This window comes from Pseudobutyrivibrio sp., assembly GCF_015057185.1.
Taxonomy (GTDB): Bacteria; Bacillota; Clostridia; order Lachnospirales; family Lachnospiraceae; genus Pseudobutyrivibrio.
This window is the reverse complement of sequence record NZ_SVEV01000001.1, coordinates 57,672-288,357: the sequence shown is the minus strand read 5'-3', so window position 1 is coordinate 288,357 and position 230,686 is coordinate 57,672. Positions and strand designations below refer to the sequence as shown.

The 230,686-nt window shown below is 36.7% G+C and carries 233 protein-coding genes, 1 tRNA gene and 1 pseudogene (2 of these 235 only partly in view); 182 read left to right on the top strand and 53 right to left on the bottom strand.

Going from position 1 to position 230,686, the window contains the following annotated elements; all coding sequences use genetic code 11:
- From dprA to E7276_RS01100, 74 genes are all read left to right on the top strand, one after another.
- A protein-coding gene (gene dprA, locus E7276_RS01465; protein WP_294212805.1) for a DNA-processing protein DprA crosses the window boundary here: on the top strand, positions 1–892 show its 3' portion. Its footprint begins 203 nt before the window's first position; only the last 892 of its 1,095 coding nucleotides appear in the window; its start codon lies off the left edge, out of view; the stop codon is at positions 890–892.
- A 136-nt stretch (positions 893–1,028) separates the two neighbouring features.
- Entirely contained in the window at positions 1,029–3,113 is a 2,085-nt protein-coding gene (gene topA / locus E7276_RS01460) for a type I DNA topoisomerase (RefSeq protein ID WP_294212802.1), read from the top strand.
- A gap of 163 nt (positions 3,114–3,276) precedes the next feature.
- On the top strand, positions 3,277–4,053 hold the full coding sequence (gene codY, locus E7276_RS01455; RefSeq protein ID WP_294212799.1) for a GTP-sensing pleiotropic transcriptional regulator CodY: 777 nt from the start codon (positions 3,277–3,279) through the stop codon (positions 4,051–4,053).
- A gap of 265 nt (positions 4,054–4,318) precedes the next feature.
- A complete protein-coding gene (gene flgB, locus E7276_RS01450) occupies positions 4,319–4,714 on the top strand; it encodes a flagellar basal body rod protein FlgB (protein ID WP_294212796.1) in 396 nt (131 codons plus the stop codon).
- Between the two features lie 28 nt (positions 4,715–4,742).
- Positions 4,743–5,198 carry a flagellar basal body rod protein FlgC gene (gene flgC / locus E7276_RS01445; RefSeq protein ID WP_294212793.1) on the top strand — a complete coding sequence of 152 codons (456 nt, stop codon included), beginning with the start codon at positions 4,743–4,745 and terminating at the stop codon, positions 5,196–5,198.
- A gap of 26 nt (positions 5,199–5,224) precedes the next feature.
- Positions 5,225–5,527: a flagellar hook-basal body complex protein FliE gene (fliE, locus tag E7276_RS01440; protein ID WP_294212791.1), complete on the top strand. Its 303-nt coding sequence runs from the start codon at positions 5,225–5,227 to the stop codon at positions 5,525–5,527.
- Between the two features lie 154 nt (positions 5,528–5,681).
- A complete protein-coding gene (locus E7276_RS01435; RefSeq protein WP_294212789.1) occupies positions 5,682–7,301 on the top strand; it encodes a flagellar M-ring protein FliF C-terminal domain-containing protein in 1,620 nt (539 codons plus the stop codon).
- Positions 7,302–7,305: 4 nt separating this feature from the next.
- Positions 7,306–8,313 carry a flagellar motor switch protein FliG gene (gene fliG, locus E7276_RS01430; protein WP_294212788.1) on the top strand — a complete coding sequence of 336 codons (1,008 nt, stop codon included), beginning with the start codon at positions 7,306–7,308 and terminating at the stop codon, positions 8,311–8,313.
- Positions 8,297–9,196 carry a FliH/SctL family protein gene (locus E7276_RS01425; protein WP_294212785.1) on the top strand — a complete coding sequence of 300 codons (900 nt, stop codon included), beginning with the start codon at positions 8,297–8,299 and terminating at the stop codon, positions 9,194–9,196. Before fliG ends, E7276_RS01425 begins: the two co-directional genes overlap by 17 nt.
- Positions 9,197–9,234: 38 nt before the next feature.
- On the top strand, positions 9,235–10,527 hold the full coding sequence (gene fliI / locus E7276_RS01420; RefSeq protein WP_294212858.1) for a flagellar protein export ATPase FliI: 1,293 nt from the start codon (positions 9,235–9,237) through the stop codon (positions 10,525–10,527).
- A gap of 12 nt (positions 10,528–10,539) precedes the next feature.
- Complete coding sequence (fliJ, locus tag E7276_RS01415) at positions 10,540–10,995, top strand: flagellar export protein FliJ (RefSeq protein WP_294212782.1); 456 nt, start codon at positions 10,540–10,542, stop codon at positions 10,993–10,995.
- 2 nt (positions 10,996–10,997) lie between these two features.
- Complete coding sequence (locus E7276_RS01410; protein WP_294212780.1) at positions 10,998–11,876, top strand: MotE family protein; 879 nt, start codon at positions 10,998–11,000, stop codon at positions 11,874–11,876.
- Positions 11,877–11,931: 55 nt separating this feature from the next.
- Entirely contained in the window at positions 11,932–13,395 is a 1,464-nt protein-coding gene (locus tag E7276_RS01405) for a flagellar hook-length control protein FliK (protein WP_294212777.1), read from the top strand.
- Between the two features lie 17 nt (positions 13,396–13,412).
- Positions 13,413–14,237 carry a flagellar hook assembly protein FlgD gene (locus tag E7276_RS01400; RefSeq protein ID WP_294212775.1) on the top strand — a complete coding sequence of 275 codons (825 nt, stop codon included), beginning with the start codon at positions 13,413–13,415 and terminating at the stop codon, positions 14,235–14,237.
- A 9-nt stretch (positions 14,238–14,246) separates the two neighbouring features.
- Entirely contained in the window at positions 14,247–14,648 is a 402-nt protein-coding gene (locus E7276_RS01395) for a TIGR02530 family flagellar biosynthesis protein (protein ID WP_294212772.1), read from the top strand.
- A gap of 88 nt (positions 14,649–14,736) precedes the next feature.
- Entirely contained in the window at positions 14,737–16,386 is a 1,650-nt protein-coding gene (locus E7276_RS01390) for a flagellar hook protein FlgE (protein ID WP_294212770.1), read from the top strand.
- 432 nt (positions 16,387–16,818) lie between these two features.
- Positions 16,819–17,616: a motility protein A gene (locus E7276_RS01385; protein ID WP_294212767.1), complete on the top strand. Its 798-nt coding sequence runs from the start codon at positions 16,819–16,821 to the stop codon at positions 17,614–17,616.
- Positions 17,616–18,515, top strand: coding sequence for an OmpA/MotB family protein (locus tag E7276_RS01380; RefSeq protein ID WP_294212764.1), 900 nt, complete (start codon positions 17,616–17,618; stop codon positions 18,513–18,515). Before E7276_RS01385 ends, E7276_RS01380 begins: the two co-directional genes overlap by 1 nt.
- Positions 18,516–18,528: 13 nt before the next feature.
- Entirely contained in the window at positions 18,529–19,056 is a 528-nt protein-coding gene (locus tag E7276_RS01375) for a flagellar basal body-associated FliL family protein (protein ID WP_294212761.1), read from the top strand.
- Between the two features lie 108 nt (positions 19,057–19,164).
- A complete protein-coding gene (fliM, locus tag E7276_RS01370) occupies positions 19,165–20,145 on the top strand; it encodes a flagellar motor switch protein FliM (RefSeq protein WP_294212759.1) in 981 nt (326 codons plus the stop codon).
- 1 nt (position 20,146) lies between these two features.
- Complete coding sequence (gene fliY, locus E7276_RS01365; protein ID WP_294212756.1) at positions 20,147–21,325, top strand: flagellar motor switch phosphatase FliY; 1,179 nt, start codon at positions 20,147–20,149, stop codon at positions 21,323–21,325.
- A gap of 25 nt (positions 21,326–21,350) precedes the next feature.
- Positions 21,351–21,713: a response regulator gene (locus E7276_RS01360; protein WP_028243865.1), complete on the top strand. Its 363-nt coding sequence runs from the start codon at positions 21,351–21,353 to the stop codon at positions 21,711–21,713.
- 81 nt (positions 21,714–21,794) lie between these two features.
- The gene (locus E7276_RS01355) at positions 21,795–22,082 is read left to right on the top strand and encodes a flagellar biosynthetic protein FliO (RefSeq protein WP_294212751.1); all 288 of its coding nucleotides are present in this window, start codon (positions 21,795–21,797) and stop codon (positions 22,080–22,082) included.
- 21 nt (positions 22,083–22,103) lie between these two features.
- A complete protein-coding gene (gene fliP, locus E7276_RS01350) occupies positions 22,104–22,970 on the top strand; it encodes a flagellar type III secretion system pore protein FliP (protein WP_294212749.1) in 867 nt (288 codons plus the stop codon).
- 25 nt (positions 22,971–22,995) lie between these two features.
- Entirely contained in the window at positions 22,996–23,265 is a 270-nt protein-coding gene (fliQ, locus tag E7276_RS01345; RefSeq protein WP_294212746.1) for a flagellar biosynthesis protein FliQ, read from the top strand.
- A gap of 4 nt (positions 23,266–23,269) precedes the next feature.
- Positions 23,270–24,049, top strand: a complete 780-nt coding sequence (locus E7276_RS01340; RefSeq protein WP_294212742.1) for a flagellar biosynthetic protein FliR — start codon at positions 23,270–23,272, stop codon at positions 24,047–24,049.
- Positions 24,049–25,173, top strand: a complete 1,125-nt coding sequence (gene flhB, locus E7276_RS01335; protein WP_294212740.1) for a flagellar biosynthesis protein FlhB — start codon at positions 24,049–24,051, stop codon at positions 25,171–25,173. Before E7276_RS01340 ends, flhB begins: the two co-directional genes overlap by 1 nt.
- A 27-nt stretch (positions 25,174–25,200) precedes the next feature.
- On the top strand, positions 25,201–27,252 hold the full coding sequence (gene flhA / locus E7276_RS01330; RefSeq protein ID WP_294212738.1) for a flagellar biosynthesis protein FlhA: 2,052 nt from the start codon (positions 25,201–25,203) through the stop codon (positions 27,250–27,252).
- 6 nt (positions 27,253–27,258) lie between these two features.
- A complete protein-coding gene (gene flhF / locus E7276_RS01325) occupies positions 27,259–28,620 on the top strand; it encodes a flagellar biosynthesis protein FlhF (RefSeq protein ID WP_294212736.1) in 1,362 nt (453 codons plus the stop codon).
- Positions 28,621–29,496, top strand: coding sequence for a MinD/ParA family protein (locus E7276_RS01320; RefSeq protein ID WP_294212733.1), 876 nt, complete (start codon positions 28,621–28,623; stop codon positions 29,494–29,496).
- Between the two features lie 3 nt (positions 29,497–29,499).
- The gene (locus E7276_RS01315; protein ID WP_294212731.1) at positions 29,500–30,255 is read left to right on the top strand and encodes a flagellar brake protein; all 756 of its coding nucleotides are present in this window, start codon (positions 29,500–29,502) and stop codon (positions 30,253–30,255) included.
- A gap of 3 nt (positions 30,256–30,258) precedes the next feature.
- Positions 30,259–31,560, top strand: coding sequence for a chemotaxis-specific protein-glutamate methyltransferase CheB (cheB, locus tag E7276_RS01310; RefSeq protein ID WP_294212729.1), 1,302 nt, complete (start codon positions 30,259–30,261; stop codon positions 31,558–31,560).
- A 3-nt stretch (positions 31,561–31,563) separates the two neighbouring features.
- Positions 31,564–33,672 carry a chemotaxis protein CheA gene (locus E7276_RS01305; RefSeq protein WP_294212727.1) on the top strand — a complete coding sequence of 703 codons (2,109 nt, stop codon included), beginning with the start codon at positions 31,564–31,566 and terminating at the stop codon, positions 33,670–33,672.
- 14 nt (positions 33,673–33,686) lie between these two features.
- Positions 33,687–34,154 carry a chemotaxis protein CheW gene (locus E7276_RS01300; RefSeq protein WP_294212724.1) on the top strand — a complete coding sequence of 156 codons (468 nt, stop codon included), beginning with the start codon at positions 33,687–33,689 and terminating at the stop codon, positions 34,152–34,154.
- 11 nt (positions 34,155–34,165) lie between these two features.
- Positions 34,166–34,780 (top strand): chemotaxis protein CheC, encoded by a 615-nt coding sequence (locus E7276_RS01295; RefSeq protein ID WP_294212721.1) that lies wholly within the window; start codon positions 34,166–34,168, stop codon positions 34,778–34,780.
- 12 nt (positions 34,781–34,792) lie between these two features.
- Positions 34,793–35,281, top strand: coding sequence for a chemotaxis protein CheD (locus E7276_RS01290; protein WP_294212718.1), 489 nt, complete (start codon positions 34,793–34,795; stop codon positions 35,279–35,281).
- Between the two features lie 22 nt (positions 35,282–35,303).
- Positions 35,304–35,600 carry a hypothetical protein gene (locus tag E7276_RS01285; protein ID WP_294212716.1) on the top strand — a complete coding sequence of 99 codons (297 nt, stop codon included), beginning with the start codon at positions 35,304–35,306 and terminating at the stop codon, positions 35,598–35,600.
- Between the two features lie 37 nt (positions 35,601–35,637).
- Entirely contained in the window at positions 35,638–36,402 is a 765-nt protein-coding gene (locus E7276_RS01280; protein ID WP_294212712.1) for a FliA/WhiG family RNA polymerase sigma factor, read from the top strand.
- A gap of 34 nt (positions 36,403–36,436) precedes the next feature.
- Positions 36,437–36,766, top strand: a complete 330-nt coding sequence (locus E7276_RS01275) for a hypothetical protein (protein ID WP_294212710.1) — start codon at positions 36,437–36,439, stop codon at positions 36,764–36,766.
- Positions 36,767–36,843: 77 nt separating this feature from the next.
- On the top strand, positions 36,844–37,500 hold the full coding sequence (locus tag E7276_RS01270) for a DUF6115 domain-containing protein (RefSeq protein WP_294212708.1): 657 nt from the start codon (positions 36,844–36,846) through the stop codon (positions 37,498–37,500).
- Positions 37,500–38,069, top strand: coding sequence for a hypothetical protein (locus E7276_RS01265; protein ID WP_294212706.1), 570 nt, complete (start codon positions 37,500–37,502; stop codon positions 38,067–38,069). Before E7276_RS01270 ends, E7276_RS01265 begins: the two co-directional genes overlap by 1 nt.
- 178 nt (positions 38,070–38,247) lie before the next feature.
- Entirely contained in the window at positions 38,248–38,979 is a 732-nt protein-coding gene (gene rpsB, locus E7276_RS01260) for a 30S ribosomal protein S2 (RefSeq protein ID WP_294212705.1), read from the top strand.
- Positions 38,980–38,983: 4 nt separating this feature from the next.
- Positions 38,984–39,913, top strand: a complete 930-nt coding sequence (gene tsf, locus E7276_RS01255) for a translation elongation factor Ts (RefSeq protein ID WP_294212702.1) — start codon at positions 38,984–38,986, stop codon at positions 39,911–39,913.
- A gap of 215 nt (positions 39,914–40,128) precedes the next feature.
- A complete protein-coding gene (locus E7276_RS01250) occupies positions 40,129–41,043 on the top strand; it encodes a polysaccharide deacetylase family protein (protein WP_294212699.1) in 915 nt (304 codons plus the stop codon).
- Positions 41,044–41,066: 23 nt separating this feature from the next.
- The gene (locus E7276_RS01245; RefSeq protein WP_294212696.1) at positions 41,067–41,849 is read left to right on the top strand and encodes a polymer-forming cytoskeletal protein; all 783 of its coding nucleotides are present in this window, start codon (positions 41,067–41,069) and stop codon (positions 41,847–41,849) included.
- A gap of 30 nt (positions 41,850–41,879) precedes the next feature.
- Positions 41,880–42,575 carry a UMP kinase gene (pyrH, locus tag E7276_RS01240; RefSeq protein WP_294212693.1) on the top strand — a complete coding sequence of 232 codons (696 nt, stop codon included), beginning with the start codon at positions 41,880–41,882 and terminating at the stop codon, positions 42,573–42,575.
- A gap of 9 nt (positions 42,576–42,584) precedes the next feature.
- Positions 42,585–43,139, top strand: coding sequence for a ribosome recycling factor (frr, locus tag E7276_RS01235; protein ID WP_294212692.1), 555 nt, complete (start codon positions 42,585–42,587; stop codon positions 43,137–43,139).
- A gap of 113 nt (positions 43,140–43,252) precedes the next feature.
- Positions 43,253–43,951, top strand: a complete 699-nt coding sequence (locus E7276_RS01230; protein WP_294212690.1) for an isoprenyl transferase — start codon at positions 43,253–43,255, stop codon at positions 43,949–43,951.
- A gap of 12 nt (positions 43,952–43,963) precedes the next feature.
- Positions 43,964–44,764, top strand: a complete 801-nt coding sequence (locus E7276_RS01225) for a phosphatidate cytidylyltransferase (protein WP_294212687.1) — start codon at positions 43,964–43,966, stop codon at positions 44,762–44,764.
- 19 nt (positions 44,765–44,783) lie between these two features.
- Positions 44,784–45,932 (top strand): 1-deoxy-D-xylulose-5-phosphate reductoisomerase, encoded by a 1,149-nt coding sequence (locus tag E7276_RS01220; protein WP_294212686.1) that lies wholly within the window; start codon positions 44,784–44,786, stop codon positions 45,930–45,932.
- A gap of 3 nt (positions 45,933–45,935) precedes the next feature.
- Complete coding sequence (locus E7276_RS01215) at positions 45,936–46,967, top strand: M50 family metallopeptidase (protein WP_294212683.1); 1,032 nt, start codon at positions 45,936–45,938, stop codon at positions 46,965–46,967.
- Between the two features lie 12 nt (positions 46,968–46,979).
- Positions 46,980–48,029, top strand: a complete 1,050-nt coding sequence (gene ispG / locus E7276_RS01210) for a flavodoxin-dependent (E)-4-hydroxy-3-methylbut-2-enyl-diphosphate synthase (RefSeq protein ID WP_294212681.1) — start codon at positions 46,980–46,982, stop codon at positions 48,027–48,029.
- Between the two features lie 180 nt (positions 48,030–48,209).
- Positions 48,210–52,646, top strand: coding sequence for a PolC-type DNA polymerase III (locus E7276_RS01205; RefSeq protein ID WP_294212678.1), 4,437 nt, complete (start codon positions 48,210–48,212; stop codon positions 52,644–52,646).
- Between the two features lie 39 nt (positions 52,647–52,685).
- Positions 52,686–53,699, top strand: a complete 1,014-nt coding sequence (locus E7276_RS01200; protein WP_294212676.1) for a DUF5050 domain-containing protein — start codon at positions 52,686–52,688, stop codon at positions 53,697–53,699.
- Between the two features lie 7 nt (positions 53,700–53,706).
- Complete coding sequence (pheA, locus tag E7276_RS01195; protein WP_294212674.1) at positions 53,707–54,843, top strand: prephenate dehydratase; 1,137 nt, start codon at positions 53,707–53,709, stop codon at positions 54,841–54,843.
- Positions 54,844–54,862: 19 nt separating this feature from the next.
- Positions 54,863–56,386, top strand: a complete 1,524-nt coding sequence (locus E7276_RS01190; protein ID WP_294212671.1) for a Ppx/GppA phosphatase family protein — start codon at positions 54,863–54,865, stop codon at positions 56,384–56,386.
- Between the two features lie 9 nt (positions 56,387–56,395).
- The gene (locus tag E7276_RS01185; protein ID WP_294212669.1) at positions 56,396–58,558 is read left to right on the top strand and encodes an RNA degradosome polyphosphate kinase; all 2,163 of its coding nucleotides are present in this window, start codon (positions 56,396–56,398) and stop codon (positions 58,556–58,558) included.
- Positions 58,551–59,369 (top strand): Cof-type HAD-IIB family hydrolase, encoded by an 819-nt coding sequence (locus E7276_RS01180; RefSeq protein WP_294212667.1) that lies wholly within the window; start codon positions 58,551–58,553, stop codon positions 59,367–59,369. Before E7276_RS01185 ends, E7276_RS01180 begins: the two co-directional genes overlap by 8 nt.
- A gap of 212 nt (positions 59,370–59,581) precedes the next feature.
- A complete protein-coding gene (infC, locus tag E7276_RS01175) occupies positions 59,582–60,079 on the top strand; it encodes a translation initiation factor IF-3 (protein ID WP_294212664.1) in 498 nt (165 codons plus the stop codon).
- Between the two features lie 19 nt (positions 60,080–60,098).
- Complete coding sequence (gene rpmI / locus E7276_RS01170; RefSeq protein WP_294212662.1) at positions 60,099–60,296, top strand: 50S ribosomal protein L35; 198 nt, start codon at positions 60,099–60,101, stop codon at positions 60,294–60,296.
- Positions 60,297–60,341: 45 nt separating this feature from the next.
- On the top strand, positions 60,342–60,698 hold the full coding sequence (gene rplT / locus E7276_RS01165; RefSeq protein WP_294212659.1) for a 50S ribosomal protein L20: 357 nt from the start codon (positions 60,342–60,344) through the stop codon (positions 60,696–60,698).
- Positions 60,699–60,883: 185 nt separating this feature from the next.
- Positions 60,884–61,900 (top strand): UDP-glucose 4-epimerase GalE, encoded by a 1,017-nt coding sequence (galE, locus tag E7276_RS01160; RefSeq protein ID WP_294212657.1) that lies wholly within the window; start codon positions 60,884–60,886, stop codon positions 61,898–61,900.
- Between the two features lie 232 nt (positions 61,901–62,132).
- A tRNA-Glu gene (locus E7276_RS01155) sits at positions 62,133–62,204 on the top strand.
- A gap of 171 nt (positions 62,205–62,375) precedes the next feature.
- Positions 62,376–62,846, top strand: a complete 471-nt coding sequence (rimP, locus tag E7276_RS01150) for a ribosome maturation factor RimP (RefSeq protein WP_294212654.1) — start codon at positions 62,376–62,378, stop codon at positions 62,844–62,846.
- Positions 62,847–62,871: 25 nt separating this feature from the next.
- The gene (gene nusA / locus E7276_RS01145) at positions 62,872–64,083 is read left to right on the top strand and encodes a transcription termination factor NusA (protein ID WP_294212652.1); all 1,212 of its coding nucleotides are present in this window, start codon (positions 62,872–62,874) and stop codon (positions 64,081–64,083) included.
- A gap of 3 nt (positions 64,084–64,086) precedes the next feature.
- Positions 64,087–64,350 (top strand): RNase P modulator RnpM, encoded by a 264-nt coding sequence (gene rnpM / locus E7276_RS01140; protein ID WP_294212650.1) that lies wholly within the window; start codon positions 64,087–64,089, stop codon positions 64,348–64,350.
- Positions 64,343–64,645: a L7Ae/L30e/S12e/Gadd45 family ribosomal protein gene (locus E7276_RS01135; protein ID WP_294212649.1), complete on the top strand. Its 303-nt coding sequence runs from the start codon at positions 64,343–64,345 to the stop codon at positions 64,643–64,645. The genes rnpM and E7276_RS01135 overlap by 8 nt, the downstream gene beginning before the upstream one ends.
- 20 nt (positions 64,646–64,665) lie before the next feature.
- A complete protein-coding gene (gene infB, locus E7276_RS01130; RefSeq protein ID WP_294212646.1) occupies positions 64,666–67,317 on the top strand; it encodes a translation initiation factor IF-2 in 2,652 nt (883 codons plus the stop codon).
- Entirely contained in the window at positions 67,317–67,691 is a 375-nt protein-coding gene (rbfA, locus tag E7276_RS01125; protein WP_294212644.1) for a 30S ribosome-binding factor RbfA, read from the top strand. The genes infB and rbfA overlap by 1 nt, the downstream gene beginning before the upstream one ends.
- Before the next feature lie 15 nt (positions 67,692–67,706).
- Entirely contained in the window at positions 67,707–68,684 is a 978-nt protein-coding gene (locus E7276_RS01120; protein WP_294212642.1) for a DHH family phosphoesterase, read from the top strand.
- The gene (truB, locus tag E7276_RS01115) at positions 68,684–69,592 is read left to right on the top strand and encodes a tRNA pseudouridine(55) synthase TruB (RefSeq protein WP_294212640.1); all 909 of its coding nucleotides are present in this window, start codon (positions 68,684–68,686) and stop codon (positions 69,590–69,592) included. Before E7276_RS01120 ends, truB begins: the two co-directional genes overlap by 1 nt.
- 8 nt (positions 69,593–69,600) lie before the next feature.
- Complete coding sequence (locus E7276_RS01110) at positions 69,601–70,518, top strand: bifunctional riboflavin kinase/FAD synthetase (protein WP_294212639.1); 918 nt, start codon at positions 69,601–69,603, stop codon at positions 70,516–70,518.
- A 93-nt stretch (positions 70,519–70,611) separates the two neighbouring features.
- Positions 70,612–71,679, top strand: a complete 1,068-nt coding sequence (locus E7276_RS01105) for a C40 family peptidase (protein WP_294212637.1) — start codon at positions 70,612–70,614, stop codon at positions 71,677–71,679.
- A 202-nt stretch (positions 71,680–71,881) separates the two neighbouring features.
- Positions 71,882–72,388: an SEC-C metal-binding domain-containing protein gene (locus E7276_RS01100; RefSeq protein ID WP_294212636.1), complete on the top strand. Its 507-nt coding sequence runs from the start codon at positions 71,882–71,884 to the stop codon at positions 72,386–72,388.
- A gap of 37 nt (positions 72,389–72,425) precedes the next feature.
- Here E7276_RS01100 and aroA read toward each other — a convergent pair whose 3' ends face one another.
- Positions 72,426–73,706 carry a 3-phosphoshikimate 1-carboxyvinyltransferase gene (gene aroA, locus E7276_RS01095; RefSeq protein ID WP_294212632.1) on the bottom strand — a complete coding sequence of 427 codons (1,281 nt, stop codon included), beginning with the start codon at positions 73,704–73,706 and terminating at the stop codon, positions 72,426–72,428.
- Positions 73,706–74,812 carry a prephenate dehydrogenase gene (locus tag E7276_RS01090; protein WP_294212629.1) on the bottom strand — a complete coding sequence of 369 codons (1,107 nt, stop codon included), beginning with the start codon at positions 74,810–74,812 and terminating at the stop codon, positions 73,706–73,708. The genes aroA and E7276_RS01090 overlap by 1 nt, the downstream gene beginning before the upstream one ends.
- Positions 74,813–74,977: 165 nt before the next feature.
- On the opposite strand from E7276_RS01090, the gene E7276_RS01085 reads away from it, so the two are divergent.
- The 19 genes from E7276_RS01085 to E7276_RS00995 all read left to right on the top strand — a co-directional run bounded on the left by E7276_RS01085 (position 74,978) and on the right by E7276_RS00995 (position 96,376).
- Positions 74,978–77,074, top strand: coding sequence for an elongation factor G (locus E7276_RS01085; protein ID WP_294212626.1), 2,097 nt, complete (start codon positions 74,978–74,980; stop codon positions 77,072–77,074).
- 134 nt (positions 77,075–77,208) lie between these two features.
- Positions 77,209–78,015: a hypothetical protein gene (locus E7276_RS01080; RefSeq protein ID WP_294212623.1), complete on the top strand. Its 807-nt coding sequence runs from the start codon at positions 77,209–77,211 to the stop codon at positions 78,013–78,015.
- Positions 77,999–78,736, top strand: a complete 738-nt coding sequence (locus E7276_RS01075) for a DUF3592 domain-containing protein (protein ID WP_294212621.1) — start codon at positions 77,999–78,001, stop codon at positions 78,734–78,736. The genes E7276_RS01080 and E7276_RS01075 overlap by 17 nt, the downstream gene beginning before the upstream one ends.
- Entirely contained in the window at positions 78,737–79,573 is an 837-nt protein-coding gene (locus tag E7276_RS01070) for an endo alpha-1,4 polygalactosaminidase (RefSeq protein ID WP_294212620.1), read from the top strand.
- 142 nt (positions 79,574–79,715) lie between these two features.
- Positions 79,716–82,121: a leucine--tRNA ligase gene (gene leuS / locus E7276_RS01065; RefSeq protein ID WP_294212618.1), complete on the top strand. Its 2,406-nt coding sequence runs from the start codon at positions 79,716–79,718 to the stop codon at positions 82,119–82,121.
- A 130-nt stretch (positions 82,122–82,251) separates the two neighbouring features.
- The gene (locus E7276_RS01060) at positions 82,252–83,457 is read left to right on the top strand and encodes an NADP-dependent isocitrate dehydrogenase (RefSeq protein ID WP_294212614.1); all 1,206 of its coding nucleotides are present in this window, start codon (positions 82,252–82,254) and stop codon (positions 83,455–83,457) included.
- A 317-nt stretch (positions 83,458–83,774) separates the two neighbouring features.
- On the top strand, positions 83,775–84,530 hold the full coding sequence (locus tag E7276_RS01055) for a segregation and condensation protein A (RefSeq protein WP_294212612.1): 756 nt from the start codon (positions 83,775–83,777) through the stop codon (positions 84,528–84,530).
- Between the two features lie 71 nt (positions 84,531–84,601).
- Positions 84,602–85,174, top strand: a complete 573-nt coding sequence (scpB, locus tag E7276_RS01050; protein WP_294212608.1) for an SMC-Scp complex subunit ScpB — start codon at positions 84,602–84,604, stop codon at positions 85,172–85,174.
- 171 nt (positions 85,175–85,345) lie between these two features.
- On the top strand, positions 85,346–86,671 hold the full coding sequence (locus E7276_RS01045; RefSeq protein WP_294212607.1) for a carboxyl transferase domain-containing protein: 1,326 nt from the start codon (positions 85,346–85,348) through the stop codon (positions 86,669–86,671).
- A gap of 18 nt (positions 86,672–86,689) precedes the next feature.
- Entirely contained in the window at positions 86,690–87,478 is a 789-nt protein-coding gene (locus tag E7276_RS01040; RefSeq protein WP_294212605.1) for an OadG family protein, read from the top strand.
- 23 nt (positions 87,479–87,501) lie between these two features.
- Positions 87,502–87,855 (top strand): biotin/lipoyl-containing protein, encoded by a 354-nt coding sequence (locus E7276_RS01035; protein WP_294212602.1) that lies wholly within the window; start codon positions 87,502–87,504, stop codon positions 87,853–87,855.
- 15 nt (positions 87,856–87,870) lie between these two features.
- A complete protein-coding gene (locus tag E7276_RS01030) occupies positions 87,871–89,019 on the top strand; it encodes a sodium ion-translocating decarboxylase subunit beta (RefSeq protein WP_294212599.1) in 1,149 nt (382 codons plus the stop codon).
- Between the two features lie 115 nt (positions 89,020–89,134).
- Positions 89,135–90,553, top strand: coding sequence for an oxaloacetate decarboxylase subunit alpha (locus E7276_RS01025; protein WP_294212596.1), 1,419 nt, complete (start codon positions 89,135–89,137; stop codon positions 90,551–90,553).
- Positions 90,554–90,648: 95 nt separating this feature from the next.
- Positions 90,649–91,563, top strand: a complete 915-nt coding sequence (locus tag E7276_RS01020) for a MurR/RpiR family transcriptional regulator (RefSeq protein ID WP_294212594.1) — start codon at positions 90,649–90,651, stop codon at positions 91,561–91,563.
- Positions 91,563–92,792, top strand: a complete 1,230-nt coding sequence (locus E7276_RS01015; RefSeq protein WP_294212592.1) for an NAD(P)/FAD-dependent oxidoreductase — start codon at positions 91,563–91,565, stop codon at positions 92,790–92,792. The genes E7276_RS01020 and E7276_RS01015 overlap by 1 nt, the downstream gene beginning before the upstream one ends.
- Positions 92,793–92,825: 33 nt before the next feature.
- Positions 92,826–93,488 carry a (d)CMP kinase gene (cmk, locus tag E7276_RS01010; RefSeq protein ID WP_294212590.1) on the top strand — a complete coding sequence of 221 codons (663 nt, stop codon included), beginning with the start codon at positions 92,826–92,828 and terminating at the stop codon, positions 93,486–93,488.
- Position 93,489: 1 nt separating this feature from the next.
- The gene (gene ispH, locus E7276_RS01005; RefSeq protein ID WP_294212587.1) at positions 93,490–94,335 is read left to right on the top strand and encodes a 4-hydroxy-3-methylbut-2-enyl diphosphate reductase; all 846 of its coding nucleotides are present in this window, start codon (positions 93,490–93,492) and stop codon (positions 94,333–94,335) included.
- A complete protein-coding gene (rpsA, locus tag E7276_RS01000; protein WP_294212584.1) occupies positions 94,323–95,441 on the top strand; it encodes a 30S ribosomal protein S1 in 1,119 nt (372 codons plus the stop codon). The genes ispH and rpsA overlap by 13 nt, the downstream gene beginning before the upstream one ends.
- 161 nt (positions 95,442–95,602) lie before the next feature.
- On the top strand, positions 95,603–96,376 hold the full coding sequence (locus tag E7276_RS00995; RefSeq protein WP_294212581.1) for a CheR family methyltransferase: 774 nt from the start codon (positions 95,603–95,605) through the stop codon (positions 96,374–96,376).
- Between the two features lie 30 nt (positions 96,377–96,406).
- On the opposite strand, the gene E7276_RS00990 is transcribed toward E7276_RS00995, so the two are convergent.
- Positions 96,407–97,465 (bottom strand): ribonuclease H-like domain-containing protein, encoded by a 1,059-nt coding sequence (locus E7276_RS00990; protein WP_294212578.1) that lies wholly within the window; start codon positions 97,463–97,465, stop codon positions 96,407–96,409.
- A gap of 200 nt (positions 97,466–97,665) precedes the next feature.
- On the opposite strand from E7276_RS00990, the gene rsxC reads away from it, so the two are divergent.
- The 22 genes from rsxC to recG all read left to right on the top strand — a co-directional run bounded on the left by rsxC (position 97,666) and on the right by recG (position 120,826).
- Positions 97,666–98,985 (top strand): electron transport complex subunit RsxC, encoded by a 1,320-nt coding sequence (rsxC, locus tag E7276_RS00985; RefSeq protein ID WP_294212575.1) that lies wholly within the window; start codon positions 97,666–97,668, stop codon positions 98,983–98,985.
- A 21-nt stretch (positions 98,986–99,006) separates the two neighbouring features.
- Positions 99,007–99,963: an RnfABCDGE type electron transport complex subunit D gene (locus E7276_RS00980; protein WP_294212572.1), complete on the top strand. Its 957-nt coding sequence runs from the start codon at positions 99,007–99,009 to the stop codon at positions 99,961–99,963.
- Positions 99,956–100,573, top strand: a complete 618-nt coding sequence (locus tag E7276_RS00975; RefSeq protein ID WP_294212569.1) for an RnfABCDGE type electron transport complex subunit G — start codon at positions 99,956–99,958, stop codon at positions 100,571–100,573. The genes E7276_RS00980 and E7276_RS00975 overlap by 8 nt, the downstream gene beginning before the upstream one ends.
- Positions 100,570–101,433, top strand: coding sequence for an electron transport complex subunit RsxE (gene rsxE / locus E7276_RS00970; RefSeq protein WP_294212566.1), 864 nt, complete (start codon positions 100,570–100,572; stop codon positions 101,431–101,433). The genes E7276_RS00975 and rsxE overlap by 4 nt, the downstream gene beginning before the upstream one ends.
- The gene (gene rsxA, locus E7276_RS00965; RefSeq protein WP_294212563.1) at positions 101,433–102,023 is read left to right on the top strand and encodes an electron transport complex subunit RsxA; all 591 of its coding nucleotides are present in this window, start codon (positions 101,433–101,435) and stop codon (positions 102,021–102,023) included. The genes rsxE and rsxA overlap by 1 nt, the downstream gene beginning before the upstream one ends.
- A gap of 13 nt (positions 102,024–102,036) precedes the next feature.
- Positions 102,037–102,828 carry an RnfABCDGE type electron transport complex subunit B gene (locus tag E7276_RS00960; RefSeq protein ID WP_294212560.1) on the top strand — a complete coding sequence of 264 codons (792 nt, stop codon included), beginning with the start codon at positions 102,037–102,039 and terminating at the stop codon, positions 102,826–102,828.
- Positions 102,829–102,954: 126 nt separating this feature from the next.
- Entirely contained in the window at positions 102,955–104,859 is a 1,905-nt protein-coding gene (locus E7276_RS00955) for an EAL domain-containing protein (protein WP_294212558.1), read from the top strand.
- A gap of 85 nt (positions 104,860–104,944) precedes the next feature.
- A complete protein-coding gene (proB, locus tag E7276_RS00950; protein ID WP_294212555.1) occupies positions 104,945–105,778 on the top strand; it encodes a glutamate 5-kinase in 834 nt (277 codons plus the stop codon).
- A 2-nt stretch (positions 105,779–105,780) separates the two neighbouring features.
- The gene (locus tag E7276_RS00945) at positions 105,781–106,002 is read left to right on the top strand and encodes a DUF896 domain-containing protein (RefSeq protein WP_330598888.1); all 222 of its coding nucleotides are present in this window, start codon (positions 105,781–105,783) and stop codon (positions 106,000–106,002) included.
- Positions 105,971–106,573 carry a 5-formyltetrahydrofolate cyclo-ligase gene (locus E7276_RS00940; RefSeq protein WP_294212552.1) on the top strand — a complete coding sequence of 201 codons (603 nt, stop codon included), beginning with the start codon at positions 105,971–105,973 and terminating at the stop codon, positions 106,571–106,573. Before E7276_RS00945 ends, E7276_RS00940 begins: the two co-directional genes overlap by 32 nt.
- Entirely contained in the window at positions 106,573–107,817 is a 1,245-nt protein-coding gene (locus tag E7276_RS00935; RefSeq protein WP_294212549.1) for a glutamate-5-semialdehyde dehydrogenase, read from the top strand. Before E7276_RS00940 ends, E7276_RS00935 begins: the two co-directional genes overlap by 1 nt.
- Positions 107,818–107,835: 18 nt before the next feature.
- Positions 107,836–109,266 carry a tRNA (N6-isopentenyl adenosine(37)-C2)-methylthiotransferase MiaB gene (miaB, locus tag E7276_RS00930; protein ID WP_294212546.1) on the top strand — a complete coding sequence of 477 codons (1,431 nt, stop codon included), beginning with the start codon at positions 107,836–107,838 and terminating at the stop codon, positions 109,264–109,266.
- A 17-nt stretch (positions 109,267–109,283) separates the two neighbouring features.
- A complete protein-coding gene (ruvA, locus tag E7276_RS00925) occupies positions 109,284–109,901 on the top strand; it encodes a Holliday junction branch migration protein RuvA (RefSeq protein WP_294212544.1) in 618 nt (205 codons plus the stop codon).
- A 13-nt stretch (positions 109,902–109,914) separates the two neighbouring features.
- Entirely contained in the window at positions 109,915–110,925 is a 1,011-nt protein-coding gene (ruvB, locus tag E7276_RS00920; protein WP_294212542.1) for a Holliday junction branch migration DNA helicase RuvB, read from the top strand.
- A 125-nt stretch (positions 110,926–111,050) separates the two neighbouring features.
- The gene (locus tag E7276_RS00915; protein ID WP_294212541.1) at positions 111,051–111,476 is read left to right on the top strand and encodes a cell division protein ZapA; all 426 of its coding nucleotides are present in this window, start codon (positions 111,051–111,053) and stop codon (positions 111,474–111,476) included.
- A gap of 47 nt (positions 111,477–111,523) precedes the next feature.
- Entirely contained in the window at positions 111,524–113,635 is a 2,112-nt protein-coding gene (locus E7276_RS00910; RefSeq protein WP_294212539.1) for a peptidase U32 family protein, read from the top strand.
- A gap of 2 nt (positions 113,636–113,637) precedes the next feature.
- Positions 113,638–114,981, top strand: a complete 1,344-nt coding sequence (locus E7276_RS00905; protein ID WP_294212538.1) for an FtsW/RodA/SpoVE family cell cycle protein — start codon at positions 113,638–113,640, stop codon at positions 114,979–114,981.
- Positions 114,971–116,398, top strand: a complete 1,428-nt coding sequence (locus E7276_RS00900) for a peptidoglycan D,D-transpeptidase FtsI family protein (protein ID WP_294212535.1) — start codon at positions 114,971–114,973, stop codon at positions 116,396–116,398. The genes E7276_RS00905 and E7276_RS00900 overlap by 11 nt, the downstream gene beginning before the upstream one ends.
- Before the next feature lie 105 nt (positions 116,399–116,503).
- Positions 116,504–116,689: a 50S ribosomal protein L28 gene (gene rpmB / locus E7276_RS00895; protein WP_015549663.1), complete on the top strand. Its 186-nt coding sequence runs from the start codon at positions 116,504–116,506 to the stop codon at positions 116,687–116,689.
- A 108-nt stretch (positions 116,690–116,797) separates the two neighbouring features.
- Positions 116,798–117,157 carry an Asp23/Gls24 family envelope stress response protein gene (locus E7276_RS00890; RefSeq protein ID WP_294212532.1) on the top strand — a complete coding sequence of 120 codons (360 nt, stop codon included), beginning with the start codon at positions 116,798–116,800 and terminating at the stop codon, positions 117,155–117,157.
- Between the two features lie 14 nt (positions 117,158–117,171).
- On the top strand, positions 117,172–118,689 hold the full coding sequence (locus E7276_RS00885) for a DAK2 domain-containing protein (protein WP_294212530.1): 1,518 nt from the start codon (positions 117,172–117,174) through the stop codon (positions 118,687–118,689).
- Positions 118,690–118,777: 88 nt separating this feature from the next.
- Positions 118,778–120,826: an ATP-dependent DNA helicase RecG gene (recG, locus tag E7276_RS00880; protein WP_294212527.1), complete on the top strand. Its 2,049-nt coding sequence runs from the start codon at positions 118,778–118,780 to the stop codon at positions 120,824–120,826.
- On the opposite strand, the gene E7276_RS00875 is transcribed toward recG, so the two are convergent.
- The gene (locus E7276_RS00875; RefSeq protein WP_294212526.1) at positions 120,794–122,545 is read right to left on the bottom strand and encodes an Rqc2 family fibronectin-binding protein; all 1,752 of its coding nucleotides are present in this window, start codon (positions 122,543–122,545) and stop codon (positions 120,794–120,796) included. The two genes, recG and E7276_RS00875, sit on opposite strands and share 33 nt — an antisense overlap.
- 118 nt (positions 122,546–122,663) lie before the next feature.
- Between E7276_RS00875 and E7276_RS00870 the strand changes: the two genes are divergently transcribed.
- The 43 genes and pseudogenes from E7276_RS00870 to E7276_RS15150 all read left to right on the top strand — a co-directional run bounded on the left by E7276_RS00870 (position 122,664) and on the right by E7276_RS15150 (position 156,634).
- Complete coding sequence (locus E7276_RS00870) at positions 122,664–123,542, top strand: YicC/YloC family endoribonuclease (RefSeq protein WP_294212523.1); 879 nt, start codon at positions 122,664–122,666, stop codon at positions 123,540–123,542.
- A gap of 2 nt (positions 123,543–123,544) precedes the next feature.
- A complete protein-coding gene (locus tag E7276_RS00865) occupies positions 123,545–123,808 on the top strand; it encodes an extracellular matrix/biofilm biosynthesis regulator RemA family protein (RefSeq protein WP_294212520.1) in 264 nt (87 codons plus the stop codon).
- The gene (gmk, locus tag E7276_RS00860) at positions 123,801–124,436 is read left to right on the top strand and encodes a guanylate kinase (protein ID WP_294212853.1); all 636 of its coding nucleotides are present in this window, start codon (positions 123,801–123,803) and stop codon (positions 124,434–124,436) included. Before E7276_RS00865 ends, gmk begins: the two co-directional genes overlap by 8 nt.
- Before the next feature lie 2 nt (positions 124,437–124,438).
- Positions 124,439–124,681, top strand: a complete 243-nt coding sequence (gene rpoZ, locus E7276_RS00855) for a DNA-directed RNA polymerase subunit omega (protein WP_294212519.1) — start codon at positions 124,439–124,441, stop codon at positions 124,679–124,681.
- Between the two features lie 3 nt (positions 124,682–124,684).
- Complete coding sequence (gene rimO, locus E7276_RS00850; protein ID WP_294212516.1) at positions 124,685–126,013, top strand: 30S ribosomal protein S12 methylthiotransferase RimO; 1,329 nt, start codon at positions 124,685–124,687, stop codon at positions 126,011–126,013.
- Complete coding sequence (gene pgsA, locus E7276_RS00845; protein ID WP_294212513.1) at positions 126,010–126,561, top strand: CDP-diacylglycerol--glycerol-3-phosphate 3-phosphatidyltransferase; 552 nt, start codon at positions 126,010–126,012, stop codon at positions 126,559–126,561. Before rimO ends, pgsA begins: the two co-directional genes overlap by 4 nt.
- Positions 126,561–127,040, top strand: a complete 480-nt coding sequence (locus E7276_RS00840) for a CinA family protein (RefSeq protein WP_330598886.1) — start codon at positions 126,561–126,563, stop codon at positions 127,038–127,040. Before pgsA ends, E7276_RS00840 begins: the two co-directional genes overlap by 1 nt.
- A 3-nt stretch (positions 127,041–127,043) precedes the next feature.
- The gene (rsmD, locus tag E7276_RS00835; RefSeq protein ID WP_294212510.1) at positions 127,044–127,595 is read left to right on the top strand and encodes a 16S rRNA (guanine(966)-N(2))-methyltransferase RsmD; all 552 of its coding nucleotides are present in this window, start codon (positions 127,044–127,046) and stop codon (positions 127,593–127,595) included.
- Between the two features lies 1 nt (position 127,596).
- The gene (gene coaD, locus E7276_RS00830; protein ID WP_294212507.1) at positions 127,597–128,085 is read left to right on the top strand and encodes a pantetheine-phosphate adenylyltransferase; all 489 of its coding nucleotides are present in this window, start codon (positions 127,597–127,599) and stop codon (positions 128,083–128,085) included.
- Between the two features lie 4 nt (positions 128,086–128,089).
- Entirely contained in the window at positions 128,090–128,791 is a 702-nt protein-coding gene (locus E7276_RS00825; protein WP_294212504.1) for an ATPase, read from the top strand.
- A gap of 6 nt (positions 128,792–128,797) precedes the next feature.
- On the top strand, positions 128,798–130,780 hold the full coding sequence (locus E7276_RS00820; RefSeq protein ID WP_294212502.1) for a YgiQ family radical SAM protein: 1,983 nt from the start codon (positions 128,798–128,800) through the stop codon (positions 130,778–130,780).
- Positions 130,749–131,684 (top strand): RluA family pseudouridine synthase, encoded by a 936-nt coding sequence (locus E7276_RS00815; RefSeq protein WP_294212500.1) that lies wholly within the window; start codon positions 130,749–130,751, stop codon positions 131,682–131,684. The genes E7276_RS00820 and E7276_RS00815 overlap by 32 nt, the downstream gene beginning before the upstream one ends.
- Entirely contained in the window at positions 131,671–132,204 is a 534-nt protein-coding gene (locus E7276_RS00810; protein ID WP_294212497.1) for a Holliday junction resolvase RecU, read from the top strand. Before E7276_RS00815 ends, E7276_RS00810 begins: the two co-directional genes overlap by 14 nt.
- 113 nt (positions 132,205–132,317) lie before the next feature.
- Positions 132,318–133,043 carry a LytR/AlgR family response regulator transcription factor gene (locus tag E7276_RS00805; protein WP_294212494.1) on the top strand — a complete coding sequence of 242 codons (726 nt, stop codon included), beginning with the start codon at positions 132,318–132,320 and terminating at the stop codon, positions 133,041–133,043.
- A 142-nt stretch (positions 133,044–133,185) separates the two neighbouring features.
- Positions 133,186–133,392 carry a hypothetical protein gene (locus tag E7276_RS00800; protein WP_294212491.1) on the top strand — a complete coding sequence of 69 codons (207 nt, stop codon included), beginning with the start codon at positions 133,186–133,188 and terminating at the stop codon, positions 133,390–133,392.
- A gap of 178 nt (positions 133,393–133,570) precedes the next feature.
- The gene (locus E7276_RS00795; RefSeq protein WP_294212488.1) at positions 133,571–134,899 is read left to right on the top strand and encodes a sensor histidine kinase; all 1,329 of its coding nucleotides are present in this window, start codon (positions 133,571–133,573) and stop codon (positions 134,897–134,899) included.
- An 80-nt stretch (positions 134,900–134,979) separates the two neighbouring features.
- Positions 134,980–135,612, top strand: coding sequence for a DUF998 domain-containing protein (locus E7276_RS00790; protein WP_294212485.1), 633 nt, complete (start codon positions 134,980–134,982; stop codon positions 135,610–135,612).
- Between the two features lie 3 nt (positions 135,613–135,615).
- Positions 135,616–136,302, top strand: coding sequence for a GNAT family N-acetyltransferase (locus tag E7276_RS00785; protein WP_294212481.1), 687 nt, complete (start codon positions 135,616–135,618; stop codon positions 136,300–136,302).
- Between the two features lie 204 nt (positions 136,303–136,506).
- On the top strand, positions 136,507–137,787 hold the full coding sequence (locus E7276_RS00780; RefSeq protein WP_294212480.1) for an MFS transporter: 1,281 nt from the start codon (positions 136,507–136,509) through the stop codon (positions 137,785–137,787).
- A gap of 141 nt (positions 137,788–137,928) precedes the next feature.
- Positions 137,929–138,576: a DUF6796 family protein gene (locus E7276_RS00775; protein WP_294212478.1), complete on the top strand. Its 648-nt coding sequence runs from the start codon at positions 137,929–137,931 to the stop codon at positions 138,574–138,576.
- 54 nt (positions 138,577–138,630) lie between these two features.
- On the top strand, positions 138,631–139,434 hold the full coding sequence (locus tag E7276_RS00770; RefSeq protein WP_294212476.1) for a CPBP family intramembrane glutamic endopeptidase: 804 nt from the start codon (positions 138,631–138,633) through the stop codon (positions 139,432–139,434).
- 14 nt (positions 139,435–139,448) lie between these two features.
- On the top strand, positions 139,449–139,697 hold the full coding sequence (locus tag E7276_RS00765) for a DUF1653 domain-containing protein (RefSeq protein WP_294212474.1): 249 nt from the start codon (positions 139,449–139,451) through the stop codon (positions 139,695–139,697).
- Between the two features lie 23 nt (positions 139,698–139,720).
- Positions 139,721–140,272 (top strand): GNAT family N-acetyltransferase, encoded by a 552-nt coding sequence (locus E7276_RS00760; RefSeq protein ID WP_294212472.1) that lies wholly within the window; start codon positions 139,721–139,723, stop codon positions 140,270–140,272.
- A gap of 166 nt (positions 140,273–140,438) precedes the next feature.
- Positions 140,439–141,425 carry an ATP phosphoribosyltransferase regulatory subunit gene (hisZ, locus tag E7276_RS00755; RefSeq protein ID WP_294212469.1) on the top strand — a complete coding sequence of 329 codons (987 nt, stop codon included), beginning with the start codon at positions 140,439–140,441 and terminating at the stop codon, positions 141,423–141,425.
- The gene (hisG, locus tag E7276_RS00750; protein ID WP_294212465.1) at positions 141,425–142,084 is read left to right on the top strand and encodes an ATP phosphoribosyltransferase; all 660 of its coding nucleotides are present in this window, start codon (positions 141,425–141,427) and stop codon (positions 142,082–142,084) included. Before hisZ ends, hisG begins: the two co-directional genes overlap by 1 nt.
- Positions 142,071–143,363, top strand: coding sequence for a histidinol dehydrogenase (gene hisD / locus E7276_RS00745; protein WP_294212463.1), 1,293 nt, complete (start codon positions 142,071–142,073; stop codon positions 143,361–143,363). Before hisG ends, hisD begins: the two co-directional genes overlap by 14 nt.
- A 99-nt stretch (positions 143,364–143,462) precedes the next feature.
- The gene (gene hisB / locus E7276_RS00740; RefSeq protein WP_294212461.1) at positions 143,463–144,059 is read left to right on the top strand and encodes an imidazoleglycerol-phosphate dehydratase HisB; all 597 of its coding nucleotides are present in this window, start codon (positions 143,463–143,465) and stop codon (positions 144,057–144,059) included.
- 16 nt (positions 144,060–144,075) lie between these two features.
- Positions 144,076–145,356 (top strand): bifunctional phosphoribosyl-AMP cyclohydrolase/phosphoribosyl-ATP diphosphatase HisIE, encoded by a 1,281-nt coding sequence (hisIE, locus tag E7276_RS00735; protein WP_294212459.1) that lies wholly within the window; start codon positions 144,076–144,078, stop codon positions 145,354–145,356.
- Between the two features lie 6 nt (positions 145,357–145,362).
- Positions 145,363–147,231 (top strand): TIGR03960 family B12-binding radical SAM protein, encoded by a 1,869-nt coding sequence (locus E7276_RS00730; RefSeq protein WP_294212458.1) that lies wholly within the window; start codon positions 145,363–145,365, stop codon positions 147,229–147,231.
- Positions 147,221–147,937 carry a TIGR03936 family radical SAM-associated protein gene (locus E7276_RS00725; RefSeq protein ID WP_294212456.1) on the top strand — a complete coding sequence of 239 codons (717 nt, stop codon included), beginning with the start codon at positions 147,221–147,223 and terminating at the stop codon, positions 147,935–147,937. Before E7276_RS00730 ends, E7276_RS00725 begins: the two co-directional genes overlap by 11 nt.
- Positions 147,927–148,817, top strand: coding sequence for a ribonuclease E/G (locus tag E7276_RS00720; protein ID WP_294212455.1), 891 nt, complete (start codon positions 147,927–147,929; stop codon positions 148,815–148,817). The genes E7276_RS00725 and E7276_RS00720 overlap by 11 nt, the downstream gene beginning before the upstream one ends.
- A gap of 93 nt (positions 148,818–148,910) precedes the next feature.
- Complete coding sequence (locus E7276_RS00715) at positions 148,911–149,279, top strand: hypothetical protein (protein ID WP_294212453.1); 369 nt, start codon at positions 148,911–148,913, stop codon at positions 149,277–149,279.
- Positions 149,280–149,439: 160 nt separating this feature from the next.
- Positions 149,440–149,748, top strand: coding sequence for a 50S ribosomal protein L21 (rplU, locus tag E7276_RS00710; RefSeq protein ID WP_028236391.1), 309 nt, complete (start codon positions 149,440–149,442; stop codon positions 149,746–149,748).
- A gap of 2 nt (positions 149,749–149,750) precedes the next feature.
- Positions 149,751–150,077 carry a ribosomal-processing cysteine protease Prp gene (locus E7276_RS00705; RefSeq protein WP_294212449.1) on the top strand — a complete coding sequence of 109 codons (327 nt, stop codon included), beginning with the start codon at positions 149,751–149,753 and terminating at the stop codon, positions 150,075–150,077.
- A 3-nt stretch (positions 150,078–150,080) separates the two neighbouring features.
- A complete protein-coding gene (gene rpmA, locus E7276_RS00700; protein WP_015549701.1) occupies positions 150,081–150,365 on the top strand; it encodes a 50S ribosomal protein L27 in 285 nt (94 codons plus the stop codon).
- Between the two features lie 53 nt (positions 150,366–150,418).
- Positions 150,419–151,702 carry a GTPase ObgE gene (gene obgE, locus E7276_RS00695; RefSeq protein ID WP_294212448.1) on the top strand — a complete coding sequence of 428 codons (1,284 nt, stop codon included), beginning with the start codon at positions 150,419–150,421 and terminating at the stop codon, positions 151,700–151,702.
- Between the two features lie 9 nt (positions 151,703–151,711).
- Positions 151,712–151,999, top strand: a complete 288-nt coding sequence (gene yhbY, locus E7276_RS00690) for a ribosome assembly RNA-binding protein YhbY (protein ID WP_294212446.1) — start codon at positions 151,712–151,714, stop codon at positions 151,997–151,999.
- Positions 152,000–152,008: 9 nt separating this feature from the next.
- A complete protein-coding gene (nadD, locus tag E7276_RS00685) occupies positions 152,009–153,214 on the top strand; it encodes a nicotinate (nicotinamide) nucleotide adenylyltransferase (protein ID WP_294212445.1) in 1,206 nt (401 codons plus the stop codon).
- Positions 153,204–153,551: a ribosome silencing factor gene (gene rsfS / locus E7276_RS00680; protein WP_294212443.1), complete on the top strand. Its 348-nt coding sequence runs from the start codon at positions 153,204–153,206 to the stop codon at positions 153,549–153,551. Before nadD ends, rsfS begins: the two co-directional genes overlap by 11 nt.
- Before the next feature lie 148 nt (positions 153,552–153,699).
- Positions 153,700–153,997 (top strand): annotated as a pseudogene (locus E7276_RS00675) (biotin transporter BioY); the annotation flags it as partial.
- 63 nt (positions 153,998–154,060) lie between these two features.
- The gene (hemC, locus tag E7276_RS00670) at positions 154,061–154,981 is read left to right on the top strand and encodes a hydroxymethylbilane synthase (RefSeq protein ID WP_294212849.1); all 921 of its coding nucleotides are present in this window, start codon (positions 154,061–154,063) and stop codon (positions 154,979–154,981) included.
- The gene (gene cobA / locus E7276_RS00665; protein ID WP_294212441.1) at positions 154,969–156,465 is read left to right on the top strand and encodes a uroporphyrinogen-III C-methyltransferase; all 1,497 of its coding nucleotides are present in this window, start codon (positions 154,969–154,971) and stop codon (positions 156,463–156,465) included. Before hemC ends, cobA begins: the two co-directional genes overlap by 13 nt.
- A 31-nt stretch (positions 156,466–156,496) precedes the next feature.
- A complete protein-coding gene (locus E7276_RS15150) occupies positions 156,497–156,634 on the top strand; it encodes a helix-turn-helix domain-containing protein (protein ID WP_442960434.1) in 138 nt (45 codons plus the stop codon).
- Between the two features lie 65 nt (positions 156,635–156,699).
- Here E7276_RS15150 and lexA read toward each other — a convergent pair whose 3' ends face one another.
- A complete protein-coding gene (gene lexA / locus E7276_RS00660; RefSeq protein ID WP_294212440.1) occupies positions 156,700–157,314 on the bottom strand; it encodes a transcriptional repressor LexA in 615 nt (204 codons plus the stop codon).
- 166 nt (positions 157,315–157,480) lie between these two features.
- On the opposite strand from lexA, the gene yneA reads away from it, so the two are divergent.
- From yneA to E7276_RS00645, 3 genes are all read left to right on the top strand, one after another.
- Positions 157,481–157,807 carry a cell division suppressor protein YneA gene (gene yneA, locus E7276_RS00655; protein ID WP_294212438.1) on the top strand — a complete coding sequence of 109 codons (327 nt, stop codon included), beginning with the start codon at positions 157,481–157,483 and terminating at the stop codon, positions 157,805–157,807.
- A 92-nt stretch (positions 157,808–157,899) separates the two neighbouring features.
- On the top strand, positions 157,900–158,649 hold the full coding sequence (locus tag E7276_RS00650) for a lysophospholipid acyltransferase family protein (RefSeq protein ID WP_294212436.1): 750 nt from the start codon (positions 157,900–157,902) through the stop codon (positions 158,647–158,649).
- A gap of 109 nt (positions 158,650–158,758) precedes the next feature.
- Entirely contained in the window at positions 158,759–159,445 is a 687-nt protein-coding gene (locus tag E7276_RS00645) for a hypothetical protein (RefSeq protein ID WP_294212434.1), read from the top strand.
- Here the strand turns inward: E7276_RS00645 and E7276_RS00640 are convergent.
- A complete protein-coding gene (locus E7276_RS00640; RefSeq protein WP_294212433.1) occupies positions 159,440–159,775 on the bottom strand; it encodes a winged helix-turn-helix transcriptional regulator in 336 nt (111 codons plus the stop codon). The genes E7276_RS00645 and E7276_RS00640 overlap by 6 nt on opposite strands.
- A gap of 144 nt (positions 159,776–159,919) precedes the next feature.
- On the opposite strand from E7276_RS00640, the gene E7276_RS15145 reads away from it, so the two are divergent.
- From E7276_RS15145 to E7276_RS00625, 4 genes are read left to right on the top strand one after another with little or no spacing between them, the layout of a single operon-like run.
- Positions 159,920–160,051, top strand: a complete 132-nt coding sequence (locus tag E7276_RS15145; RefSeq protein ID WP_442960433.1) for a 4Fe-4S binding protein — start codon at positions 159,920–159,922, stop codon at positions 160,049–160,051.
- On the top strand, positions 160,018–160,131 hold the full coding sequence (locus E7276_RS15140) for a 4Fe-4S binding protein (RefSeq protein WP_442960435.1): 114 nt from the start codon (positions 160,018–160,020) through the stop codon (positions 160,129–160,131). The genes E7276_RS15145 and E7276_RS15140 overlap by 34 nt, the downstream gene beginning before the upstream one ends.
- Positions 160,124–160,720 carry a 4Fe-4S binding protein gene (locus E7276_RS00630; RefSeq protein ID WP_294212431.1) on the top strand — a complete coding sequence of 199 codons (597 nt, stop codon included), beginning with the start codon at positions 160,124–160,126 and terminating at the stop codon, positions 160,718–160,720. The genes E7276_RS15140 and E7276_RS00630 overlap by 8 nt, the downstream gene beginning before the upstream one ends.
- Positions 160,721–160,723: 3 nt before the next feature.
- Positions 160,724–162,415 (top strand): FAD-dependent oxidoreductase, encoded by a 1,692-nt coding sequence (locus E7276_RS00625; RefSeq protein WP_294212430.1) that lies wholly within the window; start codon positions 160,724–160,726, stop codon positions 162,413–162,415.
- Between the two features lie 16 nt (positions 162,416–162,431).
- Here the strand turns inward: E7276_RS00625 and E7276_RS00620 are convergent, their stop codons facing one another.
- Positions 162,432–163,649, bottom strand: a complete 1,218-nt coding sequence (locus tag E7276_RS00620; protein ID WP_294212428.1) for a transglutaminase domain-containing protein — start codon at positions 163,647–163,649, stop codon at positions 162,432–162,434.
- 149 nt (positions 163,650–163,798) lie between these two features.
- Positions 163,799–164,836, bottom strand: coding sequence for an aldo/keto reductase (locus tag E7276_RS00615; protein WP_294212427.1), 1,038 nt, complete (start codon positions 164,834–164,836; stop codon positions 163,799–163,801).
- Positions 164,837–165,032: 196 nt separating this feature from the next.
- Here E7276_RS00615 and E7276_RS00610 point away from each other — a divergent pair, with 196 nt between their 5' ends.
- From E7276_RS00610 to E7276_RS00560, 11 genes are all read left to right on the top strand, one after another.
- A complete protein-coding gene (locus E7276_RS00610; protein WP_294212425.1) occupies positions 165,033–165,233 on the top strand; it encodes a DUF2281 domain-containing protein in 201 nt (66 codons plus the stop codon).
- Positions 165,233–165,613 carry a type II toxin-antitoxin system VapC family toxin gene (locus E7276_RS00605; protein ID WP_294212422.1) on the top strand — a complete coding sequence of 127 codons (381 nt, stop codon included), beginning with the start codon at positions 165,233–165,235 and terminating at the stop codon, positions 165,611–165,613. The genes E7276_RS00610 and E7276_RS00605 overlap by 1 nt, the downstream gene beginning before the upstream one ends.
- Positions 165,614–166,110: 497 nt before the next feature.
- Positions 166,111–167,697 (top strand): Ig-like domain-containing protein, encoded by a 1,587-nt coding sequence (locus E7276_RS00600; RefSeq protein WP_294212421.1) that lies wholly within the window; start codon positions 166,111–166,113, stop codon positions 167,695–167,697.
- 71 nt (positions 167,698–167,768) lie between these two features.
- A complete protein-coding gene (locus tag E7276_RS00595; RefSeq protein WP_294212419.1) occupies positions 167,769–168,650 on the top strand; it encodes a class B sortase in 882 nt (293 codons plus the stop codon).
- Positions 168,651–168,809: 159 nt separating this feature from the next.
- Positions 168,810–169,382: a biotin transporter BioY gene (locus E7276_RS00590; RefSeq protein WP_294212417.1), complete on the top strand. Its 573-nt coding sequence runs from the start codon at positions 168,810–168,812 to the stop codon at positions 169,380–169,382.
- 4 nt (positions 169,383–169,386) lie between these two features.
- The gene (locus tag E7276_RS00585; RefSeq protein ID WP_294212415.1) at positions 169,387–169,857 is read left to right on the top strand and encodes a hypothetical protein; all 471 of its coding nucleotides are present in this window, start codon (positions 169,387–169,389) and stop codon (positions 169,855–169,857) included.
- Positions 169,854–170,531 carry a Crp/Fnr family transcriptional regulator gene (locus tag E7276_RS00580; RefSeq protein WP_036948883.1) on the top strand — a complete coding sequence of 226 codons (678 nt, stop codon included), beginning with the start codon at positions 169,854–169,856 and terminating at the stop codon, positions 170,529–170,531. Before E7276_RS00585 ends, E7276_RS00580 begins: the two co-directional genes overlap by 4 nt.
- Before the next feature lie 130 nt (positions 170,532–170,661).
- On the top strand, positions 170,662–171,654 hold the full coding sequence (gene asrA / locus E7276_RS00575; RefSeq protein ID WP_294212414.1) for an anaerobic sulfite reductase subunit AsrA: 993 nt from the start codon (positions 170,662–170,664) through the stop codon (positions 171,652–171,654).
- 1 nt (position 171,655) lies between these two features.
- Positions 171,656–172,447 carry an anaerobic sulfite reductase subunit AsrB gene (gene asrB / locus E7276_RS00570; protein WP_294212412.1) on the top strand — a complete coding sequence of 264 codons (792 nt, stop codon included), beginning with the start codon at positions 171,656–171,658 and terminating at the stop codon, positions 172,445–172,447.
- A gap of 18 nt (positions 172,448–172,465) precedes the next feature.
- On the top strand, positions 172,466–173,452 hold the full coding sequence (gene asrC / locus E7276_RS00565) for a sulfite reductase subunit C (protein WP_028243331.1): 987 nt from the start codon (positions 172,466–172,468) through the stop codon (positions 173,450–173,452).
- A gap of 18 nt (positions 173,453–173,470) precedes the next feature.
- Entirely contained in the window at positions 173,471–174,229 is a 759-nt protein-coding gene (locus tag E7276_RS00560) for a formate/nitrite transporter family protein (RefSeq protein WP_090302457.1), read from the top strand.
- A 23-nt stretch (positions 174,230–174,252) separates the two neighbouring features.
- Here E7276_RS00560 and E7276_RS15095 read toward each other — a convergent pair whose 3' ends face one another.
- The gene (locus tag E7276_RS15095; protein ID WP_294212846.1) at positions 174,253–174,489 is read right to left on the bottom strand and encodes a helix-turn-helix domain-containing protein; all 237 of its coding nucleotides are present in this window, start codon (positions 174,487–174,489) and stop codon (positions 174,253–174,255) included.
- A 17-nt stretch (positions 174,490–174,506) separates the two neighbouring features.
- Here E7276_RS15095 and E7276_RS00550 point away from each other — a divergent pair, with 17 nt between their 5' ends.
- From E7276_RS00550 to E7276_RS00525, 6 genes are all read left to right on the top strand, one after another.
- Positions 174,507–175,280: an HAD hydrolase family protein gene (locus E7276_RS00550; protein WP_294212403.1), complete on the top strand. Its 774-nt coding sequence runs from the start codon at positions 174,507–174,509 to the stop codon at positions 175,278–175,280.
- A gap of 371 nt (positions 175,281–175,651) precedes the next feature.
- Positions 175,652–176,086, top strand: a complete 435-nt coding sequence (locus tag E7276_RS00545) for an Rrf2 family transcriptional regulator (protein WP_027424699.1) — start codon at positions 175,652–175,654, stop codon at positions 176,084–176,086.
- 90 nt (positions 176,087–176,176) lie between these two features.
- Positions 176,177–176,530, top strand: a complete 354-nt coding sequence (locus E7276_RS00540) for a cupin domain-containing protein (protein WP_294212397.1) — start codon at positions 176,177–176,179, stop codon at positions 176,528–176,530.
- A 65-nt stretch (positions 176,531–176,595) separates the two neighbouring features.
- Positions 176,596–177,285, top strand: a complete 690-nt coding sequence (locus E7276_RS00535; RefSeq protein ID WP_294212396.1) for a radical SAM mobile pair protein A — start codon at positions 176,596–176,598, stop codon at positions 177,283–177,285.
- Positions 177,273–178,187 (top strand): radical SAM mobile pair protein B, encoded by a 915-nt coding sequence (locus E7276_RS00530; protein ID WP_294212394.1) that lies wholly within the window; start codon positions 177,273–177,275, stop codon positions 178,185–178,187. Before E7276_RS00535 ends, E7276_RS00530 begins: the two co-directional genes overlap by 13 nt.
- Before the next feature lie 266 nt (positions 178,188–178,453).
- The gene (locus tag E7276_RS00525; RefSeq protein ID WP_294212392.1) at positions 178,454–179,518 is read left to right on the top strand and encodes a tyrosine-type recombinase/integrase; all 1,065 of its coding nucleotides are present in this window, start codon (positions 178,454–178,456) and stop codon (positions 179,516–179,518) included.
- Here E7276_RS00525 and E7276_RS00520 read toward each other — a convergent pair whose 3' ends face one another.
- The 44 genes from E7276_RS00520 to E7276_RS00305 form a co-directional block, all read right to left on the bottom strand.
- Positions 179,519–180,430: an RluA family pseudouridine synthase gene (locus tag E7276_RS00520; protein WP_294212390.1), complete on the bottom strand. Its 912-nt coding sequence runs from the start codon at positions 180,428–180,430 to the stop codon at positions 179,519–179,521.
- Positions 180,423–180,953: a signal peptidase II gene (lspA, locus tag E7276_RS00515; protein ID WP_294212387.1), complete on the bottom strand. Its 531-nt coding sequence runs from the start codon at positions 180,951–180,953 to the stop codon at positions 180,423–180,425. Before lspA ends, E7276_RS00520 begins: the two co-directional genes overlap by 8 nt.
- Positions 180,953–182,044 (bottom strand): 3-dehydroquinate synthase, encoded by a 1,092-nt coding sequence (gene aroB / locus E7276_RS00510; RefSeq protein WP_294212383.1) that lies wholly within the window; start codon positions 182,042–182,044, stop codon positions 180,953–180,955. The genes lspA and aroB overlap by 1 nt, the downstream gene beginning before the upstream one ends.
- Before the next feature lie 54 nt (positions 182,045–182,098).
- Complete coding sequence (locus E7276_RS00505) at positions 182,099–182,611, bottom strand: cell division protein SepF (protein ID WP_294212381.1); 513 nt, start codon at positions 182,609–182,611, stop codon at positions 182,099–182,101.
- An 18-nt stretch (positions 182,612–182,629) separates the two neighbouring features.
- Positions 182,630–183,334, bottom strand: a complete 705-nt coding sequence (locus tag E7276_RS00500) for a YggS family pyridoxal phosphate-dependent enzyme (protein WP_294212378.1) — start codon at positions 183,332–183,334, stop codon at positions 182,630–182,632.
- Positions 183,335–183,345: 11 nt separating this feature from the next.
- A complete protein-coding gene (locus tag E7276_RS00495; RefSeq protein WP_294212377.1) occupies positions 183,346–184,752 on the bottom strand; it encodes an HlyD family efflux transporter periplasmic adaptor subunit in 1,407 nt (468 codons plus the stop codon).
- 51 nt (positions 184,753–184,803) lie between these two features.
- Entirely contained in the window at positions 184,804–185,226 is a 423-nt protein-coding gene (locus E7276_RS00490) for a twitching motility protein PilT (protein WP_294212375.1), read from the bottom strand.
- A gap of 78 nt (positions 185,227–185,304) precedes the next feature.
- Entirely contained in the window at positions 185,305–186,285 is a 981-nt protein-coding gene (locus tag E7276_RS00485) for a D-alanyl-D-alanine carboxypeptidase family protein (protein WP_294212373.1), read from the bottom strand.
- Positions 186,269–186,664: a methylglyoxal synthase gene (locus E7276_RS00480; RefSeq protein ID WP_294212371.1), complete on the bottom strand. Its 396-nt coding sequence runs from the start codon at positions 186,662–186,664 to the stop codon at positions 186,269–186,271. The genes E7276_RS00485 and E7276_RS00480 overlap by 17 nt, the downstream gene beginning before the upstream one ends.
- Positions 186,665–187,780, bottom strand: coding sequence for an FtsW/RodA/SpoVE family cell cycle protein (locus E7276_RS00475; protein WP_294212369.1), 1,116 nt, complete (start codon positions 187,778–187,780; stop codon positions 186,665–186,667). It abuts the gene before it with no gap.
- Positions 187,781–187,785: 5 nt separating this feature from the next.
- Positions 187,786–188,466, bottom strand: coding sequence for a septum site-determining protein MinC (locus E7276_RS00470; RefSeq protein ID WP_294212367.1), 681 nt, complete (start codon positions 188,464–188,466; stop codon positions 187,786–187,788).
- A 9-nt stretch (positions 188,467–188,475) separates the two neighbouring features.
- A complete protein-coding gene (locus tag E7276_RS00465) occupies positions 188,476–191,325 on the bottom strand; it encodes a penicillin-binding transpeptidase domain-containing protein (protein ID WP_294212365.1) in 2,850 nt (949 codons plus the stop codon).
- On the bottom strand, positions 191,312–191,857 hold the full coding sequence (gene mreD, locus E7276_RS00460) for a rod shape-determining protein MreD (RefSeq protein WP_294212362.1): 546 nt from the start codon (positions 191,855–191,857) through the stop codon (positions 191,312–191,314). The genes E7276_RS00465 and mreD overlap by 14 nt, the downstream gene beginning before the upstream one ends.
- Positions 191,850–192,713: a rod shape-determining protein MreC gene (mreC, locus tag E7276_RS00455; protein WP_294212360.1), complete on the bottom strand. Its 864-nt coding sequence runs from the start codon at positions 192,711–192,713 to the stop codon at positions 191,850–191,852. Before mreC ends, mreD begins: the two co-directional genes overlap by 8 nt.
- 17 nt (positions 192,714–192,730) lie before the next feature.
- Entirely contained in the window at positions 192,731–193,744 is a 1,014-nt protein-coding gene (gene mreB, locus E7276_RS00450) for a rod shape-determining protein (RefSeq protein WP_294212358.1), read from the bottom strand.
- 50 nt (positions 193,745–193,794) lie between these two features.
- Complete coding sequence (locus tag E7276_RS00445) at positions 193,795–195,078, bottom strand: methionine gamma-lyase family protein (RefSeq protein ID WP_294212356.1); 1,284 nt, start codon at positions 195,076–195,078, stop codon at positions 193,795–193,797.
- 1 nt (position 195,079) lies between these two features.
- Positions 195,080–196,018: a tRNA (adenosine(37)-N6)-dimethylallyltransferase MiaA gene (gene miaA / locus E7276_RS00440; protein WP_294212355.1), complete on the bottom strand. Its 939-nt coding sequence runs from the start codon at positions 196,016–196,018 to the stop codon at positions 195,080–195,082.
- Entirely contained in the window at positions 196,018–197,961 is a 1,944-nt protein-coding gene (gene mutL, locus E7276_RS00435) for a DNA mismatch repair endonuclease MutL (RefSeq protein WP_294212353.1), read from the bottom strand. The genes miaA and mutL overlap by 1 nt, the downstream gene beginning before the upstream one ends.
- The gene (gene mutS / locus E7276_RS00430) at positions 197,961–200,570 is read right to left on the bottom strand and encodes a DNA mismatch repair protein MutS (protein WP_330598879.1); all 2,610 of its coding nucleotides are present in this window, start codon (positions 200,568–200,570) and stop codon (positions 197,961–197,963) included. The genes mutL and mutS overlap by 1 nt, the downstream gene beginning before the upstream one ends.
- Positions 200,571–200,594: 24 nt before the next feature.
- Entirely contained in the window at positions 200,595–202,178 is a 1,584-nt protein-coding gene (locus E7276_RS00425; protein WP_294212351.1) for an NAD(P)/FAD-dependent oxidoreductase, read from the bottom strand.
- Positions 202,171–203,391, bottom strand: coding sequence for an aminoacetone oxidase family FAD-binding enzyme (locus E7276_RS00420; protein ID WP_294212349.1), 1,221 nt, complete (start codon positions 203,389–203,391; stop codon positions 202,171–202,173). The genes E7276_RS00425 and E7276_RS00420 overlap by 8 nt, the downstream gene beginning before the upstream one ends.
- A 4-nt stretch (positions 203,392–203,395) precedes the next feature.
- Positions 203,396–205,078 carry a putative polysaccharide biosynthesis protein gene (locus E7276_RS00415; protein ID WP_294212348.1) on the bottom strand — a complete coding sequence of 561 codons (1,683 nt, stop codon included), beginning with the start codon at positions 205,076–205,078 and terminating at the stop codon, positions 203,396–203,398.
- Positions 205,079–205,083: 5 nt separating this feature from the next.
- Positions 205,084–206,226 carry a DUF3048 domain-containing protein gene (locus tag E7276_RS00410; protein ID WP_294212346.1) on the bottom strand — a complete coding sequence of 381 codons (1,143 nt, stop codon included), beginning with the start codon at positions 206,224–206,226 and terminating at the stop codon, positions 205,084–205,086.
- Between the two features lie 20 nt (positions 206,227–206,246).
- Complete coding sequence (ybeY, locus tag E7276_RS00405) at positions 206,247–206,744, bottom strand: rRNA maturation RNase YbeY (RefSeq protein WP_294212344.1); 498 nt, start codon at positions 206,742–206,744, stop codon at positions 206,247–206,249.
- The gene (locus tag E7276_RS00400) at positions 206,741–207,934 is read right to left on the bottom strand and encodes a hypothetical protein (RefSeq protein ID WP_294212342.1); all 1,194 of its coding nucleotides are present in this window, start codon (positions 207,932–207,934) and stop codon (positions 206,741–206,743) included. The genes ybeY and E7276_RS00400 overlap by 4 nt, the downstream gene beginning before the upstream one ends.
- Positions 207,931–208,920, bottom strand: a complete 990-nt coding sequence (locus E7276_RS00395) for a PhoH family protein (protein ID WP_294212341.1) — start codon at positions 208,918–208,920, stop codon at positions 207,931–207,933. Before E7276_RS00395 ends, E7276_RS00400 begins: the two co-directional genes overlap by 4 nt.
- Before the next feature lies 1 nt (position 208,921).
- Entirely contained in the window at positions 208,922–210,226 is a 1,305-nt protein-coding gene (locus tag E7276_RS00390) for a pyrimidine-nucleoside phosphorylase (protein ID WP_294212339.1), read from the bottom strand.
- Between the two features lie 23 nt (positions 210,227–210,249).
- Positions 210,250–210,729: a 23S rRNA (pseudouridine(1915)-N(3))-methyltransferase RlmH gene (gene rlmH, locus E7276_RS00385; RefSeq protein WP_294212338.1), complete on the bottom strand. Its 480-nt coding sequence runs from the start codon at positions 210,727–210,729 to the stop codon at positions 210,250–210,252.
- 285 nt (positions 210,730–211,014) lie between these two features.
- Entirely contained in the window at positions 211,015–212,160 is a 1,146-nt protein-coding gene (locus tag E7276_RS00380) for a chitobiase/beta-hexosaminidase C-terminal domain-containing protein (RefSeq protein WP_294212336.1), read from the bottom strand.
- A 5-nt stretch (positions 212,161–212,165) separates the two neighbouring features.
- Positions 212,166–213,836, bottom strand: coding sequence for a formate--tetrahydrofolate ligase (locus tag E7276_RS00375; RefSeq protein WP_294212334.1), 1,671 nt, complete (start codon positions 213,834–213,836; stop codon positions 212,166–212,168).
- A gap of 17 nt (positions 213,837–213,853) precedes the next feature.
- On the bottom strand, positions 213,854–216,541 hold the full coding sequence (locus E7276_RS00370) for an FtsK/SpoIIIE family DNA translocase (RefSeq protein ID WP_294212333.1): 2,688 nt from the start codon (positions 216,539–216,541) through the stop codon (positions 213,854–213,856).
- Positions 216,542–216,609: 68 nt separating this feature from the next.
- On the bottom strand, positions 216,610–218,058 hold the full coding sequence (locus E7276_RS00365) for a glycogen synthase (protein WP_294212839.1): 1,449 nt from the start codon (positions 218,056–218,058) through the stop codon (positions 216,610–216,612).
- 165 nt (positions 218,059–218,223) lie between these two features.
- Positions 218,224–218,952 carry a YebC/PmpR family DNA-binding transcriptional regulator gene (locus tag E7276_RS00360; protein ID WP_294212332.1) on the bottom strand — a complete coding sequence of 243 codons (729 nt, stop codon included), beginning with the start codon at positions 218,950–218,952 and terminating at the stop codon, positions 218,224–218,226.
- A gap of 59 nt (positions 218,953–219,011) precedes the next feature.
- On the bottom strand, positions 219,012–219,893 hold the full coding sequence (locus tag E7276_RS00355; protein WP_294212331.1) for a hemolysin family protein: 882 nt from the start codon (positions 219,891–219,893) through the stop codon (positions 219,012–219,014).
- Between the two features lie 101 nt (positions 219,894–219,994).
- On the bottom strand, positions 219,995–220,774 hold the full coding sequence (locus E7276_RS00350; RefSeq protein WP_294212330.1) for a hypothetical protein: 780 nt from the start codon (positions 220,772–220,774) through the stop codon (positions 219,995–219,997).
- A gap of 8 nt (positions 220,775–220,782) precedes the next feature.
- Positions 220,783–221,415, bottom strand: a complete 633-nt coding sequence (locus E7276_RS00345) for a redox-sensing transcriptional repressor Rex (protein WP_294212329.1) — start codon at positions 221,413–221,415, stop codon at positions 220,783–220,785.
- A gap of 60 nt (positions 221,416–221,475) precedes the next feature.
- Positions 221,476–223,380: an ABC-F family ATP-binding cassette domain-containing protein gene (locus E7276_RS00340; protein ID WP_294212327.1), complete on the bottom strand. Its 1,905-nt coding sequence runs from the start codon at positions 223,378–223,380 to the stop codon at positions 221,476–221,478.
- Positions 223,381–223,443: 63 nt separating this feature from the next.
- On the bottom strand, positions 223,444–225,525 hold the full coding sequence (locus E7276_RS00335) for a polyribonucleotide nucleotidyltransferase (protein ID WP_294212326.1): 2,082 nt from the start codon (positions 225,523–225,525) through the stop codon (positions 223,444–223,446).
- A 173-nt stretch (positions 225,526–225,698) separates the two neighbouring features.
- Complete coding sequence (rpsO, locus tag E7276_RS00330; RefSeq protein WP_294212324.1) at positions 225,699–225,965, bottom strand: 30S ribosomal protein S15; 267 nt, start codon at positions 225,963–225,965, stop codon at positions 225,699–225,701.
- A 146-nt stretch (positions 225,966–226,111) separates the two neighbouring features.
- Positions 226,112–227,509 (bottom strand): adenylate/guanylate cyclase domain-containing protein, encoded by a 1,398-nt coding sequence (locus tag E7276_RS00325; protein ID WP_294212323.1) that lies wholly within the window; start codon positions 227,507–227,509, stop codon positions 226,112–226,114.
- A gap of 15 nt (positions 227,510–227,524) precedes the next feature.
- Positions 227,525–228,322, bottom strand: a complete 798-nt coding sequence (locus E7276_RS00320) for a sugar phosphate isomerase/epimerase family protein (RefSeq protein WP_294212322.1) — start codon at positions 228,320–228,322, stop codon at positions 227,525–227,527.
- Positions 228,315–229,283 (bottom strand): cyclic nucleotide-binding domain-containing protein, encoded by a 969-nt coding sequence (locus E7276_RS00315; protein WP_294212320.1) that lies wholly within the window; start codon positions 229,281–229,283, stop codon positions 228,315–228,317. Before E7276_RS00315 ends, E7276_RS00320 begins: the two co-directional genes overlap by 8 nt.
- A gap of 151 nt (positions 229,284–229,434) precedes the next feature.
- Positions 229,435–229,932: an HAD family hydrolase gene (locus E7276_RS00310; RefSeq protein WP_294212318.1), complete on the bottom strand. Its 498-nt coding sequence runs from the start codon at positions 229,930–229,932 to the stop codon at positions 229,435–229,437.
- Positions 229,919–230,686: the 3' portion of a ParB N-terminal domain-containing protein gene (locus tag E7276_RS00305; protein ID WP_294212316.1), read on the bottom strand. Its footprint extends 120 nt past the window's final position; the window shows 768 of its 888 coding nt (coding positions 121–888); its start codon lies off the right edge, out of view; its stop codon occupies positions 229,919–229,921. Before E7276_RS00305 ends, E7276_RS00310 begins: the two co-directional genes overlap by 14 nt.

Genomic DNA, 230,686 nt, shown 5'->3' with positions numbered 1-230,686 from the left:
GAATTATGATGAATTCTTGCGAACTGGATTTTCCTATTTCACAAAGGAGGCGGAAGGATATCCAGAGAAGCTTATTAATTTATACGATAGTGTATATGGATTTTACTATAATGGTAAATTACCAGATTTCAAAAATAGTGTAGCCATTGTTGGGGCCCGAAGATGCAGTGCCTATGGTAAAAAAGTTGCAATGGAATTAAGCAAAAGACTGGCTCAGGATGGGTATACTATTATCAGTGGAATGGCCAGAGGGATAGATACTTATGCCCATAGAGGTTGCCTAGATGGTGGAGGTAAAACTGTTGCAGTTTTAGGAAGTGGCTGTGATGTGATTTATCCATCTGAAAACTATTTATTATATGAAGAGATAGTTAAAAATGGAGCTGTTATTTCCGAATATCAAATGGGGACAGCTCCTATACCAGCAAATTTTCCTAGACGAAATAGGATAGTATCAGCTCTGTCAGATATAGTGATTGTAATTGAGGCCAGAGAAAAGTCAGGTTCCTTAATTACAGCGGATTTAGCCTTAGAGCAGGGCAAGGATATTTATGTGGTGCCCGGTAGAATTGGTGACTCTTTAAGCATGGGCTGTAACAAATTAATATCCCAAGGGGCTGGCATAATCTATTCTGTTGATTCCTTTTTGCAGGAGATTGGCGAAAGATATGGAAAAACTGTTGTAAATCAAAAGCCAAATAAAATAGAAGTTAAAATGGATCCTATAGAACGAAAGGTTTATGGATTAATTGACTATTATCCTAAAAATTTGTCTACTCTTTTAGAGGAAACAAAAATGGACCATTTAGCCCTGCTTTCAACTATATATTCCCTTGAAAAAAAGGAGCTTATTTGTGAAGTAATGAAGAATAATTATGTGAAATTCAAATGAAATTTTTGTAAATTGTTACCTCATTAAATAAAATTCACCTTGAAAATAGAAAATTTATGTTGTATAGTGAGTACCGATTTCATTTTATTAGTGAAGCTATAAGAAAATACTTATTTGTATAAGGAGCATAGTGTTAATGGCAAAAAATCTTGTTATTGTGGAGTCTCCAGCTAAGGTTCATACCATCAAAAAGTTTTTAGGAAGCAATTATGAAGTAATGGCTTCCCAAGGACATGTGCGTGATATGCCTAAGAGCCAGCTTGGATTTGACCCAGAAAATGATTTTGAACCTAAATATATTACTATTAGAGGAAAGGGGGAACTTTTGGCAGCTCTTCGTAAAGAAGTAAAGAAAGCTGACAAAATATTCCTCGCAACTGATCCCGACCGTGAGGGAGAAGCTATTTCATGGCATCTTACTCACGCTCTTAACTTACAAGATAAAAAGGTATATCGTATTACCTTTAATGAAATTACCAAAACAGCTGTCAAAAACTCGTTAAAGAATCCACGCGAAATAGATATGGATTTGGTTGATGCCCAGCAAGCTAGACGTATGCTTGACAGAATGGTTGGTTATAAGATTTCTCCACTTTTGTGGGCAAAGGTTAAAAGAGGCTTGTCAGCTGGTCGAGTTCAATCTGTTGCACTTCGTATTATTTGTGACAGAGAAAAGGAAATAGAGCAGTTCATTCCTCAAGAGTACTATACTTTAGATGTATTATTAGATGCTGCAGGCGCTAAAAAGCCTATTGTAGCAAAATATTATGGCGATAAAACTGGAAAGAAAGATATTTCAGATAAAGCCAGCTTAGATAAGATTATGGCTGAACTTAAAGGAGCAGATTTTTCTATTGCTTCTATTAAGAAGGGTACCCGCGAGAAAAAAGCACCACTTCCTTTTACAACCTCAACAATGCAACAGGAAGCATCAAAGGCTTTGAATTTTTCTATTCAAAAGACAATGAGTGTTGCTCAGCAGTTGTATGAAGGTGTTAGTGTAAAGGGGCATGGTACAATCGGTTTGATTACATATCTTCGTACTGATTCTACTCGTGTTTCAGATGAAGCTAGAGCTAATGCAGAAGCATTTATTTCAAGCAATTATGGCGAGAATTATTTATCGGCACAAGTTGCTAGCTCAAAAAAGAATTCTGGCAAGGTTCAGGATGCTCACGAAGCTATCAGACCTGCAAATATTGAGTTAATACCATCAGAAATAAAAGATAGTCTTACAAGAGATCAGTTTAGACTTTACCAGCTGGTATGGAAACGCTTTGTAGCAAGTCAAATGGCAAATGCTATTTATGACACAGTTTCTCTTAATGTTCAGGCAAAGGACCATGTGTTTACTGCATCAGATTCATCTATTAATTTTGATGGATTTATGATGATTTATACTTCAGCAGATGATGAGACAGAAGCAAAGACACATCCTTTGGCAAAGCTTACTGAGGATACTAAGCTTCAGTTTAACAGCTTTGATGAAAAGCAGCACTTTACACAGCCAGCACCACACTTTACAGAAGCTTCTCTTGTAAAAACATTAGAGGAGCTTGGCATTGGCCGTCCAAGTACATATTCACCTACAATAACAACACTTTTAAAGCGTCACTATATCACAAAAGAGGCAAAGAATCTTTTTGTAACAGAATTAGGTGAAGTAGTTAATTCAATTATGGTGGAGTCATTCCCAATAATTGTTGATGACAAATTTACAGCTAATTTAGAGCTTTTACTTGATGGAGTAGAAGAAGGCTCAGTTGAATGGAAATCTGTTGTTAGAAATTTCTATCCAGATTTGGAAAAGGCAGTTAAGGTTGCCGAGGAAGAACTTGCTAAGGTTGAAATCCAGGATGAAGTTACAGATGTTATCTGTGAAGAATGCGGACGAAACATGGTTATCAAGTTTGGACCTCATGGTAAATTCTTAGCTTGCCCTGGCTTCCCAGAGTGTAGAAATACAAAGCCATTCCTTGAGAAGATTGGTGTTCCATGTCCTAAATGTGGTGGTGATGTTGTCATTAGAAAGTCTCAAAAGGGCAGAAAATTCTTTGGCTGTTCAAACCATCCAGAATGCGACTTTATCAGTTGGTCAAAGCCAACTACAGAAAAGTGCCCTAAGTGTGGTACTTACATGGTTGAAAAAGGCAACAAACTTGTTTGTGCCAATGATGATTGTAGATTTGTGCAGAGTGTAAATAAAGATTCGGATAAATAATTGAGTCAATTGTGAAAACAAAAAGAATAGTCTGAATTTGATTGCAATTTGCATGAATCGATGATATAATTTGTACAAATTTACTCATGGAAGAGTAAATAGGGGAATGTTGTGTATGAGGAGTTTGATAATTTTGTTTTAATTTCAGGAGGATATAAATTAAATGAGTGTACAGTTATTAGACAAGACAAGAAAGATTGGAAAGCTTCTTCATAACAATAATTCTTCAAAGGTTGTATTTAATGATATTTGTTCAGTATTAACTGATATTTTGGATTCATCTGTACTTGTTATTTCTAAGAAGGGTAAGGTTCTTGGACTTTCTCATTTGCCAAACACAACAGAAATCGGCGAGCTTATTGTAGATGAGGTCGGTGGATTCATCGATCCACTTCTCAACGAGAGATTACTTTCAATCCTTTCTACAAAAGAAAACGTTAATCTTAAGACACTTGGTTTTGAGAAGTCAGATATTGATTTATATTCTGCAATTATTGCTCCTATTGATATTGCTGGCGAGCGTCTTGGTACATTATTCGTATATAGATTTGACAAGCAGTACGATATTGATGACATTATCCTTACAGAATATGGTACAACAGTTGTTGGACTTGAAATGATGCGTTCTGTAAATGAGGAATCAGCTGAAGAGAATCGTAAGCTTCAGGTTGTAAAGAGTGCTATTTCAACACTTTCTTATTCAGAGTTAGAAGCTATCATTCATATCTTTGATGAATTAGATGGTAACGAAGGGGTGTTGGTTGCTTCAAAAATTGCCGATAGAGTAGGTATAACAAGATCAGTTATTGTTAATGCTCTACGTAAATTTGAATCAGCAGGCGTAATTGAATCACGTTCATCAGGTATGAAGGGAACTTACATCAAGGTTCTTAATGACGTTGTATTTGATGAGCTTGAGGAAATCAAGAAAAACAAATAAATGGATTTGTGTTTTAAAAGGACTTAGGGCAACTTAAGTCCTTTTTTGTTTACCATTTTTTAATTATTTAAAGCACATTATTTTTCATAACTTGTACACATTATTCAAGTATGATTGATGTATTAACAGATAAATGTGACTATAAGGATAATTGACACTACTTATAGTGGACAATATATTTAATTTACACTATATAATGTAAAAAATACTTTGAATTTTAGACAATTTAACTTATAATTAAAAGTAATCTAGGAGGAGTGTAATTATGCTAAGTTCAGATGCCTTTGGTTATGTTAACTTATTGGATAATACAGCCGATGTTAGCTGGCGTAGACAATCTCTTATACTGAACAACATGGCTAACGATGATACCCCTGGCTACAAGAGAAAAGATATTGAGTTTGAAAGTGTACTTAAGAAGGAATTAATGGGGACCCATCAAAGAACGTTAGATAAAGCGGTAGACGTTCTAGATAATGATGGTAATCAGGTAAAAGGAATAGAATACACTGATTATGAGAATTTCTCATATAGACTTGATGGGAATAATGTTGATATGGATACTGAAAACGTAGAGCTTGCTTCAGAACAGATTCGTTATCAAACACTTACTACAAGCATGAAAAACGAGTTTTCTAGATTTAAATCTGTTTTGACCTAATTGCTATTAGTTTATAGGAGGTATTGATATGGGATTATTCCAACCTTTTGATATTGCGGCTTCTGGTATGACTGCCCAGAGGTTCCGTATGGATATTATCGCTGAGAATATAGCTAATGTTAGCACTACTCGTACTGAAAATGGTGGGCCTTACCGTCGTAAAATAGTTACTTTCCAAGAAAAGCAGCTTAATGCAGGGCTACCAAATTTTAGAAATGTTTTAAAGGATACAACCAATAAATATTATGGCAATGGTGTTAAGGTTTCTAAAGTATCAGAGGATATGGAGACTGATTTTATCATGACCTATGATCCATCACATCCTGATGCTGATGAAAACGGATATGTTAGATATCCAAATGTAAATACTGTTACTGAAATGACAAACCTTATAGATGCAAGCCGTTCTTATGAGGCAAATGTTACAGCGTTCCAGGCTATTAAGTCTATGGCAACTTCTGGAATATCTGTAGGTCAGGGATGATTCTAGTAGCAGAGGGGGAGTTATAAATGGATATTAATACAATTCAGAGCTTGTATGGTACAACTCCAGTCACAACCACAGAAAGCAAGGTTAATCCTCAAGAAGGATTTCAGAGCATGCTTAGTTCTGTAATGGCATTACTTGATGATACTAATCAAGCGGTGAAAACAGCCAATAAAGAGCAGGTGGCATTTCAGCTTGGTGAGACTGATAACACTCATGATTTGATGATTGCTGAACAAAAGGCTAATATTGCATTACAATACACAGTAGCAATAAGAGATAGAGTTCTAGAAGCATATCAGCAGATAATGCAGATGCAAATATAGCGTAATCTTGGCTTTGCCAAGGTTACGCTCAAAAAGTGCCACATCCGCGTAGCGGATTATAATGGCACTTGTTCCTTATTGGAGTAGGTGCAAAGCACCGAGAGAAGGACCAAGAGAAGCACCTTATCAGAAGGACCTAAAGGGGAGGAGAAATATGCCTGAACAGATTCAAGCTCTTTTGAATAAGATATTGGAATGGTGGCGTAAATTTACAAGGCGGCAGCAGATATTGATTGTTTCAATTACTGCTGTTGTTATTGTGTCTTTCATAATATTAGGGGTAGTTATTACCAGACCTACTATGATTCAGCTTGTGAATTGTAATGGGGATGGAGTACAAGCCGCTTCTGTTAAAACGATTCTTGATGAAAATGGCATTGCCTACGAAACTAGTCAAGACGGATTCATTTTCTATATTAATGAAAAGGATGAAGCTGAGGCAAATATATTGCTAGGCTCTAATTCAATTCCTAGTTCTGGATATTCCATAAATGATGCGATAGATGGTAGCTTTTCTACCACTGAAGCTGATAAACAAAAGAAATATAAATTATATTTAGAGGAAAAGTTTTCTACAATAATAGAAAGCTTATCGATGGTTACAACTGCTGAGGTAACACTTAATTTGCCTGACGAGGATGGCACATTGATTTCTCACCAGGAGCCTGGTTGGGCATCAGTAATGCTTACTTTATCAGAGCCTATGAGTGAAGAAGCAGTAGCTGGATTGGCACAGTATCTTGCAACCAATTTAGGTAATGAAAATTGCGATAACATTACCATTATGGACACAGATGGCAATCTATTGTTCCCAGGCCCATCCTACGACACAGTTGCAGGACAGGCTTCTGTTAATCAGGATGTAAGAGAAAAAGCAAAAAATGAAATTGCACAAAGAGTACAGACGGTTCTTGAAGGAACAAATTTATATGACACTGTATCTGTTGGTGTAAACCTTTCAATGAATTTTGATGAAAATAGTTGGGTATCCTATGACTATTCCATTGATGAGGGTCGTACTGAAGGTTATTTGGATTGGGAATCAGGCTCTAGCTCGAATTCTACTGGTGGTAATGGTGGTGTACCAGGAACAGATTCTAATGACGAAGATACAACATATGTTATGGAGGATAATTCTGTTACAGAGAGCTCTACTGAAGAATTTGAAAGAGATTATTTGCCTGACGAAACAATCACTACTCATAAGGATGAAATTGGAAAGAGAAGCTTAGAGGATTCATCTATTTCTGTTACATGTCGTACATATGCAATTTACAATGAAGACCAAATGGAAAAGGATGGTTCTTTGGACGAGGCAGGTCAGACCTTTGATGAATTTGTAAAGGCTAATTCTGATCCAGTTCAGATGGAGGTTACTGATGATATTGTTGAAGTCGTTGCAAGAGCAACGGGATTTCCAACAACTAGCGTCAAAATTGTAGCTTATGAGATTCCAATGTTCCAATATTCAGAGGGCTCAGGAATCCAGATTACAGATATTTTACAAATTGTTCTTGCATTTCTTATCTTTGCGATGCTTGGATTCGTTGTATTTAGAAGTCTTAGGACAGAGGAAGAAGAACCTGTGGAGCAGGAGCTTACAATTGATGATCTTATTGCTTCTACCGCCCAAGAAGAGGAAGAGGAGGAGCTGGAAGATATCGGCTATACGGAGAAATCCGAGGCCCGCATACTAATCGAAAAGTTTGTAGACGAGAAGCCGGAGGCAGTCGCTCAACTTTTACGAAATTGGCTAAACGAGGATTGGGGATAAGGTTATGGCAGCAGAAGAGCTTAATGGCGTACAAAAAGCCGCAATACTTTTAATTGCCTTAGGTCCTGAGAAGTCTTCTCAGATTTTTAAACATCTCAAGGAAGAGGAAATAGAAGAGCTTACCCTTGAGATTGCGAATACGAGAAGTATTTCTCCTGCACTCAAGGAAGAGGTAATCGAAGAATTTTATCAGGTTTGTCTCGCACAACAGTACATTGCAGAAGGTGGTATTGGCTATGCCAAGGAACTTTTGGAAAAAGCGCTTGGAGACGACAGAGCCCAGGATGTTATTACAAAACTTACAGCATCACTGCAGGTTCGTCCATTCGAGTTTATTCGAAAGACAGAGCCTTCTCAGGTGCTAAACTTCATTCAGGAGGAGCATCCACAGACCATAGCGATGATTTTGTCTTATTTATCAGCTGGACAGGCATCGCTTATCATTGGAGCATTGCCACCTGAAAAGCAGGCAGATGTAGCAAGAAGAATTGCATTGATGGATAGAACCAGTCCTGAGGTTATTAAAGAGGTTGAGCGAGTTCTTGAAAGAAAGCTTTCATCTCTTATTAACCAGGATTACACTATTGCCGGTGGTGTTGATGCAGTAGTAAATATTTTAAATACAGTAGACCGTGGTACAGAAAAACGTATTATGGAGTCTTTGGAAATCGAAGAGCCAGAGCTTGCAGAAGAAATCAGAAAGAAGATGTTTGTATTCGAAGATATTCTTCTTCTGGACGACAGAGCTATTCAGCGTGTGCTTAGAGATGTTGACAACTCAGATCTTGGAGTTGCACTTAAGGGTGCTAATGAAGAGGTTCAATCTGCAATCTTCAAGAACCTTTCTTCTCGTCTTGCATCTATGATTAAGGAAGACATGGAATTCATGGGCCCTGTACGTATGAAGGATGTTGAAGAAGCACAGCAGAAGATTGTAGGTATTATTAGAAAGCTTGAAGATTCTGCAGAAATTGTAATTTCAAGAGGAGGTTCAGATGAGCTCGTTGTCTAGTAAAAATGTCATCTATGGTTTTATGGTGGCTCCTAATTTGCCAGATGAAGAGGGGGAGATAGATGAGGTTGTAATAGACCACAATGCCTTGGCAAAAGAACTGATACTCAAGCAGGAAGAGGCTTATAAGGCCAAACTTTTGGATGAGGAACGTGAGCGTAGATTAGCACAAATGAGAGAAGCTGGAGAGGATGTTCCTGAGGGCATGGATGTTGATGAGTTCCTAGGACTTGCTGATACTATAATGCAGCAACAGGCCGAACCTGAAGTAACAGTAGATACAGAAGCTATTATTGCCGAGGCTCAAGCACATGCAGATCAAATAATCGCCGATGCCAACGCTCAGGCAGAGGAAATATTAAATGCCGCTCAGTTGAATGCTGATGCTATGAAAAATCTTGCTAGGCAAGACGGCGAAAAAGAAGGCTACAACGAGGGGACACAAAGGGCGGCAATGGAATTGCAAGAGTCACAAAGACAAATGCGGGAGGAAATTGAACGTATTCAAAATGAATTTAAGGCAAGACAAATTGAAATAGAGCATGAAATGGTTGAAATGTGTCTGCCAGTATTTGAAAAAGTATTTGCTGCTGAATTAAGCGGACGTAAAGAGGTTATATATCATTTGCTGGATAATTGCATAATGAAAATTGAACGTACAGGCCAAATGCAAATTAAGGTAAATGATGCCAATGCAGAATATATAAAAGGGAAAAAGGAAGAAATACAAAGTAAAGTGGGGACAGAGGTTATACTTGATATAATAGCAGACCCACTTTTGAATGAGAGTCAGTGCATTATAGAAACAGATGGTGGTATTTTTGACTGTAGTATAGATACAGAACTCGAAGGCTTAATAAGAGAGATTAGAGCTCTAAGTTAATTGGGGCATTAGGAGGCAAATTGGACCAGAGTTTATTAATGCAGCTTACTGAGAAGGACTATTTTAAATCTCTCGGCAAGGTGGTAAAGGTAGTTGGATTAACAATTGAATCAGTGGGACCTGAGGCTAAGCTACGTGATTTGTGTGAAATCATAGTAGAAGGCTCAGGTCAAAGGGTTAAAGCAGAGGTTGTCGGATTTAAAGATAAACGTCTGCTTTTGATGCCTTATGAGAATGTTGAAGGAATAGGCGTTGGTTGCATGGTTGAAAACACTGGCCATCCTTTGGGAATCCATGTAGGAGATGAATTGCTTGGACATTTGGTAGATGGACTTGGTATGCCATCTGATGTTGAAGATTTAGATGCATTTAATGAACTACCAGAGTATCCAGCAGAGGCAGACCCACCTGATCCGATGGCTAGAGTAATTATAAAAGAGCCTCTTTCTCTGGGAGTAAAGGCGGTGGATGGTCTTATTACTGTAGGAAAAGGTCAAAGAATTGGAATTTTTGCAGGTTCAGGTGTTGGAAAATCAACATTGATGGGTATGTTTGCTAGAAATACAAAGGCTCAAATTAACGTTATCGCATTGATTGGCGAGCGTGGTCGTGAGGTTAGAGAGTTCGTTGAAAACGATTTAGGAGAGGAAGGTATGGCACGTTCTGTGGTTGTTTGTGCAACCTCGGACAAGCCTGCTTTGATACGAAAAAAAGCAGCTCTTACGGCTACTGCTATTGCAGAATATTTTAGAGATCAGGGTAAAGATGTGCTGCTGATGATGGATTCGCTAACCCGTTTTTCTATGGCACAAAGAGAAATTGGTCTAGCATCTGGCGAGCCACCAGTAACTAGAGGATATCCACCTTCTGTATACTCAGAGATGCCTAGACTTCTAGAAAGAGCGGGAAATGCTGCAGTAGGTTCCATCACTGGCCTTTATACTGTACTTGTTGATGGTGATGATTTTAATGAGCCTATTACTGATACAGCCCGTTCCATTCTTGATGGACATATTGTCCTTAATAGAAAACTGGCGCAAAAGAATCACTACCCTGCAATTGATGTTTTGCAGTCTATTTCCAGAGTTATGTCTGCAGTGGCAACTCCAGAGCACAAGTCTATTGCAGGAAAGCTAAAAAATGTTTTGGCAACTTATCAGGAAGCAGAAGATTTGATAAATATCGGAGCCTATAAAAATGGGTCAAATAAATCCATTGATTATGCTATTCAAAAAATAGATGCTGTTAATGCGTTTTTGCTGCAGGAAACTCATGCTAAGTTTGAATATGATGAAATCTTAAAAGAAATGGCGGCAATATTTGCTGATTAGAGGTGATTTGCTATGGCAAAATTTGTTTATCGAATGCAAAACATTCTTGAATTAAAAAAGAAAATTGAAGAGCAGGAAAAAGCAAATTTTGGTATGGCAACAGCCAGATACAATGAAGAGCAGCAAAAGCTTAGAGACATAATGATTAAACAGGCTGGCTATGAGAGACAGCTTAGAGAATTGACTGTAGGTGATATTGATATAAAGGAAATCAAAACCTGTAAAAACGCCATAGCATCTATGAAGGTTGCACTAAGAGCTCAGATGATAGAGGTGTCAAAGGCCCAAAAGGCTATGGAAAATGCTCGAAAGAAATTAAATGCCGTTATGATGGAAAGAAAGATGCATGAAAAGCTTAGAGAGCATGCTTTTGAAGAGTTTTTAGATGAAATAGATAGGGAAGAAAGCAAGATTACAGACGAGTTAGTTAGTTACACTTACTTTAATACAGAAAATGAGAGGGAATAGTTATGGCAGATGTAGCAGAAGTTCAAGACAATGTAAATGCTGGCGGCGAGGGCGCAGCAGAAGATAAGAAAGCGGCAAAAAAAGCTGCAAAGGAAGCCAAGAAGGCTGAGAAAAAGGCTAAAAAAGAGGCAAAAAAGAATGGCGAGGCAGTTGAGGATGATGAGGAGTCTTTAGGTATTGGCGGACACATTATTATGGCCGTTGTAGTACTCCTTATTATTCTTATTTGGCTTGTTATTTTTGCGTTCTTGGTAAAGATGGATGTTGGCGGATTTGGATCAACAGTGCTGTTCCCTGTCCTTAAGGACGTGCCATATGTAAACCGAATTTTACCAGGAATAGAGGAGTATATTCCAGAAGAGCCAGATGAGTATTCTCAGTATGCAACAGTGGAAGATGCTGTGGCTAGAATCAAAGAGCTTGAAGTGGAAGTAGAGGAATTGAAGGCCACAGATAATCAAAACAGCGATTATATTGCAGAGCTTGAGGCTGCTGCGGCTGAGCTTGCTGAATATAAAGCTAATGAAGCTGCCTTTGAAGAAACTAAAGAAAAATTTTATGAAGAGGTTGTTTTTTCAGACGAGGCACCCGATATAAATGAATATAAGACTTATTATGAGTCAATCGACCCTGAAAATGCAGAAGCTATTTACAAACAAGTTGTTTCTCAATTGGAGATTGACGAAGAAATTGCTGATTACGTAAAAGTATACTCCAGCATGAAAGCCAAAAATGCAGCTGCCATATTTGACACTATGACAGATGATTTTGATTTGGTTTGTGAGATTCTTTCAGGTATGGATGCAAGTACCCGAGCAGATATTTTAGCTGCAATGGATACAGAAAATGCAGCAATCATTACGAAAATGATGGAACCATAGCTCATATAAGTTCTTATAGCAGCTTGAAAACAGAATAAGTGAAAGGAGGAATTACATGACAAGTAGCAATGTTTCAAATTTGCTGGTTCAGGTAAGCAGAGTTGAAGTTGCAAGTGTTAGTGAGAAAGCTAATGTTTCAACTGACAAGACCTTATTTGAAAACACATTGAAAAACGTTGCTGGTTCAGGGACTCCAGTAGAAGTAGCGAAAGGCGAAAATAACAAGCCGAAGCTTGAAGATAAACCTTTTGAACCTACTGCTAAAGCAAAAGCTGATTCTATAAAACCAGAAGATGCTAAGACTTTAGACCGTGAAGACCTTCAAGAGAAGGTGATGGCGGCTGGTGAGGAAATTAAGGAAGTCATAGAGGATGAACTTGATGTCACCACCGAAGAGTTAGAGCAGGCTATGCAAAACCTTGGATTTACAATATTAGATTTATTTAATCCGCAGAATTTGGCACAGCTTGTTGTTGAGCTTACGGGAGAGACCGATTCAGTAAATTTGTTGATGGATGAGAGTTTCAAAAATGTTCTTGATGAAGTTACTCAGATTACTAATCAGCTATTTGATGACTTGAATATTTCTTTTGAAAATTTAAAGGAAATTCAGCCTTTAGATATTAAGCCAGAAGAAATAGTTATTCCTAAAGAAGAGCCTAAGATTGAAATTCCAGTTGAGGTTTTAAAACAAGAAGCTGAAACAACACAGGAAGTAGTTGATTACGTTCCAGTGGAAAAGCAGCAGATTGTTACAGAAGTTAATATTCAAAATCAGGGAATGCCAAAACAACCTGAAGAGGTTAAGGTTATGGAGGATGTTACACCTGTTGAAGAAAGCGCTGTAGAAAACAAACCGCAGCTTGAGAACGACAATGATAATTCAAAAAATGAATTTTACTTTTCGCAGGAAAAAACAGGAGCACAAGCTCCTAAGCTAAATCATGAAAAAGCCAATTTGAATGAGGGTGATAATTTCTTTGGGCCACAGCCACAGCTTACATTTACTCCGGCACAGCAGGTAGTTACACTTCCTACTGGAGAAAGTGTTAGAGCTGAAAGTATTGTTCAACAGCTTGTGGAACAGGCAAAGGTTATGACCGATACCGAATCTACAACAATGGAGTTAACACTTAATCCTGAAGGTTTAGGAAAAATCTTTATGGAAGTTACTCAAAAAGGAGATGAAATTACTGCAAAAATATTTACAGAAAATGATGCAGTAAAGCAAGCTCTTGAAAATCAAATGGCAAACCTCAGATTGGAGCTAAATCAAAATTCAGCAAAGGTTACTTCAATCGAAGTTTCAGTTGGAACTCACGAATTTGAAAGAAATCTTGAACAGAACGCTCAAGACGAAAGCAGACGCGACGACCAAATGAGGAAAGAAGCTCCAAGACGTAATACTAGAATTGATCTAAACAACTTAGATGAGTTAACAGGAATAATGTCTGACGAAGATATGTTGATAGCTCAGATGATGATGGAAAATGGAAATACCTTAGATTTCCAGGCTTAGATCAAAGGAGGATTTTGATGGATAATTTAATTGGTAGTGTTGTTAACGGCGTTTATACAAAAACGGATGCCTCTAACGAGTTAACAAAAGCTAACAATAATGTCAGTACATCGAAAACGGAAGCTAAAAAGGATAATGGCTACAGTCAGGAAATGTTTTTAAAGCTCTTGGTGGCAGAAATGCAGCATCAGGATCCAATGGAACCAACTGATAATAGTCAATATGTAGCACAGCTTGCATCATTCACACAGATACAGGCAATACAAGCCGTTCAAGATGACATGGCAGATATGCAGGCCAATTCACTTGTAGGTAAATTCGTAGCACTTACAGATGAGAATCAAGAAATTCATGGCCGTGTAGATTATGTTAGAACAGATGATGACGGACAGATTTGGGCATCAGTAAACAACAAAGAATATGAGATAGACAAAATTACTTCAGTAGTTAATGAGAGTTACTACAATGCAGTTTCTATTGCTGACACATTCATTACAACACTTGAAAAGCTTCCAGATATTGAACAGCTTTCATTGGGAGATTTGGATAAAGTCAAATATGCAGTTGACTTATACAATTCTATGGATGACTACAGTAGAAGCTTCGTAAATACAGCTTATGAAGATTATCTTAAAAAGCTGGTTAGCAAAATGGGAGATTTAGAAAAGGCCAAAGAGGAGGCAGATACGGAACAAAAAGCCGCATCTTCTGCTACTACAGAAAACTCAGGAGCAGCAGCTACAGATTCAACTGAAGCTAGTACAGAGACTACAGAAAGCTCAGATGAATCAGAAGAAACTGAAGAGGCAGCAGCTGAGGCAGTAGAGGACGATGGCCAGTAGGAGGGTAATATGAGCAATTTAAATATTAATCCAAATTTCACCTCCATCGAAAGGGTAGCTGGGACCTATCTAAATCCAGCGGCTGAGTCAAAGCCACTTGGTACACTTAATGGAGCATCTTTTGAAGATATATTTAAGCAAAAGCTTCAGGCAACTTCTGAGCTTAAGTTTTCAAAGCATGCAACACAAAGACTTGATGATAGAAATATTGAACTGACAGAAGAGCAGTCTCAAAGATTATCAGAAGGTGTACAAAAAGCTTCGGCTAAAGGAATTACTGATTCTCTTGTGTTAGTTGATACATTGGCGTTTATAGTTAACGTTCCTAACCAAACTGTAGTTACGGCTATGGATCAAACTGAATCAGATGAAAACATTTTTACAAATATTGACGGTGCTGTTATAGTTTAGCTGGACCTTATGGAAGCTAATGTCACTGACTGACAGATGTGACAAAACAGCCACCTCAATTGTCATTTTATTGAGGAGGTCATTCATTATGATGAGATCACTTTTCTCTGGTGTGGCAGGTCTAAAAACTCACCAGACAAAGATGGATGTTATTGGTAATAACATTGCAAACGTTAACACTGTTGCGTTTAAATCATCGGCAACCACTTTTTCTGATATCATGTATCAGACCACTCAGCAGGCTTCATCTGCCACAGAAAATCGTGGTGGTACTAATGCTAAGCAAATTGGTCTTGGTGTAACAAATGGTGCAACAAAGGTATCTATTACATCAGCTGGTGCTGCACAGTCTACAGGTGACGCGCTAGATATCAGACTTACAGATGCAAATTCAACAAATTTCTTTATAGTCAGCAATGGCTCTGAAAACGTATTTACAAGAGCTGGTTCATTCTACATTGATGGTAATGGTAACCTTGCAATGACTACAACAGGTTATCTTGTAATGGGATGGCAGGTTGACCCTAACGACCCAGCTAATATACTTAAGGATACAGTTTCAGCTCTTAGAATTATGAAGACTGAGAATCTTACAAGTGCACCAGAAGCAACAACAATGGCTAATTTTAGTGGTGTAATTGATAAGAATGATAGCCAGTTTAATTCTACTAACGGTTATGTTCGTTCTTTCACTTTCTATGATAGCTTAGGTTATTCATATACAGCAAAGTTTGCTATTAAGCTAGAGGATGGTACTGATGGGAAATATACTGTAGAGCTTACAAGTATTACAGATTCAAATAATCAGGATATTTTGGCTAAATACATAAGCGGTGGCGGAAACTATTCTGATATCTTTGGTACACAGACAGCAAAGGACTATTCCTTGGCAGATGGCTACACAGTTAGCAATCAAGGAACAGGTACTTCATTAATAATTACAGATGGAACAACTGATTATACCTACAACGAGACATATACAGATGCTTCAGGTGTGACTTATAACAATGTATTCGTAGGTAATGATGCGAATTCAACAGTTCTTACACTAGCAGCCGTTTGCGGATACCAAAGTAGTACTCCTGTAAATGCTGTTGCTGCAGGCACAGATAATTCAAAGCTTGCCATTACAACAACATCATATGCTCTTAAATTTGATACACAAGAAGGTACATTGACTTATGCTGGAACACCAGGCCAGACACAGCTTACAATGAATTCTTCTCTATTGGGACCTAGTGATGAGAAAGCAGCTATTTCTAATATTACAATCGATTTTTCACAGTTATTAAATTACGATAACGGTGGAACATCAACTGCAGTTGCGAATAGAGGTATTCCTGATGGTTCTTCAATGAAGGGCGAAGGTAAAAAGTTAGGTACAATGACAGGTCTTTCTGTTAATGGTAATGGTAAGATATATGGTTCTTATAGCAATGGTAATACCGTTCTCTTAGGTCAGATTGCAGTTGCACAGTTTGCAAATGCTTCAGGTCTTGAGGAAATGGGTGATAACTGCTACAAGACAACACTTAACTCAGGTGAATTTGATGGAATAGGAATCGAGATTTCAGCTGATGGATCTTCTATGAATACTGGACAGCTTGAAATGGCAAACGTTGATTTGTCAAGCGAGTTTACTGATATGATTACTACGCAGCGTGGTTTCCAGGCTAATTCACGTATTATTACAGTTTCAGATACTATGCTTGAGGAGCTTATCAATCTGAAACGTTAGTGAGTGGAGTTGATACATAGAAAATTAAATAAATGATTTAAAGTGGCCAAGTAGTCTAGGCAAGCGCGAGTAGGGGATACCATGTCAAGCATGGGAAGGACCTACGCCGGAGGGAAAAGTGTGATGTTTTCTTTGAAAACATCGCTCTAGTAAGCGAAGCTTACAGAAAAAGGGTTCCCATGCGAAGGCATGGAGGGTGCCCTACGGGAGCATGTAAGATTACAGGGCCACTTTTTACTTAATTTTTGGTAAAATTCTAAAAATTTTGTGAAAATTCTATATATAGTGGGTAGGACATGAAAAAAACACAATAATATGGGATGATTTTACTGAATAAAGTAGACAATAATTGGTAAATCTAGTAAAATAATCACAAAAGTATTTACCGTGTATTTCTATACAATAACTCGATAAAAGGGTGGTGAGAGTACTTTGGATATAGGGTCTCTAATCGGTTTATTACTTGGTGTTGTAATGGTAGTTTTCGGTATCGTTTCATCAGGTGGTGTAGCCGCAATGGCAAACTTCATAGATGTTCCATCAGTTATTATCACCATTGGCGGTTCTTTGTCTTCATGTATAGCATGTAATAAAATGCCTGACTTTACTCGAGGACTTAAAGGCTTTGGCATTGCATTGAAAGAACCTGCTATCGGAAATGCGGCTGATACTATTGGTAACATCATTAATCTTGCCAATATCTCTCGAAAAGAAGGTATTCTTGCCCTTGAAGAAGCTGCACATAGTATAGAAGATGAATTCCTAAAAAAAGGAATTAACTTAGTAGTTGATGGTACTGATCCAGAACTTGTTAGAGCCATTCTTGAAACAGACATGAGCTGTCTCGAGGATAGACATAAAGTTGTTGTTAACTTCTGGTCTAAATGGGGTGAAATGGGACCTGCCTGGGGAATGATTGGAACATTGGTTGGACTTGTAAACATGCTTCAAAACTTGGAGGATGCATCTACAATCGGACCTAACATGGCGGTTGCTTTACTGACCACTCTTTACGGCTCTTTGATTGCTAACTGGCTTACTGGTCCTATCGGTACCAAGTTAGGTGTTAATAACAACCTAGAAATCATGATGAAGAGTATTACTGTGGAGGGCTTGCTTTCAATTCAAGCAGGCGAAAACCCACGTGTTATAGAAGAAAAGCTTAAATCATTCCTTCCACCATCAGCTAGAGAAGGCATCGGTGGAGATAGCGGAGGAGGTGAAGGCTAATGGCAAAGAAGCAAAAGCAAGAAGAAGCTCCTGCTGGGTCTCCTGCCTGGATGGCCACTTTCTCCGACTTGATGAACTTGCTACTTTGCTTCTTCGTTTTGCTTTTCTCAATGAGTAGTACGGATACAGAAAAGTTTCAAGAAGTTATAGCTAGTATTCAGTCTAGTTTTAGTATTTTTTCTTCAGGCGGATCTTCAATTGGTGAAGGTCAGATGATTTCATCCGGAATCAGTCAGCTTGAAATGTTTGATGATTATTTTAATAGCGTTCACGATGGCGATGATGAGCAATATGAAAAAGAAGGTTCTAGCGATAGTGAAAGCGAGGGAGATCTTTCTCAGGATGGAGCATCTACGGAGCAACAAACCAGCTCTAGTGATATTTCTGTAGAAGAAGCGGTTGAGGCCTTGGAGGAGGCTGGCGCTTCTGAAAGCGAAACAATTGCAGAACAAATCGAACAGAAGCTTTTGGAGTACGGACTCCAGGATCAGGTCGAAGTAGATTTTAACGCAGAGTATGTAATGATCACAATTAACGGAGCTTTGCTTTTTGATTCAGGAAAAGCAGTACTTACAGATGAAGCTCTTGGAATTGTTGATAATTTAGCAAAGGTTCTTGAGGAGTACAACGAAAACATAATTGAGATTGAGGGACATACAGACAATGTTCCAATGTCATCTGGCACATATGAAAACAACGATGTTTTGTCTATGTATAGAGCACTATACGTGGCAGATAGAATTAGAGAAGTCACCAATTTAAATCCAGCATATATTAAATCGGCTGGTAGAGGTGAGTACGTCCCAATAGCAGATAATAGTACTGCAGAGGGAAGAGCCCGTAATCGTAGGGTTGAGATTAAGGTTTACAACAAGTATTCATCTGATTTAACAGAGTAGAAAGGATTGCCTTATGAAAAAGAATTTGATTACAGTCGTAATACTAGCACTAGTTGTGGTAAATCTTGTTCTTACAGCGATTCTTACAATTTCTATCGTACCTGAAACACAAAAGGCAAACGAATTAATTACAAAAGTATGCTCGGCAATTGATTTGGATTTACGGGCGGGAGATACGGCTGGTTCATTAGCAATTAAGGTTGAAAATATGGTTGACTATGCAGTAAATGCTGGTGAGACCATGACAATAAACTTAGCAGATAGTGGCGATGGCAACTTGCATTATGCGGTTCTTGGAGTTTCGTTATCTCTAGATAGCACAAATGAAGATTTTGCTAAATTTGGTGATGGCGCAGGTAACCTTGATACATACGATAACGTAATAAGCGATACTATTAAAACAGAGGTTGCTAAACACACTATCGAAGATATGCGAAATGATGAAGAGAGTGTAAAGGAAGATATTTTGGAAGCATTACAGACTTTATTCCAATCATCCTTTGTTGTTAGAGTTAACTTCTCTAGTGCAACATATCAATAAATGCATATTTTTTCTGAAAGAAAAATTATGCTGTGAGCCCCATTGCGGAGTAATCTTTTAATGGGCGAACTTCATTGTTAAAAAAGGGAAATAAGGTGGTGGTTTTACTTGGGCGATGTCCTTTCTCAAAACGAAATAGATAATTTGCTTAATGCTTTGACTAGTGGTGAGTTGGATGCTGACGAAATCAAAAACACCAAGGAAAGGCCTGTAAAGAATTACGATTTTGCTAGACCTTCAAAGTTCTCAAAGGAGCATCTTCGTACACTAGAAATTATTTTTGAGCATTATGGAAGATTGCTTTCAACCAACCTTCCGATTTTCCTAAGAAAAAACATTCAGGTAGAAGTAATGAATTCGGAAGCTGTTACCTATATGGAGTTTTCAAATTCACTTTCGAATCCTGTACTTTTAGGCATAGTTGATTTTGCCCCTCTAGAGGGAAACACAATTGTAGAAATGGCCTCTAACCTGGGTTTTGCTATGGTTGATAGAATGTTAGGCGGCGTAGGCGAACCCCTTGACAAAGTTAGAGATTTCTCTGAAATTGAGCTTTTAATAATTGAGAGAGTAATGACATCTTGTATTGATTTACTTAGAGAGCCTTGGGAAAACGTAGTAGATTTACATCCTAGACTTGAAAGAATTGAAACAAACTCTCAATTTGCTCAGATTATTTCACCATCAGAAATGATTGCTATTGTTACCCTTAATATCAAAATAGGTGATGTTGAGGGACTTATGAATATTTGTCTACCTTTTATTACTTTAGATCCAGTTATGGACAAATTGAACACAAAGTTCTGGTATAGTAGTCAAAAGGAGAAAACCGGCGAGAGCTATTCAGATGCTGTAGAAGCGTTGATTAACCACGCAAAGATACCTATAAAAGCGGTTTTAGGAAATAGCACTATTACCGTGGCTGATTTCTCTCAGCTACAGGTTGGTGATATAGTACGACTTAATACAAAGGTCGACGAAGAACTGGATGTTTTTGTGGGCGATATTAAGAAGTTCTCAGCCCTTCCAGGCGCTTCAGGAAAGGATTACGCAGTTAGAGTGACACAAATCATAAGGGAGGAGCAGTAGAATGGGCGATGGTGTATTATCACAGGATGAGATAAATGCACTACTTAGCGGAGGCATTCCAGACGCACCCTCTGATGGAGGTGGCGGCGGTGCCGCTGGCGGAGAGCTTTCTAGTCAAGAGATAGATACTATTGGCGAGGTTGCCAATATCAGTATGGGTAGCGCAGCTACCACATTGTTCTCTCTTGTTAACAAAAAGGTTGAAATTTCTACTCCAGTAGTTACTGAAACCAATTGGAATGATTTAGCATCCGGATATGATAAATCCTGTGTCGTTGTTAGAATCGGTTACACCAAGGGCTTAGATGGTAGTAACATTCTTGTTTTAAAAGAAGATGATGTAAAGGTTATCACCGATCTTATGATGGGCGGTGATGGAACCAATATAGATGGCGAAATTACAGACTTGCATCTATCAGCTATTTCAGAAGCTATGAACCAGATGATGGGTGCTAGTGCAACTTCATTATCATCTATGCTTAGCAAGATGGTTGATATTTCACCACCTACGGCAACCCTTACAGATCTAACTCAAATCGAGCCAGGTGATATTGATGCATTCTTAAAAGACAATTTTGTTAGAATTGCTTTTAAAATGGAAATAGGCGATTTGGTCAATAGTGAGATGATGCAATTGTATCCAATCTCACTGGCCAAGGAGATGTGCGAAGCGGTACTTAACAACATGGAAGCTGACAACAATTCTTCTGTTGATGATGGTGTGGCAGAATCAGCACCACCACCAGCACCAGAACCAGCACCAGCTGCAGCTGCACCGCCTCCACAGATGGCACCACCACCAGCTGGTATGCCACAGATGGATCCAAGCATGATGCAAGGACAGCCAATGATGGCTCCTTACATGTATGCACCGCCACCACAAATCAACGTTCAACCGGCACAATTTACGCCATTTGGACCAGGTTTTTCAGCGCAGTTCGCACAGGAAAACATAGACTTAATTCTTGACGTACCACTGGAAGTTACAGTAGAATTAGGTCGTACAAACAAAACAATCCAAGACATTTTGGATTTTGCTCCAGGTACCATCATCGAGCTAAATAAAATAGCCGGTGAACCAATAGATGTACTTGTAAATGGCAAGTATGTGGCAAAAGGCGAGGTAGTAGTTATAGAGGAGTCTTTTGGTGTACGTATAACAGAAATCATCAAAGAATAAACAATATATTTAAGGAGATGAAAACATGGCAAAAAACATTTTAATTTGTGACGACGCTGCTTTTATGAGAATGATGATTAAGGATATTCTCACAAAGAACGGTTACAATGTAGTAGGAGAAGCAGAAAACGGTAAAATCGCTGTTGACAAGTATGCAGAGCTTTCTCCAGACCTTGTTCTTCTTGACATCACTATGCCTGAAATGGACGGTATTGGTGCGTTAAAGGCTATCAAAGAAAAGGATCCTAATGCATGCGTTATCATGTGTTCTGCTATGGGCCAGCAGGCAATGGTTATCGAAGCCATCCAGTCAGGTGCAAAGGACTTTATCGTTAAACCATTCCAGGCTGAGAGAGTTCTTGAAGCTGTAAAGAAGGTTATCGGATAAATCATGCTTATCCTTTCTTCGGCGGGCGATAGTTTCTTTCAACTATTGTTTATGCTAATAGTTTTTGTAGGGATTCTGGCTTTGACATACTATGTAACCAAATGGATTGCAGGGTATCAAAAGGTTCAGGGGCTTAATAAAAATCTTGAAATAGTTGAGGCTATCAGAATTACAAATAATAAGTTCGTCCAGATTGTTCGTGCTGGAGAAAACAGATATTTTGTAATAGCAGTTGGTAAAGATGAAGTCAATTTGCTAGGGGAGCTTTCTTCAGAAGACTTGAAAGAAATTTCTAGTCAGGATACAGAGGATTTAAAGCCACCGGTTGATTTTAAATCCATTCTGGACAAGTTAAAGAAGAATAGTTAATAATACGGGCTGGATGTTGTTATGAAAAAATTTCAGAAGGTGTATGTAATTTGTAGCTTACTATTTGCAGCTACTGTTATTTGTTACACCCTTTTTGTAGGCACAATTACTGCCTATGCAAATGAATATAATTATGATACAGAGTACGATACAGAGTATGGGGCCACCAATCAAGATTATGGAGCAACAGAGAATGCGCCCAATGCCTCAGATGAGACTGTAGGAGAAAGGGGATTTACCCTGACATTCGATGGAGAGGATGGTAATTTTACGGCCACCCTTAGAATGCTTCTCATTCTTACGATTATTGCGCTATCTCCATCAATTCTCATCATGCTTACGTCCTTTACGAGGTGTGTTATAGTTTTACACTTTGTACGCGCTGCTGTAGGAACTAATACAGCGCCACCGAATCAAGTGTTGATTGGTTTGGCGTTGTTTTTAACATTATTCATTATGTCTCCTGTTTTTACACAGATCAAAACAGAGGCAATTGATCCTTTCGATGCTGGTGAAATTACTCAAGAAGAAGCCATAGATGCAGCAATTGGTCCTCTTAGAGAGTTTATGTATGGCCAGACACAGACAAAGGATTTGAATCTATTTTGTGATATTGCTGGGGTTACATACGAAAATTATGAGGATGTAGCCTTTACAATATTAGTTCCAAGCTTCATTTTATCTGAGCTTAGAACGGCATTTATAATTGGATTTTTGATTTATATTCCATTTATTGTTATTGATATGGTGGTCGCATCGGTACTTATGTCCATGGGTATGATGATGTTGCCGCCTACAACTATTTCGCTTCCTTTCAAGATGCTACTTTTTATTTTAGTTGATGGTTGGGATTTAGTTATTGGAGGTTTAGTAAAAACGTTTTACTGATTATCCAGGGTAGGAGAGAAAAGTTATGACTGAGGGGCAGGTATTAGATATCATTAGAGATTCTATTTATACACTTCTTATGGTTGCTTTACCACTTTTATTGGTTTCGCTATGTATTGGTTTGGCAATCAGTATATTTCAAACTGTTACATCAATTCAGGAACAGACACTTACCTTTATTCCTAAAATAGTCGGCGTTTTTGCTGCGCTTATTATTGTTGGTCCATGGATGCTTTCGGTACTGACTGAGTATATTAACAAGTTATGGGCAAATTTTAGTATATATTTGGGCTGAATAAATGTTTAGTGTTGACTTTACCTTACAAAATTTTGAATACTTCTTGTTAATCCTTACTCGCATATCCATGTTTGTAGTGGTGGCACCATTTTTTAATACCCGTAATACTCCAGCAATGGCTAAAATCGGCTTTTCAGCTATAGTATCCTTGATGTTGTATTTTGTGGTTGATTTTAGTGCCCTAAATTATTCTACAGTTGTTGGATATGCTTTTTTAGTTATTAGAGAGGCAATTACCGGGCTGCTTATAGGCTTCTCCACTTATTGCTGTACATTTATTATCCAACTGGCAGGCCATATGATAGATATGAATATTGGTTTATCAATGGCTCAAGAGTTTGATCCTTCAATCGGCTCAGAGACATCAGTATCTGGTTTGTTATATAACCAGTTTATAATGATTCTACTGATTTTGTCAGGAATGCATCGTTATATTTTGAGAACATTCTGCGATGCCTTTGAACTGATTCCTCTGGGAGGAGCGATATTTGAATGGGATTCCCTTATGAGCTCGATGCTCATTTTTATTTCAGATGTTTTTGTCATTTCATTTAGAATCATACTTCCAATATTTGCGGTAATTATGGTACTTAATGCGATACTTGGAATTATGGTAAAGGTAGCGCCACAGATTCACATGTTTTCTGTAGGTGCTCAGCTAAAAATCATTGTTGGTTTTGTTGTATTGTTTTTAACAGTATTTTTATTACCTAATGTTGCAACATTCATTTTTAAAGAAATGAAGTATTTAATGGCATTGTTTTTACAGGGAATGTATTGATGTATGAAGAAAAAAGCTTGCTAATTGAATACAATCTCCAGTTCTTTGCAGATGGAGAAGGTGGGGAGAAAACTGAGCAGCCTACCTCTAAGAAGCTTTCTGATGCCAGAAAAGAGGGCAAGGTAGCCAAAAGCAAGGAGGTTGTTAATGGCTTTTCTTTGCTGGGCTTTTTCTTGAGTCTTAAAATGTTTATTTCATTTGCAGGAGATAGGTTCTATGAAATATTTACTTGGATATATGCTATAATACCAGATATAGTAGAGATGAATGGTAGCGGTCTAACTATACAGACAATATCTGGTATTTTTAGAAGTGTTTTTACCAAGATGCTATTCATACTATTACCGTTTCTTGTAATTGGGTTTATTACACATTTTGTTGCTAATTTAGTTCAGGTTGGATGGAAAATCACATTTAAGCCACTACAGCCTAAGCTTAGCAAATTTAATCCTATAAGTGGATTTAAAAGAATTTTTTCAAAGCAGTCCTTAGTCAATCTAATATTGGCTTTAGCAAAAATCACACTTGTTTTTTATATCGCCTACATATGTATTAGGGACCAGGCGGATAATTTGTTTTTGCTATACGATGTTAATTTGATAAATGCTTTAAATCTTATTTTTGATCTTATTATTGAGGCGGGTATAAAAATAAGCGTTATATATATAATTCTTGGTTTTGCTGATTATGCATATCAAAAATATAAGTTTACTAATGATATGAAAATGACAAAGCAAGAAGTTAAGGATGAATATAAGAATGCTGAAGGAGATCCTAAGATTAAAGGACAGCAGCGTCAGAGAATGATGGAGAGCTCTAGACGTCGAATGATGAATAACGTTCCTCAAGCGGATGTTGTTATCACAAACCCGACTCATATTGCAGTTGCAATTAAGTATGACAACACAAAGGACGAAGCTCCTAGAGTTGTTGCAAAGGGAGAAGATTACTTGGCGTTCAAAATCAAAAATCTTGCCAAGGATACTGGGGTACCTGTTGTAGAAAATAAACCTTTAGCACGAGCATTATATGCTACTGTTGAAATCGATGAGGTTATACCGCCTGAATTATATCAGGCTGTTGCAGAGATTTTAGCTGTTGTTTATACAAACAGGGCTAGTTAGTAAAATAATAGGAAGGGGGGGATTAGTATGGATTTAGCAGCATCAGTCAAAAAGGCGGATGTAGGTATAGCTCTGTACTTGCTTGCTGCTGTTACCTTCTTTATTATCCCAATTCCAAATTTCTTACTTGATATAATGATAGCTTTCAATATTTCCATCGCGCTTATAGTACTTATGAATGTACTGTTCGTGAAGGAAGTACTTGACATGTCATTCTTTCCAACACTGTTACTTTTTACCACAATTTTTAGAATTTCACTTAACGTTTCATCCACTAGATTAATTCTTTCAACTGGCGATCCTGGTAATGTAGTTGCTACATTCGGAAGCTTCGTTGGTGGAAATGATTTAGTAATTGGCGCAATTATTTTCATTGTTTTGATTATTATTCAGTTCATGGTTATCAATAAAGGTTCTGAGCGTGTAGCTGAAGTATCAGCACGATTTACATTGGACGCTATGCCTGGTAAACAGATGGCCATTGACGCAGACTTAAATACAGGTGCAATCGACGACGCAGAGGCTAAACGTCAAAGAGATAAAATTCAAGAAGAATCAGCATTCTTCGGAGCTATGGACGGTGCTACAAAGTACGTAAAAGGAGATGCAACGGCAGGTCTAATTATCACAGTTATAAACCTTGCTGGTGGTACTGCCATGGGAATGATTAATCAAGGCCTTCCAGCGGCTGAGGCTTTACAGCAATTTGGTATTCTAACAATCGGTGATGGATTGGTTTCTCAGATTCCTTCCCTTTTGGTATCTCTATCAACTGGTATTTTGGTTACAAAGGGATCTAAGGCTGCCGATTTCTCTGGCACATTAGTTAGACAGCTTTTTGGTATTCCAAAGGTTTTATATATTGTTGGTGGAACAATGGCCTTTCTTGGAATTGCAACACCTCTTAATCCAATTTTATTCATTGCCTTTGGCGGAGCTTTCATTGCAACAGGCTATTCAATGGCAAAGACAATTGGCGAGGAAGAGATCGAGCAAGAGGTTGCACATGAGGAAACAGAAGCAGAAGAAATTCGAAAACCGGAAAATGTTGTTTCCTTGCTGCAGGTTGACCCTATCGAATTAGAGTTTGGCTATGGAATTATTCCTTTGGCTGATGTTAATCAAGGTGGAGATTTGCTGGACAGAGTTGTAATGATACGAAGGCAAATTGCTTTAGAGCTTGGTACTGTTGTTCCAATTATTCGACTGCGTGATAACATTCAGCTGAATCCTAATCAATACATAATCAAAATCAAAGGTATCCAGATTACAGAGGGTGAGATTCTATTTGACCACTACATGGCTATGAATCCAGGTTACGTTGAGGAAGAAATAACCGGTATTCCAACCTTTGAACCATCCTTCCATTTGCCAGCAATTTGGATTACTGAAAGTCAGCGAGAAAGGGCGGAATCTCTTGGCTATACAGTAGTTGATCCACCATCTATTATAGCTACTCATTTGACTGAGGTTATTAGAAGTCACATAGCAGAGCTCCTTACAAGACAGGATGTGCAGAATCTTGTTGATAACCTTAAGGAAACAAATCCTGTTATCGTTGAAGAGCTTATACCTAAATTACTTGGCTTGGGCGATGTTCAAAAGGTATTGCAGAACCTTTTATCAGAGGGTGTATCTATAAGAGATTTGCTTACAATTTTTGAAGTTTTAGCCGATCATGCCACAACAACTCATGATACCGATGTTCTTACTGAGTATGTAAGACAGGGATTAAAGAGAGCTATTTCCGGCAGATATTTTGCTCCAAATGAAACAACTCAGGTAATTACTGTTGATCCAAAGGTAGAGCAGGACATTATGGCTTCAATTAAGCAGACAGAACAGGGGGCTTACTTGACCTTAGATCCAGAGAGGATAAAGGCTATAATAGCTTCTCTTGATGAAGAAATTAAGAAGCTAGAAGAGATGGGACGAACTCCTATTGTTGTTACATCTCCAATTGTTCGAATGTATTTCAAGAGCATGACAAAAGATTACTTTAAGGACTTAATTGTTGTTTCTTACAATGAGATAGATTCAAATGTAGAGCTATCATCAGTAGGAATGGTTACAGGGTGAGAATAAATGACTATTAACAAATTTACTGGAAAAACTGAAGAAGAGGCTATGGCAAAGGTTCGAAAGGAGCTTGGTAATGCGGCTGTTATTATGAATATCAAGGTCATAAAGCCAAAGGGCTTAGGTAGCTTCTTTAAAAGTAGTACCTATGAGGTTACAGCTGCAATTGAAGATGATGAGCTTGTGCGCCAAAAGGAAGAAGAGGAGGTTGCACCTGCTCAAGTTAAAAAGGCTGGCTCATTTGAAGCCGTAGCAGATGATGCTGCTTTGCTTAAAAATGCCTTTTCAGCAGTTAATGAAGTCCTTGAAAAACAAGCAGAAGAACCACAAAAAGAAACTATTCCTGAGTCTAATAAAGATGAAGAGGAGGTTGATAATATGGTCCTAACAACAGAATTCGAACCTCTAGCAGGTGCTGCTCCAAGAGCTAGACTAATTGAGCCTACATACTCAAAGCCAGCAGGAGCAAAGCCTGTGATTGAACCAAAGGCGACGATAGTAGGTAACACTGAGGATGACATTCAAGTTAACAGCTCCTCAGAAAAGCTGTCTATTGACAGCGATAATCATGTTTTCGTCAAGATGCTTTATAACGTTTTATTAGAAAATGAAGTTCAGGAAAAGTATATTAATCAGGTTTTAGAGGATATGGACAAAATTCTCCATACCAGTCATTCCTTAGATAATTTACTTTCTAATGTTTACCAAAAAATGGTGCTAAAGCTTGGTACTCCAACAAGAATAATGATGGGAATGAAACGCCCTAAGGTAGTATTTTTTATAGGTCCAACAGGTGTAGGCAAAACCACTACAATCGCTAAGATTGCTAGTAAATTTAAGGTTGAGGAGGGCAAAAAGGTTGGTCTAATAACAGCTGATACCTATCGTATGGCTGCAGCAAACCAGCTACAGACCTATGCCAACATTTTGGGTGTGCCTCTTAATGTAGTTTATTCACCTGATGAGTTGCTTGATACTGTAAAAAAGCAAACAAGAGAAAATGATGATTTAGATGTAATTTTAGTGGATACAATCGGATTTTCTCATAAAAATGAAGAACAGAAATCAGACACTAAAAAGCTGGTTACTGCACTATCAGGATATTATGACAGCGAAGTATATTTAGTGCTTTCAGCTACAACAAAATACAAGGATTTAATCGATATAGCAGATTCTTACATGGAATTTACTGTTTTTAATCTTATATTTACAAAGCTTGATGAGACCAAATGTTTTGGAAATATATTCAACCTAAAGCTATATACTGGCTCTAATTTATCTTACATTACAGTGGGACAAAATGTGCCAGATGATATAGAAATAGTGAATGCTCAGAAGCTGGTTAAGCAGTTGTTGGGAGGACACTAAATGGATCAAGCTGAGAATTTACGAAATGTTATAAAAGCTCGTAATATAAAAAGTGTTGAAAATACAAAGGTAATCACCATAACCTCTGGAAAAGGTGGAGTAGGAAAGTCGAACATGGCCGTTAATCTTGCGGTTTGTTTTAGTCGTATGGGAAAAAGGGTGATTATTCTTGATGCGGATTTTGGTCTTGCCAATGTTGAAGTAATGTTTGGAACTATACCAAATTACAATTTGTCCGATGTTATATTTAAAGGAAAAAGCATCAGAGATATTATTACTGAGGGACCTATGGGAATAGGCTTTATTTCAGGGGGCTCTGGTGTGGTCGGTTTGAACAATTTAAATCGTGAACAAATTACGTTTTTAGTGCACAATTTAACACTTTTAAACGATTTATGTGATATTCTTATAATAGATACTGGTGCGGGTGTGTCGGATCAGGTATTGGAGTTTGTTCTTGCTTCACCAGAGGTGGTGCTTGTTTCAACGCCAGAACCTAGTTCGTTAACAGACTCGTACTCGCTAATGAAGGCTATGTACAAGAATTCTAAGTACATGGAAGATGGGACTAATGTTCATCTTGTGGCTAATAAAGTAACAAGTGAATCTGAAGGCAAAGCAGTTTATACAAAGATGCTTTCAGTTGTACAAAAGTTCCTAGGGGGCAAATTAGATTATTTGGGATATGTACCTTATGATGGTTTTCTTGAAAAGGCTGTAAGGAATCAAAAGGTTGTATCAATTGAATATCCTCAGTCAAAGGCAGCAAAAAGCTTTGAAAATTTGGCATTAAAACTTTTACAAAAGGACGAAATGACCCACTATAAATGGGGCGTGTTACATATTTTTAATGCATTATTAAAAGATAGGGCTTAGCTTATGGATATTTTCGATTTAAGACCAGGAACTCCTATAGAGTTTTCTATGGCAAACACAACATATAATGCCGATGGAAAAGCAGAAGAAAATGCTGATGGGGAAAAGAGTGTCTATATTTCCAGCGTTTTCGGAGTTACCAAAAACAAAGAGGTGATTTTTCATATACCTACCAGGCAGGGACATGTGGTAACTATTCCAATGGAAGTTCCATTTGATGTTGTGTTTAATACTAGACAGGGAATGTTTCAGCTTTCAGGCGAAATCATTAAACGTGGAAGATTAGAAAATTTCCCAGTTTATGTCTTTGAACCAAAAGGTGAATTATCAAAAGTTCAAAGAAGAGATTATTATCGTTTTAAGTGCTTGTTTCCGATAAAGGTTTTACCGGTACCAGAAGATGTTGCGCTTCTTCCTAATATGGAATTAGTAGAAAGTGATTTGGAAAAGTATGGTAATACCTACGGGGAGCCTGTAGAAGGAACTGTAGTAGATATTAGTGGTGGCGGTGCTAAATTTAAAGCAAAGAAAGATATTGCTACTGAAAGGTATATGTATTGTTCCTTTGTTTTATCTACCACCAATACAAATAAAATAATAAATGTAATAGCTCGAAGGGTAAAGACGGAATATATTGATGATTTGAAATTGTTTGAGCATCGCATAGAGTTCTTATTTAAAGAATCAGAAGATAGGGAGACAATAATTAAGTACATTTTTGACGAAGAGCGGCGGATACGAAAAAAAGAGCAGGGGTAAAGAATGTATAAGATTTTGGTTGTTGATGACTCTGCACTCATGAGAAGAGTTATCTGTGATATTATCAATGCAGATAGCGATTTTCGTGTTGTCGATGTTAGTGCAGACGGCGAAGATGCTTACAACAAAATAAAGAACAATCCTTACGACTTGATTGTATTGGATATGGTGCTTCCTAAGTTGACAGGCTTAGAACTCCTAGAGAGACTTTACAAGGAAAAAACGCCATTTAACGCTGTTCTTGTTAGCTCTGTAATCAAAGAGGACGCAGACAAAACTCTAAAGGCTATGGAATATGGTGCTTTAGATTTTGTAGTAAAGCCTATCAGATCTGGTAGTGAAACGCGAGATGTTTTTGGAAGTCAATTACTTACATCCCTTCACAACGTTTCAAGGTCAAATGCATTCAAAACAATTAAGAGTGAACCTAATGCAAGTACTCTTGCTATTGAGGCTACCAGAAAATCCACTCAGGATAAATTGGCTAGCGCTCGAAGCCAGTTAGAGCTTGCTAAATCAGGGGCAGGTAGTGCGCGCACCGCCTCAGATGTAGAAAAAATGAGGGTTTCTCCTAGAGTGCAGAATGCTGTTACTAGAAAAACAGCGAACAGTTCACCAAGTCCAGCTTCAACGTCTCAAACGGTTGGCAAGAGTGTTAATGCTACAACATCTTCAGCTAGTTCATCTGGCTTAACGGCTTCTACACCAAAAGGATCTGGTGTCAGAACAAAAAAGTTTATTGCATTAGCTTGTTCTACTGGAGGACCACAGGCACTACATACATTTGTTCCGATGTTGCCTGCCAGCTTGTCAGTTCCGCTAGTTTTAGTTCAGCATATGCCAGAGGGATTCACGGGATCTTTGGCGGCTAGACTAAATCAAATATCAGCTGTTCATGTAAAAGAGGCTGAGGATGGAGAGTTCTTTAAACCTGGTACGGTTTATATAACACCGGGGGGTAAGCACATGGAAATCTGCGAAGACGGAAGTCACGCAGCCTATTGTCATTTGGATGACAGCCCACCTGTAAATAGCTTAAAGCCTTGTGCTGATGTAATGTACAGGTCGCTGGCAAAATCTAGTTTTGACGAAATTATCTGTGTTGTCCTTACTGGAATGGGCGCCGATGGTTCGGAAGGAATTAAATATTTGAATCAATACAAAAAGACTTACGTAATTTCGCAGGAAGCTTCCACATGTGTTGTTTATGGAATGCCGAAGGCGGTGGAGCAAGGTGGACTTGCTAATGAAGTGGCTCCGCTTAAATCAGTTGCAAATTCAATTGTGAAAAGACTTGGAGGTTAAAAAATGGATGTAAGTCAATATTTGGATATTTTTATCGATGAGACAAGTGGTCATATTCAGAGCCTTTCAGATAATATCATGGAATTGGAGAAGGAGCCTGATAACAAAGATGTTGTAAACGAGATTTTCCGTGCAGCTCACTCATTAAAGGGTATGGCTGGTACTATGGGCTTTAAGAGAATGCAGCGTCTTACCCACGACATGGAAAACGTATTCCAGGAAGTTCGTAATGATAATGTAAAGGTTAATTCCAACCTTATTGATATCCTCTTTAAATGTCTTGATGCTATCGAGGGATATCTCGATACAGTTAAAGCAACCTCTAATGAAGGTGAAGAGGAAAATGAAGCTTTAATTAAGCTTTTGAATGATTATTTAGCAGGAGCAGAAGGCGGCGAAGGTGCACCAGCAGAAGCAGCTCCAGCAGAGGCAGCACCAGCAGAAGCAGCAGGAGCTACAGGAGCAGCAGACGGACCATTATACAAGAGAATTCCTGTTGATCCTGAATTATGCGAGAAGCTTAAAGGCGAAAAACAGCTTTATGGATTTACAATCCACATCAACAAGGAGTGCTTACTTAAAGCTGCCAGAGCTTTTCTTGTATTTAAGGCAGTAGAAGAGTTTGGACAGATTATGGCATTTGATCCAAGCTCTGGTGATATTGAAGATGAAAACTTTGAGTTTGATTTCTCTTTCATTTTATCTTCAGAATCTGAATTAGAGCCTATCATTGAATCAATTAAGGCAGTTTCTGAAATTGATTCTGTAGAGGCAGAAAAAGTAACTGGTGAAATGTATGAGAAGAAGGCTGAGGAGCCAGCGGCAGAAGCACCTGCACCAGAAGCAGCACCTGCTCCAGCGGCAGCGGCACCTGCACCAGCGGCAGCGGCACCTGCACCTGCAGCAAAGGCACCTGCAGCAAAGGCCGGATCAAAGAATCAGCCAGCTAACAAGCCTGTTACTTCACGTACAATCCGTGTTGATATTGAAAAGCTTGATGCTTTGATGAATCAGGTTTCCGAGCTTATTATTGCAAAGAACTCACTTGCATCACAGTCTAATGCATCTGGTGAAATCGATCATCAGACATTACATGAGAATATTGAATACTTAGAGAGAATCACAACAAATCTTCATGAATCAGTTATGAAGGTTCGAATGGTTCCTATTGAATCAGTTGTTGCCAAGTTCCCACGTATGATTCGTGACCTTGACCGTAAGCTTAACAAGCCTATGGAACTTGTAATGACTGGTGAGGATACAGAGCTTGACCGTACTGTTGTTGATCAGTTAGGTGACCCACTTCAGCATTTGCTTCGTAACTCTGCTGACCATGGTATCGAGTCTCCTGAAGACAGAAAAGCAGCAGGAAAGCCTGAAAAAGGTACTATTTTCCTTAACGCTTTCCAAGAAGGCAACAATGTCATCATCGAAGTTGGAGATGATGGTGCCGGTATCAACACTGATAAGGTTAGAGATAAGGCTGTTGAGCGAGGCCTTGTTACACCAGAAGAGGCAGAAAATCTTACTCAGAAGGAAATCATCGACTTTCTGTTTATGCCATCCTTCTCAATGGCAAAGCAGATTACAGATATTTCTGGTCGAGGCGTTGGACTTGATGTAGTTAAAAGTAATATTGAAGCACTTGGTGGTGACGTATCAGTTAAGTCTGTTATGGGCGAAGGTTCTACTTTTACAGTACGACTTCCACTTACACTTGCTATTATTCAGGCTCTTATGGTTGAGATAAGAGATGAAAAGTATGCGATTGCTTTAGCATCAATTATGAACATTGAAAATATTCCAGTATCTGAAATCAAGTACGTTGAGTCTAAAGAGGTTATCCATCTTAGAGGACAGGTTATTCCTCTTATTCACCTTGATAAGATTCTTGATTTCGAGCCAAAGGAAAGCGAAGAAGATACAATGACAGTTGTTATCTGTAAGAAGGGCGATACATTAGGCGGTATTATCGTAGATAATCTTATTGGACAGCTCGAAATCGTTATTAAGTCACTTGGAAAGCTTGACAATAACAAGCTCATCAGCGGTGCTACAATCCTTGGTGATGGTGAAATCGCTATGATTCTTGATGTCAACGCTGTTATTTAATAGGAGGTGAGACCATGTCAGATTTGGCTATGTATGATGTAGTTGAGAAAGAAAAGAAGCAATACATTGTAGTAAAAATTGGTGGCGAGCATTATGGTATCGACATTTCCTATATTGATAACATTGTTCGTATGAGTAAAATCACTCGAGTTCCAAAGGCACCATCTTACTATAGAGGCGTTATTAATCTTCGTGGTGAGGTTGTTCCTGTAATGAGCCTTAGACGTAGAATGAATCTTGATGATGATGAATTTACAGATGCTTCTCGTATTATTATTCTTAAGCTTGATGCAGGTGGATTAATGGGCGTTATTGTAGATGAGGTTAAAGAAGTTCTTTCTTTATCAGAGGATGATATTGAGGCTCCTACATCAACCCTTAAGAGTAAAAACTCTTTCATCAATGGCGTTGGAACAAATGGTGATGAATTGATTTCTATTTTCGAGATTAGTTCAATCATCGGAGAGAATGATGCTTCGTAAGGGAGGTAACGATGCTCACACTGAATGAGGTTAATGAGAAATATTTTGATGTCCTCAAAGAGATAGGTAATATTGGCGCTGGCAATGCAACAACTGCCATCGCCAATATGCTTGGCCTTAGGATTGATATGAGTGTTCCTGAGGTTGCTTTTTTACCAGTTGAGGAATTAGGCTCTGCTATAGGCGCCGAGGATGAGATTATTGTCGGCATTATGCTTGGAGTAGAAGCTGATATAGATGGTTCAATGATGTTCCTTATGGATATGGCATCAGCACATCATGTCGTTAACAAATTAATGATGAGAGATGATAGCTATAGTGAACCGTTTGATGAGATGGATTTATCCGCAATAAAAGAAATTGGAAATATTATAGCTGGTTCATATTTGTCTGCGCTTTCAGGCTTGACCAATCTTACGATTGTTCCATCAGTGCCTTTTGTAGCAGTAGATATGGCAGCAGCAATTTTGTCGGTTCCTGCTGTACAGTTTGGTATATTTGGAGATAATGCTCTTATGATCAATACAGAGTTTTCAGATGAATTGGGTATCAAGGGTCATTTTATTTTGATGCCTGAAGAAGATTCTTATGCCAAAATTTTGTCAGCACTAGGTATACCAATTTAAGGAGTGTGAATTATGGGGCAGATGATTAAAGTCGGCATGGCTGATCTTAAAATTTGCAAAGCTCCTGATGCACTGACAACGATTGGTTTGGGGTCATGTATAGGAATTGCAATATACGATCCATCTACAAAAATTAGCGGTTTAGCACATATTATGTTGCCTGATAGTACAGCGATTCGTAACAATTCAAACATTGCGAAGTTTGCTGACACCGGTATTCAGAAATTATATGATGACATGATTAAAGCTGGTGCCAATAAGCTAAAGATGGTTGCTAAAATTGCCGGTGGGGCAAAGATGTTTGAAATGCCTGGAGCAGCCGCGTCAGGTATTAACGTCGGAGAGAGAAATGCAGAAGCCAGCCGAGCTAAGCTAAAACAATTAGGTATTAGATTAGTTGCTGAAGATTGCGGATTAAACTATGGCCGTACTGTGGAGCTATATAGTGAAACAGGTGAATACTATATAAAAGCAGTTGGCAAAGCAGTTAAAATTATTTAGTATATTATGTATGGAGGGACACATGAATACGAAACCAATTCCAGTAATAATTACTTTGGCAGCGGCTTTCATTTCTTGTGTTGTATCCATACTACAAAAAGTAGAGTTTGCAGTATTTGTTAGAAGGTTATTTTTAGTAGTAGTCATTTTTCTCTTTATGGGGACTATTATAAAGATTATTCTTGACTACTCATTTAGAACATTGGAGCCACAAACTCCTTTGGATGAAGCTATTTCAGAAATTGATCCAACTGTTGATGACGAGGATGAAGAGGAAGAGGATTCTTCTGTAGAACCACAGGAATCAGAGGAAGGTTAAATTGACTGATTTCCTGCATTTGCTTAAGGGGGCATAAATGAAAGCAGGTGACAGAGAAAAGCTTTGGGACAAATATAAGGTTAATGCTACTCCAGAGCTTAGAGAGCAATTAATTCTTGAATATGCGCCACTTGTTAAGATTGTTGCAGGGCGACTTTGTATGTATTTAGGCAATACCGTTGAATACGAAGATTTATGTAGCTACGGTATTTTCGGACTAATTGATGCTATCGATAAGTTCGATTTAGCCAAAGATGTAAAGTTTGAAACCTACGCTAGTCTTAGAATAAGGGGTTCTATTTTGGACCAAATCCGTAAAATGGATTGGATTCCTCGTACTATTCGTCAACGTCAGAGAATGATTGATGATGCAATAAAAAGCATTGAAGCTAGAACAGGTCACAGCGCTACTGATGATGATATAGCAAATGAGCTTAATATTTCTTCAGATGAGTTTTTGAAATGGCAATCACAGCTTAACGTAACAAATGTTGTATCCTTAAACGAGTTCGTGGAAGCTGGAAATGAGCCAGTTATGGAGGCGGAACATAACTCTCATTTTATTCAGCCAGAAGATAACATTACAAAACAAGAATTATCAGAAAAGCTCAAGGAAGCATTAGAAAAACTTACAGAGAAAGAAAAACAGGTTATTCTTTTATACTATTATGAAGATATGACCTTAAAAGAAATAAGTGCTGCTTTAGAGGTATCAGAATCTAGAGTATCACAATTACACACTAAGGCACTGAATAAAATGCGAGGTGTTTTAGGTGATTATATGGGTATTCTAACTCAATAGTGAGAAGTTGTGTGTATTCTTGGGAGGGAATGTTATGTCAATTAGTCCACTAAACTTTAATGGAATGATTCAAAACACCAACGAACTCAGTCATACTCACTCTGCAGAGGATCAAAAGCCCATGCTGCAACAAGAAAATCTTACGTATGAGGTGGCAAAGCAACAGGAGCAACAGGCAAAGCAGGTAAATAATCTGTACAAATCCGAGCAAAAAGAAAATAAGTATGACAGAGAAGGCAATGGACAAGGCTATCAGGGTAATAGAGACCGAAAGAAAAATGCCTTGAAAGAAAAGAAAGATGAAAATGCAGAAGATGGAAAGATATTCCAGAAGCCAACTTCATCTTTTGACATGAGAGTGTAAGAGGGAGACTATTAATGAACATACTAGAAATTGTACTCCTAATTATTGGGCTCTGCCTGATTATTGGGAGTTTTTTTGTGTCTGAAAGATTATCATCAAAGGATAGAGATAATCTAAATAAGCTAACAAAAGAACAAATCGAAGAAATTATCAAGGATAAAATGGCTGACGCTAAGGTTGAAATGGAGGACAAGCTTTCTGAGACCATAGATGAAGCTATGAACGAGCTTGATGTTCGTACAGATAAAGAAACTAACTCTAAGATTTTGCAAATATCTGAGTATTCAGATACGGTTTTAGAATCAGTAGACAAATCTCATAAAGAGGTTACATTTATGTATTCTATGCTTAATGAAAAGCAGAAAGATACAGTTGAAATTTCTAAAAAACTAGCGGAATTACAGGAAAATCTTATTGCTCTTGATGCAGCTGTAACCAGAAAAATTGATTTATTAAAAGATCAAGAACTTGAGATTGAAAGTCAGAAAAAAGAATTAGAGGCTCAAAGGGCTGAGCTTGAAGCACAAAAGGAAGAGCCTAAAAATGAAGTTCCATTTAACGAAGCCTTGGCTGAAAAGTTTTCTGATGAGACAGCAGAAATTAAACCAAATGGCAACATGGAGATTCTTTCATTACATGATGAAGGTCTTACAGAAGTTGAAATTGCCAAAAAGCTAGGTCGCGGCCTTGGAGAGGTGAAGTTTGTTCTTGGATTGTATCAGGAGGCAAAATAATGAGGCTTAAATACTATTTGCGAGGGATTGGTGCAGGCATAATTCTTGCTACTTTACTTTTGACTCTAAGCTTTTATTTTAACGGCGGATATAAATCAAATCTTTCTGATGAAGAAATAATAGCAAGAGCTCAGGAGCTTGGAATGACTATGTCAGAGGATCAAGAAACTTCTGAACAGACAGAAGCAGAAACTGAGCAACAACCAGAGGATGAAGCAGAGGACACAGAGGCTACACCTGAAGAAAGTGTTCCTGAAGATGCAACAGAGGTTGAAGAAACTCTCGACGTAGAAATCCCAGACAATGAATCATTAAATGGAGATTCTACCGTTAGCTATATCCCTTTTAGCGTTCGAAGCGGAGAGTCTTCAGAGATAATTTCAAACAACCTATATTCGGCAGGGCTTATTGACGATGCCACAGCCTTTAACAAATACCTTAACGAATTAGGTGTAGACGACAGGATTCCATCAGGGTCTTTCTATATTAAGGCAGACAGCGAATATGATGATATTGTAGCTGTACTCGTAAATAAAGAAGTACGTACTACAACACCACCTGCGGAATAATTGGGCTGTGATTAGTATTTAAAGGGCAATAGATAGTTGCATAAATCCGCAGTTTGTGATAAACTTTGAAAGCTATTGAAAATACACGCATAAGGACTGACACTGGTTCCCAACCTATCGTAGGCAGGGTGGTTGTCAGGTGGAATTATGCGGAAGAAACAAACCAGGAGGTATTAAAATGAGTGTTATTTCAATGAAGCAGTTACTTGAGGCAGGTGTTCACTTTGGACATCAGACACGTAGATGGAACCCTAAGATGGCTCCTTACATCTACACAGAGCGTAATGGTATCCACATTATCGACCTTCAGAAGTCTGTAGGTATGGTAGACGATGCTTATGATGTTATCTTTGACATCGCACAGCAGGGTGGTACTATTCTTTTTGTTGGTACTAAGAAGCAGGCTCAGGATGCTATCGCATCAGAGGCAGAGCGTTGCGGTATGTTCTACGTAAACGAGAGATGGCTCGGTGGTATGCTTACAAACTTTAAGACAGTTCAGACAAGAATTGCTCGTCTTAAGGAAATCGAGAAGATGGAAGCAGATGGTACATTTGATCTTCTTCCAAAGAAGGAAGTTACTCAGCTCAAGAAGGAGCAGGAGAAGCTTACAAAGGTTCTTGGTGGTATCAAGGAAATGAACAGAATTCCAGATGCTATCTTTATTATTGATCCTAAGAAGGAGCACATCTGTGTTCAGGAAGCACATGCACTTGGTATTCCACTTGTAGGTGTTTGCGATACAAACTGTGATCCAGATGAACTTGATTATGTGATCCCTGGTAACGATGATGCTATCCGTGCAGTAAAGCTTATCGTTGCAAAGATGGCAGATGCTGTTATCGAAGCAAAGCAGGGTGAGATGAACGAAGTTGCTGAGGAGTCAGCAGAAGCAGTAGAGGAGGCATAAGAATATGGCAGCTATTACAGCAGCAATGGTAAAAGACCTTCGCGAGCAGTCAGGCGCAGGTATGATGGATTGTAAGAAGGCACTCTCTGAGTGTGATGGTGATATGGATGCAGCTTTCGAGCTCCTTCGTAAGAATGGTGCAGCAAAGGCTGAAAAGAAGGCATCTCGTATCGCAGCAGAGGGTATCTGCAAGGTAGTAGTAGAAGGCAATACAGCAGTTGTTCTTGAGGTTAACTCAGAGACTGACTTCGTTGCTAAGAACGAAAAGTTCCAGACATACGTTGAGAAGGTCGCTAAGCAGATTCTCAATTCTAACGTAAACACAATTGATGAGCTTCTTGCTGAGAAGTGGGCAGAAGACACATCAAAGACTGTTAACGATGTACATGTAGAGATGGTTGCTACAATCGGTGAGAAGCTTTCTCTTAGAAGATTTGAGAAGATTACTACAGATGGTTTCGTAGTATCATACACACATGGTGGCGGACGTATCGGCGTTATTGTAGAGATGGACGGTGCTGAGTCTGATGCATCTAGGGAAGCAGCTACAAATATTGCTATGCAGGTTGCAGCTCTTAATCCTAAGTATGTATCTCGTGATGAAGTATCTGCTGAATACATCGCACACGAGAAGGAAATCCTTCTTGCTCAGATTATGAACGATCCTAAGGAGTCACAGAAGCCTGAAAAGGTTATCAACGGTATGATTGAAGGTCGTGTATCTAAAGAGCTTAAGGAAATCTGCTTACTTGATCAGGTTTATGTTAAGGCTGAGGATGGAAAGCAGACTGTTGCTAAGTACTTAGAGCAGGTTTCTAAGGAGACAGGTTCTGAGCTTAAAGTAAAGAGATTTGTTCGTTTTGAGACTGGTGAAGGTCTTGAAAAGAAGAACGAAGACTTTGCAGCTGAAGTAGCAGCTCAGATGAATGCATAAGAAGAATCATATTTTACGAGATTTATCGAAGTAAAATGTGATTCAGAGGAACTCTTATTGCCGAAGGCAATTATGGATGGGTTCCGATTCCTACAAAAGGAAAAATACAAATTAGTAAGAAGGTCTACATTTAGTGTAGGCCTTCTTTTTTTATGCTTTATATTGGATTTCTATTATGATAAAATAAAGAAGACTTTTAAGGGGGAGGAATTGTTTTGGAGAAATATAATGAAGGACTTGAAAGGCAACGTAGTAAGCGGAAACGTGTTGCAAGAATGAAGAAGTTTATCGTAACTACGATTGTTGCGTTCATGCTTTTGACTTTGTGCGTTATGACTTTCCTATGTATAGAAGTTATTTCGCTACAGAGGCAAGTGGATGTGCTATCAGCAAAGGTCAATGGGGTTGAGGATGTTGCTGATGTAAAGGAAATGGTTGATGACAGTTATTTAGACAGCATCTACACAGTAGATAATTCTAACAATATGGCAGAAGAAGGGGATGTGCCAAGGGTTTATCTGACCTTTGACGACGGCCCTAGCGATAATACTAACGAGATTCTAGATATACTTGATGACTACAATGTTAAAGCCACATTTTTTGTTTGTGGCAAGGACCTAGAGTTATACGGAGATATGTACAAAAGAATAGTTGATGATGGTCATACTATCGGAATGCATTCTTTTAGTCATAATTTCGGAGAAATATATCAATCAAAAGAAGCTTTTGACGATGACTATAACAAGATTCATGATTTGATTCTTAATACAACTGGTGTTGATACACATTTGTATCGATTCCCAGGCGGCAGTAGCAATACAGTTAGTACCACACCTATGTCTGTTTTCATTAATGATTTGAATGAAAAGGGGACAGTATATTACGATTGGAATGTAGTGTCTGGAGACGCCACTTCACAGGCTTTTACCAGCGACCAATTGGTTGATAATGTTATGAATGATGTGGTACAATACAAGACGTCTGTGGTGTTATTACACGATGCTTCAAATAAAGATGCAACAATTGAATGCTTGCCAAAATTAATCGAAGCATTACAGGCTAGTGGGGCAATGATATTACCAATTACGGATGAAACAACTGTTATACAACATGTAAACGTTGTTCAATAATAAAATGTTATGGAGGAATTGTAATGGGCTTTTTCAAAGATTTCAAAGAGGATTTTAATGATGCAGTGAATGAGCTAGTACCTGGTGGGGAAGATACTACTGCTTCAGATGAGGTTATGGTCAATACTCTTGATGGCGATATTGATGTAGAGTCGGAACTTAACAAACTTGATGGTCTTCTTGAGCAGGTTACTAAAAAGGTCGACGCACCTGCTAAATCAGTAGAGACAGCAGCTCCAGCTATGGAGCAAACAGCAGAGAAGAAATCATTCTTCTCAGAAACAAAAAATGAAGTTAAAATGGAGGCACCAAAGACAATGGATGTTATGGGAAATGTAGCAGATAATAGAGCAGCTGCTTCAGACGAGAATGCAATTATCACTGGAGGAATGAAGGTTACTGGTAATATTGAATCAGTTGGTTCAATTGAAGTACAGGGCGAGATTATCGGCGATGTTTCATGTAATGGTAAGCTTGTTGTTACTGGTAAGGTTAACGGTAATTCATCTTCATCAGAGTTCTTCGCAGATGCTGCAAAGATCGAAGGAGAGGTTGTTACTACTGGTACAGCAAAGGTTGGTGTTGGCTCAGTTATTATTGGTAATATTACAGCTACATCTGCAGTAATTGCAGGCGCTGTAAAGGGTGATATTGATGTTAACGGACCAGTTGTTGTTGATACATCAGCTGTTGTTATGGGAAATATCAAGTCTCGTTCAGTACAGATTAATAATGGCGCTGTTATCGAAGGTTTCTGTTCACAGAGCTACTCAGATGTTGATGTAAACAGCGTATTTGCTATCTAATCTGAAATATATATTTATTCGAGGTATTAAATGAAAAGAGTATTACTTAAACTTAGTGGAGAAGCACTTTCGGGTGACAAAGGGTTTGGTTTTGATGAGGCTACTTGCATGATGGTTGCTCGTCAGGTAAAACAGCTTGTTGATGATGGAGTACAAGTAGGCGTAGTTATAGGTGGTGGTAATTTCTGGAGAGGACGTTCTTCAGAGAATATCGATAGAACTAAGGCTGATCAGATTGGCATGCTTGCCACTGTTATGAACTGCATTTATGTATCTGAGATTTTCAGAGCTGCAGGTATGATGACAGCAGTGCTCACTCCATTTGAGTGCGGTAATTGTTCTAAGCTTTATTCTAAGGATAGAGCAAATAAATATTTTGCAAAGAATATGGTTGTATTCTTTGCTGGTGGTACAGGACATCCTTACTTCTCAACAGATACTGCAACAGTTCTTCGTGCAGTAGAAATTGAGGCAGATGTCATCTTACTTGCCAAATCAATTGATGGGGTATACGATAGTGACCCTGCTAAAAATCCAGATGCAAAGAGATATGATGAAGTTAGCATCCAGGAAGTTTTGGATAAAAAGCTTCAGGTAGTTGATCTTACAGCTACAATTATTGCAATGGAACAAAAAATGCCTATGTATGTATTCTCTTTAAATGAGGAGAATTCAATAGTAAAAGCTATCACAGGTAAGTTTAATGGTACAGTGGTTACTGTATAAGGAGGATTAATGGATAATATACTTTCAGTTTACGAAGAGAAAATGACAAAAAGCTATAATAATCTTGAAAGCGAGTTTGCTACAATTCGCGCAGGTAGAGCTAATCCTCATATCCTTGACAAGATTACAGTTGATTATTACGGAGCGCCTACTCCACTTCAGCAGGTTGCTAATATTTCCGTTCCTGAGCCTAGATTAATCCAGATTCAGCCATGGGAGCCTTCTCTTGTAAAAGAAATTGAAAAGGCAATTAATATGTCTGATATTGGAATTAATCCTACAAATGATGGAAAACTCATTCGTCTTGTTTTCCCTGAACTTACAGAGGAGAGACGTAAGGAAATTGCAAAGGACGTTAAAAAGCATGGCGAAGATGCAAAGGTAGCCATCAGAAATATTCGTAGAGATGCAATTGATGCTTTAAAGAAACACTCTAAGGACGAGGGTGTTTCAGAGGATGAAATCAAGGACCTTGAAGATAAGTGCCAGAAGATGACTGATAAGTTTATCGGTGAGGTTGACAAGGCTGTTGAAGCAAAGACTAAAGAGATTATGACTGTTTAAAATAGATGCTAGAATACTGATATAGTTTATGTTTTAGTATCTTGAGCGAAAGCGAGGATGCAGGGCGTTTTTATAGCGCCCTGCTTCATTATTATTTTACCTTTGGAGGATTTATGAACGTACCAGAGCATATAGCGATTATTCTTGACGGAAATGGGAGATGGGCGAAATCAAAGGGGATGCCTCGTACATATGGACATACAGTAGGTGCCAAAAACGTGGAGACTATTTGTAGAGCCGCACATGATTTAGGGGTTAAATATGTTACTATGTATGCTTTCTCCACAGAAAATTGGTCTAGACCAGCCGATGAGGTGAAGGCTCTTATGAAGCTTCTTGGCGAATACATCAAGAAATGTATGAAGACTGCTAAAAAAGACAATCTTAGAGTTAGATTCATTGGTGATTTATCTAAATTAGATGAAAAACTTAGAGCTAATATTAAAGAGCTTACTGAGTATTCTTCTCAGTTTACTGGTTTAACTCTTACTATTGCAATTAATTATGGTAGCCGTGATGAAATGACACGAGCTATTAGAAAGGTTGCAAAGGATGTAAAGGATGATAAAATTTCAGTTGATGATATTGATGAAGCATTGTTCTCATCATATCTAGATACTAAAGACATCCCTGATCCTGATTTTATGATTCGTACATCAGGTGAACAGAGATTGTCAAACTATTTATTATGGCAATTAGCATATGCGGAGTTTTACTTTACTCCAGTTGCATGGCCTGAATTCACTCCAGATGAATTAAAGAAGGCTATAGAAGAATATGACAAGAGAAATCGTCGATTTGGCGGCATTTAGAAAGGAATTTTTATGTTTGTTACCCGTTTAATAAGTGGAATTGTTCTTGTGGCATTTGCACTGTTATTTATTATTTCCGGTGGAGATGTTTTACTTGCGGTAATGCTTGTTTTATCTCTAATTGGTATGTTTGAATTATATCGTATTTTTAATATCGAAAAGAAAGCACCTGGAATACTAGGCTATGCAGCATGTATCGCTTATTATTTAGATCTTAGATTTAAATTTTGCCAGGATAATGAAGTTATCTTCCTGTCATTTTTGATTCTTATGCTTGCAGTATTTGTATTTGGATACCCTAAATTCCATAGTCACCAGATTATGGCTGCCTTCTTTGGCTTATTTTACGTTGGAGTAATGCTTTCTTTCTTATATCAGACTAGAATGCTTCCAGAGGGACAGTTTATTGTGTGGTTGATTTTCTTATGCTCTTGGGGCTGTGACACATGTGCATATTGTGTTGGTGTTCTTTTTGGAAAGCATAAAATGTCTCCAATTCTATCACCAAAGAAATCCATCGAAGGTGCAGTTGGTGGTGTGGTAGGAGCTGGTTTGCTTACAGCTTTATACTGCGTACTTATTTCAAAAGCATTTAAGGTTGATGATTTAAATATTCTTACGCTTGTAATTATTGCTTGCGTAGGTGGCTTGATTTCAATGATTGGTGATTTGGCTGCTTCTGCTATAAAGCGTAATTTTGAGATCAAAGATTATGGAAAGCTAATTCCAGGACATGGTGGTGTTCTTGATAGATTTGATAGTGTAATCATTACAGCACCAATTATCTTTTTCTTAGCAAATTATTTTTATTAATATTTAGGAGATTATTCTAATGGCACAGAAGATTGCTATTTTAGGTTCTACAGGATCGATAGGTACACAAACACTAGACATAGTTTCACAAAATCCTAATGATTTACAGGTTGTTGCAATGTCCTGTGGAAAGAACATTGATATGTTCGAAAAGCAAATTCGAAAATACAAGCCAACTCTTGTTTCTATAGGCACAGAAGCATTGGCAAATGATTTAAAGACAAGACTTTCAGATATGAATATTGATGTTCATTTTGGAATGGAAGGTCTTATTGCTGTAGCTACTTGTGCAGATGCTGATACAGTAGTTACTGCAGTTGTTGGAATGATAGGAGTTCAGCCTACAATAGCTGCTATTAATGCTGGAAAAACTATTGCACTAGCTAACAAGGAAACTCTTGTAACTGCCGGACATATTATTATGCCTTTGGCAAAAGAAAAGGGTGTTTCTATTCTTCCTGTAGACAGTGAACATAGCGCTATTTTCCAGTCTTTAAATGGCGAGAGACACAATGAAATATCAAAAATTCTGCTTACAGCTTCAGGTGGCCCATTTAGAGGACGTACTCTTGAAGAACTTGAAAATGTTAAGCTTGAAGACGCTTTAAAGCACCCTAATTGGTCTATGGGGGCTAAAATTACTATTGATTCCGCTACTATGATTAATAAAGGTCTGGAGGTAATGGAAGCAAAATGGTTATTTGGTGTTAATCTTGACCAGGTGCAGGTTGTTGTACATCCACAAAGTATTTTACATTCAGCTGTTGAATTTATGGATGGAGCAGTTATTGGACAGATGGGCACACCTGATATGCGTCTGCCTATTCTTTATGCATTATTCTATCCGAACCGCAAGACACTTTATGCTGAGCCTTTAGATTTATTCAAGGTTGGAACTCTTACATTTGAAAAGCCTGATATGGAGACATTTTATGGTCTTCAGCTGGCTTATGATGCAATGTCTGCTGGTGGAAATGTTCCTACAGTATTCAATGCTGCAAATGAAAGAGCAGTAGCCAAATTTTTAAACAATAAAATTAAATTTTTGGAGATTCCAGAAATCGTTTCTGAGGCTATGATAAATGTAGACTTTATAAACAATCCTACAATTGAGCAGGTTCTTGAAACAGAACAGATGACTTATGATTTCATAGAGAGCAGGTGGTAGTATATGAAAATTATCATTGCTATTTTGATTTTCAGCTTTATTATTATTTTTCATGAACTTGGACATTTTCTATTTGCAAAGAAATTTAATGTAAAGGTTAACGAATTTACACTTGGACTTGGTCCAACTCTTATATCTTGGGGAAAAGGTGAGACAAAGTATTGCCTAAAAGCCTTACCTTTTGGTGGTTCTTGTGTTATGGAAGGCGAAGATGAAGAGAGCGATAGTGATAGAGCTTTTGGTAATCAACCATTGTTACATAGATTTTTGATTGTTTTTGGTGGACCTTTATTTAATTTTATATTGGCCTTCATTCTTTCAGTAATCTTTATTGCAATGGCAGGGGTTGATAAACCTGTTGTTACAGGCGTTGTTGAAGGCTATCCAGCTGCAGAGGCCGGTATTGAGGCTGGAGATACTATCATTTCCCTTAATGGATACAATGTTCATTTTTATAGCGAGATTAGCCTTTATAATTTCCTTCATTCTGGTGAAATAGTTGATGTAAAGTATTCTCATAATGATGAGATTAAAACTGCCACAATTACACCTAAATTAAATGAAGAAACTGGCAGATATATGCTTGGAATTGAAAACAATGGTGAGAGAACTTCTGTAGGACCATTATCTACATTGGCTTACGGATGCTATGAAATTAAGTATCAGATTTACGTTACATTTCAGAGCTTGAAAATGCTATTTACTAGACAGATTTCTGTACAAGAAGTCTCGGGTCCTGTTGGTGTTGTATCTGTAATTGGAGATGTTTATGAAAGCTCAGTTGTGGATGGACTAAAATATGTTTTCCTTAACTTGGTTTCAATAACTATTTTGCTTTCAGCAAACCTTGGAGTAATGAACCTTTTGCCATTCCCTGCACTAGATGGCGGTCGTATTCTTTTGTATATTATTGAGGGAATTAGAGGAAAGAAAATGAAACCAGAAATAGAGAATGGAATTAATCTGGTTGGCTTTGGTTTGCTTATGTTATTGATGATTGTTGTTATGTACAACGATATAGCAAAATTAATGTAGAGGTATTTTGGTATGAATACAAGAGAAGTTAAAATTGGAAATAGAGTAATAGGCGGCGGAAATCCTATTCTTATTCAGTCTATGTGTAATACAAAGACTCAGGATGTTGCTGCTACGGTTGCTCAGATTCATGAGCTTGAAAATGCTGGTTGCGATATTATTCGTGTAGCTTGCCCAGATATGGAAGCAGCTAAGGCTATTTCAGAAATTAAAAAGCAGATTAGCATTCCGCTTGTTGCAGACATCCATTTTGACTATAGACTTGCCATTGCAGCAATTGAGAATGGCGCTGATAAAATCCGTATTAATCCTGGAAATATTGGCAGCACTGATAGAATCAAAGCTGTTGTTGATTGTGCAAAGGCTAAAAATGTTCCAATTAGAGTTGGAGTAAATTCTGGTTCTTTAGAGAAAGATTTAGTTGAAAAATATGGTGGAGTTACAGCTGAAGGTTTGGTTGAATCTGCCCTTGATAAAGTGAAAATTATTGAAGACCTTGGTTATGACAATTTAGTAATCAGTATTAAGTCTTCTAATGTTATGATGTGCGTTAAGGCTCATGAGCTTATTGCGGATAAAACTGATCACCCTATTCATGTTGGTATCACAGAAGCAGGTACTCTTACAGCGGGCAATATTAAGAGTGCGTGTGGCCTTGCTATGATTCTTTCTCAGGGAATAGGTGACACTATTAGAGTATCCCTTACAGGTGCACCTATTGAAGAAATCAAATCTGCAAAAATAATTCTTAAGACATTAGGCCTTAGAGAGGGCGGTATAGAGGTTGTATCTTGCCCGACTTGTGGACGTACACAAATTGACCTTATTGGCCTTGCAAACAAGGTAGAGGCTTTGGTTCAGGAATTCGAAGACCTCAACATCAAAGTGGCAGTTATGGGCTGTGTAGTTAATGGCCCTGGAGAAGCAAAGGAAGCTGACCTTGGTGTTGCAGGCGGTATTGGTGAAGGCCTTCTTATTAAGCATGGTGAGGTTGTTCGCAAATTGCCAGAGGACCAATTACTTGAAGCCCTACGCCAAGAACTCATTGCTTGGCCTCGCTAATCCCAAGTGGAATATGAGAAAAAATCATTTTAGATATATAAATTATTATTTATATATTAATTATTTATATGAGTCGGTAGACAACAAGCTCTTAGGTTTCTAAACGAATCGTTTTAGATGAGCGCAGAAACACTAAGGCTTGTAGGCGTAACCGACGGACTAAAGTCGGAGAATAAGTTTATGGATCAAATGGGATTTTATGAAGTGTTTCCTAATGTGAACGCAGACAGCGATTTGTCCACAGCCCTCAGCGATGCAACCATTACCAAGGTTGCCACCGGACGCTCTAAGGACGATATTCATATTTACGTTACATTCAACACACTGATTCCTAAAAGAAGGATTTGGAGTCTTGAAAAATCTATTAAGAAACAATTTTTCCCTAACAACGGTGTTACAATTAGTATTTTTGAAGATTTCGACTTATCTAGTCAATATACACCTTCAAATCTTTTAAGTTCATATAATGATAGTATTTTAGAGGAGCTAGAAGAAAAAAGTGCTCTTCTTTTTAACATATACAAAAAAGCAGATATTGAGTTCCCTGACAACGATAGCTTGAAAGTAACTATCGAAGATACTCTTATTGGAAAAGAAGTAGAAGGTGAATTGTATGATTTGCTTAGCAAGATTCTTTGCCATAGATGTCACATGAATGTGAAAATTGAGTTTGATTATAAGGAACCTGCAAAGAATAAATATCTCGAGAATGCAAAGCTTGAGATTGAAAACAAAATTAAAGCTATTAACGCTAGAACTGCTGCAAAGCCTTCCGAAGAAAAGGAAGAAAAGCAAGAATCTAAAAATGACAATTCTCAAAATAAGGAAGCTGATACTCCTGAGAAGAAATTTGTTAAGCCTCTCACTAAATCTGATGATCCAGATATTATTATGGGTAGTGAAATCCTTGAGAACGCCACTACTATGGAAGAAATTACAGGAGAGCTCTTAGGCTCGATTGTTGTCAGAGGACAGCTTACTGACCTTGAATTTAGAGAGACTAAAAAGGGTGGCTATTTTGGTACAGGATCAATGACAGACTTTACAGATTCCATTTCTGTTAAATTCTGGTTTAGTGATGCAGATCAAGGCCGCGAATTTGAATCTAAGCTTAAGGTAGGTGGCTTCTATAAGGTGCAAGGTAAGCTTGATGAGGATATCTATAGTAAAGAGCTGACTATTGGACGTATTACCTGTGTTCAGAAGATAAAGGACTTCAGAGTCGTTAGAACTGATAATGCTGTAGAGAAGCGTGTTGAGCTCCATTGCCATACAAAGATGTCAGAGTTTGATGGTGTATCAGAGATTACATCTATTATTTCCCGCGCCAAGGACTGGGGACACAAAGCTCTTGCTATTACAGACCACGGCGTTGTTCAGGCATTTTGTGATGCTGATCATATGAAGGGCCTTGGAGACTTCAAGGTTATTTACGGATGTGAAATCTACCTTGTAGATGATAGTAAGCGACCAGTTGTAAATAACAAGGGCCAGTCCTTAAGAGATGAATATGTAGTTTTCGATATCGAAACTACAGGCTTCAATCCAAAGAGCTGTAAAATCATCGAAATTGGTGCCGTAAAGATTGTTGATGGACAAATTGTCGATAGATTCTCTGAGTTTGTTAACCCTAAGGTTCCTATTCCATACCGCATAACTGAGCTGACTTCAATCAAGGATGAGATGGTTGAGGATGCACCAACAATTGATGCTATACTTCCTAGATTTATGGAGTTCTGCCAAGGAAGCGTATTAGTTGCACACAATGCATCCTTTGACACAAGCTTTATCAAACAAAATTGTAAAGACCTTGGATTGCCATACGATTACACTCATGTTGATACAGTAGAGGTGGCTAGATATTTACATCCAAATATGGCTCGTTTCAATTTGGATGCTGTATGTAAGGCAGAAAATCTTGTAAATGAGCATCATCACAGAGCGGTAGATGATGCCGAAGTTACTGCAAAGATTTTTGAAAAGTTTATTAAAAAGCTAGAGGCAGAAGGAATAACTACTTTAGCCGAGCTTAATGAAAAAGCAATTCCAGGACCAGAGCAAATCAAAAAAATGCGTGCTCATCACTGTATTGTGCTTGCAAAGAATGATTTAGGTAGAATTAATCTATATAGATTAGTTTCTGAGTCCCATATAAAATATTTTGCTCGTTATCCTAGAGTTCCAAAATCATTACTTCAGGAATGTAGAGAAGGTCTCATTATTGGTAGCGCCTGCGAGGCAGGAGAATTGTATGACGCTATAGTTGATGAGAGAGATGAATCAGAAATAGCTCGAATTGCAAATTTCTATGACTATTTAGAGATTCAACCAGTAGGAAATAACGAGTTCATGATTCGTTCTGATAAACCAAAATATGAACGTTTCAATACAATCAAAGATTTGCAAGAGGTTAATAAACGAATTGTAGCCTTAGGTGAGGAGTTTAATAAGCCTACAGTTGCAACCTGTGACGTTCATTTCCTTGATCCTGAGGACGAGGTTTATCGTAGAATCATTATGGCCAATAAAGGCTTTGATGATGCTGATCAACAAGCTCCTCTTTATTTGCATTCTACAGACGAGATGCTAGAGGAATTTTCTTATTTAGGATTGGCAAAAGCCCATGAGGTAGTTATCGAGAATACGAATATGATTGCTGATATGTGCGAATATATTCATCCTGTACGACCAGATAAATGTCCGCCAGTAATCGAGCATTCCGAGGAGGATTTGCGTCGTATTTGTGAGACTAGAGCCCATGAAGTATACGGACCAGTTCTTCCAGAAATCGTTGAAGCAAGATTGGAAAGAGAGCTAAATTCAATCATTGGTAATGGTTATTCCGTAATGTACATCATTGCCCAGAAATTAGTTTGGAAATCCAACGAAGATGGATATCTTGTAGGTTCCCGTGGTTCCGTTGGTTCTTCTTTTGCTGCAACAATGGCTGGTATCACTGAGGTTAACCCATTGCCACCACATTATAGATGTCCAAATTGCTTCTATGTGGATTTTGATGGACCAGAAGTTAAAGAAATAGTAGATATGGGTCTTTCTGGCGTAGATATGCCAGACAAGATTTGTCCTAAATGCGGAAAGCCATTGGCAAAAGATGGCTTTGATATTCCATTTGAAACCTTCCTTGGCTTCAAAGGAGATAAGGAGCCTGATATCGATCTGAACTTCTCAAATGAATATCAGTCAAAGGCTCATAAGTATACAGAGGTTATTTTCGGTGAGGGTCAGACCTTTAAGGCCGGTACTGTATCTACCTTGGCGGATAAAAACGCTGAGAGTTATGTATATAAATATTTTATCAATAGAGACATAAGAAAACGACGTTCTGAGTATTCTCGTTTAGCTAAAGGCGTTGAAGGTGTTAAATCTACTACTGGTCAGCACCCTGGTGGAGTAGTAGTTTTGCCTAATGGTGAGGATATTTATTCGTTTACGCCAGTACAGCATCCAGCTAACAAGGATACTGATATTGTTACAACGCACTTTGATTACCACAAAATTGATGCCAACTTGCTTAAGCTTGATATTTTAGGTCACTTGGATCCTACAATGATTAAGCGACTTGAAGATTTGACAGGTATTAATGCGACAGAGATTCCTTTTGATGATAAAGGGGTTATGTCTTTGTTCCAAAGCACAGAAGCCCTAGGCATTACCCCAGATGATATTATGGGAACACCACTGGGAACTCTTGGCATTCCAGAGTTTGGTACTGACTTTGCTATGCAGATGCTTGTTGAGGCCAAGCCTCAATATTTTACTGATTTAGTTCGTATTGCAGGTCTTGCCCATGGTACTGACGTTTGGTTAGGAAATGCACAGGATTTGATTCTTAATGGAATTGCCACAATCACCACAGCAATTTGTACTCGTGATGATATCATGGTTTATTTGATTCACAAGGGACTTGACCCAGCTGAATCATTTACTATCATGGAACGAGTTCGTAAGGGCGTAGTTGCCAAGGGTAAGTGTGATGAGTGGCCAACCTACAAGGAGCACATGCTAGAACATGGTGTACCTGAATGGTATATCGAGTCCTGCGAAAAAATTAAATACATGTTCCCTAAGGCCCATGCTGCCGCTTACGTTATGATGGCTTGGCGAGTTGCTTACTGTAAAATCAACTATCCATTGGCTTATTATGCAGCGTTCTTCTCTATTAGAGCTGGAGGATTCGATTACGAAAAGTGCTGTATGGGAAAAGCAAAGTGCGAGCAGGAAATTAAAAATATAAAGGCTATGAAGGACCCTTCTGCAACTGATAAGGATTGCTTAACAGCCCTTAGACTTGTTCAGGAAATGTATGCCCGTGGATTTGAATTTTTACCTATGGACCTATACCAATCTGATTCAAGATACTTTAAAATAGTAGATGGGAAGATACTTCCACCGTTCAATTCACTTCCAGGAATGGGTGATAAGGCTGCAGAGCAATTACAGATTGCTGCTTCTCAAGGAAAGTTCTTATCACAACAGGAAATTAAGGACAGAGGAAAGGTATCACAATCAATTCTTGATAAGATGATTGAGCTAGGCATTATCAAGGATTTACCAAAGTCAAACCAGCTATCGTTATCTGATTTTTTTGATTTTTAACTATTCGATTTGAATGGTTAATCCGGGGAGGGCAGGAAAATGAAGGTAGTACGTAGTATCATAATTGCTGTTGTTGTTTTATGTATTGTTGGTGGTTTGGGTTATTACAAATATATTAATTCGGTTACCTATTTCAATGACCCTGGAACTACTGGCAACACAACCGGTAATTTATATGGTAATGGTTTATTTTGCGAGTATGATGGTGTAGTATATTTTGCAAATCCAAACGACAAAAATAGACTTTATAAAATGAATACAGATGAGAGTGACATTGAATATGTGGCTAATGATTCTGTTTATTTTATAAATTCTGATGAGCATTATTTGTACTATAGCCGAAATCACAGCAATTCTACCTTCGGATCATTTGACGTAAATGCCAATAGCTTATGTCGAATGACTAAAAGAAATGGCAAGGTCATCATTCTTGATGAAGCAGATTGCAATGCCTGTGCACTTGCTACCAATAAAGTGGTTTATTATCATTACGATGCTGAAGAGGCCACTACTGTATATATAGTTGGTATCGATGGCAATGACAGGGAACAGCTTACCAAAGAATCCATCGATCCACGTTGCATTTTTGACGACAAGCTATACTATTCAGGTGTTGATCATGACCACAATTTACATAGCATGAATCTAGAAACAAAAGATTCATCCTTTATATCATCAGAAAACCTATGGATGCCTTTAATGGATGGTCACGAATTATTCTTTATTGATTTGGACAATAATAACAGAGTATATCGTATGTCACTTGGTGGTGGAGACAAATATGGAGTTACAACTTATGGTACTTCAGGCTACAATGTTTCCGGTAACTATTTATATTATCAATCCATAAAAGGTAATCCAGATGGTATATATAGAGTGGATTTAACCACTGGAAATGAAGTACTGTTAGCAGAGGGACAATACAACAATATTAATATCACCAGCGATTATGTTTACTTTGCTGACTTCTTCTCTGGTACCATTTTCCATTGTCCAAATGGTGGTACCTCAGTTTCACTTTTTAACCCGCCGATACTTTCAAACGAAGAATAGGAGCAACATGAGAGACTTAACGGACATCAGACAGGAAATTGACGCAGTTGACAAAGGTATTTTAGATTTATTTACCAAAAGAATGGAATTAGCATGTCAGGTGGCTCAGTACAAAATATCCACCGGCAAAAAGGTATATGATAAAGCCAGAGAGGAAGAAAAGCTAGAAACCTTATCTTCATATGTTGATGGGGAATTTAATATCCAGGCAGTAAAAGAATTGTATACTCAGATAATGTCCATTAGTCGCAAAAAGCAGTTTGCCCTTCTCAGAGAAAACGGTATTGTTTTTGATAGTGGATTCTCTAGGGTTGAAAAATATGATTATTCTGATGCTATTGTTTGCTTTCAAGGAGTAGAGGGGGCTTATTCACAGCTTGCTATGCTTGAGTTCTTCAAGGACCAAATGAGATCAAGCTTCCACGTGGAGTCTTGGAGAGATGCTATGGAGGCTATATCAAATGGAGATGCGGATTATGCAGTGCTCCCAATCGAAAATAGCTTAGCTGGCTCAATAGAAGAAAATTTCGATTTACTTTCTGAATATAATGTAGCCATTGTTGGTGAGCAGATTTTAAAGGTTAACCACGCATTACTTGGTGTTAAAGGCGCAAATATAGCTGATATTAAAACAGTTTATTCTCACCCAAAGGCCATAGCTCAATGTGACGAATATATTCGTACAAAGCATATGAATTGGGATGTGAAAAATCTTCACAATACAGCAGTAAGTGCTCAAAAAATACGAGATGACGGTGATAAGACTCAGGCTGCAATAGGCAGCGCTTTTAATGCTACGCTTTATAATCTTGATATTCTTGAAGAAAACATTCAAGATAATAAATCAAATGCCACTAGATTTATCATTGTTTCAAAAGAAAAGAAATATCTTGCAAACGCAAAGCATATAAGCTTGTGTTTTGAATTGCCACATGAGCCTGGTAGTCTATATAGAGTATTATCAAATCTCATGTTCAATGGAATTAATATGAACAGAATTGAGTCTCGTCCAATTAAAGGGGTAAATTGGCAGTACCGATTCTTTATAGATATCGATGGTAATTTGGATGATGAAGCAGTTCAAAATGCATTGATTGGTCTAAAGGAAGAGTGTGTAACACTTCGTATATTAGGAAATTATTAGTTTGATGGGGGAGCTTACTATGAAATTATTTGCTAGTATCTACATTGGTACATATGAGACCACTCTTAAGGTCTTTGAAATCAGTAAACAAAAGGGCCTTAAGTCAATTGATACTATGAAAATTCAGTCAGACATTATTAAAGACGTACTTACAAAGGGCGTCATTTTGCCTGATACAGTAGATAAATTGTGCCGTACACTTAGTGATATGCGCACTACCATAGAAGGCTACAAGGTGGATTTTTATTCTGTTGCTGCAGGACCAAATATTCGACAAGCTCAAAATGCACTTATAGTTCTTGAACAGATAAAAGTTAGAACCGGTTTTTCTGTAAATGTATTATCTAATTCTGAACAGCGCTTTCTTGGCTATCAGGCTGTTGCATCTACCGAAGATTTCGATGATTTAATCAGCGATTCAGCAGTTCTAGTTGACATTGGCGGTGTTTCTTTGCAAATTACACTGTTCTCAAAAGGCAAGATCGTTACTACCCAGCATTTGTCTTTAGGTACAGTATCCATTAGTGAAAATTTAAAAAAGCTTGGGTCAGCTACAGAGACTTCTCTAGAGCAGACCTATGAAATGATGTACAAGGAGCTTGAGGTATTTAAAACCATGTTCCTAAGAGACATCGAGCCTAAATATATGATTCTTTTTGGCGTTCAGGTAAGTACTATCACTGAGCGTATTTCTACTTTTTCCTCAAAACGAATAAAGACAAAAGAATATATAGATTATCTTAAAAAGATTAATAAACAGTATATTAAGAACTACGAAACTGAGCATGATATTTATCTGGACAACGAAGATATAATTGAACCAGTTGTCATGTTATATAAAACTTTGGCAGAGACCCTAAAGCCTGAAATTGTTTTTGCTCCAGGGTTATCAGTCTGCGAAGGAATGGCTTTACAATTCTCATACAAGAAAAAATGGCTTACTTCAAGACATGATTTTGAAAATGATGTTATAACAGCTGCATGGTCTATAGCTAAGCGCTACGGTAGCTACCAACCACATCTAAAGGCGTTGTTTAAACTATCGGGAGAAATATTTGATGCCATGAAAAAATACCATGGTCTTTCTAGACGTGAAAGACTGCTTATGCAGTGCATAGCTATTCTACATGATTGCGGAAAATATATTAGCTTATCAGAAGCATCTAGCTGTTCCTACACCATAATAATGAGCTCGGAAATACTTGGACTTAGTCACAAGGAGCGAGAATTAATTGCAACTACAGTTGAATTTAATAGAAAGCCTGTAGAACCATTTGAGAATCTTTCAGATAGATTTACACAGGAAGAATATTTAACAATACTTAAACTTTTGGCGATTCTTAAGGTCGCCAATGCTTTGGACAGATCCCATAAGCAAAAAATAAAAAATGTATCTATTAAGGTTAAAGACAGAGAGCTAGTAATTAGCATTGAGGCTAACAGCTCCCTTGCCCTTGAAAAAGGTTTATTCAAAAAGAATGCAGACTATTTTGAGGAAATATTCTCTATCAAACCTGTTCTTAGAGAAAACAAGAAATTTTAGGAGGGAGATATGGCAAATATTAATATTTCTGACGCAAGATTTTATGATAACAGAGAGCTTAGCTGGTTGAAGTTTGAGCAGCGAGTTTTAAATGAAGCTACAAACAAAGAATTGCCGATTCTAGAACGCCTAAAATTTGTTGCTATCACTTCATCCAATTTAGATGAATTTTTCATGGTCAGGGTTGCTTCTCTAAAGGATATGGAGCATGCAGGCTACACAAAGCCTGATATTGCAGGAATGACACCTACTGAGCAGCTTATTTCTATAAATGAAAAAACACGTGAGCTTGTAGATTTTCAGTACAATACCTTCAATAGAAGCTTAATGCCAATATTAAAAGAGCAAGGGATTCTAATCTACGACAAATACGAAGATTTAAATGAAGAGCAGCTAAAATATATTGATTCATTTTTTATGAGTCAGGTTTATCCTGTTTTGACTCCAATGGCCTTTGACGCATCAAGACCATTCCCATTGATTAGAAACAAATCTCTTAATATTGCTGCGCTAATAGAGAAAAAGAAGGAAACTGTAGTGGTTGGAAATGATATGGAAGATGTTGAGTTTGCAACAGTTCAGGTGCCTTCTGTTTTGCCACGTTTTATTTCCTTGCCAGCAGATGAAGAAAAGCATGATTGCTTCATTTTACTTGAGCAGGTTATTGAACGAAATATGGACAAGCTTTTCTTAAATTACAATGTTGTGGCAGCATCGCCTTATAGAATCATGAGAAATGCTGATTTTTCAATAGATGAAGAAGGCGCTGAGGATTTACTTATTGAAATTGAAAAGCAAATCAAATCTCGTCAATGGGGTGAAGTAATTCGACTTGAGGTGGAAAGCTCAATTAATAAAAAGCTCCTATCTATTTTAAAGAAGAATTTAGGAGTAAATGAGATTGATATATACAAAATTAAGGGTCCTCTTGATTTAACGTTTTTGATGAAGCTTTATGGTATTGAGGGCCATAATAACCTTAGGTCACCAGCCTTTACACCTCAAGATAATCCTAGATTAAAGCCAGGCGAGAAAATATTTGATGAAATCAAAAAAGGTGATATTTTACTTCATCATCCATACGAAACCTTTGATCCGGTAGTAGATTTTATTGCTCAGGCAGCCTTTGATCCTCAGGTTTTGGCAATTAAGCAGACCCTTTATAGAGTAAGTGGTAATTCTCCAATTATTGCAAGCTTGGCCCATGCAGCCGAAAATGGAAAACAAGTAACCGTACTTGTAGAATTAAAGGCTCGATTTGATGAGCAGAACAATATTATTTGGGCAAAGAAGCTTGAAAAAGCAGGCTGCCATGTTATTTATGGTCTTGTGGGATTGAAAACACATTGTAAGATTGCCCTTGTTGTGCGAAGAGAAGAGGATGGAATCAGAAGATACGTTCATTTAGGAACGGGAAACTATAATGATTCTACAGCAAAATTATACACTGACTGTGGAATGCTTACCTGTCAGGAATCCTATGGCGCTGATGCGACTGCAGTATTTAATATGCTTTCGGGCTATTCTGAGCCAGAGGCATGGAACAAGCTTGTTGTTGCACCACTTTGGCTTAGAAATACATTTATTAGTTTGATAAATAGGGAAATTGGTCATGCCAAGGATGGTAAAGAAGCAGCCATCATAGCCAAGATGAATTCTTTGTGCGATAAAGAGATCATTGAAAAGCTTTACGAAGCCAGCAATGCAGGAGTTAAAATACATCTTATAGTTAGAGGCATATGCTGCTTGAGAGCAGGTATACCAGGTGTAAGTGAAAATATAAAGGTTACATCTATTGTTGGAACCTACCTTGAGCATGCTCGAATTTTCTATTTCTACAATAGTGGTGCTGAGGATATATACATGGGAAGCGCTGACTGGATGCCTAGAAATTTGGACCGAAGAGTTGAAATTATTTTCCCAGTAGAAGACGAGATTCTAAAATCAAAAGTTAAGCATATTTTAGATGTCCAGCTTGCTGATAACTTAAAAGCATATGAGATGACAGTAGAAGGAAAGTATGTTAAAGTAAAACCTCAGAGAGGCAAAAAGCCTATCGGTGCACAAGATACATTTTGCAAAGAGGCAAAAAGAAATAACGAGCCGGAGATTGATTTTTTGAAAAAAAGAACCTTTACTCCAAGGCTTGCAAATGAGGTTTTTGATGAATAACAAATTACTTGCTGTGGACATGGACGGAACTCTTTTTGATGATGACAAAATCATCTCAAAAGAAAATCTTGAAACTATTACAAAACTACTAGATGCAGGTCATGTACTTGCTTTTGATACAGGCAGACCTAATAATGCTCTCAAAAAAATATTGTCAGTTTATGATGAATTTAAAAGAGAAAACGTATATTTGCTAGGCTACCAGGGGGTTATTGGAACTGAAATGAACAGTGACAAGGTTCTATTTAAGGACTGTATTGATAACAATTTGGCACTGGAATTGGTTCAGGCAATACTCGATAGCAATTTGACTTGTGTTGTTTTTGATTTTGGTTCCATTTACACATTCAACGATAATCATTTTGTTGAAAGCTATAAGCAGGTTTCACAGGAGAAATTGGTTTTTGTAAATGATATAAATACCCTAAAAGGCAAAGATATTACTAAGATTATGGCTATTGATTATGATAAGCCAGAAAATCTTGATAACTTTAGAAAGAACCATTCAAGTCAGTTTGACCAGGCTTTTGATAATTTTTATTCACATTATGCATTCCTTGAATATGTTAAAAGAGGAACAGGAAAAGGTGATGGTATCAAAAAGTTAGCAGACTACCTACAGATTCCTCTTTCTAATGTGGTCGCTTGTGGGGATGAAGAGAACGATATTAGCATGGTTCAAATTGCAGGTGTTGGTGTGGCTATGGCAAACGCCAGACCTGTGTTAAAAGAAGTGGCAGATTATGTTACTGTAAACGATAATAATCATAGCGGTATTGCTGAAGTTATCAACAAATTTATTCTTGCATAATTTGTAAATAAATGTTGACGTCATGCTGGTAACATGTTATATTATCAATGTTGTGAAACAAAGTAGAGTATCCACTCTCACCTTAGCACGTATTAATTTACTGTGACTTGGGTCTTATACTTCACACAAACTTGTTTTGTGATGATTTATGGTGGATATTCTGTATCCACTATTTTTTTTATTTATTTGGAGGTAGTACCATTAGCGATTTAATGATTAATGAGCAGATTCGCGATAAGGAAGTTCGTGTTATCGGCTCAGATGGGGAACAGCTTGGCATCATGTCAGCACGAGAAGCACAAAAACTTGCAGATGACGAGGGCTTAGATCTCGTTAAGATTTCACCAAAGGCTAATCCACCAGTGTGCAAAATCGTAGATTACGGTAAATTCCGCTACGAGCAGGCACGTAAGGAAAAGGAAGCTAAGAAAAAGCAGCACGTTGTTGAGGTTAAAGAGATTCGTATGTCTCCAAACATCGATGCTAATGATATGAACACAAAGGTAAATGCAGCAAAGAAGTTTATCTCAAAGGGCGATAAAGTAAAGGTTACACTTCGTTTCCGCGGTCGTGAGATGGCTCATATGCAGTCTAGCAAACACATCCTTGATGATTTTGCTGAGAAGTTAGCAGATGTTGCAGTAGTGGAAAAGGCACCTAAGGTCGAAGGCCGTAGCATGAGCTTAGTGCTTACAGAAAAGAAATCTTAAATTCAGGAGGAAAATTATCATGCCAAAGATGAAGACAAGAAGAGCAGCTGCAAAGCGCTTTAAATTAACAGGAACAGGAAAGCTTAAGAGAAACAAGGCATACAAGAGCCATATCTTAACCAAGAAGACTACAAAGAGAAAGAGAAATCTTCGTCAGTCTGCAATCGTTGATTCAACAAACGTTAAGAACATGAAGAAAGTACTTCCATATCTCTAAAATTTAGTATGGAATAGTTATTTATTTGGTTAGGAGGAATTTAAAATGGCAAGAGTTAAAGGCGGATTAAACGCTAAGAAAAGACACAATAGAACATTAAAGTTAGCAAAGGGTTACAGAGGAGCTAGAAGCAAGCAGTATCGTGTTGCAAAGCAGTCAGTTATGCGTGCTCTTACATCAGCTTACGCTGGTAGAAAGCAGAGAAAGAGACAGTTCAGACAGCTTTGGATCGCTCGTATCAATGCTGCAGCTCGTATCAATGGACTTTCATATTCTAAGTTCATGTACGGTCTCAAGCTCGCTGGTGTTGAGATGAACAGAAAGATGCTTGCTGAGATGGCAGTTAACGATGCTGAAGGTTTTGCAAAGCTTGTTGAGCTTGCAAAGGGCAAGGTTGCTTAATAATGTTTTCATTGGCCTAGTCGTAAGACTAGGTCTTTTTTATTTAAATTTCAAATATTCTAAAATCTTATGATTCTGTTACCTGAAAAATAACCTGAAAAATAGTTTGACTTTATCCTTTAATATTGAGACATTTTTTGTTAAGCTATTTTAGGTAATAAAACTAATAAGGAGGACATTTTATTATGGCAATATTAGTTACGGGTGGTGCAGGCTTTATAGGCAGCCACACATGTGTTGAGCTTCAGCAAGCAGGCTATGATGTAGTTGTTTATGATAATCTTAGCAACGCATCTGAAAAATCCCTTGAGAGAGTTGAGGCTATTACAGGAAAGCCAGTTAAGTTTTACAAGGGCGATATCTTAGATAGAGATAGATTAAACGAGGTTTTTGAAAAGGAACAGCTTGATTCTTGTATTCATTTTGCAGGTCTTAAGGCTGTTGGTGAGTCTGTTCAAAAACCTTGGGAATATTACGAGAACAACATAGCAGGTACACTTACTCTTGTTGATGTTATGAGAAAGCATAATTGCAAGAATATCATTTTCTCATCATCAGCTACAGTATATGGTGACCCGGCTGAGATACCTATTACAGAAAATTGTCCTAAGGGACAGTGTACTAATCCATACGGATGGACAAAGTCTATGCTTGAGCAGATTCTTTCAGATATGCAAAAGGCAGATCCAGAGTGGAATGTAGTATTACTTCGTTACTTTAATCCTATTGGAGCTCATCCATCAGGAACAATGGGAGAGAATCCTAACGGTATTCCTAATAACCTTATGCCATACATCACACAGGTTGCAGTTGGAAAGCTTCCTGAGCTTGGCGTATTTGGAAATGATTATGATACACCAGATGGCACTGGAGTACGTGATTATATCCACGTTGTAGACCTTGCTAAGGGACACGTAAAGGCTCTTAAGAAAATCGAAGAGAATGCAGGTCTTAAGATTTATAACCTTGGTACAGGTGTAGGTTACTCAGTTCTCGATATTGTTAAGAACTTTGAGGAAGCTAACGGAATTAAAATACCATATTCTATCAAGCCACGTCGTGCAGGCGACATTGCAATATGCTATTCAGATGCTACAAAAGCAAAGGAAGAGCTTGGCTGGACAGCAGAGTATGGCATCAAAGAGATGTGCGCTGACTCATGGAGATGGCAGAAGAATAATCCTAATGGTTATAGCGAATAGGAAGGACCCGTTTCACGGGAGGAACCTGTTTGCCACAGCGAGCTCTATTGCCGAAGACAATTATAAATAGCTCGCTTTCCCGTAAAAATCAGGGTTAAATATATTATCTTAATATACTGAATGTTTAAATTATTCTGAATATAAAAATTTAGAGAAAAAGGGTTGACGAAAGTCAATTCACATAGTAATATATGTCTTGTCGCTGAGGCAAACACCTAAGCGACAAGGATATGGTTCCTTGGTCAAGCGGTTAAGACGTCGCCCTCTCACGGCGAAAACAGCGGTTCGATTCCGCTAGGAACTGCTAGAGCGTCATCTTTGTTGATGACGCTTTTATTTTACCTAAAAACTTGTTTTTTTCAGGTTTTCTGTTATAATAACATTTGTTGAATGAAGAGAACGACTTAGGAGAGAGCAATTTGCTCTCTCTTTATTTATGCTCTTTCAATTTGAAAACTGAATAAGGAGGACTTTTATGTCAAAACACACCGATTACGAGAAACGTACGGAAGAGATGATTACTCCTATTCTTGATGAGTTAGGCTTTGAACTTTACGATGTAGAGTACGTAAAGGAAGGTTCAGACTATTACCTTAGAGCCTATATTGACAAGGACGGAGGAATCACAATTGACGATTGCGTCGAAGTTAGTCGTAGAATGAATGATCTGCTAGATGCTCAGCCAGATATTGGTGGCACCGAAGGATACATTTTTGAAGTTAGCTCTCCAGGACTTGGCAGAGTACTTAAAAAAGATAAACATTTTGAAAAGGCTGTTGGTCAGGATGTTGATATCAAGACTTACAAGCCTATTAATGGTTCCAAGGAATTTACAGGTGCACTTAAGGCATTTGATAAGGATACACTTACTATCGAATTTGATGATGGTACAGAAGTTTTTAACAGAGCAGATGTTGCACAGGTTAGATTATCAATAGATTTTTAAATATATTCTTATTTTAGGAGGAAATATGGCAAATACAAATGATTTTTGGGATGCTCTTACAGATCTCGCAAAAGAGAAAAATATTAGCATGGATGTCTTAATCGAGACTATTGAGAATTCATTACTTATTGCTTGTAAGAACAACTATGGTAAAGGCAAAGATATTAATGGCAAGGGCAAAGATGTTAATGCCACAGTTGAAATTGACAGAACTTCTGGTGAGTATCATGTATACCTTATCAAGAATGTTGTAGATGAAGTTGTAGATCCAGTTGAGGAGATTTCACTTATTGATGCTCACAACATCGATGGCAAGCTTCAGGTAGGCGACGTTGTAAAAGTAGAAGTTAAGTCAAAAGAGTTCGGTCGTATTGCTGCTACAGCAGCTAAGAATACTATTACACAGAAGATTCGTGAGGAAGAGCGTAATGTTCTTTACAAGGAATATTATGAGCTTCAGCACAAGGTTGTTACAGGTGTTGTTACTCGTTTCTCAGGCAACAATATCCATGTTAACCTTGGTAAGCTTGAGGGCTTCCTCTCTGAAACAGAGCAGGTTAAGGGCGAATATTACAAGCTTCAGGACAGAATCAAGGTTTATATCGTAGAAGTTAAAATGTCTAACAAGGGACCTCGTATTGTGGTTTCTCGTACTCATCCTGAGCTTGTTAAGAAGCTTTTCGAAGAGGAAGTTTCAGAAGTTAGAGATGGCATCGTAGAGATTAAATCAATTTCTCGTGAGGCTGGTAGCCGTACAAAGATTGCTGTTTGGTCAAACGATGAGGACGTTGATCCAGTAGGAGCATGTGTAGGACAGAATGGTGCACGTGTTAACGCTATCGTTAATGAACTTCGTGGAGAAAAAATTGATATTGTTGAATGGGATGAAAACCCAGCATACCTCATTGAAAATGCACTTTCACCAGCAAAGGTTGTTGCTGTTGTTGCTGATGCAGATGAGAAGAGCGCTCGTGTAGTAGTTCCTGATTATCAGCTTTCACTTGCAATTGGTAAAGAAGGACAGAATGCCCGTCTTGCAGCTAGACTTACAGGCTTCAAAATTGACATCAAGAGTGAGACTCAGGCCAAGGAAGCAGGAGATTTCCTTGATTACGAAGAGGATTACGATGACGACGAGTACTATGATGATGACGAGTACTATGAAGAGGATGGCGAGTACGAAGAGGGCGATTTTGATGAAGCTGATGCTGAATCAGAGGAGAATTCTGAGGAATAGTAAATGACAAATAAAACATTACCTCTTAGAAAATGTGTAGCTTGTTCTCGTATGGTTCCAAAGGACCAAATGTTTAGAATAGTAAAGACTGCTGATGGCATTGCACTTGATCTTAGCTACAAAGCGCAAGGTCGAGGTGCATATGTTTGTAAAAATAAAGAATGTATTTCTTTGGCTGAAAAGAAAAAATCTTTAAACAGATCTTTAAAAGCACCAGTTTCTGGTGAGGTTATAGAATGCTTATATATGGAGTTGGAGAATGATTGATAAAGCGCTCAATATGATTAGCTTAGCAATGAAAGCTGGTTCTTTAGTTAGTGGAGAATTTGCATGTGAGCAAGCAATTAAGGATGGTAGTGGCTGTCTTTGCATAGTAGCTTCTGATGCTTCTGCGAACACTAAGAAATCATTTTCAAATTCTTGTGAATTCTACAATGTTGAATACGTAGAATATGGTACTAAAGAATCTTTAGGGCATGCAATTGGTAAAGAATATCGGGCATCTATCGTAGTGTGCGATGAAAATTTATCCTTAAGCGTACTAGATAAGATACGTAGTTAGTTAGATGAGGAGGATATTAGATGGCAAAAATTAAAGTACATGAATTAGCCAAAGAGCTTGGAAAGGAAAGCAAGGAAATAATCGCTTTCTTAGGCTCTAATGGAATAGAAGCAAAGGCCCAGAGCGGCATCGAAGATGATATGGTTGCTAAAATCAGAGCAAACTTTAGCGATAAGCCAAAGGCTGCAGATAAGAAACCTGCATTAGACAAAGATGGCGTTAAAAAGGCCCGTGCAGTTGACAAGGATGGAAATCCAGTCAAGAAAAAGAAAAATGTTTTCGTAGTTACTCGTGATAGAGATGACAGACGTAGACGTGGTTCTGACTCTTCTCGTAATGAGAATAGAGAAGGAAACAGAGAAAAGAAGCAGCAGGCAGCTCCTGTACAGCCTAGAGGACCTATTAGACCACGTTCTTTTGCTGATGGAGTTCGTCCATCTCAGAGAGCATCTGTTCAGTCTACAGATACAGAATTTGTATCAAAGAAGCAGCAGAACGAAAACGAGAATACACGTCCAGTAAAGAAGGAGCGTACAGAGCGTCAGGATAGACCAGAACGTCCTAACCGTGCAGAGCGTCCTGAACGTCAGGAGCGTCCAGAGCGTAATGATAACAGAGGCGACAAGCGTCCTAACAGAAACGAAAGAAATGATAGACCTGCAAGAGATGATAGAAACAATGGAGCAAGACCTGATAAGCGTGATAGAAATACACGTCCTTCACAGCAGGCTCCTGCAGCAGAGATGCCATCATCAAATGCTAAGGGCGGACGTCGTGATGACAAGAAAAAGAAAAACAATAATGATAGAGAAAACAATTTAGGCGGAAAGAAGCAGGAACGTTACATCAATCTTGAAAAGAATGGTGGAAAGAAGAAAAAGAACAATGCTCCTAAGGCTCCAGAACGTGACATGAATGAAGTTCTTACTATCACAATTCCAGATAGAATTACAATCAAGGATCTTGCTGACAAGATGAAGGTTCAGTCTTCAGCTGTTGTTAAGACATTATTCATGAAGGGCAAGATGGTTACAGTTAACCAGGAGGTTGATTTTGAAGAGGCTTCAGAAATCGCTCTTGAGTTTAACTGCATTTGCGAAGAAGAAGAAAAGGTTGATGTTATCGCTGAGCTTCTTAAAGAAGAGGAAGAGGATACAACAAACTTCCCATCACGTCCACCTGTTGTCTGCGTAATGGGGCATGTTGATCACGGTAAAACATCACTCCTTGATGCAATCCGTGATACAAAGGTTACAGCCCGTGAGGCTGGTGGTATTACACAGCATATCGGTGCTTATACAGTATCTATTAATAATCAGGATATTACATTCCTTGATACACCAGGTCATGAGGCCTTCACAGCAATGCGTATGCGTGGTGCTAATTCTACTGATATCGCAATTCTTGTAGTTGCTGCTGATGATGGTGTTATGCCACAGACAGTTGAGGCTATTAACCATGCAAAGGCTGCTGGTATTGAAATCATTGTTGCAATTAACAAGATTGATAAGCCAAATGCTAATATTGATAGAGTTAAGCAGGAGCTTTCTGAGTACCAGCTTATTCCTGAGGATTGGGGTGGAAGCACAGTATTCTGTCCTGTATCTGCTCATACAAAGGAAGGTATTGATAACCTTCTTGAGATGATTCTTCTTACAGCAGAAGTTCTTGAGTTAAAGGCTAATCCTAATCGTAAGGCTCGTGGTCTTGTTATCGAGGCACAGCTTGATAAGGGCCGTGGTGCTGTAGCAACAGTTCTTGTTCAGAAGGGTACACTTCATGTTGGTGATCCAGTTGCTTGCGGTAGCTGCTATGGTAAGGTTCGTGCAATGCTTGATGATACAGGCGCACGTGTTAAGAGTGCAGGACCTTCTGTTCCAGTAGAGATTTTAGGTCTTTCAGAGGTTCCAAATGCAGGTGAAGTACTGATGTCTTTCGACTCAGAAAAGGAAGCACATTCATTTGCAGATACATTCGTTGCAGAGCACAAGAACAAGCTTGTTGAGCAGACAAAGTCTAAGATGTCTCTTGATGCACTATTCAGCGAGATTGAGTCAGGAAACCTTAAGGAGCTTGACCTTATTGTTAAGGCCGATGTTCAGGGTTCTGTAGAGGCTGTTAAGCAGTCACTTGAAAAGCTTTCAAATGAGGAAGTTGTTGTTAAGACCATCCACGGTGGTGTTGGTACAATCAATGAATCAGACGTAGTACTTGCATCTGCTTCAAATGCTATTATCATTGGATTTAACGTTCGTGTTGATCCACAGGCAAAGGCTACAGCAGATAGAGAAGGCGTTGATCTTCGTCTTTACAAGGTTATCTATGATGCAATCAACGACGTTGAGTCTGCTATGAAGGGTATGCTTGATCCAATCTTCGAAGAGAAGGTTATCGGTCATGCTGAGGTTCGTCAGATCTTCAAAGCTTCTGGTGTTGGTAACATCGCTGGTTCATATGTAACAGATGGTTACTTCCAGAGAGATTGTATGGTTCGTGTTACTCGTGAAGGCGAACTTATTCACGAAGGTAAGCTTGGTTCTCTTAAGAGATTCAAGGATGATGTTAAGGAAGTTAAAGCTAACTTCGAATGTGGTCTTGTTATTGAAGATTTCAATGATATTCAGGAAATGGATACTATTGAAGCGTACATTATGGTTGAGGTACCTAGATAATGAGAAAAAATTCAGTTAAAAATATTCGCATAAACGAAGAAGTTATGCGTGAGCTTAGCAATATAATAAGACTTGAGTTAAAGGACCCACGTATTTCACCAGTTACATCTGTTGTATCTGTTGAAGTGGCTCCAGACCTTAAAACCTGCAAGGCTTATATTTCTGTTCTCGGCGATGATGAAGCAGCTCAAAAGACTATTGAAGGTCTTAAGAGCTCTGCTGGATTCATTCGTCGTGAGCTTGCTCACAGAATTAATCTTAGAAACACACCTGAGATTACTTTTGTAAGTGACCAGTCAATTGCTTATGCTGCAAAAATGAGCAAGCTAATTGATGAGGTAAATGCACCTCTTCATGCAAAGGAAGAGGAATAAAAGGAGACTAGGAATATGATAGACAATTTTAATGAGCTTTTATCCGATGCAAATGTAATAGGAATCAGTGGACACATTCGTCCAGATGGAGATTGTGTGGGCTCTTGTATGGCTATGTACAACTATATAGCTACCTACTATTCGGATAAAGAGCTTCATGTCTATCTTGATCCTATTCCTAATATTTTCAAATTCTTTAAAAATGCAGACAAAATTGAAGACATTCACGAAGCTGCGCCAGAAAAAGAATTTGATTTATTTATTGCTTTAGATTGTAGTGATGGTGGTAGACTAGGAGATGTTTTCCCTTATTTTGAGAAGGCAAAGCATACAGTTTGTATTGACCATCATGTGACTAATGGTGGATTTGCCGAATATAGTTATATTATTCCTGATGATAGTTCTACATGCGAGCTAGTATATAATCAATTCGACAAAGACAAAATTACAAAGGAAATTGCAGAATGCTTGTACACTGGAATTATTCACGATACTGGTGTATTTCAGTATTCATGTACTACAGAGGCTACAATGGCCGCTGCAGGATTTCTTATGACAAAGGGTATTGATTATCCAAAGATTTGTACTGATACATACTATGCCAAAACTATGATTCAGAATCGTATGCTTGGTATGGCATTATTAAATTGTAAAACTTATTTAAATGGGAAAGTAATTGCTGCAGTTATCGACTCAAACGATATGGCAAAATACGATGCCCAATCAAAGCATCTTGAAGGAATTGTTCAACAGCTTCGAGATACTACTGGAGTTGAGGTTGCAGTATTTTTATATGAGCTTGCCGATGGTGACTTCAAGGGAAGCACTAGAGCTTCAGGTGATGTTGATTTAACAGTAATAACTGGAGTTTATGGCGGCGGCGGACACAAGAAAGCAGCTGGATTTTCTGTTGCTACAAAGGAACCATGGCATGTTATCGAAGACATTGTAAAAATGGTTGAGACACAATTAGTAGAGTTAGGAATAGATTAATGAATAGTGGCATAATTAATGTCTATAAAGAAGCCGGGTATACTTCATTTGATGTGGTTGCCAGGCTTCGTGGTATTTTAAAAATAAAAAAAATTGGTCATACAGGCACACTTGATCCTGACGCGACAGGCGTTCTTCCTGTTTGTGTAGGAAAGGCTACAAAACTGTGCGATATGCTTACTGACAAAGATAAAGTATATGAGTGCGTGATGCTTCTTGGTACTGAGACTGATAGCTATGATATGAGTGGCAAAATTCTACAACGAAAATCAGTAACAGTCAATGAAAAGGAAGTAGAGGATGCTATAAACAGCTTTGTAGGGGACATTATGCAGGTACCCCCTATGTATTCTGCTTTAAAGGTTAACGGGAAAAAGCTTTATGAATTAGCTAGAGCTGGCAAAGAAGTAGAAAGAAAGCCTCGACCAGTTACCGTATTTAGTATCGATATTCTTGAAATGAACTTACCAGAAGTGAGCATTAGAATTCATTGCAGTAAAGGAACCTATATTAGGTCATTATGCCATGATGTAGGTCAGGTCCTTGGTTGCGGATGTGCTATGAAATCCTTGATTCGTACTAGAGTTAGTATTTTCGATATATCGGATGCTCGCACATTAGACGAGATACAGCGTATTGTTAATAATGGTAATTTAGATGGAATTATGATGCCTATTGATCAGGCATTTGACAGCTATGGAACGGTTTTTGTAATTCCCGCTGAGGAGAGCATTAAACAAGCTGTTAATGGCGGTGTTATTCCTGTAGACCAGGTTTTTGCAGAATCCATCAGTTCATTTGAAGATGGTGTAAAATACAGAATGTATTTGCCTGATAATCGTTTCTTAGGGATTTACACATACACAGACAACATATTTAAACTGGAGAAATTCTTCCTTGAAGAATAATTATTACGATGAATTATATACAATCACTTTTTGATATTGAGATAAATGAGCCTACAGCAATTACCGTTGGAAAATTCGATGGCATTCATAAGGGACATCATTTACTTACAAAAGATATTATAGAAAAGAAACAACAAGGATATAAATCTTGTCTGATTACATTCAATAATTCTTTGCGTTCATTCCTCAAAGATGATGATACTCCTTCCTTAATTACAAATAAGGAGAGGATGTTCATGCTTGATAATGATGGATTAGATTATTTGATAGAATGTCCTTTTGACCAGAAGCTTATGGAAACTGATCCAAAGTGTTTCATTGAATATTTGGTTAAAAAACTTAATATGAAATACATGGTTTCAGGAACAGATTTTACCTTTGGATATAAAGGTGCTGGAAACCCTCAAATGCTTTTAGAGCTATCAAAAGAGCTTGGATTTGAGTACAGGGTAATTGATAAAATCAAAATGAATAACCGAGACATTAGCAGTACCTATATTAGGGAAGAGCTTAAAGAAGGCCACATTGAGTCTGTTAATGACATGTTAGGTTATGAATACTTTGTATGGGGTGAGGTAGTTCATGGTGCTCATCTAGGACATACAATAGGCATTCCTACAATAAATATTATGCCAGAGACTACAAAGCTAGTTCCTAAATTTGGAGTATATGTTACTACAATAGATTTTGATGGCAGAATCTATCACGGAGTTACTAATGTAGGAACAAAGCCATCTGTTTCAGATAAAAAAATAGTAGGAATAGAAACTCATATTTTGGATTATAATGGTGACTTGTACGGACGTTTTGTAAAGGTTACATTCAAGTCATTCCTTAGACCTGAAATGAAGTTTGAATCTATTGATGCATTGCAAGAACAAATGAACAAAGACAAGATTTTGGCTAAGCAGTTCTTCAATAAATAATATTATTACGTAAATATTACAAAATATTGACAAATGGCACTCGGGTTGATATAATCCGAGTGTTGTTTTAAATTTATTTAATTTGGAGGTTTTATGAAAAAGCGCATTATTTCAGCTTTCTCATTAGTTTGTGCACTGGCAATTATGTTTGATTATAGCCTTGATGCGCAGCAATATACAGATATTGAAGAAGATGCAGATACTACAGCTACAGCTGGTGTAGTTACAGCTACTACTTTAGATTTGGCATCACTTGAGGATCTTTCAGTTACTGATTCTGCAGCTATCGCTACAGCAAAGTCACTAGGCGATATTTACGGATATGAGAATATCGGTATTTGTACTGTTTCAGAAGGTAACTTAAATATTCGTGAGACTGCATCATCAGATGGTAAATTAGTTGGTAAATTCCCTGCTAATGCTGCTTGTGAGATTATCAGCACAGAGGGTGAATGGAGCTACATCAAATCTGGTGAAGTAGAAGGATATGTTTCATCAGAGTATCTTCTTTCAGGTGATGAGGCATGGGACAAAGCATTAGAGCTTGCTCAGTACGTTGCCACATCTAACACAGGTGGACTTAGAGTTCGTGTTGAGCCTAATACAGATTGCGAGATTATCTATCAGTTAGCTGATGGTGAAGAAGTGCCTATTCTAGATAACACTCAGGATGATGAGTGGATTAAGGTTGACGTAGATGGTGACGAAGGCTACGTTAGCGCAGAGTATGTTGATGTAGATTTATCTCTTACAACAGCTATGACTCTTACAGAGGCTAGATATGGAGCTGGTGTTTCTGACGTTCGTATGGCTGTTTGCGATTTTGCACTTCAGTATGTTGGAAATAGATACGTTTGGGGTGGTACTAGCCTTACAAATGGTGTCGACTGCTCTGGATTTACAATGCAGGTTATGGCACAGTTTGGTGTTTATCTTTCACATTCTTCAAGAGCACAGGCTAACGAAGGTACAGCGATTTCTACATCAGAGCTTAAACCTGGTGATTTGATATTCTATGGTAGAGGAAGCACAATCAATCACGTTGCTATATATATCGGTGGTGGACAGATTGTACACGCTTCTAATAAACGTGACGGAATTAAGATTTCGAATTACATGTATCGTACACCACTTAAGTGTGTAAGAGTTTTATACGACTAGCAAACAGGAGGGGTCCCCTTTAGGGGAGTTGCCTGTTTGCCACAACTCACCCATTGCCGAAGGCAATTTGCATGGGTGAGTTTTCCCGTAAAACAGGAGGGGCTGGATACTTCATAGTATCTAGCCTTTTATTATTGGTTATGATATAATTTCACATGTGGCTAGCCACATATTTTGATTATAAATTGGAGAGGAATATAAAATGAGTTTACTAGAAAATTGGCAAAAGATTGCCTATAATCAGAATCAGTCTCAGGCAGACTTACAGAGATTTTGGCAGAATTATTTCTTGTTAGAAAAGGGAATTTACGAACAGCTTTTGGACGATCCTGATACAGAAGTTAAGGGTACAGTTAAGGAGCTTGCAGAAAAATATAATATCGAGGTTATGCCTATGGTAGGTTTCCTTGATGGTATTAATGAATCACTTGTTACTCCAAACCCAATCGAGACTATGGAAGAGGACACAGTAGTATCTCTTAAATTCGATAAGGAAAAGCTTTTCAAGAACATGATTGACGCAAAGGCTGATTGGTTATATGGCCTTCCACAGTGGGAGCAGATTTTTGATGAGGAGACTAGAAAGTCCCTTACAAAAGAAGCTAAGAACATGCACACAATCGTACGTTCAGAAAAGAAGGTTGGACGTAATGATCCATGTCCATGTGGTTCTGGAAAGAAGTATAAGTTCTGTTGTGGAAAGAAATAAAAATTTATGCACCTATCAAATTTGATAGGTGCATTTTTTATTTGTTAAAAATAGTATTTATTGTTTTAAAAAAATCAGGATATGAAATTTGGCAGCATTTTTCATCATCAAAAGTTGTTTCACCTTCAGCAACAAGACCTGCAATGGCAAAAGACATTGCAATTCGATGATCCAAATACGTATTTACGGTTGTCGCTTTTAATGGTGTGCCACCATTGATAATCATTCCATCTTCTGTAGGAGTAATATCACAACCCATATTACTGAGATTCTCAGTTACTGTAGCAATACGGTCGCTTTCTTTTACCTTAAGCTCTGCAGCATCCTTGATAATGGTAGTTCCATCAGCACAAGCCGCCATAACTGCAATTACAGGGATTTCATCAATAAGAGTAGGGATTATGTCACCAGAAACTTCACATCCCTTTAAATTGCTGGTGCTAACATGAATATCAGCAACAGGTTCTCCACTGACGATTCGTTCATTTAATAGTTCAATATTTCCACCCATGGCTTTAGCAACTTTGATAATGCCGGCTCTTGTAGGATTCGTATTTACGTTTTTGATAAGTAAATCTGAATTAGGACAAATTAATCCAGCAACAATGAAGTAAGCAGCAGAGGAAATGTCTCCAGGAACATCAATTTTCTGTCCGACTAATTTAGGCCCGCCCACAATTGATGCGGTTAATCCTTGGGATTTAATATCAGCACCAAATCCGGAAAGCATAAGCTCTGTATGATTTCTAGAAACTACTGGCTCTGTTACGGAAGTTGTACCTTCAGCATAAAGTCCTGCAAGTAATATACAAGATTTAACCTGAGCGCTAGCTACTGGAGAATTATAGTGAATAGACTTTAGCTTTGAACCACCTATTTCAAGAGGGGCACATTCATTATCTTTTATTGAGCGAATATTGGCGCCCATTAAAGTAAGAGGAGCGATAATTCGTCCCATAGGTCGTTTCTGAATTGATTCATCTCCATTTAATGAACTAACAAAGGATTGGCCAGCTAATATACCAGATATAAGCCTTGTTGTAGTTCCGCTATTACCAACATCAAGCATGGCGCTAGGCTTTTTGAGTCCATGTAAACCCTTTCCGTGGATGATTACATGGTCATTTTCCTGATTAATATCTATGCCCATGGCTTTAAAACATCCTATGGTAGAGCGGCAGTCGGCTCCATCTAAAAATCCAGTTAATTCAGTGATGCCTTCTGATATTGCTCCAAACATGACGCCTCTATGACTTATAGATTTGTCTCCAGGAATTTTTATTTCACCTTTTAAGCTATTTGCTTTAGTTATTGCCATTAGTTTGTCCTCTGTCTAGTGTAATAATTATTATGAGTCAATGTGGTCTGCGCTTTTTTCATAGCATCTTCTGTATAGAATTCTATTCTCAGTACACCTGGTTCGAATTCTCTGTTATGAATGATATCGATATTTTTTACACTAATATCAGCATCTGCTAATAGTTGAAGTACACCTACCAAGGTACCAGGTTTATCATCAATATCACAGTATAATTCGTAAAAACGGATTAATGCATTCTCAGGAATTGTAATAGAATCTCGATAATCCTTTGATTTTGACCAGAGCTTAATTATAGCATCTGCATCAGATGAATCAATGGCGCTACGAAATGTATCTAGTTCTTCTTTGAATGCATCGATAAGCTTTAAAATTGCCTGTCTGTTGCTTAAGAAAATATGCTGCCACATAGTAGGGGAGCCAGATGCGATGCGGGTAATATCCTTAAATCCACCGGCTGCGATTGTTTTGCAAGTGGTTTGATCATCATCATTATCCTGAACTAGATTTACAAGAGAAGCTGCAATAACATGTGGAAGATGAGAAACTGCCGCTGTAGCTTCATCATGTTGTTCTGGAGTGAGCTTGATAGGAATGGCTCCTAGCGATTTAATATATTTGCCAAATTCATCATATGTATCTACTGGCATTTCAGGGTCAGCAGTTAGGATATAATAAGCATTTTCTAATAATAAAGCGGAAGAGTGTTCTAGACCAGTAAGCTCTGAGCCAGTCATAGGATGGCCACCGATAAATTGATTAGTCATACCTAGTTCTCTTGCAACGGCAGTGATGTCTCCCTTAACAGAGCCTACGTCTGTGATGACACAATCAGGCTTTACAACATCCTTTAATTGCCTGAGATAATCGCAATTAATTTTTACAGGACTACACAAAAATATAATGTCGCACTGTCCGAATTGATGAATTTTAAGTAGTCCGTTATTGTCAATTAATCGCTCTTCAAAAGCGGCTTCAATAGTAGATTCTCTGGATGCTGTGGCAAGTATTCTAGTATTTGGATAAACCTTTAATATCGCCTTTGCGATACTTCCCCCAATAAGACCTAGGCCGACAAATCCAATTGTTTTAGTCTTTAACGCCATAATAAAATCTCCCGTTACTTTATTACTTTAAAGTATAAATATATTTATATAATATCATATATTTCCATTGTAAATAGTCTGAATATTAAATATAATAATTATAAGTTTTTACACAGCTATGGCGCTAAGGGGAATGCGTCAAATAATTATTGGGAGGACAGCATTATGAAGGTATTTACTACGGACAAAATTAGAAATGTTGTGTTACTTGGTCACAGCGGGGCGGGCAAAACCAGTCTCATCGAATCAATGGCTTTTCTAGCTGGTCAGATCAGCAAGCCTGGCACTATAGAGGCTGGTAATACCATTAGTGATTACGACAAATTAGAGCAGAAAAACAAGTTTTCTATCTACACTTCTTTAGTTCCAATCATTTGGGGCGATACTAAGATTAACTTCCTAGACACACCAGGATATTTTGATTTCGTTGGAGAGGCTGAAGAAGCTGTCTCAGCAGCTGACGCAGCAATTATTGTTATTTCAGGTAAAAGCGGAATTGAGGTTGGTACAAAGAGAGCATGGGAGATGTGCGATAAATTCAATCTTCCTAGAATGGTATTTGTAACTGACATGGATATAGATGATGCCAGCTATAGAGAGATCGTTGAGGAACTTCAAAGTCTTTATGGCAAAAAGATTGCTCCTTTCCATCTTCCAATTAGAGAAAATGGAGAATTTGTTGGCTATGTAAATGTTATTCAACAGATGGGTAAGCGTTGGAAAGCAGATGGTACTGTTGAACATTCTGATGTTCCAGATTACAGTCAAGAATACTTAGAGAAATATCGTGAAGCTTTGATGGAATCAGTTGCTGAAACATCAGAAGAATTCATGGATAGATACTTCGGCGGAGAAGAGTTCTCTGAGGATGAAATCAGACAGGCACTTCGTGTAAATGTTGCATCTGGTGATATTATTCCTGTAATGATGGGCTCAAATGTGTTGAATAGAGGCCAGTATACAATGCTTACTGATATAGTTAAATATTTACCATCACCTGCTGATTGCGTTATCACAGGAATTAACGCAAATACGAATGAGGTTTATGAAGCAAATTATGATTTCTCTAAGCCAAAATCAGCATACGTATTTAAGACTATCGTAGATCCATTTGTAGGAAAGTATTCTCTTATTAAAGTTAATTCAGGAGTGCTTAAAACAGATGATTTGCTATACAACAAGCATAAGGAGTCGGAAGAGAAAATTGGAAAGCTATATATCCTAACAGGTAGCAAGCCTGAGGAAGTTCCTGAGGTTCACGCTGGTGACATTTGTGCATTGTCTAAACTTCAGAAGGTTGCTACAACAGATTCACTTTCTACAAAGGCTAATCCAATTCTTTATATCAGAACACCTCTTTCTGTGCCATATACGTATAAACGATATAAGGCTAAAAATAAGGGAGATGAAGATAAAATTGCTCAGGCTCTCGCAAAGCTTTGTGCTGAAGACTTAACTATTAAAACAGTTAATGATGGCGAGAATAGCCAGTCACTTATCTATGGAATTGGTGATAGACACATTGATATGCTTGTTCAAAAGCTCAATGAAAAATATAAAGTTGACATAGAGCTTAGTCAGCCAAAGATTGCATTTAAAGAGACAATCCGTGGAAAGTCTGACGTTGAATACAAGTATAAGAAGCAGACAGGTGGTCATGGTCAGTATGGACATGTAAAAATGACATTTGAACCATCTGGAAATATGGAGGAGCATTACAACTTTACAGAATCTGTAGTAGGTGGTGCTGTACCAAAGAATTACTTCCCAGCAGTTGAAAAAGGTTTACAGGAAGCAGTTCTTGCTGGACCTCTTGCAGCTTATCCTGTAGTTGGTGTACATGCTAACCTTTATGATGGAAGCTATCATCCAGTAGATTCTTCTGAAATGGCATTTAAGGTTGCTGCAAAGGGAGCGTTCAAGGAGGGTATCATGAAGGCTAATCCAATTCTTCTTGAGCCAATCGAGACGCTTAAGGTTTTAGTTCCTGATTCATATACTGGTGATGTTATGGGTGATCTTAATAAGCGCCGCGGACGTGTACTTGGAATGAATCCAACTGAAACTGCTGGTAAAACAGAAGTCCTTGCAGAGGTTCCTATGGCTGAGCTTTATGGCTATGATACACAGCTCCGTTCTATGACTGGTGGCTATGGTACATTCTCATATGAGCTAGCTCGCTACGAACAGGTTCCATCAGATGTTCAAGCTAAAGAGGTTGAGCGTAGAGCTAATAAGCTTAAGGACGTAGATGAGGAATAATAGTTCCTAAATAAAAATAATTATCGGTGAGGTTGAGACAATTGTTCTCAACCTCATTTTTATTATTTATATTGACTATACAAATAGAGAGTAGTATATTACTACTATATTTAATATTACAAGGAGAAAATATTATGAAAAAATTATTTATGACTTCAATGGCAGCATTAGGGGTGGCTACTACTGTATTTTCAAGTGTTTCATTTGCGGCTGAAACTGAATTGACACTTAGTTTTCCTGAGATTTCACTTCAGGTTGCAATTCCACAAAAATATGAATATGTTATTGATGGTAAACAATCATATCGAGAGAATATTGATGAACTACAGATTGATGGCTTTGGAACTGATGATGTTATCTCTATGATTAATTCTAGTGATGATTCATTCTTTGAGGCATTGTATGTTGATGGTGATTATTTTGTAGAATCATATATTTACTATCTTGATAATGAAGACGAAGAGATTGGTCAGTTGAAGGATTACTCTGAAGATGAAATAGACGATTTTGGCGCCGAATTGGAATCGACAATGGAAGATGTTGACGATTATGGTGATATTTCAGCCACATACGAAGGCGTATATTACAATTCTAAAAATGAACCATATATTATGCTAGAAATGGTTTCTGAAAATAAAAATGATGAATTTATAAATGCTTGTCTTTGCACTGTAGTAAATAATGATTTCTATTATTTCTATACAAAATCATATGATCCAGATGCAGATATAGATGATTTGTTTGAAAATACAAAGAGTTTAGCTGATGGGGCAAGCTTTTCTTATGACTCTTCGATTAAATCAACAGCTAAGCTTAAAAGCGGAATTGATTGGAACCAAGTATTTTCAAAGGCTGCGGTAGGTGCATGTGTTGGTGCCGTTATTGGTGGAGTAGGTTCTGTTATTAATAAGAAAAAGAAAAAGGATGCAGAGAATCAATAAAATGAAAAAGGTATTAACAAACAATTTAGTATTAATATTAGGAGTTATTTTTACCATTGTTGGGGCTATAGTAATTGCTGTTGGCGTTGTTTCAAACATCTCGTCTAGAGAATTTATGGAGAATGCTGTTAGCACTAATGCAATCATCGAAGAAATCGAAGTTGATGAGCATGGGGATGAAACCGACCATTATGTATTTGTAACCTATGAGTATGATGGTAATGAATACAATCGAGTGCAGTTAAATTATTATTCTAGTGATATGTACGAAGGGCAGGAAATTGAGATTTATTTAAACCCAGACGATCCTAGAGATGTCCGTACTTCTGAGGGTGAACTGTTCTTTGCAATTTTTCCAATAGTATTTGGATGTGTGTTTATTGCCATTGGTTTTCCAATGATAATTTATAAGATTCATAAGAAAAATAAAAAGACTAGATTAATTGAATCCGGACAGAGAATCATTGCAGAAATTGAAAGTATAGATATGGATTATAATATTACAATTAATGGAAGACATCCATATCGTGTTTTTTGCAGCTATAATAACCCTTATGATGGATACATATACAAGTTTAAGAGCGACATCCTGAATTTTAATCCAAATGATTTTTATAATATTGGAAACCCTGTTGATGTTTATGTAGAACAGGGAAATTTTAAGAATTACTATGTTGATGTAATAGATAAAAGTGAAGGATTGGTAAGGGATTATACTTAAATGAATCGTAAATTTAAAATTACTTTCGTAAGTATACTTTTTGTTTTATTGGCATTTACAATTTTGATTTTATTTTTTAAAAACAACTGTAAGGCTGATAATGAAAATCTATATGGCGTATATCTGGGGATGAATCCAGAAGAAATAGAAGATAGAGACTTAGCGCAGACGATGGTTATAGATGCTCAATATTATACAGAAGATGAAATCTCTGCTTTGAAGGATAAAGGCCATAACGTATATACGTATCTTAATTTGGGCTCTATCGAATCTTTTAGAGACTATTATTCTGATTATAAAGATATCACCTTAGGCATTTACGAAAACTGGGAAGATGAACAGTGGGTTGATGTATCTTCGGCTAAATGGCAGGAGTTTATTTCTTCTAAGGCTGACGAATTATTAGCAAAGGGTGTAGATGGTTTCTTTGTTGATAATTGTGATGTTTATTATCAGTATCCTACAGAAGAAATATTCACAGGTGTCTCAGACATGCTAGAGGATTTAAAAGCTAAGGGCGGATATGTTCTTATAAATGGTGGTGATGCATTTGTTACAGAATACTATAACCGCAATCAATCTTTGGATAATGTTTTAGATGGAGTAAATCAGGAAAGTGTCTATACCTGTATATATTGGGATGACGATTCCTTTGGTATAAATACCCTTGAAGATAGAGAGTATTTTAGTGATTATCTGAATATGGTTATGGATGATGATAAAGATGCTTATGCATTAGAATATGCCACTGATTCTGAAATAGAAGCAGAAGCTATGGAATATGATAGCGATATGGGATACATAACATATGTTTCTCATTCATTAGAATTAAAATAATCTGTATTTTACTTCTTGTTAATTAAAAAGCTGTAGATGTTTTCATTGCAAAACTCTACAGCTTTTATTATAATTTCGATTAGTTGTATAGATTTCAGTTTTTAGTCAGAAAAACAGAAGTCGTAGATTACGAGGTGAGAAAATGAAACATAATTTTAAAGCAATTGAGAAAAAATGGCAGGCAGCTTGGGAAAAGGACGAGATTTTCAAAGCTGTTGATGGTTCTGATAAGCCAAAATTCTACGGTCTTGTAGAGTTTCCATATCCATCTGGTGCTGGTATGCACGTTGGACATATCAAGGCTTATTCTTCAGTTGAGGTAGTATCTAGAAAGCGTAGAATGCAGGGATATAACGTATTATTTCCTATTGGCTTTGATGCATTTGGACTTCCAACAGAGAATTACGCTGTAAAGACAAACACTCATCCAAGAAAGATTACTGATGATAATATTAAGAAATTCACAACTCAGCTTAAGAGTGTAGGTTTTTCTTTTGATTATAGTCGTACAATCGACACTACACAGGAGGACTACTATAAGTGGACTCAGTGGATTTTCCTTAAGATGTTCGAAAAGGGCCTTGTTTTCAGAGATAAAACTCTTGTTAACTACTGCCCACATTGTAAGGTAGTACTTTCAAATGAGGATTCACAGGGTGGTAAGTGCGATATCTGTGATACAGATGTTATCCAGAAGGAAAAGGACGTTTGGTATCTTCGCATTACAGAGTACGCTGACAAGCTTCTTCAGGGGCTTGATGGTCTTGATTTCCCTGAGAATATTAAGCAGCAGCAGGTTAACTGGATTGGTAAGTCAAAGGGGGCTTTCGTAAACTTCGCACTTGAAGGAATCGAAGATAAGCTTGAGATTTACACTACACGTCCAGATACACTTTGCGGTGTTACATTTATGGTTATTGCTCCAGAGCATCCATATATTGATAAATACGCAGACAAGATTTCTAACATGGACGCAATCTTGGCTTACAGAGCTGAGTGCCAGAAGAAGTCTGAGTTTGAGCGTACACAGCTTGTTTCTAAGGATAAAACAGGTGTTAGAGTTGAGGGCTTTGATGCAATCAACCCAATCACAGGAAAGAAGATTCCTGTATATATTTCAGATTACGTAATGATGGGCTACGGTACAGGAGCTATCATGGCTGTTCCTGCTCATGATCAGCGTGACTGGGACTTCGCTAAAAAGTTTGGTATCGACATCATCCCTGTTATCGAGGGCGGAGATGTTACAAAAGAAGCTTATACAGGCGAAGGCAATATGATTAATTCTGAGTTCCTTAATGGTCTTAACAACAAAAAGGACTCAATCGATAGAATGATTCAGGAGCTTGAAAAGCTCGGCTGTGGTAAGGCTGGTGTTCAGTTCAAGATGAAGGATTGGGCATTTAACAGACAGCGTTACTGGGGCGAGCCTATTCCAATTGTACATTGCCCTACATGTGGCGACGTTGCAGTTCCATATGAGGAGCTTCCACTTAAGCTTCCTGTTATGGAGAAATTCGAGCCAGGTACAGATGGAGAGTCACCACTTGCTAGAGTTGAGAGCTTTGTTAATTGCAAGTGTCCTAAGTGTGGCGGCGCAGCAAAGCGTGAGACAGATACTATGCCTCAGTGGGCTGGTTCATCTTGGTACTTCCTCCGTTATATTGATCCACATAATGATAACGAGTTTGCTGCTAGAGAAAAGCTTAACTACTGGATGCCAGTTGATTGGTACAACGGTGGTATGGAGCACGTTACACGTCACTTGATTTACTCACGTTTCTGGCATCACTTCCTTTATGACCTTGGTGTTGTTAATACTCCAGAGCCATATAAAAAGAGAAGCGCACAGGGTATGATCCTTGGTGAGGACGGACAGAAGATGTCTAAGTCACGTGGTAATGTTATCGATCCACTTGATATTGTTGATGCGTATGGTGCAGACACACTTCGTACATACGTATTATTCATGGGTGACTATGGCGCAGCTGCTCCTTGGTCAGATGCATCAGTTCGTGGATGTAAGAGATTCCTTGAGAGATTTGCAGGTCTTACTGACATTGTTACAGATGAGCCAAATAGCGAGTCTATTGAGACAGGCATTCACAAGACAATTAAGAAGGTATCTGAAGATATCGAAGCTATGAAGTACAACACAGCTATTGCAGCTATGATGGGACTTCTTAACGATATTGTTTCAGAGGGACATATTACAAAGGATAATCTTATTTTACTTGTAAAGATTCTTTGCCCATTTGCTCCACATCTTTGCGAAGAGATGTATGCAGAGCTTGGCGGAGAGGGCTACTGTTCACTTTCACAGTGGCCAGAGTATGACCCAGCAAAGATTGTAGAATCTACAATCGAAATTGCTGTTCAGGTAAACGGAAAGCTTAAGGCTACAATCAAGATTCCTAACGGATGTGACAAAGATGAAGCACTTGCAACAGCAAAGGCTGATGAGAATGTAGCAAAGGCACTTGATGGCAAGAACCTTGTTAAGGAAATTTACGTGCCAAACAAAATCGTAAACCTCGTGGTAAAGTAATACTGTAATTTGATTTTTAGTTGAGCCAGTAGCTATCAAGCTATTGTATTTCTAAAGCGAAACGTGTTGTTGAGCGTAGAAATACAATGCTTGAGAGCGTAACTGGCGGACTGGGTTAAGGAGATAATGTATGAGCAAAATTCAGATGACAACACCCCTTGTAGAGATGGACGGAGATGAGATGACTCGTATCCTCTGGCAGATGATTAAGGATGAACTTTTACTTCCTTTTATCGATTTAAAAACAGAGTATTATGACCTTGGACTTGAACACAGAAATGAGACAGATGACAAGGTTACAGTTGATTCGGCAGAGGCTACAAAGAAATATGGCGTTGCTGTAAAGTGTGCCACAATCACTCCTAATGCCGCACGTATGACAGAATACAATCTTAAGGAAATGTGGAAGAGTCCTAATGGTACAATTCGTGCAATCCTTGATGGTACTGTATTTAGAGCTCCTATTGTTGTCAAAGGAATCGAACCAAATGTTAAATCTTGGAAGAAGCCTATCACTATTGCAAGACATGCATATGGTGATGTATATAAGAATTCTGAAATGAGAATTCCAGGGGCTGGTAAAGTAGAGCTTGTATATACAGCTGAGGATGGTACAGAAGAGCGCGCTCTAGTTCACACATTTAATGGACCAGGTGTAGTTCAGGGACAGCACAACATCGATGCTTCTATTGAGAGCTTTGCTCATAGTTGTTTCAAGTTTGCGCTTGATACAAAACAGGATTTATGGTTTGCTACAAAGGATACAATTTCAAAGAAGTATGATCATAGATTCAAAGATATATTCCAGGAAATATTTGATAAGGATTATAAGGATGCATTTGACAAGGCAGGCATCGAATACTTCTATACACTTATCGATGATGCTGTAGCTCGTGTTATGAAGTCTGAGGGTGGATTTATCTGGGCATGCAAGAACTATGATGGTGATGTTATGTCAGATATGATTTCATCAGCATTTGGTTCTCTTGCTATGATGACATCTGTTCTTGTTTCTCCTGCTGGATATTATGAATATGAGGCTGCACACGGAACAGTTCAGCGTCACTATTATAAGCATCTTAAGGGTGAGGAGACATCTACAAACTCTGTTGCTACAATTTTTGCTTGGACTGGCGCGCTTAGAAAGCGTGGAGAGCTTGATAATATTCCTGAGCTTTCTGATTTTGCTGACAAGCTTGAGAGAGCATGTATCAAAACAATCGAAGATGGAAAAATGACAAAGGATTTAGCACTCATTACATCTATTGAGAATCCTACAGTACTTAATTCTCGTGATTTCATCATCGAAATCCGCAAAACTTTAGAATCACTCTAAAATTGTCAGACTACTAAATCTAGTGGTTACTGATATTGACTTACACAATATAGTCTTTTATAATGGTCTCATACATGGTCCACCAGTATGAGACCATTTTTATGTTCGTAGAAGCGATGCAGTCATGCTTGCTTATTTTATGCATTATTTAGTTGCTTAGTACTAGCTAACAAACTCAATAAATTGAGCAATCTGTAGACAACAAGCTCTTTGGATTCTCAAGTGAGACGTGCTGTCGAACGGAGAATCACAAAGGCTTGTAGTCGTAACAGATTCTCAACGTGGATGTTTGTTAGCGGCTTATAGGGAGAATAATTTTGGAGATGAATGTTAAGCTTCAGGTGTTTGAGGGTCCCCTGGATTTACTTTTACACCTGATTGATAAAAATAAAGTTGATATCTACGATATTCCAATTGTTGAGATTACTGATCAATATATGGAATATGTTCGTGCTATGGATAATAGCGACTTAGATGTTATGTCTGAGTTCTTGCTTATGGCAACAACTCTCTTAGACATCAAAAGCCGTATGCTCCTTCCAAAAGAAGAGAAAGAAGAGGATGGGGAAGAACCTGAGGATCCACGTGCAGAGCTGGTACAGCAATTGTTGGAGTACAAAATGTACAAAACTATTTCTTATCAGCTTAGAGATAGACAGATGGATGCTAGCCTTGTTTTCTATAAGGAGCCTACTATTCCAGATGAGGTACTGAAGTACGAACAGCCAGTTGATTTAGAGGAGCTTATGTCAGATTTAACTTTGAATAAGCTTAATGATATCTTTCAACAGGTTATTAAACGTCAGGACAATCGACGAGATCCTATTCGTTCTACATTTGGTAAAATCAAAAAAGAAGAGGTATCTCTAGAACAAAAAATGGAATGGACTATTGCTTTTGCAAAGGCTCATAATACATTTAGCTTCAGAAATTTACTTGAGGCTGCCCATTCAAAGACAGAGGTTATCGTTACATTCCTTTGTATGTTGGAGATGATGAAGGCAGGTCAGATTAATATTACTCAAGAGGATACATTTACAGATATTCTCATTGAAAGCAAAATTGCCGCTTAAATATGCTTGAAAAGTGCCATTGCAAAAGTAAATTATAAATGGCACTTTTTCCTTGTTTCGTAGGAGGAATTATGGAATTAAAAGAAATAGAAAATATTGTTGAGGGAATTTTATTTGCAATGGGTGGCACTGTAGAGCCATCTAAAATCGCAAAGGCCCTTGAAATAGATGACAAAAAGGTTGTTGAGGCAATAGAAAATCTCAAATCTTCATACGAAAAAGATGGAAGAGGTATTACTATTACAGAGCTAGATGGTTCATATCAAATGTGCACTAGTCCTGACATCTATGAGTATCTTATTCGCATTGCAAAACAGCCAAAGAAATATGTACTTACAGATGTGCTTTTAGAGACACTTTCTATTATTGCCTACAAGCAGCCTATTACAAAATCTGAAATAGAAAAAATCCGTGGTGTTTCATGTGATTTTGCTGTTTCAAAACTTGTAGAGTTTGGTCTATGTACAGAGCTTGGGAGACTCGATGCGCCAGGTCGCCCTATGTTGTTTGGCACAACAGAAGAGTTCTTGCGCTCATTTGGTGTTAGCTCCATTGATGAGTTGCCAGAATTATCTCAGTCTCAAATCGAAGAGTTCAAACTTGAAGCCGAAAGCGAAGCAAGTAATGTTGAAGTTACTGTTTAACTATACAATTATCAAGGCTTGAGAGTATATCATGATTAATAAAAAACCACCCAAATTCATGGGTGGTTTTTTATGACAATTTTTTAACACATTCCATTGAAATGAGGTATAAAAAACGATATCATTATACTTGCGAGAGATTTGAAATATTTATATAAATGGAGGTACAAGATGGGTAATGATTTAAATCAAGCTCAGGCTAGAATTGATGCATTACTAGATGACAATAGCTTTGTTGAGCTACAGTCTTTAGTAGTTGCAAGAAACACTGATTTTAACCTTGATGCAAAGAAAGAACCATCAGACGGAGTAATTATTGGGCATGGTCTTATTGACGGCACATTAGTGTTTGTATTTAGCCAGAATGCCGATGTTTTGGGCGGCACAATTGGTGAGATGCATGCAAAGAAGATTCTGTCTCTTTATGACATGGCACTTAAGGTTGGTGCACCTGTCATTGGTTTTATTGATTGCGGGGGAGTACGTTTACAGGAGTCTTTTGATGCACTTGAGTCTCTCGGCTCTGTTATTGAGAGAGCTGCTGATGTAAAAGGCGTTATTCCACAACTTATGTGTGTAGCAGGTCAGTGCGGTGGCGGACTTTCAGTTCTTCCAGCACTTGCAGATTTTACATTCATGGTTGATGGTGCATCTTTATTTGTTAACTCACCTGATACTATTACAGGTAATGATACAGATACTTCATCAGCTAAGTTCCAGTTTGAAGAAGCTGGCACAGTTGATGTATGTGGTTCACTTTCAGAAGTTGTTGCTTCTATGAGGCAGGTAATCTCAATGATTCCTAATGACATTGTAGAAGCTACAGATGATCTTAATCGTGCTTCTGAGGGCCTTGAGTCAAAGGTTTCAGATGCAGCTTTAGTTGCAACTGAATTAGCAGACAATAGAGAGTTTATCGAACTTAAGGCTGGTTACGCTAAGGAAATGGTAACAGGTCTTATGAAGCTTGATGGCGTTACTATTGGTGTAGTAGGAAATAGAGAAATTGATGGCGAAGCTTATCTTTCAGCTGTAGGCTGTGAGAAGGCTGCTGATTTTGTAGATTTATGCGATATGTATGAAATCCCAGTTTTATCTATTACAAATGTTGCTGCATTCAAAGTATGTCAGTGCCAGGAAAAGCGTCTTCCTAGAGCACTTGCTCAGATGACTCAGAGATTTGTGGATGCTAGTATTCCAAAGATTAATCTTATTACTAAGCAGGCTTATGGTTCAGCATATGTTCTTATGAATTCAAAGTCACTTGGTGCTGATTTAGTATATGCATTTGACAGCGCTTCTGTTGGAGCAATGGAAGCTTCAAAGGCTGCTCGTATTCTTTCTGAGAATGGAACAGATGCTGCTTCTATTGAAAAGGATTACGCACAGCTTCAGGATAGTGCTCTTACAGCTGCTGCACATGGACACATTGATAGAATTGTTTCTATGGCAGACACAAGAAAGTATATTATTGCTGGATTTGAAATGTTTTTTTAAGAGCAGAAAGGTGATTTTATGAAGAAAAAATTATTAGTTTGCATATGCACCTTTGCAATGGCTCTTGGAATTACTGCTTGTGGTTCTTCAGAGGATGATGGAACAATCGGTGGTCTTACAATAGAAGAATATGAATCAGACCTTACAACAATGATGTCAAAGCTTGGCACATTGAATGAGGAGTTGATTGATTACAATATTGCCAATGTTTCTCAGTATGAAGGCGGAGAAGTAATAGTAGGACTTCTTGAGGATTACAAAGAATGCTATGATGCAGAAAATACATTAAATGGTTTTTATGATGAGGACACAGTCATTGGTGGTTTCAATATTGGAAGCCTCAATGTAGGTGGAACAAAGGCCTTTAGTGTTACAAAGTCCGGAAAGACAATTACAGCTACACTCATTGCTGATTTTACAAAGAGAGATTTAAAACTTACTTATGTATACAACATTAATAACATGGATCAAGGTCCTACAGCAATTAATGTTGAAGGAGTATATTCTCTTGGCGAGACAATGAAAAAAGCAGGATTAAATACGGTTATGGGTATTGTAATCGTATTCGTAATGTTGATTGTTATGTCTGGCGTTATTAAATGCTTCGAAATTATTCCAAAGCTTGAAAAGAAGGCTAAGGAGAAGAAAGAAGCTGGTGATACAAGTCCAGTTGTTACACCAGTTCAAACAGTTGCAACACAGCAAACTGACGATTTACAGCTTGTAGCTGTTATAGCTGCAGCCATTGCTGCTAGCACAGGAGCTTCTACAGATTCGTTTGTAGTTCGTTCAATAAAGAAAAGATAATATCACTTTAGGAGGAATTTTCCATGAAAAATTATACAATTACTGTTAATGGAACAGTTTATGATGTTACTGTAGAAGATAAGGGTGGCTCTGGCGTTTCTCCAGTTACTCCAGCTGCTGCACCTAAGGCTGCTCCAGCACCTGTTTCTACTGGCGCTGCTGGTGGTGTTAAAATCGAAGCTGGTGCTGCAGGAAAGGTTGTTAAGATTGCCGCTGCTGCTGGTGCAACTGTAAAGAAGGGAGATCCTGTTGTTGTACTTGAGGTTATGAAGATGGAAACACCAGTTGTTGCACCTCAGGATGGTACAGTTGCTTCAATTAACTGTAATGAAGGTCAACAGGTTGAGGCTGGTGCATTACTTGCAACTATGAACTAATTAGGAGGATTTCACATGAGTTACGTTGGAGAGAGATTGTTAAACCTTCTTGGTCAGACTGCTTTTGCTAGTTTGTCAGTTGGAAACTATCTCATGATAGCGGTTGCCTGTGTCTTCCTTTATCTTGCAATCAAGAAGGGATATGAACCACTTCTTTTGTTACCAATTGCTTTTGGTATGTTGTTGGTTAATATTTATCCAGATATTATTGCATCGCCAGAGGAAACATCAAATGGTGTAGGCGGCTTGCTTTATTATTTCTATACTCTTGATGAGTATTCAATTCTTCCATCACTTATTTTTATGGGTGTTGGTGCTATGACAGATTTCGGTCCACTAATTGCAAATCCAATCAGCTTCTGGCTTGGAGCTGCTGCTCAGATTGGTATTTTTACAGCTTACCTTCTTGCAATCCTCTTTGGATTTTCAGATCAGGCAGCTGCTGCAGTATCAATTATCGGCGGCGCAGATGGACCTACATCTATTTTCTTGGCTGGTAAATTAGGACAGTCAGCATTAATGGGACCTATTGCTGTGGCAGCATATTCATATATGTCATTGGTTCCAATTATTCAGCCTCCTATTATGAAGGCACTTACAACAAAGGAAGAACGCGCTATTAAAATGGCACAGCTTCGTCCTGTATCAAAGCTTGAGAAGATTCTCTTCCCAATCGTTGTTACAATTATTGTATGTTTGATTCTTCCAACAACAGCTCCACTTGTTGGTATGCTTATGTTAGGTAACTTATTTAAAGAATCAGGCGTTGTTAATCAGCTTACAGAGACAGCATCAAATGCACTTATGTACATTGTAGTTATCCTTCTTGGAACATCTGTTGGTGCTTCTACATCAGCTGAGGCTTTCTTGAATGCTTCTACAATCAAGATTGTAATTTTAGGTCTTGTTGCATTCGTATTTGGTACAGCTGCAGGTGTTTTATTTGGTAAGCTTCTTTGCCATCTTACAGGTGGAAAAATCAATCCACTTATTGGTTCTGCTGGTGTATCCGCTGTTCCTATGGCAGCACGTGTTTCTCAAAAGGTTGGTGCAGAAGAGGATCCTACAAACTTCCTTCTTATGCATGCTATGGGACCAAACGTTGCTGGTGTAATTGGTACAGCCGTTGCTGCCGGTGTATTTATGGCAATTTTCGGAGTTTAAAATGTACCAAGGAGGGGCCCACTTGTGGGAAGATTCCTTGGTGCCCTGAACTGCCTATTGCCGAAGGCAATTTGCATGGCAGTTCTTCATCTAAAAAAATATGGAGGAATATATAATGGCAGATATTAGTCCAAAGCCAGTTAAAATAACTGAGACAATACTTAGAGATGCACATCAGTCACTCATTGCAACACGTATGCCTACTTCTATGATGCTTCCTATCATTGATAAGATGGACAAGGTTGGCTATAACGCAGTTGAGTGTTGGGGTGGTGCTACATTTGATGCTTCACTTCGTTTCCTTAAGGAAGATCCTTGGGATAGACTTAGAAAGCTTCGTGATGGATTTAAAAATACAAAGCTTCAGATGCTTTTTAGAGGTCAGAATATCTTAGGATATAGCCAGTATCCAGATGATGTTGTTGAGTATTTCGTTCAGAAATCTATTGCAAATGGTATCGATATCATTCGTATTTTCGATTGCCTTAACGATATCAGAAACCTTGAGACTGCTGTAAAGGCTACTAACAAAGAAAAGGGCCACGCACAGGTTGCTCTTTCTTATACACTTGGTGAAGCTTATACACTTGATTACTGGAAGGACATTGCAAAGCGTATCGAGGATATGGGTGCAGATTCAATCTGTATCAAGGATATGGCAGGTCTTTTAGTTCCAGCAAAGGCTTATGAGCTTGTTTCAGCCTTAAAGGAGTCTACAAAGTTACCTATAGAAATGCATACACACTACACATCAGGTGTTGCTAGTATGACATACCTTAAGGCTGTAGAGGCTGGTGCAGATATTATTGACTGTGCTATGTCACCATTCGCTCTTGGAACATCACAGCCAGCAACAGAAGTTATGGTTGCTGCATTTGAGGGTACACCTTATGACACAGGATTGGATCAGGAGCTTCTTTCAGAAATCGCTGATTACTTCAGACCATACAGAGAAGAATGCATCGAAAATGGTCTTCTTTCAACAAAGGTACTTGGTGTTAATATTAATACACTTCGTTATCAGGTTCCTGGCGGTATGCTTTCAAACCTTATCAGCCAGTTAAAGGAGCAGGGTAAAGAAGATAAGCTACGTGAGGTTCTTGAGGAAGTACCACGTGTACGTAAAGACCTTGGTGAGCCACCACTTGTTACACCTTCATCACAGATTGTTGGTACACAGGCTGTATTCAATGTACTTATGGGTGAGAGATACAAGGTTGTTACAGAACAGACAAAGGACATTCTTCTTGGTAAGTATGGCCAGACTGTAAAGCCTTTCAATCCAGAGGTTGTTGAGAAGGCGCTTGGTGCTGACAAGGATAAAGCAATCACATGCCGTCCAGCAGATTTGATTGAGCCAGGTCTTGCTAAGTTTGAAGAAGAGTGCAAGCAGTGGAAACAGCAGGATGAGGATGTTCTCACATATGCTCTTTTCCCTAAGGTTGCAACAGAGTTCTTCCAGTATCGTGAAGCTCAGCAGACAAAGGTTGATCCTAACAAGGCAGACAAAGAGAATAAAGCTTATCCAGTTTAATATTAAAAGCTTTGGGCAATGCAAGATTTCTTGCATTGCCCTTTTTACTATCGTATAATTATACTCACCTAACAATTGTTAAAGTGAGGTTTAATATGGCAACTACAACTGATTTAATCACAAAAATTAATGAGAATTATGGCAAGATGTCAAAGGGGCAGAAGCTTTTGGCTAACTACATCATTGACAACTATGATAAGGCTGTATTCTATACTGCTGCAAAGCTTGGTGAGATAATTGGTGTATCAGAATCGACCGTTGTTAGATTTGCTTCATTTATAGGGTATAGCGGATATCCTGAATTTCAGCAGGCTTTAGAGGAATTAGTGCGCTCTAAGCTTAATTCATCAGATAGAATAGAAATAACAAACGGTGGTATTGAGCAGAATGGAGTATTGCGAACTGTATTATCTTCAGATGCTCTTAAAATTAAAAATACAATGGAAAGCATTGACGAGGCTGCCTTTGAAAATGCTATTGAGGCTATTTTAAGTGCTCGACGCATTTATGTGGTTGGAATTAGAACCTGTGCGCCCCTTGCATCATTTCTTTCATTTTATTTAAATATGATATTTGATAATGTAATTAATCTTCAGACTAGCTCTACATCTGAGCTTTTTGAACAAATGATTCATATATCAGATAAGGACTGTATTATAGGAATATCATTTCCTAGATATTCAATGCGTACATTAAAAGCATTAGAATTTGCTAATAATAGATTGGCGCATGTAATTACAATTACGGATTCAATTCACTCTCCAATGAATTTATACAGCTCATGTAATTTAATTGCAGAAAGCGATATGCATTCAATAGTTGATTCTCTTGTGGCACCACTTTCTGTAATAAATGCCCTGATAGTAGAGTTGTGTAATAGAAAACAATCTGACGTTGCAAATACACTTGATATGATTGAAAGTGTTTGGAATGATTATCAGTTTTATGAGAATGATGAAATAGATTTAGTAGATGATTCCATTAAGATGAACTATCCTGGAGAGGTTTAATGAGTAAAGTTTTTGTTATAGGTGGCGGAGCTGCTGGAATGATGGCAGCATATGCTGCAGGTATTTGTGGCCATGAAGTCACGATTTTTGAAAAGAATGAGAAGCTTGGAAAGAAAATATATATTACAGGCAAGGGTAGATGTAATTTTACAAATGCTTGTGATGTAGAGGATTTCTTTAAAAATGTAGTTTCAAATCCTAAATTTTTATATAGTGCCCTTTATACATTTAGTCCAGATTCAATGATTGGATTTGTTGAGAGCCAGGGGATTGCAACCAAAGTAGAACGTGGTAATCGTGCATTCCCAGAGTCTGATCACGCATCAGATATTACAAAAGCATTGGAAAATGGATTAAAGGAATATGGCGTTAAAATAAGACTTCGTTCTGAAATCAAAGATATTTTAATTGATAATGGCAAGGTAAAAGGTCTGAAGCTTTCTTCAGGAGAAACTTTAGAATGCGACCATGTTATTGTTTGTACCGGTGGTTTATCTTATTCCACAACAGGCTCTACAGGCGATGGACTGAAATGGGCAACTAAAAACGGAATACAAGTAACTGAATGCAGACCTGCACTTGTACCATTAAATTGTGTTGAGAAATACATTCCTGAAATGCAGGGACTAGCCCTTAAAAATGTTAATTTAAAAATATTTGATGGCAAAAAGAAGCTATATGATAGCTTTGGAGAGATGCTTTTCACACACTTTGGAGTATCTGGTCCATTGGTTTTGTCGGCTAGCTCAATAATTGGTAAAAGACTTCAAGCTGTTGGCAAGCTAAATGCTACAATTGATTTAAAACCGGCTTTATCTATAGAAGAACTTGATGCAAGAGTTTTACGAGATTTTAATGATAATATGAATAAACATTTAAGCGCGGTTCTTAGAGGATTATTACCATCGTCTATGGTTCCAGTATTTATTGATATTATGCAGTTTGATGATGGTCGACAGATTAATTCAATTACAAAAGAAGAAAGAGCAACTCTTGTTAAGCTACTAAAGGAATTTCCTTTTACAATTAGCGGAGTTCGAGAATATAAGGAAGCTATTGTTACTCAGGGTGGAGTATCAGTCAAAGAGGTTGACCCTTCAACAATGAAATGTAAAAATATAGAAGGATTGTCATTTGCTGGTGAGGTACTTGACTTGGATGCTTTCACAGGCGGATTTAATCTTCAGATAGCATGGTCCACTGGATATTTAGCTGGACTTAGTATTTAAATAAGTAATTTATTATTTTGGAGGATATATATTATGGCAATGAATGTTGCAATTGACGGACCTGCTGGTGCAGGCAAATCTACAATAGCTAAGGCTATTGCAAAGAAAATGGGATATGTATATGTAGATACTGGCGCTATGTATCGAGCTATGGCTCTTTATTTTTTGCGTTCTGGTATAGAGTCTAACGACGAGGCTAAAATCGCAGCATCTGTAGATGATATAGTAGTTTCTATTAAATACGAGGATGGAGCTCAGCACGTAATTCTTAATGGAGAAGATGTTACAGGTCTTATTCGTACAGAAGAAGTAGGAAATATGGCTAGCGCAACTTCTGTTTTTGCTCCAGTTAGAACAAAGCTTGTTGCTCTTCAGCAGGAATTAGCTAAGACAACGGACGTTATCATGGATGGTAGAGACATCGGTACAGTAGTTCTTCCTAATGCTAACGTAAAGGTTTTTCTAACAGCTTCCGTAGAATGCAGAGCTAAGCGTAGATATGACGAGCTTGTTGCAAAGGGTGAGTCACCTGATTTTGACAAGATTGCAAAGGATATTGAGGAGAGAGATTATAGAGACTCTCATCGCGAAATTAGTCCTCTCAAACAGGCTGAGGATGCTATTTTAGTAGATAGCTCAAATATGACTATTGACGAGGTAGTAGATACAATTATTAATCTTTGTGAAGGAAAGTAATATGAAAGTTATTTTGGCTGAATCTGCTGGATTTTGCTTTGGAGTACAAAGAGCAGTAGATGTAGTAAAAAAACAAATTTCCGAAGGCACTAAGCCTTTATATACTTATGGGCCAATTATTCATAATGAAGAAGTTGTCCGTGAGTTTGAGGAGAGTGGCGTAAAAGTAATGGATGAAAATCCAGATGCGGATTATGAGCCTGGTACTGTAATTATTCGTTCTCACGGTGTTACACGTCAGGTTGAGGAAACTCTCAAGAAAAAAGGACACAATATAATTGATGCAACTTGCCCATTTGTAAAGAAGATTCATCGTGCTGTTGATGAACATTCAAGGGCTGGGGAACACATTGTAATCATTGGAAACCCTGACCATCCAGAAGTTAGAGGCATTGTTGGCTGGATAAATGGCAATGATTATTCCGTAATTCCGGATGAAAAATCTGCATTTAATTTTTCAGTTAATTCTCAAGCGAGTATTTGTATTGTGTCTCAAACCACCTTTAACCATAATAAATTTCAAGAATTAGTTGAAATTATAAATCAAAAAGGTTATCATATTATTGTTTTGAATACAATATGCGATGCGACTAATAAAAGGCAGGTTGAAGCTGCAGAAATTGCTTCAAAAGTTGATGCCATGGTGGTTATTGGAAGTAAGAATTCGTCTAATACCCAAAAGTTGTACGAGATATGCAAAACAAGATGCAACGATACTTACTATATACAGACGGCTGATGATTTCCAGTCATCTGACCTTAGTTCCATTGAAAGTGTAGGTATTACCGCAGGGGCATCCACCCCAAACAATATTATCGAGGAGGTTCAAAAGAAATGTCAGAAATGAGTTTTGAACAAATGTTGGAGGAATCATTTAAAACTATACACAATGGAGAGGTAGTAGACGGTACTGTTATTAGCGTAAAGCCAGATGAAATCGTTTTAAATATCGGTTACAAGTCTGATGGTATTATTACACGTTCAGAGTACACAAATGAGTCAAACATTGATCTTACTACTGTTGTTAAAGTTGGTGATCCTTTATCAGCTATCGTAATCAAGGTAAATGATGGTGAGGGTCAGGTTCTTCTTTCTTACAAGAGACTTGCTCAGGAAAAGGGCAACGAGAGATTAGCAGAGGCATTTGAGAGCGGAGAGGTTCTTACAGCTACAGTTGACAAGGTTCTTAAGGGAGGTCTTACTGTTGTTGTTGATGAGGCTAGAGTATTTATTCCAGCTTCATTTGTTTCAGATGTTTATGAGAAGGATCTTACAAAATATCAGGGACAGGAAATTAGCTTTGTAATCACTGAGTTTGATCCAAAGCGTCGTAGAATCATTGGAAATAGAAAGACATTACTTGTTGCAGACAAGGCTAAGGCTCAGGAAGAGCTTATGGCTAAGATTGCAGTTGGTCAGGAATTCGAAGGAACAGTTAAGAATGTTAAGGACTTCGGTGCATTCATCGATTTAGGTGGTGCTGATGGACTTCTTCACATCTCAGAAATGAGCTGGGGCCGTGTAGAGAATCCTGCAAAGACACTTAATGTTGGCGATACAATCAAAGTATTTGTTAAGGAAATCAAGGACGGCAAGATTGCACTTTCTTGCAAGTTCGACGATGAGAACCCATGGAATGGTGCTGCTGAAAAGTATGCAGTTGGTACTGTTGTAAAGGGTAAGGTTGTTCGTATGAAGGACTTTGGTGCTTTCGTAGAGCTTGCTCCTGGAATTGATGCATTACTTCATGTTTCTCAGATTTCAAAAGAGCGTATCGAGAAGCCTTCTGATGTTCTTTCAATCGGACAGGACATTGAGGCTAAGGTTGTTGAGTTCAACGACGAGGAGAAGAAGATTAGCCTTTCTATGAAAGCACTTCTTGAGCCAGAGCAGACAGATGATGCTGAAGTTGCTGACGTAAACATCGAAGAAGTGGCTGCTTCTGAAGAGTAATTTCAAATTATGTGCAGGCCTAGAAATTCTAGGCCTGTTTTTTATTGGTAAGAAATTGTCCTGTTATTAATATTTAAACTTAAAAATATAACAATAAATACACAATTCATATGTATAATGGATTTTGTATCAAAGAAAAGTTTAAGATTGGAGCCGATTATATGGAAAATTATGAAGGATTCAAGAAAAGTGTTTATTCTCTAACAAAAATTGATTTGGACGCATACAAAGAGAAACAGATGCGCCGTAGAATTGATTCTCTTGTTACAAAGAATAAATGCAAAACTTATGAAGAATATGTTGGGCTGTTAAAAAGTGATAAGGATGTTTTTGATGAATTTGTAAACTTCCTTACAATAAATGTTTCTGAGTTCTATCGTAATCCTGAGCAGTGGGAGCTTATGGTTAAGGAGTTTTTCCCAGAATTAATTGCAAAATCAGGACAGCAGCTTAAAATATGGTCAGCCGCTTGCTCTACAGGTGATGAGCCATATTCTCTTGTAATGGCACTTTCAACACTTGTGCCATTGAATAAAATCAAAATATATGCAACTGATCTTGACAAGCAAGTTATTGCAACAGCTAAAGTTGGCCTGTATAGTGCCAAGAGTATTGCTAATGTACCAGCAGATTTGAAAAAGAAGTACTTTACTCAGGTGGGTAATTCTTATCAGATTTCCGAAGATATCAAACGTTGCGTAGATTTCAAAGAACATAATTTGCTAAGAGATGCATATCCATCTAATTATGACATGATTGTTTGTCGTAATGTATTGATTTATTTTACAGATGAAGCCAAAACTGATGTATACAGTAAGTTCAATAAATCGTTACGACAAGGTGGTATTTTATTTATTGGCTCTACGGAACAAGTAATAGATTATAAAGATTTAGGATATAAAAGAAGATATTCCTTCTTCTATGAGAAGGTTTAAGAAAAAAACTTCCCTTTACAGGGAAGTTTTTTAATGCTTCAACATATATTTTAATATTTTTACAAGGATTTCAGGCTCAACATCATCTATGTTAATGAAAGCATCTTTGGAAGCATAATCAGATTTGAATATCCTTTTGTTACTTACATCAACTTTTTCGGGAAGCTGAAGAAAAGTACCTTCTAGTGGAACCTTGCAGTCTTTTTTGGAAGCAGGTCGTCTATTATTTTTGTCTATGCTTTCACCTATTGCTTTTGGAATTATCATTTCTTCTTCGATTAAATAATAATAGTTTTTGTAATCAGGAAGATATGTATAAAGAGTTCCTTTGAATAGGTTTAAAGTAACGTAAATGCGATTATTTTTAATAATATACATACCGTATTCACGTATTTTATTTATAGAACTAGGAAGGCTAATATCTGTCTGTAATTCATATCTGATTTTGTCAGCAGCAATTTCTTTAGATACAAAGCTTATATTTGAGGTCAACAAATCGCTGTAGCTTAAAATATCAGCAATGTATATCATTCCTTTTACATCTTCATAATTATGAAGAAGGATTAAATCCTTTGATTGTTTATCACCTGTGAGAGAATAGTGCTGATAGACAGGAATTAATTCTCCGCCATTATACTGATCGTCTCTATTTAATCCTAAAAAAGCTTCTATAGTCTTTTGCTTATAATTAGGTAAGTTTAAAAGACACTTGGCCTTGGTAGAGGTAAGATACATATCTACATGTCGTTTAGATTTGATGGTGGTATTAAAATGATATTTTCTACACCTTTCTACAATAAAAGACTCATCAAATCTGGTTGAATTAAATCCTAATAGACCATCATAATTAGAAATCGTATTTTCGAATTCTTGTATAATTTCTAATTCTTCTGACTCGTTATTGGCTAGAAGCTGTGTAATCATGATTTTGTTTCCTAATCTAACAGCATAGCCTATTAGATAAATAAATGATTTCCTAGGAGAAAGTCCAGTACACTCAATATCAAAAAAGATTGTGTTTTCATCAAAGTACTTATCTAAAGAGTAGCTTATATTATCAATTGAATATTCGTTAGTTATTTTTTCCATAATGTTCCTTAGTGTTATATTTTACATTGTTAAATTATACACAATTTCATTGCGTTTGGTACTTAAAAATATACAAAATAAATGATAATATTTCTCTACTATTTTAATCAAAATGATATAATTTTACATATAGAGCTAATATTGGCGGAAAAATGATTAGCTCATGATTAGTTATTTTTAAAGAAAGAGGGGTAATGCTAATGGGTCTTAGGACTTTTAAAGGTGGCGTACATCCTTATGATGGCAAGGAATTATCAAAAGAAAAGCCAATCAAGGAATTATTGCCACAAGGCGAAATGGTTTATCCATTGTCCCAGCATATTGGAGCACCTGCTAATGCAGTTGTTTCTGTTGGTGATACTGTGCTTAGAGGCCAGAAGATAGCAGAGGCTGGAGGATTTGTTTCAGCACCAATCTATGCATCTGTTTCTGGTACAGTTAAAGCTATTCAACCTAGACGTGTTGCTACTGGTGACATGGTCAATTCTATTATCATTGAAAGTGATGGCAAATTTATCGAAACAGGATTTGAAGCCTGCGAAGATTACACAGAGCTTTCAATTGATCAAATTATCAAAAAAATTCAAGAGGCTGGTGTAGTTGGAATGGGTGGTGCCGGTTTCCCAACCCATGTAAAACTTTCTCCTAAAAACCCTGAAAAAATTGAATATATTATTGCTAACTGCGCAGAATGTGAGCCTTATCTTACTTCTGACTATAGGTCTATGGTTGAAGAGCCAGAGAAACTTATCACTGGTATGAAAATAATTCTTCAGCTATTCCCTAAGGCAAAGGGACTTCTTGGTGTAGAAGATAATAAACAGGATGTTATTGAATCTTTGACTAAGCTTTGTGAGAAAGAGCCTCGAATCGAGGTTGTTCCTTTAATGACAAAGTATCCTCAAGGTGGAGAACGTCAGCTCATTAAGGCTTGTACTGGCAGAGAAATCAATTCTAAAAAGCTTCCAGCTGATGCAGGATGTATTGTAGACAATGTTGCTACTATCAATGCTATTTATACTGCAGTTGTAGAAGGCAAGCCTGTTATGGATCGAATCTTTACTATTACAGGTGACGCTATTATGGAACCTCGCAACTTCAGAATTTGTATTGGTACTAGCTGCAAAGAAATACTTGAAGCTGCAGGTGGATATGTTCGTGATCCAAAGAAGCTTATTTCGGGTGGTCCAATGATGGGCTTTGCTCTTATTGATGTAGATATTCCTACAACAAAGACATCAGGAGCATTACTTGCATTGTCAGAGGATGAGGTATCTAAATTTGAAACAACTGCATGTATCAACTGCGGTCGATGCGTTGAAGCTTGTCCAGAGAATCTGATTCCATCTAGATTGTCTAAATTCTCTGATCATGGAGATAAAGAACAGTTCGAAAAATGGTACGGCTTAGAGTGTATTGAGTGTGGTAGCTGTAGCTTTGCTTGCCCTGCTAGAAAACCACTTGCTCAGTCAATCAAGACCATGAAAAAGATGGTTCTTGCAGACAAAAGAAAAAAGTAGAAAGGATAAGGTGAGACGACAGTGAGCGATTTATTAAAAGTTTCTTCATCACCACATGTTAGAGCAAAGGATGATACTAGCAGAATTATGCTCTATGTAATTCTTGCCCTTATGCCAACTACAATTTTTGGTATTGTTAATTTTGGTTTAAGAGCGCTAGCTTTAATCTTAGTTTGTGTATTTACATGTGTGATTTCAGAATTCTTATTTGAAAAAGCAGTAGGGAAAAAGAACACTATTGGCGATTTTAGTGCAGTCGTAACAGGATTGTTATTAGCACTTAATTTACCATTTACTTTGCCAATTTGGCAGGCAGTTCTTGGTTCCGTATTTGCGATAGTAGTTGTTAAAATGTTATTTGGCGGATTGGGACAAAACTTTATGAATCCAGCCCTTGGTGGAAGAGTATTCCTTGTTATTTCCTTCGCAGCTACTATGACACATTTCGAGTATGATGGCGTTGCAGGAGCTACACCACTTCAGCTTTTAAAAAGTGGAGAGGCAGTAAATACTCTTGATATGCTTATTGGTCATACTGGAGGTACAATCGGTGAGACCTCAGCTCTTTGCATTCTTATTGGAGCAATCATTTTAATTTTGCTTGGAGTTATCGATCTTACAATTCCTGGTGTATACATTGTTACATTTTCAATTTTTATCATTCTATTTGGTGGACATGGATTTGATACAACTTATTTAGTTGCACACCTTTGCGGTGGTGGTCTTATGCTTGGTGCATTCTTCATGGCGACCGATTATGTTACTTCACCAATTACACCTTCAGGAAAGGTGATATTTGGTATATGCCTTGGCCTTTTGACAGGCATATTCCGTATTTTCGGTAACAGTGCAGAGGGAGTTAGCTTTGCAATTATATTTAGCAATTTACTTGTTCCTCTCATTGAAAAGGTTACTGTTCCACGTGCTTTCGGTATTACTCGAGAGAAAAAACCAAAGGAGGTGAAGGCTAATGAATAAATTAGTTAAAGACGCTTTGGTTCTTACCTGCATCACAGTTATTGCAGGATTTGCACTTGGGCTTGTATATGAAATTACAAAAGCACCTATCGCAAAGGCAGAGGCAGAGGCCTTACAGACTGCATACCAAACTGTATTTGCAGATGCCGCTTCCTTTGAAGATCTTGAAGATTTCGATTCTGATGCAGCAACAGCTATTGTTAATAATGCTGGCTATGACAAAGAGAAAATTGATAACTGTGTAGTTGCAATGGATTCTTCTGGTAATCCTATTGGATACGTAATTACGGTAACAACATCTGCTGGATATGGTGGAAATATTACATTTTCAATGGGAATTACCAATGATGCAGTGATTAATGGATATTCAATTACAAGTATTTCAGAGACTGCAGGTCTTGGCATGAAGGCTAGAGATACAGGTGATGGAACATTTTCATCACAGTTCATCAATAGAAATGCTGAGACATTTACTGTAACAAAGACTGGTGCGTCCTCTTCATCAGAGATTGATGCTATTTCGGCTGCCACAATTACTTCAAAGGCAGTAACAAGTGGCATTAACGCTGGCGTTACCTACTTTAATTCTTTAGTAGGAGGTGCACAATGAATAAAAATTTAGAACGACTTTATAATGGTCTTTGGAAGGAAAATCCTACCTTTGTATTGATGCTTGGTATGTGTCCAACACTTGCTGTTACAACATCAGCTATCAATGGTATTGGTATGGGTCTATCTACAACGGTGGTACTTGTTCTTTCAAATATGATGATTTCTGCACTTAGAAATATCATTCCTGATAGAGTGAGAATGCCTGCATTTATAGTTGTAGTTGCTTCATTTGTTACAATAGTACAGTTTTTAATGCAAGGTTTTACTCCTTCGCTTTACGCATCTCTTGGAATCTATATTCCACTTATTGTTGTTAACTGTATTATTCTTGGACGTGCTGAAAGCTATGCTTCTAAAAATCCAGTTATTCCTTCAATGTTTGATGGTATTGGAATGGGACTTGGCTTTACAGTTGGTCTTACATTAATAGGTATCGTTAGAGAGATACTTGGAAATGGTTCAGTATTTGGCGTTACTATTTCAGCTCTCAATGATTTCCATATTACATTATTTGGACTTGCTCCAGGTGCATTTATTGTTCTTGGATTCTTAGTAGCAATCATGAATGTTGTCAGAAGAAAAATGGAAGCAGCAGGCAAGCCACTTCCTGCAGTTCAAGGCTGTTTAAGCGGAGATTGCTCAGGCTGTACACTTTCTTCTGCATGTACTGGAAAATCAATGGTTCATGTTACAAAAGAAGAGATACCAGTAGATCCAAAGGATGTTGCTAAGCCAGAGCCTGCTAAGGATGCAGTTAAACAGACAGCAAACACAAAAAATACAGAGGATGTTGAAAAATCAGGTTCAGATTCGTCCTATGCTGATGATGATATTGAAGGAAAGGAGGAGAATAAATAATGAGTTATGTTACAGGATTAATTTTATTACTTGTTTCTTCGGCTATTGTAAATAACGTTGTTCTTTCTCAGTTCCTAGGACTTTGTCCTTTCCTTGGAGTTTCAAAACGAGTAGAAACAGCAGCTGGTATGGGCGGCGCCGTAATATTCGTAATTACGATAGCTTCATTTGTATCAAGTGTAATTTATAAATTTATTTTGGCACCTACAGGATTTGAATACATGCAGACAATTGTATTTATTCTTGTAATAGCAGCCTTAGTTCAGTTTGTTGAGATGTTCCTTAAAAAGAGTGTACCTTCACTTTATGAATCATTGGGAGTTTACCTTCCACTTATCACAACAAACTGTGCAGTACTTGGTACAGCAATTAATAATGTTACTAAAGAATACGATATTCTCAAATCAGTCATCAATGGCTTTGGCGTAGCAGTTGGTTTTACAATTGCAATTGTAATTATGGCTGGTATACGTGAGAAAATCGAATACAACGATATTCCAGAGACATTCAAGGGTTCAGCTATTGTCCTCATTACAGCAGGACTTATGGCTATGGCATTTCTTGGATTCTCAGGAGTTATATCATTATAAGGAGGGCTGACAAATGAGTATAACAGGAATTTTACTGGCAGCTGTTATTGTTGGCGCTACTGGTTGTATTATAGGATTTTTCCTTTGCTTCTCAGCAGAGAAGTTTAAGGTTGAGGTTGATCCAAAAGAGGAGGCTGTACTTGGAGTCTTACCAGGAAATAACTGCGGTGGTTGCGGATATGCTGGTTGTTCAGGTTTGGCAGCTGCTATAGCTAAAGGAGAAGCTCCGGTTAACCAATGTCCAGTTGGTGGCGCTCCTGTAGCTGCTCAGATTTCCGAAATTATGGGTGTAGCTGCAGAAGAAGGTGTTCGCAAAGTTGCCTTTGTTATGTGTAATGGTACTTGTGAGAATGCTAAACAGCTTTATGATTACACTGGAGTTGAGGATTGTAAGGCAATGGCTTTTGTTCCTGGTGGAGGACCAAAAGCTTGTTCCTATGGTTGTATGGGCTTTGGCTCATGTGTAAAGGCTTGTCCATTTGATGCAATCCATATCGTAGATGGAGTTGCAGTGGTAGATAAAGAAGCCTGCAAGGCTTGCGGAAAATGCGTTGCAACTTGTCCTAATCACCTTATTGAGCTTATCCCTTATGATTTTGGACATGCTGTTCAATGTCATAACAATGACAAAGGTAAGGATGTTATGAGCGTTTGTAAGGTGGGGTGTATCGGATGTCACAAATGCGAAAAGACTTGTGAATTTGGTGCAATTACCGTTGATGGTTTTTATGCTCATATAGATCAAGAAAAATGTACAAGCTGTGGCAAGTGTGCTGAAGTTTGTCCTAGAAAGATAATTCTCTAGATTATTACAAAAAAGGCTCCTCGATTATTGTCGAGGAGCTAATTTAATGTTAACATAATCAAAGGGATTTTTTAAAGAAACGTTTGCATTAAATGATTTTGGAGGATATTGATAAAGATGGTCATTATGATTAATCAATTTCACATGGCATTTTTTGCAACTGCTTTAGCTATAACTGTATTTGTTCTTATATTTACACTTATTCAAAAGAGAACAGATAAGCCGCAAAATAGATGGTTTCTTATTGTATTATTTATTATTCTTATTAATTCGATTTCCGAATTGACTACTTCCGTTTTTGAAACTGATTATGCTAAATCAATCACAAGCTACTGGGGCCTTATAGTTTCCCAGAATATATATTTCTTGTTTCATTCTGCTCTTTGTCCTATGTTATACGATTATGTATCTTGTGTAACTGGTAAAAGCAGGAGACGTTCATTATTTAAATCATTTTTACTCCATATTCCGTTTATATGCACAGAAATACTTGTTTTACTTAACCCATTTTATAATTGCGTTTTCTACTATGATTTCTTATTCAAGTTCCATAGAAACTGGGGCGAATATATTATTTACTGGGTTGCAGTATTTTATTTTGCGCTATCTGTGTTTGAGCTCTTATTTTCATGGAAAGCTATTACACCACGTAGAAGTGTCGCCTTATCATATCTGTTTTTATTAACTATGGCAGGGGTTGTAATTCAGCTGCTTTATATTGATTTGAAAACGGAGCTTTTTTCAGAAGCCTTAGCATTAATGGGTGCCATGCTTGCTATAGAAAATGAAGACGATAGAATGCACGTGGACACAGGAATATATAATCGTATTGCACTCCACAATGATGTTCATAATATGCTAATTATGAATGAAAAGGCTGGCTTGATATTTATTAAAATTTCTAATGCCAATATTATTGAGAGGGTTACTCGTTCTAACAATTATGATGCTTTAGCTATTGCTGTTACAGATTTTTTAAAGACTTTGGTGCCTAGATATAAAATATATAGTCCAAGCAAAGAGTGCTTTGTGATTATTTGTGATAGTAACGAGCTAGACAAAGCCGATGGATACTTATCTAAAATAGTAGAGAGATTTAATAATCTTTGGGATATTTATGATAACTCCTTCAAATTAAATGCTTCTGTGTTTAAAGCAGTTATTCCAGAACAGATTCATTCACATGAAGAAATTGCTTATATAGCTGACAGTATTATCCCTCAAAGCGTAATAAGTGAGCATGGTGAAATCGAATGGATTACTCGCCGTTCTGAAATAGAAAGGGCTATCAAAAATAGTATTAACAATCAAAAATTTGAAGTTTTCTATCAGCCTACATTCTGTGGTGATGGTAAGGTGCTTCATGGGGCAGAAGCATTAGTACGTATGCATGACGAAAACGTAGGTGATATTTCCCCAGAAGAATTTATTCCTATTGCTGAGCAAATTGGATTTGTTGATCAAATAGATGATTTTGTATTACATCAGGTTTGCCAATTGATTCAGACTGGAGTTCTTGAGAAAAACAATCTTGATTGCATTAATGTAAATTTGTCTGTTGTTCAATGCTTGAGACCTGGATTTTTTAATCACATAATCGCCATAGTAGACCAATATAAAGTAAAGCATTCATCTATTAATTTTGAGATTACTGAATCTGTTGGGGCAGAAAACTACTCCGTATTATCAAAGGTTGCTCATCAATTAAAGGGGGCAGGATTTTCTCTTTCAATGGATGATTACGGCACAGGCTATTCAAATGTTGAAGGAATATTTTCCCTTGATTTTGATATTGTAAAAATTGATAAGAGTATTTTATGGAATGCCATGAGGGCAGAACGAGGACGAGTTATTCTTGAGAATAGTATTAATATGGTTCATGGTTTGGGCTGTAAAGTCCTAGTTGAAGGTGTAGAAACGGATAATCAAATACATGAACTACAAAAATATGGAGTTGATTATTTCCAAGGCTATTATTTTTCTGAGCCTCTTTCGAAAAAGGAGTTTTTGGAATACATCAAGGTAAATTAATTGTGCCTCATTTAATTTATAATGATTCTTGCGCTTGTATAGGCTTTAGTGGTATGATTATGCGGAAATATTTTGGGAGATAATTATGTACGGTCGAGATTTTACAAAGAAACAAAGAGTAGTTGTAAAAGTTGGTTCTTCAACTATTACACATGATGCTACAGGCAATATCGATTACACAAAGCTAGAACGTTTAGTTAGACAGTTATGCGACTTAAGAGCTCAAGGAAAGGATGTTTGTCTTGTTTCCTCCGGAGCAATAGCTGTTGGACGTTATGCTATTGGGCTAAAGGAGCGTCCAAAGGATTTGGCTACTAAACAAGCGTGTGCGTCCATTGGACAGGCCTATCTGATGTCTGTATATCAAAAGCTTTTTTCTGAGTACAATCAAAGAGCAGGTCAGATTCTAATGACCAAAAAGACTATGACTGATCCAGAATCTAGAGAAAATGCACGAAATACATTTGAAGAGCTATTTTCTCTTGGTGTCATTCCTGTTGTAAATGAAAATGATACCGTTGCCACTCATGAGATTCAGTTTGGCGATAATGATTCTTTGTCTGCCATTGTTACCGCTCTTGTTAAGGCTGATGCATTAGTTTTACTTTCAGACATAGAGGGATTATATACAGATAATCCTGCTACTAATCCTGATGCAGAGTTTGTACCTATAGTTGAGAGCGTTGATGATGTAATGAACATGGCTAGCTCTGAAAGCTCATCAAATGTTGGAACAGGTGGTATGACTGCAAAGCTTCGTGCAGCTCAGATTGCTACATATAGCGGCGCAGACATGGTTATAACAAATGGTGCCCATATAGGTAATATACATAGGATTTTTGAAAATAAAGATAAAGGAACATTATTTGTTGCTAATAAGCGCGATGATGTTCGAATATTAGATTTGTTAGAGGATTAATTATGATTACAGAGAAAGATATTGCGAGAATTAATGAGCTTTATCACAAGCAAAAAGCAGAAGGTCTTACAGATGCTGAAAAGGAAGAGCAGGCAAAGCTTAGAAAAGCATATATAGAAGCTATAAGAGGCAATGTTAGAGCTCAGCTTAACAATATTGATATAGTTGATGAAAATGGCAAGGTGGAGAATCTTGGCGAAAAATATGGAAAAGTTTCTAAATAATAAAGAACTTAGAAAAAAAATTAAAAGCATACGAGACAATATTTCTTTGGAACAAAGAGAATCTATGTCTCAGGATATTACAGAAAACGTTTTGGCTCTTTTAGAATCTGATTTTAAAGGAGCTAATATTTTTTTATGTTTCTATCCGTTTGGCTCAGAGGTTGATTTACGTGGACTGTATAATATTTTAAAAAGTAAAGGAAAGCGTATTTTTTTTCCTATATCTGATTCTGATAGACATGAATTATCGTTTCATGAAGTTAATGATTTTTCAAAGGATTTTAGTACAGGTGCTTATGGAATAATGGAGCCCTGCAAGGATTTGCCATTGTTAGAAGCAGTGCAGGATGAGGTGGTGGTTATTACACCTGGGGTGTCCTTTGATAATAGCTGTAATCGTATTGGATATGGTGGCGGTTATTATGATAGATTTTTTGAACAACATTCTAACTATATTAAAATCGGTGTTGGATTTGAACAACAGATGGTTGATAATTTGAAGATAGAGGCGCATGACATGCCTTTAGACTATATTGTAACTAATGACAGGCTTATAAAAAGAGGTGCATAATGACTTTACTTGAACTAGCTACTAAAGCAAAAAATGTTAAATATAGCGTAGCTTCACTATCTACAGAAAAAAAGAATGCTGCAATCACAGCTGTGGCTGATGCATTAGAAGCAAATGCTGCTTCAATTATTTCTGCTAATGCTATTGATATGGAAAATGGAGCCCAAAAGGGATTATCCCAAGGACTTTTAGATAGACTTAAATTAGATGAGTCAAGAATCAAGGGGATGGCAGATGGTCTTCGTGAGGTTGTAGCCCTTGAGGACCCAATCGGAAAAGTTGTTGAAGAGTTTACACGTCCTAATGGACTTGATATTAAAAAGCGACTTGTACCAATTGGTGTTGTTGGTGTTATTTATGAGGCTAGACCTAATGTAACTGCTGATGTTTTTGGACTTTGCTTTAAAACAGGTAACGCTGTCATTTTAAAGGGCGGTAGTGATGCACTCGAATCTAATAAGGCAATCGTTAAGGTTATAAAGGATGCTCTTAGAGTAGGTGGTTTTCCTGAGGATGCAATCACTCTTATTGAGGATACTAGTCGTGAGACAGCCAAAGAAATGATGCGTTTAAACGGATATATTGATGTGCTTATTCCTAGAGGTAGTGCTGGTTTAATTAAATCAGTTGTTGAGAATGCATCTGTTCCAGTGATTGAAACAGGCTCTGGCAATTGTCATATCTATGTTGATTATGATGCAGACATTGATATGGCTGTAAATATTATCGTAAATGCGAAGACTCAACGTATTGGCGTATGTAATGCATGTGAGTCTCTTGTTATAAATGAAAATATTGCAAGTAAATTGCTCCCTGTTTTAAATAAAGAACTTAGAGCAAAGGGAGTACAGATTTTTGCAGATGAGAAAGCAAAGGCTCTTATGGAAGGCGCTGATGCTGCCACTGAGCAAGACTTTGCAACAGAGTATTTAGACTATATTATTTCTGTTAAAACTGTAGCGTCTGTAGAAGAGGCTATTGAACATATTAATAAATATAACACAGGCCACTCAGAAGCTATTATCACAAATGATAAAGATAATGCTGAGAAATTCTTAAATGGAATTGATGCTGCTTGCGTATACGTAAACGCATCAACTCGATTTACAGATGGCTTTGAGTTTGGTTTTGGAGCTGAAATTGGTATCAGTACCCAGAAGCTTCATGCTAGAGGTCCTATGGGACTTATGGCTCTCACAAGCTATAAATACACCATCTATGGAGATGGACAGGTTAGAAAATAATTAGATAGGAATTTATAAATGAATATTACAGATTTATTAAACAATGCTCCAGAGCAGGAGCCAGAGCGTCAGTATTATTTTATTGCTGAGGCAAAAAAGATTATTGCAAAAAAGGAAGCTGAGCTTGGACGTAAGCTTACATGCTGTGTTACAACCTTTGGTTGTCAGATGAATGCTAGAGATTCAGAGAAGCTTCTAGGTGTTCTCAAGGAAATCGGTTATGTAGAAACAGAAAATGAGAATGCAGATTTTGTAATTTACAACACTTGTACTGTTAGAGAGAATGCAAATAACAAGGTATATGGTCACCTTGGTATTCTTCATGGTTATAAAAAGAAAAACAAAGACATGATGATTGGTCTTTGCGGCTGTATGATGCAGGAACCTACTGTTATTGAGCATCTTAAAGCTAATTACAAGTTTGTAGACCTTATTTTTGGTACTCATAATCTTTACAAGTTTGCAGAGTTATTTACAACAGCCCTTTTAAATAAAAAGGGTATGATTATCGATATTTGGAAGGATACAGACAAAATTGTTGAGAATTTACCTATCTCAAGAAAATATCCTTTCAAGTCAGGTGTAAATATTAGCTTTGGCTGCAACAACTTCTGTACATATTGCATCGTGCCATATGTAAGAGGCCGTGAGCGTTCAAGAAAGCCAGAGGACATTGTAAATGAAATCAAGGGATTAGTTGCTGACGGTGTAGTTGAGGTTATGCTTCTCGGACAAAATGTTAATTCTTATGGAGTAGGCCTTGAAGAAAAGACTACATTTGCAGAATTATTAAAGATGGTTAATGACATTGAGGGCCTTGAGAGAATTCGTTTTATGACTCCTCATCCAAAGGATTTATCAGATGAGCTTATTGAGGCAATGGCTACACTTCCAAAGGTTTGTCATCACATGCATTTACCATTACAGTCAGGAAGTACAGAGATTCTCAAGAAGATGAATCGTCGCTACACTAAGGAGCATTATCTTGGATTGGTAGAAAAGCTTCGCGCCAGAATTCCTGATGTTGCCATTACAACTGATATTATTGTTGGATTCCCTGGAGAGACAGAAGAGGACTTCCTTGAAACAATGGATGTAGTTGACAAGGTTCATTATGATTCTGCATTTACATTTATTTATTCAAAGAGAACTGGTACACCTGCTGCTGCAATGGATAATCAGGTTCCAGAGGATGTTGTAAAGGATAGATTCGATAGACTTCTTGCTTTAGTTCAAAAGCATGGTCATGATAAGGTTAAAGCCCTTGAAGGTACTGTTCAAAAGGTTCTTGTTGAGGATGTTAACGAGCAGGATAGCTCTCTTGTATCAGGAAAGCTTGCTAATAATGTTACAGTTCATTTCCCAGGAGATGAATCTTTAATTGGAAAATTAGTCGATGTTAGGTTAAACTGTTGTAAAGGGTTCTACTTCATTGGAGAACAAGTTTAATCAAAGGGAGAATAACATTGATTTCTTTTATTAGAGGTATACTTTCTGATATTGATGAGAATACAATTATAGTTGAGAATAATGGAATTGGTTATGGTATCAGTTCATCTATGAACACAATTAGACAATTACCTAATATTGGTTCAGAGATTAAACTTGAAACCAAGCTAATTCCAAAAGAAGATTCTCTTACTTTATATGGATTTTGTGATAAGGAGGAGCTTAAGATGTTTGAGCTTCTTCTTTCTGTTAGTGGAATAGGTCCTAAGGGGGCTCTTGCAATTCTTAGCTCGATGACTGTTAGTGATATTCAGTTTGCAGTTGCAGGCTCTGACGCCAAGGCGTTTTCCGCTGTTCCTGGTGTAGGAAAGAAAACTGCAGAACGTGCAATTATCGATCTTAAGGACAAGGTTGATATTATCGGAGCCTTTGAGGCCAAAATCACCTCTGATTTATCTGGCAAAAAGTCGGCAGCCCCAACTACAACAGTCAAGGAAGAGGTCCTTGAAGCTCTTGTATCACTGGGGTACTCTCCAAGTAATGCGGCTCGTGCTTTAGATAAGATGACTATCACAGAATCTACTACTACAGAACAATTGCTTTCAGATACATTAAAGCAAATGTCGTTCTTATAAATGGGGAAAATAAATGTTAAGTAACAAGCAAATAACTTCGACAATAGCAAGTCACGAAGACTTGGTAAATGATAATGCACTTAGACCTAAGACATTTGATGGCTATATTGGTCAGTCAAAGGTCAAAGAGAATATGAAAATCTACATTGAGGCTGCAAAACAGCGTGGTGATGCACTGGACCATGTTTTGTTGTATGGCCCGCCGGGACTTGGAAAGACTACACTTGCTGGCATTGTGGCTGGTGAAATGGGGTCAAACATCAAGGTCACATCTGGTCCTGCTATTACAATTCCAGGTGAGATTGTAGCTGTTCTTATGACCTTAAAGGATGGAGACATATTATTTATTGATGAAATTCATAGATTGTCAAAACCTGTAGAGGAGACTCTATATTCTGCAATGGAAGATTTTGCAGTGGATATTGTAATGGGCAAAGATACTACAGCTCGTTCTATCCATACAAAATTACCTAGATTTACTCTTATTGGTGCAACTACAAGACCGGGACTTCTTTCTGCACCACTTAGAGATAGATTTGGTATTATTGGACACATGGATTACTATACACCAGAGGAGCTTTCTACAATAGTTACAGCATCAGCGGCAAAGCTTGATGCACCAATAGATTATGAGGGGGCATACCAGATAGCCCTTAGATCTAGAGGAACCCCTCGTTTGGCTAATAGATACTTAAAACGAGTTAGGGATTACGCTCAGGTTAAGTTCGACGGTGAAATCACTAAAGAAGTAGCTGCCACTACACTTGATTCTTTAGAGGTGGATACTTTAGGACTTGATAATAACGATAGAAATATTCTTTTAGCCATTATCGAGAAATTTAATGGAGGCCCTGTAGGTCTTGATAATCTTGCTGCAACAGTAGGAGAGGATTCTGGTACAATAGAGGATGTTTATGAGCCTTATCTATTACAAAATGGTTTAATAATTCGTACGCCAAAAGGAAGAGTGGCTACAAAGGTTGCTTATGAGCATTTTAATATGCCTGTTCCAGAAATCTTATAGGTTTTTAATATTCATTTGAAAATCAAAAAGATATATAAATTGTGGGATTATACTCACTCTAAGTCTTGTTTTTAAGGCTAAATATATATATAATTATATTTGAATTTCTGACGGGAGGATGCGTTATGGTTTCCGAAAAGAGCGCAAAGGTGCTTATAGGCGGAAAAGTATATACGTTAAGTGGCTACGAGTCTGAAGAATACCTTCAGAAGATAGCTAATTACATCAATTCAAAACTTGATGAGTTTAATTCAATTGATGATTACAAGCGTATTTCAGCTGACCTAAAGGCCACACTGCTTGAGCTGAATATTGCAGACGACTATTTCAAAGCAAAGACACAGGTCGAATCCCTTGAGTCAGATTTAGAGATTAGAGATAAAGAGATTTACAATCTTAAGCATGATTTAATTTCAGCTCAGTTAAAAACAGAAACTTTAGAAGAAACAATTTCAAAGCTAGAGAGGGAGAATAAAGAGCTTCTTCTCAACAAAACTAAGCTTGAGGCTTCCTTAGAGGACGCGCTTCTAGGTTCGTTATCAGATGATTAAAGAGTCCCATGATTGGGGCTCTAAATTTTTTTATAAAGGATTATTATATGAATCAATTGGAATTATTATCGCCAGCTGGTGATTTACAAATTTTTAAAGCAGTAGTTAACGCGGGAGCAGATGCAGTCTATTTCGGTGGAGATTTATTTGGCGCCAGAGCATATGCCAAAAATTTCACTATAGAGGAGGCCCAGGAAGCTATTAAATATGCTCATCTTCATGGAGCTAGAGCTTATTTAACAGTTAATACACTTCTCAAAAATACTGAAATAGAAAAGAATTTATATCCATATCTAAAGTCTTATGTAGAGGCTGGAATCGATGCTTTTATAGTTCAAGACTTTGGCGTGTTTAATTTCATCAGAGAATATTTTCCAGATACTCATACACACATTAGTACGCAGGCTAGCTTGTGTACTGGCTATGGCGCAAGATTTTTTGAAGAGCTAGGGGCCAAAAGAATAGTTACTGCTAGAGAAATTTCGATTGATGAAATTTCAAAGATTCATCAGATGTGTCCTGATTTGGAAATTGAATCATTTATTCATGGAGCTCTATGTGTATGCTATTCAGGTCAATGCTTGATGTCATCTATTTTAGGTGGGCGTTCTGGAAATAGAGGACGTTGCGCACAACCATGTCGTTTGCCTTATGATGCCTTTGATAAAGATGGCAATAAATTAAATAAAAAGGGACAATATATACTTAGTCCAAAGGATTTTTGTACCATTAATTATCTGCCAGATATGATAAAGGCTGGTGTTAATTCCTTTAAAATTGAAGGAAGAATGAAACAAATAGAATATGCTACTGGTGTTGTTTCTGTATATCGCCATTATTTAGATCAATTTTTGTACAAGGGTGAACGAGGATATAAAGTTACAGAAGAGGACATTAAAAAGCTTTTAGATTTTGGTAATCGTAGTGGTTTTACTGATTTATATTTACATAAACATAATGGACCAGAGATGATTACCTTCGAGGCACCTTCTCATACAAAGGTTGGCGATGTACAGGTAGATATTTCTGAGAGAAAAAGACCTGTAGATTGCCATATAAAAGCATTAATAGGACAACCGTTTACTATTAAATTTATAGACGAAAATGGAAATGAATTTACATCGGTGCTTGGAGAGGTTCAAATAGCTCAAAATAAGCCTACAACAAAAGAAGATATTGTTAAGGCAGCATCTGGTTTAGGTAACACTCCTTTTGCTCTTAATAGCATTAATGTTGATTATGATGACAATATTTTTATTCCATTATCAACTATTAAAAATGCAAGAAGAGATGCGATTGATAAATTATCAGAATTAGTTTCATTAAAGGAGCTTCCAAAGACAGTATTACCTTTTGAGGAGTTAAAAGCTGCTGGAAATATTCCATCAAATAACCGATGCTTTATCACTGTTAAAACAGGTGAACAGCTTGATGCAGTTTCAAAATATAGTTTTGTAGATGCAATTGCTGTACCACAACAGCTATTTGATGATGCCTATAATAAATTCAGGGGCCAGATATATGTTTATCTTCCAACGGTGCTTAGAAGCGAATATATTCCTGATATAAAAATAGATTCTAGAGCCGCTGGCGTTTTGGCTGCTTCCTTTGATCAGCTAGGATACCTTGAGTCTGTAGGCTACCCTAAGGATAAAATGATTCTTGATCATAGAATTTATACCTTCAATAACAGAAGTATAAACAGCTTCGAGAAGCTTGGATATAAACTTAATTGTATGCCATATGAGTTATCACTAAAGGAAATGAATCATCGAAACAATTACAATACTCAGATGATTGTTTATTCTCGTATTCCAATGATGGTAACTGCTAATTGTACGGTTAAAAATACCCTTGGCTGCCGTAAGGCAAATGATGTTATTACATTGGTTGATCGAAAAAATGAAAACCTTACAGTTGCCTGTGATTGCACATATTGCTATAACACAATTTATAACAGTAAGAAGTATTTTGCTTTTGATGTTAAAAAAGAATTAGATAATCTTGGCGTTTTAGAATATCGATTAGACTTTACAGTCGAAAATGCTAAGGAAGTTAAGACAGTTCTTGATGAATACGAAAGAGTATTCATTGAAAATGGAAGCTTTTTGTCAAAAGAAAACTATACTAAAGGTCACTTAAAAAGAGGAGTTGAGTAGTTTTGCTAAATGTTATTACATCCTTTTCACGTATTACAATACTCGTATTCATTGTTGTATTTGCCGTAATAGATTTATTTCAAATGTTTGAATATAAATTAAATGAAGTAGTTGCAAGTGTTTTAGCCACCATTCAAGCTGTAATGCTGGTGCTCTTTTTGGTTAACGCTTCCATAGTTCTTTATATGGCCAAGGAGGATGCTACTGTTTGGTTTTTGTTTGCAGGACTTATAATCTTTTATATCGTATTTTCGATAATTATTAATGTATTTACAAATGAAGAGCATTTTATTTCAAAGGGACTAATTAATAATTGCTTTCTGTTTGTGGCCATGGGCATTGTTACCCTTGAGCGTTTAAAAATTAGTCTTGCAGTTAAACAGTTTATGTCACTTATTTTTGCGCTTGTAATTGCTGTAGCTGTAGTAATTCTTGTGAAAAAAATAGTTATGATAGAACGATTTGTGTTCTATTTTGCGATAATTGGAATCCTATTATTATCCTTAGTAGCCTTTATGGGGCAGGTTGAAAATGGTGCAAAGCTATCTTTGGCAATAGGGAGTCTCAGGTTTCAGCCTAGTGAATTTGTAAAGATAACATTTGTTTTATTTATAAGTGCTTGTATAGCTAACTACAAGGATTTTAGAGGGCTTTTAATTGCCACTCTTGGAACAGCTATCCATGTACTTCTTTTGGTTTTATCTAGAGATTTAGGTATGGCCTTGATATTTGCAGTATGTTATGTGTTTGTAGTATTTATTGCTTACAAAAACTATATAGTCTTATCTGTTGAGCTTGGAGCTGCATTTATCGGTGGCATTTTGGCGTATAATTTATTCCCACATATTCAAACTAGATTTTTGGCATGGTCAGATCCACTTTCTGTTATTGACGATAAGGGCTACCAAATATCACAGTCTTTATTTGCCATTGGTACAGGAGGATGGCTAGGCTCTGGGCTTAATAAAGGGATGCCAAATAAAATTCCTGTTGTAACTAATGATTTTATTTTTGCAGCCATTTCAGAAGAAATGGGAGCCCTAGTAGGGGTGTGCTTAATCCTGTGTTTTTGTGCAACGGTTATAATGCTTTTTAATATGGCATTTAAATGTACTAATAGCTACTACATGCTCGTAGATTGTGGAACAGCAATTATTTTTGCGGTTCAAGCCATATTAAACATTGGAGGAGTGACTAAATTTATTCCTTCTACAGGCGTAACCCTTCCTTTTATTAGTTATGGTTCCAATTCTTTGGTATCTCTTACGGTATCGCTTATGATTGTTTTAACATCAAATGAATTATACAGGGAACGAGTACATCATAGAGGTAGACATGCAAGGTAATAAAAAGAAAATAATCAGAAAAGAAATATATATAGTTGCAGCTTTCTTTGTAATTGTATTTGGAGCTATGATTGGATACTTTGTTATGTATGTAAATAAAGGTTCCAAGGACTTTATATACAATGCTTATAATTCTAGATTTTCAGTTTTTTCTGAAGATGTAAAGCGAGGTAGCATTTATACATCGGATGGAACTGTTATTGCCGAAACCAAAACAGACGAAGAGGGCAATGAAATCAGAGTATATCCTGATGATAGGCTTTTTTGTCATGCTGTTGGATATGTAAATAAAGGTATGGCAGGTCTAGAAGCACAATATACATTTGACCTACTGAAATCAAATATTGAGCTTTCTGATCAAATAGATAATAATCTGGCTGGTGTGAAAAATCCTGGTGATAATTTATATACAACCTTTGATTACAATACCCAGTTGGCAGCTTTTGATGGACTTGGAATGTATGATGGCGCTGTTATTGCCATAGAACCAGATACAGGAAAAATAATTGCTATGGTATCAAAACCAGATTATGATCCTAATACTATTGCTGAGTATTGGGATGACATAACCGATTCTACCAATAACAAATCATCCTTGGTAAATAGAGCTATACAAGGAACATATCCGCCTGGCTCTACATTTAAAATTGTCACAACTATTGCTTATCTAAGGGCCAATGACGGCGATTCTGAGTTTAATTATAAATGCTCAGGCTCTATTAACGTTGATGATTATAAAATTCACTGTAGTGGAAATAAATCCCATGGCACAGAAGACTTATTAAAAGCTTTTTCTAATTCTTGTAACAGTGCATATGCATATATAGGAATTAATCTAGACAGGCAAGAATTTGTAGATACAGCAGAGGAGCTTTTGTTTAATGAAACATTACCTACAATGCTTGAATCTACTAAAAAGTCCAGCTTTAAAATAGATAGTAGTACCTCTGATACTATAGTGGCTCAAACTGCCATAGGACAAGGGGATACAACGGTTTCACCACTACATATGTGTATGCTTGTTTCTGCCATTGCTAATGATGGTGTACTTATGGAACCATATATGGCGGACAAAATAGTTAGTACTGATGGAACAGAGGTCAGTAAGACAGAGCCTGTTGAATACGGTCAATTGATTTCTTCAGAAGAAGCAGAACTGCTACAAAGCTACATGGCAGCTGTTGTAGAAGAAGGAACTGCTGAGAAAGTGGATTTTGGAGATTTAACTGTTTACGGCAAAACTGGAACGGCAGAATATTCCGAAAATAAAAGTGTTACTCATTCTTGGTTTGTTGGTTATGCAGTGGGAGATAATGGCAAAAAGCTGGCTGTTGCTGTAATTATGGAGAGTGCAGGATATGGTAGCAAATATGCAGCACCTCTTGCTTCCAAAGTTTTTGAGGCTTATTTTGAATAATTCTATAAAAAGTCATTGCAATTTCTAATTTGCTTTGCTATAATCCATTTGTTGCGAAAAATCGCACACTTGGTTTTTTGAAATAATTTACAAGGAGGTGCAATCATGGCAAAATGTGCAGTTTGTGGAAAAGGCGCTCATTTCGGTAACAATGTGAGCCATTCTCATAGAAGATCCAATCATATGTGGAAGTCTAATGTGAAGTCCGTTAAGTGTAATGTGAATGGAACACCTAAGAAGTTATATGTATGTACTTCTTGTTTACGTTCTGGCAAGGTTGAGCGTGCTTAATCTTACACGATATTGAAAGTCACTCGAAAGGGTGGCTTTTATTTTTACCATGATTAGTGTATAATTCTCATATCATGACAAAATATGCGAATTTGGAGGTTAAGTTTTATGCAAGGTCAAATGGAAACAGAGCTTGGTAAGATAGTTATAGACACAGATGTAATTGCGACCTATGCTGGTTCGGTTGCTGTTGAATGCTTCGGCATTGTTGGTATGGCAGCTGTTAATATGAAGGACGGCTTGGTTAAGCTACTTAAAAAAGATTATTTGAATCATGGAATTAGTGTAAATATCTCTGAAGATAATTCTATTTCTATTGATTTTCATGTTATTGTTTCATATGGTGTTAGCATCGAGGCTGTGGCAGAGAATCTCATTGAAACAGTTAAGTTCAAGGTATCTTCATTTACAGGTTTAACTGTAGATACCATCAACATTTACGTTGAAGGCGTAAGAGTTATAGACTAAGGAGGCAATTTATAGTGGAGATCCAAACTATTGATGCGTCTTTGTTAGCAAAGATGTTTCTTTCGGGAGCAAAGAATCTCGAGGCTAAAAAAGAATGGATTAATGAGTTGAATGTATTCCCTGTTCCTGATGGAGACACGGGTACAAATATGACAATGACTATTATGTCTGCAGCTAATGCAGTTGCAGAGCTTAATAATCCTGACATGAAGACATTAGCTAAGGCTATTTCTTCCGGCTCTTTAAGAGGAGCTAGAGGTAACTCTGGTGTTATTCTTTCTCAGCTTTTCCGTGGACTTACAAAGGTCATGGGAAACTATGATGAGGTTACAGTAGATATCCTTTGTGAGGCTTTTGAGAAAGCTACACAGACAGCATACAAAGCTGTAATGCAGCCAAAGGAAGGTACAATTCTTACTGTTGCAAAGGGCGCAGCTGACAAGGCAGCTTCTATGAAGGGAAAGACAACTGATATTGTAGAGTTTGCTGAGGCAGTTATTGCTGAGGCTGAGGCAGTTCTTGCTAAGACTCCAGATATGCTTCCTGTATTAAAGCAGGCAGGTGTTGTTGACTCAGGCGGACAGGGACTTGTATGTGTACTTCAGGGCGCTTATGATGCTCTTATTGGCAAGGAAGTTGATTATACTCTTGAAGCAGCTGAAATCACTGTTTCAAAGCCATCAAAATCTAAATATACAGTTGAATTTATTGTTGAGTCAGATGCACCACTTGCTTCATATCAGCTTAAAGAAATCAAGGCAAAGCTTGAAAAAATTGGTGTAGGCGAGATTTCTGACATTACTATTACTGAGGATGGAGCTGATGCACCAGCACTTGAATCAGAGTCAAAGCCAGCTTTCACTGAGCCAGCTAAAGAGATGGGATTCGTTTCTATCGCTACTGGTGAGGGGCTTACAAATATCTTTACAGAGCTTGGCTGCGATTATATGATTCCTGGTGGACAGACTATGAATCCTAGTACAGACGATATTCTTAGCGCTGTAGCAAAGGTTAACGCAAAGACTGTTTTTGTTCTTCCAAACAACAAAAACATTATTCTTGCTGCTAATCAGGCAGCTGCAATTTGTGAGGATAAGAAAATCGTAGTTATTCCTACAAAGACTATTCCTCAGGGAATTACAGCTCTTATTTCATTTGCGGCTGATGCTAGCGTTGAAGATAACGAAGCAGCAATGTGCGAAGAGATTGCTAATGTTAAAACAGGACAAGTTACTTATGCAGTCCGTGATACAATGATTGACAATAAGGAAATCAAAAACAACGACTGGATGGGTATGGGTGATTCTGGACTTCTTTCTGTAAATGCAGATATTAATGTTGCGTTTAAAGAAATGATTGATCAGATGGTATCTGAAGATTCTTCTGTTGTCTCAATTTATTGGGGCGAGGGTAGTGATCAGGCACAGGCAGAGGCTCTTGGTAATGCTATCCAGGAGAAATATCCAGACTTAGAAGTTGAGATTTCTGAGGGTGGTCAGGCTGTTTATGCCTATATTGTTTCTGTGGAGTAACAATTTTAAAAGTAATCTTTTAAAATTGAATCTATGACATTGCAGGCAAGTCATAGATTGGCACCATGCCTGCGGCAAGGCACATTAAATGGAATTGTTGTCACCAATTGACACTATAAAGGGCGTTGGAGAAAAGACAACTAAATTATTGAATAAGTTAGGAGTATATACCATTGAGGATATACTCCTTTTTTTTCCGCGCACCTATTTAGTTTATCCTAAGCCTCAATTGCCTAATAAAGATTTGGTTAATTCGCTAGTGAGTATAAATGGAAGGATAAAAACTTCCCCAAAGGCATTTAGGTCGAAAAGTCGAATCGATGTGCTTTCGGCTACAGCCTTTTGTGAGAATATTCCTGTAGACTTAGTGTGGTTTAACTCCAATTATCTTAAAAGTTCCATGGAACCTGGGAAAATATATATTTTCTATGGCAGATTGATTTTTGATAATGGTAGATATAAGATTTCTCAACCACAAATATTTGACACACAAAAGTACGAGGAATTAAGAAAAGAAATCCAGCCTATTTACCATTTGACAAAAGGGCTTAGCAATAATACGGTTTTAAAATCTGTCAAAACAGCCTTTGAACATTGTAGCTTAAATGATAATAGGCTTCCTGCTGAAATAGAAGCAAAGAATAATTTTATGAGTTATTCTAAAGCAGTGTATACTTATCATTTTCCTAGTGATTTTGATTCACTTGTTAAAGCTAGAAGGCGTCTTGCATATGAGGAAATGTTCTTTTTTATATTGAATTCTCGTTTGCAAGAAAACAAAGGTGTATCCTTTGAAAATACATTTTCAATCACTCATCATCCAGAAACTGATTTATTCAAAGAAAAATTGGCGTTTAAATTGACTGGTGATCAGAATAAGGTTTTGAGTGATATTATTGATGACTTAACAGGCGATTATATTTCTCAAAGATTAATTCAAGGTGATGTAGGCTCAGGAAAAACTATAGTAGCTTTTTTAGCTATGCTAGATGTTGCTTTATCTGGATATCAGGCTGCTATTATGGCACCTACTGAAGTACTGGCCAAACAACATTACGAAAGCTTTAAAAACTGGATCGATGATTCGGAATTTGATATCCCAGTTGCATTATTTACTGGCTCGATGAAGGCTTCCGAAAAGAAAGCCATGCAGAAGCTTGTTGACGAAAATGAAAAGTGTTTGATTATAGGAACCCATGCATTGATATCAGAAGGACGTGAATTTGGGAATCTTGCTCTTGTAATTACTGATGAGCAGCATCGATTTGGAGTTCAGCAGCGTGATAAGCTTTCTTCAAAGGGAAATCATCCTCATATAATTGTTATGTCTGCTACGCCTATTCCGAGAACTCTTGCGATGATTCTTTACGGAAATATGCATGTTTCGGCAATCAAAGAGCTTCCAGCAAATAGATTGCCTATTAAAACCTGTGTTATAAAAGAAAGCATGCGCAAAACAGCCTACAAATTTGTTTCTGATGAGATAGAAAAGGGGCATCAGGTTTACATTATTTGTCCTTTGGTTGAGGCCTCTGAAACAACTGAGGCTCAAAATGTTATAGATTACAGTAAGAAAATTAAAGAGGTCTTTAAAGAGAAATATTCAATTGGCGTTTTGCACGGAAAAATGAAGCCGACAGAAAAGAATCAGGTTATGGCGGAATTTGCAAAGGGCGAAACTCAAATCTTGGTTTCTACAACTGTTGTAGAGGTTGGAGTAAATGTACCTAATGCTACAGTTATGATGATTGAAAATGCCAATCGATTTGGTCTAGCGGCTCTTCATCAGCTGCGAGGCAGAGTAGGGCGAGGAGATGCCCAGAGTTATTGCATTCTCATGAACTCTAGTAATGATAATCATGAATCTGAAAGACTTAATATTATGCTGAAATCTAATGATGGATTTTTGATTGCTAGAGAAGATTTGAAATTAAGAGGTCCAGGTGATATGTTTGGCGTAAGACAAAGTGGTGAATTTAGCTTTAAAATAGCTGATATTTATCAAGATGCTGATGAACTTGAGCTTGCTTCTTCGGATGTAGACGAAATTATAAAAGAAGACCCAAGCTTAGATAATCATCTAGAACTTAGGTCTACCTTAAATTTATTCCTGGCTAATCAGTTTTACGTGCTGTAAGGTTGGGGTTACAACCATTGAATAGTTAGTATAATAAACTACAAAGCCTGCTACTGAGTTAGCGGGCTTTTTTACGTTCTTCTTTTGGAGATAATCGATTTCAACTTTGTCAGTATCTCTTCCGGAAGAATAGTACGCAGCGAGTTCTGCGGCGTATTCATAGCTACTATCTGGCAATTCTTTGCCTTCAGTTTTAACGATTACGTGACTGCCGTGTATCTTTTTGGTATGGAACCACCAATCGTTTCCGGTGGCAAATTTGAAAGTAAGCTCATCGTTTTGGTAATTGTTTTTGCCAACATATATATGAAAACCGTTATCATCAACAAAATGTAGTGGCTTACTTTTTTTAGATTTTTCTTTTTTGCCGTTTGTATGCTTCTTTATAAATCCATGATCAGAAAGCTCTCGTCTGATATCAGCTAGATCTATTTCGGTTTCTGCAATATTTAACGAAACCTCGATAGATTTCAGAAGTTCTAATTCATCTCTGGATTGTTTTATGTAAGTGTCTAATGCTTCGGCGGTACGTTTTAATTTTGCATACTTGTCAAAATATTTTTTTGCATTTTCTGAGGCAGATAAATCTGGATCAAGAGGAATGGTCAACTCTTCATTGGTGTAATAATTAATTACTGTAATAGATTTATCCTTTGGTTTTGCTTCGTAGCCATATGTATGAAGCAGCTCGCCGTATATTTTGTATTTTTCTCTCTTTTGCGTATCCTTTAATTGCTTTTCTTGTAAATCTAATTTTTTTGATGCACGCTCAATGTGATTTGAAATTATCTTTCTCAAATCAGTAGATTTTTGACGAATATTGGTATATGCATTTCGTTTTGCATAAAATTCTGATAAGACCTGAGACATTGTTTCGTAATTTTTACATTCCATGTCTGAATACATATCAAGTTGAATTGGAGCGTATTCTACAGGGTTTCCTTTAATAGGATCAATGTAGATTGAATAATTATGCTCATCGTTAATTGAATAATCTATTAATTCCTTGAATGAGTTATAAAGAGCCTTTTTGTGCTCATCAAATAAAGAGGCACAGCTAGAATCTGAATCGATTTTGCTCCTATAGCAAATTTCGTTAGCAATAGTAGGGCTTATGCCGATAAAAGAAGACATGATTGCTTTAAATACTGATTCACTTCGCTTTAGAACTGTATTTAAGAAATATTCTTCAGAAACATTGAAGGGATTTACTTTACCTTCTTGTGCAGGAATAAAATAATCTCTGCCAGGCAAAACCTCTCTTACTGAACTAACTGATGCTGGAATGTGTTTGATCGCATCCAAAATCATATTGTCTTCGTTGCAGAAAATGATGTTGGAGTGCTTGCCCATTATCTCTATGTATAGGTATTTATAGGTAATGTCACCCATCTCATTAAGATGCTGTATTTTGAAACGAACAACACGTTCCATTCCCATTTGGGAAATTTCAATTATTCTGCCCGCGCCAATATGCTTGCGAAGGAGCATGCAAAAGCCCGGAGCAACAGCAGGAGCAGTTTTATTTGTATCTGTAATATACATGAATGGAAGAGAAGCGTTAGCAGAAATTAAAAGCCTTTTATTTCCACTAGCTGTATTTATTGTAATCAATAACTCCTCGCGTTCGGGCTGCGAAATTTTATTTATTTTTCCGTTCAAAAGATTTGCTTTAAATTCATGAACAAGGAAGCTTATTGTATAGCCATCTAATGCCATTATTTCACTTTGTCCTTTCAATCTATAATTGACTATTATTGTATCTTTAATTATAATTAAATACAACTATGTAAATGTGGAATAGTATGCGACTTACATAGGGAAAGAGGATACTTACATGGTCCGTAGTATGACAGGATACGGCAAAGGATTTGCCGAAAATGCAGACGCACGTGTCACTATCGAAATGAAGTCTGTTAATCACAGATATCTAGATTTGAATATCAAACTTCCTAAGAAGCTCAACTTTTTAGAGAGTCAGGTTCGAAACAAAATCAGCGAAAGTATTTTTAGAGGAAAAGTAGACGTATACATTACGTTAAATGAGCATTCTGATGCTTGCTATCAGGTGTCTATTAATGACGCCATTGCGCAAAAATACTTGGATTCTATTTCTGCTATGGCTGAGAAGCTTGGAATAGATAACGACATGAAGGCTAGCAATATTTCTAGATTACCTGACGTAATCGAATTAGAGGAAATGGATGCTGATGAAGAAGGACTCAAGGAGCTTGTTCTTAGAGCACTTGATTTATGTATTAACCAGTTTGTAGAGTCTCGTATTGCCGAAGGAAACCGTCTTGAGGCCGACTTGATTGCTAAAATGGATGAAATGCTTGTTCTGGTTGATAAATTAGAAAAGCGTAGTCCTCAAATCATCGAAGAATACAGACAAAAGCTCAAAGCAAAGGTTGCAGAGCTTTTAGAGGATACTAATATTGATGAGGCACGTTTGGCTCAAGAAGTTGTTATCTATGCTGACAAGGTCTGCATTGATGAGGAAATGGTACGACTTAAAAGCCATGTTTCTGAGACTAGAGGCGTCTTTGATTTAGACAAAGAAGTAGGACGCAAACTTGATTTCTTGGCACAGGAACTTAATAGAGAGGCAAATACAATTCTTTCAAAGTCTACCGATGTTGAAATCGCAGATATTGGTATTACTCTCAAGACACTTATTGAAAAGGTTAGAGAACAGATTCAAAATATCGAATAATTATGGCTTTTATTAACATAGGTTTTGGAAACATTATAAATAGCAAAAAAATTGTCTCTATGATTACTTCAGATTCTGCCCCTGCTAAAAGAATTGTTGCAGGAGCCAAAGAAAAAGGAAACATCATAGATGCAACTCAAGGCAGAAGAACTAGAGCAGTTATTATCTGTGATGATTATGTTGTTTTATCAGCTCTTATGCCTGATACAATAGCTACTAGAATTAGCGATAATTCTACCAAGGAGGATTTAGAGTATGATGCATGATAAAGGCCTTGTGGTTGTATTATCTGGCTTTTCGGGTGCAGGCAAAGGTACAATTATGAAACATTTGCTTGAGGCACATCCAACAGATTACAATCTATCTATTTCGGCCACCACTAGGGCAATGCGTGCGGGAGAAAAAGAAGGAAGAGAATACTTCTTTAAAACAAAAGAAGAATTCGAAGAAATGATTAAAAATGATGAGCTTTTGGAGTATGCCACATTCAATGGTAATTCCTATGGAACACCTAGAGCATATGTTGAGCAGCTTATTGACAGACGTAAGGATGTCATTCTCGAGATAGACACACATGGTGCACTTCAAGTTAAAAAGATGTACCCAGATGCTTTATTATTATTTACAATGCCGCCTTCTGCTGCGGAATTAAAAAATAGACTTGTAGGAAGAGGTACAGAGACTCCTGAGGTTATTGCTCAGAGACTTGCGATTTCTAACAAGGAAGCAGACATAATGGATAACTATGATTACCTGATTATCAATGATTCATTAGAGAAAGCTGTAGATCAGGTTCATAATATAATTCAAGCTGAACATTTCAAGGTGTCAAGAAACACAATGACAATCAGTGAAATGAAAGAACAATTAAAGATATTTGAAAGGAGTAATTAATTATGATACATCCATCTTATGTAGAATTAATGGAAAAAGTAAATGAAAATGTAGAGGTTGGAGAGGAGCCAGTTGTAAACTCACGTTATACAATCGTTGCTGCTACAGCTAAGCGTGCTCGCCAGATTATTGATGGAGCTGAGCCACTTATCAACTACAAGAAGGGTGATAAGCCACTTTCAATTGCCGTAAATGAGTTAAATGACGGTGCTATCAAAATTTTAAATGAGGATGTAAACAATTAATCGATGAAGGTTTTATTTGTTTCTCTTGGCTGCGATAAGAATCTCGTTGATTCTGAGCATATGCTTGGTGATTTAATGGATAATGGTTTTACCATTTGCGACGATGAATCTGAAGCAGACATTATTGTAGTAAATACATGTTCTTTCATAGCTGATGCCATGGAAGAAAGTATTCAAAATATCATTGATTTAGGCTCTTACAAAGAGACAGGCAACCTAAAGGGACTTATTGTTACTGGGTGCTTGGCTCAACGCTTTACCGAAGATATTCTTAAGGATTTACCTGAGGTTGACGCTATCATAGGAACTAATTCATATGATGAATTATTAAATGCTATTAATATAGTCCTAGAAAAAAATGGAGAGAAACCAGTTATTAAAAAGGACTTAGTTGGATTGCCAAAAGATGGCCGACGAGTTCTTACAACTGGTGGACACTATGCATATTTAAAAATTGCCGAAGGATGTAATAAAAGATGTACTTATTGTATTATTCCATACATTCGAGGCAATTATCGTTCATATCCAATGGAGCAGATTCTTGAGGAAGCAAAGCAATTAGCTGCAGATGGAGTTAAGGAGCTTATAGTAGTTGCTCAAGAAACAACTGTTTACGGAATTGATATTTATGGAAAAAAATCACTTCCAGAGTTACTTCACAAGCTATGCTTGATTGAAGGTATAGAATGGATTCGAATTCTTTATGCATATCCAGAAGAAATAACAGACGAATTAATTCAGTGTATGGCTTCTGAGCCAAAGATTTGTCATTACATTGATATGCCTATTCAACATTGCAATGATGATATTCTTGCAAAGATGGGCAGAAAGACAAATAAAGCTGATATTATGAATATTGCAGCTCGTTTGAGAAAGGCTATGCCTGATATTTCGCTTAGAACCACATTAATATGTGGATTCCCAGGTGAAACTCAGGAAATGCACGAGGAGCTTTTGGAGTTCATTAGAACTATGAAATTTGATAGACTTGGTGCATTTGCTTACTCAAAGGAGGACGGAACTGTTGCTGCTAAATGGGATAATCAGGTTGATGATGAACTTAAACAAAAATGGCAAGACGAAGTTATGCTTTGCCAGAAAGATATATGTTTATCAAATAACCAGGGTTACGTTGGACGCACACTTCCAGTTTTTATCGAAGGTAAGCTGCCAGAGGACGGAGTATTTATAGGTAGAACCTATAGAGATACACCATCAGTAGATGGATTTATTTTCGTTAACAGTGACATTGAGCTCAGTAGCGGTCAATATGTTGATGTTACAGTTACTGGCTTTGATGAATATGATTTGATAGGAGATGTAAAGCTATGAATTTACCAAACAAGTTAACACTTATCAGAGTAGTTTTAATTCCATTTTTTGTTTTTTTCTTATTATTGGGACATGCGCTTGATGACAATATGGCATTAAGAATTATTGCAGATGTTATATTTGTAGTTGCCTCTCTTACAGACATGTTAGACGGAAAAATCGCGCGCAAGTATCACCTTGTTACAAACTTTGGAAAATTTATGGACCCATTAGCTGACAAGCTTTTGGTTTGTTCTGCAATGATTTGCTTAATTGAAACAAAGCAATTATTTTCATGGTTTGTAATTATTATTATTGCTAGAGAGTTTATTATTTCAGGATTCAGACTTATTGCTGCTGAAAATGGAATAGTTATTGCAGCAAATATGTTTGGCAAGATTAAAACAGTTACACAGATGATTATGATTATCATCCTTGTTGCAAACATTCAGGCAACATGGCTTGTTGTTATCGGTGAAATCTTTAAATGGGTTGCACTTTTAATGACAATTATTTCACTTGTAATTTATATTTGCCAGAATATTGATGTCCTTAAGGAGCAGAATTAATGGATATCTCTATGCTTGTAGAAAGACTCACAGAGCTTAACCTAACAGTTGCCACTGCAGAATCATGCACTGGCGGTTTAATTGCCAGTAATATTGTTGACGTACCAGGTGCTTCGTATTGCTTTAATGAAGGCTATGTTACATATTCCAATGAAGCAAAAATGAAGAATCTTGGCGTTAAGGATTCTACACTTTCGGCCTACGGAGCTGTTAGCTCACAGACAGCTACAGAAATGGCAATGGGAGTTAGAAAAAGAGCAAGCTCTAATTTCGGTGTTTCTTCTACAGGTATAGCTGGCCCAGGAGGAGGTTCTCCTTCAAAACCAGTTGGACTTGTTTATGTGGCTTGTGCATATGGAGACAATAAATGTAAGGTTTTAGAGCTACATTTGCATGGTGACAGGACACAAATCAGAAATTTGGCTGCAAATCGAGCCATTGAATTATTGGCTGATTGCTTACAAGAAATAGAGGAATAAAATTTGAGGATTATTTCAGGTAACAAAAGAGGAATGCTCTTAGAAACGCCTGATGGAATGGATACAAGACCTACATCAGATAGAATAAAAGAAACATTATTCAATATGATTGCGCCATATGTTTATGATTCTTATTTTCTAGACTTATTTGCCGGTAGTGGCCAAATGGGAATAGAAGCATTGAGTCGCGGAGCAAGAGAGGCTGTATTCGTAGAAAAGGATAAACGAGCAATTGCTTGTATTGAGAAAAATCTTAATAAGGCAAAGTTTGATGACGATAGTTTATTATTAAAAACTGATGTTTTTTCTGCTTTAAATATGCTTAAAAATCACAGCGTTTTCGATATTGTTTTTATGGACCCACCATATAACAAATTAATCGAAAAGGATGTGCTGAAATCCTTAGCTAACTCACCTTTTATATCTGATGAGACATTAATAATTGTTGAAGCTTCTTTAGAAACTGATTTTGATTATGTTGAGTCATATGGATATTCTATTACTAAAGAAAAGCTTTACAAAACAAATAAGCATATATTTTTGAAGAAGGCGTAAAATGAAAAGAGCAATTTATCCAGGCAGTTTTGATCCCATTACTTATGGGCATTTGGATATTATAAATAGAGCAAGTAAATTATGTGACGAATTAATCATTGGAGTTCTAAACAACAAACAAAAAAATCCGTTGTTTTCCATTGATGAACGTGTTAGTATGATAAAGGAATTGACTGAAAATTTAGATAATGTCAAGGTTGAAAGCTTTGAAGGATTGTTAGTTGATTTTGCAAAAAAACAAGATGCTCAAGTAATAATTAGGGGATTAAGAGCTGTTACTGATTTTGAAAATGAAATTCAATTAGCTCAGTCAAATAAAGTTCAGTACCCAGAACTTGAAACATTGTTTATGACCACATCTTTAAAGTATTCTTATTTGAGTTCTACCGTCGCAAAGGAATTTGCGTCATATGGAGGAGATATCAGTTTGTTTGTTCCTAAACAGATCATACCTCTCATAGAAGCGAAATTTAAAGACAAGGAGAATTAATGTTATGGCAAGTGCAAGCAAAATAGAAGATATTATTGACGAGATTGAAGCCTATATTGATGATTGTAAACCATCTGCTTTTTCAACTAGTAAAATTGTTGTTAATAAGGATGAGTTAGAGTCATTATTACAAGAACTTAGAACAAAAACACCTGACGAGATTAGAAAATATCAAAGAATGATTGCTAATCGTGAGCAGATTCTTGCTGATGCAAAAGCTAAGGCCGATGAAATTGTTAGTCAGGCTGAGATAAAGACTAATGAACTTGTTTCTCAGCATCAGATTATGCAACAGGCATATGCTCAGGCAAATGAGGTTATTCTTATTGCTCAAAAGAACGCTCAAGAGACAATTGATAGAGCAACAGAAGATGCTAATAATATTCGTATGGGAGCTATCGCATATACGGATGAATTACTTGCTAATATTCAAACTATTTTGGCTAATTCTATCGAAACTACAAGAACACGTACTGACCAGTTCTTGAGCACTATGCAGGTTTATTTAGATACTGTTGATGCAAACAGAGCATCATTGGTTCCTGATTCATTAAACGATGGTGATGATGATCCAGCTGCTAACCTTGAATCAACAGGGGATATTACAAATGATGAAGTTGCACATGAATCACATGCTGCAGCATCAAAAGAAGAGGATGATATTCCAGCTCTTGATATTCCAGAGCAGTTTTTTAACAAGGAATAAAGTTTAATGCAAAAGTTTTTACCTATTTCTAAAGAAGATATGGATGAACGTGGCATTTCTCAACTTGATTTTGTCTATGTTTGTGGAGATGCATATGTAGATCATCCTTCATTCGGGGCGGCAATTATTTGCCGCCTTCTTGAGTTGCATGGATATTCTGTTGGCATTATTGCTCAACCAGATTGGAAGGATGACAACTCTATTAATATATTGGGAGAGCCTAGATTAGGCTTTTTTGTAAGCGCTGGTAATATGGATTCAATGGTAAATCATTACAGCGTTTCAAAACATAGAAGAGAATTTGATAACTATTCTCCAGGTGGCAAGATTGGACTTAGGCCAGATTATGCCACTGTTGTTTACTGTAATTTAATAAGGCATACCTATAAGAAAAAGCCAATAATCATTGGAGGTATCGAAGCATCCCTTCGAAGATTAGCGCACTATGACTACTGGTCTAACAAAATTAGACGTTCTATATTGTTGGATTCAGGAGCGGATTTGATTTCCTATGGTATGGGTGAACGTTCAGTTATCGAAATCGCAGATTGTCTTGCTTCGGGAATGGATGTTAAGGATATTACTTATATTCCTGGTACTGTTTTCAAAACAAGAGATGTTGAGTTCACTGAGGATGCAATTATTTTGCCGTCCTACGAAGAAATAAAAGCAGATAAAGCTACATATGCTAAAAGCTTTTATACTCAATACGTAAATACGGATGCCTTTACAGCTAAAAAATTAGTAGAAACATATGATGGGGCTATGTTTGTTATACAGAATCCACCTCAGGAGCCTCTAACAAGACAAGAGATGGATGATGTATATGCAATTGAATATATGCGTACCTATCATCCAATCTATGAAAAGGATGGCGGAATCCCAGCCATCAAAGAAGTAAAATTCTCATTGATTAGTAATAGAGGATGCTTTGGCGGATGCAATTTCTGTGCCCTTACATTCCATCAGGGACGAATTATTCAGTCTAGAAGTCATGAATCTATTATTGAGGAAGCAAAGCTCATTTCAAAGGATCCTGAGTTTAAGGGTTACATTCATGATGTAGGTGGCCCTACAGCTAACTTTAGAAATCCATCCTGCAAAAAACAGATGACAAAGGGTGTGTGCATGCATAGACAATGTCTATTCCCTACAAAATGCCCAAATCTAGAGGTGGATCACAAAGATTATGTATCATTGCTTACTAAGCTTAGAAAACTTCCAGGAATTAAGAAGGTCTTTGTACGTTCTGGTGTACGATTTGACTATGCCATGTACGATAAAGACGATACATTCCTTAGAGATTTATGTAAATATCACGTTAGTGGACAGCTAAAGGTTGCGCCTGAGCATATTTCAAATAATGTGCTTTCCTATCTGGGTAAGCCTGATATTTCTATATACAATAGCTTTTGTGAGAAATATGCAAAGATAAACAAAGAACTAGGCTTAAAGCAATATTTGGTGCCATATCTTATGAGCTCTCATCCAGGTTCAACTTTGGACGATGCCATTGCTCTTGCAGAGTATTTAAGAGACCATCATTTGTCTCCAGAGCAGGTTCAGGATTTTTATCCTACTCCTAGTACAATATCAACTACCATGTACTACACTGAAATTGATCCTAGGGATATGAAGCCTGTTTATGTTTGTAAGAATCCTCATGAAAAAGCCATGCAAAGAGCTCTGATTCAATACAAGAGACCTGAAAACTATGATTTGGTTAAAGAAGCTCTTATGAAGGCTGGTCGTGAAGATTTAATTGGCTTTGGTGAGGAATGTCTCATCCCACCAAGAAAAATAAAGAGCCGAGAATTCAAGAAAAACGAACCTAAAAAGAACCATTCAAATGCACCGAAAACAAATGAAACAAAAGATGGTTCAAAAGGGTCAAAATCTATAAATAAAAATAATAAGTCTTCCAGAACAAATAATTCTGGCAAACATAATAAGTCAAATGAAAGAACTAAAAATAAGCGCAAACGATAGTAATCAACGTTTTGATAAATTTTTAAAACGCGTTCTTCCTAACGCAAGCACAAGCTTTATTTATAAAATGCTTCGTAAGAAGAATATTACTTTGAATGACAAAAAAGCTGATGGGTCAGAGAAACTTAATATAGGCGATAATATCAAGATTTGGTTTTCTGATGAAACTTTTGCCAAAATGGCGGGAGCTGATGATAGAGATGAACTCTATTATTCCATCAAAGAAGTAAATCATAATATTTCTATAGTTTATGAGGATGATGATATTATCATTATTAATAAACCAGCAGGAATAAAATCTCAAAAGGATACACCCTCAGATGTTTCAATAAATGAGATGGCTATATCCTATATGATTAATGAGGGCCAGCTTAGTGAAGAACGCTTTAAACATTTCCATCCAAGCGTTTGTAACAGGTTGGATAGAAATACTTCTGGCATAGTACTTTTTGCAAAGAATCTACATGCTGCACAGGAATTAGGTGAAGCATTAAAAGAACGAAGCTGTAGAAAGATGTATCGTACTGTAGTTCTTGGCAAAATTGACTGTAAGCAGGAGATTAATGGTTTTTTATCTAAGGATGAATCCACAAATAAGGTAACTATTTTGGATCATGAGGCAAAAGATTCAAAGCCAATCAAGACAGCTTATCGACCAATAAAAAATATTGGAGATGATTTTACTTTGCTTGAGATTCATTTGATTACAGGTAGAACTCATCAGATTAGAGCACATTTGGCCTCTATAGGGCATCCAATTTTAGGAGATAATAAATACGGAAATACGATAATTAATAAAAAACAAAAGGTAAGAGGGCAGCTTCTGCATGCATATTCCATTGAATTTGCAGACGGAAGGAAATATGTCTGTGATTTACCGAGGGAGTTTAATGAGTACATTTAAGTCACGTGGACTTCGTGGATCCACATTTGAAGAATTCATAAATAAAACAAATGAGGTTTATGCCGAAAACGGTTTAGCTCTCATCCAGAAAATTCCCACACCAATTACACCTATAGATATGGACAGTAAAAAAGGGCATATTACTCTTGCCTATTTTGACCAAAAATCAACTGTCGATTATGTGGGGGCAATCCAAGGAATTCCAGTATGTTTTGACGCAAAAGAATGTAATAAAGACACATTTCCACTTCAAAATATACATGCACATCAGATTGATTTTATGGGCAAATGGGAAGCGCAGGATGGACTGGCGTTTATTTTGATTTTCTTTAGCGAGCGAGATATGTATTATTATCTAACCTACGAAAAGCTGAAATCATTCTGGGACAGGATGCAGGAAGGCGGCAGAAAAAGCTTTAGAATCGAAGAATTAGATGAAAAGTATTTCTTTACTACAAAGCCTAATTTGCTAGTGCCTTATCTAGATATGATCAACATTGATTTGTCTACCAGGCCATAAAATTTATAAGTGCAAACCAGACCCAAATATGTGATATCAGGGTCTGGTTTTTTATTAGTGATAATATTAGATAGTGTTATAATGAACTAAGTAAGGATTATTTAGGAGTGGGTATGAATAAATTAAGAATTGCTTTATGTGATGACGACAAAAGAGATTGTCAAAGGATTTTAAATTTTGTAGATGAATATTTACAGGAAAAAAACATAAACGCAGACGTAAAGGTATTTAATCATCCAGATGCTCTTTTGGAAGAATGCATGGGGTTCAGACCTCATATTTATATTCTAGATATTGTTATGCCTATGGTCACAGGTATTGAGGCGGCTAGAGAGCTTAGATGGAATCAGCCGGATGCACAGATTATTTTCGCTACTTCAGAAAGCACATATGCGCTAGAATCTTTTGATGTAAATCCTATTAATTATATTTTAAAACCTGTTGATAGAGAAAAACTATTTTCCACTCTTGATTTAGCTATTAGTCGCATAGATTTAGAGAATGATAAAAGCGTCCTAATTAAAGTCAAAGGTGGATTTCAAACTATTAAGCTTGATGATATTCTCTATATTGAATACCGAAATCATTTGGTTACATATCATTTGGGCTCTGGAGAATGCATCTCTCCACCAACGCTTCGAGTAGGATTTTCTGATTATCTCGATGAGAATCATGGAGGAACTGATTTTGTAAGGTGTCATGAGTCAATTGCAGTAAATGTTGGTGCAATTGATAAACTAACTAAAACTGAGATAACTCTTAGAAATAAAGAGATACTTCCAGTTTCAAAAAGCAGACATTCTGAAGTGATGGATGCATATATGGATTTTAGATTTTAATATAAATCAAAAAAGACATGTCATTTTGATATGTCTTTTTTTAATTCCGTGCAAATTCGGGGGAAAACAGTGTGAAAAAATTCTGTATATATGCATTGTGATATATTTGTTATTGAAAGGTGACATAAAAAGAGGAAATACTATGGCAAAAGAAAATCATGTTTATGAAATTCCAAAAAAAGATGGAAGCGTCTGGCCTAATGATTGTTGCCCAGCTTACACGCCTAGAGAAGATTCAATTGAAAGTATAAAGGGGTGTTGGTACTGCAAATACGCAGATTTCCATATTAAAGAAGAGACAGTCTTGGAAGTTGGGATATGTAGATGGCCGAATAAGGTTATAGATTAATCAATTTATGGGATACTAATCATAGACATTAGGAGGGTAAATGAGACGAAATATTATGGTCTAGAATTAAATATGGGACACAAAGCGTTAGTGTGGTTAGTTATTCTTTATTTATTTGAATGCATTTATTAGAATAAAAGCTGAGGGATATAAACTAATTTGATAAGAAAGGGTAGATATGACTGATTTTCTTGCTGGACCATATTCGTTATTATTTGTTGGAAATATTGTGGCCATATACATATACTATTTGTTTCACAAGAATTTTTATAAAAAGCGTGATTTTTTCGAGAAAAACTGGTTTTGCTTATTAGTGATTTATGTTTTTTCGGTTGTAGGCTTTTTCTATTTAAATACATTTGGTCATACAGTTTTAAATATGATTGCCGCATTTGCTTTCTATTTTTTGCCTTTATTTATTGGCTATAAGGTTAATAATATACGTGGTATAGTCTATTTTATTTTTTATATAGCAATGCAAGGCGCCCTTGAAATTGGTATTGCCTTAGCGATGGAAGATATGGGGCAAATTGATAGTTATAATATGGACTATGCATGGATGGTTCCAACTGGTACAGGCGTGACACTTTTAGTACAGTTTATCTTTGCTAAAGGTATGTGCTACTTTGGAAACAAAGAAAAAGATAGAAGATTTGATAAGGTTGCATTGGCATATGTGGTGCTTCCATTTGTAACAATTATTTTTTATTGTTTTACAGGAGTTGAATATATAAATAATGGCGATTCTTTTATTCTTACTGAATATACAAAGATGATTGTTATTCTCATATTATTCAATTTATTCGTTTTTGCTTTACTTGAAAAATTTACTGATTTGCTGAAAAAGGAAATTATCCTTAAGCAGAATGAAATCAAGCTTCAATCTGATGCAGAAATAATGGCACTGGCCACAAAAAATATGAAGGAAAGACTTACATCATCAGAGGAGGTGATTGAGCAAGATAGAAAAATGCGTCATGACCGTAGGCACTTCGAGGCTCTACTTTTGTCATTACTACAAGAAGGAAATATAGAGAAAGCTAAAAGCTGTTTAGAAGATCGTATGGCAATAGAACCTAGGAGTATAAAGAAATACTGTGATAATGCTACAATTAATGCATCGCTTACTCACTATGTTTCTCTTGCGGAATTAAATAATATTAAAATTACTGTATCAACTAATATCCCTCGAGAACTTGAGATGGATGAATTGCAACTTGCTATTGTGATAAGCAATCTTTTAGAAAATGCAATACATGCTTGTGAGAATCTTGATGAGAATGATAGATTCATTGAAGTTACTGCAAAATATAAAAGCCAGCTTCTTCTAGAAATAGTAAATTCATGTGATGGGGTTGTGCCACTAAATGAGGATGGATATCCATTTAGCAATATGTCAAATCATGGAATTGGTACCAGAAGTGTACTTGCATTTATTCAAGAAACAGATAGTGATATTAAATATATATCAGAGAATGGAGTATTTAAAGTTAGGATGGTTATTTAGGTAGTTAGATACTCAGCTAAATGAGGGTCATGTTTATAATAATGATTTTATTCAGTGCAAGATAGGGATTAGGAAGACTAATGAAAAAAGAGTTTAGATTAGAGCATTTAGGTTTTTGCGGAATATTAAGTTTATTATCATATGCTGCCATGGTTTTTATTTCACCTATTGCATATCCGGGATATGATTGGCTTTCAATGGCAGTTAGTGATTTAAGTGCAGTAGGAGCGCCGTCGGCAGATTTGGCTGACAGGTTAAATGCTTTATTTGGTCCATGCGGCCTTGTATCTATAATGGCTGTTTGCGTGGCAGTAAGTTGTCAGGATTGTAAGCTTTTTAAAATTGGAATTGGATTGTTTGCCGCAATGGAATGGATAACAAATATCGGTTATAAAATGTTTCCACTTGTTGCAAATGAAAGTATGTCTAGTTTTCAAAATGTAATGCATATTGTAGTAACTATTCTAGTTGTGCTTTTATCGATTGCCTCCCTTATATGTATTATTATTGGGGCAAGAATAGACGGTCTTAGTTTCATTAGCAATTGGGCACTTATTTGCTTTTTGATGATGTTTATAGGTGTACTTGGTACAGGAATAGCGCCTAAAAATCTATTTGGATTATTTGAAAGACTAAGCACATTCTCGGTTGTGATTTTTAATTGTATTTTAGGTGTTTATTTGCTTAGGGGAGATTTAAATAATAGGGGGTAGGCTATGGATTATATACAGGTGACTAAAGAGAATATTGAAAACGAGCATATATGTTGTGCTATTTCAAATAATAAAGATGTACAAGTTTCTTCTAAGAAGACTTGGCTGTCTGATAGGTTTGAAGATGGACTTGTTTTTCTGAAGAGTGCCGAACGTGGTAAGTGTTTCATTGAATATATCCCTGCGGAAAATGCATGGATTCCGATTGAGGCAGATGGATATATGTACATCGACTGTCTGTGGGTGTCCGGTTCTTTCAAAGGACATGGATATTCTACGGATCTTCTGAATGATTGCATCGAGGATAGCAAAGGAAAAGGCAAGAAGGGTCTTTGTATTTTATGTGCAACTAAGAAAAAGCCGTTTCTGGCCGATCCGAAGTTTTTGAAGTATAAAGGCTTTATTGTAGGCGATGAAGCAGATAATGGTGTTCAGCTTTGGTATCTGCCGTTTGAAGATAAGGTAGCCCCACCACGATTCAAAGACTGTGCTAAGCATCCACATATAGATGAAAATGGGTATGTTTTGTATTATACAAGCCAGTGTCCTTTTAATGCAAAGTACGTACCAATTTTGGAGCGGACAGCTAAAGAGAATGGAATTCAATTTAGGGCAATTCATATAATCAGTAAAGATGAAGCTCAAAATGCTCCGACTCCTATCACGAATTATGCTTTGTTTTGTGATTGAAAGTATGTAACAAATGAGCAACTGAACGATAAGAAGTTTTTAAAGCTTGTGAAATCATAAATAATAATGATGAAGCAAAAGCACGACTTGTTGTAATGGTAGTTGTCTACCATGTTATATATACAGGAGGTTTTAGTATGATTATCTGCATTGCAGTAGCTCCTTTTTCAAAATAATAATTAATTAGAAAAAGGAGCAAAAAAAATGAAAAATAGAATACATGGATTACGAGATTTTTATATTCTTTGGAGCACTCAGAGTCTATCGCAACTAGGAAGTGCTATGACTGAATTTGCACTTACCTTATGGATATATGAAAAAACAGGTTCTGCACTTAGTACGGCAGCTTTATCTATCTGCACCTATGCTCCTTATGTTGCAATGAGCATTTTTGCTGGGGCAATAACAGATAGGTTTAACAAAAAGAAAACTATGTTGGTATGTGATCTTTTGGCTGCGTTTACTACAATTTTGGTTTTTATTCTCTACAAAATTGATACCCTGACAATGTGGCATCTTTATGCAATAAACATGTTTTCGGGGCTTATGAATACAGTACAACAACCGGCATCAGAAGTAGCGTATACTCTGGTGGTACCAAAGGATGATTATCAAAAGACCAGTGGTTTACAATCTCTTAGTAGATCACTGATTTCCATAGGCAATCCTATTTTAGCTGCATCGCTTTATGGACTAGCAGGATTAGATATAGTCATCATGGTAGACCTTTTAACATTTGTTGTGGCATTTATTTCACTATCGTTATTTATTAGTTTGCCTGAAATAACAAAAGAGGAGGACCAAAATGATAGTATTCTTATCCTTGCAAAAGAAGGGCTATCTTTCCTAAAAAATAATCCTATGATATTTACTATTATTCTCTTTATGGCTGGTGTTAATCTTACTGCTTCTACATTTGATGCAGTTCTTCCAGCACTTGTGATTCCTAAGGCAGGAAATAATACACTTGGAATCGTAACAGCCTGTTCAGGAATTGCCATGGTAATAGGAAGTTTTTTACCTACGATTCTTCCAAAGCCAAAGAATAGAGTAAGAGTAATTTATCTTACAATGCTGTTTTCTCTTGGAATTGAAAACTTTATATTAGCATTTTCAAGTAGTTCAATTGTTTGGTGTGTTGGACAATTTATAGGATGGTTCTTTGTGCCACTTATGGTTGCTAATCAAGACGTTATTATGCGTAGTAATATACCAGTTGAATTGCAAGGAAGAGTCTATGCTTGTAGAAACACACTTCAGTTTTTTACAATTCCTATAGGGCTGTTTCTAGGTGGATTTAGCGTAGATAACATATGCGAACCATTTATGGCATATCATAGGTATAATTCATTCTGGAATGCACTATTTGGTACAGGCAAAGGCTCTGGTGCAGCTCTTATGATGTTTGTTCTTGGAATTTCTGGTACATTGTTATGCCTGGTTTCTGGACAATCCATGAAAAAATACAGATTTATAGAACAATGAAAAATACTAAATTCAAATCACTTAAAATTAATATAAATTAGTGTAAAACAGACTTAAATCAGTGCGATTTAAGTCTGTTTTTTTAGTATTGATATTATAGGATTATAAAAATGAATGAGAATGATTTATGGAGAATGTATCATGTTTTTTGTAAATAATATTTTAGCAGTTATAGGTATAGTGGGCGGTTTGCTATGTGCTATTGCAGATTTGTTATTAGATCTAAAGGGACCTAATAATATAAAAAATGGAATTATAGATAGCGAATGGGAGAATATGTCTCATTGGCGTTTTGTTATATCAGGCATTTTGGCTATGTTTGCTGTTCCAATGTATTCCTGTGGATTTGTAGCGCTTATGAATAAAATGACAGAGTCCTATCAACTATTTCCGGGAGTTTTGTCTGCTATATTTTTGATAGGTGCAATGGGTGGATTTATGATTCACATTTTTTTGTGCCTGCAGCCTACTATTTACCAGAAGCTTTCTGTTAGAAGTGAAAGAGAACTAGCGAAAGAACTTATATATGATTTATTCGCACAAATATATATACCCTTTTTTACTCTTTATTGCATGCTAGTGATAGTTCCTTCAATTGTTGTAATGGGATTAATAATTAATGGTATTTTGATATTGCCGATATGGTGTTTGGCATTAAACCCTTTAGTATTCCAACTGCTAGGTTTATTGCTTCGGAGGACAGGACTTAAGATATTTATAGATGCACCAAGCTGCTGTGCCGCTAGTTTAGGAATGGCTATGTATGGAGTATTAGCACTTATGGTATAGAACTTTTAATAGTAAAAGATACGAAAATATATGGGACATTAGAAGAGGATTGATATGGATACAAGAATAAAACGTTATGTTTTACTGAGTTATTTAGTATTTTGGATAATGGTAATTGGTATATGCGGTACTGCAAGTATGGTATTTCATTGCCCTCCAGTAGTCATGCGTATACTTTCTAATATTTGCGCTTGGTCGCCAACTTTAGTGCTTTTAGCCGGATTTAAATATTTCTCTCCAAATAAATCTATACGCTCCTTTTATAAAAAAGCATTTGGTGGCAAAGTTTCATTCTTTTGTTTGGGTGTTGCAGGAGCCATAACTGCTGCTGCAACACTTCTCTCTGTATTTATCCTATCGATAATAGAGAATAGTACATTTAACTCATATTGGAGTCTTGGAACGTATCCATTTTGGGCGTCATTTTTATTCTCCATTACTACAGGGCCTACAGGAGAGGAGTCTGGATGGCGTGGTTATTTAAGACCATATTTAAACTCAAAATATAGCTTTTTTAAAGCCTCGGTGATTCAGGGCGTTATATGGGCTTTTTGGCATGCTGTACTTTGGTTTGTTGATTCTGATTTTATGGGAATTGAAATGCTTCCATATATTATTTCAAATGTAATGGTAATGACTGGATTATGTTTTATCATGAATTATTTTATGGAGGAACATGATAATCTTATATATGGAATAGTTGTTCATTTTTGCTTCAATTTCTTATATTGCTTTTTAAAAGTTAATATATGGTTTTATGTCATTCTTTCGATTATTTACATTTTTATTATTGGACTTATTTGTTTGACAGAGAACAAGAAAAATTCTAAGATTTTTAATATCGATTATAGAATTTAAAGGAGAATATGATTATGCAGGAATTAGTATTGCACAGAGTATATAAACACTTTAAAGGGGATTATTATTTAGTCGAGGATGTGGCTAGAGATTCTGAAACACAAGAAGAGATGGTAGTATATCGTAAGCTTTATGATGATGGTTCTCTTTGGGTTCGTCCAAAGGAGATGTTCTTATCTGAGGTTGATCATGCTAAATATCCTGAGGTAAAACAGAAATATAGATTTGAACTACAAGAAATCGCTAGCAAGAAGGCGAAATAAAATAGAATTTAGGGGGCTTGGCTTTGAGATTTAATAAAACCTATTATTTGAAAAATGGAGATGAAATAGTAATTAGAAATGCTGAAACTTCAGATGCTAAGGAATTACTGGATGAATTTTTATTGACTCATGAAGAGACTGATTATTTATTGTCTTATACAGATGAGAATTCTTTCTCAGTACAAGATGAAGCGGATTTTATTCAAGAAAGTATAGATAGTGATAGGGATTTACAACTAGTTGCTATTTACAATGGTAAACTAGTGGGTTCTGCTGGAGTAGAAAGTACAGGAAAACAATATAAGCTTAAGCATAGAGCAAATTTTGGTATATCTATTTTAAAAGAATATTGGGGACTAGGTATTGGCACTATTCTTACTAAAGTATGCATTGATTGCGCTAAGGCTGCAGGATATCTTCAGCTTGAACTAGAAGTTGTTAGTGATAATGATAAAGCTTATTTACTCTATAAAAAACTAGGATTTATTGAAATGGGAAGAAATCCTCTTGGATTTAATTCAAGGATTAGTGGTTTTCAGGAATTGATTGCCATGAGAATGGAACTTAATAAATAATGATTGAAAATGAGTTGCGGTAAGCAGCTCATTTTTTCTAAGAATTGAATAGTTTCTACTATAGGGTAATGGCGGTAAGCTAGGATATAACCAAATATTGACTTCACATCACTATTAAAGTATAATGACTTTAGTTCTTTATCACACTAAAGTGCGAGGTGGGGAAATGAAAAATCTTACATTACATACTCCAGAAGGAGTTAGAGACATTTATAACAGTGAATATGAGCAGAGATTGGATGTTTTATATAACCTTAGAAAGTGCTTTAAGGATTCAGGTTATTCGCCAATTTCTACACCGACCTTTGAGTATTTTGATACCTTTTCAAAGGAGGTAGGTTCTTGCAAATCAAATGAAATGTTCAAATTTTTTGATAGAGATGGCAATACCTTAGTTTTGAGACCGGATATTACTCCATCAGTTGCCAGAGCTGCTGCTATGTATTTTTCAGATACAGATGAAGCTGTTAAGCTTTGCTATGAAGGAAATGTTTTTATTAATTATCATAGTCTTCAAGGCAGACTTAAAGAGAGTACACAGGCAGGCTGCGAGTTTATTGGCGATAGCTCTGTTGATGCTGATGCTGAGATTCTCACTATAGTTGTTAATGCTTTAAAATCAATTGGATTAAAGGAATTTGAAATTGGAGTAGGTCATATCGATATAGTTCGAGGACTTATTGATGCAGCTAATCTTTCTGAAGAAAAAGAAGAAAAGCTCATCAACTTGATTTCCAATAAAAATTTCTTTGGAGCCAAAGAATTGTTAGAGCAGGCTGAAGTAAGTAAGGGCCTGATTGATTTATTTGACATTACTGGAAAGATAATGAATTCACCAAAGGAATGGGCGCCATATCTAGATAAAGCAAAGAAATATAAAAAAGTATATGATGCACTTGAATATCTTACAAAGCTATATGAGCTTTTAGATAAAAATGGTGTCATGGATTATATTTCATTTGAGCTAGGAATGATTTCTGAATATAAGTATTATACTGGAATCATTTTTACAGGTTATTCTTACGGAGTGGGTGAGCCACTTGTAAAAGGTGGTAGATATGATTCACTGCTTAGTCATTTTGGCAAGGATTCACCTGCTATTGGGTTTGCTATTACAGTTGATCAGTTGATGTTAGCACTTAGGAGAAGGTAATGAGTGAAGATAGATATTTGACCTTTGCCTTAGGAAAAGGCAGATTGGCAAAAAAGACATTAGAATTATTTGAAAGTATCGGCATTACATGCGAGGAAATGAAAGATCCTGATACTAGGAAACTGATATTTACAAACGAAGAATTAAAGCTCAGATTTTTTTTGGCAAAAGGACCTGATGTTCCGACCTATGTTGAATATGGTGCCGCTGATATTGGCGTTGTAGGTGAGGATACAATACTTGAGGAAAACAGAAATATTTATGAAGTGCTTGACCTTGGATTTGGCAAATGCCGCATGTGCGTATGTGGTCCAGCAGAAGCTGCAGAGCTTTTGAAGCATCATGAATTAATTAGAGTTGCCAGCAAATATCCTCGTATTGCAAAGGATTATTTTTACAATACAAAAAATCAAACAGTGGAAATTATAAAGCTCAATGGTTCGATAGAGCTTGCACCAATTGTTGGTTTGTCAGAGGTAATCGTTGATATTGTAGAAACCGGATCAACCCTTAGAGAAAATGGATTAGTTGTACTTGAAGAAGTATGTCCACTGTCAGCTAGGATGGTAGTTAATCAGGTCTCTATGAAAATGGAAAATGAGAGAATTACTGAACTAATTGAAAAGCTAAAGGGAGCATTAGAAAATGAGAAAGCTTAAGCTTACAAAGGATACAATTGATAATATTTTAGAATCATTATTAAAGCGTAGCCCAAGTCAATATACAGAATATGAGGGCACTGTCAACGATATCGTAAATGCGGTAAGAGAAAAGGGCGACGAAGCTGTATTCGCATATACGAAGAAATTTGATGGGGCTGAAATAAATAAATCCAACGTTGTTGTGACAAAGGAAGAAATAGAAGAAGCTTATACTAAGGTGCCACAGGAGCTTGTTGATGTAATTAGAAAGGCTCTTATTAACATCGAAAAGTACCATGCAAAGCAAAAGCAAAATAGTTGGTTTACATCAGAGGACGGAATCATTTTAGGACAAAAGGTAACACCCCTTGCGAAGGTTGGAGTTTATGTTCCTGGTGGCAAAGCAGTTTATCCTTCTTCAGTTTTAATGAATGTTATGCCAGCAAAGGTTGCAGGTGTACCAGAAATTTATATGACTACACCATGTAACAAAGAGGGAAAGGTTAATCCTAGCACACTTGTTGCAGCAAATGAAGCTGGAGTTGATGTGATTTATAAATGCGGTGGAGCTCAGGCTATTGCGGCTCTAGCCTTTGGTACAGAAAGTATTACAAAGGTAGACAAAATTGTTGGTCCAGGAAATATTTTTGTTGCACTGGCTAAAAAGGCAGTCTTTGGATATGTTTCTATCGATTCAATTGCAGGTCCATCAGAGATTTTGGTGCTAGCAGATGAAACAGCGAATCCTACTTATGTAGCTGCAGATTTACTTTCACAAGCAGAACATGATGAGCTTGCCTCTGCAATACTTGTTACAACATCTGCAGAACTTGCGGACAAAGTAGAAAGTGAAATCAATCGTTTTGTACAAATTTTATCTAGAAAAGATATTATCCAGAAATCATTGGATAATTTTGGATATTTATTAATCGCTGATGACAAAAAGGATGCAATTGATTGCGTAAATGCAATTGCATCAGAGCATTTAGAAATAGTTACAGCAAATCCATTTGAGGATATGACTTATATAAAAAATGCAGGAGCAATTTTCCTTGGACAATATTCTTCAGAGCCTCTTGGAGATTATTTTGCAGGGCCTAATCATGTTCTTCCTACAAATGGAACTGCTAGATTCTTTTCAGCTCTTTCAGTAGATGATTTTATTAAGAAATCTAGCATTATTTCTTACTCAAAAGAGGCCTTAGAAAAGGTATATCCAGACATTGTAAAGTTTGCAAATAATGAGCAGCTTACAGCTCACGCAAATTCAATTAAAGTCAGATTTGAAGACATTTAATTAAAATGATAAACATATCTTTATACTTGTAACTTTATTAATTTATTATACTTAGGTATAATTATTTCTAGAGTGGTTATTTACTGATTGGGGCGAATTATGACAGAAGAACGAAGAGCTAAAATTGCTAGAAAAACAAAGGAAACAGATATTACAATCGATTTTTCTTTAGATGGAAAAGGAGAGTGTTCAGTCAACTCTGGTATTGGGTTTTTTGATCACATGTTAGAAGCCTTTACAAGACATGGACTATTCAATTTAGATGCTCAAATTAAAGGTGATCTTCAGGTTGATTGTCACCATACTATCGAGGACACAGGAATAGTTCTTGGAAATGCAATTAAAAAAGCATGTGGCAATAAACTTGGTATAAAAAGATATGGCAGTTGTATTCTCCCTATGGATGAGACATTAGTTCTTGTTGCTGTTGATTTATGTAATAGACCATATTTATCATTTGAAGCAGATTTTCCTACTGAGAAAATTGGTTATATGGATACAGAAATGGTAAAGGAATTTTTCTATGCTATTTCATATTCTGCATCAATGAATTTACACATTAAGGTTTTGTCGCCTGGCAATTCACATCACATGTGTGAAGCAATGTTTAAAGCCTTTGCTAAAGCCCTAGACGAAGCAACAATTATTGATCCTAGAATTCAAAATATGACTATGAGTACAAAAGGATCAATTTAATCGGAGGAGTATTTTTATGGAGCACAAAAATATAGTTGCTACCATCTACATCAAAGATGGTATGGCGGTTAAAAGCCCTACAGATTTAGAAGAAAAAATAGATGTCCTTGAATTGGCATCTGCTTATGATGATAGTGGTATAGATAAAATTATTTGCTATGATTTGTCTACAGATGATGAGGAGCATGATAAAAATATTTTAGCTATCAGAGAAATTAATAGAAACATTCAGGTTAAAACTGCTGGTGGCGGAAATATCAAACGTCTCGAGGATGTAAAAAAGCTTCTTTACGCAGGCTGTATTGAGGTAATTTTAAATGGTTCAAAGCCAGAAACTATAGATTTAATTAAAGAAGCATCAGCACGATTTGGTGCACAAAAAATGCTTGTAAGTCTTAGCACAGTAGATTTTCTTTTTAAAACAAAGGATTTTCTAGCTAACAATGTACACGAGCTATTAATAATGAACACAACTCTTCTAGAGGGACTTGAGAACATCACAACAATTCCTTACATTGTTCAGGTTGATGATTACAGCTTTGAATATGTTGCAAAGCTTCTTAAATCTGATCAAATTAGAGGAATTTCCGGTACATATTTTAATGACAGAAATTCTGATATAATGCAGATAAAGAGTGAACTTTCTGATGCTGGTATCAAAATGGACAATTTTGAACCAAAGCTTAATTGGTCAGATTTAAAACCTAATTCACACGGGCTTGTTCCTGCTATTGTTCAGGATTTTCAGACTGGTGAAGTACTTATGCTTGCCTATATGAACGAAGAGTCATTTAATACAACAATTCGTACTGGCAGAATGACATATTTTTCTCGTTCAAGAAAAGCTCTTTGGGTTAAGGGCGAGACTAGCGGTCATTTCCAATTTGTTAAATCATTGACTGCTGATTGTGATTTTGATACTATTTTGGCGAAAGTTTCTCAAGTAGGAGTTGCTTGTCACACTGGTGCGCCAAGCTGCTTCTTTAATGAGATTGTAAAAAAGGAGTATATTGAGCGTAATCCACTTAAGGTATTTGAGGATGTTTACTCTATCATTTTAGATAGAAAACAACATCCAAAAGAAGGTTCTTATACAAATTATTTATTTGATAAAGGACTTGATAAGATTCTCAAGAAGGTTGGCGAGGAAGCAACAGAGATTGTTATTGCCGCTAAGAATCCTGACCCTGAGGAAACAAAATATGAGATTTCTGATTTCCTGTATCATATTATGGTTCTGATGGCCGAAAAGGGTGTAACTTGGGAAGATATCACCTCGGAGCTTGCTCAGAGATAGGAATTTATGAAGAAACTAGCTTTACCTGACGATATATTGATGCAGATTGACAAACCTGCACGTTATATTGGTAACGAATTTAATAGTGTAAATAAGAATCCTGCTGATGTAGACATCAGATTTGCCATGTGCTTTCCTGATGTCTATGAGGTAGGTATGTCTCACCTTGGAATAGCTATACTTTACGATATGCTAAACAAGCGTGATGATACATTTTGTGAGAGGGTATATTCGCCTTGGCCAGATTTACATAATCTGATGAAGGAGCGGAGTATACCTCTTTTTGCGTTAGAATCTCAGGACCCAATTAAGGATTTTGATTTTATTGGTATGACACTTCAGTATGAGATGTGCTATACAAATATTCTTCAGATTCTTGATTTGGCAGGTGTTGCATTAGAAACAAAGGACAGAGAAAACGATGATCCTATAGTTATAGTTGGCGGTCCTTGTGCTACTAATCCTGAGCCTATTGCAGATTTTGTTGATCTTGTTTATGTAGGTGAGGGAGAGAATAGTTACCCACCTCTTCTTGAGCTGTATAAATCACACAAAGAAAAGGGCTTTAATAGACAAGCCTTCCTTAGAGATGCATCAAAGATTCCTGGTATATATGTACCTTCTTTATATACAGTTACATATAAAGAATCTGATGGAACAATTGAATCCTTCAAACCTATTTATGAGGATGTTCCTGCAACTATCCAGCGTCAAGTAGTTAAGGATATGGATTCATCTAGCTATCCAACCAAAATGCTTATTCCATTTGTTAGAGCAATCCAAGACAGAGTTGTTCTTGAAATTCAGCGTGGTTGTATCAGAGGCTGTCGTTTTTGTCAGGCAGGCATGATTTATAGACCTAATAGAGAAAAATCAGTAGAAGTCCTTAAGGAACAGGCAAAGGAGCTTCTTGCGTCTACAGGACATGAGGAGATTTCACTTAGTTCACTTTCTTCATCAGACTACCATGCGCTTGGTGAATTAATGGATTTCCTGATAGATGATTGTCTATCAGAGGGTGTTAATGTTTCATTACCTTCACTTAGAATTGATGCCTTCTCATTAGATGTAATGTCTAAAGTACAGGATGTTCGTAAATCAAGCATTACCTTCGCACCAGAGGCTGGTTCCCAGAGAATGCGTAATGTTATTAATAAGGGGCTTACTGTTGATGACATTATTGGCGGTGCTACACTTGCTTTTAAGGGCGGATGGAATAAAGTTAAATTCTACTTCATGCTAGGTTTGCCTGGCGAGACTGATGAAGATATGAAGGCAATCCCTCAGTTGGCCAACGAGGTTGCTGCTGCTTATTATGATACGGTTCCAAAGGAACAGAGACAGGGAAGATGTCAGATTACTATATCTACATCATTCTTCGTTCCAAAGCCTTTCACGCCTTTCCAGTGGGCACCTATGTACGAGGCTGGAGAGTACCTTCGTCGTGCAAAGGTAGTTAATGATGAAATGAAAGCGCAGCTTAATCAAAAATCCCTCAAATATAATTGGCACCATTCAGATGTCACTGTTCTTGAAGGAGTTTTTGCAAGAGGTGATAGAAGACTTTGCCCTGCAATTCTAGATGCATACAAGAGCGGTTGCTTCTTTGATGCATGGGGTGAATATTTTGATTTTGATAAATGGCTTGCTGCTTTTGAGAAGAACAATATTTCAATAGATTATTATGCATATCGTCAACGCGATTTGGATGAAGTATTACCTTGGGATTTCATTGATTGTCATGTTAGCAAAGCTTTCCTTAAGAGAGAGTGGAATAACGCTATGAATGAAAAGGTTACTCCAAATTGTAAAATGGGCTGCAGTGGTTGTGGTGCAGCAATAATTGGATCGGGGGTATGTCATAATGCGCGTTAGAGTTAGATTTGAAAAGAATGGCATAATGAGATATGTTGGCCATTTGGATTTAATGAGATTTTTTCAAAAGGCTGTCAAAAGATCAGGTCTTCCTATTAGATATTCCGAAGGCTTTAATCCTCATCAGATTATGTCTTTTGCATCACCACTTGGTGTTGGATTAACATCACAGGGCGAATACATGGATATTGATTTAAAGGAAAAGGTTGATGCAAAGGCAGCCCTTGAAGCTTTAAACAATAACATGGTAGAAGGTCTTGAGATCACAGGCTTTAAGTATTTGCCAGATGATGCAGAAAAATGTATGTCTGCAGTAACAGCAGCTAGCTATATTGTCACTTACAAAGACTCAAAGGATGATGCTTGTTACATTGATAATATTGCAGATTTGAAGCAGAAGTTTTTCGATGAAGCGTCATCTATTTCAATTATTAAGAAAACAAAAAAGGGTGAGAGGGAGCTAGATTTAAAGCCACTTATTTACCGTTTTAACTTAGATATTAAAGATGGTGTACCTGTTTATGATTTCTTACTTTCTAGTGGAAGTACAGACAATATAAAACCAGAACTTGTTGTTAAAGCTTTTCATGAATTCTTAGGTTTACCAGAATTTGATGAATTGTCACTTGATATTCGTCGAATTGATATGTTTACTGGAGAACCAGACAACTTTATTTCTCTTGGAGATATAGGGGATGAGCATTAAAAAAATTATAATTACAACTGGAATGTATTTAGATAAGGAGCTTCGGCTCCTTGTTTCATTTGATGAAAAAGATAAGGCTCTTGATTTGATTAATCTTGATGTGACAAAGGTAGGTACAGTTTGTGAAGCAACAGTAGAAAAGGTATTAAATGATATTGATGCCTGTATATTGAAACTTTCTACTGGCGATAAAGGTTTTATCGAGAACAAAAAGCTAAAGCCGGAATTTTTTAAGGTCAGACATTCTGAAAAGAAGACTGTTTGCCAGGAAGATAAATTCTGGGTTGAGATTACACAGGACAGAAAAAATACAAAGCCTTATTCATGCAAATTCTTGTCAGAACATACCGGTGAAAGAGATTTTATCGATTATTATGTAGCTGAAATGGCAGGAGATGATTTTGAAGTTATTTCAGATTTACCTGAGCTCTTGCAAAGAGATTTTAAAGTAAGATTATATGAGGATGATTCCTATAGCCTATGGGATTTATATGGGTTGACAGCTCTTTTAGACAGAACGCTGTCCAAGGTGGTACATCTGAAAAGTGGTGGAAATCTTATTATTGAGCCTACTGAGGCCATGACAATAATTGATGTGAATTCATCCAAGAATTATGGGAAGACATGCGCTTTTGATACAAACATGGAGGCTGTGGAAGAGCTTGCAAGACAGCTTAGGCTCAGGTCGATTTCCGGCATAGTAATTGTAGATTTACTTAAAGTTTCCAAAGAGGAACAAAAAGAGATAATCGATACATTTAAGAAGGCTTGCAAGGAGGATTTCTCTCAGGTGACAGTTCATGGATTTACTAATCTTGGCTTGCTTGAGATTACCAGAAGCAGGATAACGGCACCAATTAATTCATTGTTTAATGAATAAATAAAACATAGAAAATTCAATGGTTAATGCTATAATTTGTGACATCGAGTTATATCTACATTATTAATTTGGTTTTTCTGCGGGGGTGCAGCTATGGAAATCAATAATATTATTCAAATTGTAGAAGATAAAGCAGAAGAGATTGCAAAACAGGAAATTGTTAGGTTTAACAAAGACTTTCCTGAAGTAAATCTTACTGATGAGGCTAGAGAATCAGTTAGAATTCGTTCAACATCACAATTAACTCTTCAGCTTAGTAAATTTCATTTTCATGGCAATGAGGAATTGGATGAGCAGTTCAATAATTGGTTTTCTGAAAATGAGGAGGAGGACCTTCGAAGGACTTGCAGGCATTGTCTAGAAGATGAAGCAAAAAAGATTCGCGAAGGAAATGAAAAGAATCTCAGTTCCTTAGATGTATATTTGAAAAAGCATCTAGGCGATATACATGAAGTAGACTAGGCGTATATTAATTTTCTAAGTTTTATGAACAATTTGGATTGACGTATATAAAATCATGTGTTAATATACTTGAGTATGCCGCTCAGTGTGGTTTTTTAAGTGCATTTCATTACGAAATGCCACCGAAACTGGCGAGTAATGATAAAAAGGAGGAGCAACCATGTACGCAATTATTGCAACAGGTGGTAAGCAGTACAAAGTTTCTGAAGGCGATATCATTACCATTGAAAAGCTTGGCGTTGAAGCTGGTGAAAAGGTTACTTTTGATCAGGTTCTTGCTGTTAGCGACAAGGATCTCAAGGTTGGCGACCCAACAGTTAAGGGTGCTACAGTAGAGGCTTCTGTTGTTAAAGAAGGCAGAGGTAAGAAGGTAATCGTTTACAAGTACAAGAGAAAAACAGGTTACCACAAGAAGAATGGCCACAGACAGGCTTTCACTCAGGTTAAGATTGAGAAGATTAACGGCTAATTATGATTAGCGTAGTAATTACCAAACATAATGAAAAATACATCAGTGTAGCTTTAGATGGTCACGCTGGATATGCTGACGCAGGTCAGGATATAGTGTGTGCTGCTGTATCAGTTCTCGTGATTAATACTTTTAATAGTATAGAACGATTTACAGATGATGATTTTTCTTGTGATAGTGCAGAGGACGGTGGATTTTTATCTATGAGTTTTTCTGAGACTATGTCTGATAAATCAAAGTTATTACTTGATTCAATGTTATTAGGTTTGGACGAAATTCAAAAACAATATGGCGATGAGTATTTATCATTGCTTTACAAGGAGGTGTAAGACATGTTACAGATGAACCTTCAGTTCTTCGCTCATAAAAAGGGTGTTGGCTCTACAAAGAACGGTAGAGATTCAGAGTCTAAGAGATTAGGCGCTAAAAGAGCAGACGGTCAGTTCGTAAAGGCTGGCAATATTCTTTACAGACAGCGTGGTACAAAGATTCTTCCAGGCAACAATGTAGGTCTCGGTGGAGACGATACACTTTTTGCTTTAGTTGATGGAGTACTTCGTTTCGAAAGAAAAGGTAGAGACAAGAAGCAGGCTTCTGTCTATCCAGTAGAACAGTAATTATTTGACCCGACTCATTATTGCAGTCGGGTCAATTTATTAAGGAGAAAACTATGTTTGCTGATAGAGCAAAGATTATTATAAAAAGCGGTAAAGGTGGTGATGGCCACGTTAGTTTTAGACGCGAAAAATATGTTCCTAATGGTGGTCCTAATGGCGGTGACGGCGGTAAAGGTGGCGACGTTATTTTTGAAGTTGATCCAGGTTTGAATACTTTGGTTGACTATCGTCATAGACGCAAATTTGCTGCAGGAGCTGGTGAAGAGGGCGGAAAAGATAATTGCCACGGTAAAAATGGCGAAGATCTTATCTTAAAGGTACCTGAAGGAACTGTTATAAAGGACGCTGAAAGCGGACGAGTTATTGCTGATATGTCAGGGGATAATAAACGTCAGCTTGTTTTACCGGGAGGAAAAGGCGGACTTGGTAATCAGCATTTTGCCACATCTACAATGCAGGCTCCTAAATATGCAAAGCCAGGTGTAGATGCTATTGAGCTTGAGGTTTTACTTGAACTCAAGGTTATTGCTGATGTTGGTCTTGTTGGTTATCCAAATGTTGGTAAATCAACATTTCTTTCTCGTGTAACTAATGCTCAGCCTAAAATTGGAAATTATCATTTTACAACACTTTCTCCAAACTTAGGTGTTGTAGATGTTGATGATATAAATGGATTTGTTATTGCAGATATTCCTGGACTTATCGAGGGTGCCTCTGAGGGAGTAGGACTTGGTCACGAATTCCTTAGACATATTGAGCGTACCAAGGTAATCATTCATATGGTAGATGGTGCATCAGTTGAAGGTAGAGATCCTGTTGAGGATATTAAAACTATTTCTGCTGAGCTTGAAGCCTATGACTCAGAGCTTCTTAAGAAGCCTCAGGTTATTGCAGCCAATAAAATGGATGTAATTGGAGAGGATTCTAATGAGGTTATCGAGGCATTAAAGGCTGAATTTGAGCCAAAGGGAATCAAGGTATTTCCTATCTCAGCTGTTTCAGGAAAGGGTCTTAAGGAGCTTTTATACGAAGTTGTTAGACTACTTGAAACATGTGATGACGCTCCAATCGTTTACGAGCAGGAGTTTGATCCAACAATTAGAGCCTTCTCAGAAGAGCCATATACTGTTGAGATTAACGATGAGGGCGATTATGTAGTAGAGGGTCCTCGTATCGAAAAAATGCTTGGATACACTAACTTAGAGTCTGAGAAAGGATTCTTGTTCTTCCAGAACTTCCTTAAAGAGCAGGGTATTCTTAAGGAGCTTGAGGAAAAGGGTATTCAGGAAGGCGATACCGTTAGAATGTACGGTTTAGTTTTTGATTATTATAAATAGGAGTTACAAATGACTAATAAACAAAGAGCATATTTATCATCTCTTGCTTCAGATATGAATCCAATTCTTCAAATTGGTAAAGCTAGCCTTACACCAGAGTATACAAACGCTGTTGATGAGGCACTTGAGGCTAGAGAGCTTATTAAAATTAATGTTTTAAAGAATTGCTTTGATGATCCAAAGGAGATTGCACAGGTACTCTCTGAGCGTACTCATTCAGAGGTTGTTAGAGTTATTGGTAGAAAAATTATTTTATACAGAGCATCGAAGAAGCCAAGCATCAAGCTTCCTCAGTAAGGAGACATCATGAGAATTGGTATTTATGGTGGGACATTCAATCCAATTCACAATACACATATAAGTATTGCAAAAGCAGCTTTAAAGCAGTTTTCTTTAGACAGAGTATATTTTCTTGTAGCAGGCACTCCACCTCACAAGAATACTGCTGAAACTATTGCTGATGTTTGCAGACTTGAAATGGTTTCTCTTGCTATTAAGGGTGAACCACATTTATTTATTGATGACAGAGAGTTATATAGGGCAGGTAAATCTTATTCCTATTTGACGATGACTGAGCTTAAAGAATCATATCCTAATGATGAAATTTTCTTTATTATGGGTAGTGATAGCCTTATTAATTTTAAAAATTGGGTAAAGCCTGATATTATCTCAAAATGTGCTACAATTCTTTGTGCACCTAGGTTAGGAGATGACATTGAGACACTTAAGCAATCCATTCAAGAATGCAAGGAATTGTTTGAGGGGGATTTCTTCCTGATTGATTACAAAGCTAATGGTTTAGCATCATCAACTATCAGAAGTGATTTCTATAAGGATGAATCTGTTAGAGCTGGTCTTAATCCTAGTGTATATAATTACATTGTAGAGCATAATCTTTATAGCCAATATTCTTATGGATATGATGATGTTATTAGATTGTCTGAGGAAATGAAAAAAGCACTTAAGCCTGGTCGTTATGTACATACTCTTGGAGTTGCAACTACTGCCTATGCACTTGCTTTAAAATGGAATTATCCAGCATATACAGCAATGGTTGCAGGAATGCTTCATGATTGCGCTAAATGCATATCAGATGAAAAAAGAATTAATGTTTGTGAAAAGAACAATATTCCAATTAGCGAGATAGAGTACAAGTATCCTCATTTATTACATGGAAAAGTTGGCGCTTATTATTGTAGTAGCAAATATGATGTTTTTGATTCACAGATTAAACATGCCATAGAAGTACATACTACAGGCTGTCCTGCTATGAATCTTCTAGACAAAATTATTTTTGTAGCTGACTATATTGAACCAGGTAGGGATAAACAGCCAAGACTTGATATTCTTAGAAGTGTTGCTTATTCTGACTTAGATAAATGTGTATTTATGATACTTGAGGATTCGGTGGCATATCTTAATACCAATCCGGATATGGTAGATCCAACAACTATAGATACTTATAATTACTATTGTAAACAAAGAAAAAGTGAGGTTAATAATGGAATCTAGAGAGATGGCAAAAATTGTTTGCAAGGCATTAGAGGATAAAAAAGCTATTGACGTTAAAGCAATTGATATTTCAGAAGTTAGCGTTATGGCAGACTATTTCATTGTTGCTTCTGCATCAAATATAAACCAGTTAAACGCTATGCAGGATGAGGTTGATCGTGTTCTTTATGAGCAGGGGATCCATGCAAAATCTATCGAGGGTAATCGTCAGAGTACATGGGTGCTTATGGATTACGAGGATGTTATCGTACATCTTTTTGATGAGGAAGACAGATTATTCTATGATTTAGAGCGTATCTGGAAAGACGGTGTCATTATCGACGCTGCAGATTTATAATCGTATACAACATTTAGAGGCTGTGTATTTTTGTATTAACAAGAATACATAGCCTATTTTTAGTTTATATTACTTTATATTTTTTATGTGATGTGATACTTTTATTGTGTGATTTAGGTCACACTATATTATTACATGGAGCGACTTTATGAAATTAACAACAAAAGATATTACATTTACAGCGTTATTTGCAGCTTTAATAGTTGTGGGAGCCTTTATTAAAATCGATATTCCACTGCCACTTTATACCATGCATTTTACATTACAGTGGTTATTTGTTTTGATGGCAGGATTCTTACTAGGAGCTAAAATTGGTGCTCTAAGTGTTATTACATATATACTTATTGGATTGGCTGGAGTACCTATTTTTGCTGCTGGTGGGGGGAATAGGATATGTTTTACGTCCTGGCTTTGGATTTCTTCTTGGATTTATCCTTGCAGCTTATTCCTGCATTCAAAAGGATTGCAAAATATCAAACAATATAATTATTAAAAAGACAGGAGTAGGTATGACAATCAATGTAGGTACAAGAGGATCAAAATTGGCTTTAGCCCAGACAAACTATGTGATTTCTCGTTTAAAAGAAAAATATCCAGAAAATGAATATAACGTAGTTATTATTACTACCACTGGCGATAAAGATACTACAAAACCTTTGGATGAGCTCGGTTCAAAAGGCTTATTTGTTGATGAAATAGAAAAGGCACTACTAAATGATGATATTCAGATGGCTGTTCATTCGTTAAAGGATATGCCATCAAGTCCTATGGATGGATTGATTTTTGCAAAGCCATGGGATAGAGAGGACCCTAGAGATGCACTTTTATTGAAAGAATATTCGTCATTAAATGAGCTTCCTGAAGGGGCTGTTATTGCTACAGGTAGCAAGCGTAGATCTTATCAGCTTTTGAAATTACGACCTGATATTAAAATAGTACCAATTCGTGGAAATATAGATACTAGAATTAGGAAGCTCCATGAAGGACTTTCCGATGGAACAAAATTAGACGGAATAATTCTGGCAGCTGCCGGATTAAAGAGATTGCACCTTGAGGATAATATTACTGAATTCTTTACAGTTGATGAAATGATTCCTTCTCCAGGACAAGGAACATTGGCCATTGAACTTGCTGAAAATAATACAAAGCTTCTTGAAATGGTAAATTCTTTATCAAACGAAGAATCTCAAAATATAACATTTCTTGAAAGAGGATTTTTGTCAGCTATAGGTGGGGATTGCCATTTACCTATTGGTGCATATGCTTGCTATGAAAATGGTCAGTATTGCCTCAAAGCTTTGTTTGGAAGTGAGGATGGCACAGCGCTAGCCACAACAAAACAGATGGGTAAGCTCTGCAGTCAGCAGATTATTGATGAGGCTGTATCTGACATAAAAAGACAGCTAGAGGAGTTTGTATGGGAAAAGTAGTTTTATTAGGTGCCGGCCCAGGAGAATTGGACCTTTTGACAATAAAGGGAGAAAAACTTTTAAGAAAGGCTGATTGTATAGTTTATGATAGATTGGCAAATCCAGCTATGCTTTCAATAGCCCCTGATAACAGTGAGAAAATATTTGTAGGAAAACAAAATCATTTACATACTATGCCTCAGGACAAAATCAATGAGTTGCTACTAGAAAAAGCAAATGAATATGAACTTGTTGTAAGACTAAAAGGCGGCGACCCATATGTATTTGGTCGAGGCGGTGAAGAGGCTCTTTATTTAAAAGAAAATGGAATAGATGTTGAGAGTGTACCAGGAATAAGTTCTTCTATAGCTGCATTATCTACAGCAGGTATTCCAATTACTCATAGAGGCCTTTCAAAGGGATTTCAAGTTATAACAGCACATAGTAGAAGAGATGAGGCAGCGGATATTAATTATTCTTTACTTACCGATGATACAGTTACCCTTGTTTTTTTAATGGGGTTGGCCCATGTAGAGGAAATTGCAAATGGCTTATTATCAGTTGGAAGGTCTGAAAATACACCTATTGCTGTAATATCTAATGGAACAACAAATCACCAAACAAAATGTGTAGGAAATCTATGTAATATAGCTGAGAAGATTAAGAGTGCAGATATTGTTTCTCCTGCAATAATAGTTGTAGGAGATGTTGTGAGTCTTGCGGGTGATTTGAATTTTTTTGAGAGAAGAAAACTATTTGGTAAGAAATATTTTCTGCCATTTATAAAGCATTTTAATTATTCCTTTAAAGCTGATGGTTTTGAACAAAATAGAAATGAATTAGAGGATTCTCTTATTTCTTTAGGTGCTGATATTTTGACCGTAGAAACAGGATGTATTTCTCCAGTCAAATGTAATCTTGAATTCCTAAATGAAAAGAATAAAAATGGTTTTATTGTATTTACTAGCGCTAATGGAGTTAAATCCTTCTTTTGGAATTTATGGGTTGTTAATCATTTGGATGTAAGAGCTTTAGGACATTTTAAGTTTGCTGTAGTTGGAAAGAAAACTAAGGAAGCACTTGAAGATTTTGGCATTGTTGCTGATATTATTAGCGATAAACAAAATGGTGCTGATTTAGCAAATATATTAAATGTATCTTTAGAATCAGGTGAAATACATTGGGCTTGCGGGAAGGATACCTCAGCTGGATTTGAAGAAACATTAAAAAAGGACATTGCTTTACATAAGCATATTTGTTACGAAAATGTACTATTAGACATAAGTTTTTCAGATGAAATGCTTAATGAGATTGCAGCTTGTGACGGGGCTATTTTTACTAGTGGAAGTAATGCTAGTGCCACAATTCCTCATTTAAAAGGACGCATGCCAGAAAAGATTTATTCGATTGGACCTGCATGTACAAAAAAGATTAATGAACTTGGCTATACTAACACAATTGAAGCTGAAATTTCTTCATATGCAGGCATTTTGGAGCTTTTATAATGGAAGATAAAATAGAACCACTGTAACTTTTTTGGCTAATATGTTAGGAGCAAAGAGAGAAACCGTTTCAAGAATAATATCTCAATTTAAAAAGGCAGGGATTATAGTACATGAAAATGGCAACCTTGTTGTGCTTAAAATGGATGATTTAAAGGAAAAAGCACAATAATGAAAAAGGCCTAGTGAGGTTATCAGGAAAGATAATTCATCACTAGGCTTTTTATAGTTTAATGTTTAGAAGAATCTAAATACTCCAAAGACTTTTCCGAGAATCTGGCAATCTGGAACGATAATTGGGTCCATATTGTCATTTTCAGGCTGAAGTCGAATGTGACCGTCTTCTTTGTAGAAGGTTTTTACAGTGGCGCTGTCTTCGACTAAAGCAACAACCATGTCTCCATTTTTAGCTGTATCCTGTTGCATAACAATAATTGTATCGCCATCAAGAATACCTGCATTAATCATGGACTCGCCCTTTACCTTAAGCATGAAAGCCTGTTGATTAGGCATGTGCTCAGCAGGAATAGGGAAGTATTCGTCGATATTTTGAACTGCAAGTAATGGCTGACCGGCAGCAACATTACCAACAACTGGTACATTAACAACCTCACGTCTAACCATATTAAAATTATCATCAACGATTTCTATTGCACGTGGTTTCGAAGGATCACGTCTAATATATCCATTTTTTTCTAATGTCTCAAGATGAGAGTGAATAGATGATGTAGATTTAAGATTACAAGCATCACATAATTCTCTAACAGTAGGAGGATATCCTCTATTTAAAATCTCGCTTTTTATTACTTCAAGAATCTCACGCTGCTTTGCAGAAATTTTGCCGTATGCCATAGTGAAATACTCCTTTCGTTTTCTTACATTTAAGATAGCATAAAGAACATATTTTTGCAAACACATTTTCCGAAATTTTGTTCGAGAAAAGTATTGACAAACGATTGTTCGGATTGTATATTTATTTCAGAACAGATGTTTTCGAACGAATATTTGGGAGGTTAATATGAGAACAAATAGAAGAAATAAAAACATTGTTAGAAATCGTATACTTTTACTTACTGGCAGTATTATTTGTTTATTGTTTTCATTTATCATTTTTTCAAATATAGCTGATGCTGAGGATAGTAGAGAAGTATACACATACTACACTAGTTACGAGATACAGCCAGGCGATACTTTATGGTCTATTGCGGACCAGTATATGGGGCCTGATTACATAGATAAAGAAGAATTTATTGAGAACATTAAAGAACTTAATCATATGTCTACTGACTCTATTACAGCAGGAAAGCATTTGGTTATTCAATATTCTTCGTATGAGGCTCTTTAATTGTTCGCAATTATTTTGCTCCTGTGATAGAATACATATATATAGATTGTGCTATTGATTAGTATCTATATTTTGTATTTTTAGGAGATTTCATGATTAGATTTTTTATTGCAATCTTGCTTAATTTAAAACGAGGACCTTCGTTGGTTTCCCATATGCGTAAAATGACTAAGCATATGGATAGATATCCGGAAAAGGTCAGATACGCATATGCACTTAGACTTATTAGATATTTGATGAAAAGTGCTCGCATAACAACAGAAGTATTTGGCGTCGAAAATCTTCCTACAGATGGTGGTTATGTAATGTATCCCAACCATCAGGGGAAATATGATGCACTAGGTATCATGTATGCTCATCATAATCCCTGTACTTTTGTTATGGACAAAGCAAAGTCTTATGGCTTCTTAGTTAGAGAGCTAGTAGACTTACTAGGAGCTAAAAGGCTAGCACTTGATGATGTACGTCAAAATGTTCGAATAATGGAGCAGATTACCAAGGAGGTAAAGGAAGGAAAGCGCTACATTCTATTTTCTGAAGGTGGCTATGATCGAAATGGTAATTTGGTTCAACGCTTCAAACCAGGCAGCTTTAAATGTGCTATGAATGCAAAAGCACCTATTGTTCCTGTTACACTTATAGATTCATATATTGCCTTTAATAGCTTAAAACCAGGACCTGTTAATACAAAGGTTATATTTGGTAAGCCAATCTATTATGAGGAATATAACGGCATGAAGACTCACGAGATTGCCAGTTTAGTGCGAAATACAATCATTAATACAATGGAAGAACACGGTGTGCATGATAACACACAATCTAACCCAGAGATTTTAACTTAATATTTATTAATTAAGCTCATATCTTATAGATATGGGCTTTTCCTTTTAATATGGCATTTGATATAATCTATTTAGGAACATATTAATCATTTTGAGGAGAAGTGATACTATGCTTAGTCCTAGTGGAAAAAGAAATAAAATAGCCAATTATATGGATTCATTACCAGAAGAATTTGAGGTTGTTGAGGATCTGTTAGGAGAAAGTGAGCCATCTATTAAGCTTGCTACCAAATCACGTATTATTACATTGTCTTGTGACGACAAGGGCAAAGTAATAGAAGAGTTTACAATGAAAGATGATTCTGGCAACAAGGACGAATTCTTGAAAAAGCAAGAGGCTTATGATGCTATTATTCACTATTACAATGATTATTATACTGGTGCCAAAGTTACAAAAAGCTCATTTGAAGAAGGAACACTTACTATTGAATTAGAGAATAGAATTGTAACTTTATCATATGATGCAAAAACTCAGAGCATCGAGGAAAAGGATAAGGCTAAGAAAAGTAAAAAGACAAAAGCTTTTGAGCAAATAAATATTTTTGATTTACCAAAGGATCCAGTTGTTCCTAATAAGAAAAATGAGCCGGCTATTACTGAAGAAAAAACAGCAAAACCAGCTCCAAAAATAAATTTAAAATCAGATTATAATAAGTGGAATGAGGGACTAATGGTCCGTAATATTTTTAATAATAAGGAGTACAAGGTAAAACGTGATGAAGGTAATATTATCGAAGTTTTCGATAATGAGCATGGATATCTCATTATGGCTAGAGCCGACCTTGTAATTTTATAAATTCTTTTCACCCCATCTTTTAAGCTCAAGCAAAATCGGAATAATACTTTTAGCTTTGTCAGTTAGAGAGTATTCTACTCTAACTGGCATTTCATCATATTGCTTTCTAACAACCATATCGGCTTCTTCTAATTCTTTCAGGGAGTTGGCAAGCATTGTATTTGTTATGCCATATACAGAACGTCTTAAATCTCCGTAACGAACAACTTCATCTTTGTCGATTACACAAAGAATCATGATTTTCCATTTACCACCAACTATATTAATGACTTTCTTTAATCCGCAATCCTCGCCTGCAATATTATCGCAAAGTGGTTCTTTCTTACTCATATATTTCCTCCGGTAGTCAGTTTTTTCTTACTAGGTTAATAAAATCTGCGTACTTGATATATTTTTTGTACCACATATAATAAACCTATCAGCTGAGAATTGCAATAATAAATAAATCAAGTTAGGAAAAGAGCGTTATAGGAAATGGCGAAGAGAAGAGCAAACCCGGTTAAAAGTATTTGCGTGGCATGTGGTGTATGTGCACTACAATGTCCCAAAGAAGCAATCAGCATATATAAAGGCTGCTATGCTGTTGTAGATTCAAAAAATGTGTAGGTTGTGGTCTATGTAAAAAAGCATGTCCAGCAGATGCAATAATTATAGAAGATGTAAATTCGGAGGTGGCAAATGTCTAAAACAAAAAAGAATTCTTGGTATAGCTACCTTTGGATATGGTCAATTATTTATTTTGCATTAGGATTTTTCAATATTCTGTTTGCATGGCTTGGACTGATCGATTTTATTTTACCATTGATTTTCGCAACTTTTGGTGGAAATAAATGGTTCTGCAATAATATGTGTGGTAGAGGTCAATTATTTTGGATGTTAGGTAGAAACCTTAAATGTTCTAGACAAAAAACAGCGCCAAAATGGTTATCCTCTAAGTGGTTCAGATATGGCTTCTTAACATTTTTCATGACAATGTTTGGCACAATGATATTTCAAACTTATATGGTATTCTCAGGGGCCGGAACTCTTAGAAAAGCCATAAAACTATTCTGGACATTTAAAGTGCCTTGGAAATGGGCGTATAACGGTAGTGTATTCCCGGATTGGGTTGCACAATTTGGATTTGGTTTCTACAGCTTAATGCTGACATCAACTCTTATTGGACTAATTGTAATGGTTCTATATAAAGAGCGAACATGGTGTTCATTCTGTCCTATGGGTACTATGACTCAAGGAATTTGTAAAATAAAAGCCAAGGAGGTTTTGAAAAAATAAATTATGGGTAAAACAGTTATTATTGGTGGTGTTGCTGCAGGAGCAAGTACTGCTGCCAGACTTAGAAGATTGAAGGAAGATGAAGAAATAATCCTTCTTGAAAGAGGAGAATATATTTCTTATGCAAACTGCGGATTACCATATCATGTAGGTAATGTTATTCAGAACAGAGAAAATCTACTTGTAACAAAGAAGCAGGTAATGCAAAATCGTTTCAAAATTGATGTTAGAGAAAATAGTGAAGCTCTTTCAATCGATAGAACAAATAAACTAATTACTATAAGAAAGACTGATGGCGAAGAGTATCAGGAAAGCTATGATAATCTTGTAATTGCAACAGGCTCTTCACCAATTAGACCAAGAATTGAGGGAATAGATTCTAATAAGGTTAAGACATTATGGACAGTGCCAGACACTGACAAAATAAAGGCATATATTACAGAAAACGAAGTTAAATCTGTAGTAGTTGTAGGTGGTGGCTTTATCGGTCTAGAAATGGCAGAAAACCTTCATGCTTTAGGTTTAAAGGTTACAATAGTCGAAGCTGCTAATCAGGTTATGGCTCCAATTGACTACGAAATGGCATTACTATTAAATGAAAACATTAGAGCCAATGGAGTAGATTTAATCCTTGGAGACGGCGTTGCCAATTTTGAAGACAAAACTAATGAAGTAAAAATAAATCTTGCAAGTGGTAAAAGCGTGACAGCTGATTTAGTAATTCTTTCAATAGGTGTTCGCCCAAACAGCGATTTAGCAAAAGAAGCTGGATTAGAGTTAAATCAGCGTGGTGGAATTGTTGTGGATGATAATATGCGCACTTCAGATCCATTTATTTATGCTGCCGGTGATGTTGTAGAAGTTACAGATTTTATTTTCGGTGATAAAACTATGGTTCCTCTTGCAGGTCCAGCAAATAAGCAGGGCAGAATTGTTGCAGACAACATTGCAGGTATTTCTTCAATCTACAAGGGAACACAAGGCTCTTCAGTTGTAAAAGTATTTGATTTAACTGCCGCTGCTACAGGAGCCAACGAAAAAGCTCTTCAGAGAAGAGGCATGGTAAAGAATAAAGATTATAAAACTGTAATTGTAACTCAGAATTCTCATGCCGGATATTACCCTGGAGCAAAACCAATGATTTTAAAATTGGTATTCTCAATGGATGGAAGTAAAATATATGGGGCTCAAATTGTTGGTAAAGAAGGCGTAGATAAGAGAATTGATACACTTGGAACAGCAATTAGATTCGGTGCGTCAGTTTATGATTTGACTGACATGGAGCTTGCTTATGCACCACCATATTCTTCAGCAAAAGATCCAGTAAATATGCTTGGCTTTGTTGCAGAAAATGTTTTGGCTGGATTAGTCGAGATAGCTGAATGGAATGAGCCTGATACAGATAAGGATGCAATTATTCTTGATGTTAGAGAGACAGGAGAGCTTGCTATGTATTCTTATGAAAATGCAATTAATATTCCTCTTGGTCAATTAAGAAGCAGACTTGATGAGCTTGATAAGAACCAAAAATACATTGTTGTTTGTGCCATTGGCGTAAGAGCTTATAATGCTGCTCGAATTCTAAAAAATAATGGATTTGAGAATATAAAGGTATATCCTGCAGGAACTAGAATGTATATGTCAACTCATGTTAATCCAGATGAATTCAGTCAAGAATTTGTATGTAAATATTAAAAGAAGAGAGGCGGCCTTAATGGCCGCCTTTGTTTCCCATATCATTTCTATTCATTGGAACATTATTTTCCATTTCATTATTAATTGGCTCATTTGAAGGTGCGCTATTAATAGGATTATTACCAGAAGGTCCATCGTGCCAATCAATTATTGGTTCTGGGGGTGCTTGGATTGTAAAGTTCCCGTCTGTAAGCTGACTTCCACTTTGATTATCAATATCATCAATTTCAATAGTAGCGCCATATACATTTGTATAGCTCATTTCAGTGGAAGTGCATGCTGGTAAATTTGCTGACAAAGTACTTCTAGTATGATCAACACCAATTTCACTATCAGTTAAATTAAAATAAGTATAAACGGAAGAACCATAGCTTTCAGAAATAGAATCATCCCAAGTCAAATCTACATTGTAAAAATTTCCATCAATTGAAATTATATTCCATGCATGATCGCCACCATCAGCTGTACCAGTGAGATAGTAGCAGGTCAAGCCTAATTCTTGACACACATTTTGAAATGCTCTAGCATAGCCTGCGCAAACTGTAGAACCGTTAACAAGGGCAGAGTAGGCACTTTGGTTTAATTCTGCATTAGAATTATAGGTTGCTAATTCACAAATAGCATCATGAACATATAACTCAATTTCTATTTCTGATTCATAAGACGAAGCGCCACTAACTATATTTTCTATAGCATTGTTGTAAGCAGTTTTAGCGCTGTCTAGATTACTTTTTGAGATTCCATAGCTTAATTGAACCTTAACAATTTCATTAGAAGAGTTGTACCCATATTGATATGAGGTGTTAAGCCAAAACAATTCTGGATGATCATTGTAAACACAGTTCATTGTTTCGATTAGTTCATCAGAAGTAAGTGTTTCCGTTAATGTAAAGGCTTCTGTATTATAATCCAAGGCATTTGAATATACTTGGTTGTATACAGCTTGTTCTCTTTCATTTAGAAGCTCTCTATAAGGATATGTGGTGGCATCAAAGCTTAGTTCAGAGCCAGTGTTTTCAGGATCTTCTAATTCATCTGTAGTAGCTAGTGTTTGCTCACCTTCCATAGGCCCCTTTGAAGAATCTACTGCAACTTCTGGGCGGGAGAGCATCGATATACTAGCCTTTACATATGAAATATTGCCCCAAATTAATAATCCGCCTTCGATAAATAGGGCAATAGTGAAAGAGATTATTACACCTTTTAAAAATTTTTTGAATCCTCGTTTTCGCATATATTTCTCCTATATTTTCTAAAATGCATTGTATTACAATTTAATATCTAATACAGTAGTTTGCGATTAGGATTCAGCTAAGATTCAGATGATGTTCACATTGAAGAAAACAAGGGACTCCATGCAATAAAGTATGGAGTCCATTATATTTACTGAACTTTTCTATTTCCTGCGAGAACTTCGTGATAATCCTCAAGATTTTTTCGTAGAAGAGTAGGAATTTGTAACTCGTATGGACAGTGAGTCATGCATTTTCCACATTCAACACAGTCATTTATTTTTTCCATTTCTGCCTGCCAGTGTTCATTTAACCAGTCCCTAGAAGGAGCACGTCTAAGCATGAGAGACATACGGTTACACTGATTAATTTGTATTCCAACAGTACATGGCATGCAGTATCCGCAGCCTCTGCAAAATTCACCCATTAATTCTTTACGTTCATCTTCAATAAATGCTTTGATTTCATGATTCAATGAAGGGGTAATGTCCATGAAAACAAGCCATTCTTCAAGCTCTGATTCTTTTTGAATTCCCCAAATAGGAACGGCACCATCAAATTGAGAAATAAAAGCCATAGCAGCAGTAGAATTAGTGATTAATCCACCAGCTAGACCTTTCATTGCAATAAATCCCATATTATGCTGATTACATAATTTGATAAGTTCAATTTCCTTATCAGTAGCAAGATAGCTCATAGGATATTGTAGAGTTTCATATAAACCGGATTCAATTATTTCTCGAGCAACACCAAGCTTGTGTGCTGTACCACCTATATGTCTAATTTTGCCTTGTTGTTTAGCTTTAAGTAAACATTCATATAGTCCAGTACTGTCACCTGGTTTATAACATTCAGGCATCATATGTAATTGATAGATATCAATATAATCAGTCTTTAAATTTGATAGGGAAGTATCTAAATCTTTCCAAAAACCTTCAGGTGTTTTAGCAGCAGTTTTTGTAGCAATAATAATTTCTTCACGTTTAACGTAGCCTGTTCCAAAAGCTTCGCCTAGTTTTATTTCACTATCACTATATGCTCTAGCAGTATCAAAAAAACGCATTCCGCCATCATAAGCTTTGCGTAAAATCACTACAGCATCATCTATTGAGACTCTTTGAATTGGAAGAGCGCCAAAACCGTTTTGAGGAACCTTTATGCCAGTGCTTCCTAGAATGATATCCTTCATATTAAATGCCTCCGTTTACAATAAATTTAGGTTATTATACTTTAAATTTCTTTCACATACAATTTTTGCTTGTTAACATATTACCTTAAATTTACATCTTTCTATATAAGGCTGTCGAATCTAAGGTTTAGGCATTATCTATAGATGAAATAGGTATTTTATGATATATTTATGTTAGAAAAGGAGGTCGTTACTTATGGCATATGCAGAGTTGATTGAAGCAGCTAAAGATTTATCAGATAATGATATTGCAGAAGTTGTTGATTTTGTTAATTTCCTTAAGCAAAAGAAAAAAAGTGATGACAACAAAGTTATCTTCGATTTATATAAAGGTGATTTAAAATACATGGCAGAAGATTTTGATGAGACGCCAGATTGTTTTAAGGAGTACATGTAATGATTTTAATTGATACTCATGTTTTACTGTGGACATTATTTAACGGCGATAATGTTTCATCTAATGCTAAAGACAAGATGACTAGCGGAGATAAAGTTTGTGTTAGTGTTGCTTCTTTATGGGAAATAGCAATAAAACAGTCTATAGGTAAGTTAGATACAGGACATTCTATTTCTGAGCTAGAACGAATGTGCAATGAAGCTAAGATTGCTATTCTTCCTATAGAGGCAAAGCATCTTGATTATATAAATGAGCTGCCTTTGATTCATAATGACCCATTTGATAGATTGATTATGGCACAGGCGGTAACAGAAAAAATGATTCTTATATCAAAGGATGAGAAGATTGCCAAATATCAAGTGGTAAATGTGGTTTGGTAGCTTTTTCAAACTAAATATATAATTGCTCATCAGGCTACTGTATAATGCAGTAGTCTTTTTGTTTGTATATAATATTTTTATAATTATTTATTGTGTATACAATATAAAATGTGTAGAATAAAAATATAGATTATGAAAAAGTTTTTGGGGAAGGACTTGAACGGGGATGAGTTATGAGGCAAGCTTGCTGACAAGACAAGACAAGACAAGACAAGACAAGACAAGACAAGATTAGGTTAATTTCGTCTAATTATATAAATATTGATTTATTAAGTTCGAAGATAGACTGTGGTAAAACACAGTTTCATTTTTCGGACTTTTTTTGTTGTGCAAAAGTAAGAGATGGCTGAATGATGGGGGAGAAGATGGTTGTGATCAACTGATGCAATAAGAGTTTCATATATGGTAATTGTTAAGAAAATGCAGATGTTTTAGCATTTTTGAAGATACATATAAGAATAGCTAAAAATGTGAATTATGAAAGGGGATATTAGCTTATGAGATTAAAGAAAAAATTATTGGGCATTATAGTTTGCTTTGCGCTAGTGTTGAGCTTGATGCCAGGGATGGGTATGACTGCGCATGCGGATAATACCGAGACACTGCTGACAACCATCACGCCCACAAGTCAAACAACCTACAGTGAAACGACAAGTGGAGTTGTTACGGTTTCACAGAATAGTAGCTATTATGCAGATAATGATCGTACTCAGCATACATGGCTGTGGCAGGGGGATGCTGACATTGTGGAAGTTTCAGGCTGTGAAGGGTACACTATCACCAAAGTTATATTCAAATTTAAAGATCAAAATCCTGTCACAGATTCAGATAAGCCGTTTCAACTTCATTTTGATGTAACTGATGATTTTCGTCCTACATGTCGAGAAAATTCGAACTTTGATGGCGTCTCATTAATCGAGGTATACGGATATGCTAACCAAACCACAGTTGCGGTTACGGGCGTATCTCTCAATAAAGAAACTAGTACACTTACTGTAGAAGATACAGAAACACTGACAGCAACAGTTACCCCGGATGATGCAACGGACAAGACTGTTACATGGTCAAGTGATAATACAAGTGTTGCAACAGTTGATGCCAACGGTAAGGTAACTGCTGTTAGTTCAGGTACTGCAAACATAAAAGTGACCACAACAGATGGAAGCAAGACGGCAACATGTGCGTTTACAGTAAATGAAGCATCTTCTGGTGGAGATTCTTCTGATAGTGGAAACAGTGGCTCATCCGACAGTGGTAGTACTTCAGGTGACAGTTCCGATAGTGGAAATAGTTCAAGTGATAGTACAGACAGTGGTTCATCATCAGGTTCTTCTAGTAGCTCAAATATAAGCAGTGGAACATCGAGCAGCTCATCAAGTAGTTCATCAAGCAGCTCAAGCACTAGCACAGCAGCTCCTGCAACAGTTCCATATGATAAAGTTGTAATCAGCACAGGTGCTGTAAATGATATTACAGGTACAGCTGCCGCAACAGCAGAGAGTAATCCATTTGGAACAAAGATTGAAAATAATGATAACTTGACTACACTTTTAACACTTACACCAGAAGAGGTGGCACAGGGGGTAAATGTATGGCTTGATATTCAGGATATGAGTGCTACAGTTCCTCAGGCTGATAAGGATATAGTACAAAATGCATCAGCTAACTATACGGTAGGTATATATTTAGACATCAACCTTTTCAAAAAGGTTGGTGGTAATGCAGCCACAAAGATAACTGAAACAAATGGCACAGTAAAAGCAAGCATTCTTATTCCAGAAAGCTTATGGAAGGCTGGCAGAACCTTTGAAATCATCCGTGTACATGATGGAGTACCAACAGTCATTTCAGGTACTTATGATGAGAACACCCACATATTCACCTTTGAAACAGATAAGTTCTCAACATACGCTTTAGCTTACAATGATTCAGCAGTGGCAGCTAGCTCATCAAACAGTACTCAATCTTCTGCACCAAGAACAGGGGATACTAACGATATTAGAGTGTGGTATCTGCTTTTAGCAGTGTCTCTTGGTGGACTTGGCTTTCTTGCTTATTCTAAAAAGAGAAAAGTTAACAAATAAACTAAAATATAAAAGATAATCATTCAAATGGCTGTGCCCTATACGGCATAGCCATTTGTCTTGTAGGTGACATGATAAAAGACAGATTTGATTTATTAAAAAACAAAATAAAGTGGATATGTCAAAATATACTTAGTGGCAATAAAAAAGAAAAAATATCTTTGCTGCTTAGTGTAGTACTTGTAATATTAGCTATAGTCAGCATAACAAAGATAATCCAAATTCACGCTGCCGAAGCTAAACAAGAGAAAGAAATTAAAGCCCTACAGCAAGAATATATTTCCGACTCATCCGATAAGAAGGATTTAGCTGATAAATCAGCTGGCAGCTCTTCTGACACAGATGATGCCAAAGAGGATGATCCTAATGCCTGGTATCATGACATTTATGTAGATTTAGCAGGCTTAAAAAAGCTGAACCCTGATATTGTGGGATGGATTTATTTTGAAGGTGATATAGGTATTAGCTATCCACTTCTTTACTCAGGTGATGATTATTATTTAACGCATAATTACCAGAAAGAAGAGGAGTCGGCAGGATCTATTTATATTGATAAGAATAACAATCCAGATTTAAGCGAGGCACATACTTTAATCTACGGTCACAATATGCGCAATCTATCCATGTTTGGAAAGCTAAGATATTACAAGACGGACGAGGATTACTTAGATGACCACAGATACTTCCAGCTGATTACAGACACAGGTGCCTACCGCTATGAAATATTTGCCTATAAGGATGTCAGCACACTAACTGGTGGAATCTATACCACATGGAAGTTTGTGGATGATGGTTTTAAGGAGTTTGTTGAGGATACTATATGTCAGGGAAGTTATGTGGATGCGGATATAGATGTTGATGACGAGACTCATATCGTGACCCTGTCCACCTGCTCCTATGATTCTGATGTGCGCTTTACAGTAAGCGCTGTGAGAGTAGATGAGCATGAGTAAAATCCATGAAAATCTATTAGAATTTCCCCCTCCTCGCGAGATTTATGAAATCATTTTAGCTAATTTTGATTTGTTGCTCAATGACAATGGCGGTTGCGGGTGAAAGAATTATGTGTTATTTTAAGTGTGATTTAAGTCACACCACAGGAGGATTGTAATATGAAATTGAATACCAGAGAGCTGACAATTACAGGATTATTTGCAGCTCTTATTATAATTGGAGCGTTTCTAAAGATTGACATACCATTACCACTTTATACCATGCATTTCACATTACAGTGGTTTTTCGTTATGATGGCGGGCTTTTTGCTTGGATCGAGACTTGGAGGGCTCAGTGTAGTAGTGTATTTACTATTAGGTCTCTGCGGACTTCCTGTATTTGCATCAGGTGGAGGAATTGGATATATATTGCGACCAACATTTGGTTTCTTGTTGGGATTTGTATTTGCAGCCTATGTGATTGGCTATATGACGGAGAGAATGAATAATTCAAAACGCTGGCAATACATTATCCCTTCAACTGTTGGATTATTTGTCTATTATGGAGTTGGCGCAATATATTTTTATTTTATGAAGAATTTGTATGTAGGTGAAACAGTATCGTTCACTTTAGTGGTTGTTCAATACTGCTTAATCACCATAATTCCAGATTTTATTCTTTGTGTTCTTGCGGCTGGATTTGCTGTACAACTGCGACCTGTTTTTGGTCGAATCGGTTTGGCAAGGGGGTAATCAAATGCTGATTAAAATTGGTACCAAGGGATCAAAGCTTGCCTTAGTGCAGACTAATTATGTTTGCGATACATTGAAAAAAGCATTCCCTGAGCATCAATATGAAATTGTTGTTATTAAGACAACAGGCGATATGGATTTAACTAAGCCTTTGGATCAAATTGGTTCTAAAGGTTTATTTGTAGATGACATAGACAGCAAAATAAAGCTGAATAAGATTGTATGCTATGAAAATAAGCAGCTTGAGTACGATAACTCTGAAGATATGAAAGAAAAAATCTCAACTTGTGAAATGGCTATATTTACAAGCGGTAGTAATGCAACTTTTGCTATTGAACAATTTGGAAATAATGTGCCAAAGAAAATCATTTCAATTGGTCCAGCTTGCAGCAAGACAATTATTAATTTGGGATATGAAGTTTATAAAGAGGCAGAGATTTCATCCTACGATGGAATAATGGAGCTTTTACTATGAATTCAGAGAAAAGAGTAGAGAGAGGATTATTAAATCTTCTTAGTGAGAAGAGCAGAAAAGAACTTCTTGATGTGGGTAAGGTTATAACTTTGAGAAAAGGCGAAATCTTATTTGCAGAGAGGGAAGAAGTCAAGTGCATGTATATTATCCTTGATGGATTTGTGGCGCTATACCGCAACAGTAGATATGGTGAAATCAAGATAATTTTCATTTGTACCAATGGTGAGGTTTTAAATGAAGTTGTTCTGCAAGACAAGAAGACCAGCATCTGTACGAAGGCCCTTGCAGATACCCAATTACTATGTGTGCATCGAAGCGAGCTCTATAAGCTTATGGCAGATAATACAGAGTTGTCTCGAGAAATTTTTGATTCCTTGGCTAGAAAAACAAGAAGACTTTATCACCAGGTTGGAAATGCCAACGGAACATACCCTATTGAGAAACGTTTGGCAGCTAAAATATGGAAGCTTGCTCGTGACTATGGCAATTTCACTCCAGAAGGTGTGCAGATTAGCTTTGAGTTAACGGTAACATTTCTTGCAAATATGCTTGGTGCTAAGCGAGAGACGGTCTCTAGGATTATTTCATCATGGAAAAAAGATGAGATTGTTATTCATGAGAACGGCTTTCTTACTGTAATTGATATGAAAAGTTTAAAAGAAATTTCACAATAAGTGTGATATATATCACAGACAATGTAACAGCCCTACTTGATAATAAATATCAAGAAGGGCTTTTTTACATCATGGATTGTCAAAAAATTAACGTACTTTCAATCAGCAATTATTGTAAAAGGAGAAAAATATGGGATACAAGTTTTCCAAAGAAGAAATGGCATCCATTTTTTCAAAACTGGCAGTGGATTACGATGTATTTGCACCTGTAGTTAAAAAAGGGGATGGTACCTTTTCTGACGTAGATGTGGTGCGATACGACAAGGTTTCAAGTTTAGATGAAATCGAGTTTGAGAAAAAATCCGATTATTCATTTAAAGAGGCGCTTTTGCCAATTAATGAGACTATTTTTTATTTTACTGAGGACGAAACAACAGTTCCAAAGGGACCTGCAAAGGAGCGATTGGTATTCTTACGTGCATGTGATTTAAATGCAGTAAAAAGACTGGATCAGATTTATTTAAAGAATGGTTTTGAAGATTTTTATTACAAGAGAACCCGAGAGATGACTAAGTTTGTTCTTATGGGTTGCAAGGAATCTTGCACTTCAGGATTCTGTGTAAGCATGGGAACAAATACTACTGACGAATACGATCTGTATCTTAAGCTTGATGGTGATAATGCCTATGTAGAAGCCAAGGATGAGAAACTAGCAGAGGCATTTAAGTCAGGCAACGAAGAAGCAGTTTCTCCAGATTTTGTTTCTGAGAATCCAACAAAGGTTACACTTCCTAAGAGCATCACACCAGAGACCATGAAGTCTGAGTTGTTCAAGGAATACGGCAACCGTTGCATTAACTGTGGTCGGTGCAACTTCGTGTGCCCAACCTGCACATGCTTTACAATGCAAGATATTTTCTATAAGGATAATGAGAAAAACGGAGAGCGTAGAAGAGTTTGGGCTAGCTGCCAGGTAGATGGATATACAGAAATCGCCGGTGGACATGGCTTTAGAAGTGATAATGCAGATAGAATGCGATTCAAGGTCATGCACAAGATTCACGATTTTGAGAAACGATTTGGATATCATATGTGCGTAGGCTGTGGACGTTGTGACGACGTATGCCCAGAGTACATTTCATATTCTAATTTAGTTAATCGTCTTGGAAAGGAGTGTGAATAAAATGAAGAATGAATATATACCACAGCTTTCCGAGATAAAAGAAGTAATTAAGCATACAGATTTAGAGTATACCTTCAGGATGGCGTTTGACGGCGAGGTCAAGCCAGGACAGTTCTTTGAGATTTCTATTCCAAAATACGGCGAGGCACCTATTTCTGTTTCCGGAATTGGAGATGGTCTTGTAGACTTTACAATCCGCCGTGTAGGAAAGGTTACCGACGAAGTATTTGAGAATTATGTTGGAGATAAGCTTTTCATCCGTGGACCATATGGTAATGGTTTTGACATCAATAATTATAAGGGCAAGGAAATAGTAATCATTGGTGGTGGAACTGGTGTATCGCCTATGCGAGGAGTTATACAGCATTTTGCAAAGAATCCTACTGATGCTGTAAGCACTACTGTTATTGCTGGTTTCAAATCTCCTGATGATGTTCTTTTCAAGAAAGATTTTGAGGAATGGTCAAAGACTATCAATGTTATCAAGACCGTTGATAATGCTCCAGAAGAATATGATGACCCAACTGGTATGGTTACAAAATATATTCCTGATCTTAAATTTCAAGATATTAAAAATGCAGTGTTTATCTGTGTTGGACCACCAATCATGATTAAGTTTACTATCATGGAAATCCAAAAACTCGGTGTTGCTGATGAACAGATTTGGACAAGTTATGAGCGTAAAATGTGCTGCGGACTAGGTAAGTGTGGACATTGCAAGATGGATGATAAATATGTTTGCCTTGATGGTCCAGTATTTAACTATACTGAGGCCAAGGAACTTTTTGATTAAGAGAAAGGAGTATAAGGTATGTCATTAGATATTAATACAAAAAAAGCTAAGAAAAATGCTTGGCGAATAACCAAAGAACGTGGCATCGGTGCTTCTAGAATCAGAGTTCCAGGCGGATACTGTGATGCAGAAGTCCTTGGCATGGTTCAGGAAATCGCCCAGACATATGGAAATGGTTATGTTCATTTGACTACACGTCAGGGATTCGAAATTGAAGGAATCCATCTTGAGGATATGGAGGAAGTTAACAAAAAGCTTCAGCCTATTATCGAGAAGGTGGGAATCAACCAGAACGGTGAGGATAAAGATAAGGGCTATAGTGCTTCAGGTACAAGAAATGTATCAGCATGCATAGGCAATAATGTATGTCCTTTTGCAAACTACAATACATCAAATTTAGCTAGAAGAATTGATAAGGAAATCTTCCCTAATGATTTGCACTTCAAGGTAGCTTGTACAGGATGTTCTAACGATTGTGCAAAGGTTAGAATGCACGACTTTGGTATTATCGGTCAGACAATGCCACAGTATGATCCAATGCGCTGTGTTAGTTGTAATGCTTGCGTAAAGGGCTGCCAGTCACTTTCTGTTGGTGCACTTCGTATGGAGAATTATAAAATTGTCCGCGATACAGAAAAGTGTATCGGCTGTGGTGTCTGCGTTACAAAGTGTCCTACAAGAGCTTGGACTCGTTCAGAAAAGAAGTACTATAAGCTTACAATTATGGGACGTACTGGCAAAAAGAATCCTCGTTTAGGCAAGGATTGGCTCATCTGGGCTGATGAAGACAACATCGTAAAAATCATCAAGAATACATACGCATTTGTTGAAGAATATATTTCTCCAAATGCACCAGCTAGAAAAGAGCATATTGGCTACATTATCGATAGAGTGGGCTTTGAAAAGTTCAAAGAATATGCACTAAAGGATGTGGAACTTATGCCAGAAACAATAATGAATAACACTGTTTACTGGGATGGAATTCACTTTGATAACCAACACTAATTAAAGAGGAGAAAAAATATGTTTAAAGATGAATTTGAGGCCGCTGCCAATGGTGCGGCTGGTAAGGTGACGTTTTTAAAGAAGAATCCAGTTGGATACTTTTTACTCTCCATGCTTGCAGGTGCTTACATTGGGTTTGGAATTCTTTTGATTTTTACAATTGGAGGACAGCTTGCTGGAGCTCCTGTAACTAAGATGGCAATGGGTGTTTCCTTTGGCATAGCACTTTCTTTGGTAGTTATCGCAGGAGCCGAGTTATTTACTGGAAATAACCTTGTTATGACTGCAGGAATGCTAAAGAAGAAGATTACAGTTGCAGATGGAATCAAGCTTTGGATTGTATGCTATCTTGGCAACTGGGTTGGTTCTATTCTTTTAGCTGTTATTTATAATTTTACTGGTCTTGCAAATGGACCAGTAGGAGAGTTTATGGCAAATGGTGCACTTGGTAAAATGTCTGCCACAGCACCTCAACTTGTAGCAAGAGGAATTCTTTGTAATATGCTGGTTTGTCTTGCTACCTGGTGTGGTTTCAGAGCTAAGTCAGATGCAGGAAAGCTGATTATGATTTTCTGGTGTCTATTCGCATTTATTACTACTGGCTTTGAACACAGCATTGCAAATATGACGCTTCTTACAGAAGCATTATTAAATCCGTGTGGAGTTGCTGTAACAATGGGTGGCTATATGCATAATCTGTTATGGGTTACTCTTGGCAATATGATTGGCGGAATTCTGTTTATAGCAGTGCCATATGCAGTGTCAGCAAAGGAATAAATAAAAGAAGAGTCTGTCTTGTATTAAGGCAGACTCGGAACTTTAGATTTATTAATTTCCTTTACGATAAAAGTATCTTTGTCAAAGTCTATAATTCCATCATCTCTCATTTTTGAGAGCTCTCGTATCATTGCGCTACGATTCACTGATAAGTACTCTGAAAGAGCTACTCTTGAAAGAGGGGAATTAACATATTTTGTGTTCTGTTCCTGGGCTAGTTGAGAAATATAGGCTAAAAGCTTTTCTCTAAACTGAGGCAGAGGGCTGGAATGTTGACGTGAATGCCTTTGTTATAAAGGAATTTCCACCTATAGGATACGAAAATTTCTATATTCCAGACTCAACTGTCGTGGCGTTGCAAAAGCTTAAGAAGGCTGGTCATTTTCTTTGTATTGCAACAGGCAGAGCTCAGGCTCTTGCAGTTGATATAATGAATGATTTAGGTTTCGAAAATATGGTAAGTGATGGAGGTTATGGTATTACCATTAACAAAACTCTATTAGGAATCCAGTCACTTCCAAAAGAAAACGTGGTTACTTTAATTAGAGAATGTCAGGAGAAAGGATACCCATGGGGAATTCAACCTGAAAATTCAGCTGTAAGATATGTTCCCGATGAGCGATTTAATGAAATCGCAAAGGATACATATATGGAACAACAAATCGTCAAGGGATTGAATCCTGAAGATTATGAACATATATATAAAGCATATGTAGCCTGCAGCGCAGAAGAGGAGAAAAATCTCAAAGCACTGGATAATCTTCCTTGTTGCAGATTTCACGAAAGATATTTGTTTATTGAGCCAAGCTACAAGTCTGTAGGCATAAAAAAGGTTATGGATTATTTTAATGCTGATTATAGTGATGCTGTTGTTTTTGGTGATTCTGGCAATGATATTTCAATGTTTACAGATGATTGGACAAAGGTTGCCATGGGAAATGCTATTCCTGAATTGAAGAAGCTTGCAGACTACGTGACTTCAGACGTTGATAAAGATGGAATCTACAATGCCTGCGAGAAGCTAGGATTATTTAATACTGTTGCTTGTTAATACCTTTCAGCGTAATCTCGATAGAGAGCGTTATGAAAGGTATTAATATATACCAAAAAATTAACTGTCGATTGACACATAACCGGAGGAATGAGGGCCACTGATTCCGGAGTTTTGGAGCCACCTTGCAGCCACTGAATCATATATTCCTTTATACTTTACGTGCATGCCTTCAGCGTGACTACAGATAAAGGAGGGTCAAATCTATGACCAAGTATCATGAGATCCCTCGGCTAAAAAACCAGGGATCATACAGCACTCTGGCATCTCAGGATGATATGGATCGATTCTAGAACGGATAATCGCACCTTGTTGTGACTATTGAAATTACAACGAGAATGATTTAAGATAGAGTTGATGGAGGTGTCAGAATGCAGATTTCAAGCAGATTTACAATAGCGGTTCATGTGCTTATAGCAATTGAAACATTTAAGAATGACCATAAAATCACCAGTGAATTTCTTGCGTCCAGCGCAAATGTAAATCCGACGGTAATCAGAAGACTCTTGCAGCAGCTGAAGAAGGCGGAGATTGTAACAGTGAAGCGGGGAAGCGGCGGTGCCGATATAGAGAAATCCTTGACGGAGATAACGCTTCTGGATGTTTACAATGCCGTGGAGCCTGTCGAAAATGGACAGTTGTTTCATTTCCATGAGAATCCGAATGAGTTATGCCCTGTGGGACGGAACATTCACAGAATCATGGATCACAGGCTTGAAGAAATACAGAATGCCATGGAAGATAAAATGCGGCGAATAACCATAGCTGATGTAATGGCGGATGCGAACAAGCTGATAGAATCTTAAAAAGTTTTGTTGTAACACTTGACATCACAACAGGGCGGTGGTACACTTCTGTTGTATCAATCACTATCACAACAAATGGAGGTATCAAAAATGTCTAACTATAGTAAGGTAAGTGTTGCAAACGATCCGAGAACTGAACTTCATGATCAGCTGGGACTTACAGGGGCTGAGATCAGCATCAACCATCTTCCGGCAGGTGCGAGTGTTCCTTTTGTTCATTATCATAAGACCAATGAAGAGATTTACATCATTCTTTCCGGCAAGGGAAAAGCGGTAGTTGACGGTGAGGATATAGAGCTTTCTGCCGGTGATATCGTGCGTATTGCACCGGATGGGAAAAGACAGTTCTTCGCGGCAGATGATTCTGAGATCAGCTATGCCTGTATCCAGGCGAAGGCAGGTTCTCTTGAAGCGTATACCGCCGACGATGCAGTAATCGAGTAAGTATGAGTTTTAAAGTTGTGGGCATTTCTGCAAGCAGATGTCCATAACTTTTTATGTGGAGAGCTATGAGTGTTTGTATAAAAGACAATATCCAGAATATGAACCTTGTCATCGGCTGCACGGTAGGCTGCGATTATTGCTATGCGCGGAATAATGTGAAGCGGTGGCATACGATACCGGATTTCAGTAAGCCTGAATTTTTTGAAGGCAAGCTTAAAATGATGGACAAGGCAAGACCGCAGAATTTCCTTCTGACCGGTATGAGTGATCTTGCGGGATGGAAAGAAGAATGGCGAGAAGAGGTGTTTGAAAAGATCCGGAAAAATCCGCAGCATCAGTTTTTATTTTTATCAAAAAGGCCTGATCTCCTGGATTTTGAAACGGATCTTGAGAACGCCTGGTTTGGGGTGACGGTTACCAGAAGATCAGAACTCTGGCGCATTGAAGCATTGAGGAATCATGTAAGGGCAAAGCATTATCATGTGACATTTGAGCCGCTTTTTGATAATCCTGGAGAGGTCGATCTTTCTAGTATTGATTGGATCGTTGTAGGAACCATGACAGGCGCTCAGAGCAGAAAAATCCGTACTGAGCCGGAATGGGCATGGTCGCTTACGGATCAGGCGCATCAAAGGAATATACCTGTTTTTATGAAGGAAGATCTTGAATCGATCATAGGCGATGGAAATATGGTGCAGGAATTTCCTGAAGCATTTGAGAAGGTATTGGAGGTACAGCGGGCATGGAAGAAGTGAGAACGGAAGATATCCTGATAAGGGATGTGGAAACCAAAAATATCATGACAAAGTCAAACTTGCCGGTGGGAGGGTATTCTGTGAATCCGTATGTCGGATGCACGCACGCCTGCAAGTATTGTTACGCTTCTTTCATGAAAAGGTTTACAGGACATACGGAAGAGTGGGGAACATTTCTTGATATCAAGCACTGGCCTGAAATCAAGCAACCTGAGAAATATGCCGGACAGCGCGTTGTGATCGGCTCCGTGACAGACGGGTATAATCCGCAGGAAAAAGAGTTCGGAAACACAAGGAAACTGCTTGAACAGCTGCGGGGGAGCGGAGCAGATATTCTGATCTGCACAAAATCCGACCTTGTGGTGAGAGATATTGACCTGCTAAAAGAGCTCGGACAGGTAACAGTATCGTGGTCGATCAATACGCTGGACGAGAAGTTCAAGGACGATATGGATGCAGCGGTTTCCATTGAACGAAGGATTGCTGCGATGAAGCAGATATATGACGCCGGTATCAGGACAGTATGCTTTGTATCCCCGGTATTTCCGGGCATTACGGATTTTGAGGCTATCTTTGAACGTGTAAAAGACCAATGTGATCTGTTTTGGCTGGAGAATCTTAATCTGAGAGGCGGATTTAAGAATACCGTTATGGACTATATCGCTGAAGAGTATCCTGATTTAGTGCCGCTCTATGATGAGATTTATAACAAACATAACAGAAGCTATTTCGAGGCTCTGGAAAACAAAGCCGAGAAACTTGCCGAGAAGTATGATTGCCCGTTTGTGGATAATGAAATGCCTTATGGAAGGGTTCCGCAGGGGCATCCGGTAATCGTGGATTATTTTTATCATGAAGAAATCCGCGGATCCGATAATACAGGAAAAAGAAAGCGCAAATAGCGCGTATAAACAAAGTGAAATGTTTTTGAGAAGAATCGGGAGACCGGTTCTTTTCTTTTCTCACACCCAGAAGACGATGTTGAACTTACAGACTATTTTTATTGCCTTATTTACGGGGTAAAAATAGTGGTGTAGTAATATATAGCAATCTATCGGATAAATAACTGTTTTTCCGATAGATATTGTAAAAATAAAGAAGAAGTACTATAATATAGTTATACGATAAAGCTTGTAAAATCAAGGCTTTTAAGCATTTGGAGGTTCCCATGGGTAAAGACTCTCACTTTTACAAAGATAAAAATAAAAATTTAAAACTTAAGCTTCGTGAGCTTGAAGCTCAATTACCAAAGCCTGCTTTAGATTTTATTCAATCAAAGGAACAAAATGCGCAATCTAGCACTTTGATTTCATATTGCTATGATCTATTAACTTTCTTTCGATTTTTAGCAGACTCCAACCCTACAATTACAGGTTCAGACCTCAAAAAAATTGATTATGAGCTTCTTAATAAAATCACGCCAGATGATATTGAAGAATATAAAAGATATCTAGAGTTAAATACTATAGGTGAACAACACGAAAACGGCAAAAAAGCAATTGCACGAAAATTATCACCTCTTAGAGGTATGTACAAATACCTTATGGTTCGTGAATATGTTTCAAAGGATCCAACACAGCTTGTGGAACTTCCACATATTAAAAAGGATAAAAATATCGTTCGTATGAATAATTATGAGGTCCAGGCCATATTGCAGGCAATTGACGAAGGAAATGCATTCGTTTCCGAGCGCCAACGAAAATACAATCAAAAGACTCGTGGCCGTGATTTGGCCATTTTAACCCTTATGCTTAACACTGGAATTCGTGTTAGCGAATGCAATGGATTAGATTTAAATGATGTTGATTTTAATGTTAATTCTTTAACAATCGTTAGAAAAGGTGGCGGACAGGATATAATCTACTTTAATAATCAAGTAGCCGAAACTCTAAAAGACTATATTAATGGGGAACGTGAGTATATTAATCCCATAGAGGGCCATGAGCCTGCACTCTTCTACTCATTGCAAGGAAAAAGAATAAGTGTTGATGCAATAGAAAACCTAGTTAAGAAATACGCAAAAATTGTGATTCCAAATAAGAAAATTACGCCACATAAGCTTAGAAGTACATACGGTACTGCCCTTTACCGTGAAACAGGCGACATTCGCCTTGTAGCTGATGTTTTGGGCCATGAAAATATAAATACCACTATAGACTACTACGCTGCCATCGAGGATGAACATAAGCGCCAGGCTAGAAACGCAGTAGACTTTAGTAGAAATGATAACTAGCTACATTTTTCTATATTTAGCTAGTAAATCTTCAAAATAAGCTGGCAAAGGAGCATTTACTTCAACATATTGGCCAGTTGTAGGTTGTATAAAGCCAAGGGTCTGGGCGTGAAGAGTTTGTCCAATTAGATTTTTAACAGGCTTGCCATAGACATCGTCTCCTAATAGAGGATGTCCAATGTGTGACATATGTACTCTAATCTGATGAGTTCTTCCTGTTTCTAGTTTGAACTCTACATAAGAATACCCCTTAAATTGCTCTAAAACCTTAAAATGAGTGACTGCGTCTCGTCCATTAGGGACCACAGCCATCTTCTTTCTATCTTTGGGATTTCGGCCTATAGGAGCGTTTATAGTTCCTTCTTCATCCTTGAAGTTCCCCAGCACAATACCTTTGTATATTCTATTAACGGAATGAACCTTGATTTGAGCAGCGATATCATTATGAGCCTTGTCATTCTTGCAAACCAATAATGAACCAGTTGTATTCATATCTATTCGATGAACGATACCTGGGCGTATTTCGCCGTTAATACCAGATAAAGAGTCTTTACAGTGAAACATAAGGGCGTTAACCAATGTTCCAGAATAATGGCCTGGAGCTGGATGTACAACCATTCCTTTTGGTTTGTTTACAACAATTACATCTCCATCCTCATATAATATTTCAATTGGAATATCCTCTGGAAGAATATCGATTTCTTTAAGTGGCTCTATGCTAACTAAAATTTCATCACCAATGCGAGTCTGATATTTGCTTTTAACATTTTTTCCGTTAACTAAAACAAGACCATTATCAATAGCTTTTTGATAATGGCTTCTTGATTTTTCAGGCAAAGCAGTGGCTAAATATTTGTCAATTCTAATACCTTCATCTGCAGGATCTTCGATTACGATTGTAAATTCATCCATTCTTTCTAAATTTTAAGCTAAGCTTAATCTCCTCTAAATCTTCATCCTTGTAATAGAATAAAACAAGAAATAATAATAGGAAAATGGAAACTGTTACATAACAATCTGCAACGTTGAATACAGGAAAATTAATTAATGAGAAATATAAAAAATCAACAACATAATTATTAGTTATTCTATCGATATAGTTTCCAATAGCCCCAGCAATCAAAAAGATAATAATGTAATTAAGACATGTAAACTTTTTGTTCTGTGGCATCCTAATAAGCATGAAAAGCAATGCAAGCAATAATATAGGCGTAACAATAGCAAATACTATTTGTTTACCTTCTAATATTGAAAATGCAGCACCTGTATTCTCCAAGTAATGTAATTGAAATACATTTGGAATAATTATAAAGTCGCTTTTGTCCTTTAAATTTGATACAGCTAAAAGCTTTGTAAGCTGATCAATTGCTATCAGCGCAATAATAAGGAAAAAGCTATATATCATTGATATTTTTTTGCTAAATTTATGAAACATTATTTCAAAACCTTCTCAATGGCTTCTAACAAATCTTCATCTGTAAAATCTAAGTATGAAGCAGCTTCGCCTATTGCTTTTAATATAGTAAATTTGATTTTCGAACCAGTCATCTTCTTATCTGATTTAGAAGCCTCAAGAACAGCTTCCTTTGATAAGCCTTCGACTGATATTGGTAGAGAATAAACTTCTAAAGTAGATACGATATCTTCTACCTCTTGAGTTGTTAAATAACCTAATTTCAAGGATAAATGGGCAGCACATACCATTCCAAGACCAACGCATTGTCCATGACCTAAATTAAAATTACATAGTTTTTCTATTGCATGACCTAAGGTGTGACCAAAATTAAGATATGCTCTAATACCCTTTTCCTTTGGATCAAGCTCTACTACATGGCCCTTTATTTGACAGCATTTATATACGGCATATTCTAATGCTTTAAAGTCTTTGCTTAATAGTTTTGAAGAGTTCTCCTTTAACCAGTAATAAAAATCCTTATCTGCAATTAATGCACTTTTAATTACCTCGCCCATACCACAGGCAAAATTATTTTCATCTAATGTTGTTAATGTAGATAAATTCATATATACCATACGAGGCATATAGAATGCTCCAACCATATTTTTGTAGCTATTGAAATCAACTCCTGTTTTACCACCAACTGAACTATCTACTTGAGATAATAATGTGGTAGGTACTTGAATGAAATCAATACCTCTAAGAAAGGTAGATGCAGCAAAACCAGTTAAATCACCTACAACACCGCCTCCTAGGGCAACTAATAGGGAATCACGTGTAAATTTCTTATGAATGAGATGCTCATAAAGCATGCTTACAGTAGTAAGATTCTTTGAGGCCTCACCAGCTTCGAAGCTGAAGGAACAAACATTATCACATACATTCTTAAAAACAGAAATAACCTCAGCTAAATAAATACCTGCCACATTTGAATCTGAAACTATACATATTTTGTCGTAATCTTTGTCCAGGTCTTGTTTAAAAACTTTGGCTAAATCATCAAAATTTGATTTGAAGTGAATATTATAACAAGGTTCTCCATTATATTTTATGTTCAAGCATTCATTCATAAGTATATTCTCCTATAAAAAAAGCACCAGATAGCTCTGGTGCAAATACTCTAATTAAAACCCGGTTTGAATTCCAGTGAAGTCAAACGCATCAACGATTCCTGCTAAATCACCAGATAACTCAACTCCTGCAGGTGTAATAATAAAAATGTAATCCTCAATTCGTTGTAGGTTACCGTCGATAGCATAACATGTACCACAAGTGAAATCTATGATTCTCTGTGCTACTCCTAAATCTAAGCCCTTCATGTTAAGAAGAACTGTTCTATCAGCCAATAATGTCTCTGATATTTCTCGAGCATCCTCAAAGGATGATGGCTTGATTACACAAACTTCCATAACAGTTCCTTTCCCTTTATTACGCATTGGTGTGATTTTTGGCGCCGGTTTTGACGATCTGCTTTCGCGCTCAGCAGGCTTGTTTAAAACTGGACGCTTCTCGTCTTCTTTATCCCTTTGAAACTTTGAGAAGAATGAAGATTTCTCTTCTTCTTCATACAATTCATCATCGTCATAATCGTCGTAGTCGTCACTAAGATGCATCGCGTCAAGCATTCTTTCAAACATAACATACTCCTTTTTCAACTATATATTATAGTTTCTCTCTCCAAAAATGGCTGTGCCAACTCTAACATGAGTCGCACCCTCCTCTATGGCAACTTCAAAATCATTTGTCATTCCCATAGATATAATTCTCATATCTATATTATCAATGTTTTCACTTGCAATGTCAACTGATAAGTCCTTTATTTTGTGAAAAATTGCCCTATTTTCCTCTGGAACCACAACATTTGGTGCTATAGTCATAAGTCCCATAATGTGTACGTTCTCTAAATGAGCAATTTCTTCGCATAGCTGTTTTGCTTCTTCAAGACGAACACCGAATTTTGTTGCTTCATTTGCAGCATTTACTTCGATAAGAATTGGAACAATTATTCCATGTTTTTTAGCTTGAATATTAATTTCTTCTGCGAGTCTGTAGCTGTCAACAGAATGAATTAATTTAACCTTGTCTACAATATATTTAACCTTGTTTCTCTGTAAATGACCAATTAAATGCCAATTGATATCCTCAGCCATTTCTGGGATTTTTCCAGTAAGCTCCTGAACCTTGTTTTCGCCAAACTCACGAATGCCCTGATCATAAATCACCTGTAAATCCTCTATAGGCTTAGTTTTACTAACGGCAATTAATGTTACTTCACTTCTGTCTCTACCTGCTCTAGCGCATGCAGCCGAAACGCGCTCTTCAACGCTCTTTAAATTAGCTTTTAACTCTTCTGCTCTCATTTAAATACCTCTTAATTTATAATTGTGTTTTCTTCTACCTCGTCACCTTGTAAAACGATGTGGTCATACATGGAAATTCCGTAACTTGTACCTGTTTTTATTATAGAATAGTCGCTGTTTTGGAATAGGATTTCTATTTGTTTAAACACCGCATATCCTTTATTTACATTGTAGACACCTTCTAGCGAACCGATATCCGTTCCTACTACATATATTTCGTTAGAATTTGGTTTGATAAATTTATCACCTCTAGAAACATCATTATTATCTAAATAGTAATAATCATCATCTTCGTAATATATTGTAGGTGAAATGTAAACGTTGTTACCACTATCCTCTTGTCTAAGGAAACCTGCATCGTCGCTATTATTGCCTTGAATCATATAGTCCTTAGGTATTTTATAAAAATCCTTAGAAACAATAGAGGAATTTGGTATTTTAAGTCCGGAAATATTGTTATTAATAAGCTTTATATGAACAAATCTAGAATCAGCATATCTATCCATGGAATCATCCAAGGTCATGATAAGATAATGCTTTCCAGCCTTTTCGGTAAAAGTAATTGTCGTCCAGGTTTCTGTCTCATCCTCTAGGAACTTAATTTTTAAGTATGTTTCCTCTTTTAATAAATCATATAAATCGTCATCTATTTCGCATACTAAATTCCAATGATCAGATGTAATAAGCTTATAAACCGGAGATCCAGATTCTACAGATTCCTGAGTTTTAAGGTTTGTTGATGTATACTTTGATGTATCAAAAGAATCAGAGGTAAAATTATCTATAGTTAAGTCCTCGTAACCATCAATAGAATAAACTATAAGCCCTGGTGTAGGACTGGAATATATGCTAAATGTGCCTGAATTTATAGCATCATCTAAGGACGCTCCCATTTGTTCAATAGCCGAAACAGTATAAAGCTGTTGTGCTTGTGATTCTAATTCAGATTTGAAGGTATATGTTTTGCCAAAACGCTCATCATTATAATCTGCTAAATAAGTAGAAATAACATTTTGAAGCTTTGTATAATCATCAGCATCAAGAGAAATCTCGGAATTTTCTCCAGATTCATTAATTGATGAAAGGATTTCTCCCGAGGTATCTAAAGCATATACCTGACTTTTGGAACCTACCTTACCAAAATTCTCAGCTAAATATAGTATGTCGCCACTATTGTCAGCATAGACAATCTGCTCAGATCTAAGAGCTAAGGCGTTATATTCTAGATTTGAAGAAATCGAACCCTGTGAAACCTCATAAACAGTTATATTGTTGGCTGTTAAATATGTAAACAAGTGATAAACCATGTAAATACACATAACGCCAATAATAATCATACCTATAGAAAAATGATATTGCTTAGGATATTTAATTATTTTGTTGTCTTTTTTTCTAGTTTTCTTTGATTTTCTGCTCATTTTCAAAACAAATGAAAAGGGACACACCAAGGTGCCCCTCATATATTCTTTTTATAAAGAAACAACGATTTTACCCTTTGCACATTCAGGTAAATCCTTTTCATTCTTACTTACGGATAAAACAAATTTAACGTCATATAAATTACAAATTTTGTCGAGTTTATTCATAGCTACTGTGAACTCGTCATTAGTATCTACATATGATACAGTAAGGAAACTATCGAGGAAAACCTCTTGAATATCAGTGTTTTGAGATAAAACACCACTTAAAAACCCAAGAAACTCATCAGTTGAATCGATTGGATAATCCCCCATATTAATCAATCGAATCTTAGAGTCAAGTTCATACATGTGTTTAGTATTTTTGTCGATATAGACAACGGAACCATCTACTTTTTTAATGTCGCTATTTACTTTATCAAGTAAATATTTGGTCTTTCCCTTGCCTTTTTCGCCTGAAATAATTTCCACCATATCAAAATACCTCCCTTTGTTTATTTATATTTTTATCATATCATAACAATAACAAAATCAAAATAAAATAAAACAAATTTATGTACAATAATTCGAAAGTATTTCGCTCATTAGTAAGTAAAGATTTGATCGGCAATCAGCATTAAATACTATTGATATTATTTTGTCTCCGTCTTCATTTTCTGAAAGCAAAACTAAGCAATAACCTGCGGCACCAGTTGTACCAGTTTTTCCGCCTAAAACGGTAAATCCGCTAGGTGTTGTAACGTTGGCTGTAAGGTATTGATTAGTTGTAGTCCATTCTACGGTTTTGGTAGCGCCACCGCTTGTATAATTTGCTGTGTAGGAATGTGATGTGAAAATCTGATAAAAATCCTCATTTGTAATAGCCTTATTGAGAATTAAATACATGTCATACACAGTGGTATAGTGATTTTCATCGTGAAGACCATTTGAAGTAACAAAATTTGTGTTTGTTGCTCCAATAGATTTTGCAGTCTCTGTCATAAGTGACGCAAAAGTAGCTTCATCTCCACTAACAGCTTCAGCAACTGCAACGGCAGCATCATTTCCAGAACGAAGCATCATTCCATATAACAAATCACGTAATGTAATTACATCGCCAGCCTTTAAATCTATAGTAGAGGAATCACTATCCTGTTTAACCGCATTTTCACTAACTGTATAATAGGCATCCAAATCACCATAAAGCACAGCAACATAGCATGTCATAATTTTGGTGGTGGATGCTGGATACATTTGCTCATGCATATTCTGTGCATATACAACTGATTGTTCAGTGATGTTAAATGCTCCAGCAGCAGAAGCTACCTGGGAATCAACTCCAGATGTGCCCAAATCATCAGTGCCTACTACACATAAATCCTTTGAGAATAACTCAACGTTTGAATTAGAACCATTATTTGTTATTCCATAAGCATAGGATGTGTTATATACATCGTAACTTGCGACACTCTCAGACGCACCACCACATCCAGTAATGGAAACACATAAAGCAACGGCAACTAATGTTTTAAAAAGCTTATTTATACATTTCACGCCACTCAAGGTCTCCTCGATCCAATGATTTGATTAGTAACTCTGCAGTGGCAAGATTTGTAGCCAAAGGAATATTGTTGGCATCACAAATACGTACAATATTATTTACATCTGGCTCATGGGACTTTACAGTAAGGGGGTCACGTAAAAAGATAACCAAATCGATTTCGTTTTGATCAATCTGAGCTCCTAACTGCTGTGTGCCACCTAAATGTCCTGCCAAATATTTATGTACGCTAAGATTAGTAACTTCTTCAACAAGACGTCCTGTTGTACCAGTAGCAAAAATCTCGTTTTTGCTAAGAATTCCTCGATAGGCAATACAGAAATTCTGCATTAACTTTTTTTTGGAATCATGTGCAACTAAACCTATATTCATCTAAAATAGCCTCCCGTTCGTATTTTTTGATTGAATACCAACATTTAGGACAATACCGATACCAAAATAAATCGTTACCAAGGAGGTCAGTCCATAGCTTACAAATGGTAAAGGTAATCCTGTATTAGGCATCAAACCTGTTACTACGCAAATGTTTACAAAGCTTTGAAAACCGATAAGCGTAGCAATTCCAACGCAAATTAATTTGCCTGAAATATCTTTTGCTCTTTTTGCTATCATTAATATTTCAATAGTGATAAAGAAAATAAGGGCAATGATTAATACGCAGCCTAAGAAACCTAACTCCTCTCCTGCTACAGCAAAAATAAAGTCTGTATGAGGCTCAGAGATATAATTTCCATTTTTTACGGAATCAAAAGCATCGTTTCCTAAGCCTTTTCCGAAAATCTGACCAGAACCGATGGCCATAATGGAATTTTGCTGCTGATAAGAATTCTGTGGATATTTGTCTGGCTTTAACCAAGCGAGAATTCGAATACCCTGATATTCCTTTAAAATAGTCTGCCCTTCTCTAGAGATTAAAACTAACAAAACAATAATTGTAGGTATAGTAACACCAATTACCGTTCCAACAATTTTATAGCTTAATCCTACTACAAACATCATAACACAAATAATCATCATTGTGACTATTGTAGTTGATAAATCTGGTTCTTTTTCTATTAAAAGTAATGGAAGAGCAGATAAAACCATTGTAATTCCAAGTATTTTCGGCTTATTAATATTTTCTTCCTGCATCATAAAATACCAGGCAAAAAATAAAATAAGCAGAATTTTACTAAGCTCAGAAGGCTGGAATCTAATACCTACATCAATCCATCTGGTTGCACCACCACTATTTTCGCCAAACAGTAAAACCATGGCTAATAATATAATAACCATACCATAATAAATCCAATGGAAATGTAGCAAAAAGTCATAATCGATAAGAGCCATTACGCTCATAACGATTACTCCTAGAATCATTCCTAGAATCTGCTTTTGCTGATTGGATTCATTAGCACTACCGATGACGAATATTCCTATAATAGTTAGTGCTATAACAGCAATTATTAATTTAATATCAAGGTTTTTAAATCTATAATTGTGAAACATATTGATTATTTAATCCTTTTTAATAATCCACTACTTAATGGCTCTGCCAGTAACTCTTTATTCCAAACGGAAATACCAATTGGCTCTTCTTGAGTACGTCTAACTCTGAGAGACCATTTTTCTTGGAGTCTTATTTCTCCTGATACAGTTCCAATTTGGACATTCTTTGAATCTAAATGACCTGCAACAATATAGCATCCTGTATTATCTGGATATCCTGCATGTGCAGTGCCAAGTAAAGATCCAAGGACAATAATATTTCCCTTTGCCTGTATAGTAGCCTTTGATTTAACATCTCCTAATACTATTACAGAGGAATCAGATGTAACTACATTGTCCTTGTAAATTGACCCACGAATAATTTTTGCATTTTCGAAAATTTCATCCGTATAAAATCTGTCAATCTGATTTAGCATTCTAGTATCTTTTAATTCATTATTTTCATTAAGTAAGATTACCTTAATCTTTGAATTTAACTCGATAGCTTGAATGATTACTAATCCTTCTTCGGTAGTAAGCTCTCTGCCAAGAGTCTCAAGAATCATGGAACACTCACCAAAGAAATCAGCTGATTGTGCGAATTTCTCACAAATAGCCTTAACCAATTTCTCAAAAGGAATAGTTGCATCAAGCTGTAGAGATAATCCATATTTATTACTTTTTAAAACTACAGGATCGTTACTCATAATCTCTCCTTAATCTGTAAATTCATTTTCGGAATCAGAAACAATGCTTGCCTCACCATTTAACAAGTCTTCTGTTGCTGAAACACCGAAATAGTAAGCTAAAATATCTTTTGAAACTTCAGCTGCGTTATGTGAGGTGTAACCATAGGCAATACGTGTTGCGATTGCAACCTGTGGATTGTCGTATGGTGCATAACCAATAAATAAAGCGTGGTTAGGTCGTGTTTTTACCTGCTGCGCAGTACCAGTTTTACCTGCAACCTCTATGGAGAAATTATCAAATGAAGATAATGACTCACATACCATTCTCATACCGTAATGGATAGCATCCCATTCTGATGAATCCAAAACGTCAATTTGATTTCTAACTGTTGGACTATAGCTTTCCAAAATATTGCCATCTGTATCTCTGACACTGTCTAACAAAGTAAGATTGTATACTGTTCCACTGTTTGCAATTGCTGCAGCATAACGAGCCAAACCTACTGTTGTAAAGTTATTGTCAGACTGACCAATTGCAGCCATGACAGGATATTCAGTAGCAATATGCGGTGAATTTTCTTCAATTTCTATGCCAGTAGTCTCATCCAAGCCGTAAAGCGATGCATATTCAGTGATTTTATCAATACCAGTAATATCATCATATGCGCCATCGCCACCAGCCAATCTCCAACCAACTTCGTAGAAGAAATAGTTACAAGAATCTCTAATAGCTTCTGAAACATTAATGCTGCCGTGATTGCTTGGGTAAATCCAACATTTTGGATTGTTAGATACCTTTGTGTATTGACCTAAGTCAGTAATTTCTGAAGTGGTTGTAATAACGCCCTCTGCCAAACCTGCTGTTGAACTTACAATTTTGAAAGTAGAACCAGGAGCAGTTCTCTGCTGCGTCGCATAATTATACAAAGGATTAGCTGCATTATTAGTTAAATATGCGTAGTAATCAGCATCTACTGAATTAGCTAATCTATTATTGTCATATCCTGGATATGTAACCATAGCTAGTACTTCACCAGTGGTAGAATCCAAAATAACAGTAGAACCTGAACAAGGATCAAGTGCAAGCTGACCAGGTGTTATCTCAAGGGATTTGATTTTAGAGCGCATAAACTCATATGCGGTTATAGCTCCCGAAGAAAGCTGTGCATATGTTTCCTCATCCTCTTCCAAAACACCTTGATCATATAGGATAAGACAAAGCTGCGTTCCTGAAATACCGTCATCAAGTAATAAATATTTGTAAACAAGCTTTTCGAATCCCTTATCAGTAGATAAATACTCTATTACATAATCAATTAAATCATCATAAAGCTCTTCTGTATCTGCGTATTTTGCCTCTGATTCATATTTTGTAATATCAATCCAGTTTTGCTCAATAGCATAAGTTAGGTATTTATTTACAGCCATTTCCTCTGATGTCCAGCTAGTTTGAACTTCTGAAGATGAGTCAATGGCATCAGCATCAAATACGCCTAAGCTCTTAAGTGTAGTGACAATATATGTTGAATATGCTTGATATTCATCTGGTAAATCCTTGTATACTACCTCATTCGAAAATGTAAGCTGCGAACGTAAAGTTGAAAGAACAGCCTCTTCTTTTGCGTCATATGCTGCTAAAACCTGTTTCTCAGTAGCTGAGGCTTCTTCATCTCTAAAGGCATTAGTGTCTATAATTCCATTGTTAATTAATGAGTAATAAACATCATATATAGGAACAATGACATCTGATGAAGACGAATTGTCGCTTGCGTTATATTCCTTTATATTTGCAAGCTTAGAATATAAAATACCTGCAATTTCCTGCTCTAGAAGAATATATGCGGCCTTTTGTAATTCACTATCAATAGATAAGTAAACATCATTACCAGAAACAGCTGCAACATAATCTCCCTCTGCAATAGTATTTCCTACACTATCTACATATAGAGTCTCGTAACCCTTAGTACCAGCAAGATAATCATTCATTACCTTCTCAATACCAGATTTACCTATAACATCTGTTGTTTCAACAGTTGAATCTGTAGCAGAACGCTCTTTATATTCTGTGGTAGAAATTTGACCTGTGTAACCAATGATATGTGAAAAATATTCACTATCAACGTATCTTCTAAGTGACTTTTCTTCTACATCTACACCTGTCAATTCATTTATATTTTCTTTTATAAATGCAACAGATTCATCAGAAATATCAGAAGCAATTACTGTAGAAATATACTTTTGATATGAATTTTGGCTCATATTATAACGTACAACCATAATTTCATATCTAAGCTTTTTAGAATAGTCGGTAGAAATATTGTAGGTCTTTTCACCCTCTAAATAATCTACAATTTGATCTGCTGTAGCTGTAGCCTGATCAAATCCCATTTCAGAATCATACTCTAAATCTTCGATATTTGTTTTACCGAATACATCAGCTCTAAAACGTTGTAATGATGTACCAGAATTCAGGAATTGAAAGTTTCCTGACGAATCCAGATAAATGCCAAAATCATTATCAATCGTGTCGCCGTTGCTCTCTAATTTAGTAATAATCTCAGCAATCTCTGAATTTAGTGATTCACTTTTTTCTTTTTTGTTGGCATATGTGCCGGTATCTTGAATTGTGACAGCGTATACAAGCTCGTTATATGCTAGTAAGTTACCATTTCTGTCGTAAATATTTCCTCTTGTAGCTGCAATTGATTCAGTCTTTTCTAGCTTTAGATTGTAGTTATCCTGGTACTCGCTACCATTGATAATCTGCAAATAAAAAAGACGTGAAATAAGAACAGTAGCAAAGAAAACCATTGCTACCACAACGACACGAATACGTGAAGAAAATGCATTTATAAAAAAGTCCTTAATAATTTCCAATTCTATCAGAACCCTTCTTCTCAAATTTTTCTATCCAATTGTTTATGTGAAGAATTCCGTAATAAACAAAGATAGATACAACTAGTGTGTAAACAACCTCAGGTAAAATGATATTCATAATATAAAATGAGAAATCATTTTGCGATCTAAGTGCAAATAGGACCAAATATGAAGCCACTCCATATATAAAATCACTGGTTCCAATAAGTATCATTGGAAGTCTAAGGTCATCTCCAAAGAACTGTTTCTTAAACATTCCATTTAAGAAGCCAATATACATATATAAAAGTGCATATATTCCAAAAATAACTCCAGAATATATATCTAATAAAAGACCAGTGAAAAATCCAATGACTATTCCATAGCGGCGTCCTTTCATAAATCCATATGTAGAAACAACGCATATTAAAACATTAGGAGTAACGCCAGCCAATGGATATTTAGAAAATACGCTTGTCTGCAATAAATAGCAAACATAAATAATAAGCGCTATGATTAATACTCTTCTAAGATATTTCTTAAAATCATTCACTTTGGTAAGACTCCTTAAGCTGTAATATCACAAGTACATCTGATAAATGCTTGAAATCAACAACCGGTGTAAGTGTTCCTGACTTTGTAAGGTCATTTTCATCAAGTGAAACTGAAGAAACATAACCAATCATTAATCCAGGCAAATATTTGTCAGATATATTTGATGTTACAATTTCATCTCCAATAGCAACTTGATTATCTTCATCATCAAGATTTGAGAATAATATCAGATTGTCTGATGTCATCTTTTCAAGTGAACCAGAAACAATACAATTATCTTCTGTAGAAGAAATGGTAGCGCTGACATTTGATGTATCATCAATTATGGAACGTACAACAGCATAAGAGTCTCCGACAGAAACAACGATTCCAACAAGACCGCCATCAGCAATAACATTCATATTAACCTTGATACCATCGTTAGAGCCCTTATCTATTGTGAAAGTATTGAACCAGTTTGTAGTACCACGACCTATAATGCGGGCGCCAGTTGTTTCGTAATCATAATATGTCTGATCAAGTTGGTATAATTCCTGAAGATCGTTTAGCTCTTTTAATTTCAGCTCCATAATATCGATTTTAGCATTGAGATCATCAACCTGAGCTTGAAGATTTTCATTTTCAGCAATTAACTCTTCTTTTGATTTAGTATCAGCAGAAGAAAAAGCAATACTACTTCCAATAAAATCTATACCCTTTTGCATAGGAATAAAAAGGTGGTTGGCAACTGTCTCTAATGGACCACCTGTAAATCCAGTTGAATAGCTAAAGAATAAAAGCATAATACAAAAAATAGACAGTATTGTAAGTAAATATTTACTTGGAATTCCTCCACCTGCTTTTCTTTGTCTCATAATACCTCTGTATATTTTTATTTAAAAATTCTAGATTTCATGCTGTAGCCATACTGTTTGTACTTGGAATCAGATAAAACTTGTCCTAAGCCTCTAACACATGATTCCTCTGGTTCCTCGCATGAATTTACTTTGATATTAGTAACCTCAGAGAATAAATCTGTAAGCTGGTAAAGCTGTGATGTACCACCTGTAAGATAAATTCCAGCATGCACAATATCTTTTGCAAGCTCTGGTGGAACCTTTTCAAGGATAAGCTTTACATTTGTACAAAAACTTTCTAAATCTGTTTTCATAGCAGTGTAAATAATATCACTCTCAATTTCCATTTCGATAGGAAGGCCACTTACAACATCTCTTCCGACAACTGTAAGCTTCTCATTTCTGCCCTTCATAGCAGAACCAATCTCTTGCTTTAATTGCTTTGCAGTCTTCTGCCCTATTACTAGATTGTAGTTACGTTTAAGGTGTGTAACGATTGATTCATCAATTTGATTTCCACCAAATGGAAGTAATTCAGATAAAACAAGTCCACCTAAAGAAATAACAGAAATTTCTGTTGTATCAGCGCCTAAATCTACAACCATTACACCTGTAGGCTCTGAAACATCTAAGCCTAAACCGATGGCACTAGCAATTGGCTTTTCACATACCTTAATTGAATGTGGTTTGTTTTTTGTTTTAGTAAATAAATCAGAAAAGGCTTTCTTTTCAACCTCTGTAATATCTGTTGGAACAGCTACTACAATGTCGGAGCCTTTGATTTTCCCTTTTAAATCCTTTTCAAGAACCTCAAAAAGCATTGTCTGCATATTGTCAAAATCAGCAATAACACCTGATACGATTGGAAATGAAACATCTATTGTATCTGGTGCTTTTTCAAACATTGAATATGCATTATCCCCGTATGCATACATCTGATTTTTATTAACAATAGCAATTGTGTTTTTAATGTTAGTGATATGATTGTTTGAACCACTAAAAATCTTGAGATTTTGGGTTCCTATATCTATACCAAATGAATTGGCCATGACCTTCCTCCGTATATCAATTAATTCTTATAAAACCTTTTAAAAGTTTATCACAGTTGTGATGGGTTAACAAGGCGAGCATCTACAAGTTTTTGAAGGGCTTTAAGTATACCAAGCTTGGCATGATTCCATGTTAAACCACCCTGGAAGAATGCAGTATAAGGATCTCTTAATGGGCCATCAGCCGATAATTCAATTGATGATCCCTGAACAAATGCTCCTGCAGCCATAATTACTTGTGAATCATATCCTGGCATATCCCAAGGCTCTGGTGTAACGTATGAATCTACTGGTGCTGCCGCCTGAATACCTTCACAGAATGCAATAAGTCCTTCTGGTTTTAAGAAGGAAACAGCCTGAATGATGTCATATCTTGGTTCTGTAGAATTAGGAATGCATAAGAAGCCAAGCTTTTCAAATATATTTGCAGCAAAAATTGCTCCCTTAAGCGCTCCTGCTACAACTGTTGGTGCAAGGAAAAATCCCTGATAGAAGGATTGCATAATGCCAAGGGATGCTCCTACTTCCTTTCCAAGTCCAGGGCTTGTAAGTCTATGAGCGGCATTTTCGATACACTCCTTTTTACCAACGATGTATCCGCCAATTGGTGCTAATCCTCCACCTGGATTTTTGATAAGGGAACCAACGCACATATCTGCGCCCACCTCAATTGGCTCAATCTTCTCAACAAACTCTCCATAGCAGTTATCTACCATGCAGATAATGTCAGATTTAATACCTTTTATAAATGCTACTAGCTCTCCTATCTGCTCTACTGAAAGAGTTGGACGGTTAGCATAGCCCTTTGATCTTTGGATAGTAACTAGCTTTGTTTTTTCATTAATTGCAGCCTTGATGCCATCATAGTCAAATCCGCCATCAGGTAATAAGTCTACTTGAGAATATGTAATGCCATACTCTGCTAATGAACCATTTGAAGGTCTAATTCCAATAACCTCCTCTAATGTATCGTATGGCTTACCTACTGGTGAAAGCAATTCATCACCTGGACGTAAATTACTCATTAAAGCAAGCGCTAAAGCGTGAGTACCGCATGTAATTTGTGGACGAACCAATGCATCTTCCGCTTTGAAAACAGATGCATATACCTTTTCAAGAGTGTCTCGTCCTACATCATCATAACCGTAGCCAGTTGATGTGTTAAAGCATTCAGCAGCAACCTTGTGCTCCTGCATAGCTTTTAATACTTTTAACTGATTATATTCAGCAATGTTATCAATTTCCTTGAATCTAGGCTCTAATTCCTTTGCAATCTTTGAACCGTATTCATATGCTTCTTTTGAAATACCAAATTCTTTATAAATGCTATACACTTTAAATAATTCCTTTCTCTTTAAGTGTCTTTTGAATATATTCTAATAGCTCTTCATCAGTTTTTAATACTGTTTTATCAAGCCATATAACTTCCTTTTCCCGTCTAAACCATGTAAGCTGGCGCTTAGCATAATTTCTAGAGTTCTTTTTAATTAATTCAACTGCATCTTCTAGGGAAGACCGTCCATTTAAATAAGCTAATATCTCTTTGTATCCAATGCCATCCATTGAGGTCATTCCTGGAACACATCCCATTTTTACAAGCTTATCAACTTCATCTAATAAACCTGCCTCCATCATGATATCAACTCTTTTATTTATACGATTATAGAGTAAATTTCTATCGTCATTTAAAACAAAATATGCAAAATTATATGGGCTTTTTCGATTTCTTTGCTCTTCATTATGAGAACTGAAGGTCTCGCCTGTTAATTTGTAATATTCTAGTGCACGAACCACTCTCTTAACATTAGCTGCTGGTATAGCTTCTGCTGATTTAGCATCAACCTCAGCCAACATTTTATGAAGTGCTTCTTTTCCATTATCACTAGCATATTGTTCTAGATAATCTCTGTACTGCTGATCAATTTTTTGATCTGAAAATTGAATATCATATAAAATGGCCTGAATATAGAATCCAGTGCCACCGCAAATGATTGGGATTTTCCCCTTTGCATAGATTTCTTCTATTGCAGCCTCTACCATTTCCTTGAATCGAACTACATGAAAATCTTCTGTCGGCTCAATTACATCAATAAGATGATGCTTAATACCACCCATTTCATCAGGCATGATTTTGGCTGTACCAATATTCATATGTTTATAAACCTGCATACTGTCAGCAGAAATAATCTCGCCATTAATAGCTCTGGCGAGATTAATTGAAAGTGATGTTTTTCCTACTGCAGTTGGACCAGTTAAAACAACTATTTTTTTCATTAAACAATCCTTTTAAATTTCTTGGCTAATTCATATTCTGAAAATGATATCATAGTTGGTCGACCATGAGGACAATGATATGGATTTTCTAATTCTAACAAATCATCAATTAGTGCCTTAATTTCCGGAATAGATAATTTATTATTTCCTTTTACGGCTGCCTTACATGACATAGAGGCAACTCTCTCAACTATTATATCAAATGAATCGCTAGCTTTATAGGATGTACAATCAGCAAGAGCTTCAATGAAGAACTGTCTTGGATCTAATCCAAGTAAATTACCAGGCACGCCATTAATTGCAAGCTCATTTCCACCAAAGGATTCGACCTGATATCCAAGCTTTTCAAAGGCATCTCGATAAGTCTCAAAATTTAGAATATCCTGTTGTGACAAAGAAATAATAACAGGTGGGCTTACCATTTGTGATGTCATCTCTTTATTTTTTAGACGAGCCATAGTTTTTTCAAATAAAACTTTTTCATGGGCCGCATGCTGATCGATGATGTACATTTTTTTGTCGTATTCTACAATCCAATAGGTGTCAAAAACTTGACCTATTATTTTATGCTCCTTACGAGCTTCTTTATTAAGAAAGCTAATTTGCTCGTATTTTTCACCACCACGATTCTTCTCTGCAAACTTCTTCTCATAAGGTGTATCTGCATGAATTTGCTGGGTGATAGACGCTTTTATTCTCTCTAATTTGCTAGCTTCAAATGGCTCAGGCAATTTCTGCTTTGGTGGAATAACCTCTGGAGTAGAAACAGATGATGCCTGTGATTTTGAAGTAGCTTCTTCAATTATATCCTCATGGATAATAGGTGTATCAGGAGTAATTGATTTAACATTTACCTGCGGAACGGTCTCAGTCTCCACCTTGTTTACTGGAATCTGAGTAATTGAAGGCTGAATTTTAACAGTTGGTTCTTCCACATGAGCTTCAATAACGTCTTCTCTTCTGGTTAATCGCTTGTTAATTATTTTTGTTAATAGCTCGCATACTTGAGATTCATTTTCGAAACGAACCTCTTGCTTTGTAGGGTGAACATTAACATCAACAGCACCATCAATAAATTCGATATTAATTACGAAAAATGGATACTGATGCCCCATTAAAAAGCCATAATAACCTTCTTCGCATGCTCGAGACAAATTATTACTTTTGATATATCTTTTGTTGATAAAGAAGTTTTCAAAAGCTCTATTGCCTCTTGCAATAACTGACTGACCTATAAATCCGTGTATACGAACTTGCTTATCACTGTAATCTAAATCTAAAACATTCGCTGCAATCTGACGTCCATAAATCTGGTAAATAGTATCTGATAAAACTCCATTTCCTGAAGTCATAAGCTTTTCTTTGCCATTTATAATCAATTTAAAGGAAATTTCTGGATGGGAAAGAGCCAAATGCTCTACAACATCAAATACATAACTGCCTTCCGTGCTTTCTGATTTAAGGAACTTCTTACGAGCAGGTGTATTATAAAAGAGCTGACGCACAATAAATGTGGTACCATCTGGTGCACCAATATCCGTAAATGCGATTTCTTTAGCTCCTTCGATAATGTAGCTAGCTCCTAAAAATGAATCCTTCGTTTTAGTAATTAATTCTACTCGAGAAACTGCAGAAATACTTGAAAGAGCCTCTCCTCTAAATCCTAAGGAACGAACATCATCCAAATCAGAAGCATTTTGAATTTTACTGGTAGAATGTCTCAAAAATGCAATCTGAATCTGATCCTTATCAATACCAGTTCCATTATCAGTTATACGAAGATATTCGATGCCACCACCTTTTATCTCTACTGAAATGGCTGTAGCACCGGCATCTATACTATTTTCAATTAATTCCTTGGCCACAGATGCAGGTCTTTCAACAACTTCACCTGCAGCAATCTTGTCAATAGTTTCCTGACTAAGTAAATTGATTTTTCCCATTATTCTGCTACCTTATTGTGATATTCAAACAACACATTCATGGCTTCAAGTGGTGTTATTTTTGTAACATCAATATTTTTTAAACCAGCAATTATTTCTGCTTCGTTTTCTGAAATAGTAATTCCTTCTATTTCTTTTAACTTCTCTTCGATATGCTCTCGAATCGCAATTCTATCAGAGACAGCCGCTATATCGTTTTCATTCAAAGAATTAACAATTGTTTTGGCTCTATCAAGCACAGCCTCTGGAAGTCCAGCTAATTTAGCAACTTGGATACCATAGCTTTGATCTGCTCCTCCTGGAATAATTTTGCGGAGGAATATAATATCATCCCCAAACTCCTGGACAGAAATACAATAATTATGAACCCCCTTTATTTGTCCCTCTAATTCTGTAAGCTCATGGTAATGAGTGGCAAATAAAGACTTTGCGCCAATATTATAGGCAATGTGCTCAACAACAGACCATGCTATTGAAAGTCCGTCGTAAGTTGATGTTCCTCGACCAATTTCATCCAAGATTAATAAAGATTTACTTGTTGCATTATTTAAAATATTTGCAACCTCATTCATTTCTACCATAAAGGTAGACTGTCCAGTAGATAAATCATCTGAAGCGCCTACTCTAGTAAATATTCTATCAACAACGCCAATCTGAGCATAACTTGCCGGTACAAAACTACCTATTTGCGCCATTAGAACTATTAGAGCTACCTGTCGCATATAAGTAGATTTACCTGCCATATTAGGGCCTGTAATAATAGCAATTGTGTTAGAATCAATGTCCAAATAGCAATCATTGGAAATGAACTGATTGTCATCTATCATTTGTTCAACTACCGGATGACGACCTTCTTTTATATCAATTATTCCTCTATTATCAATTATTGGTCTAATGTAGTGATTCTTTTCTGCAACAACTGCAAGGGAAATTAGCGCATCTAGATTAGCAATTGCTTTGGCAGTTATTTGAATTCTATCAACCTGAGAAGCAATAGTATCTCTTACAGTTTTGAAAAATTCATACTCAAGAGTATTTAATCTATCTTCTGCTCCTAAAATACTATCTTCCAATTCTTTAAGTTCTGGTGTGTAGTATCTTTCTGCATTGGTAAGTGTCTGCTTTCTGACATAATAATCTGGCACTAAATCCTTATATGAATTAGTAACTTCTAAATAAAAACCAAATACTTTATTAAATTTGATTTTCAGGTTTTTGATTCCTGTTTTATCTCGTTCCTTTGCTTCTAGTTCAGCAAGCCACTGTTTTCCATCGATTTTGGCACTACGAAGTCTATCTACTTCCTCGTTATAGCCAGTCTTAATGATGTCGCCATCTCGAGCTGAAATTGGTGGTTCTTCCATAATAGCTTCATCAATAAGAACATATAAATCCTTTAAATCATCTATATCATCATTAAGATTATTAATAATGTGAGAATTGAAGCTATTCAGGATTGTCTTTATCGGCTGAAGCATTCCAATAGACTGCTTGAAGGCAATTAAATCTCTTGGATTAGCTGATTGATATGTAATTTTTGTTATTAATCGCTCTAAATCATATACAGAAGAAAGATACTCTCGTAGCTCTTCTCTATCAATCATTTGATTTTTAAGCTCTTCAATTCCATCTTGACGTTTTATAATTTCATCAACCGATATCAGAGGCTGTTCAATATAGCTTTTTAATTGTCTAGCGCCAAGAGCAGTTTTAGTTTTATCCAAAACCCAAAGAAGAGAACCCTTTTTCTGCTTATCTCTCATTGTCTCTGTTAACTCAAGATTTCGTCTTGTTGAGTTATCAATGAGCATATATTTACCATCTGTATAAGGGGTAATATGAGTTAAATGAGCCAAATCAGACTTTTGAGTTTCCTTTAAATAACACAACAAAGAGCCTGCTGCTATTTTACCTATAGAAAAATCTATTAACCCTAATCCCTCAAGGGAATGAGCCTTAAAATGTCTAAGAATTTCTCTTGTACAAATAGTATCATCAAAAGCAGCTTCATCTAATTGGCTGCTGGCACAGCTGAGCTTGTCTGTAATATCCGTAATGTCCATGCCTGATTCATATACTGTTTTAGAATATATAATCTCAGCAGGATTGAATCTAAATAATTCATCAACTAATTTCCTAACAGTATCTACTTCTGTTAAGAAAAAGTCAGCTGTAGATACATCACAGGCAGCTACTCCAAAGCGGCCTCTAGAATAGTATAGAGACATAATATAATTGTTGCTGCCTTCATCTAGAGCCATTTGATCAATATTAGTTCCTGGAGTAACAACTCTAATAACCTCTCGCTTAACAAGTCCCTTAGCTTCCTTAGGGTCTTCTACTTGTTCGCATATGGCAACCTTATAGCCTCTAGCAACAAGTCTATTAATGTATGTATCTGCAGCATGAAAAGGAACACCACACATTGGTGCTCTCTCTTCTGCTCCACAAGATTTTCCTGTTAAAGTTAGTTCCAATTCCTTTGATGCAAGCTTTGCATCATCAAAGAACATCTCATAAAAATCGCCTAGTCTGTAAAATAAAATACAATCCTTGTATTCTTCTTTTGTTTTGAGATATTCTTGCATCATTGGCGTGTATTCTGCCACAATTATTCCCACCTATTCTTAAATTTAATTATTGTTTGCAATCAAAGCCTCAGCAACCTTTAATCCATCCATAGCCGCTGATGTGATTCCGCCGGCGAAACCAGCGCCCTCACCGCATGGATAAAGGCCATTTATATTAGACTGAAACCTTTCATCTCTATTAATTCTCACTGGAGAAGATGTTCTACTTTCAACACCTGATAGAATCGCATCATCTCTATCGAACCCTTTAATTTTAGTACCAAAAGTACCCATTCCGTCAATAATAGATTGACAAATATCCTGAGAAAATATCTCATGTAAAGGACCAAAATCAGTTTTTCCTTTTGTTTCACTAGTAAAATCACCATATGCTGAGGAATTTATTTTTTGCTTAAAATCTCCAAATAATTGCTGAGGTATTTTACCATCACATAGCTGGAAGGCTTTTCCTTCGATAGTGCGCTGGAATTCTATGCCTGATAATGGATTGCTTTTATCAAATTCTCTTTCACCTACGGTAACAACAATTGCACTGTTAGCATTTTTGCTGTCTCGCTTTGAATAACTCATTCCATTTACAACAAGTCTATTTTCTTCTGAGGATGAATTTACAACAAAGCCTCCAGGGCACATACAAAATGAATAAACGCCTCTTCCATTAGGCAAATTGCACGCAAGCTTGTAAGCTGCTGGCTCTAATTCATCAAATCTAGGACCATACATGCTTCTTGAAATATCAATCTGTGGATGTTCTATTCTAAAGCCAACTGCAAAATCCTTTGATTCCATATTAAAACCAAGGTCATATAGCTTTTTAAATGTATCTCTGGCACTATGACCTATAGCAAGTACAACATTGTTGCTATAGTAAGTTTGGTTGTTTGCAACTACACCCTTGATTGTGTTGTTTTCAATAATGAAATCAGTAACCTGACAATTAAAATGAAACTGTCCACCTAAACGAACTATCTCATTTCTCATATTTGAAATGACAGTTTTTAATACATCCGTGCCAATATGAGGCTTATAGTCATATAGGATATTTGAAGGTGCACCAAATCTAACGAATGTATCTAGAACGAATTTATTACGTCCTAATTTATCGTTTACCAAGGTGTTTAATTTGCCATCAGAGAATGTTCCTGCTCCACCTTCACCAAACTGAACATTTGAAGAAGTATCTAAAACACCAGTTTCCCAGAATTTTAAGATATCCCTTGTTCTGTCCTCGACCTTTTTTCCTCTTTCAAAGATAATAGGCTGAAGATTGTTTAAAGCAAAAACATATGCTGCAAATAATCCTGCTGGGCCTGCACCAATAACAATCGGATTGATAGAAGCCGAAGCACTTTTGGGCAGGTCGTATATTTTAGGCTTATATGCATTAATATTATTATCCTTCGTAAATTTAGAAAGAAGTTTTTTTTCTAGCTTGCCATCTAAAGTAACAGCTGCTGAATAAACAAAAAATACCTCAGGCTTTTTACGTGCATCAATAGACTTTTTTATAATTGAAAGCTCTTTGATATCAGAAACCTGTATTTTAAGCTTTTTGGCAATGGCAAAATATAATTCATCATTTTCATCAGCTGATATATTAAGTTTTAACTGATCAATTTTAATCATGTTTATTCCTTTTTATAATTTCATTAGCAGCAAAGCTTGCTGAAGTAAATGCCCAATTTAGATTGTAGCCTCCACAGATGCCATCAATATCTAGGACCTCTCCTGTAAAGAATAAATTCGGGCAAGAAATGGATTCCATAGTGCTTGTATTAATATCATTTAGGCTCACACCACCGGCAGTAACCTGTGAACTATCAAACCCTTTTGTTCCTGTAATTTCGATGGTGAAATTTTTGAAGTAATATACAAGATTTGAAATATCCTCTTCATCAAGCTTTGAAACTACAGTGTCTGAATATATTCTAGAGTAACTAACTATTGCCTCTAATATTTTTTCATTACAAAGTCCAAGTAACGCCTGAAGAATAGGTAATTCATTGTATTTATCGAATCTATTCTTGATTTCGGATGTTAGTTCTGTCTCACTAAAATATGGAATAAAATCTATTTTAACGTCAGATAAGCATTTATTTAATTGATCAAATCCAATAAATCTGCTAATGCACATAACAGGATAACCAGAAATGCCATCTTTATTAAACTGAATCTCGCCTTCACAGGAATAATCCCTATATTTAACAATTCCCCCCGCTCTTATTCCAGCTAACTCCTTTAAACATATATCCTTTGAAGTCAACCCTACTAGTGAAGGGGCAAGTTTAGTAACATGCATCTTATATTTCTGAGCTATTTTATATCCTAGCTTTGAAGAACCAAGTGTTGCTGAAGATAGACCACCGCTAGCCACACATACATGCCTTGCCTGATAACTATCTCTGTTTGAAACAACAGTAAATATGTCATCCTTTGTAATGTCTGTAACTCGATTATCTAAATAAACATCAATTCCTAAAGAATTAATTTCTTTTTCAAGAGCGTCTCTAACAGTTTTAGCTTGATTAGTGTATGGATAATAGTATCCATCTAAATTTTTATTAACCACACCTAAATCTCTTAAAAAATCAATTAAATCCTGATGATTATCAGTTATAAAATCAAGGGGAGCTTCACTATAGTAATATTCTGCCCCCATTCTTCTATTTGTAAAATTACATCTGCCATTGCCTGTAGATAGAATTCTTCTTCCAACAATTCTATTTAATTCTACTAAACAGACCAAAAGACCTGCTCTAGCAAGTTTAATTGCTAAAACAAGTCCTGAAAAGCCAGCACCAACTATGCAGACATCATATAATTTCTTATCATCTTTCATAGAATTACCTCAATAAGTGCAAATTATATGCAATTTGACATAATTTAGCCCCACCTGGGAATTTTGCAAGCGTTTCTTCATCAATTCCTTTAAAGAAAAATAATGCAAAGAAATAAATAATAGCGCCAATTGCTATAGATAATAAGCAAGCTATAGCATTTGCTAATCTAGTCGAAGTTGTAAGTGACAAAAGGGCGTCGAACATTTTGTATAACAGATATACAACAAAGCCCATTACTGCAGAGGCTTCAAGAGGAGCCAAAACTACTCTTTTAATGTCTATATATGCACCTGAATAGCTTAAAACTGCAGATTGATTAAGGAAACACATTAATAATGCATAGAAAGCATTTGCTATTACTACAGCAAAAATATTCAGATGGAATGCAAACATAAGAATTACAAGTAAAACAACATGTGCGACCAAAGCAATAAGTGCATTTTTTACAGGTATAGTCATTTTATTAAGTCCCTGTAATATACCATTTGACAGTGTAGACAGAGAATAAAAAATAACAGAGCAACCACCAATAACAAGCATTAGCATTGCTGTCTTGCTATCATCATTGAATAACAACTGCATAATAGGTGATGCCAAAACCATCATTCCGATAGCACATGGGAAGGCAATTATCATAACAAATCGATTGGCCATGTTAATTTGGCGTTTGACAGAATCTTTTTCTTGAGAATCAAATGCAGCAGTTAAGCTTGGAACCACTGATGCTGCCATGGCACCAGCTATTGCTAGAGGAATATTAATCAATACCTTGTACTGTCCAGAAAATATACCCCATAAATTATTGAATTCCTCAATAGTATAGCCCTGAGATGACATAATATTGTTATAAATACCAAGATCAATAAAAGAGCTTATATTGTAAACCGTTGTACTGAGAAGTACTGGAATAATAGTCATTATTAAAATCCACATGATATCGCCATAGGTTTCGTTATTTCTATGCTTATCACGCTTGACCATCTTTTTAAACACTTTTTTAAAAGCTATAAAGATGAAAAATACAAAAATTAAACCAAATAAAGCACCTATACAAGTACCTAAGGTACCACCTGCAGCGCCGTATGCTGCCGCATATAAAACAGGATGTCCTAACACTCCTCCTATTTTGCTACCATAAGAAAATAGAATTGTAGCTGCCACTATAGAAACAATAGCATTTACAATTTGCTCTACAATCTGTGAAACAGCACTAGGAATCATTGTACCTAAGCCTTGGAAAAATCCTCTAATAACACCTAGTATAGCCACAATAAAAAGTGTAGGCGCTAAAACCTTTAGTGCTATAGCAACCAAAGGATTTTTAATAATATGGACACAAATATATTCAGCTCCAAAGAATAGAAATAAAGAAGCTGCTCCACCACTTATAAACGCAAAAAGAAGGGCTCCGTGCAAAACCTTATTTGCGTCTTTAACGTGCCCTTTTGCCATCCTACTAGCTACCAGCTTAGAAACAGCAAGCGGTAAGCTGTAAGAAGAAATAAGCAATATAATATTATAAATTTCGTAAGCGTTGCCATAAAAACCGTTTCCAGATGAGCCTATAGTAGCTTTAAGTGGGATTCGGTATGCGAGTCCCACTATTCGGCTAACTATTGAGGCAATTGCAAGAATTGAACCTTGCATAAGAAAACCGGCATCGCCATGTTTACTTTTTCTAGTCATAAAAATTAATTTGCCTTGCTAAATTCTGATTTGTCAGCATAGTATGTGTTGTCACCAGTGTAATCACCTTCGAAACCGCCCTGGCAAGCCTGAATCCATGTCTGACCAATATTAAGCTCTATTTCTTCGCCTGTACCAGCATAGTAATAATGAGTAACATCTGTGTCTCCATCCTTTGACCATACAATGTCAATCATTTTACCATTTGTGATGTATTTACCTGAACCAGTATTGTTAGATAATAAGTATCCTAAATACTGTGAGCCCTGATATGTAAACCACTCAACATTCTGAATGATAATGTTCTTAGCTGTAAGCTGCTCGCCAGTAATGGCATCAACCTGCTTCTGGTTGAACTCATATCTGTAATATAAGCCATCATCTTCGTTGTAAACCCAATAAGGATGGTTTGTATAGTAATAAAGCTCTACAGCCTCACAATCCTCTCCATTTTCAAGATTATTGCCATCTGCAGCGAACTTGAAATGAGGCTCATAATCTGAAGGAAGTGTCATATCATAGCCAAGCTTTTTAAGGCCAATATCAATACCATCAGAATTTGTGTAAAGTGTATGCTCAGATGTGCCTGTACGGTAAGTAGCACTGCTTCCCTTTGATCCTTCAAGTGTAAGTGCATTGAGGTTGTCTACAAGGTTTTTGTCATCAATAAGCTCAAATGCTGCTGGGTTACCACCTGCGTGCATATAAATAGCATCATACTCGCTTGCAAAGTATACGAAATATGGTCTAGAACTACGAATATTACCGATTTGGTCTAAGCCTGAATAATCATCGAAAATAGCCATCATTCTAGTAATTCCACCTTCAACAACACATTCATAAATAACTCCTGCGTTGCCAATACCATACTGTGGTAAACATACTTTAGTATTTTCAATCATTACCGCAACTGGTCTTTGTCTTCCGTAGCTTGCATCTACCCATTCTCCAGTAAGATAACTTCTAACTTGTCCGTCCTCTGAAACTTGATCCCAAAAAGCAACAGAATCATCTACAGCCTCTACAGACTCTGATGAGCTCTCAACGCCAGGTGATGAGTCAGTTTTTGCCTCATCCTTGTTTCCACAAGCGATGAGTGACAATGCAGTCGAGAAAATAAGCATTGCAGATAACAATTTTTTCTTCATAGATTGGTTCTCCTTTTTGATTAATTACGAGAAATGTTTAGATAATCTAAAATCTCTCGCTGTTTCTGTTCCATAACCGAAGCTTCTTCTTCAGTCATGTGATCAAACCCAAATAAATGTAACATACTATGGGCTATAAGAAAAGCATACTCTCTTAGGACTGAATGATTATATTCTTCTGCTTGCGAGTATATTCTTTCTGCGCATAAAACAATGTCCCCAAGTATAACCTCTCCCGTTTCTGGATTGAATAAATCATCATTAGATTCTATTTTATCAAAATCCCCTGGTTTTTCATACTCAACCATAGGAAAAGATAACACATCTGTAGCGGAATCAATATTACGAAACTCTTTATTGATAGCATGTATTCCTTCACTATCGGTAATTGTAAGGCTAATTTCTGCTTCAAATGGGAATTTAAGCTGGTCCATAGCAGTTTCAATTACCTTTTTCGCAATATCCTCATAATCAAAATCAAATTCAGCATCAATTTCATTTTCTATTAATATAGTCATGCTAAAATATCCTCATTTGCTAATATTTCTCTGATAACCAGGAATTGATTCATAGTTAATCCTGAATTATCGTAGATACCCTTTTGAGAAAGTTCATTAATAGTTTGGTAAATTACCATGTTTTGGTTCCAAGAGCTACTCATGGAATCAGAATCAAACAATTCGACTTTTGTAACAACAGAATCAACCATATGAACAATAGCTGACTCCCGTGAACTAGGCAAAAATACTACTCCTCCATATTCAGCTAAAATCTGAATCAAATCACCAGGGAAGCAATAATCATTAGCTATTTTTATAGCATTGTCAATAATTGGCTCTCCTTCAAGCTTGCCTAATCGATAATAAAGTCCGCCACAAGCAGCCAAATCGCTGTTGGCATTGATGGCCTCGGCGCATTTCCTAGAAAGCTTGGAAACTCTCATTGCGTGAGTGTATTCTATATATGAGAGCTTTCGAATATCCTGACAAAGAGAATAATCAGGACTAAGAAAAATATCGTAGGATTCTGATTGGGATTCCAGTACATATTTGCTAAACAAAGGAACAATCATAACTGATACCAATGCAGCAATCAAACCTTCTATTAATCCATATATGAATACAGAAAATGTAAGCTCTAAATAATTGAAATAATAAAATATGACAGAAACTAATGTGGTAATTGTAAATGTAAGGATTACCCCATATAGCTTAAAAATATTCTCCTCACGCTTCATGAAGGTAGTTAAAATGGAACCAAATAGAACCATCGTAATATAGCAAAGAACAATATAAATACTATAATCCCAACAGAGTGAAGAAATAATAATCAAATAAATACTAAGACTGATGCTAAGACCATCGTCAAAAACGCAGCTAGATAGCATAGGTACCAGTATAAATGGTGCGAAAAAAACTGGCGCAAATTCACCACAAACAAAAACTAGAACCCAATCTAAAAAAATAACAGCTGTAATTTTGCCATATGTAATAAAATTGAATTCTGGCAATTTGCCTTCTAATCTTCTGTTTATCAATAAAAGCATAAACAACAAAAAGAAACAAATATTAATAGCTGCCAAACAAATATATTTATCAACCAACACCGAAGCAAATATGCACATGAAAGTATTAGCTATAATAAATATAAATGCCATACCTACAGAATAGCCTAAACGTTTTGCGGAAAACCTGTTAGTATATTTCATTTTTTTGTCCTTTTAGATTTATTTTCAGCTTTTTTGTCGTAAACCTCGTATGCATTAACAATTTTTTGGACTAAAGGATGTCTTACAACGTCTTTGGCATCTAAAGTACAGATTTTAATATCTTCAATATTTTTAAGAATCTTCATGGCATCATCTAAGCCTGATTTAACACCACCAGGTAAATCCTTTTGTGTTAAATCACCGGTAATAACAGCCTTTGAGCCAAAACCTATACGGGTTAAAAACATCTTCATTTGAGCAGGTGTGGTATTCTGCGCCTCGTCTAATATGATGAAAGCATTGTCAAGAGTACGACCTCTCATATATGCAAGAGGTGCAACCTCAATTAATCCCTTTTCCATATTTCGTTGAAATGCTTCTGCTCCCATAATTTGATAAAGTGCATCATATAAAGGGCGTAAATATGGATCAACCTTACTCTGTAAATCTCCAGGTAAAAAGCCTAGCTTCTCTCCTGCTTCTATGGCTGGTCTAGTAAGAATTATTCTAGAAACTTCTTCGTTTTTAAAAGCAGTAATAGCTTTAGCCATTGCAAGATATGTTTTACCTGTACCGGCTGGGCCAACGCCAAAAACTATCATGTTATCCGAAATAGCATCTACATATTTTTTCTGACCCAATGTTTTAGGGGCAACTGGCTTTCCTGTGGTAGTATGGCAAATAATCTCACCTCTAGCTCCTGAAACATCATGACTTTCAATTTTTTCTTGTTCTATTGACATAACGTAATTTACATCCTGTGTTGTAATAATATTCCCAGCCTTTGATAGCTCTAGTAACTCATTAACAATTATATTAGCGTGTTCGACATGGGTTTTGTCCCCTAGTAATTTAATGATATCATCACGCAGGACAAATGAAATATTCATCCCTTTTTCGATCGTTTTTATATTTTTATCAAACTGACCAAATATATTATCTATGTGCTCTGCTGGAATACTTATGTTTAGTGAAAAATCGCTCATATTACTCTACTATATCAAGAATTAACTGCATGTGACCGCAATTATCTTTTGCAATAACTGTGGCATTTCTAATCATGTCTTCGGCTTTCTTTGCTTTATTTAAATCGTTAGCATGTATGTAGCAAATAGGTTCACCTGATTTGATTTCATCCCCTACTTTTTTGTTTAATACAATACCAACAGACATGTCTATAACATCGTCAAAGGTCTCACGTCCGCCGCCAAGTGACATTGAAGCAAGACCAAAAGATTCTGCCTTTAATGCATGAACATAGCCATCTTCATTTGCACAAACTGGAATAATATGTTCTGCAGGCTTAAATTTATTAATATCCTTTGCAAAAGAAGAATCGCCCCCCTGGGCCTCGATAAATTCTATAAATTTATTATATGCACTGCCATCCTCTATGGCTTTTTCCATAAGTGCTTTGGCTTTTGCTTTATCAGTTTCTATGCCAGAGAAAACAATCATCTGAGAACCTAAGGCATATACAACCTCCATTAAATCCTCAGGTCCCTTACCCTGAAGAGCATTTATTGCTTCGATTACTTCTAGATTATTACCTACAGCAAAGCCCAAAGGCTCATCCATATTTGTAAGAACAGCTGCTATTTTCTTGTCAGCTCTTTTGCCTATATCAACCATAGAATGAGCAAGCTCAAGTGCTGAATCCTTATTTTTCATAAATGCACCGTCACCAACTGTAACATCAAGTACGATAGCGTCTGTGCCAGCTGCAAGCTTTTTAGACATAATTGAGCCTGTTATAAGTGAAACCTCATCAACAGTAGCTGTTACATCTCTAAGCGCATAAAGCTTTTTATCTGCTGGCGCAAGATTTTTAGACTGACCAGTAACTGCAATTTTAATTTTGTTAACCTGATTAATAAACTCCTCTTCAGATAAAGCTACATTAAATCCAGGAAAAGCCTCTAATTTGTCAATAGTTCCACCTGTATGACCAAGTCCTCTACCACTCATTTTGGCAACAGGAACGCCTATAGAAGCGATAATTGGTCCTAAAACTAAAGTTACCTTGTCTCCAACTCCGCCAGTAGAATGCTTGTCGATTTTAACCCCGTCTATTGAAGATAAATCAAGAATATCGCCTGAATCTCTCATAGCCATTGTTAAATCATAGCGCTCTCTAACGCTCATTCCATTAAAACAAATAGCCATTAAAAGTGCAGATATTTGATAATCAGGTATTTCATCATTTGTATAGCCATTGATTATCTCATATATTTCCTCGGTAGAAAGCTCTTTGCCGAGTTTCTTTTTTTCAATTAAATCATACATTCTCATGTAGATACCCTCCGAATAAACTATTATTTATGATAAGGTTCATTTTTCATAATACGCATAGCTCTATAAATCTGCTCTAATAACACCACTCTCATTAATTGATGAGGGAAAGTCATCTTAGAAAAAGAAATTTGGAACTGGCATCGATTAAGCACCTCGTCAGCAAGTCCCAATGATCCACCGATTACAAAGGCTATAGAACTATTTCCTTGAATGCCTAGGTTCTCGATATATTTAGAGAATTCAACTGAATCAAGTTGTTTTCCAAGAATAGCTAGCCCTATAACAAAGTCCTTATCATTTATTTGCTTTAATAAACGCTCTCCTTCTTTATTTTTAATAATACTAATTTCAGTATCAGAGGCATTCTCTGAAGTTTTTTCATCGGCCACCTCTATAACCTTTACTGAGCAGTATTTAGAAAGGCGTTTTAAGTATTCGTCAATTGCCTGTGTATAAAACTTTTCTTTGATTTTTCCTACACATAGAATCTTAATATTCATGTAACCTATTTTAGAACATTTAGTAGGATTTAACAATAGAATGAACATAGAAACCATACATTTAGTGGTTCTAGAAATTTACAGCAAAAACAAAGACACGCCTGCGGTGACGTGTCTTTAAAAAGGGAGAATAATGTTATGAAAAATGTATCTCTTGTTGAGATGATGTTATCATACAATTAAATTATGTATAAATTTGGCTTTATCTGTGAAGTAAATGTGAAACTATTTTTCGTAACATTTTTCTATTTCTTCTAAGCTATTACTTTGCATCTTAGAGGATTATTAGTAATGATATTCTCCCCTATATAATGGGCTTTGATTTCCATTAGCATCAATTATAACAACCGATAAAACGCTATCTCCTGAAATTATAGGAAATGGTTCTGTATATTCTATTCCATTCTCTGCAGGATCTGAGCCATCCCATGTATAATAAGCGGTTGCATTATCAGGAACAGCAATTGAAATATACTGTAATTCTGTATATGTTCCCGCTTCTGGAGATACAGCTGGCGTAGATAATTCCGCATATTCTATTACATAGGTTTCGCTAGCAACATCAGAATAATAGCCCTCTGAGTTTACAGAAACAGCTTTTATTTCGGTAGTGCCTTCCTTCAACGTAATCCCGTCAGAATAAAGCTTTCCTGATGTAACAGGATTTTTGCCATTTGTTGTATAAAAAATTTGATCTCCATTATTTGCTTTTAAATATATGGTAAGACTCGTATCATATTCGCCACCTTCATCGCTAAATGTCGGTGCAGAAACAAAATATGAACTAATCATAGAATAGATTTCTTCATTAGGCGCATTATCAGCTAACGTATGAATAGAATCATAATCCTTTAGTGCTACATATGATTGCAACAAATATGAATATATCGTTTTATTATCAGGCTCGTAATTTAAGGCTATTGTAAGATATTCAACTGCATTTTTGTATTCTTTAACCTTGAAGTACATTCGACCAAGGCCGTATATCGCCTCGTACGAATCAGTCTTAATATTGTAAGCCTCTTCGTAGTAGCCCAATGCTTTTGCATATTGACTACCTTCCTCTGCCTTTATAGCCGAATTCATAAGATTGTCATAAGAATGCTTATTTGCATATGCTGCAATCAAACAAGTACCACCAATACTTATAATTAGTAAAAATGTAATTAATAAAATACATGAACGTTTGCTAAGGATAGCCTCCTTAGGCGCAACGACTTTTTTGTGAGAATTAGCTGTTTTGTCTGAACCAGTTGTTTTGTATACGCCTGTGGCGAATTTTTCTTTGGATTTGTTTTTATCTTCTACAACTTTTGATAGAAGTTCTTCTTCCAAAACATCATATTCAGGCACAAGCTGAATAGACTCCCCGCATTTTGGGCAGTACAAAAGCTTTGATTCAATTTCCTCTCCACAATTTTTGCATTTCATAATTATTAGAATAGTCCTGTAATTATTCCTTCATCTGTAACATCAATGTTATTAGCAGCTGGAACCTTTGGTAAACCTGGCATAGTCATTATAGTACCAGTTACAGCTACAATAAATCCTGCGCCAGCTGAAGCGTAAACTTCACGAACATTAACAGTAAAGTTTTCAGGTCTGCCAAGCTTTGTAGGATCATCTGATAGAGAATACTGAGTCTTTGCCATACAAACTGGGAAATTGCCCATACCAAGCTCTTCTATTCTCTTTAACTCTTTTTCAGCTGCAGCTGAATAGGTAACATCATCTGCTCCATATATTTCTGTAGCAACAGTTTTAATTTTGTCCTTTAATGATAATGAATCTTCATAAATAGGCTTGAAGTTGCTTTCCTTTGTCTCTAGAACCTCAATAAGCTTTTTAGCAAGCTCTACGCCGCCTTCGCCGCCTTTTTCCCATACTTCTGAAAGAGCGAATTCACAACCTCTTTCCTGGCAGAAAGTTTTGACGAAGTCAGTTTCAGCCTGTGTATCAGTAACAAATGAATTAAGTGTAACAACAACAGGTACACCATACTTCTGAAGATTTTCAATATGCTTTTCAAGGTTAACAATACCCTTTTTAAGAGCATCTAAATTCTCATTAGTAAGGTCTGCTTTAGCTACACCACCATTATATTTCAAGGCACGAATAGTTGCTACCAAAACAACAGCATCTGGTTTAAGGCCAGCCATTCTGCATTTAATGTCAAAGAACTTCTCAGCACCAAGATCAGCACCAAAACCAGCCTCTGTAATTGTAATATCTGCAAGCTTCATAGCAGCCTTTGTAGCTCTAACAGAATTGCATCCATGAGCTATATTAGCAAAAGGACCACCGTGAACAATTGCAGGTGTATGTTCAAGGGTTTGAATTAAATTTGGCTTAAGAGCATCCTTTAATAATGCAGCCATTGCACCTGTAGCCTGTAAATCGTCTGCTGTAACAGGCTTTCCATCAAATGAATATGCAACAATAATTCTTCCTAAGCGTTCTTTAAGATCATGCATATCATTTGCAAGGCAAAGAATTGCCATTATCTCAGAAGCTACTGTAATAACAAAATGGTCTTCACGAACCATTCCATCCATTTTAGAGCCTAAGCCAACAACAATATTTCTAAGGGCTCTATCATTCATGTCAAGACATCTCTTCCAAACAATTTGGCGTGGATCAATTCCAAGAGAATTTCCCTGCTGAATGTGGTTATCTAACATTGCGGCAAGCAAATTGTTAGCGGAAGTAATCGCATGGAAATCACCTGTAAAATGAAGATTAAGATCCTCCATAGGTACAACCTGGGCGTATCCACCTCCTGCAGCACCACCTTTTATACCGAAACATGGACCAAGCGATGGCTCTCTAAGAGCTAAACAAGCCTTTTTACCAAGAACTCCCATTGCTTGTCCCAATCCTACAGATGTAGTAGTTTTACCTTCTCCTGCAGGGGTAGGGTTAATTGCTGTTACAAGAACAAGCTTTCCATCCTTGTTACCTTCAATTTTGCTTAAAAGTTCATCAGAAAGCTTAGCTTTATACTTTCCATAAAGCTCTAAATCATCCTCCTGAATATCAAGTAGCTTTGCAACCTCCTTGATATGAACCATTTTTGCTTCCTGTGCGATTTGAATGTCTGACTTCATCAATACAACTCCCTTTACTATGCTTTTATTAGTTCTTCAAACTCTGAAATAGCCATGCGAATTTCTCTAGGCTTTGTGCCCATTTCTGGTCCAACAACGCCAGCTTCTGCTAATTGGTCCATAATACGAGCCGCTCTATTAAATCCGATTCTAAAGTTTCTTTGTAGGTATCCAATAGAGCCCTTTTGATTTTCTATGACAAGACGACCTGCGTCGGCAAATAATGGATCTCTAGAATTATCTGGCTCTCCAGAGATTGATACCGAACCGTTAGACGCCTCAGAGTTTTGAATTTGTGCTTCAATATCTGAATTATAATCAGCGGCCTCATTGTTGCTCTTTAAGAAATCAACAACAGCGCTTACTTCATCATCACTAACAAATGCACCTTGAATTCTAATAGGCTTAGAAAGGTTCTGAGGAGCATAAAGCATATCACCGTTGCCAAGTAGATCCTCGGCTCCGTTCATATCCAAAATAACTCGTGAATCATTACTGCTTGAAACAGAAAAAGCGATTCTCGATGGAACGTTAGCTTTAATCAAGCCGGTGATAACATTAACTGTAGGTTTTTGAGTTGCAATAATAAGATGGATACCCGCTGCTCTTGCCAACTGTGCAAGTCTAACGATTGAATCCTCAACATCTGCAGCAGCAACCATCATCAAATCTGCCACCTCGTCTAAGATAATAACAAGCTGTGACATACGAACTCTTTTTTCTTCTGGAATTTCTTCTGGAAGAGAATTAGAGTCTACCTTTTCATTAAATCCTTCTAGATTACGAACACCAGCAGCAGCCAATAGTTCATATCTATCAGTCATTTCTTTAACGGCCCAATGTAGTGCTCCTGCTGCCTTTTTAGCATCTGTAATTACAGGAAGTAACAAATGAGGTATTCCGTTGTAAACGGAAAGCTCAACCATCTTTGGGTCAACCATTATCATCTTAACTTCATCAGGTGTAGCGTGATAAAGAATACTCATGATAATAGTATTTATACAAACTGATTTACCTGAACCTGTAGCGCCTGCAATAAGCAAGTGAGGCATCTTTTCAATATTTCCGACAATTACACTACCAGAAATATCCTTGCCAACACAGAATGATATTTTTGATTTAGCTGATTTAAATTCCTTTGAAGAAACTAATTCCTTAAAGGAAACCATAGACTTAACTTTGTTAGGTACTTCGATACCAATGGCTGATTTACCAGGAATAGGTGCCTCAATTCGCACATCAGTAACAGCCATACTAAGCTTAATGTCGTCCTGAAGATTCAGAACCTTTGAAACTCTGGTACCTTCAGCTATTTCTAGCTCATAACGAGTCACAGAAGGTCCAAGTGTAACTTCTGTAACATTAGCTTGAACACCGAAATTACAAAGTGTGCGCTGAAGTTTATTTGCCATTTCAGCCAAGTACTGTTTTGAATCACCACCAGTATTTTTAGCATCCTTAAGAAGTGAAATAGGTGGTAGCTTGAATGCCTTTTTAGTTTTGCTTCCATTAGCATTAATAACTGGCATTGGAGTTGACTTTTCTTCTTCTTTTGTAGTCTGTGGCTGAACAGATTTAACAGTTTTTGCTCTAGTTACAGGTTGCGTAATAACTGGCTCCTCTACTGTTTCTTGCACTGGTGGAGTGGATGGAGTATTAATGACAGGTTCTGTAGGAAGCACTGTCTGCTCACATTCCTCTGGCAAAATAACAGGTGGTTCATCCTTAAATCTATGACTACTTCGAGATTTTTTCTCTCCTGATCTAAGTTTATGACGACTAGTTTTTGTGATTTCTAAGTCACTTTCTCCTTCTGCCATATTAAATCTAATCTCGTCAACATTATCTCCTGAGAGACCAGTGTTTAAAGAATCATTAGAAAGAGTAATGTTAGATGTGATTCCAGAATACTTTCTATCCATTCTGTTTCCATCTTTTTGATTCATTTGTTCAAGCTCATGAGCTCTATCGCCTTGAATCTTATTGATAATAGCCTGTCTATCGGAATTAAAGCGTGTTTGATTAGCCTCACGCTCCATAAGCATTCTTTCTCTACGTGCTCTTCTCTTTGCAGCCGCTCTATCGGCGTGTATTCTAGAGGAACGTTGTACTTTATCAAAAGCGAAACGTTCAATAATGATAATAGTACACACAATCATTACTATTAAAACAATCAAGTAAGCGCCTAAAAGGCCAAAGCTATCATATATTCCAAATACAATAAGCCCTCCTATAAGGCCGCCACCATTATGATTGGTACGAGCGTAATCAAAAGCGTCTATTGGAACTAGAATAGACGAACCATTAATAATCAGTTCCACAAATGAACTGATAAAAATAAGCAAAACAAATCCAGCAATAACCTTTGCCACTGCTACCTTATTACCATAATTTGAAATTATAAAAAATGCAGAAAAAACTACCATGAATGGTAGAAGATACTGGATAATGCCAAACATACCAAATAAAAAGTCTGCAACCGCATTACCAGCCACACCACCTATACCAAAATTACTAATAGATAATAAAATACAAAGACCTAATGATCCCCACAAAATAATCTCTCTAGTTGAATCTGCGAAGAAAGGATCATCAAAATCATCTTCTTCCACCTTTTTAGGTGCCTTTGATCTTGTATTAGCCTTTTTAGTACTGCGGCCTTTATTTGATTTTCTAACAGAATTATTCTTCCCTTTTGTTGCCAAAGTATAACCTCATAACATTTCATCAAAAAGAGAATAGCTATTAAACTATTCTCTTTTCAATTATTATACTACCCAATTAGATAGTTATATATATTCTCATATTTTTCTTTTTGAACAGCCCATGAATAATTTTTATTCATGCCTCGTTCAACCATTTTATTCCACTGAGCTTTCTTATCGAAATATATGTATTTACTGTAGTTGACAGTATTAAGCAATTCGTCTCCGTTGTAGTTTGCAAAAGAGAAGCCATCACCGGTCTTCATATATTCGTTATATGCTTCTACAGTATCGCTAAGGCCACCTGTCTCACGAACAATTGGAACTGTACCATATCTAAATGAAATAAGCTGTGTAAGTCCACATGGTTCAAATCTAGATGGCATCAAAAATGCGTCAGCTGCAGCGTACAATTTATGTGCTAAATTGTCATCATAGCTAATTGTTGCTGAAATTTTCTCTGGGTATTTCCATGCATAATGTCTAAACATATTCTCATATTTAGACTCACCTGTTCCGATAACAACAAGCTGAGTGAAGTCATCAACAATACCTTCGATACAATAATTAATAAGATCAAGGCCCTTTTGATCTGTTAAACGAGAAATCAATCCAATCATATATTTTTTAGGATCGACTTCAAGACCTAAATCCTGCTGAATCTTAGTTTTATTAATCTTTTTGTATTTTCTGAAATTGCTAACGTCATAGTTTTTGTAGATTTTAGTATCTGTAGCTGGATTATAAACCTCGTTATCAATACCGTTAATAATACCCTGCATATCATAGTGACGAGCTCTAAGTAATCCATCTAAGCCCTCGCCGTAATATGGCATCTGAATTTCATCACAATATTTTGCTGATACAGTTGTGATGTAGTCTGCATAAACGAGACCACCCTTTAGCATATTGCCACATTTTTTGTATTCAAGCTTGTCAGGTGTAAATAAGTTCATTGATAGGCCTGATATACCTGCTACAGTTTTTGTGTCCCACATTCCTTGGAACTTAAGATTATGAATTGTCATAACAGACTTCATGCCCCAGAAAAACTGATCTCCCTGGAAATCCGTTTTAAGGTATACAGGTATAAAACCTGTTTGCCAGTCGTGACAATGGATAAGATTTGGCTGAAATCCAATAAGTGGAAGCATTGAAAGTACAGCCTTGTCAAAGAATATAAACTTTTCAAGATCCCATCTATCCTCTGAATAAGGATAAAAGCAATCAAAATAATCATGATTATCTATGAAATAGTATGTAACACCATCTAATTCATATTCAAAAACCCCAACATACTTTGTCCCAACAAGTGGTCCCATGTTCATCTGGAAGCTAGTTAAGTATTTAAAGTCTTTTTTATACTTCTCAGGAATAAAGGTATAGTATGGTAATACCACCCTTACATCGAAGTATTCTTTAGAAAATTCCTTTGGTAAGGCTCCGCAAACATCAGCCAAACCACCAGTCTTTACGAATGGAACGCACTCACTGGCAGCAAAAAGTATTTTGTTCATCATTAAACCCCTCAATTATTTATTGTGTTTTTTCCAGGAAAACCCGCGGGAAGACTCGCGGGAAAACCCACGGGAAAACCCACTCATTTAAGATTTTTGCTACGCAAAAAAGAGAGTGGGTTGTGGTAAACAGGTTCCTCCCAAGCAAGCTTGGGCCCCTCCTATTTACTCTTCCCAGTTATGATATACATTCTGTACATCATCATCCTCATCAAGAAGATCAAGAATCTTGTTGATCTTGTATAAATCCTGCTCATCTGTAAGCTCAACATATGTCTGAGGAATCATAGTTACCTCAGCATCTGCCATAGGAATATTTTCAGCCTCAAGTGCCTCTCTAACTGCAGAGAAATCATCTGGAGCAGTATAAATCTCAAAGCAATCATCTTCTTCTGAGAAATCCTCAGCACCTGCATCAAGAGCAATCATCATTAAATCATCAGCGTCCATGCTGCAGTCTTCTTTAGAGATGATAATCTGTCCCTTATTATCGAACATAAATGAAACGCAACCAGGAGTACCGATGCTTCCGCCACCCTTTGTAAATGCATTACGTACGTTAGCAGCTGTACGATTTCTATTATCTGTTAAGCAGTCTACGATAATAGCTGTACCGTTAGGACCATATCCTTCATATGTAACTGTCTCATAGTTAACAGAATCTACGTTACCAGCAGCTTTTTTGATACCATTTTCAATGGTAGCGTTAGGTACGTTATTTGATTTAGCTTTTGCGATTACATCACGAAGCTTTGAATTATTGTTAGGGTCTGGACCGCCTTCCTTAACAGCTACAGCGATTTCACGACCAATTATTGTAAAAATCTTTCCTTTTGCAGCATCATTCTTTTCTTTTTTGTGTTTAATATTCGCAAATTTTGAATGTCCTGACATATAATCATTTACCTCTTTTCTAAAATAAATCTCAAAAAATTATATCAAATCATAATAACTTATTCAATGTGACTTTTCCTACGAGCAAAAACTTCTCCGATAACCTTATCAGTTACATTTTTGATGTAAAAAACAAAGTCTTCATCCTCTAACTTAAAGCTTTTCCCGTCTTCTGGAATCTTTCCATAGAGGGAAATCAGGTAGCCGTTAAGAGTCTCAAAGTCATCAGATAATTTGGTACCAACTAAATCTTCTACTTCCTCTAGTGTAGTGCTTCCGTCCATTATGAAAGTATCATTTGGCCTAACCTCTATAGAGGTCTCCACATCATCGTGTTCATCTTCGATATTACCAACGATTTCTTCAAGAATATCCTCTAGTGATAATAACCCAGATACCTGACCATATTCATCCAAAACTATCACCATATGACGTTTTTTGGATTGCATTTTTGCAAATAACGTATTAATACCGTGGGTTTCTGGCACAAACTCAGCCACAGACATAAGATCTTTTAAATCTTTAATCTTTACATTATCAATATCCTTGTCAAAGTATGTAAGAATATCTTTGATATGTAGTATTCCAATGATATTGTCTAAATCCTCAATATACACAGGATATCTACTCATATTGTGCTCATTAATAAAGGTAATGGTATCTCTAAGACTCCAATCACCATCAATAGCAACTATATTTTTCCTATGAGTCATAATATCCTTTACATCTGTATCAGAGAATTCAAAAATATTTTGAATCATCGCTGCCTCAGAGGCAAGAATATTACCGTCTTCATGGCCCTCATTAACTAGAGAAATTACATCCTCTTCTGTAACATCAGCCTGTTTTGATTTCCTATAAAAAATAAAAATAATTATTAACTCGACAAAAGCTAAAACACCTAAAATAATAATTACATAGGGACTGGACCCGTCTTCCATACTTACTCCTTTCCAACTATTTGTGGTTGACACAATATATTTTACCATATGTCGTGAAAAAAGACTAAGCATTATGCTGCTTAGTCTTTAGATTTCATAGATTATTCAGATTTATCGGCAACAGCTGCTTCTTCTGAGATATTTTCTTCCGAATCATCTTCTTTAACTTCTTTTGTTTCTTTAGCGATTGCATCCAAATCTACATCCTCTAAATTAACGTTTGATAAGTCCGAAGCCTTTTCTTTTGATTCGGCATTTTGTTTATCTTCAGGTTTGTCATCTGCAATGCCCAAATAAAAGTCTTCATTTTGAAGGTCAAATAAATTAAGAACCTCCATACCAAAAACGTCATGCATATAAGAATAAATCTCTTTATTATTTATTTCTCTATTATGCTTTCTGATAACGTTTTTCTTGAGCTGAACTCTAATATCCTTAATCCAGTTAGTAATTTCCTCAGCTTCTTGAGAATTTGTTCTGAGCTTGTCATAACAAAAATCCATAGTAGCCATCATAAGCTCTCTATTTGTATCCTCTGTTACCGAAGGTAAATCCTTTAATTCGTCCTCTGCTGATTCAATTCTTTGTTTACATTCTTCTAGTAAGCGCTTATCCTCATCAAGCTTCTTAGAAACCAAATCCGAAGTGCCTTCCATATTTGACATAACAGAAGCCATAAGAGTTTCTTTAACCTTTTTAAGGTCTTTGAGTTCTTTTTTGAGCTCAGCTTCGCGTTTTAACAAATCGCTTTCCTTGCTCTCTAATTCTTTGACAACATCAGGTTTGCCACCCAAGGCAAATAGCCTGTGCCATTTTTGATCTAATATCAACATAGGAACTTTTATTTTTGATAAAGCTCCAGAAAAATCTCGCTCCCCCATAACAACACCTACTTATTATTGTGCTGAGTAATATTATAAGATAATTGCATCAAACTATCAGAAAGATGAACATTCTCAATTACAGTATCAGGAATATCATCTAAATCAACGTGTGCAAAATTCCAAATCGCATGTACACCAAGTGAAACAAGCTTTAAAGCTGTAGCCTTTGCATTTGACTTAGGCAATGTAAGCGCAGCGATTTCTACATTATTTTCCTTGATAAAATCAGGCAAATCATCAAGCATCTGAATTGGTAAATCTCTTACCATTTTGCCCTTAAGCTCAGGATTAACATCGAAAAGGCCAATAATTTTAAAGCCAACTCTTTCGAATTTGACATATCCTGCGATAGCCTGACCAAGATTACCTGCACCAATAACAATAACGTTATGTACGTCATTAACACCAAGAATATTGCCAATCTCATCATGTAAATACTGTACATTATAGCCATATCCCTGCTGACCGAAGCCACCAAAATTATTTAAATCCTGTCTAATTTGAGAAGCTGTAACATGCATTCTCTTGCTCAAATCATTAGATGAAATACGTTCAACACCATCATCCAATAATTCTCCTAAATATCTATAGTACCTAGGCAATCGTCTAATAACAGCCTGTGATATCTTCTTATCCAAAGCAAACGCCTCCTAAACAAGTAATCTATGTCCTAATTATAAAATCTGTGTAATATCTTGTCAAGGATTTAACAATCCCCACTGATCATACAGTTCTTCAAGTCTTACGTTTATTTTATTCTGTTCCGCTGTAAGTTCATTAAGCTTTGCAGAGTTTACCATATTCTCTGGTTTAAGAAACTCTTCATCAATTGCTGCCTTCTTTTCTTCCAAAGATTCGATTTCTTCTTCGATTTTAGAAATCTTATTTTGAAGCTTTCTCTTCTCTGCCTCTATACGCTTCTGCTCTTTAAAATCAAGCTTTGCAGCTGTTACTTCAGCAGACTTAGAAGAAGCATCCTCACTCACCGTTCCATATAGCTGTTCTTTCTTTGCTATATAATCATCGTAATTGCCAAGATATTTAGTCAATCCTGAAGATGTAAGCTCCAATATGGTATTAGCGGTTTTGTTAACAAAATATCTGTCATGACTTACATAAAGCAACGTGCCGTCAAAGTTATTTAAAGCTTCTTCTAGCATGAGCTTCGAGTCCATATCCAAATGGTTAGTAGGCTCATCGAGAATTAATAGGTTAGACTTTGAAAGCATAAGCTTTGCAAGGGAAACACGACCACGTTCACCACCGGATAAATCCTTGATTCTCTTGAACACATCATCTTCGGTAAACATAAATGCTGCCAGAGTATTGCGAACCTTAGTCTCAGTTAAGAAAGGATAAGCATCATGAAGCTCACTAAAAATAGTATTTGTTTCAGTAAGCCCCTGCTGTTCCTGGTCATAATATCCAACTGTAACGTTAGATCCAAATCTGATTTCTCCAGATTCAAAATCTGTAAGACCATTTATACATTTTAGAATAGTTGTTTTGCCTGTGCCATTATCTCCAAGAATTGCTATTCTATCCCCTTTATGAACCTCAAAGGATAAATCTGTAAAAATGTTTTTATCATCATATGATTTAGTCACATGAGAAAAGTCCAATACGTCCTTTCCACTTTCCTTTTCAATTTCAAGTGTAAGGCGCATTTTAGGCATTTCTTTATCAGGAGCATCCATTATCTCCATTTTATCAAGAGTCTTTTTTCGGCTTTCTGCTCTTTTAATTGATTTTTCTCTATTAAAAGACTGAAGCTTTTCAATAACCGCCTTTTGATGTTCTATTTCTTTTTGTTGTTTCTCATAGCTGCGTTCGTATGAAAGCTGATTGATTTCTTTTTGAGCAACAAAGGCTGTGTAGTTTCCTGTGTAAACTGTAGTTTTACCATAGGATAAATCTACTATATGATCAGCTATCTTATCTAAGAAATATCTATCATGTGCAACAATTATTACCGACCCTTTATAGCCTGAAAGGTATCCTTCCAACCACATAATTGATTTTAAATCTAAGTGGTTAATAGGCTCATCCAGCAGAAGCAAATCAGGCGATGATGCAAGTAGTCTACCAAGACTAACTCTGGTTTTTTGACCACCAGAAAGCTCATTCATGCCTTTTTCAAAGTCTTCCTGTTCAAATCCTAAGCCTTTAAGAATACCTACAGCTTCAGAACGAAATGTATAGCCACCATTTATATCAAACTGATGCTGAAGCTTATGATAATTTTCCATAAATGCATCCATTTCAGAATGATCTAGACTATTCATTTGTTGTTCCATTTCAGAAAGCTTTTTTTCCATGGAAAGCAAATCTTCTCTAGCTGACAATACAGTATCAAGAATATTGCTTCCGAAAGCATCCTCTTGGTACTGAGCCAAGTATCCAATTGTAGCATCTTTTTTTAGAGTAACCTCACCATCATCAGCAGGCAAATCACCAATAATGATTTTAAGTAATGTTGATTTTCCTGTGCCGTTGTTACCGACGATGGCTACTTTAGAGCCTTCGTCTACCGTAAAAGTGGCATCCTTTATGATGCTGTCTTCTCCAAATGATTTATATAAGTGTGAAACGTTTAATAGCATATTGTACTTATCCTAAAAATAGCGCCTGACAGAACTGCCAGGCGCATTTATTAATCTAGTTAATTACTGAACATCCTTGATTGAGAAGCTAATACGTCCCATCTTGTCCTTGCCAAGGCAAATAACCTTAACAGTATCACCAAGAGTAAGAACATCTTCCACTCTATCAATTCTTTCCTTAGCAATCTTAGAAATGTGTACCATTCCTTCTTTGCCTGGAGCAAACTCAACGAATGCGCCGAATTCCTTGATGCTAACGACCTTACCTGTAAGAATCTGATCCTTTTCGAAATCTGTTGTAATGATTTCGATCATTCTCTTAGCTTCTTCCATCTTTGCAGCATCTGTACCGCAAATCGAAACATTGCCATCATCAGTAATATCGATTTTAACATCACATCTAGCAATGATTTCGTTGATAGTCTTTCCTCTCTGTCCAACTACATCACCAATCTTTTCAGGGTCAATAGAAAGCTGAATGATCTTTGGTGCATATTCGCCAACCTGCTTACGTGGCTCAGCGATTGCTTTGCTCATGCAGTTGTCCATAATGAATAATCTAGCTTCACGACATCTAGCAATAGCGCCCTCAACGATCGGACGTGTAAGACCGTGAATTTTAATATCCATCTGGATAGCTGTAATACCTTCCTTAGTACCAGTAACCTTGAAGTCCATATCTCCGAAGAAGTCCTCAAGACCCTGAATATCTGTAAGAAGTACGAAATCATCATCTGTATCTCCTGTAACAAGACCACAAGAAATACCAGCGACCATAGCCTTGATAGGAACACCAGCTGCCATTAATGACATACATGAAGCACATGTAGACGCCATTGATGTAGATCCGTTAGACTCAAAAGTCTCAGATACAGCACGAATAGCATAAGGGAACTCCTCTGGTGATGGAAGTACTGGAAGAAGTGCTCTCTCAGCAAGTGCACCATGACCGATTTCACGACGTCCTGGACCACGTGAAGGCTTTGTCTCACCTACAGAATATGCAGGGAAATTATAGTGGTGCATATATCTCTTCTCAGTTACAAATGGATCAAGACCATCAATCTTCTGAGCCTCTGAAAGAGGTGCAAGTGTAACTACATCACAAATCTGTGTTTGTCCACGAGTAAACATAGATGAACCATGAACTCTAGGAATAATATCAACCTCAGCTGCAAGTGGACGAATCTGTGTAATCTCACGACCATCTGGACGCTTGTGATCCTTAAGAATCATCTTACGAACTGTTTTCTTCTCATACTGATAAATAGCCTCACCTAAAACTGCAAGCCATTCTTCGTTATCAGCAAATGCTTCTTCGAGACGCTCTGTAATCTGACGAATGTTCTCTTCACGAACCTGCTTTTCATCAGTAAATACAGCACCTTCCATCTCCTCAGGAGTAACGATTTCCTTCATCTTTGCGAAGAGCTCCTCAGGAATAGCGCATGATGTATATTCATGCTTTGGTTTACCGCACTCAGCAACCATCTGCTCGATAAAAGCGATAACTGTCTGGTTAACATCATGACACTTGTAGATAGCTTCAATCATCTTGTCCTCAGGGATGATATTAGCGCCAGCCTCAATCATGATAACCTTTTCTTTTGTAGATGCAACAGTAAGCTTAAGGTCGCCCTTGTCCCACTGCTCCTGTGATGGGTTAACAATAAACTCACCATCAATCATACCCATCTGTGTCATAGCACATGGGCCATCAAAAGGAATATCTGAAATGCAAGTAGCAATAGCTGCACCGAGCATAGCAACAAGCTCTGGACGGCACTGTGGATCTACTGCCATTACCATATTGTTAAGTGTTACGTCGTTACGATAATCCTTTGGAAAAAGTGGACGCATAGGTCTATCGATAACACGCGAAGTAAGTACAGAATTCTCTGATGCCTTACCCTCTCTCTTATTAAATCCACCAGGAATCTTACCTACTGCATAAGTCTTCTCCTCAAATTCAACTGAAAGTGGGAAGAAATCGATTCCATCACGTGGCTTATCAGATGCTGTAGCAGTTGAAAGAACTGTTGTATCACCATACTGAATAAATGCTGCCCCATTAGCCTGAGCTGCAACCCTGCCGATATCAACACGGAGTGTTCTACCAGCTAAATCCATTGTAAATGTCTTCATGGTTTTCTCCTTAATATTTTATATATTTAAGCACTAACCCGAAACTACTGAAAATGAAGCGAACATCAAAACCAGCCATAGAAGCCTTTCGCTAACAAATTCAGTGGCTTCGGATTGAGCTTGAAAACTAATTAATAGAAAAATGAGCGGAGAATACACTCCGCTCCTATAGATTACTTTCTTAAGCCAAGACGCTCAATAATTGAACGATATCTCTCAATGTCTGTGTTCTTAAGGTAAGCAAGAAGGTTTCTTCTCTTACCAACCATCTTCATCATACCTCTACGTGAATGATGATCACCTGGGTTTGCCTTAAGGTGCTCTGTAAGCTCTGAAATACGAGCTGTAAGAACTGCAACCTGAACCTCTGGAGAACCTGTGTCACCAGCTGTTCTAGCGTACTCATTGATAATAGCCTGCTTCTTCTCTTTTGTAATCATTTTGATTCCTCCTTTTTTGAATAAGCTGCAACTAAGGTAAAGGTCGGAGTGTCCAAGACCTGAGTTACAGTAAAATAAATACCTGAAATATGATATCACAGTATAAATTTATTGTAAATAAAGTAATTGATTGTTTCACACTTTTTCTATATATTTGTATTCTTTAACCAAGCCGCATAACCAGTAGGAATTGAAGTATATTGTAACACATATCTATCATCCTGTTTATCTATTACTTTGCAAAACAGCTTTCCCCCAGCATTTATCAGTATATTTCCATAAACCTCAAGTGCTACATCACTCTCCATAAGAGCTCCATCTCTTGCTACTGCAATCAAGCCACCATATAAAGTTTTTGAATCCTCATGCTTTCCATCAATCTTGTGAAAGCTTATTGCTATAGGGTGTTCCAATTGCCTAAGCACACTATCTGATAAATCGACATGCACATTATAAGGTTCACCGATTCCAGTAACCTGGCTAAGCTCTAGTTCACCATTAGCCCCCTTAGGGTAAACAACCATTTTCTTTGCAATTTCTAATTCCTGTGTAATCAAAGCTTTCGTATATGGGGAAATTAAAACTTGTCCACCTACAGTGTAGCTTTCAATTCTTCCACATAAATTTACATGCTTTCCCACCACACCATATTTTGTCCTTTTTTCAGAGCCTATATTACCAAGAATTACATCTCCAGTATTTATTCCAATACCCATTTCCAAATTTGGAAAACCACGATTTTTGTTCCATGCATTAATTCCGTCCATTCGTTTTTGCATTTCAAGGGCCGCAGCCACTGCTTGCGCAGCGTGATTTTCAGAGGCCAGGGGTGCCCCAAAAATTGCAAATATTCCATCTCCTATAAATTCAATTATAGATCCATGATATTTTTGAATAGCATCGGTCATCTCACCTAGATAATGATTTAGCATTTCTATCAAATCACTGGCATCCATTCTTTCGCTCATCGCCGTGAACCCACGTAAATCGCTCATTAAAATGGTTATTTCATGCTTGTTGCCACCAAGCTTGAGACCTTCAGGAGTATCTAATATTTGTTTAACAATATCATCCGACAAAAATCGTCCAAAGGTATCGCTTATAAGTTTATTTCTGATTTCTAATTGATTATTAAGAGCTTTAATCTTTTCCATTGATTTAACAGCATCTTTCAAATCAATTAATTCACTTAAATCGCTAAATACTATGATTACTCCAATCTTCTCTTGGTTTTCCGTTAAAAAAGAAGAAAGCACCCTAAGATGTAGAATTTTGTCATCAATATAGTATTTTATTAAAGTTTGATGCTCCTTATTTCTATCGTAGATAGAATCCAATACATTTTGGGAAAAATCATCATTTTTTTCATCTTCAAAGAATAAACTAGCAAACTTATTACCAATCGTGTTTTCTTCTTTTAAACCAAGTATTGAAAAGGCAGCCTGATTAGCAAATTTAATGACTCCATCAAATCCAATAACCATGATACCTTCAGACATATTTTTTAATATATTTTCAAGAAATAATGAATGCAGCTGTTCCATAATGTCCCCCGATAATTACATTCCGAATAGATGATTTTCTTTGAAGAAATCTAATGCACTCCTGATATTGTCTATTGTGTTAACTTCTAGGGTTATCGGAGTGTTTTTATCTAATTCCCCACAAAGCTTGTTTACCTTTTCCCAATCAATATTGCCATCCAAAACAGGCAAATGGTCGTCAAAATCTCCCATATTATTTGAAATATGTAAATATCCTATATATTCTCCAAGGCTTTCAAACCACTGTTCCAGTGGAAGCCTGCTGTAATTAGCATGCCCAAAGTCCAGGCAAACTCTCACATGATTGTTATTAATGGCTTTCATTAATTCCTTAAGAGGAGTTGCGTCCACATCAAAGCTATTTTCAACATAAATATTTAACTTATATTCATCAAGTAGTTCCAAGTAGAATTCTGCAGATTCCTTCACCCAATTGTCTAAATATCCACCTCTCAAAAACGGGAAGCAGCTGCAGTGAAAAACTATATTTTTCGCTCCCAAAGCTAACGCTGTGACACAGCTTTCCTTCATGCGTTTCCTTGATAATCCCTTTAAAAGCTTATCCCCAGATGCCGGATTTATATCTATAAATACACCGTGAAAAGAATTTACTCGTCCTGTACTTTTGTACCATTCCAAAGCATTAGAAAAAAACCCGCTCTCATTGAGAGCGGGAGGCGTTGACAATTCAATTAATTCGTATAATAACCCTTCCTCATCCGCAAGCTTTTCATACTCATTTCGAGCATTAAAAGTTGGCTGTATTTGAAAAAGAGTATGGTTCTTTGTTATTTTATCCATATTATTAATCATAATATTCTACATTAAATGATTCAGCCTTTTTCTGTAAAGTAGCGTCCCAAGTTTCTGCTGTATAGAATTCATAGAATAAATCGCAAGCTTTAAGGTATTCATTTGTAAGCTTACGAAGTCTAGAAGACATATGAGCAAGAATCATCTCTACCTTTGGTGGATTATTTTCAAATAAATCTATTAAATCGCCAGTTGTTATGCATTCAACTGTAGCGGGCTCATCTGAGATAACCACAGCAGTTGCACTACGCTTGTCATCATCTAGCATGGCCATTTCACCAAAGAATTTATTTTCTGAAAGTGTAGTCAAAAGCAATTCATCAGCCTTACCGTAATTCTTGTAGATACCGATCTTACCATAATGGATATCATACATACATTTTCCTGGATCTCCTTCTTTAAATATAACTGTTCCCTTAGGATAAGATTCAACATTTAAAGTAAAACCAGAAGAATGAGAAACTGCACCTACCTGACGCATTGATTCAACGCTGGAAATTTCACCATTTTTCTTCTTGTCGGCAGACTTAATAAAGCCCTTTAATTTTTCTAGTAACGAAGGATTTTTCTTTCCTTCATTTGAGGCCTCTTTCAATTGAGCCACAAGCTTAGTAACCTCATCATAATCTAATGTGAGCTCTCTAATTCTCATGCTTAATTGCTGCATAACCTGAATGATTCTATCAGGATGAGACTTGAAATAGTCACTCATCTGACCAGATTTAACCTCAATTAATTTTGTATCACTAAGAGCAATAGCGGTAGCACTACGAGGATAATACTCTATAACTGCCATTTCTCCGAAAATCTGATTTTCATGAAGTGTTTTTATCTTTTGCTCATCAGGCTCCCCATACTTTAAGTAAATACCAACAGTTCCCTCTGATATAATAAACATACTCTCACCTGGAGCGCCCTCTTTAAAAATCACTTCATTTGTTTTAAATTCCTGTAAGCTCATAAAATCCCCCCGCCTTTCTGTCTAAGCTAACCTTTAAACTAATTAACATGATTATATTATTACAATAATCAGTAAGCAATACTACCGATGTGCTATTCACACAATTTAAACAGATATTTCATATATTATCAGACTATTACCTAAAATATTGTTACAAGCAATTATTTTTGATTTGTTCAGCCCTCTTCACTATTTTTTCTTTCCAATCATCATCCTGTGCATCCAGCTGATATGTATTATATCCATATTGCTTGCCAAGGGAGCAAACAATATTCTCATCATCTATATGTAGTGAAATTCTATATCTGCTAGGCAATTTCTGAGGCAATATTGTTTTATTGTTTCCCTGAACTTCCTTCAAATGCCTTTGAGCGTTTACAATTCCATCAAATCGCACGTGATAAAATCTAAATAGCCACTTTATATATTTTTCAGTTCTAAAGGAAGAAGTGTACACCCACACCTCATAACCAAGATTTTGAAGTTCATTTATAAGCTCAGTAGTCCCTAGTCTAAGCCGTTCTTTAAATATTTTATTTAAAGGAAATATTAATGGCTTCTCTGTTTTATGGGTATCTGGTGATACAAACAAAACTTCATCTAAATCAAAAGAAACCCGCATTTTTTCCGTGGTCTCATGGCTCTTCATCCCTATTAATCTCCCTAATTATTTCAATAACATCTTTAGACCATGTAGAAGCATCAGAAATTTCGTATTCATCAAACTCTTTAGTCGAAGTATTAATATTCACCACCATATCATTATCAATATGTAAGGTGTACAAATATCTCGCTGAAATGAGCTCTTCAATAGCTTTTCGGTCTTCTTTATTATTCTTTTTCCCTGTACCAGTAACAATACCAGTTATATCTACATGGTACTTTTTAAATAATGCCTTAATGTAATCAATAGAGTAATACTTTGCACTATAAAGCCAAACATCATATCCGCACTTCTCTAATGCCCTAAATAAAGCTGGCACTCCAAGGCGCAATCTCTCTTTGTAGAATTTATCAAAAGGAAATGTCAAGGCTTTCTCTGCCTTTTGCAAATCATCACAGAATATAACTTCATCTAAATCAAAAGTAACTCGACGATTATGTTTAGAATTTCTAAGAATTTCTTTAATATCTGTTTTATGGGTAACATTAACTATTTGAATTGGTATCTTAGAATATCCAAGCATTAGAGCCGCTGCCCATCTATGATGACCATTCAAAATCATATAGCCATCAGGGTGCATTTTTTCAACGATAATAGGCTCCTCACCCTTAAAATAATCCTGATTAGTACGTATATTCCTTATGAATTTCTGTTCATATTCTGAGATGATACGATAACTAGGTCCTACAGAAGGTATTGAAAACTCGTCTTCTGGATTAGGATGTAATTTTGTACAGGT

What these genes read in the sequence shown, in the direction of transcription:
- topA (WP_294212802.1), top strand. Translation starts at nt 1,029, where the DNA reads ATGGCAAAAAATCTTGTTATTGTGGAGTCTCCAGCTAAGGTTCATACC.
- codY (WP_294212799.1), top strand. Translation starts at nt 3,277, where the DNA reads ATGAGTGTACAGTTATTAGACAAGACAAGAAAGATTGGAAAGCTTCTT.
- flgB (WP_294212796.1), top strand. Translation starts at nt 4,319, where the DNA reads ATGCTAAGTTCAGATGCCTTTGGTTATGTTAACTTATTGGATAATACA.
- flgC (WP_294212793.1), top strand. Translation starts at nt 4,743, where the DNA reads ATGGGATTATTCCAACCTTTTGATATTGCGGCTTCTGGTATGACTGCC.
- fliE (WP_294212791.1), top strand. Translation starts at nt 5,225, where the DNA reads ATGGATATTAATACAATTCAGAGCTTGTATGGTACAACTCCAGTCACA.
- E7276_RS01435 (WP_294212789.1), top strand. Translation starts at nt 5,682, where the DNA reads ATGCCTGAACAGATTCAAGCTCTTTTGAATAAGATATTGGAATGGTGG.
- fliG (WP_294212788.1), top strand. Translation starts at nt 7,306, where the DNA reads ATGGCAGCAGAAGAGCTTAATGGCGTACAAAAAGCCGCAATACTTTTA.
- E7276_RS01425 (WP_294212785.1), top strand. Translation starts at nt 8,297, where the DNA reads ATGAGCTCGTTGTCTAGTAAAAATGTCATCTATGGTTTTATGGTGGCT.
- fliI (WP_294212858.1), top strand. Translation starts at nt 9,235, where the DNA reads ATGCAGCTTACTGAGAAGGACTATTTTAAATCTCTCGGCAAGGTGGTA.
- fliJ (WP_294212782.1), top strand. Translation starts at nt 10,540, where the DNA reads ATGGCAAAATTTGTTTATCGAATGCAAAACATTCTTGAATTAAAAAAG.
- E7276_RS01410 (WP_294212780.1), top strand. Translation starts at nt 10,998, where the DNA reads ATGGCAGATGTAGCAGAAGTTCAAGACAATGTAAATGCTGGCGGCGAG.
- E7276_RS01405 (WP_294212777.1), top strand. Translation starts at nt 11,932, where the DNA reads ATGACAAGTAGCAATGTTTCAAATTTGCTGGTTCAGGTAAGCAGAGTT.
- E7276_RS01400 (WP_294212775.1), top strand. Translation starts at nt 13,413, where the DNA reads ATGGATAATTTAATTGGTAGTGTTGTTAACGGCGTTTATACAAAAACG.
- E7276_RS01395 (WP_294212772.1), top strand. Translation starts at nt 14,247, where the DNA reads ATGAGCAATTTAAATATTAATCCAAATTTCACCTCCATCGAAAGGGTA.
- E7276_RS01390 (WP_294212770.1), top strand. Translation starts at nt 14,737, where the DNA reads ATGATGAGATCACTTTTCTCTGGTGTGGCAGGTCTAAAAACTCACCAG.
- E7276_RS01380 (WP_294212764.1), top strand. Translation starts at nt 17,616, where the DNA reads ATGGCAAAGAAGCAAAAGCAAGAAGAAGCTCCTGCTGGGTCTCCTGCC.
- E7276_RS01375 (WP_294212761.1), top strand. Translation starts at nt 18,529, where the DNA reads ATGAAAAAGAATTTGATTACAGTCGTAATACTAGCACTAGTTGTGGTA.
- fliY (WP_294212756.1), top strand. Translation starts at nt 20,147, where the DNA reads ATGGGCGATGGTGTATTATCACAGGATGAGATAAATGCACTACTTAGC.
- E7276_RS01360 (WP_028243865.1), top strand. Translation starts at nt 21,351, where the DNA reads ATGGCAAAAAACATTTTAATTTGTGACGACGCTGCTTTTATGAGAATG.
- fliP (WP_294212749.1), top strand. Translation starts at nt 22,104, where the DNA reads ATGAAAAAATTTCAGAAGGTGTATGTAATTTGTAGCTTACTATTTGCA.
- fliQ (WP_294212746.1), top strand. Translation starts at nt 22,996, where the DNA reads ATGACTGAGGGGCAGGTATTAGATATCATTAGAGATTCTATTTATACA.
- E7276_RS01340 (WP_294212742.1), top strand. Translation starts at nt 23,270, where the DNA reads ATGTTTAGTGTTGACTTTACCTTACAAAATTTTGAATACTTCTTGTTA.
- flhB (WP_294212740.1), top strand. Translation starts at nt 24,049, where the DNA reads ATGTATGAAGAAAAAAGCTTGCTAATTGAATACAATCTCCAGTTCTTT.
- flhA (WP_294212738.1), top strand. Translation starts at nt 25,201, where the DNA reads ATGGATTTAGCAGCATCAGTCAAAAAGGCGGATGTAGGTATAGCTCTG.
- flhF (WP_294212736.1), top strand. Translation starts at nt 27,259, where the DNA reads ATGACTATTAACAAATTTACTGGAAAAACTGAAGAAGAGGCTATGGCA.
- E7276_RS01320 (WP_294212733.1), top strand. Translation starts at nt 28,621, where the DNA reads ATGGATCAAGCTGAGAATTTACGAAATGTTATAAAAGCTCGTAATATA.
- E7276_RS01315 (WP_294212731.1), top strand. Translation starts at nt 29,500, where the DNA reads ATGGATATTTTCGATTTAAGACCAGGAACTCCTATAGAGTTTTCTATG.
- cheB (WP_294212729.1), top strand. Translation starts at nt 30,259, where the DNA reads ATGTATAAGATTTTGGTTGTTGATGACTCTGCACTCATGAGAAGAGTT.
- E7276_RS01305 (WP_294212727.1), top strand. Translation starts at nt 31,564, where the DNA reads ATGGATGTAAGTCAATATTTGGATATTTTTATCGATGAGACAAGTGGT.
- E7276_RS01300 (WP_294212724.1), top strand. Translation starts at nt 33,687, where the DNA reads ATGTCAGATTTGGCTATGTATGATGTAGTTGAGAAAGAAAAGAAGCAA.
- E7276_RS01295 (WP_294212721.1), top strand. Translation starts at nt 34,166, where the DNA reads ATGCTCACACTGAATGAGGTTAATGAGAAATATTTTGATGTCCTCAAA.
- E7276_RS01290 (WP_294212718.1), top strand. Translation starts at nt 34,793, where the DNA reads ATGGGGCAGATGATTAAAGTCGGCATGGCTGATCTTAAAATTTGCAAA.
- E7276_RS01285 (WP_294212716.1), top strand. Translation starts at nt 35,304, where the DNA reads ATGAATACGAAACCAATTCCAGTAATAATTACTTTGGCAGCGGCTTTC.
- E7276_RS01280 (WP_294212712.1), top strand. Translation starts at nt 35,638, where the DNA reads ATGAAAGCAGGTGACAGAGAAAAGCTTTGGGACAAATATAAGGTTAAT.
- E7276_RS01275 (WP_294212710.1), top strand. Translation starts at nt 36,437, where the DNA reads ATGTCAATTAGTCCACTAAACTTTAATGGAATGATTCAAAACACCAAC.
- E7276_RS01265 (WP_294212706.1), top strand. Translation starts at nt 37,500, where the DNA reads ATGAGGCTTAAATACTATTTGCGAGGGATTGGTGCAGGCATAATTCTT.
- rpsB (WP_294212705.1), top strand. Translation starts at nt 38,248, where the DNA reads ATGAGTGTTATTTCAATGAAGCAGTTACTTGAGGCAGGTGTTCACTTT.
- tsf (WP_294212702.1), top strand. Translation starts at nt 38,984, where the DNA reads ATGGCAGCTATTACAGCAGCAATGGTAAAAGACCTTCGCGAGCAGTCA.
- E7276_RS01245 (WP_294212696.1), top strand. Translation starts at nt 41,067, where the DNA reads ATGGGCTTTTTCAAAGATTTCAAAGAGGATTTTAATGATGCAGTGAAT.
- pyrH (WP_294212693.1), top strand. Translation starts at nt 41,880, where the DNA reads ATGAAAAGAGTATTACTTAAACTTAGTGGAGAAGCACTTTCGGGTGAC.
- frr (WP_294212692.1), top strand. Translation starts at nt 42,585, where the DNA reads ATGGATAATATACTTTCAGTTTACGAAGAGAAAATGACAAAAAGCTAT.
- E7276_RS01230 (WP_294212690.1), top strand. Translation starts at nt 43,253, where the DNA reads ATGAACGTACCAGAGCATATAGCGATTATTCTTGACGGAAATGGGAGA.
- E7276_RS01225 (WP_294212687.1), top strand. Translation starts at nt 43,964, where the DNA reads ATGTTTGTTACCCGTTTAATAAGTGGAATTGTTCTTGTGGCATTTGCA.
- E7276_RS01220 (WP_294212686.1), top strand. Translation starts at nt 44,784, where the DNA reads ATGGCACAGAAGATTGCTATTTTAGGTTCTACAGGATCGATAGGTACA.
- E7276_RS01215 (WP_294212683.1), top strand. Translation starts at nt 45,936, where the DNA reads ATGAAAATTATCATTGCTATTTTGATTTTCAGCTTTATTATTATTTTT.
- ispG (WP_294212681.1), top strand. Translation starts at nt 46,980, where the DNA reads ATGAATACAAGAGAAGTTAAAATTGGAAATAGAGTAATAGGCGGCGGA.
- E7276_RS01205 (WP_294212678.1), top strand. Translation starts at nt 48,210, where the DNA reads ATGGATCAAATGGGATTTTATGAAGTGTTTCCTAATGTGAACGCAGAC.
- E7276_RS01200 (WP_294212676.1), top strand. Translation starts at nt 52,686, where the DNA reads ATGAAGGTAGTACGTAGTATCATAATTGCTGTTGTTGTTTTATGTATT.
- pheA (WP_294212674.1), top strand. Translation starts at nt 53,707, where the DNA reads ATGAGAGACTTAACGGACATCAGACAGGAAATTGACGCAGTTGACAAA.
- E7276_RS01190 (WP_294212671.1), top strand. Translation starts at nt 54,863, where the DNA reads ATGAAATTATTTGCTAGTATCTACATTGGTACATATGAGACCACTCTT.
- E7276_RS01185 (WP_294212669.1), top strand. Translation starts at nt 56,396, where the DNA reads ATGGCAAATATTAATATTTCTGACGCAAGATTTTATGATAACAGAGAG.
- E7276_RS01180 (WP_294212667.1), top strand. Translation starts at nt 58,551, where the DNA reads ATGAATAACAAATTACTTGCTGTGGACATGGACGGAACTCTTTTTGAT.
- infC (WP_294212664.1), top strand. Translation starts at nt 59,582, where the DNA reads ATGATTAATGAGCAGATTCGCGATAAGGAAGTTCGTGTTATCGGCTCA.
- rpmI (WP_294212662.1), top strand. Translation starts at nt 60,099, where the DNA reads ATGCCAAAGATGAAGACAAGAAGAGCAGCTGCAAAGCGCTTTAAATTA.
- rplT (WP_294212659.1), top strand. Translation starts at nt 60,342, where the DNA reads ATGGCAAGAGTTAAAGGCGGATTAAACGCTAAGAAAAGACACAATAGA.
- galE (WP_294212657.1), top strand. Translation starts at nt 60,884, where the DNA reads ATGGCAATATTAGTTACGGGTGGTGCAGGCTTTATAGGCAGCCACACA.
- rimP (WP_294212654.1), top strand. Translation starts at nt 62,376, where the DNA reads ATGTCAAAACACACCGATTACGAGAAACGTACGGAAGAGATGATTACT.
- nusA (WP_294212652.1), top strand. Translation starts at nt 62,872, where the DNA reads ATGGCAAATACAAATGATTTTTGGGATGCTCTTACAGATCTCGCAAAA.
- rnpM (WP_294212650.1), top strand. Translation starts at nt 64,087, where the DNA reads ATGACAAATAAAACATTACCTCTTAGAAAATGTGTAGCTTGTTCTCGT.
- E7276_RS01135 (WP_294212649.1), top strand. Translation starts at nt 64,343, where the DNA reads ATGATTGATAAAGCGCTCAATATGATTAGCTTAGCAATGAAAGCTGGT.
- infB (WP_294212646.1), top strand. Translation starts at nt 64,666, where the DNA reads ATGGCAAAAATTAAAGTACATGAATTAGCCAAAGAGCTTGGAAAGGAA.
- rbfA (WP_294212644.1), top strand. Translation starts at nt 67,317, where the DNA reads ATGAGAAAAAATTCAGTTAAAAATATTCGCATAAACGAAGAAGTTATG.
- E7276_RS01120 (WP_294212642.1), top strand. Translation starts at nt 67,707, where the DNA reads ATGATAGACAATTTTAATGAGCTTTTATCCGATGCAAATGTAATAGGA.
- truB (WP_294212640.1), top strand. Translation starts at nt 68,684, where the DNA reads ATGAATAGTGGCATAATTAATGTCTATAAAGAAGCCGGGTATACTTCA.
- E7276_RS01110 (WP_294212639.1), top strand. Translation starts at nt 69,601, where the DNA reads ATGAATTATATACAATCACTTTTTGATATTGAGATAAATGAGCCTACA.
- E7276_RS01105 (WP_294212637.1), top strand. Translation starts at nt 70,612, where the DNA reads ATGAAAAAGCGCATTATTTCAGCTTTCTCATTAGTTTGTGCACTGGCA.
- E7276_RS01100 (WP_294212636.1), top strand. Translation starts at nt 71,882, where the DNA reads ATGAGTTTACTAGAAAATTGGCAAAAGATTGCCTATAATCAGAATCAG.
- aroA (WP_294212632.1), bottom strand. Translation starts at nt 73,706, where the DNA reads ATGGCAATAACTAAAGCAAATAGCTTAAAAGGTGAAATAAAAATTCCT.
- E7276_RS01090 (WP_294212629.1), bottom strand. Translation starts at nt 74,812, where the DNA reads ATGGCGTTAAAGACTAAAACAATTGGATTTGTCGGCCTAGGTCTTATT.
- E7276_RS01085 (WP_294212626.1), top strand. Translation starts at nt 74,978, where the DNA reads ATGAAGGTATTTACTACGGACAAAATTAGAAATGTTGTGTTACTTGGT.
- E7276_RS01080 (WP_294212623.1), top strand. Translation starts at nt 77,209, where the DNA reads ATGAAAAAATTATTTATGACTTCAATGGCAGCATTAGGGGTGGCTACT.
- E7276_RS01075 (WP_294212621.1), top strand. Translation starts at nt 77,999, where the DNA reads ATGCAGAGAATCAATAAAATGAAAAAGGTATTAACAAACAATTTAGTA.
- E7276_RS01070 (WP_294212620.1), top strand. Translation starts at nt 78,737, where the DNA reads ATGAATCGTAAATTTAAAATTACTTTCGTAAGTATACTTTTTGTTTTA.
- leuS (WP_294212618.1), top strand. Translation starts at nt 79,716, where the DNA reads ATGAAACATAATTTTAAAGCAATTGAGAAAAAATGGCAGGCAGCTTGG.
- E7276_RS01060 (WP_294212614.1), top strand. Translation starts at nt 82,252, where the DNA reads ATGAGCAAAATTCAGATGACAACACCCCTTGTAGAGATGGACGGAGAT.
- scpB (WP_294212608.1), top strand. Translation starts at nt 84,602, where the DNA reads ATGGAATTAAAAGAAATAGAAAATATTGTTGAGGGAATTTTATTTGCA.
- E7276_RS01045 (WP_294212607.1), top strand. Translation starts at nt 85,346, where the DNA reads ATGGGTAATGATTTAAATCAAGCTCAGGCTAGAATTGATGCATTACTA.
- E7276_RS01040 (WP_294212605.1), top strand. Translation starts at nt 86,690, where the DNA reads ATGAAGAAAAAATTATTAGTTTGCATATGCACCTTTGCAATGGCTCTT.
- E7276_RS01035 (WP_294212602.1), top strand. Translation starts at nt 87,502, where the DNA reads ATGAAAAATTATACAATTACTGTTAATGGAACAGTTTATGATGTTACT.
- E7276_RS01030 (WP_294212599.1), top strand. Translation starts at nt 87,871, where the DNA reads ATGAGTTACGTTGGAGAGAGATTGTTAAACCTTCTTGGTCAGACTGCT.
- E7276_RS01025 (WP_294212596.1), top strand. Translation starts at nt 89,135, where the DNA reads ATGGCAGATATTAGTCCAAAGCCAGTTAAAATAACTGAGACAATACTT.
- E7276_RS01020 (WP_294212594.1), top strand. Translation starts at nt 90,649, where the DNA reads ATGGCAACTACAACTGATTTAATCACAAAAATTAATGAGAATTATGGC.
- E7276_RS01015 (WP_294212592.1), top strand. Translation starts at nt 91,563, where the DNA reads ATGAGTAAAGTTTTTGTTATAGGTGGCGGAGCTGCTGGAATGATGGCA.
- cmk (WP_294212590.1), top strand. Translation starts at nt 92,826, where the DNA reads ATGGCAATGAATGTTGCAATTGACGGACCTGCTGGTGCAGGCAAATCT.
- ispH (WP_294212587.1), top strand. Translation starts at nt 93,490, where the DNA reads ATGAAAGTTATTTTGGCTGAATCTGCTGGATTTTGCTTTGGAGTACAA.
- rpsA (WP_294212584.1), top strand. Translation starts at nt 94,323, where the DNA reads ATGTCAGAAATGAGTTTTGAACAAATGTTGGAGGAATCATTTAAAACT.
- E7276_RS00995 (WP_294212581.1), top strand. Translation starts at nt 95,603, where the DNA reads ATGGAAAATTATGAAGGATTCAAGAAAAGTGTTTATTCTCTAACAAAA.
- E7276_RS00990 (WP_294212578.1), bottom strand. Translation starts at nt 97,465, where the DNA reads ATGGAAAAAATAACTAACGAATATTCAATTGATAATATAAGCTACTCT.
- rsxC (WP_294212575.1), top strand. Translation starts at nt 97,666, where the DNA reads ATGGGTCTTAGGACTTTTAAAGGTGGCGTACATCCTTATGATGGCAAG.
- E7276_RS00975 (WP_294212569.1), top strand. Translation starts at nt 99,956, where the DNA reads ATGAATAAATTAGTTAAAGACGCTTTGGTTCTTACCTGCATCACAGTT.
- rsxE (WP_294212566.1), top strand. Translation starts at nt 100,570, where the DNA reads ATGAATAAAAATTTAGAACGACTTTATAATGGTCTTTGGAAGGAAAAT.
- rsxA (WP_294212563.1), top strand. Translation starts at nt 101,433, where the DNA reads ATGAGTTATGTTACAGGATTAATTTTATTACTTGTTTCTTCGGCTATT.
- E7276_RS00960 (WP_294212560.1), top strand. Translation starts at nt 102,037, where the DNA reads ATGAGTATAACAGGAATTTTACTGGCAGCTGTTATTGTTGGCGCTACT.
- E7276_RS00955 (WP_294212558.1), top strand. Translation starts at nt 102,955, where the DNA reads ATGATTAATCAATTTCACATGGCATTTTTTGCAACTGCTTTAGCTATA.
- proB (WP_294212555.1), top strand. Translation starts at nt 104,945, where the DNA reads ATGTACGGTCGAGATTTTACAAAGAAACAAAGAGTAGTTGTAAAAGTT.
- E7276_RS00945 (WP_330598888.1), top strand. Translation starts at nt 105,781, where the DNA reads ATGATTACAGAGAAAGATATTGCGAGAATTAATGAGCTTTATCACAAG.
- E7276_RS00935 (WP_294212549.1), top strand. Translation starts at nt 106,573, where the DNA reads ATGACTTTACTTGAACTAGCTACTAAAGCAAAAAATGTTAAATATAGC.
- miaB (WP_294212546.1), top strand. Translation starts at nt 107,836, where the DNA reads ATGAATATTACAGATTTATTAAACAATGCTCCAGAGCAGGAGCCAGAG.
- ruvB (WP_294212542.1), top strand. Translation starts at nt 109,915, where the DNA reads ATGTTAAGTAACAAGCAAATAACTTCGACAATAGCAAGTCACGAAGAC.
- E7276_RS00915 (WP_294212541.1), top strand. Translation starts at nt 111,051, where the DNA reads ATGGTTTCCGAAAAGAGCGCAAAGGTGCTTATAGGCGGAAAAGTATAT.
- E7276_RS00910 (WP_294212539.1), top strand. Translation starts at nt 111,524, where the DNA reads ATGAATCAATTGGAATTATTATCGCCAGCTGGTGATTTACAAATTTTT.
- E7276_RS00900 (WP_294212535.1), top strand. Translation starts at nt 114,971, where the DNA reads ATGCAAGGTAATAAAAAGAAAATAATCAGAAAAGAAATATATATAGTT.
- rpmB (WP_015549663.1), top strand. Translation starts at nt 116,504, where the DNA reads ATGGCAAAATGTGCAGTTTGTGGAAAAGGCGCTCATTTCGGTAACAAT.
- E7276_RS00890 (WP_294212532.1), top strand. Translation starts at nt 116,798, where the DNA reads ATGCAAGGTCAAATGGAAACAGAGCTTGGTAAGATAGTTATAGACACA.
- recG (WP_294212527.1), top strand. Translation starts at nt 118,778, where the DNA reads ATGGAATTGTTGTCACCAATTGACACTATAAAGGGCGTTGGAGAAAAG.
- E7276_RS00875 (WP_294212526.1), bottom strand. Translation starts at nt 122,545, where the DNA reads ATGGCATTAGATGGCTATACAATAAGCTTCCTTGTTCATGAATTTAAA.
- E7276_RS00870 (WP_294212523.1), top strand. Translation starts at nt 122,664, where the DNA reads ATGGTCCGTAGTATGACAGGATACGGCAAAGGATTTGCCGAAAATGCA.
- E7276_RS00865 (WP_294212520.1), top strand. Translation starts at nt 123,545, where the DNA reads ATGGCTTTTATTAACATAGGTTTTGGAAACATTATAAATAGCAAAAAA.
- gmk (WP_294212853.1), top strand. Translation starts at nt 123,801, where the DNA reads ATGCATGATAAAGGCCTTGTGGTTGTATTATCTGGCTTTTCGGGTGCA.
- rpoZ (WP_294212519.1), top strand. Translation starts at nt 124,439, where the DNA reads ATGATACATCCATCTTATGTAGAATTAATGGAAAAAGTAAATGAAAAT.
- rimO (WP_294212516.1), top strand. Translation starts at nt 124,685, where the DNA reads ATGAAGGTTTTATTTGTTTCTCTTGGCTGCGATAAGAATCTCGTTGAT.
- pgsA (WP_294212513.1), top strand. Translation starts at nt 126,010, where the DNA reads ATGAATTTACCAAACAAGTTAACACTTATCAGAGTAGTTTTAATTCCA.
- E7276_RS00840 (WP_330598886.1), top strand. Translation starts at nt 126,561, where the DNA reads ATGGATATCTCTATGCTTGTAGAAAGACTCACAGAGCTTAACCTAACA.
- coaD (WP_294212507.1), top strand. Translation starts at nt 127,597, where the DNA reads ATGAAAAGAGCAATTTATCCAGGCAGTTTTGATCCCATTACTTATGGG.
- E7276_RS00825 (WP_294212504.1), top strand. Translation starts at nt 128,090, where the DNA reads ATGGCAAGTGCAAGCAAAATAGAAGATATTATTGACGAGATTGAAGCC.
- E7276_RS00820 (WP_294212502.1), top strand. Translation starts at nt 128,798, where the DNA reads ATGCAAAAGTTTTTACCTATTTCTAAAGAAGATATGGATGAACGTGGC.
- E7276_RS00815 (WP_294212500.1), top strand. Translation starts at nt 130,749, where the DNA reads ATGAAAGAACTAAAAATAAGCGCAAACGATAGTAATCAACGTTTTGAT.
- E7276_RS00810 (WP_294212497.1), top strand. Translation starts at nt 131,671, where the DNA reads ATGAGTACATTTAAGTCACGTGGACTTCGTGGATCCACATTTGAAGAA.
- E7276_RS00805 (WP_294212494.1), top strand. Translation starts at nt 132,318, where the DNA reads ATGAATAAATTAAGAATTGCTTTATGTGATGACGACAAAAGAGATTGT.
- E7276_RS00800 (WP_294212491.1), top strand. Translation starts at nt 133,186, where the DNA reads ATGGCAAAAGAAAATCATGTTTATGAAATTCCAAAAAAAGATGGAAGC.
- E7276_RS00795 (WP_294212488.1), top strand. Translation starts at nt 133,571, where the DNA reads ATGACTGATTTTCTTGCTGGACCATATTCGTTATTATTTGTTGGAAAT.
- E7276_RS00790 (WP_294212485.1), top strand. Translation starts at nt 134,980, where the DNA reads ATGAAAAAAGAGTTTAGATTAGAGCATTTAGGTTTTTGCGGAATATTA.
- E7276_RS00785 (WP_294212481.1), top strand. Translation starts at nt 135,616, where the DNA reads ATGGATTATATACAGGTGACTAAAGAGAATATTGAAAACGAGCATATA.
- E7276_RS00780 (WP_294212480.1), top strand. Translation starts at nt 136,507, where the DNA reads ATGAAAAATAGAATACATGGATTACGAGATTTTTATATTCTTTGGAGC.
- E7276_RS00775 (WP_294212478.1), top strand. Translation starts at nt 137,929, where the DNA reads ATGTTTTTTGTAAATAATATTTTAGCAGTTATAGGTATAGTGGGCGGT.
- E7276_RS00770 (WP_294212476.1), top strand. Translation starts at nt 138,631, where the DNA reads ATGGATACAAGAATAAAACGTTATGTTTTACTGAGTTATTTAGTATTT.
- E7276_RS00765 (WP_294212474.1), top strand. Translation starts at nt 139,449, where the DNA reads ATGCAGGAATTAGTATTGCACAGAGTATATAAACACTTTAAAGGGGAT.
- hisZ (WP_294212469.1), top strand. Translation starts at nt 140,439, where the DNA reads ATGAAAAATCTTACATTACATACTCCAGAAGGAGTTAGAGACATTTAT.
- hisG (WP_294212465.1), top strand. Translation starts at nt 141,425, where the DNA reads ATGAGTGAAGATAGATATTTGACCTTTGCCTTAGGAAAAGGCAGATTG.
- hisD (WP_294212463.1), top strand. Translation starts at nt 142,071, where the DNA reads ATGAGAAAGCTTAAGCTTACAAAGGATACAATTGATAATATTTTAGAA.
- hisB (WP_294212461.1), top strand. Translation starts at nt 143,463, where the DNA reads ATGACAGAAGAACGAAGAGCTAAAATTGCTAGAAAAACAAAGGAAACA.
- hisIE (WP_294212459.1), top strand. Translation starts at nt 144,076, where the DNA reads ATGGAGCACAAAAATATAGTTGCTACCATCTACATCAAAGATGGTATG.
- E7276_RS00730 (WP_294212458.1), top strand. Translation starts at nt 145,363, where the DNA reads ATGAAGAAACTAGCTTTACCTGACGATATATTGATGCAGATTGACAAA.
- E7276_RS00725 (WP_294212456.1), top strand. Translation starts at nt 147,221, where the DNA reads ATGCGCGTTAGAGTTAGATTTGAAAAGAATGGCATAATGAGATATGTT.
- E7276_RS00720 (WP_294212455.1), top strand. Translation starts at nt 147,927, where the DNA reads ATGAGCATTAAAAAAATTATAATTACAACTGGAATGTATTTAGATAAG.
- E7276_RS00715 (WP_294212453.1), top strand. Translation starts at nt 148,911, where the DNA reads ATGGAAATCAATAATATTATTCAAATTGTAGAAGATAAAGCAGAAGAG.
- rplU (WP_028236391.1), top strand. Translation starts at nt 149,440, where the DNA reads ATGTACGCAATTATTGCAACAGGTGGTAAGCAGTACAAAGTTTCTGAA.
- E7276_RS00705 (WP_294212449.1), top strand. Translation starts at nt 149,751, where the DNA reads ATGATTAGCGTAGTAATTACCAAACATAATGAAAAATACATCAGTGTA.
- rpmA (WP_015549701.1), top strand. Translation starts at nt 150,081, where the DNA reads ATGTTACAGATGAACCTTCAGTTCTTCGCTCATAAAAAGGGTGTTGGC.
- obgE (WP_294212448.1), top strand. Translation starts at nt 150,419, where the DNA reads ATGTTTGCTGATAGAGCAAAGATTATTATAAAAAGCGGTAAAGGTGGT.
- yhbY (WP_294212446.1), top strand. Translation starts at nt 151,712, where the DNA reads ATGACTAATAAACAAAGAGCATATTTATCATCTCTTGCTTCAGATATG.
- nadD (WP_294212445.1), top strand. Translation starts at nt 152,009, where the DNA reads ATGAGAATTGGTATTTATGGTGGGACATTCAATCCAATTCACAATACA.
- rsfS (WP_294212443.1), top strand. Translation starts at nt 153,204, where the DNA reads ATGGAATCTAGAGAGATGGCAAAAATTGTTTGCAAGGCATTAGAGGAT.
- hemC (WP_294212849.1), top strand. Translation starts at nt 154,061, where the DNA reads ATGACAATCAATGTAGGTACAAGAGGATCAAAATTGGCTTTAGCCCAG.
- cobA (WP_294212441.1), top strand. Translation starts at nt 154,969, where the DNA reads ATGGGAAAAGTAGTTTTATTAGGTGCCGGCCCAGGAGAATTGGACCTT.
- lexA (WP_294212440.1), bottom strand. Translation starts at nt 157,314, where the DNA reads ATGGCATACGGCAAAATTTCTGCAAAGCAGCGTGAGATTCTTGAAGTA.
- yneA (WP_294212438.1), top strand. Translation starts at nt 157,481, where the DNA reads ATGAGAACAAATAGAAGAAATAAAAACATTGTTAGAAATCGTATACTT.
- E7276_RS00650 (WP_294212436.1), top strand. Translation starts at nt 157,900, where the DNA reads ATGATTAGATTTTTTATTGCAATCTTGCTTAATTTAAAACGAGGACCT.
- E7276_RS00645 (WP_294212434.1), top strand. Translation starts at nt 158,759, where the DNA reads ATGCTTAGTCCTAGTGGAAAAAGAAATAAAATAGCCAATTATATGGAT.
- E7276_RS00640 (WP_294212433.1), bottom strand. Translation starts at nt 159,775, where the DNA reads ATGAGTAAGAAAGAACCACTTTGCGATAATATTGCAGGCGAGGATTGC.
- E7276_RS15145 (WP_442960433.1), top strand. Translation starts at nt 159,920, where the DNA reads ATGGCGAAGAGAAGAGCAAACCCGGTTAAAAGTATTTGCGTGGCATGT.
- E7276_RS00630 (WP_294212431.1), top strand. Translation starts at nt 160,124, where the DNA reads ATGTCTAAAACAAAAAAGAATTCTTGGTATAGCTACCTTTGGATATGG.
- E7276_RS00625 (WP_294212430.1), top strand. Translation starts at nt 160,724, where the DNA reads ATGGGTAAAACAGTTATTATTGGTGGTGTTGCTGCAGGAGCAAGTACT.
- E7276_RS00620 (WP_294212428.1), bottom strand. Translation starts at nt 163,649, where the DNA reads ATGCGAAAACGAGGATTCAAAAAATTTTTAAAAGGTGTAATAATCTCT.
- E7276_RS00615 (WP_294212427.1), bottom strand. Translation starts at nt 164,836, where the DNA reads ATGAAGGATATCATTCTAGGAAGCACTGGCATAAAGGTTCCTCAAAAC.
- E7276_RS00610 (WP_294212425.1), top strand. Translation starts at nt 165,033, where the DNA reads ATGGCATATGCAGAGTTGATTGAAGCAGCTAAAGATTTATCAGATAAT.
- E7276_RS00605 (WP_294212422.1), top strand. Translation starts at nt 165,233, where the DNA reads ATGATTTTAATTGATACTCATGTTTTACTGTGGACATTATTTAACGGC.
- E7276_RS00600 (WP_294212421.1), top strand. Translation starts at nt 166,111, where the DNA reads ATGAGATTAAAGAAAAAATTATTGGGCATTATAGTTTGCTTTGCGCTA.
- E7276_RS00595 (WP_294212419.1), top strand. Translation starts at nt 167,769, where the DNA reads ATGATAAAAGACAGATTTGATTTATTAAAAAACAAAATAAAGTGGATA.
- E7276_RS00590 (WP_294212417.1), top strand. Translation starts at nt 168,810, where the DNA reads ATGAAATTGAATACCAGAGAGCTGACAATTACAGGATTATTTGCAGCT.
- E7276_RS00585 (WP_294212415.1), top strand. Translation starts at nt 169,387, where the DNA reads ATGCTGATTAAAATTGGTACCAAGGGATCAAAGCTTGCCTTAGTGCAG.
- E7276_RS00580 (WP_036948883.1), top strand. Translation starts at nt 169,854, where the DNA reads ATGAATTCAGAGAAAAGAGTAGAGAGAGGATTATTAAATCTTCTTAGT.
- asrA (WP_294212414.1), top strand. Translation starts at nt 170,662, where the DNA reads ATGGGATACAAGTTTTCCAAAGAAGAAATGGCATCCATTTTTTCAAAA.
- asrB (WP_294212412.1), top strand. Translation starts at nt 171,656, where the DNA reads ATGAAGAATGAATATATACCACAGCTTTCCGAGATAAAAGAAGTAATT.
- asrC (WP_028243331.1), top strand. Translation starts at nt 172,466, where the DNA reads ATGTCATTAGATATTAATACAAAAAAAGCTAAGAAAAATGCTTGGCGA.
- E7276_RS00560 (WP_090302457.1), top strand. Translation starts at nt 173,471, where the DNA reads ATGTTTAAAGATGAATTTGAGGCCGCTGCCAATGGTGCGGCTGGTAAG.
- E7276_RS00545 (WP_027424699.1), top strand. Translation starts at nt 175,652, where the DNA reads ATGCAGATTTCAAGCAGATTTACAATAGCGGTTCATGTGCTTATAGCA.
- E7276_RS00540 (WP_294212397.1), top strand. Translation starts at nt 176,177, where the DNA reads ATGTCTAACTATAGTAAGGTAAGTGTTGCAAACGATCCGAGAACTGAA.
- E7276_RS00535 (WP_294212396.1), top strand. Translation starts at nt 176,596, where the DNA reads ATGAGTGTTTGTATAAAAGACAATATCCAGAATATGAACCTTGTCATC.
- E7276_RS00530 (WP_294212394.1), top strand. Translation starts at nt 177,273, where the DNA reads ATGGAAGAAGTGAGAACGGAAGATATCCTGATAAGGGATGTGGAAACC.
- E7276_RS00525 (WP_294212392.1), top strand. Translation starts at nt 178,454, where the DNA reads ATGGGTAAAGACTCTCACTTTTACAAAGATAAAAATAAAAATTTAAAA.
- E7276_RS00520 (WP_294212390.1), bottom strand. Translation starts at nt 180,430, where the DNA reads ATGGATGAATTTACAATCGTAATCGAAGATCCTGCAGATGAAGGTATT.
- lspA (WP_294212387.1), bottom strand. Translation starts at nt 180,953, where the DNA reads ATGTTTCATAAATTTAGCAAAAAAATATCAATGATATATAGCTTTTTC.
- aroB (WP_294212383.1), bottom strand. Translation starts at nt 182,044, where the DNA reads ATGAATGAATGCTTGAACATAAAATATAATGGAGAACCTTGTTATAAT.
- E7276_RS00505 (WP_294212381.1), bottom strand. Translation starts at nt 182,611, where the DNA reads ATGTTTGAAAGAATGCTTGACGCGATGCATCTTAGTGACGACTACGAC.
- E7276_RS00500 (WP_294212378.1), bottom strand. Translation starts at nt 183,334, where the DNA reads ATGAGAGCAGAAGAGTTAAAAGCTAATTTAAAGAGCGTTGAAGAGCGC.
- E7276_RS00495 (WP_294212377.1), bottom strand. Translation starts at nt 184,752, where the DNA reads ATGAGCAGAAAATCAAAGAAAACTAGAAAAAAAGACAACAAAATAATT.
- E7276_RS00490 (WP_294212375.1), bottom strand. Translation starts at nt 185,226, where the DNA reads ATGGTGGAAATTATTTCAGGCGAAAAAGGCAAGGGAAAGACCAAATAT.
- E7276_RS00480 (WP_294212371.1), bottom strand. Translation starts at nt 186,664, where the DNA reads ATGAATATAGGTTTAGTTGCACATGATTCCAAAAAAAAGTTAATGCAG.
- E7276_RS00475 (WP_294212369.1), bottom strand. Translation starts at nt 187,780, where the DNA reads ATGTTTCACAATTATAGATTTAAAAACCTTGATATTAAATTAATAATT.
- E7276_RS00470 (WP_294212367.1), bottom strand. Translation starts at nt 188,466, where the DNA reads ATGAGTAACGATCCTGTAGTTTTAAAAAGTAATAAATATGGATTATCT.
- mreC (WP_294212360.1), bottom strand. Translation starts at nt 192,713, where the DNA reads ATGAGACAAAGAAAAGCAGGTGGAGGAATTCCAAGTAAATATTTACTT.
- mreB (WP_294212358.1), bottom strand. Translation starts at nt 193,744, where the DNA reads ATGGCCAATTCATTTGGTATAGATATAGGAACCCAAAATCTCAAGATT.
- miaA (WP_294212355.1), bottom strand. Translation starts at nt 196,018, where the DNA reads ATGAAAAAAATAGTTGTTTTAACTGGTCCAACTGCAGTAGGAAAAACA.
- mutL (WP_294212353.1), bottom strand. Translation starts at nt 197,961, where the DNA reads ATGGGAAAAATCAATTTACTTAGTCAGGAAACTATTGACAAGATTGCT.
- E7276_RS00425 (WP_294212351.1), bottom strand. Translation starts at nt 202,178, where the DNA reads ATGATTAAAATTGATCAGTTAAAACTTAATATATCAGCTGATGAAAAT.
- E7276_RS00420 (WP_294212349.1), bottom strand. Translation starts at nt 203,391, where the DNA reads ATGAAAGATGATAAGAAATTATATGATGTCTGCATAGTTGGTGCTGGC.
- E7276_RS00415 (WP_294212348.1), bottom strand. Translation starts at nt 205,078, where the DNA reads ATGACTAGAAAAAGTAAACATGGCGATGCCGGTTTTCTTATGCAAGGT.
- E7276_RS00410 (WP_294212346.1), bottom strand. Translation starts at nt 206,226, where the DNA reads ATGAAGAAAAAATTGTTATCTGCAATGCTTATTTTCTCGACTGCATTG.
- ybeY (WP_294212344.1), bottom strand. Translation starts at nt 206,744, where the DNA reads ATGACTATATTAATAGAAAATGAAATTGATGCTGAATTTGATTTTGAT.
- E7276_RS00400 (WP_294212342.1), bottom strand. Translation starts at nt 207,934, where the DNA reads ATGAAATATACTAACAGGTTTTCCGCAAAACGTTTAGGCTATTCTGTA.
- E7276_RS00395 (WP_294212341.1), bottom strand. Translation starts at nt 208,920, where the DNA reads ATGAGCGATTTTTCACTAAACATAAGTATTCCAGCAGAGCACATAGAT.
- E7276_RS00390 (WP_294212339.1), bottom strand. Translation starts at nt 210,226, where the DNA reads ATGAGAATGTATGATTTAATTGAAAAAAAGAAACTCGGCAAAGAGCTT.
- rlmH (WP_294212338.1), bottom strand. Translation starts at nt 210,729, where the DNA reads ATGAATATTAAGATTCTATGTGTAGGAAAAATCAAAGAAAAGTTTTAT.
- E7276_RS00380 (WP_294212336.1), bottom strand. Translation starts at nt 212,160, where the DNA reads ATGAAATGCAAAAATTGTGGAGAGGAAATTGAATCAAAGCTTTTGTAC.
- E7276_RS00375 (WP_294212334.1), bottom strand. Translation starts at nt 213,836, where the DNA reads ATGAAGTCAGACATTCAAATCGCACAGGAAGCAAAAATGGTTCATATC.
- E7276_RS00365 (WP_294212839.1), bottom strand. Translation starts at nt 218,058, where the DNA reads ATGAACAAAATACTTTTTGCTGCCAGTGAGTGCGTTCCATTCGTAAAG.
- E7276_RS00360 (WP_294212332.1), bottom strand. Translation starts at nt 218,952, where the DNA reads ATGTCAGGACATTCAAAATTTGCGAATATTAAACACAAAAAAGAAAAG.
- E7276_RS00355 (WP_294212331.1), bottom strand. Translation starts at nt 219,893, where the DNA reads ATGGAAGACGGGTCCAGTCCCTATGTAATTATTATTTTAGGTGTTTTA.
- E7276_RS00350 (WP_294212330.1), bottom strand. Translation starts at nt 220,774, where the DNA reads ATGGGGGAGCGAGATTTTTCTGGAGCTTTATCAAAAATAAAAGTTCCT.
- E7276_RS00340 (WP_294212327.1), bottom strand. Translation starts at nt 223,380, where the DNA reads ATGCTATTAAACGTTTCACACTTATATAAATCATTTGGAGAAGACAGC.
- E7276_RS00335 (WP_294212326.1), bottom strand. Translation starts at nt 225,525, where the DNA reads ATGAAGACATTTACAATGGATTTAGCTGGTAGAACACTCCGTGTTGAT.
- rpsO (WP_294212324.1), bottom strand. Translation starts at nt 225,965, where the DNA reads ATGATTACAAAAGAGAAGAAGCAGGCTATTATCAATGAGTACGCTAGA.
- E7276_RS00325 (WP_294212323.1), bottom strand. Translation starts at nt 227,509, where the DNA reads ATGGAACAGCTGCATTCATTATTTCTTGAAAATATATTAAAAAATATG.
- E7276_RS00320 (WP_294212322.1), bottom strand. Translation starts at nt 228,322, where the DNA reads ATGATTAATAATATGGATAAAATAACAAAGAACCATACTCTTTTTCAA.
- E7276_RS00315 (WP_294212320.1), bottom strand. Translation starts at nt 229,283, where the DNA reads ATGAGCTTACAGGAATTTAAAACAAATGAAGTGATTTTTAAAGAGGGC.
- E7276_RS00310 (WP_294212318.1), bottom strand. Translation starts at nt 229,932, where the DNA reads ATGAAGAGCCATGAGACCACGGAAAAAATGCGGGTTTCTTTTGATTTA.